The sequence below is a fragment of the Prochlorococcus sp. G4PB16 genome (assembly GCF_059772465.1).
In genome coordinates this window covers 1,517,633-1,745,793 of the sequence record NZ_CM186289.1, presented here as the reverse complement: position 1 = coordinate 1,745,793, position 228,161 = coordinate 1,517,633, and the positions used below count along the sequence as shown (strand labels likewise).

Here is a 228,161-nt window from a genome sequence, read left to right as displayed (position 1 = left end):
ATAGATCTTTCAGGCCACCTTTTTCTTAAAGAAAAAGCTATTTCTATCCCAGCGAATCCGCCACCAACAATTACAAAAGGTTCAGAAGAAGAATTATCCTTGTGGATATCTTGATCGACAATAAATTTATAAGACTCAGAAAAAGGTTTTATTGGAACAACTAAATCTTTATTGCCTGCAATTAAAGATTTAGTATTTAAGTTAGTTTTTGTACCTATATTCAGAGATAATAAAGAATATTCTATTTCTGGGCGTCCTGCTAAAAGTAATTTTTTTTTCTTAAGATCAATTCCCTCAATTTCAGCCATCACAAATGAAACTGCGGCTTTTGAAGCAAGTTTCCTCAAATCAATTAGTATTTCATCAATCTTATATTTACCTGCTACGACACCTGGAAACATCCCAGAGTAAATAGTAGTACTTGATTTATTGACTAAAGTAATCATTCCCGCAGGCTTCAATTTAGGATTCATTGCCCATCGAAGCAACACAAGGGCATGAGTATGCCCACCACCAGCAAGAACGAGATGATCACTGAACATGATTTTTTGAATATTTCTGGAACACAATCAGATGCCTATGATTTCAAAAAAGCTAGATTAGGAATTATTGGTGGAAGTGGACTATATAGAATAGACAATCTTAAAAACATAGTCGAATTAAGCTTAGACACTCCCTATGGAAAACCTTCTAATAATTTACTAATAGGCAATTTATTTGGAATAGAGATTGTTTTTCTAGCTCGCCATGGAGAGAAACATACTTTAAATCCAAGCGAAATTCCATATAAAGCAAATATCTGGGCTATGCGCTATCTCAATGTTAGATGGTTAATATCGGCATCAGCAGTGGGGTCGTTAAAAGAAGATATCAAACCTTGCGACATTGTTATACCTGATCAATTTATTGATCGAACTCATCAAAGACCATTGACTTTTTTCAACAATGGAGTTGTGGCTCACATCAGCATGGCAAATCCTTTTTGCGAAATTCTTTCTCAAATACTTTCGCAAGAAATAGAAAAACTTTTAACAAAAGAAAAAAAAATGCATATTGGAGGAACATATCTTGCTATGGAAGGACCCGCATTTTCAACAAAAGCAGAATCAAACTTATATAGAGATTGGGGATGCTCAATCATAGGCATGACAAACCACACGGAAGCCAGATTGGCAAAAGAAGCAGAAATCGCTTATTCAAGCCTATCCATGGTTACTGATTACGATTGCTGGAATCAAAATTGCCAAAATGTATCAGTCGAAATGGTCATTGAAAATCTTCAGGAAAATGCAAATTTTGCAAAATCAATTATCTCTGCTGCCGCTAGAAGAATCTCATCATTAAGGCCTTCAAGCTCTTTTCATAATGCATTAAAAAATGCGCTAGTTACTCCAAAAGAATATGTACCAAATAAGACTAAGGGCAAGATTAAATTATTTACCGATAAATATTGGCATTAAAAAACCAACCGAAAACAAATTTCAATTGGTTTTTGAGTTATTTCAAATAAATAGTATTTTTCTAGTTAAAACTAACCAGCGTTACCAATACCAGTGTATGAACCATAAAAGAAAATACCAAGAACAAAAATAACAGCTGTTCCACCTGCAGTAGCAACTAACCATAAAGGAAGCGCTCCCTCTGTCCAACGTCTTTGCCAGGAGACCGCAGGCATACCATTTGGCAGACGATCTCCTGCTCGTCCATCAGGTCCTTTTAATTTGCTCATGATAAAGAGATTTAGTTAAAGAAGTAACTGGAAAAAAGAATTCCCATTACAAAAACAAGTAAGAGTCCAAGATAAAGACTTGTTCGGTTTAATTCAACCGGAACTTTATTTGGATTTGGATTGACTTGCATGGATAAAAAAGCAATCAGATGAAATTTGGTTATTTCAGACGCGTGTCAAGTTCAGCCTTGGAATCAAATCGCTGAACAACAACCGGAGCTTTGCTTTCTCCAGCCTGAAAATACGTATCTGGTCTAGGAGTTCCAAAAGCGTCGTAGGCAAGCCCAGAAGACACAAATAGGAATCCTGCAACGAAGATCGCAGGAAGTGCCACAGCATGGATGATCCAATAGCGGACACTAGTAATGATCTCAAAAAACGGGCGTTCCCCGGTAGAGCCGGCAGCCATAGCCTCACTTAATCAGCTCAGTGATCTTATCAAGCGAAATCAAAAGAAACGACCTCTGTTGCAAGGTGGTTACACAGAGTCATGGAAATCATAGAATTTTTGATGATTTCAACCCTTCCAACGCAATAAATTGCCCCTTTCTCCAAAAACAAATCCCTTAGGATTGTCACTATTTAAATCGTCCACAAATAAAATTCTTATGAAATTCGTAGGAACGGACTCACCAACAGGATCTTTTTTCCAACTTTTTCCATCATCATTACTAACCAATAAAGTGCCATTTCCTCCAGCGGCCCAAATTGACTTAGCAGGATCCCAAACAAGATCTTGATAGTTGTATCCATTTACTATCGGGATGATTGGCTTTGACCAAGAGTCGATATCAGCAGGATTTTCATTAAACCTGATCTCAGCTCCTCTAGAAAGCATCCATAAATCTCCATTTGGCTGTTCACCAACACTTTGAACTCTCTTACTACTTGCTCTTTGATGAGGGCTCCAAGCTTCCTCTCCTGGACGAAGTACTGAGAAAAAGTTTCCTAGGCTACTAACACTTACATATCCACCTTCATTTGTTCGTCTTAATTCTCTTACGCCACCAGAGCCAGAAGTATCAACTACTAATGCCTCCCAATTATTACCTGCATCAGTAGTTTTATAAATCGCTCCAGCAGTAGTTGCCAATTCAGCAGAGTCAAAATCAATTGTTGTTATCAAATATGGATCTCCTGGCAACTTATTTCCCAAATCAAGACGAGTCCAGTTTTTACCTCCATCAGTTGTATGAAGAATCAATCCTGGTTGTCCTGCGATCCAACCTTCTTGACCTTTAAAGTCAACGCTTATCAAACGAAAGTTGCCTTCGCTTGGAATATCCAAATTTCTTTCCTTCCATGTAATTCCCGCATCATTTGTCTCCAGAATCAATCTATTTGTCCCTACTAAAAACCCATTTTTGTCATCTACAAAGTCAATGTCCAATGGGTTTGCCTCAGTATCGAGATCAATTAGTGTCCAGGGACTTGATGATCCCAAAGCAGCATTGCTAACAGTACAACCACTAAGAGCTAGTCCAACTATCAAGACAAGGGTCAAATTAATGACATTCGAAAACAGGCGTTTCATTTCAAGGAATAAAGAGATAGAAAACAGGCAGCGGCTAAAGCCAGGCTTCCAAAAATAAGTACGTTTTTCTGGCCTGAAGGAAGTTTATTAAATCCAAAGCCATAAGTAAGGTTTTCTTCAAATCCACTTGGCTTTGATTTAGGTCCAATATCCTTATATCCACCAAATCCTACTCGACAGACTGGACATCTAAACTTCTCTCTATCTATATCTAAGAATGACGTTCCTGGTTCAATATTTAGCTTTTTTATACCTTCATCAGGATCATATACAAAACCGCAACTAATACATTCGAAGCGATTGCCTTTTGGATCAAATTCCTCGGTTGAGTTTTTTGCTCCAAATGAAATAACCTGATTTTGTTTTTCATCAGAATTCAAATTTTCAAAAGGATTTGATTTTGTTTTGGAGTCTTCACTCACAGTTTTCACATTCACATATAACAACTCTATGGCACTAATCTAGAAAATGACTGTCAGACTGATATTGAAATCAGTAATTAATTCATGTTTTCCCTTCAGGGTTATGAGTATTTTTTAGGATTTCTTCTTATTTCTGGAGCAGTTCCCATCCTTGCTCTCACAACAAACAAGATAATTTCTCCTAAAAGCAAAGCCGGAGAAAGGCAGCTTACATATGAATCTGGAATGGAGCCCATTGGAGGGGCTTGGATCCAATTTAATATTCGTTACTACATGTTTGCACTTGTTTTCGTTATATTTGACGTTGAAACTGTTTTCCTTTACCCATGGGCAGTTGCATTTCACAAACTTGGGTTATTAGCATTTATAGAAGCACTTGTTTTTATCACAATATTGGTTGTGGCATTAGCATATGCATGGAGAAAAGGTGCACTTGAATGGAGTTAACCCCCTTGAATAAATCTCCTTCTTCTGAAGCGGTCAGAAATCTTAGAGAAGCTTCCTGTGGCCCTGTCGGAACACCAAAAGTAACAAGTGATTTAAGCGAAAATATAATCCTCACTAGTCTTGAAGATCTTCACAATTGGGCAAGATTAAGCAGTTTATGGCCTCTTCTTTATGGAACTGCTTGTTGTTTTATTGAATTTGCAGCTCTAATTGGTTCTCGATTTGATTTTGACAGATTTGGATTAGTACCACGAAGCTCTCCCAGGCAAGCAGATTTGTTAATAGTTGCAGGTACTGTCACCATGAAAATGGCACCTGCTCTAGTAAGGCTTTATGAACAAATGCCAGATCCAAAATATGTAATAGCCATGGGGGCTTGCACTATCACTGGTGGCATGTTCAGCGCCGATTCAACCACGGCAGTTAGAGGTGTTGACAAATTAATACCAGTTGACCTTTACCTTCCTGGATGCCCTCCAAGACCAGAAGCAATATTTGATGCAGTAATCAAATTAAGAAAAAAAGTTGCCAACGAATCAATATCTGAGAGATCAAAGATTACTCAAACTCATCGATATTTAACTATCCCGCATAGAATGAAGAGAGTTGAGGCAAAAGTTAATGGACAATATCTAAGTGCAAAATCCCAACTAATTGCATTAAATCCATCTCTAACTGAAGAATTTGATCAATCTTTAAAAGAGGTTCAGAAAATATCTGAAGAACTTTCAAGTAATTAAGGCATCCCTCATAAAAAAAATGAAAAATGAATCAGAAATTTTAGTTGAAGAGAAAATCTCAGGTCCAATAAGCGATTGGCTCTCTTCAAATGGATTTCAAAACATTCCTCTCCAAAGTGACCACTTAGGGGTTGAAGTAATAAAAATCGCGCCAATCAATCTTTTATCAATAGTTGAAGCGTTAAAAAATGATGGATTTAATTATCTTCAATGCCAAGGTGGATACGATGAAGGTCCTGGTTTAAATATTGTTTGTTTTTATAATTTAATAGAGATGAGTGAATTTAAAAAATATATTTCTCCTCGAGAAGTCAGATTAAAAGTATTCCTGGCTCGTGATGGAGACTTAACTGTTCCCAGTTTGTACAGTCTTTTCAGAGGAGCAGATTGGCAAGAAAGAGAAACATTCGATATGTATGGTATCAAATTCACAGGTCACCCTCATCCTAAAAGACTTTTAATGCCTGAAGATTGGAAAGGATGGCCTCTTAGAAAAGACTACGTTCAGCCCGATTTTTATGAAATGCAAGATGCGTACTGATTTATTTACCTTTTTTGTTCCTTCTATAAAATCTCATTATTGCTAAAGCGAGACTCCTAGGATCATGCCTCAAAGTTGGAGTAGCCTTTGAGCCTTGAAGAGAAGCCAAATAAACCTTATAGCCTTTAGAAAGAAGATCAATCTTATTGCATTTTACTGGTTCAGCCCCTTTTGATTTGTAATAATCAACCAAGGGGGAGGGTTCTAATTCACCTTGAGCAAGTATTGAACTAAATATTTTCCTATTAATTCCTCTAGACGCCAATTGCGCTTCGATAGCTCTCACATGACCAGTAACGTCAAGTCCATCAGTTTCACCTGGTTGAGTCATCAAGTTACATATGTATAGCTTTGGAGCTTTGCTCCTCTCAATAGCTTCAACTATTTCGGGTACAAGTAGGTTTGGAAGAATTGAAGTATATAGGCTTCCTGGACCTATCAAAATTATTTCAGCATTTCTGATCGCTTCAAGTGCTCTTGGCAAAGCTGGAGGACGAGATGGATAACAACCGATTCTGATTATTGGAAGGCGAGCTTTTCCAATAGCTGATTCTCCATCAATTCGATCGCCATTTTCAAGTTCGGCCCATAACTGAACATCTGCATTAGTTGCTGGTACAACTTGACCCTGAACAGCTAGAACCCTGCTTGATGCAGTTATTGCTGTCTCTAAGCTTCCAGTTATTGCAGTTAAAGCTGACAGAAAAAGGTTCCCAAAGCTATGTCCCCCAAGTCCACTTCCTGAAGGGAAGCGATACTGAAAAAGGCCTTTGATTAGTGGCTCTTCCGTTGCCAAAGCAGCCAAACAATTTCTTATGTCTCCTGGAGGCTGAACTCCCAGTTCTCTTCTAAGGACTCCACTACTTCCTCCATCATCTGCAACAGTAACTATTGCGGTTATTCTGCTGCTATATCTTTTTAAACCTTTTAATAATGACGATAATCCTGTTCCCCCTCCAATAGCAACAATATTTGGACCTTTATTTAATTTTTGTTTAGCTCTTAATGCATCAACTAAAAAGGTGTCTTTTTTGGAACCCAAGGCCTGCCTAATGGACTCAAAGCTTCTTCCTTGCCCCCAAACCAAAAGAGATATCCCTATAAGAAAGACTATTGGGCCAGAAATATTTCTAGGTATGAAAGTAGTAATAAATCCTAAAAACCAAAAAAGTACTTCGACTACCCAATAAATTGGACGTAGATCAGCCCAAATCGAAGCCCCAATCAAGGCAATTAACAAACCCAATCCTGATGTCATCATCCACCTTTTGACTACTAGCCCTGGCAAAAGCCATCTAACAGCTCTTTTAAAGCGCGAGTAAATCTGAAAAGACAAACTAGCGAAAATGCTTTTACGCAAAGTAGATCTTCTTAATTTTCTTTTCCTTCTTTTGTTCAATGGATTCAAGTTAGAGAAGATTTCAACAAAGAGTCCTAAAATAATTAATTCATATAAACTCTAATTAAACTTCCCAATTGACACATCTCATACAAAATGAGGCAGGTAAACAGACCTTAGGAGAGAGTGTGCCAAAAAACACTCAAATACTGTTGATGAAAGATCTCAGTGTTGAACTGGGATCAAATAAAGTTCTCAATAAAGTCAATCTTGCCATGCGTGCTGGAGAGAGACTGGCAATTGTTGGTCCATCTGGCGCAGGCAAGTCAACCATACTTCGACTAATAGCTGGATTGCTATTACCTTCAAAAGGAAATCTTCAAATATCAGGTATTGAGCAAACTTATTTAAGGCTTGATCAAAATAACCCTCCCGATGTGAGATTGGTTTTTCAAAACCCAGCATTATTAGCATCATTAACAGTTAGGGAAAATGTAGGATTTTTACTTAAAAAGCAGCAAGTTTTTACCGAAGATATCATCAATAAAAAAGTTATAAATTGTTTACAGAAAGTAGGCTTATATGATGTGGCAGAAAAATTTCCAAATCAACTTAGTGGTGGAATGCAAAAAAGAGTAAGTTTTGCTCGTGCATTAATTAGTAATTCCAAGAAGGGGAAAGACTCTATTCCTCTTCTTCTATATGACGAGCCAACTGCTGGTTTAGATCCAATAGCTTGCACTCGAATTGAAGATCTAATTATTAAAACAACTGATGTTGCGGAAGGCAGTTCAATCGTAGTAAGTCACGTTTCAAGTACAATTGAAAGAACAGCTAATAGAGTTATTTTGCTTTACGATGGAAAGTTTAAATGGGATGGATCCATAGATCAATTTAAACAAAGTCAAAATTCCTATGTGAAACAATTTCGCACAGGTAATCTTCAAGGACCAATGCAACCTAAGGACTTATAAATTGATGCGTAGAAGTTTACGAGATGCGTTTGTTGGTTTTTCACTATTAGGTGGATTAGTTATCTTTTCAGGAGCAATGCTTTGGTTAAGAGATTTTCGTTTAGGTTCTAAAACCTGGGAGATATCTGCAAGCTTCAAAGATGCAAGTGGTCTTGCAAAGATGTCTCCAGTTACTTATCGGGGAATTATTGTTGGCTCTGTTCAAAAGATAAATTTTACCCCAAACACTGTTGAAACTAAAATCAAATTAAATAACGATAATTTAATTTTACCAAAACCAGTAATTGCTAAAATAGTTACAAGCTCTATGCTTGGAGGAGATGCTCAATTATCTTTAGTCTCAATAGGTAAATCATTAAATAAAAATGAGCTAATTACAGTCAAAAAAGATTGTCCTAATAAAAGAATTTTATGTAGTGGAGATAAAATTAAAGGAACAGAAATGATTGGTATATCTAGCTTAACAGAGGGCATTAATGGAATTATCGATGAAGCAGATAGACAAGCAATAGTAAATAAAATATCAGAATCTATTCAACAATTTGATAGAACTCAAGCCAATCTTGATGAACTTGTCTTGTTATCTAAATCAGAACTAATTAGAGCAAAGCCTATAATTTCTGAACTAACAAAAGCTTCTTTTCATTTAAATAATATTCTTGAAAGTCTCGATAATCCTAAAACTCTAAAAGATATCCAAGAACTTGCTTCAACATCAAGCTCACTGACAAAGAAAATCGACCAAATGAGCTCAGACATGGGAAATATTATGGAAGACAAAGAACTTTTAGACGCTCTAAAAAGGGTGACTATAGGCCTGAGTAAATTATTTGACGATATATATCCTTAAAAGAAAAAGGTTCAGGTCACACTATTAATTGCATCCATTGCAATTGAAGCAATAGCTTGATCACTGGCCTTAGGTAACTGAACATATTTACCTCCTGACGCTTCAGCCAAGTCTTTACCCATGCCACTAGCAATAAACTTTCTTTCTGTATCAATCACAAGCAATTTGATACCAAGAGCTCGATAACGCGAGGCGACATCAAGAACTTCTTGCTTCAAGTCAGGAGGTGTTTCTCCCTCAAGGACTGGTTGACCTAATGAAGTACTTAATGGAACATTACCTCTACCATCTGTAATTGCCACTACGACCACCTGACCGAGATCTCCAGTTGCTAAAGCATTTGCTCCTACTCTTGCGGCTTGAGTTAATCCATGAGCGAGTGGAGACCCACCACCACATGGCATTGCCTCAAGTCGCCTTTTTGCAGCAGTGATTGATCTGGTTGGCGGAAGAAGGACTTCTGCTTGATCTCCTCTGAAAGGTATTAGTGAAACTTCATCTCTGTTTTCATAAGCTTCAGTCAGCAAACGAATTACAGCTCCCTTTGCACTTTGCATTCTATTGAGAGCCATTGAACCACTTGCATCAACCAAGAAAATCACTAGTGCGCCTGCTTTACGCTGAAGTAATTTTGCGCGCAAGTCCCCTTCCTCAACAATAACTTTTCTATTAGGTTCTCTTTCCCTTCTGGCTTTCTGATAAGGCGCTGCAGCTCTTAAAGTTGCATCAACGGCAATTCTTCTAACAGGACCTCTTGGAAGAATTGGTTTTACATATCTTCCTCGGTTATCACTTAAAACAGCTGACCTGCTTCCGCTATTTCCACTTTTTGATTTAGTAGATGAAAATAGTAACAAATCAGGATCAACAGCACATGCTTCTGGATCAAGCATAAATTCCTCAGGGATTGGAGGTGATGACTCTTGATCTTGATCCTCTTCCTGATCTTCCTCTTGATCTTCTTCTTGATCATTATTGTCATCAGAGTCTTCAGGAGGTGGGGGGGGAGGCTGCTGATCTTCTGGCGCCGGGGGCTCCATCTCCTCTTCTGAAGGCATTTGCATAGCCCTGGGAGCAATTACAAGTCTTACTGCAGCCTTTAAATCTTCAGCGTCCACTGAATCTCTACCACATAAAGCAGCATGAGCCTTTGCAACTCTTACTGCATACAACTCTGATCTATGTCCTTCTACGCCTCCTCGAATAGCTTCTAAAACTAAGTATTCAATTTGATCCTCACTAATTTGAACATCTGGAAGCCATTGTCTTGCTAAAAGTAATTGCGTTGAAAGTGATTCTGTTTCTTCTGACCATTTCTTGGAAAAAGCCTCACTAGATTGACCATGAGAAATGGCAGCCTGAGTTATTTCAACTCTTTGTTCATTTGTAATTAATTGATCAGCAGACAACACAATTGCGAATCTGTCCAAAAGGTGGTCCCTCAATGCCCCCTCTTCAGGGTTATAAGTAGCAATCAATAAAGGACGACACGGATGACTGAGGCTCAAGCCTTCTCGTTCGACTCTATTTTCACCTGCGCCTACTGAAGCCAAAAGAAGATTAACAATGCCATCATCCAATAAATTCAATTCGTCTATGTACAAAACTCCTCTATGAGCTTCGGCTAGTAAACCTGGCTGAAATACTGGCGAACCACTTGATAATGAAGCAGCAACATCAACAGCTCCAACAAGCCTATCCTCTGTTACTCCTAGGGGGACCTGAATAAAAGGAGCGGAAACAACTTTCTTAGGGATATTTTCTAAGTCATTCAAATTCTCCAGACTGCCTATGTTTTTAGTAAATAGCTTTTTAGTCAAATCATCCCACTCTCCTGAAAAAGAAGGATCTAAATTTCTACCTGATGGATAAATCAATGAATCTTCATCACCGTCATGGTTAGCTAATTTTTCTAAATCAATTATTTCAATCGGAGGGAGAAGAGCATGTAAACCTCTAGCCAAAACAGATTTACCAGTACCACGACCACCAGCAATTATTACTCCTCCCAAACCTGGATCAACTGCGGCAAGCATTAAAGCAAGCTTTAAAGTTCCATGGCCTGTAATTGCAGCCAAAGGGAAAGAGCGATTAGCTCTATCAATCACAGCAGTGTCTTTTGAAGACGAAAACATATTGTTGTTATTTAATCCACTGGAAACCATAGAGTTGGATAAATCAGGCAAATTTTTTAAAGTCTTTTAATATTCGCATGACTTATGCAAAACAAAAACCAGAATTGAAACTCGTCATCTCAATAGGCGCAAATATCCCTGGCAATTTTGGAGATCCCATAAGAACAATTGCTGCCATGAGGCCGCAAATAGAAAAAAACATTATTGAGTGGAATGTTGCTTTAAATTGTCCAAAAAACGAAGATCAAAATATTGATAAGTCTTTATCTTTTCAATGGGCTCCATTATTTGAGACCGATCCTATTGGAGGTCCAATTGATCAACCTAAATTTATTAATACCGTACTTGTTGTAGAGGGAGAGGATTTTTCCGCAGTGACCCCAAATGAAAAAGCAGCTATCTCTTTAATGAAAAAATTTTTAGAATTAGAAAAAATCGCAGGTAGAGAAAGAGAAAATACAGACATTTTGTGGGGGCCAAGATCTTTAGATATTGACATCATTTCTTGGGGAGAACTGCAGATAAATACAGACACCCTTATTTTGCCTCATCCAAGATCAATTCAAAGGAACTTTGTTTTAATTCCACTATCAGAAATTTTATCAAAAGTTCAAGGAACAACTAAACGAATAACTTCTCAAAACATTTGGCCTGAATAAAACTCGTAACAAAAATCACCAACCTTTTCTAAAACAATCAGTCATCCTATATGAGTAGAAAAAAAATGTATGTCTATTCCAGGACCTGAACCCTCTGAAATTATTGAGACAAAAGCTTCTCTTGATGCAAAAAAAATTCGTTTTGAAATTAATAAATTTCTTTTACCTAATTCGATGGAAGGTGAATTTGGAATCATTCGTCATCCAGGCGCTGCATTGGCAGTACCAATAACAGATTCTGGAGAAGTCGTGATTCTTCGTCAATACAGATTTGCTTGCTCGAGAAGAATTCTAGAGTTTCCAGCTGGAACATTAGAAAAAGGTGAAAGCCCACTTGAATCTATTAAAAGAGAAGTTCAAGAGGAAAGTGGTTACTCTGCAAGAACATGGGACAATCTTGGAGAAATGCTTCCTTGCCCCGGATATTCAGACGAAACAATCCATCTTTTCCTTGCAAGAGATTTAACTAAACTTGAGCAAAAGCCTGAGGGCGATGAAGATGAAGATATTGAAGTATTAAAAATCCCCCCCGAAAGGTTAAATGAAATTATTGCAAGTGGAGAAGAATCACTTGATGGGAAAACTATTACCGCATGGTTCAGAGCATGCCAAATCTTAAATTAAAAATGAAAAAGTTTCGCACAATATTTTGGCATAGAAGAGATTTAAGAATTGAAGATAATATAGGTTTGTTTGAGGCTTCTAAAAATTCAACAAGCCTCATTGGAGCATATATTTTAGATCCCAAACTTTTAGATCTCAATAGAACTACTTCTGAGGCGAAAAATTGGTTTTTAGCTAAAAGTCTTTTAGAACTAAAAAAGAATTGGGAAAGAAGAGGAAGCCATTTATTAATATTAAATGGAGATCCTATCAAATTAATTTCTAAATTAGCGGATTTAATTAAAGCCGAATATATTTACTGGAATGAAAATATTGAGCCTTATGAAATCAATAGAGACAGACTAATTACAGAACACCTGAAAAAAGAAAAAAAGAAAGTACATACATTTTTAGATCAATTAATTGTCAATCCAAGTGACATCAAAACAAATAATGATGAACCTTACAAAGTATATGGACCTTTTTATCGTAAATGGATTAATAAAATCAATAAGAGCAACATATCAAATAATTATTTCATAAGAATCTCAATAACACCTGAAAAGATTAGAGGTTTTAACGAGAGAGAGTTATCAGCAATTAAAAACTCAGATTTAAATTATTCTATTACCAAAGAAAGTAAATCTATTTATGATTTACTTTCTTCAAATAGATTTAAGGATACTAATCTTTGTCCTTGTAAACCAGGAGAGTCTGAGGCAAAAAAGAAATTAAACTTTTTCATAAATTCAGGAGTGATAAATTCATACAATCAAGCAAGAGATATTCCATCTTTAGAATCAACTTCTAGTCTAAGTGCTGCTTTAAGTTTAGGGACAATAAGTTGCAGGGCAGTATGGAATGGAGCTCAAATATCAAAAAATATGGCGACTAACGAATATCAAATCAATTCTATAGATACATGGATAAAGGAACTTGCTTGGAGAGAGTTTTACCAAAATGCTCTATTTAATTTTCCAGAGCTCGAGAAAGGTCCATATAGGGAAAAATGGTTAAATTTTCCATGGCAAAATAAATCTGAATGGTTTGAAGCTTGGGGGAATGGATTAACTGGGATCCCTATAATTGATGCTGCGATGAGACAACTTAAGCATTCCGGATGGATGCATAATCGATGCAGAATGATTGTTGCCTCTTTTCTAGTAAAAGATCTTTTGATTGATTGGAGATGGGGAGAACTTTTCTTCATGAAGAGTCTAGTTGATGGTGACTTGGCATCAAACAATGGAGGTTGGCAATGGAGTGCTAGCAGTGGCATGGATCCGAAACCTATGAGAATATTTAATCCTTTTAGACAAGCCTCTAAATTCGATGAAAATGGTAATTATATCCGAAAATGGATTCCTGAGTTATCACATATCTTAACGCCTAATTTACTTTCAGGTGAAATAAGTTTGGCTGAGCGAAATGGCTATCCAAAACCTATAATAAACCACAAAAGTCAAACATCAATCTTCAAAGAATTGTATTCGAATCTTAAATAGCTTATTTTTTAAAAATTTCCTTAATTTTATCAATAACATATGATTGCTGAATAGATTTCAACTCAGGGAAAATAGGCAAACTAATCACTTGATTACATATCTTTTCAGTAACAGGAAGAGATCCTTCTTTATACCCTAAGTCTTTATATGCAGGTTGAAGATGTATAGGTATTGGATAATAAATTATTGTATTTACTCCAAGCCTATAAAGTTCAGTTTTAAATAGATCTCTATTTGGATTATCAAAAACATTACCTGAAGTGGATTTTATATTTTTCACAAAAGAATTGTCCAGTATTCTTATTACAAACTGATTCCATGAATGGCCTGAATTATTGATCAAGGTATTAGATGGTAATTCCATTGATTCTATATTTGACAACTTACTTATATAATGAGTTGCTATTGCTTTTCTTTGCTCTATCCATTTATTTAATCGATTTAATTTAACATTTAAGATTGCAGCTTGTAATGAATCAAGCCTACTATTATATCCAATATTTGTATGAAAATATCTCTTGGGACTCCCATGAATAGCTAATTCCCTAATTTTTTTTGCCAGATCAAAATCATTCGTAGTTATAGCTCCTCCATCTCCGGCTGCTCCTAAGTTTTTAGTAGGGAAAAAACTAAAACAACCTACATCCCCATAACTTCCTACGGGTTTACCTCGCCAATGCGCGCCAGCAGCTTGAGCACAATCTTCTACCACCTTTAGATTATTTGACCCAGCAATCGCCATTATTTTATCCATATCCATTGGATGTCCAAACAAATGCACAGGCAAAATAGCTTTTGTTCTTGGAGATATTGCTTTTTCTATTAAACCCAGATCCATAAGATAATTTTCAGGATCAATATCTACAAAAACCGGCCTAGCACCTACACTGGTTATTGCTTCTGCAGTAGCAAAAAAACTAAATGATGAGGTGATTACCTCATCACCTTGACCAATATTTAGCGATCTTAAAGCAAGAATTAATGCATCTGTTCCACTATTACAACTAACCGAGTGAGAAGTTTTGATAGTTAAGGCAAAAGCTTTTTCAAAAGAAGTTACTTCCTCACCTCCAATGTATTTCCCGCTTCTAAAAACTTTGATTAAAACTTCTTCAATCTCTTCTCCAATTTCAGAAATTTGAGATTCAAGGCTAAAGGGAGGTATCTGCATAAATATTTAAATTAAGTTGCCGAGATGGTAATTAAAAAGACATTCATTAATTTATCCAAACCACTCAGGCTCCATACCAGGATGCCATTTAATGTTGCAACCAATAGAAGGTTTTTGATTCGCTGAAATATCTTCTCCCTTTAATAATGATCTGAGTGCTAAACGAATATCATCACCAGAAACAGGTATTTCATTACCAGGACGACTTCCGTCCATTTGTCCCCGATATTTCAATTTTAATTCTCCATCTGGAGAAGGCCAAAAAATATAAAAATCTGGGGTACATGCGGCTTTAAGGGCTTTTGCTAATTTTTGATCAGAATCAAATAAATATGGAAACTTCCATCCCAGTTTATTAGCTTGAAAAGCTAATAATTCTGGCGCGTCTTCCGGATGGGTGATCACGCTGTTACTAGAAATAGCCAAAAATTGAACCTCATCACCAAAAGAATGGAACAAATTTGTAATTCCACTTTCTACGTGTTTAACAAATGGACAATGAGCGCATATAACCATCAAAAACAGTGGTCTTTTTATTAAATCAAAACTTCTAATGTGACTAAGGCCTTTTAAGGAATCATCCGGAGCAAGATTAACGCCTGAAACCACATCTAACTCAAAATCAGGTAATTGAGTTCCTAATGGAAGCATTGTTGAGGCTGTTCGAACCATGATTCTTATACTTTTGGTGGTTAATGGATTACAGAACTTTTAAGTATATTTTCATTTAATTATGAGTCTTAGCCCTAAATAAGGGACAATTAGCAATATTAACCAAATGAGTGCATAAGATGCTTCTCGATCTTAGTGGCAAAAAAATCCTTGTAACAGGAATAGCAAACAACAGATCAATTGCCTGGGGCATTGCACAACAGTTAAAAGCGGCAGGAGCTGAATTAGGAATTACATACTTGCCCGATGAAAAGGGTAGATTTGAAGCAAAGGTAAAAGAACTTACTTCCCCTTTGAATCCAAGCTTATTCCTACCACTTAATGTTCAAAATTCTTCTCAAATTGAAGAAGTTTTTGAAGCAATTAAGAATAATTGGGGACAGATTGATGGATTAGTTCACTGTTTAGCCTTTGCAGGAAAAGAAGAATTAGTTGGCAATTATAGTGCGACTTCTCCAGAGGGATTCTCTAGAGCTCTAGAAATAAGCGCATATTCTCTTGCTCCATTGTGTAAATACGCAAAACCTCTTTTCAGTAAAGGAGCGGGAGTAGTTACTTTGACGTACTTAGGAGCAGAAAGAGCAATTCCTAATTACAACGTAATGGGTGTCGCGAAAGCAGCTTTAGAGGCTTCAGTTAGATATCTTTCAGAGGAGCTTGGTCCTGAAAATCAGGTTCGAGTTAATGCAATTAGCGCTGGACCAATAAGAACTCTTGCAAGTTCTGCTATAGGAGGGATTTTAGACATGATTCATAATGTAGAAGAAAAAGCTCCTCTTAGAAGAACCGTGACCCAAATCGAAGTAGGAAACACAGCTGCTTTCTTGCTTAGCGATCTTTCAAGTGGTATATCAGGTCAAACTGTTTATGTTGATGCTGGGTATTGCATAAACGGAATGTGATTTCATTTCAGTTTAATTAACAAATAGATATGAACAGAACAAGATCAGGAGAAATCAGCAGAGTAACGAAGGAAACGGACGTTTTTGTCAAAATAGATATTGATGGGTCTGGAAAGTGCGATGTAAGTACTGGTATTGGTTTTCTAGACCATATGATCCAACAATTATCTAGCCATGGATTATTCGATATAAAAGTAAGCGCAAATGGAGATACTCATGTAGACGATCATCACACTAATGAAGATATTGGAATCGCAATAGGACAAGCCTTATCAAAGGCACTTGGAGATCGATCTGGCATTAATCGTTTTGGTCATTTCCTTGCTCCTCTTGATGAAGCTCTTATTCAAGTAGTGGTCGATTGCTCAGGTCGACCACATTTAAGTTTCGATTTAGATATTCCTTCTCAAAAAGTAGGAACCTATGATACAGAGCTGGTTAAAGAATTTTTTGCTGCTGTGTCAAGTAATAGTGGTTTAACCCTCCACATAAGGCAACTAGCAGGAACAAACACACACCATATAATTGAGGCATCTTTTAAATCTTTTGCAAGAGCCTTAAGGATTGCTACTGAAATTGATCCTAGAAGATCAGGTCAAATACCCAGCAGCAAAGGAGTTCTTGAACAAGCTGGTAGTTGAAATGAAACTGGTTGAATCCACAGGTTTTCTAATAAGCTCGCAAAAGTTCTAACTTTTAGCCAAAATCAAATCCCAATCTTATGTAAGTAGTGGCAGTTAGCTATTTAAAAAAAGACTCATCTCAAAATCAAGCGATCTTCTCCCAAGAGGATTGGTCAAGTGCATATTGCAATGTTGAGAAAGAACTAAATAACGCTGAATTGAAACTTATAAAAGGATCAATCCCAAAGCAAATTTCAGGAACTTTCTATAGAAACGGGCCAGGTCGACTAGAGAGAGGTGGGAGATGGGTCCATCATCCATTTGATGGAGATGGAATGATAGCAGCCTTCAACTTTGAAAATGGAACAATAAAACTCACAAATCGTTTTGTTCGAACAAAAGAATGGAAGGAAGAGGAAAAATCCCAGAAATTTCTTTATAGAGGAGTTTTTGGTACTCAGAAAGAAGGTGGTTTATTAGCTAATGCCTTTGACATTAGGTTAAAAAATATAGCCAATACCCACGTAATAAAACTTGGGAATGATCTCCTTGCCTTATGGGAAGCATCTAGCCCATATTCACTAAATCCCATCACGCTGGAAACGAACGGTATCTCTGATTTAAATGGAGTTTTAAAGAAAGGTGAAGCGTTTAGTGCCCATCCTAGATTTGACCCTGGTCATCACAAAAAAGAGAGAATAGTGACCTTTGGAGTCAATACAGGTCCTAAAAGCACAATAAGATTGATGGAATTCTCAAACGAAGGCGATAAAGCTGGTTCTCTTTTAAGCGATAGGAAAGATTCTTTTAATGGTTTTGCTTTTTTGCATGATTTTGCCATAACCCCAAACTGGGCAATATTTCTCCAAAATGCTATAAGTTTCAATCCTCTCCCATTCCTTCTAGGACAAAAGGGAGCGGCACAATGTTTGACATCAAAACCTGATGGGAATCCAAAATTTTTATTGATTCCAAGAGATTGCGGCAAATTTGCAGGAGCCCCCCCAAAAACTGTGAATGCTCCTAAGGGGTTTGTTTTTCATCATCTCAATGCTTGGGAAGAAAATGAAAAAATAAATGTTGAAAGTATTTTTTATGATGATTTTCCTAGTATTGGACCAGATGATAATTTTAGAAAAATTGACTTTGATCTTTTACCAGAAGGAATTTTAAAAAGATGTGAAATAAATCCCAATAAAAACACATTTAACTGTTCCACATTGAGTAAACAATGTTGTGAATTTGCAATGGTTAACCCCCATTTTGAAGGACTAAAGTCCCGGTTCAGTTGGATGGCAACCGCTGAAAAGAAGGAAGGGAATGGACCACTACAGGCTATTAAAAAATTCGATTCCTTAAAAGAGGAAGAAATAAGTTGGAGTGCCGCTCCAAGAGGTTTTGTAAGTGAGCCTATATTTATTCCTTCCCAAGAATCAAAATCTGAAGAAGACAATGGATGGGTTGTCGTATTGGTTTGGAATAGTATTAGATTGGGGACTGATTTAATAATCCTTGATTCTAAAGATCTAACTGAAAAAGCTATTCTTGAGGTTCCTATTTCAATCCCCCACGGATTACACGGTAGCTGGCTAGAAAACTAAAAGTTTACTAAGAAAATAAATACTTTTTTTAAGCAAATAGCTTTTTCAATTCTGGCCTGAGAAATTTGAATGCATTCCCCCTGTGACCAATTTGCCTCTTTTTTTCGTAATCCATTTCCGCAAAAGTCTCACCTAATCCAGAAACTTGAAAAATCGGATCATAACCAAACCCATTTTCCCCTTTAGGAGAAAAAGTTATCAGACCTTCACAAAATCCTGAAACTTCTATCAACACTTTTTCTCCACTGGCAATACATAATGCACATTCAAATTTAGCTTTTCTATTTGAAAAAGGTTTTAACTCAGCTAATAGTTTTTGAATTCTTTCCTTGTCTGAACTTGCATACCTAGAAGAATAAATACCTGGAGCTCCTCCAAGAGCCTCAACACTTAATCCAGAGTCGTCAGCCAGCGATAGCTTCCCCGTTTCTTTACTAACAGCAATGGCCTTCATCCTTGCATTTTCCATAAATGTATCGCCTGTTTCTTCAATCTCAAGTCCAACAGGTTGAGTCAACAAATCAAATGGAAAATCGTCCAAAAGTTTTTTAAATTCTCTGATTTTACCTTGATTGCTACTAGCAATTATTAGAGGAATATTATCCAAAACTATTATCTATAAGTTGCTTTGCATAATACAAAGTTGAAGTAACTTCTGAACTTGATGGAGCTTCACAATAAATTCTTAAAAGAGGCTCTGTTCCAGAGAAACGGAACATAAGCCAATGACTTTTATCAAGTACAAGTTTTATTCCATCAGTTGAAATAACCTCTAAAACTGATTTTTGACCTATAGAAGATGGAGTCTTCTGTTTCAAAAATTTTTCCAAGTTCCTTCTCATTTCTATATCTTTGAGAGTTAAATCAATACGTTCAAAATGACTCTTGCCAAAACGAGCATGAAGAGAATCTATTTTCTCACCTAAACATTTACTATCAGCAACTATTGACTCGATCAAAAGCAAAGCTGTAAACAAAGCATCACGTTCTGGCAAATGATGTCCAAATCCAACCCCCCCCGACTCCTCTCCTCCAACGAGAACTTCTCTTGAAAGCATTTCTTCAGCAATATATTTAAACCCAACAGGCTTCTCAAGGACTTCTCTCCCTAAGTCCTCTGCAACCAACCGCATCAAGTCCGAACCGCTTACCGTTTTAACAACACAACCTGCCATGTTTTTGACTCTTGCAAGATGATCTATCAGAACAGGCATTAACAGCTGTGTATTGCAAAATCTACCTTTTTCATCTATTGCTGCAATTCGATCTCCATCTCCATCAAAAACTATGCCCATGGACAACTTACCTTCTTTAAACGAATCCTTAACTTCTTCTATTAATTGGGATAGGTAACCTTTCATAGGTTCTGGAGGATTACCGCCAAAAAAAGGATCTCTTTTAGTTCTTAATTCATAAATGAGCTCATCACCATCAGAGCCAAATAATTCAGACATGCAGCCCGCAGCAGATCCATGCATTGGATCAACAAATATTTTCAAACCTAATTTTTTCAAGCCATTAGATATGAAAGGCATGTCAAATTTCTTACTAATCCCCAAAAGATGTTGTTTTCGAAAATCAACTCTCTCGGTTATGTCTTCGATTGGAATTGATATCCCTCCAGCATCTAATCTTTTTTGAACGGAATGCGTGAAAGAGCTATCGACTGAGCCTCCAAAAGGACCTTTTATTTTCAAACCCAACCATTCGCATGGGTTATGACTTGCTGTAATCACTAATGCACCAAGAGCATTTTCTTCAATTACCCCCCAGCTACAAGAGGGAGTTGGCAGCGAGGAAGAAGCCAACAAAGGTACTAAATCTGCTCCTCTAACTGCAGATGCAACCGCCTCAGCCATCTCCTCTGCGAGGAAACGACGGTCATAACCAATGATTATTTTATTATTTTTTTTATCTTTCACGTAAGCAAGCTCTTGAGCTGCTGCTGCTGCAACTTTAAGTAATCTTTCCAAAGTGAAATCAACGCCTAATATCCCTCTCCATCCATCTGTTCCGAAAGAAATGTTCTCCTTAGTGAGATTCAACTTTTTCTTTTTCATCTTTATGTAGGCGAAACTTTGTTCTTAAAGAAATTCAGATTAATCTCTAAGTATGAAATGTAATAAATCCAAACCAATTAATGATCACCTTTTCAGGAGTTGGATTCGATGCAGAAGAAAAGCGTGGCTAGAAATTTATGGTGATAAACAAAAAAAGTTGTGGACGGCGCATAGCACTCTTCAATTAAATCATCAAATCGACTGCTTTCATAATCTCTCACAAAAAAATTATGGGATAGGAATTCAAGCTTGTGAAGAGGGAAAAAACATCGTATATGGGGTCAGACTTAAATATCCTCTTATTAAAAATAGAATTATCAAAGGAAATTTACCTATCCTAAAGAAGACATCAGGAGAAAGTATTTGGGGTCATTTTTCTTACCAACCTATTTTAGCGAGGCAAGGTAAAAAAATCACAAGAGAGCATAGATTAATACTTGCAATGAAAGGTTTGTTATTAGGTAATTTACAGAATTGTCAAGTCGAAAAAGGTTTGATATTACACGAAGAAAATGAAATTACAAAAGTCGAAAAGATAAGGTTAAATGAAAATATGAAAAAAGAATTGATAGATTCATTATTAAATCTAGAAAAGGATATTGAATCAAAAACTCCTCCACCAATAACTTCTAATAGGAAAAAATGCACAATATGTGCATGGAGAAAAGATTGTGATTCTATATCTATCAAAGAAAGAAGTCTAAGTGAAGTTAGCGGGATTGGAGCAAAAAGAGAACTTTTATTAAACAAAATTGGAATTAATAATATAGAGGATTTAGCAAAGATTGAGCATTATAAATTAAAGGATAAGCTTGAAAGATTTGGCACACAACATGGTAAAATTTCCAAACAAATCATCTTACAATCGCAATCACAGTTAACAAAAAAGGCAATCAAATTAAAGGCAGAAATAACACTAAATAATTTAAAGGAAGCAAAAGGTTTATATATATATGATATTGAATCTGACCCAGATATTAAACATGACTTTTTACATGGATTTATTCGGTTACCAAAAAATATTAAAAATGAAATAAGTTTAGAAAAAACAAAATATTCACCATTACTTAATCTTGAAAAAAGCAATGAAAGTTTTCTCTGGAAAAGAATAAATAAAAAATTAAGTCTTAATAAAGACTATCCAATTATCCATTACGGTGAAACTGAACCAATATCTTTGCTAAAACTGGGATTACGTCAAGGAGCCAAACCTCATGAAATTGAAGTATTAAAACAAAGATTTATTGATATACATTTATTAATTAGAGAATACTGGTGCCTTCCAGTAAGAAATTATGGCCTTAAATCAATCGCAGAATGGATTGGATTTGAGTGGAAACAAACAAATGTAGATGGAGCTAGAGCTCTTTTATGGTGGAGACAATGGAAAAAATCACGTAAAATCAATAAAATGTATTCTAGAAATTTAAATTCAATTTTTGAATATAATCGTGATGATTGCTTGGCCACCCTAATGATTGCGAAGTGGTTAATATATCACGAGTGAGAATATCGAAATAGATTAAAAAGGATTGGTAAAAGAGATTGTTTTTTTTATAGTTATCGAGTCACCATTTTCAGTAAAACAAAAATCCTGATCAAGAAAATTTTTCTTGATTAATGCCAGTCCATTAAAAAAATTATCATTAACCCTAATTGAAGAAGTAATAACTCCTACATTTTTTCTTAATCCTTCTTCTTGATTAGTGCTAAAAAACTTTTTACCAATATCAAACTCATTAGGTTCTCCATTAGCTTCCCAATAATGAAGTTGACATTTTAGAGATTTAGACCTAAACAACCTAGCCATTGCCTCTTGACCTAGATAACAGCCTTTATCAAGATTTATAGTATCTGCTAATCCTAATTCATAAGGATTTGTTTCTCCATTTATCTCTCTATCAAAGCTAGGTATACCTTGTCTTATTTTCCAATTTTCTAATTCTTCTTCAGTAGCTTTTGTAGTGTTAGAAATTTCTTCTAGACTCAAATCATTATTATCAATCCAAATAAAATTTGATTGCTTCCATGAAATATTATAATTTATTTCTTGTCTTCTTCTGATGGGATCTATAACTTCTAACTTAACTTTATCTGCTGGAAATATCACTGATTCAAATCCATCTCTTATAGAATTAATTTCACCACTGATAACAACTATTTCAGCCATATCATCTGAAAGTCTAATTTCCAACACAGCTTTTAAAGATCCTTTAGTTGATAGCCAACAACTCATGAATATTCGGTCTAGTTTTTTGTTAGCAAAAACATCAGCGGTTGTCTGACCATGCAAAAAAGCAGCAGCACCTTCCCCTTTTAGAAGTAATGAAGGAAATGTTTCATCCCAAATCAATGATTTAGTTTCTTTCATTACAAGCTTTTAGCTCTTTCAACAATCTCTTGTAAAAAGAAAAGACTATTTAAATCTAAATCAGCTTTAGACATGGCGTCTTTACCTCCTTCTTCTCTGTCAACTATTGCTAGTACTTGGTTAACTAAATACCCTTGATTTCTAAGTTGTTCAACAGCTTTTAAAGAAGAGCCACCAGTAGTCACAACATCCTCCAAGACAGTAATAACTGAACCCTTTGGAGGCAAAGGCCCTTCTAACCATGCCCCAGTTCCATGACCTTTTGCTTCTTTCCTTACTATTAAACCGCTTAAGTCAATATCTGATTGAGCTGCCAAGATTACAACTCCACTAACAAGAGGGTCAGCACCCAAAGTCAAGCCAGCCACTCCACTATCACCTTCATGTATTTGTTTAAGGAATAGTGAGCTTATTGACAAGAGACCCGTACCTGAAAGAGACACTGGCTTGCAATTTACATAATGAGAACTTTTTTTTCCGGAAGCCAAAGAAAAATCTCCATACCTATAAGCTTTTTGAGCTAATAATGTTAAAAGATTTTCTTTCATTCCATCTAATGAAGGATTCAATGGGTTCATATCTTTATATGCAAGTTTAATTATTAAACATCTTGATGGGATTAGATATATATTTACTTTAGGCAAACTAATTAACTATTATCAAAAAAAAGTTTTAGTTCAGCTTTTTTGGGGGTGTAGCAATCTGGTGAATGCAGCGAACTCATAATTCGCCTTAGGCGAGTTCGATCCTCGCCACCCCCATATAAAAATTATTAATGAGTTTATTACTTCTTTTTATATTGCTTGTAATACCAGCATTTTTCAATGCAGGTCAGTTTGCTATTTTACGACTTCGTTCAACTAAAGTTCAAAGACTTGTAGAAGATGGACTTCCTGGTTCCAGTTCCATAATTCGTTTGCAAAAAAGGCTAAGAAGAACTCTTTTAATAGCAGAGTTAGGAATAACTATTTCATTAGTTTCAATTGGATGGATCTGCAAAAATCTCGCAAGTAAATGGTGGGGAAGTAATGCTTCAATTAATTATTTTTTAGATCTAGGACTTTTTATTGCCGTTGTACTTTTAGCAACTCTGATATCTGGTCTTCTTCCAAAAGCGCTTGTTCTTAATCAGCCAGAGACTTCTGCTCTTAAATTATCCCCATTAATTGAAGCAGCAATAAAATGGATGTCACCATTTCTATCTTTACTAGAGAGACTTGCTTTATTAATTCTAAGATTATTTGGACTCAATACTCAATCAGAAAGTCTCACTACAGCCGCATTCTCCGCAGGAGAATTAGAAAAATTAATTGAAACTGGAGGAGTCACAGGATTAAAACCTGACGAAAGAAACATACTTGAGGGTGTTTTTGCTCTACGAGATACACAAGTCAGAGAAGTAATGGTTCCACGATCAGGGATGGTTACTCTTCCAAGAGAGGTTTCCTTTACTCAAATGATGGAAGAAGTTCACAAAACGCGTCATGCAAGATACTTAGTAATTGATGATTCACTTGATAATGTTCTTGGAGTTTTGGATTTAAGGCAACTTGCTGATCCAATAGCCAAAGGGAAAATGCAATCCCAAACATCTTTAGAGCCATATATAGAGCCAGTTGTTCGTGTTTTAGAAACTTCTACTTTGGCCGAATTATTACCCCTTATAAAGAATGGGAACCCACTACTTTTGGTTGTTGATGAATATGGAGGAACTGAAGGGTTAATAACATCAGCAGACTTAACCGGCGAAATTGTTGGAGATGAGATTCAATTTGATAGTAAAGAATCTGAGCTAAGACCTATTGATGACTTAAGAAAAATATGGCTTACTTCTGGGGACATAGAAGTAATAGAACTAAATAGAGAACTTAAACTAGAATTACCAGAGGCTGATGATCACTACACTCTCGCTGGATTTGTTTTAGAAAAACTCCAAGAAATCCCAGACTCAGGAGAAACGTTGATTCATAATGAAATAGTATTTGAAATCATCTCAATGAAAGGTCCAAGAATAAATCAAGTAAAAATAACTCTTCCTAAATAATTTATAAAAATGACTATTAGTTAATAAAAAAATTAACATGAAAACAATTGCCAAGATCAACGAAAATATTATTCCTGTAAAAGTTGGAGTTATTGGAATTGGGAATATGGGGTGGCACCATGCGAGAGTGCTAAGTCTTCTCAAAGATGCTGAACTGGTTGGAGTTGCAGATTTAGACGAAGAGCGAGGGAAATTAGCGATGGAACAATTTAATTGTAATTGGTATAAAAATTACAAGGATTTATTACATCAAGTAGAAGCTGTATGCATAGCTGTTCCTACATTGTTTCACCAAGAAGTAGGTCTCGAATGTCTAAATTCAGGAAAACATGTGTTAATTGAAAAACCCATAGCAGCAAACAAAGAAGAAGCCTCATCGTTGATTAATGCTTCAAACAATGCGAAAAAATTATTACAAGTTGGCCATATAGAAAGATTTAATCCGGCTTTCAGAGAGTTAATTAAAGTAGTTGCTAATGAAGAAGTTGTAGTTCTTGAAGCCAGACGACATAGTCCTCATCCCGAGAGAGCTAATGATGTTTCAGTTGTATTGGACTTAATGATTCACGATATTGATTTAGTTATTGAACTTGCAAATTCAAAAGTTATAAGGCTTGCTGCGGTTGGAGGATGCAGTGGTGATGGACCTATGGATTACGTTAACGCGACACTAGGATTTCAAAACGGGGTGGTTGCAAGTCTTACTGCAAGCAAAATGAGTCACAAAAAAATCAGAAACTTGAGCGCTCATTGTAAGCAAAGTCTAATAGAAACAGATTTCCTTAATCACAATATTCATATTCATAGAAAAGCACATGAATGGTATTCAGCAGATCATGGAGAATTACTTTATAGAAATGATGGTTTTATTGAAGAAGTTAGTACAACCTCAATCGAACCGTTGTATGCAGAACTGGAGCATTTCCTGCAATGCGTTAGAGGCAAGGAGAAACCAGCTGTTGGAGGGCTTCAAGCATCTAGAGCTCTTCATCTTGCTGATTTAATTGAAAAGGCAGTATCAATGCCAAGTGAAGATATTTTGCTAAGCAAAGGAATTTAAAAAAGCCTATTAGATCGCAAAAGGCAAAAATTTTTGCCCGATGTTTTACTTCGAGCAAAAATTTTATTTTGTTAAGAACCTTTAATCGATTACTTAATTTTTTAAAAATCTAGAAGAAAAACTCCCTTCTAACGAAAGCCAACTGCCGCTTGCCAAACAAAAACAAGCAGAAAGAAGAAAAGAGGTATAAGTGGAAGTACATCCACTGTTGGTGCAAAAGCCTGGTAAGCAACCGGAAGTTCAGCAAGTAAGTCGAGATTAATCAGTGCCATCCCTAAGAAATAATGGACGTATTAAGCACGCACGCTACCACGTATGACGCGCTTTAGAGTCACTCTGCCACGGAGCGAAATCCTCTGAAAAACAACCTTCAACAATTGCTTGCCTCATAGCGCCTGTAAAACGGATCAAATGCGTGAGATTATGCAGACTCAGAAGTGTAAGACCAAGTAATTCTTTGTTGCGAATTAAATGATGAATATATGCCCTTGTGTATCCACCAGTACAAGCCTCACAAGTACAAGATGAATCCAATGGACTGTAATCCTCTTTAAAACGCGAATTCCTTAAATTCCATGTCTCACCATTAACCAATGCACTCCCATGTCTTCCCAAGCGCGTAGGGATTACACAATCAAACAGATCTACTCCATTTGCGACTGCTATTGCCATTTCTCTCAAAGTTCCAATTCCCATTAAGTATCTAGGCCGATCTTGAGGTAAAAGTGGACAGGTTTCTCGGACTATTTTATGCACTTGATGTATTGGTTCACCGACACTTACACCTCCAATGGCAATACCAGGCAAATCGTATCCTGAGACAATTTTTGCGCTCAATTCCCTCAAATGTGTAAAACAGCCCCCTTGAACTATTCCAAACATTGCTTGATCAGCTTTGTTGTGAGCATTAAGACATCTCTCTAACCAATGATGAGTTCTTTGACAAGCCTGTTCAACCTCTGATTCACTAGCTGGGTAAGGGGGGCATTGATCAAAAGCCATTGCGATATCTGAACCTAAAGCCATTTGAATTTCAATAGCTTTCTCAGGTGTTAAGAAAATATGTTTACCATCTCTTGGACTTTGAAACGAAACTCCTTCTTCATCAATTTTATTTAACTTCGCCAAACTAAATACTTGAAAACCTCCTGAATCAGTAAGTATTGGCTTATTCCAATTCATAAATTTATGTAGTCCCCCTGCATCTTGAACAATCTTTTCTCCAGGTTGCAGATGAAGATGAAAAGTATTCGCAAGAATCATTTCTGCTCCTGTTTTATTAAGCTGCTTAGATGTAACTCCTTTGACAGTTCCTAAAGTCCCGACTGGCATAAATCTAGGAGTATTTACAATTCCATTTGGCGTTTTAAAAGAGCAGACCCGAGCAAATGTCGAATTGCATCTGTTTTTTACTTGGAAATCAAAAAAGGGCTTCTTCAATTATTCCTAAATATTCCATAATTTAAACTAGTTATATAACTAATTTGAAACTTAAGAAACAGTTGAGGTTGTAATTCTGATTTTGAAAAACTGGCTAAGTGATCTTGCAGGTGCATGGGTGTTTTACACAATTTTGCCGCAACTTCCAATAATTAAACCTACATTCAAAAGAATTGCTCGGTTTGCTCCATTAATAGGAGTCTTAATTGGATCTTTACAATCATTTTCATGGCTTTTACTAAATCACTTTAATTGGCCAAGTATTTCAATTACATTAATATCTATTGCAATTAACATTGTTATAACTGGTGGACTTCATATTGACGGTTTAATTGATACAGCAGATGGAATTGGTGCTGGTCCATCAAAGAAAATTGAGGCCATGAAAGACAGCAGAGTGGGGGCAATAGGCGTGCAAAGTCTAGCAATTATTTTGATCCTTCAAATAGCAGCAATTATCAAACTTGATTTTTATGCACCCTTTGTTTTCCCTTTAGCTGCATTTTGGGGAAGACTCTCACAACTTTTTGCAATTGAAAATTATGATTACATTTTCAAGAAAGAATCCATTTCTTCTCATCGTCAAACCTGGAAAGGGATAACTAACGAAATAAGACCATCATTAATAATAATTTCCATCGGTATAATAATTTTTCTATTTACAACTAATTTCAATACATTTTCGAATATATTACTAACTTATTTCATTTTGTCAGGGTTAATCCCTTCCATATTAATTCCACATTTTATAAATAAATCACTAGGAGGGCATAATGGTGATAGTTATGGAGCAGGTTTAGTAATAACAGAAACAACTCATTTATTATTATTAAGTATCATCTTGGTTCCAAATTAAAAACAAAAGCATTACCTGATTCAGGCAAAGAATTTTTAAACTGGCTCGGATTAACAACTAACTTTAAATCTCCACCTAGTTGTCTAGCTAAATCTCTAGCAAGAGCCAGGCCTATCCCACTGCCAGACATTTTTGAACCACTTTCGCCCCTAAACCCTTTTTCAAAAATCTTTTCTCTTTCTTCCTCATTTATAGGCATACCTTCATCCCAAACACATATTCCCTCCTCAATCACTTCTATACCAATAGAAGATTGAGGAGGACTATACCTGAATGCATTCTCTAAAAGATTAGCAACTATTTCAGCAATAACACCTTCTGAAATTGATCTTGATTCCATCCATGTTGGCCATTGTGAAGGACTAAACCATTTTCTTCCTTGCAAATTAGCTCGAGCTTTAGCTCTCTCAACTAATGGTTCTATTAAACTTTTCACACTTATATAAGTATCAGTTGGTAATAGTGGAGGCAATAACAATCTATTTGATCCATCATCAGTTTGAGGTAATTTCAATTGACTAAGTTGATCAAGTGCGGATAGATACTTATTCACTTGTGCTTGTTCAGTTATTAGACCTTTGACCAGATTCTCATGTTCACTTTCTGGTCCTATTTTTCTCAAAAGAAGTTTTGCATAAGTACCAAGGGCAGCTAATGGATTTCGTAGTTGATGAACCATTAAAGATATTTGCTCTTTTTGATCATCCAATTGATCTAACAACCTTTTCCTATCAAGTTCAGAGGCAAGAGAGTTCGCCAGTAAAATTGACATCGATTGCAGACGTTGATCAAGCTTCTCAGGCCATTCTTCTTCAGAATCAATTCTCTCTGCACGAATAACACCTAATAATATTGACCCTTCTTGCAATGGGTACCATCTTCTATTTGAAGATGGCGTGCGAAGGGCAGCATCAGTTTCTACAGGCTGTAATACTTTCTCCGACTTAGGCCACTGACCAACAACCTCCAAGGTTGGAGATCCACTTTCTCCAGATCTCGCCACATAAACGACAACATGCTCAAGTTCTTGATCAGCTTGAAAGCTCATCAACTGCTGTTGAACAAAATTTAAAAACCTTTCTGAATACTGCATTGAAATCATTATGCAATTTTAGAGAAGGAAAACGAAGTATTCAAAAACTTGATAAATTTGAAAAAAGTATTAAGATGTTAATAAAGAATTTAGATCTTGTTAGGAGGTTATCTCAAATCCAATTAAAAAGTGAGCACTTTTAGTGACTTTAAGGCTAAGGCAGAGATTGATGGGTAAACTCTGTAGTCAACTTTTTTAATTTTTTGGGAAAAATTTCCACCTCAGTTTCAACTTTATTTTTCTTCTAAAAACTCTAGCTCCTACCAGAGCTAATAAAAAGAAAATCTGTAACTCTCTCCCACCCCCCAAAAAAGGTAGTTTTTTCATGTCTAAGAAGCGCAAAAGAATTAGCAGACGAAGACTCGCAGGTCAGCGTGTTATGTCCCATGTACCTATTTTCCATTTAGGAACGGGTCAACATAAGCCTGTAACGGCTGCTAGACGATTTATTGCTGAAGAGGGACTTTACGCACCTGCAATACTAAATGTGCGTCGTAATGAACACACTACTGATCGCTTCTTTTGGGGAGAAAAAGGTTTGTTTAGTGCCCAATACGCTGAGGAGAATCACTTTCTTTTCCCTTCTCTAAGAGTTATTGTTGAATTTCTTGGTGAGGACAAAATTTTTGCTGGTTTAGAACTTACAGCAGATGATTGGGAAGAAATTGAAGAATATGAATACGCTTTTGTTTAACCTAGAAATTCCTGTTTAATTTTTTCGCGGCAATAATCAATTAGATCATTAGTTATTTCGTGGCCTCCATTAAAAAAATATAAATCTGATTTAACTCCATTTTTCAACAAAATATCAAAGCTTTTCTGTGAAGCGGCTTTTGGAACTACTTGATCGATATCTCCATGGCAAAGAAAAATAGGTGGCATATCTTTTAAAGGTTTCCAATCTGGATGGGGATAAGAGCTAAGTGCAAAAACTCCTCCAAATTTATTTCTTGATGCAAGCTCTAACGCCATCGCACCACCTTGTGAGAATCCCAGCAGCAATGTTTTATGTAAAGGTATTCGATTAAAGCAAAGATTATTTAAACGCTTTTCAAGATCTAATACTGCACTTGGAACCTGTTCCCATTCATGTGGGTACAAAGGATACCATTGCATACCTGATCCGCTTGGATGAGGCTGAGGAGCTGAAAGAGAAACTATTTCAAAACGCTCTTTTAAACCCACAGTTAATAATTTCCCAACAGGTATTAGATCATTTGCATCAGCTCCCCAACCATGAAGTAAAACTAATCTATTTGTTGCGGATTCAGAATGTAATAAGAGTTGTTCAGTCATCTTGAATGCAATATGTCTCTTTGATGCGTAGGTTATCGAGAAGAATCGCTTTCAAACAATAAAAATGTCACCTATAGCTCTGCTAAGTGTCTCAGACAAAACTGGCTTAATCCCTTTAGCTCAAGCATTGGTTAATGAATTGGGCTTCAAACTCATTTCAAGTGGCGGGACTGCAAAATTAATTGAGAGAGAAAATCTTCCTGTCACACGAGTAGCAGATTACACGGGGTTTCCAGAAATTCTTGAAGGAAGGGTCAAAACTCTTAATCCAAAAATCCATGGAGGAATATTGGCTAGAAGAGATAAACAAACTCATTTGGATGATTTAAAGGCACAAAATATCAATCCAATAGATTTGGTAGTTGTTAACTTATACCCATTTGAACAAACAATTTTAAAAGAGAATGTTTCATGGGAGGAAGCAATCGAAAATATTGATATTGGAGGTCCAACTATGATTCGAGCAGCCGCGAAAAACCATAAAGATGTTCTTGTAGTCACTGATCCAAGTCAATATTCAACCTTAATTGATGCATATAAATCAAAAGCAATAACTAATGAATTACGAAAAAACTATTCTCATAAAGCTTTTGAACATACTGCCAACTATGACCTCACAATAAGTAAATGGATTGCCAACCAAAACATCTCAAAAAAGGCTTCTTGGTTGCAAAGTTTGCCATTAAAACAAGAACTTAGATATGGAGAAAATCCTCATCAAAAGGCGTCATGGTACGGAGAGCCTGAAAAAGGATGGAGTGGCGCTAATCAATTGCAAGGGAAAGAATTAAGTACAAATAACCTTCTAGATCTTGAAGCTGCTTTATCCACTCTGCGTGAATTTGGATATGAAAATACTGTTAGTAGTCCTTCATATAAAAAAGCAGCGGTAGTAATTAAACATACAAATCCTTGTGGAGTAGCAATTGGAAATTCTCCATACTTAGCTCTTAAAAGAGCATTAGATGGCGATAGAGTAAGCGCTTTTGGGGGGATTATTGCAATAAATTGCCCTATTGATGAAGCCGCAGCTATAGAACTTGAAAATGTATTTATCGAATGTGTTGTAGCTCCATATTTTGATAATAAAGCAAAAGAAATACTTTCAAAAAAGAAAAATCTAAGACTATTAGAGTTAAAAGCTGAGTCTATAAAAAAAGCTGAAAAAAATCATATAAGAAGCATACTTGGTGGTTTATTAATTCAAGATTTAGATGAACCAAATAGTGATCAAACAGAATGGAAAAACGTTACGAAATTAGTCCCAACAGAAGAAGAAATAGATGACTTGTCCTTTGCTTGGAAAATTGTAAAACACATAAGATCAAATGCAATAGCTGTAGCATCTAATCAGCAGAGTCTAGGCATTGGTGCTGGTCAAATGAATAGAATAGGTTCTGCAAAACTTGCATTAGAAGCAGCCGGGAGCAAATCAAAAGGAGCTGTTTTGGCTAGTGATGGTTTCTTCCCATTCGACGATACTGTAAAGATGGCAGCTGATTATGGTATTAGTTCAATTATTCAGCCCGGGGGAAGTATTAGAGACAAAGATTCTATCAACGCATGCAATGAGTTAGGAATAAAAATGATTCTAACTGGGAAAAGACACTTTCTACATTAATTAAAATTATAATTTATTTTATGTTTTTATCTAACCTTAAAAATTGATCTTAATTTATGTACCTTTTGGATAATAAGTTATTTTATTTGATTTCCTAAAAAGTGAAAGTCTTCCTGGACCAGCGCATAAAAAATAAAATGATATTGCTGCATAAATGGCTGACAATTCAAATATGTAGTTATGATTTTCCACTACTGCGAAAGGGAACCCTTCTAGTCCAGTATCTATAAAGTGGAAATATAACGCAAATACCATAGTTGATAACAAACCCAATGAGGATAGTCTTGCCAATACACCAGTTGCCAAACCAATTGGACAAACTATTTGGGTTACGGCGGCCATATATGTCCAAATGACAGGATCACCAGGGAGAAAACTGAAATATTTACCAACAACAAATTCAGCAAAACCTCCTGGATCATTTAATTTCTCCAAGCCGTGATGAACCATCAACAAACTGAAACTAACTCTAAGGACTAATATAGAAAGTTCTCCAAAAATATTCACTTCCCCTTCAGGGCTCTGTACAACGACTTCAACCTTTTGTGAGTCAGAATCTTTAATATTAGAACTTGTAGGTTGAGCCATCTTCAACAAATATTGTCAATATATCCTACGAGAAATTGGGTCAAATTTGTGATTTATTCTAATGAATCTTTTTCACTTATTTTCATAAGCTTATGAATAACATGCTCAACCACTCGATCTGGAGTAGAGGCACCAGATGTTATACCCACTTTAATATTGCCATATGGAAGAAATTCCTTCTCAGTAATTAATTCCCCTTCAAGTGGCATGTGAGTAATAGTATTTGTCTCTTCTCCAATTCGCTCTGGAGTATCAATATGAAAAGAGCGAATCCCCCTGCTCACAGCTATCTCCTGGAGATGGGTAGTATTTGATGAGTTATAACCACCAATGACAACCATAAGATCAAGAGGTTCATCAACTAGAGAAAACATTGCTCCTTGCCTTTCCTCAGTGGCATCACAAATAGTATTGAAAGCTAGAAAGTGTTCATTTAAATAAGCAGGACCATATTTTTTTAGCATTGTTTTTTCAAATAACTTACCTATCTCCTCTGTTTCACTTTTCAGCATTGTTGTCTGATTAGCTACACCAATTCTTTTCAAATCCTTATCCGGATCAAAGCCAGCAGAAGAGGCTTTGGCAAAACGCTTCAAGAATTCCTCTCTATTCCCTTCACCAAGAATATATTCTGCAACATAATTAGCTTCATCAAGGTCAAATACAACTAGATAAGTCCCAGCAAAAGAACTAGTAGCAAGTGTTTCTTCATGTTTGTATTTTCCATGAATGATGGAAGTAAATGTATGTTTTTTATGCTTTTCAACTGTATGCCAAACTTTTGAAACCCATGGACATGTGGTATCAATAATGTGGCAACCTCTATCATGCAACATTTTCATATCTTGAACTGTTGCACCAAATGCTGGAAGAATTACAACATCTCCATCTTTGACTCCTGAAAAATCTTTGATACCTTTCTCCTCAGTAATAAAAAGAACATCCATTTTTCTAAGCTGATCATTTACTGAGGGATTATGAATAATTTCATTAGTAATCCATATTTTTTCATTGGGATAGTGCTTTCTAGTCTCGTAAGCCATTGCTACAGCTCTTTCAACTCCCCAACAAAATCCAAATGCCTCTGCAATTTTGACCTTGAGTCGACCGTGTTCCAATTCATTCCCATTATCTCTAATAGATCCGATCAATCCGCTTTGATAAGCCTCTGCTAGCGCCTGAGCTCGCTTGTTAGCAGAGCCGAATCCTCTTCTGTTGTAACGATCCGATTTATGAAGTGCTTGCTTGAATGCTTGAGTATCCATTTCAATTAAAAAGAAAAAACAAATTGATAGGATTCTGATAAATATTAAACCACACTAAAAAAGCCCAGAATATATCTGGGCTTTTTTAGTGTGGTTTAATGTTAGAGAATTAAACAAGTGAACTAGCTAGAAGCAAAGTCAGGATAAGCCTCCATTCCATGCTCACCAATATCAAGACCCTGTATCTCTTCTGCTTCGCTAACTCTGATGCCTCCAAAGAAACCACCAATAATTTGCCAAGCAATCCAACACGTAACGACAGTCCAGATGCCATAAGCAGCTGCACCTAATGATTGAATAAGGAATTGACTAATTCCTCCTCCATTGAGAAGACCAATTCCTGCAGCGCCTGGATCCATGCCATCAACACCCCAAAGGCCGATAACAATAGTTCCCCAAACACCACAAACACCGTGAACTGAGAAGGCTCCAACTGGATCATCAATGCCTGCAGAATCCAAAGCTGCTACTGAAGCCACGACTATTAATCCACCGACAGCACCAGCAAGCCAAGATCCAGCGAAAGTCATATTTCCACAACCAGCAGTGATACTTACTAAACCAGCAAGGATACCGTTGATGATCATGGTTAGATCAGGTTTACCAGAAGTAGTGGTAGATAGAACTGTAGCTGCTATAGCACCACCTGCTGCTGCCAATGTTGTTGTTACTGCAACGTAAGCAACATATTGATCCATTGCTAATTCAGAGCCAGGGTTGAATCCATACCAACCAATCCAAAGGATTAGAGCACCTAAAGTTGCAATAGCCATATTGTGACCAGGCATTGCTTGAGCTTTGCCATCAACAAATTTGCCTATACGAGGTCCAAGAAGCATTGCTCCAACGAGACCAGCCCATCCGCCAACAGAATGAACGATAGATGAACCAGCAAAATCAATAAAGCCTAGTTCAGAAAGCCATCCACCATTCCACTGCCAGCTCCCTGCGATTGGGTAGATAAAAGCAGTCAAAACAATAGAGAAAACAATAAATTCACCAAATTTGACTCTCTCAGCGACTAGTCCAGAAACGATGGTTGCAGCAGTACCAGCAAAAGCAGATTGGAAAAGGAAATCAACTGCTGGAACAAGACAACCTGTATCACCAGCAGCAGCACATTCCAATGCACCTGAAGGATCTGGATCAACAAATAAGCCTTGGAAATAAAGCCAACCATCAATTACTGAACCGCCATACATTAGGGAATATCCAATTACCCAATAGGCCGTTACAGCAAGAGAAAAAACAAATAAATTTTTTGCTAAAATGTTTACCGCATTTTTTTGACGACACATACCCGCTTCAACCATTGCAAATCCTGCGTTCATAAAAATAACGAGGATTGTGGCTATAAATAACCAAAGGTTATCTGCCAAGAATGCAGCGGCTTGAGGTCCAGTTAAATCTGATAGCGCTACCTCAGCTCTAGCAGAGAAAGTGAATACACCTAATCCTAAAAGAGCCAATGGAACAGTGGCTAGCCATGCCCAAGATTGACTTCTTCTAAAACCTTTAATGCTTCTTAGAAGAAGCATTGGCCCGTTTAAAAGACTTGCGTCTTGAAGACGAGAAGTACTTCGCCTTGGAGGCGATTGCAAAGCAGTGGTCATAAATGATGCTTACTTCGAAAAAAGAAATGGATAGTTAATCCAAAAGTTACAACTATGAATATGCATGCAACTGATACTGAGAAGATGTAGGTGTTGATACAAAAAAAGAGTTTGGTTCTACAAATATGTTCTTACATACACATTTTCAGCGTGAATTGATTAACTTTCCAAATTAATTTAAACCCAACGATTAAAAATCAAAACAAGAAACTAGCTTAAATAGCTAAAATAGATCTACTCAAGTTTTTTGCTCTAGATATTTTTTGTTTGTGAACTTTGAAAGGGCTTAACACCTTCCCAAGTGATGTGGTCTAAAAAGAAACCAAATGCACATGGAATAATCTCTACACCCATGGATATTGCCTCTCTAAATAATTTTCCATATAAAGGATCTGCTAAATCACAAGGTGCGAAAATTTCCATATCACTTCTACTAATGCAAGGAATCAATACTGCTCTTGAATTAGCACAAATACTCATTAGCTCCTTCAAATGTTTTTGACCTCTTGTCGTTACCGTATCAGGGAACAAAGCCAAGGTTTTTTCACACCAAGTTGTATTTTTAACCTCTATGTAAATATTTCTACTATCTGAGTTATTTCTTTCTGGTTTAAGTAATAAATCAATTCGACTCTTACCTTCTAAACCATATTTAACTTCAGGCTTGATATTTGCGATTAAACCCAATTGCTTCTCTAGGCCATTCGCCTCAACCAAATTTCTAATCAATTTATTTGGTAAAGATGTGTTAATACCAACCCAGCATCTCTTCAGCTCATTATGGCTTGGCACCTCAGCTTGCTCCCAAGACCAATCTAATTTACGTTTAGGCGAAGGAGAGTACTTAAGTCTGACTCGACCACCAGGCCACAAAACCCCTTTCATTGGTCCTGTATTCGCACAATGCGCGGTAACAATTTCACCATTATCCAACTCAACATCTGCCAAAAATCTTTTATATCTCTTGATTAGGGTTCCCTCTACAAGAGGGGGGAACTTAATAATGGTTTTCCCAATCTCAATCACTTAATTAACATCCAATTAAAACAAGAACTACAAAATATTCTAGAAAAATGAAAGCTCTCTTTTTTCAAATCTAACATGCCGAAATCAATCAAAGAAATTGCTTTCGTCGTAAGTTTAGGCACTTTATTAAGTAAATTTGGAGGGATGGCAAGGCAATTAGTTATTGCTGGTGCTTTCGGAATTAGTGCTGCATATGATGCATATAATTATGCTTATATTATACCTGGATTTTTCTTAGTTCTTTTAGGCGGTATTAATGGTCCATTGCATAACTCAATGGTTACACTATTAGCGGATAAAAACAAAATTGATAGTAGATTATTTATAAGTTCAATCAATATTATTTTATCTCTAATACTATTAATAATTAGTTTTTTTATTTTCTTTTCATCAGATTTTTTGATTAATTTAGTTGGGCCGAATCTAACACCCGAGATAAAAGAAATTGCATCTTCTCAATTGAAAATAATGTCTCCAATTATATTCTTTTCTGGACTAATAGGCCTAGGTTTTGGATCTCTAAATGCAAAAAAAGAATTTTTCATCCCTTCTATAGCTCCATTATTATCAAGTCTAATTGTCATAATTGCTGTATCAAGATTTTGGATAAATAAAGAAACTTCAGCTGATATATATGAATTAAATTTGAGGGGAGGTCTTATTCTTGCAAAGGCAACATTTATTGGAGCGCTATCTCAATATTTAATTCAAATACCTTTTCTAATTAAAAAGGGAATATTTACTATCAGTTTTTCAATTCAAACAAAATATTCAGAACTAAAAAGAGCCTGGAGAATGATTGCCCCTGCATCACTTTCTTCAGGAATGATACAAGTCAATGTTCTTACTGATTTATTCTTTGCCTCGAAAATAGTTGGAGCTGCAGCTGCTCTAAGTTACGCAAACTTTTTAGTTCAAGCTCCTCTTGGAATAATATCAAATTCTATTTTAATCCCATTATTACCGGTTTTTGTAAGCTTAAGAGCTCGAGAAAATCACTTCAAATTGATTAAGAAAATCCATCAAGGGATAATTATTTCCTCTTCTTCTATGGTATTTCTAGGTTCAATATTTATTTCACTTTCTGTTCCAATAGTGATATTAATCTATGGGAGAGGTTCATTTAATCAAAATGCTATAAATATTGTAAGTCAACTATTGATTGCATATGGAATAGGTATGCCTTTTTATCTATTAAGAGATCTATTAGTTAGAGTATTTTATGGCATTGAAGATTCAAAAACACCATTTAGAATATCAATCATAGCAATATTGTTAAATTTATTTTTTGACTGGTTTTTAATAGGGGGAACAAGTCCATGGGGGCAACTATCTCCCATCAACTTAGGGGTAAATGGCTTGGTATATTCAACTACATTTGTTAATTTATTTGCTTGTATACTTTTACTATTAAAATTAAATAATAAAGTAGATAACATTAAATTATCAAAAATAATATCTCAAAATCTTAGAATTATTTTAATTGGTTTGATTTCAGGTATTAGCTCATTTTTTATTTTTAAATTAATATATTTACCTTATGGTTTCTTTAATTTATTATTTAAAATCATAATTTCATCTGGAATTAGTCTTGTTATATTCTATTGTCTAGCCATTATTCTTAAAGTCGATGATATTGATAATTTAAATAAGTTTTTAAAAGAGAAATTCATTCGTCCTTAAGAAAAACATCTTTTTCTGATCTAACTTTAAGTGGGATTTCTAAACAGTTCATTTCATCAGTTTTCACTCCACTGACTGAGAGAATTCTTGCTTCAATACCAAACTCTTGAAAAGCTATTTCCATCTCTTTCATTAATTCCTTTTCAACCTGTGCATCAGCATCAGCAACTTTTCCTATAAGCCTTTCTCCTAAGCGACCAATTCGCTGCCTTACAACCTCTCTGGCATTAGTCACCTGAATGATTAGCAAGAATAACAAAGCAACTGAGCAAATCTTATCTGCAATAGGGTTCTAAAATCTCCTCAAGGTCAAAAAATTGATTTGGTGGAATTAATTTTGATAATGGCAGTATCGTTTTACCCCCGCCAAGTTTTACTTGAATCGCCTCTAGACCTTTTCTAGCGGCAAGATTTGCACCTTGATTAAAGCTAGCCTGACATTCAATAGCTAAGTCCTTTGCAAGGCCAGCGTCGCCTAGATAAAGGTTCCAATTTCCAACCTGAATAAATAATCTGTCAGCTATTGAAATCGCTAGCTCATTAATTTGCGATGAATCCATAGAAGTGATCATGAAAACATAGTTTTCTCTATTATTAGTGAACTTATATATAGATTGGTTACTATCTCAAAATTAAAAAACTAATGGAATAATAACTTTTTAAGTTTCATGATCGTATTTCAATGAATTTTCAAGGCCTAGATATAAACATATTTTCTTATTCTTTGGGAGTCAATCTGATATTGTTTTTTTATGCGCCTGTAGCTCAGCGGATTAGAGCATCTGACTACGGATCAGAGGGTCGGGAGTTCGAATCTCTCCAGGCGCGTTTAAAAAATTTGTAAATCCTTATATAAACAGAAAATAAGAGAAAGTTTTTTCTCATTAGACTAAACATATGCCTACTATCACATCATAAATAAAAGAAAAAAGTGACTATTAAATCTCCTTTAATGGAATGTGATCCAAGTATTGCGAAATTAATAAACAATGAATTATCAAGACAAGAAACTCATTTAGAACTTATTGCGAGTGAGAATTTCGCCTCAAAGGCAGTAATGGAAGCACAGGGATCAGTCCTAACAAATAAATATGCTGAAGGTCTCCCTAACAAACGTTATTACGGTGGATGTGAGCATATCGATGAAATTGAACAGCTGGCTATAAACAGAGCAAAAAACCTTTTTGATGCCAACTGGGCAAATGTCCAACCACATAGCGGCGCACAAGCTAATTTTGCAGTTTTCTTAAGCCTTCTAAAACCTGGTGACACAATAATGGGAATGGACCTCTCTCATGGAGGACATCTCACACATGGTTCACCTGTAAATGTCAGTGGCAAGTGGTTTAAGACATGCCATTACGAAGTTAATAAAACTACCCAGATGCTTGATATGGATGCAATCAGAAAAAAAGCAATTGCAAATCAACCAAAACTAATTATTTGTGGATTCTCTGCGTATCCACGGGAAATTGACTTCCAGGCGTTTAGATCAATAGCTGATGAGGTAAATGCGTATTTATTAGCCGACATAGCACACATCGCTGGTTTAGTCGCAAGCGGACTTCACCCAAGTCCAGTCCCCTTTTGTGATGCAGTGACAACAACGACTCATAAAACACTTAGAGGTCCAAGGGGCGGATTAATTCTCTCTAACAATGAAGAGCTAGGGAAAAAACTTGATAAAGCAGTATTTCCAGGGACCCAAGGAGGTCCTTTAGAACATGTAATTGCTGCTAAGGCTGTGGCATTCAAAGAAGCTTCTCAAGCCGAATTCAAGCTTTATTGCAAAAGAGTGATCTCTAATGCGCAAGTTCTCTCCAATCAACTTCAAAAACGAGGTATTTCAATCGTAAGCAAAGGAACTGACAATCATATAGTTCTTCTTGACCTAAGAAGCATTTGTATGACAGGTAAAATAGCGGATCAATTAGTTAGTGATATCAAAATAACTGCTAACAAAAATACTGTACCTTTTGATCCAGAATCACCATTTGTTACTAGTGGGCTAAGGCTTGGTTCAGCAGCTCTTACTACTAGAGGTTTTAATGAACAAGCCTTTGAAGATGTTGGTAATATCATCGCAGACAGACTGCTTAACCCAAATGATGAAAACATAAAGGAAAAGTCAATCAAAAAAGTATCTGAACTTTGTAATAAGTTTCCTTTATATAGTGAGAACATCTAAGAAGATTACTATTACAAAAAAAAATCAATTTGGAGCAGAGATTTTATGCATTGGGAGTGAAATACTTCTAGGAAATATTGTAAATACTAATTCTCAATGGATAGCAAAGCAGTTAGCAATTTTAGGAGTAACACATTTTAGACAAACTGTTATTGGAGATAACCCTTCCAGGTTAAAAGAAGCAATACTTGAAGCATCTAATAGATCTGAAATTCTAATAACAACTGGTGGGCTTGGACCAACTCCAGATGATATAACAACAAAGGTAATTTCTGACGCGTTTCAAACACCTCTAGAATTAAGAAATGATATTTTGATGGACTTGAAAAACAAGTTAAAAGTTAAGGATGGTAAATTATCTGAAAGCCAAAAGAAGCAATGCTTAGTTCCTAAAGGTGCTAAAATTATAAACAATCAATTAGGTACAGCTCCTGGTATAATATGGCGCCCAAAAGAAAATTTTACAATACTTACTTTCCCTGGAGTTCCAAGTGAATTAAAAGAAATGTGGATAAATGAGGCCAGTAAATGGTTAATAAATAATAATTTCTCAAGAAAAATCATCTCTAGCAGAGTTTTACATTTTGCAGGTATAAGTGAATCATTACTAGCAGATAAAATTGCACATTTACTTAAAGAGAATAACCCTACTGTTGCTACTTATGCTAACACTGGGGAAGTAAAGGTTCGAATCACAGCCAAAGGAAATAATTTAGATGATGCTAATAGATTGATAAAACCTATTGAAAAAGAATTAATTCAAATCACCGGATTAAAATGCTTTGGAATAGATAATGAAACTCTTGAAGAATCAGTACTTAAATTATTAATAGAAAGGAAAGAAACTATTGCTGTTGCAGAATCATGTACTGGAGGTGGAATAGCTTCTAAATTAACAAGAATTTCTGGATCTTCTAAAATTTTCCATGGAGGCGTCATCGCATACAATAATTCAATCAAACAAAGAATATTAGGTGTCCCTGAAGAAATAATTAATACCTATGGTGCAGTTTCAAAGCCAGTAGTCGAATCAATGGCAAAAGGTATCCAAAATATATTCAAAGTTAACTGGGCTTTATCTGTCAGTGGAATTGCAGGACCAACTGGAGGAAACGAATTAAAACCAGTTGGACTGGTCAATTTTTGTATCAAGGGCCCAAATACCCTTATCTCATGGGAAGAAAAATTTGGATCTAATAAGACAAGAGAAGATATTCAAAAATTAAGCGTTTTAAATGCTCTTGATAGATTACGTTTATCTATAATCATGGAAAGATGAGTCCTTATTATTGGATTTGAAAGTTGAGTTCTGGAACCCTCTACGACAAAGTTTGGAACTTCCATCAGGTGAAAGAACTACCTGGTGGATCAACGCAACTTTTTGTTGGTCTTCATTTGATACACGAAGTTACAAGTCCTCAAGCTTTTTCTGCTCTTAATGAAAAAAACCTTGAAGTCAAATTCCCTAAGCTAACAGTTGCAACAGTTGATCATATAGTTCCAACAGTCAACCAGCAGCGTCCTTTTACTGATCCTCTCGCAGAGGAAATGCTCACTACTTTAGAAAAAAACTGCAAATCTCATGGAATAAAATTTCATGGCATTGGAAGCAATTCTCAAGGAGTAGTCCATGTTATGGCTCCAGAATTAGGATTAACCCAACCTGGGATGACGGTAGCTTGCGGAGATTCACATACCTCAACCCATGGAGCATTTGGAGCAATCGCATTCGGTATTGGAACAAGTCAAGTTCGAGATGTCCTGGCCAGTCAAAGTTTGGCAATGAAAAAATTAAAAGTTAGAAGAATATGGGTAGATGGTTCATTGCAAAAGGGAGTTTACGCAAAAGATCTCATTCTCCATATAATTCGTATTCTAGGAGTCAAAGGAGGAGTCGGATTTGCGTATGAATTTGCAGGGCCTGCAATAGAAAAACTTTCAATGGAGGGAAGAATGACCATATGCAATATGGCTATTGAGGGAGGAGCTAGATGTGGATATATCAATCCAGATGAAACTACTTTTGAATATCTTAAAGGGAAAGAATATTCTCCCAAAGGTCAAGAATGGGATAGAGCTATTAATTGGTGGAAAAGTTTAGTGAGTGATTCAAACGCTAAATTCGATGATGAGATTCAATTGGACGGATCATCTATAGAACCTACAGTTACTTGGGGTATAACTCCTGGTCAAGGTGTTTCAATCAAAGAAAAAATCCCAAATCCTGAAAGGCTGCCAGAAAGTGAACAACAAATAGCTAAAGACGCATGCAGATATATGAACCTAGAACCAAATCAACCCATAGAAGGAACATCAATTGATGTTTGCTTTATAGGTAGTTGTACAAATGGAAGATTAAGTGATCTCTTAGAGGCATCGAAAATTGTTAAAGGCCATAGAGTCGCAACTGGAATCAGAGCATTCGTTGTGCCTGGTTCCCAAAAGGTTGCTAAGGAGGCAAAGCAAAAAGGAATAGATGAGATATTCCTTAAAGCAGGTTTTGAATGGCGAGAACCAGGTTGCTCAATGTGCCTAGCAATGAATCCAGACAAATTAGAAGGAAGACAAATAAGCGCTAGCTCAAGTAATAGAAATTTCAAAGGTAGGCAAGGGTCTGCTAGTGGAAGAACCTTATTGATGAGTCCAGCTATGGTTGCTGCTGCTGCAATAAACGGAAAGGTTACTGATGTAAGAAAATTACTCTAAGAGTAAAACTGAAAATAACTTCCTTATCTATAAATGAAACAAGAGTTCCCAAAAGGTGAGATCAAATCAATCAAAGGTCGCAGTTTTGTAATCATTGGCGACGATATTGATACCGACCGAATCATTCCTGCAAGATTTCTCAAATGTGTAAGTTTCTCGGCTTTAGGAGAACAAGTCTTTGCAGATGATAGAAAAGAGCTAAAAGGTAATCACCCATTTGATCTGGATCAAAATAAAGGAGCTAATATTCTTATTGTTAATGATAATTTTGGATGTGGTTCAAGTCGCGAGCATGCACCACAGGCTCTTATGAGATGGGGAATAAGATTAATCATTGGGGAAAGCTTCGCAGAGATTTTTTATGGAAACTGCCTTGCACTGGGTATACCATGTTTAACAGCATCGAAAAAAGAAATAAATAAATTACAAAATCTAGTTAATAAAAAACCGAAACAAATTTGGGATTTTAATCTTAAAGAAATTACATTTTCTAACCAAATAGAAAATTTAAAACTAAATATAGAAGAAGGAGCCTACAAGATGCTTATATCAGGAAAATGGGATGCGACTTCTCAACTACTAGAGGCAGAGAGAAGCATCAAGAATACAGTCAGAAATCTACCTTATTTGAACCATTTTAAATCTTAAATCTAAAAAACTTCTTTTACAGAATTATCAAAATTAAATCCATTTAGACGAAAATATACCCCCCCTCCATAAGTATTCGGATGATAGTAAATTCCAAATTCATATGCTCTTTTTTGCCATAAAAGACCTAACTTAGTATCATAATATTCACCATATTTTTCTGAGCTCTTATCGATATTTAAGTTAGAAACAATATCTAAAATTATTGGCCCATATATTTGTTGCATTAAACTTATATTTAACGTTTTCAAATCAATTGCATTGTCAAACTTAAATGGACTATTTCCAGATTTAATTTTCAAACCTGGCATAACAGAAAGTTTTGTAAAGTCAAGAAAATTATTCTCTAATCTACCTAATCTAATTTCGGGACCAAGACTAAACTTGAGAAAGCCCTGATTATTACCATCCTCATATTGAAAAAAGGCTGCATTTATATTAGTTTTTAAAACTAATTCAGGGTAAATTAAAACAGGAGATAAAAGAGTATATTTCTTTTCATCAAGATTATTTTTATTCCCCTTCCATATCTGATATTGACTATCTAAAGAAGAAAAAATACTAGATCGCCAAAGACTCGCCATATCACTATTTTCAAGTTTTTCTGCTTCGTATTTAGCGGTTCCTAGCCCTATGTTTAAGTTATTTAATACTTCACCAGCTTTAAAATTATAAGACTTTTCGATAAATCCACCATATGCAGTTTTTATTTCAGTCTCGCCGATTGAGCCATTCCAAGCTCTAGATCTATAAGTAGTAAAAATATTAAAATTCACATCTTCTAAAAGAGGCATTTTAAAATCCTTACCAAAAGAAGATGAGTGTCTTAGTCCACTAAAAAACCTAGTTGAATTTAAAGTACTTAAATCATTATCACTATAAAATATCCAATCTTTATAATGTGCATTAAGTTTAAAATTCATACCAAATAGATCATAAAAACTAATATCTTTTTTATCTTCAATTTTGTTGTTTTTATAACTATTTGTTTTACCCAAAATAGCCCTGTTAATTAAAAATTGAGGCTGAAAATCAAGTTTTATATTATTAAACCTTGTAGTTTCACTTCTTCTAATCAAGACTAGACCATCTCGATCTTTTCCGTCTATTATCAAATCAAATTTATTTCTCTTTTTTTTCTTCCCTCCAAATGATCTTTTACCTAGGAAGATTTTAGTTCTACTCTCAAGAATTAGATTTGTTTTAGAAGAAGTAATAAGTAATTCACCTCCCTCCTCTTCTGCAATGACATCTATACCTTCAAAAGAAATTTGATGTGGATCAAAAGGATCATTTGTAAAATTTATTCTATTAGATTTCCAACCATTTTCTTGAATTGTTATTAAATCAGACTTGAATCTCCAACTATTAATTGAACCTATTGATTTGTTTGATCTAGTGATTTTATTTTGGGGTAGATTAATATTTCCAAAAGAAAATTCAATTCCATCATCATAAGAATTTTCTCCATTAAATTTATTTATCGATTTTTTTTCCTCAATAGAATTTCCAGAATTGGAATCAACTCTCAAATCATCTAATACATTCTTAATATCTAATATCCCAAATGCCTCTTTAATAAATCCTTCTTTATTTAATAAATTAAATTGAAATTGATTGCCTCTAAAATATTGACGTCCCTTGCTGAATCTAATATTTCCCTCCGCAGATAAAATACCAGTTGATTTTTCATATTTTAAAAGGTCTGATCTTAAGACCCCTCCATTTATAATGGCCTTAACATTACCCTCTGCTAAATAAATATTCTGATCAAAATCATATTGTTTATCAGAAAAAATCCTTAAGTTTAAAAATATATTTTCTTCTTTTGATTTTTCTAAAGGTGATTTTTTACTGCTTTTACTTAAAGTACCAACAGAAAAGTCATAATGTTCAGCTTTATGTAAATTGCCTACATAATTATTCTCTTCACTAATAGCTATCTCAAATAGAGACAGAAAAGTATTAAACCCTAGAAAACAAAGGTTTAGAAGCAAAAAATATCTTTCTTTCGCCGCCAAATGAGTTAAGCCGACGAAAAGATAATAACTAATAAAGAAATTACAGGAACTTTCTTAGTCCAGTAATTAGCCTGTCATTTTTTAGTCTTGAGGACTTTCTAAATCCTTTCTATTTGGTGTCCTTGTTGGATCACTTGCCAAGAAACCAAATAAAAAGATCCCGACAAAGAAAAAGACGACCGTATAGACGGAAATCTTGAGGGCAAGCATGAATACGAACTATCTAAATAGAGCTTAAACCTATCCTATGAAGTCAATAACTCCAATCAAAAAAACAAAGGTGTTACAGACTTTTGGAAATAGAGAAAATCAAGATCAAGGTAATAAAGCTAGAAAAGCCAATAAAACCAAGGGAAATTCATAAAAAGATCAAGATTGATTCAAATTCAAATTAAAAAAATCCATAACTTTCTTTTATTTTTTTTTTGATTTTCCTAGTTTTTCAATTTATTTCAGAACATATCTCTCAAATATCATTTTTTTTAGGACATTCCATCACAAGTTTCTACAGTCTCTTCTCCTTTGGGACAAGTTCCCATACAATAGCGGGACTCATACAAATCTGAGCTAGAGAAACGACATGGGACAAAAAACAGCACTTGGATCTTTGCTGAAATCTATTGGCAATTCTGGACAAGGAAAGGTTGTTCCTGGTTGGGGAGCTGTACCAGTAATGGCCTTTATAGGAGTTTTACTTTTGATTTTCTTAGTTATTATGCTCCAAATTTATAACCAGTCACTTTTATTACAAGGATTTTCGGTCGACTGGAATGGCTGAGTTGAGTAAATTCTAAATACTAGTGGTTCGCCCATGAATATTTTTGGGGTTGGCTTGCCCGAAATAGCTGTTATTGCTGGATTAGCACTTGTTATTTTTGGTCCAAAACGTCTTCCTGAGCTTGGGCGAACTATTGGAAAAACTCTTAAAGGTCTGCAAAGCGCCTCTACTGAGTTCGAACGTGAAATCAAAAATGCCATGAAAGAAGACGAGTCTTCAAATGAAAACATTTTGGACAAAGAAAATTAATTTATCCAAAACTAATTAGATATATCTCAATCATTAGGATCAAGAACGATTTTTTATTTGTATGTCGCCCGATAACTTGAAATTATTAGTTGGCTTAGGTAATCCTGGAGCTGAATATAACAAAACCCGTCACAATGTAGGATTTATGGTCTTAGAGCAACTAGCTAGTCAAAACAATTGCAATTTTCGTGAAAGCAAGAAACTCTTCGGCAAAACTTGCGCATATGGATTAGGTGCTAATAAAACTAGACTTTTAATGCCTAATACTTATATGAATGGAAGTGGAAAATCGGTGCGCTCAGCAAAAGATTGGTTTAATTTAGAAAATCATCAATTGATAATCTTAGTAGATGATATGGATCTTCCTCTTGGGAAAATCAGAGTACGCTCTAAAGGTAGCTCAGGAGGGCACAACGGATTAAAAAGCATTATCAATCATCTTGGCTCTACTGAGTTTAAGCGATTAAGGATTGGGATAGGCCCCCCAAGTGAAATTCAAAAAGAGAGGAAATCTAAAACTGTTTCGCACGTTTTAGGTAGCTTTTCAAAAAACGAATTTACAATATTAAATTACATCATTCAGGAAATTATTAGTTGTTTTGATTTAATTACTTCTAATAATTGGGACAAGATTTCTACTCGACTTAATTCTTTTAAACCTGAAAATTTATAACTTCAGAAAAATGAATACCAAACCATCAACTACTGCATATCTTCAGATTCACAAGCAGTGCTTTAATAAAAAAAAAGTTGAAGGAATTGTTCGAGCCGGAGATTTTGAGTGGAATTTTATTTGGGCTTTCAATCATGGGCAACTTTTTATAGAACCTCCACTTGGTAGAGCGCTAATAAAAGATGCTTTAGAGCGTTACTTAGTAAAAGCGGATTATAAACTTGAGTCTGGTGGAAATTACATTTTCACAGTTAGGGCCAAATTTTAATATCTAATTTATTAGGCCAAATGAATGTATATTTTAAATAATCTTCTAATAAAATCAATGCGACAACTGCATCAAGATTATCAGGAGGGAAGAGCATTTCTTTTGGAAGCCAACGAATGAAATAATTTGGAGGCCAAATCTCCCAATATCTAAACCTTGCCCTTAGTGTTGACCCTGTTTCATTAACATATTTAATATTAAAAATATTTTTTTGTTTTAATTTTTTTTCTATATACTTACAATTAGTTCCATCACCAACTATTATTTTATTAATATTATAGTTTTCATTCCAAAATGATACTAAATCAGAAAACTTATTTAATGAAGATATTCCTGCATCAATGATTTTTCCAGATTTAATATCAGCTAATAATAAGCCACACTTTTTATTCCCAGGATCTATGGATATATAAAAACTCATTTAGTTTTGTTTCTTAAAACATTTTCTAAAGATTGTAATTCTAATGATATTGAAACTTTATCTGCACTTTGACTATTATCAAGGGCCCTCGCAATAATTTTAAAATCTCCACTTTTTCTACTAACTAGATATTTACCTAAATTATTAATTTGATTAGCATTGATTTTCAAATCAGAGCTTAATGACCCTCTTCTCCTAACCTCAGCCAAAGTTGAAGCAAGTAAAAGATTGATCTTTTTACTGATAGATTCAGAATCAGAATTTGATAAATATATATTTTCTAAGGCAATAACTTCTCCTTGTCTTGTAATGATTTTATTTAATGTGACTTCAGGGAATGCATAAACATAATTCTCACCTTTTAATATATTTCCTGCTGATTTAATACTAACAACCCAACTTTTATTATCAGCTATTTTACTTTCCAGCTTCTCAATATCATCTTTACGGACTAATAATATTCTTCGATATTTTGATTGATTTGTTTTTACTAAGTTAAAAGCATAAAAATTTGCTTGCTGCAATAGACTTTCTATAAATTTTTTTGTATCAATATTTTTGTTTATTTTAATAGTCTTAGTTGCTAAAGTTTGACCACTTCTTATTACTACATTTCCACTTCTTAAAGCATATAAATTCTTTTCTAATTTTTTTAATTCTTTCTCACTCTCAGTGATCTTTGAACGAATACCCTCTAATTGAAATAGTCCAACCCTTAAATCTCTATCAAATGCAACCATAGTTGCAAATGAAATAGCACTAATAATACTACCTGTAAAAACAGTTATTAAAACAGCTGTACTTTTAGGTCTTAATTTAAAAACACTTAAACGCGCTTTACCAACTCTTGTACCTAGACGATCTCCTAAAGTAGAAAGTATTCCACCTAGGATTAAGATTAATAGAATTTTCAGCCAGGCTGTCACAGCAAGAAAGAGGAAAATTAATCAAACCTCCTAAACCTTAGTATGTAATGGCCTTCAATTAAATCTTTTTGCTAACGCAATCGGATCAAATATAGTTATTTTTTTCCTATCTATTGCCAATAATGAGGAACTTTTCAACTCACCAAGTAATCGTGTAATAGTTACCCTAGTTGAACCTATTGCTTCAGCTATAGCTTGATGAGAAAGTCTTAAGTCAATTGTTACTCCTTTTTCACCTGGTACACCAAAGTCCCTGCAGAGAACAAGCAAAAAGCTTGCCAATCGAGAGGACATATCTCTATGAGTTAAGGTTTCAATCATCGTTTCAGTTTGAAGTACTCGACTTGATAAACCTTGCAGAAGTAGTAATCCAACTGAAGCATCTTGCTCAATTGCATTTCTCAATGAGGTTGCTGGGGCAGAAACAAGTTCAACACGGGTAAATGCAACAGCATGATAAAAACGATCTGATCTATTTCCTGTTAATAAAGATAAAACTCCAAAAAGACTATTCTCTCTCAACAAAGCTACTGTAATTTCTTCACCTGTTTCATAAACCCTACTCAATCGAACTGCACCTCTCCTTATTAAATACACTCTTTCGGCAGGATCACCAGGAAAAAAAATAGTTTTTGACCTGTCTACGATTTCAGTTGAAACCCCGTCAAGAGATTTAATTACATCCAAGAGAGTCTTGCTTGGCGGTATAGAAGATGATGAATTACCATCCATCGGGCTATTTCTTGGGTTGTTGAAACGAGTAAAGCCACGATAAGAAGTGACCATATTTAATTTATTGTTCAAAGAACATTAATAAGTTGATAAAAAACGATATGTAGCCATGGCGACTTTTTTGAAGCTAGGTCTCCAATCCAAGCCTGCACTTACCTGAAAATTCTATCTTTTGACGCTCAAAAACCTAAGGAGCTATGGAAAAAAATTTAAAAACTACATTTTTTGTCCTCACATGAATCATTTATGGACCTTGAAAGTAATGAGAACCAAGTATTGTTGTTTCATACACCACAGATAGTGTTGAATTTGTTGATTAGAAATTTTATACCGCTAGATTAATTTAAAACATCCTGATAAAAATTGAGATGAATGCAGGAGTTAGCATTAATGCTCAAAAGATGGGGGCATCGTCATCAACTGAGACTTCTCTAAGGCCTAGCCCCAGAAGAAAGCCTTTACGACTAGTTGAAACTCAAGGTCAATTCCAAATCCACACTTCTACTTTTAGAGGTAGTTTTTCTGTTGTTCTAAGTGAGGCAATTAGATCGGCCGGATTAGGAAGCCAAGTTTTAATAGCTCAATTTTTGAGAGGTGGAGTAAATCAAGGACCCAATGGAGCGATAAATCTCTGTGGAAGACTTGAGTGGTTAAGACCAGCCATTGAAACCTGCTTACCCGAAAAAATATCGGAAGAAAATTTATGTTTAAAAAGAAAGTATGAAGAAAAAGCCATAAAAGAACTTTGGGAATTTTGTAAAGCTCGTTTACTCGAAAAAAAAATAGATAAAATCGTTCTTGATGAAATAGGAATGGCTATTAGCCTTGGTTTCATTGAAGAAAATGATTTAATTTTCATGATCAATAATCGGCCATCATCCACAGATATTATTCTTACAGGGCCATCAATCCCGCCTAAAGTAACTGAAATGGCTGATCAAATTACTGAATTACGCTGCAATTAAATGTTAAAAAACGATCGTTGGATTTCTGAACAGGCTTCTTTAGGAATGCTTGAACCTTTTCAAGAAAAGCTTATAAGACATCTTGAACCTGAATCAGAAAAATCACCTGTTTTAAGCTTTGGTTGCTCATCATATGGATATGACTTGCGTCTCTCTTCTAAAGAGTTTTTGATTTTTAGGCATGTCCCTGGCACAGTCATGAATCCTAAAAAGTTTAATCCTGATAATTTAGAACCTACAGAATTAAAAGAAGACGAGGATGGTAAATATTTTATTTTACCTGCTCACTCTTACGGCCTTGGGGTTGCATTAGAAAAAATGAAGGTACCACCAAATATTACTGTTATTTGCCTTGGTAAAAGCACTTACGCCCGCTTAGGAATAATTGTAAATACAACACCTGCTGAAGCAAGTTGGGAGGGTCATCTAACCCTTGAATTTAGTAATAGCTCCGGAGCAGATTGCAGAATTTATGCCGATGAAGGTATTTGTCAATTGCTTTTCTTTGAGGGAGATCCTTGTGAAACGACCTACAGTGATAGGAAGGGAAAATATCAATATCAACAAGAAAGAGTAACTCTAGCAAAGGTTTAAGAATGGGTTTTGTTCAATTAATAACTTTTACACCAGACGCTGAGAAAAGCATGGCATATATTGCCAGGGTTAGTAATCCAAAAAATCAGGAAAATGATGACTTTACTAAATTAATTCGTTATTGCATTAAAAATGAACATTGGAGTGTCTTTGAGCAAGCTTATATGACTTTGCAAATAGAAACTACTAGAGGAATTGCAGCACAAATATTAAGACATCGATCATTTACTTTTCAAGAATTCTCGCAACGCTATGCCGATAGCAGGCAATTAGGAGAAATTCCAATACCAGAATTAAGAAGGCAAGACAATAAAAACAGACAAAATTCCATCTCAGACTTACCGGAACAAGTTATTAATACATTTAACGAAAAAATCAAGCAACAGTTCAAGAGGAATAAACAACTTTACGAAGAGATGTTAGAAGCTGGAATTGCAAAAGAATGTGCAAGATTTGTACTCCCACTTGCCACCCCAACAAGGATTTACATGACAGGATCATGTCGATCGTGGATTCATTACATAAAGTTAAGAACTGGACATGGAACACAAAAAGAACATATGGACATAGCCCAAGAATGTAAAAATATTTTTACACAACAATATCCAGTGGTTTCATCCGCTTTGAACTGGCTAAACTAGTTATGAATTCTGGGACCTTCTAGTCTAATATTATTATTATTATTCTTAGAAATTAAGTTACTAGAATTTGAAAATTTAGTTAAAGATGGTAACTCAGAGTTATTAATTAAAGCAAGAAAGATTTCATTAAGTTCACTATACTTCCTAACTCCTAATGAAAAACCCTTAAATTCACCTTTATCGTCAAAAAAAGTTAATTTAGGAATACCGTTGACTTCATATTTATCAATCAAATCTAACCACCTAGAATTATCGACATTAAGCAAAACTATATCTATTTTATTTAAATTTTGTTGTTCAGCTTCAATCATATAAGGAGCCATTTCTTTGCAAGCTTCGCACCAATCCGCATAAAATTCAATTACCGTGGGTTTTCCATTTGACAATGCTATATCTGGTTCAAGAGATTTCTTCGCCATTTGATCAAGCATTTTACTTGCTTTAAATCCACTGCGGAAAAAGAATAGTGAAGCAACTAAAAAAAGACTTAGAAAAACTAAAAGAATTTTCTGCAGGAAGCCAAGATCTTCATCTCCATTTGTTTTATTAATCATGAGTTAAAAATTTATACTAATAATTATATACATAAACTTTAAATTGGAACATATCATATTTATCAATTATAAATTCATTTAATTAATGAATAATAGATTATTTCTAATATACATTGCTCTATAAATTGGCAAATCTTTCTTAAGTGAAAATAATTCTCTATCTGTTTTAACATTATAAGGATTCTCATCAATGAATCTTTGATCTCCTAAATCTTTACTATTAAAATATCTGTTTTTATCAATCGTATTGGTCATATATTCAAAGAGTTTGAATATATCACTTTGAATAAATATTTCTCCATCCTCACTCATAGATTTAGCAATTGAATTTAAAAGATTTGTTTTTAAAACTCTTCTTTTAAAGTGTTTTCTTTTAAACCAGGGATCCGGGAATTGAATAGAGACTCTTTTTAATTGACCATAATCTAAATCTGACAACCATTCATCTAGACTGACATTTACATTACAAAATAAAAATTTTAAATTATTCAATTCTAATTTCTTTCTTTTTTTCTCACATAAGCTAACAAGAGGTTCTCTTATCTCAAGCCCAACAAAATTCCAGTCAGAATATTTTTTTGCTAATTCAATCAAAAATTCACCTTTTGCAGATCCAATATCTAAATGAATTGGATAATGAGATTTCCGAAAAAGAACATTCTTACTTGGAAGTGATAATGGTAACTGAAAAAATTTGCTTAGAGGATTTACATGCTGTCTCACAGAATGAAAGCTGATATGAATAAATCAGATTATTATATTAGCAATTCAACTAAATTTTTCAGAAGATAGTCTAAACGCAAGCAATTTATAAATTTTTAATTGGGGTATATTAATTATCTTGTTTTGTCTCTAGATAATCATAAACCGATCTGTGCTCTTTGTTGATTGATAGAGTGATTGTTTGTCCAAATATAGAAAAAAACTTTAATAATTAAGAATACATATAAAAAGAATCCATTAAGGTTGATAATAAATATGAATAAAAAATTTTTTTGACTGAAATTCAATTCCAAATTCTAATTTGGCTCTCATATCGAATCGCGGCTACCTTCGCGTTTGGGTTACCTTTATTTTTATTGGTTTGGGCAAAAAGATCAAATTTAAGCTCTATTGATCGACTTTTATCAATTTATTGGAAAGTTTCTAGTCTTTATGCGATAAACCTTTTATTTCTTAGTGTTGAGAGCCAGTTAGGTCAATTAATTTCATTAGTTGCACCAATACTTATGGTTAGCTCAGTTTGGTTTTGGTGTGATCTAAATGCAGAAATTGATGAAATGCCTGTTTATAAACCAATTGCTTTAACTACCAGAATTTGGCGATGGAGCTTATCTTTTTGGTGCTTACTAAATACTGGACTTCATCTATTTAGTTGGAGATGTTTAAATTCAATTAATGAAAATTATTGTGATACTTGGAGAGAGATTCCATTTAATTCATTCATTACAACAAAAACAATAATAAGGTTTGTTTTAGATGGTAATTGGAGCAAAGGATTTGCGACATTTTTTGCATATTTAGCTCTAATACTATATTTAATGGGTTTACTTCAATGGTTGATTATCCAATTGCCAAAGAATGGTCGTTTTGCTGGTAAATTCTAAAAACTAATAACTATAATATTAGATTAAATTGTTATCTATTATATGGCTAAAACTACTTTTTCGCATCTTTTACAAATATTGGGATGTTGTTCATTTTTGCTCATTTCATTTTCATAATGCCAACACCTTTCACACTTAAATCCGGTTGCTTTTGCGATTTCAACAGAACCAATATCATTGTCCTCACTAACTAAAACTTCAGGCCATGGCTCACCTCCAATTTGCAAAGATGAAACTAGGAACCAATCTCTTAATACATCAACATTATTGGATTCACTTTGAGCCAACCATTCAATAGCAGATTGAACTTTTACATCAGATATATCAAACCTTACTGATGCTTCCAAAGAAGAACCTAACTCTTGATTATTTCTACAACTCTCCAACATCCGATTAATAACAGCTCTGAGTTTGCGGAGTTCAATAACATGGCAATCAAAGCTACTATTTCTCCATGATTTAGGCGCTAAAGGCCATCCTCTTTGAAATACGGAGGCTTCCTCTAAACTATATGGAATATTCTGCCAAATATCCTCTGCCATATGACATAAAACAGGTGCAATTAATCCAGATATTTTCTCAATTACCAAGGATAAAACTGTCTGACAACTTCTTCTTCTAAAGTCAGATTTAGAACTAACATACAACCTATCTTTTGCAATATCCAAGTAAAAATTAGATAGATCCACTACACAAAAATTCTGAATTGTTTGGAAAAATTTAGAAAATTCAAAATTATTATATGAATCTGTAATCTCATCGATTACTTCAGCTGTTCTATTCAACATCCATTTATCTAACAAAGGTAAGTTAGCGATATCAATGGAATCATTTTTATAATCAAAATCATACAGGTTGCCTAATAGATACCTTGAAGTATTTCTAACCTTACGATAAACATCCGAAATTTGCTTCAGTATATTTGATCCGATAGGAACATCTGCAGAATAATCCACAGAACTAACCCATAACCTCAAAACATCCGCTCCGTAAGCGGGCTCTAATTTCTTATTTGAACCACCGTTAATTATAACCAAAGGATCAATAATATTTCCTAAGGATTTACTCATTTTCCTACCATTCTCATCTAATGCAAAACCATGTGTAAGGACCTTTTTAAAAGGTGCATGTTCATTAACTGCTACAGAAGTTAATAAAGAGGACTGAAACCAACCCCGGTGTTGATCAGATCCTTCCAAATATAAATCTGCTGGATAATTTAAATTTTCTTTTTTAGAAATAACTGAGGACCAACTAGATCCAGAATCAAACCAAACATCCATAGTATCAATACCTTTTTGCCATCGGTCTGCTTCATTTAGATAAGAAGGAGGTAATAGCTGAGATTCTTCATATTCCCACCAAATATCTGATCCATGAGTAGAAAACAACTCAGCTATATGAGAAATAGTTTCTTTATTTAGCAAAATCTCTCGCCCATTTTTCTCATAAAATACTGGTATTGGAACCCCCCATGTCCTTTGCCGGGAAATACACCAATCTCCTCTTTCTCTAACCATAGAATTAATTCTATTTTTCCCAGATTCAGGAAGCCAAATTACATCATCTATTGCAGTAAGAGCTTTATCTCTAAATCCTTGAACTGAAGCGAACCATTGTTCTGTAGCTCTAAAAATAGTTGGTTTTTTAGTTCTCCAATCATAAGGATACCTATGCTCATATGGAATTTCTTTAAGCAAAGATCCTGTATCATTCAGATCATTTATTATGACAGTATTAGCATCTTTTAATACATTTAGACCTTCATATTTTCCAGCTTCCTTCGTCAAAAACCCTTTTGAATCGACTGGGCAAGAAATTGGTAAATTATATTTTTTGCCAGTATTAAAGTCATCAACACCATGACCTGGAGCAGTATGTACTAATCCTGTACCTGAATCAGTTGTAATATAATCTCCTCCTAAGACAACAGGACTTCTTTTATCAAATAAAGGGTGTTTATATATAATTCCATCTAATTTTGATCCTTTAATTAATACTCTTTTTTCATAATTAATTCCTACACTCTCAGATACTTCTTCCAAAAGATTATTTGCAGTAATTATTAATGATCCATCAGAACTTTGTGCAATTACATAGTCTAATTTTTGGTTAACAGATATGGCCTCATTTGCAGGAATTGTCCAAGGGGTGGTGGTCCAAATTATAAGTTTAGCTTCTTTTAATTGTTCTTCAGAATTAAATAAATCTGGAGCTTGCTTAGAAACTTCTTGAGTTAATATTTTTGGTATTTGATCAACTTTAAAGCCGACATAAATACTTTTGCTCACATGACCGGTCGGATATTCCAATTCTGCCTCGGCCAGAGCAGTTTGAGAACTTGGACTCCAATGAACTGGTTTTAGACCTCGATATATGTATCCTTTGAAGACCATTTCACCAAACAACTTGATCTGAGAGGACTCAAACTTTTTGTCTAAACTTAAATATGGTTGATCCCAATCCCCCCATATTCCCCATCTTTTAAAACCATCCATTTGTTGTGAAACTTGCTTTTTTGCATAAGCAGCTGCTTTTTTTCTCAACTTAATTGGATTTAATTCAGCTCGTTGAGTTTTATCCATATCTTGAAGAACTTTCAATTCAATAGGCAATCCATGGCAATCCCATCCAGGGACATAACAAACTTTTTTACCTTTCATTGTTTGAAATTTATTGATTATGTCCTTCAATACTTTGTTAAGAGCATGCCCCATATGGAGGGTCCCATTTGCATAAGGGGGACCATCATGCAATGTAAAAGTCTCTCCAGAATTGTTTAAGCCTAATTCGAAATCTATCTTTTTTTCGCTCCAAAACTCTTGCAACTCAGGTTCTCTTAGAGTTGCATTTGCCCTCATCCCAAAATTAGTCTGCAAAAGGTTGAGAGTTTCTTTGTAAGTGGGAAGATCCTTTTGAGAATCTTTATTGACATTATTCACTTTGAGAAATATTCATTAGTCATCATGATTGCCTAAGGCCTTTTAACCTTATCAAGAAGTTTCTTCATTTTCAGTGAATTCTTGATTTTCGATCTTATTAGAATCAATTGGCTCAGATCGATCAACTACTTTCTTCTTGACCTCTTCTTGCAATTCAGGATGAACCCATTTCTTTTCTTTTAAAGGTTTCTTAGATTTATTCGTGAAGCCTTTAACAAAATTTAAACAGCCATCACCTAGTAAAGCAAAACTCTGACCAAGCTGTTTAAAGGATTCAAACCATCTTTGCAAAGATCCAATTCGCTTTTTTTCTTCAGAACTTAATTGATACCACCTAATTTGAATTATTTCTAAAATCATTTTTCCATACAAAATTACCATAGAAATAACAAGTAAATTTATTGATCCTCTTAAAAAATCATTCTCCACTAATAGAAATAATCCTAAAAATAAAAATAGTCCGCCCATCAACCAATCTCTTGGCCTACTTAATTCAACAAGCATTAAAGGTAAAGCCAATATCAAAAGCCCAACAAAAAGAAAAAAGTATCCTGAAATAGAAACAACCATATTTTTCTCAAGATGAGTTTATTTTGCAGTGAAGGCGCTTATGGAACAACTAAAAATTATGCATCATAAAAAAAGAAGTTCTAATGTCTCATATACAAATATGAAAATTACATTAATCTTTTTACGTTGACGAATCAAAAATAGTCTTTTAATAGCCATCTATGAGCTGCTAGAATTAAATGACAGTCGGTGAAAACCTTTGGCCCACCTGGCGGAATTGGTAGACGCGCTGGTTTTAGGTACCAGTGACTTTATGTCGTGGGAGTTCAAGTCTCCCGGTGGGCATTTTTTAATTAAGCTGTACATGCTTAATTAATCTCAATCACATCAAGCAATGACCCAGTGCTTATCGAGGTCTGACAAAAATAAGGCAACGAAAAAGCTGAAGTCATTACGCGACTGGCAAAATGAGATTCAAGAATATCTTGATCCCCCCAAGCCTATAAACGTAACTTTAGGTCTTTTCTTTGGTGGATATATTCTTGCAATAGTTAGTGTTTGGCAGTGGTATCAGGGGAATTGGCCATTACCAATTTTGGTTGCATTAGCTTTTTTGGCTCTTCATATGGAAGGCACTGTTATTCATGATGCCTGTCACAATGCTGCCCATCCAAATAAATGGATCAATCAATTCATGGGCCATGGGTCAGCAATATTGCTAGGTTTTAGTTTTCCAGTTTTCACAAGAGTTCATTTAGAGCATCATAAATACGTTAATGACCCAAAAAACGACCCAGATCACATAGTTAGTACATTTGGTCCTATTTGGTTAATTGCTCCAAGATTTTTTTATCACGAATATTTTTTCTTTGAGCGAAAACTTTGGAGAAAGTTTGAACTAATGCAATGGGGAATTGAGAGAGGAATATTTATTTGCATAGTAATTGCAGGAATTAAATATAATTTTATGAATGTTATTTATAATTTGTGGTTTGGACCAGCTTTGATGGTTGGAGTAACTTTAGGAATATTTTTTGATTATTTACCACATAGACCTTTTCAATCTAGAAATAGATGGAAAAATGCTAGAGTTTATCCAAGTAAATTAATGAACTTGTTAATAATGGGACAAAACTATCATTTAATTCATCATTTATGGCCCTCCATACCATGGTTTGAATATAAACCAGCTTACGAAACCACAAAACCACTTTTAGATCAAAAAGGTTCACCTCAAAGAATGGGAATTTTTGAAACTAAAAATGATAGTCTAAATTTTCTCTATGATGTTCTACTTGGAATTAGAAGTCACAAAGAAAGAAGAAGTAAAATGAGACCAATAGCAAGAATATTACCAACAAATAATTGGAGGAGAAAGTATATTAAATTAATCCATAAAACAAGAATTAAAACAGAAAGCAAAAGATAAGTATTAAATCTAAAGTATTTTTGGAACTCTAAAAAAATCACCTTCCCTTTGAGGTGCTTGATTAAGAAGATCTTCTCTTGAGCAACTAACTTCAACTAGATCCTCTCTCATTGCGTTAACTACCTCTACAGCTCGAGTAGTTGGGGGGATATTCTCAGTATCTATTTCTTTCAGTTGATCTACATAGGATAGTATTTCCTCGAGTTGCTCTGTATAAGTTTCTATTTGATCTTCTGGAAGTTCTAAACGTGCTAACCGTGAAACCTTACGAACATCAGATGAAGAAATTTTAGTCATGGTTATGATAGAAAATTTTCAAGATCTTTAGATAGTGAGTGTGACGTCTTGTGAGGCAAAGATCTTAGTGCTTTCGATTAGAAAATTGTTTTGTCCACCATTTTGCCATCTGAATGCCTTTTACGAAATTTTAAGTGTTAGTAGATTGATCAGCAAGATAGAAAATCTATTATTTAATAAGTAATATGGATTAAAAGAAATAGGAATCAAATCTCAATTCTTACAAAGGAATTCTTTTCAAGACCATCTCATTTGGTGGCACCTAACTTAATCGGATGTTTTTTAATTAGGCGCTTAACAAAAAACAGCTGTCTTGCTGGCATAATTGTTGAAACTGAGGCTTATTCTCAAGAAGAAGCTTCATGCCATGGCTTCTCAGGGAGAACGCAAAGAAACAAAACCCTTTTTGGTGAACCTGGTAACTTTTACATATACCTTTCATATGGCATTAATAACTGCGTAAATATTGTTACCGGGGAAAAAAACTTAGCAAATGGTGTACTTCTTCGATCAATAGCAATAAAAGGAGAAAACGAGAGAATTGCCTCTGGGCCAGGGTTATTGGCAAAAAGGTTTGGTTTAAATAGGGATTTTGACAATTTACCCTTGACACCTGCAAATGATTATTGGTTAACCGAGGGACAAAATTTAACAAAAATCGGAAATATTGTTCAAACCACAAGAATTGGCATTTCGCAAGCTAAAGATCTACCTTGGCGTTGGTACCTTAAAAATAGTAGAAGTGTTAGCAAAAGGGTTAAAGGAGATCGAATTCCTCCAAAAAATAAGTGTTGGTTACCATCCACATTTAAGGGATTATGAATAATTGGAAACATAATCACATTCTTGATCTATCTACATTTTCTTTAGAGGATTACAACACAGTTTTAGAACTGACAAAAAGATTTAAAGATGTCCATAAATCAAGTTCTAGAAAACTTCCCGCACTTCAAGGAAGATTAATCGCAAACTTATTTTTCGAGCCAAGTACAAGAACAAGAACGAGCTTTGAACTTGCAGCAAAGAGACTATCTGCTGATGTTCAAAATTTTTCTGTATCGGCAAGTTCTTTAAGCAAAGGAGAGACTCCTTTAGACACTATTCTCACTTACATCTCAATGGGTGCAGATATCCTAGTGATTAGGCATGAGTCAACAAATGTGCCCGCAGAGTTGGCTAATTACGTAGACATAAACAATATCAATACATCCATTCTCAATGCCGGTGATGGATTTCATAGCCATCCAAGTCAAGGCCTTTTGGATCTATTTACACTTGCTACTTTCTTCAATCCAAGCGAAGCATCAACTAATAGTCTTTTAAATAAAAAGATCACAATAGTCGGAGATATTCTTCATTCTAGAGTTGCCAGATCGAACCTTTGGGCTCTGACTGCATGTGGAGCTGAGGTAACACTATGCGGACCTCCTAGCTTGCTTCCAGAAGAATTCATTGATTTTGTTCTCAACCCTCCGCCAGGGCAAAGATTTGATCCAATTAATAAGAGAGGTTCTATTTTCATAGAAAGATCACTAAAAAATGCATTAAAAAATAGTGATGCAGTTATGACACTTCGATTACAGAAAGAGAGAATGAAGCAAAATATGCTTACAGATCTTGATAGTTATTATTCACAATATGGAATAACCCATGAAAATTTAAAATGGTGTGAAAAGAAAGTCCCTGTTCTACATCCTGGACCAGTTAATAGAGGAATCGAAATCAGCAGTCAATTAGTGGAAGATAATTCAATCAATCTTATAAGTAAACAAGTAGAGAATGGTATTCCAATAAGAATGGCTTTGTTGTATTTACTGGGGTTAAATAAAAATAACTAATTATTTTTATAATAGTTTCAATCCCTCTGAAAAAAGTCCATATGTTAATCCTATTCTAAACATATCAAAAACCCTAACAAGTACTATTGGTTTTTTAGACTTTAGAAAAATAAATCTAGCTTTTATTAGGATCTCCAGAAATATTAATGTAATCAATGCACCTACAGGATCCATCAAAGCTAGAACACCATTAATCATACCTAAAGAACTACCTATCAAAAAACTTATCAAAAAAATTATTGCTAATAATGAATACCTTCTCCAAGGATTAATCGCCCAATTTGCCAACCTGTCAACAAACTTTGTAGATGACTTATATAAAAATGTTTTCTGCATTCGTCTAGCCATAAGTAAAAAAAAAAATTAACCTAGATTTTTTTTCATTAGTTAAATACCTAACATAAATATAATAAATGAAAGATCTAATAAAGCAAAAATAATTATTTTCTTCCAATATCTAAAAAATCAGATTTATTGGAATATGAAATATCCACATTATTTAAATTTGAAAAATATCTTTTAAAGGTCTATTTGATATAACATCAAAGTATCATGAATAATCTAACCTGTTTATCTGGAAGAAAAATATTAGTTGCTGTCACAGGAAGTATTGCAGCTGTTAAGGCTCCTATTTTAGTTAGCCGACTAATTAAAGCTGGGGTAGATGTCAAATGTGTTATTACGCAAAGCGCATCTAAGTTAGTTAGTCCCATATCTTTATCTACTCTAAGCAGAAATAAATGTTATCAAGATAAAGATCAGTGGGATGACTCACAAACCAAGCCCTTGCATATTGCTTTAGCTGAATGGGCAGAGCTCATTGTTGTTGCACCTATGAGCGCCACATCTTTATCTAAATTTACTAGTGGAAACGCTGATGGACTTTTAGCAAGCATTCTCTTGGCTAGTAAATCTCAAATTGTGATTGCTGCTGCAATGAATACCTCAATGTGGGAACATCAATCAGTAAAAAAGAATTGGAATTACCTAAATAGTATTGACCAAGTTATTAGCCTAGAACCTAGTGAAGGGCTTTTAGCTTGCGACAGATTTGGTGAAGGGAAAATGGTAAATTTAGATATTATTGAATTAGCAATTGAAAGTGCATTTATTTTCAAAGCAGAAAATAAATTTCTTACCAAAGATCTAAAAAACATAAGATTTCTCGTAACAGCAGGTCCTACGGTCGAAGATCTTGATGCAGCAAGGCAACTAACAAATCGAAGTAGTGGAAGAATGGGAGTTTTGATAGCTCAAGCTGCAAAATTAAGAGGTGCAGAAGTCGATTTAGTGCATGGTCCAATTAACTTCCAAGAAGATTTCCTTGAGGGTATTAATACTTATTCAGTTAGAAGCTCATCTGAGATGGCTGCAAAAATTGATGAATTACAACCATTTGCTCAAGTCATCGTTATGGCTGCAGCGGTATCAGATTTCCAAAAAAATAGTCCAAGTGAGCAAAAAATCTCTAAAGAATTTTTTTTAAAGTCCATTTTTGATGATTTAGAAATGACACCAGATCTAATCAAAAATCAAACGAATAAGAAATTAGAAAATCAAATTTTCCTGGGTTTTGCTGCTGAAACAGGAAGTGATAATGAAATCATTGAAAAGGGAGAAAATAAAAGGGTTTTAAAAGGTTGTGACCTTCTCATGGCAAATCCCATTGACAGAGCTGGGCAAGGATTTGATAAAAATTTCAATAGTGGTTTTTTGTTAGGCCCAAAAAAGATGGTCCAAAAATTGTCTTTCTCAACAAAACTTTCAATATCTCATCAACTTTTAGATGAAATTCGAAATCTAAAATCGAAAATTAATTGATATTTTTCGAATTTGTTTTTTCTCAAAAATTAGAGCATTAACGCCAAAAAAGACTGCTGCAAAAGGGTTTTGAGTGAAATCGGAGAAGTAAATTCATTAAAGCAAAAGCTACGGGTTGTATAGAGCTATTAAATGCTTGTGATAAGAAGTATTTGACACCTGTAATATCCCAACTGAATTAATTGGGCGGTTTCGACCGCAGTCATCTAGCCCTCTCATGCGATTTCGTCCTCTGCTGGCTTTGATGCTGGCTTTTTGTCTCACCTTTACAACTCTCCCATCAAGCGCATCTGCAGCTTTAAAAGGGCGCGAGCAAGGTAATGCTCGTTTTGGCAATGTTGTTAATACTGGCCAAGCTGATGCTTGCACTGTTTTACCAGCGGGTTCATCGGGTTCTATCAATGCTGATGGCCAATTTAAAAGCTTATGCCTTCAGCCAACAGAAGTTTCAGTAAAACTTCCAGGTAACAAGCGAAATAAATCTGATTTTGCAATAGCAAAAATCATCAGTCCTCGCTTCAATACAAGTCTTGATGAAGTTTATGGAGATCTTTCTGGAGGGAAGTTCACTGAAAAAGGTGGTATTGACTTCTCTCTAATTACAGTTTTAGCTCCAAATGGAGAGGAATTTCCTTTTGCTTTCTCTGTTAAAGAGATGGTTGCTGAATCCAAAAAAGGAAAATCAATTGAACCAGGAGCTGAATTTTCAGGAACAACAACAACTCCAAGTTATAGATCTGCAGACTTTCTTGATCCAAAGAGTCGCGCTAAGTCAACTGGTGTTGAATATGCTCAAGCTCTCATTGCTCGTGGTGGTGATGATGAGGATCTTGCAAGAGAAAATGTTAAAGATGATCTAGGCGGTAAAGGTGAAATAACACTTACTGTCGATAGTGTTGATGCAGACACTGATGAATTTGGTGGCCAATTTGTTGCTATCCAACCTTCAGACAATGACCTTGGGTCAAAAGATCCTGTTGATATTAAAATCAAGGGTATCTTTTATGGTCGCAAAGCCTAAAAAATAACCATCTCAATCATTAAAAAAAAGGAGGGTAAAACCCTCTTTTTTTTTGGCTGAATTTAATGAAAACAATTTCTCAAATATGGGCCCTTAATCTGGGAGAATTTTCCGGTTACTTCAAGGGAAAATGACTAGCAAGCAAAGTTCTAATAAAAATCTTGAAGGTTTGATCAAACCTTATGGGGGAGAACTTATAAATCTTATGAAATCTGATCAAGAAGCAAAAGAGTTAAAAAAGAATTCTTTTAAAACTTTAAATTGTTCAGACAGAAATGCTTGTGATATTGAACTCCTTTTAATAGGTGCTTTTTCTCCTTTGAATGGGTTTATGAATGAAAAAAATTACAACTCAGTAGTTCAAACTAATCGACTGGAATCAGGTTTGCTTTTTGGTTTACCAATAGTTATGGATACAGATAGAGAGGATGTAAATCCAGGAGATTCAGTTTTACTCAATTACAAGGATCAAGAGCTAGCAATTTTAGAAGTACAAGAAAAATGGACACCTGACAAAGTTATTGAGGCCAAATTTTGCTATGGAACAACTTCTTTGGAGCATCCTGCAGTAAGAATGATCTCTATGGAGAGGAAAAAATATTATTTAGGAGGCGCAATAAAAGGTCTAGAATTACCTAAAAGAGTTTTTACTTGCCAAACCCCTTCTCAAGTAAGAGAAAAACTTCCTTATGGAGAAGATGTAGTTGCATTCCAGTGCAGGAATCCAATTCATAGAGCCCATTATGAGCTTTTCACTAGAGCCTTAGAAGCCAATAATGTCAGTCAAAATGGTGTTGTTCTTGTTCACCCAACTTGTGGTCCTACTCAAGAAGATGACATTCCTGGATCAGTAAGATTTCAAACCTATGAAAAACTTGCTTCTGAAGTAAATAATCCAAAAATTAGATGGTCATATCTTCCTTACTCTATGCATATGGCTGGGCCAAGAGAGGCTCTGCAGCACATGATTATCAGAAGGAATTATGGATGCACTCATTTCATTATCGGACGAGATATGGCTGGCTGTAAGTCATCTCTAAGCGGAGAAGATTTTTACGGTCCATATGACGCTCAAAATTTTGCCAACGAGTGCTGCGAAGAATTAGAAATGCAAACAGTTCCATCTTTAAATCTTGTATTTACAGAAGAGGAAGGCTACGTAACCGCTGATTATGCTAAAGAAAAAGGATTACACATAAAAAAATTGAGCGGCACACAATTCAGAAAAATGCTTAGAAGTGGAGAAGAAATTCCTGAATGGTTTGCATTTAAAAGCGTCGTTGATGTACTAAGAGCCGCATAGTTGGACCTAATCCTATTAAACTCATAGAAGATATTGAAGAACATTGAACAAACGCTGGAGAAACATTGGTCTTTATGTCCTAATCGTCGTAGTTGTGATTTTTGTTGGAAGTGCTTTTTTCGATAAGCCAAGTCCGACGAAAGCTTCTAGGACACTTAGATATAGCGATTTCATTGAAGCTGTTCAAGAGAGACAGGTCAGTAGAGTGCTTATATCTCCAGACAAAGGTACAGCTCAAATTGTTGAGAGTGATGGAAATAGAGCTTTAGTGAATTTGGCTCCTGATCAACAATTACTTCAACTATTAACAGATAACGACGTTGATATTGCCGTACAACCAACTACTCAAGCAAATCCCCTTCAACAAGCTGCTAGCAGCCTAATTTTCCCAATACTTTTATTAGGAGGTCTATTTTTTCTATTCAGAAGAGCTGGCTCTGGTGGCGGAGGAAATCCAGCAATGAGTTTTGGAAAGAGTAAAGCAAGACTTCAAATGGAGCCAGAAACGAAGATTACTTTTTCAGACGTCGCAGGTATTGAAGGGGCAAAGCTTGAACTTACTGAAGTAGTTGATTTCCTAAAAAATCCTGATCGCTTTACAGCTGTCGGTGCGAAAATTCCTAAAGGTGTTTTATTAGTTGGACCCCCTGGAACAGGTAAAACTTTGCTTGCAAAGGCTGTAGCAGGTGAAGCTTCGGTTCCTTTCTTTTCTATATCTGGTTCTGAGTTTGTAGAAATGTTTGTTGGAGTTGGTGCTAGCAGAGTTAGAGACCTTTTTGAACAAGCTAAAAAGAATGCTCCTTGCATAGTTTTTATCGATGAAATTGACGCTGTAGGACGTCAGCGCGGAGCAGGACTTGGGGGTGGGAATGATGAAAGAGAACAAACACTTAATCAACTACTAACAGAAATGGATGGGTTTGAAGGAAATTCAGGAATAATCATTGTTGCCGCGACTAATAGGCCTGACGTTCTCGACTCAGCACTAATGCGTCCAGGGAGATTTGACAGGCAAGTAACCGTAGATAGACCTGATTACTCAGGTAGATTACAAATACTCAAAGTTCATGCAAGAAGCAAAACTCTTTCAAAGGGAGTTGACCTTGATCAAGTAGCTAGAAGAACACCTGGCTTTACTGGGGCAGATCTTGCAAATCTTTTGAATGAAGCTGCGATTTTAGCTGCCAGAAGAGAACTCACAGAGGTTAGCAATAACGAAATTGGAGCTGCTATTGAAAGAATTATGGTTGGTCCTGAGAAGAAAGACACAGTCATTAGTGAAAAGCGTAAAAGGCTAGTTGCATATCATGAAGCTGGCCATGCAGTGGTTGGTGCTGTAATGCCAGATTATGATCCTGTACAAAAGATCTCAATCATTCCAAGAGGACAAGCTGGGGGTCTGACTTTTTTCACCCCAAGTGAAGAAAGAATGGAATCTGGGCTATATTCAAGGTCTTACCTACAAAACCAAATGGCTGTTGCTCTTGGAGGGAGAGTTGCAGAGGAAATAATATACGGAGAAGATGAGGTAACTACCGGAGCATCAAATGATCTAAAGCAAGTAGCTTCTGTCGCTAGGCAAATGATTACTAAATTTGGCATGAGTGACAAGTTAGGCCCTGTAGCTCTAGGTCGATCACAAGGTGGAATGTTCCTTGGTAGAGACATCTCTGCTGAAAGAGATTTTTCTGAAGATACAGCTGCCACTATTGATTCAGAAGTCTCAATACTTGTTGAAATTGCATATGAAAGAGCTAAAAAGGCTTTAAATGACAATCGTCAAGTACTTGAAGAGTTAACAGCAATGCTTATGGAAACTGAGACCGTTGATTCTCTTGAATTCCAGGATTTATTAATTCGCCATGAAGTCAAAGTTGCTGAATATGCATAATTTGTAAATATAATTGCTGGAAATCAAGCAAAATAATTTAATAAAATCTCTTAAAAGGCAGCCCCTCGTAGTTGTAATTAGACTCGAAAGTCAGTTTTTTAATAACGCAAAGAAAAGAGAAAGTTTACTTTTAAAAATAGAAAATCTCTCTAATCATGGTATAAAAAATATTGAAATAGGGTGGGATCCAAATCCAGAATGGGTCAATTTGGTATCAGAAATCAAAAAGAAATTCAACTCAATTAATATAGGCGTGGCATCAATTACTTCAAAACAATCTTTAGACTCAATCATCTCATTAAATCTAAATTATTCCATGAGTCCATTGTTCAACAAAGAGATACATCTCCAAGCCCTAAAATATAATCAATTAGTCATTCCAGGAATCTCCAATATTGAAAATTTTAGAGAAGCTATCGATCTAGGATATAAAATAATAAAAATCTTTCCTGTGTCAAAATTAGGCATTAACTTTATAAACGAATTACGAGCATTAAAAAACAAGGATATTTTTTTTATTGGTGCAGGAGGAATTAAAAGTAAAAACTTAAAAAAATTACTAAAAAGTGGATATGATGCATTGGTCATTGGAAGAGAATTACGAAATCAATTACCTGATAAAGATCTAGAGATATGGCTAAAAGATTATTGAAAACCAATTCTTAAAACAAAAAATTAATTACTTGTTTAAGTATCAGCGGAAATGATTAATCCTTTAAAAAATATTCAGTACATTGTCCTTGTTGTCTAAGTAAATGATCAGCCAAAACAAGAGCAACCATTGCTTCAACCATTGGGACTGCCCTTGGTAAAACACAAGGATCATGTCTTCCTATTGCCTTAAGCGTTGTGGCATTACCATCTTCATCAATTGTGTTTTGACTTTTCCTAATCGTTGCTGTTGGTTTAAATCCAACTCTCAAGACTATATCCTCACCGTTAGTAATACCTCCTTGAATTCCTCCTGAGTTATTAGTAGCAGTTTTCAATTGATCCGAATCCGATGGCAAAAAAGGATCATTATGTTCACTCCCTTTCAGATAAGTACCTCCGAAACCAGAGCCAACCTCAAAGCCTTTAGTTGCAGGCAAAGACATTAATGCCTTTGCCAAATCAGCTTCTAACTTATCAAAAACAGGCATGCCAAGCCCTACTGGTGGATTTCGAACAACACATTCTATTACTCCGCCACAAGAGTCTCCTTCTTTACCAACGGCCTCCACTCTCTCAATCATTAAATTTGCAGCTGCTTGATTGGGACACCGAACAATATTTTTCTCAATATCATCAAAAGTAACTTCACCGGGTTGAATATCAGCCTCAATATTATGAATTCTCTTTACCCAAGCGAGTATTTTTGTATTAGAAAACTGAATGAGGAGTTGCTTTGCTATAGAACCAGCAGCGACTCTACCTATCGTCTCTCTTGCTGATGCTCGCCCTCCACCACTTGAAGCCTGAATTCCATATTTTTTTTGATAAGTAGCATCGGCGTGAGATGGTCTAAAAGTTTTTTTTATCTCAGAATAATCTTTAGGCCGATGATCTTTATTTCTTACAAGCATTGAAATTGGTGTTCCTAAGGTCTTGTTCCCTAAAAGACCACTGAGAATTTCAACTTCATCACTTTCATTTCTTGGAGTAGTGATTTTGCTTTGTCCAGGCCTTCTACGATTGAGATCTTTTTGTATTTGATTTATATCAAGCTCCAACCTTGGTGGACAGCCATCAATAATTACACCTACACCGCCACCATGAGATTCACCAAAGGTGCTGATACTAAAAAGTTTTCCGAAACTACTTCCCATAAATAAACCTATCTACAAAATGCTAATCAATACTTGCTAAAAAACAAACAAATCATGTAATGGATAGAAAAAAAGAAAAAAAAAGCCCTCTTAAAGAGGGCTTTTGAAAAGATCAAGTTAAAGACTTAACCAATTGCAGGTGCAACAAGAGCTACAGAAGTAGACTCAGCAGCTGCTAGGTCAAGTGGGAAGTTGTGAGCATTACGCTCATGCATTACTTCCATACCAAGGTTTGCACGGTTAAGTACGTCACCCCAGGTTGGTACAACCTTGCCTGAAGTATCAACTACAGACTGGTTGAAGTTGAAGCCGTTCAAGTTGAACGCCATGGTGCAGATGCCCATAGATGTCAACCAAACACAAATTACTGGCCATGAAGCCAAGAAGAAGTGAAGGCTACGGCTGTTGTTGAAGCTTGCATATTGGAAGATCAAACGACCGAAGTAGCCATGAGCTGCAACGATGTTGTATGTCTCTTCTTCTTGTCCAAACTTGTAACCGTAGTTCTGTGAATCAAGTCCTGTGGTCTCACGAATAAGTGATGAAGTAACCAAAGAACCGTGCATTGCAGAGAACAAAGCACCACCGAACATACCTGCTACACCAGCCATATGGAATGGGTGCATCAAAATGTTGTGCTCAGCCTGGAAAACGAACATGAAGTTGAATGTTCCAGAAATTCCTAGAGGCATACCATCAGAGAATGAACCCTGACCGAATGGGTAAACAAGGAATACAGCGAAAGCTGCTGATACAGGAGCTGAATAAGCAACACAGATCCATGGGCGCATACCTAAACGGTATGAAAGCTCCCACTGACGTCCCATGTATGCAGAGATACCAATAAGGAAGTGGAAGATTACAAGCTGGTAAGGACCGCCGTTATATAGCCACTCATCAAGAGTTGCTGCTTCCCAGATTGGGTAGAAGTGAAGGCCGATAGCGTTACTTGAAGGAACAACAGCACCAGAAATGATGTTGTTTCCGTACATAAATGAACCAGCTACTGGCTCACGGATACCGTCGATATCAACTGGAGGAGCAGCGATAAATGCAACGATGAAACAAGTTGTTGCCGCAAGAAGGCAAGGGATCATCAATACACCGAACCAACCGACATAGATACGGTTGTTGGTGGAAGTAACCCACTCGCAGAATTGTGGCCAACCTTTGAGCAACGAAGAACGCTGCTGCTGAATGGTGGTCATGAGGACGAATGTATTATGTCCCTAAAGGGACGAGTAAATAAGAGCAGCTAATTAAACTGCCAGCAGCAATAATAAAGGAGAATGACCCTTTCCGTGGCGAATATGTAGGACAATTTATGAAGAGAATCAGTAGGTTGCACTCAAGAAGTACCCAGTCGGTCTTAAGATTCTTTTAAGATTTAGCCTTTGAGGTCGCAAATTGGTTCTAATCAAATGGCTGATTAATGGGCGCAGGCTTGAAGAGAGGGTTCCTCTATGTGATGCTCGCCATAGGAAATATGAATTAGAAGCTCAAGGAGCAATTGTTTATTGGAGCGAGAGAACTTATTTCTGATTTATTAAATCAATAAGTGATTGTTTCCATTCTTGTTTAAATTTCCATAATTCTCTTTTAGTAAAGCTCATAGCTATATTTTTTTCCGCATAAGCAGCTTCATTTATAAATACAGGTATATAACTTTCATCTTCTTTAAACCTAATTATTTCTCCATTCAACTTAGAAAACAATTCATCGTTTTTCTTTAATTCCAGCCAATCATTTGACTGCCTCAAAGAATGCACATATCCATCAATATTGCCCTCTTCATCTCTAGGGAAATCAATACTTTTAATATGCCTATGAATTATCAATTTATCAGGGAAAAAGAGATTTAAGTTCTTAACTTGATGAATTTGTTCCATCAAAGTCTCAAGAATCAATTTTGTTTGCGAAATAATTCTCGAATTCAAGAGGCCCTGACCAATAGGTCCAATTTCTACAACTAGTCCACAAGGCCAAGATTCAACTAAAAAACCTTTTTGTTTTTGATCAGATTCATGAAGATATATCGGCAAACCTAATTTATTTTGTATTAAAGAAGCCAAAGCTAAATCTGCGTCTCTTCTCCCATAAACCACTAGACAACTTCCCATGGAGGCTGTAGTTGTGTGAAAATCTAATGCTATTTGACAAGGGTTTACTCCTGCCTCGCCATAAAGGCTTACTAATTCATTTGCTCTATTTCCCTCAATAATTGAAGAATTAGTGGATAAAAATGATTCTTCGTGAAAACTCCTATTTAAATCCTGGTGAATGTATCTTTTCCCAGCCTTTTTTGCTTCAGGGTTTCCTATTACATTACAAGTTTTAATCCCATGCGTATTTATTGAAAAAGGTGATTTTTCCCATTGATCGAAAAGGAAAATACCGTTTATCTCATTACCATGTGTACCAGCCACTAGAAGAACCTGTAGCTGCATGATCAATAAAAAACTTAACTTGTACTTATAAGCTTAAAATAAATTCATGGGTACACCACCAATACTTGTAAAAGCGGCTAAAGAAATTTGGAATTGTGAATGGAATATTTTAATGAATGGGCTTGCACCTGCAGATTCAAAAGGCAACTACAAGAGACCTAAAAATATCCAACCGGAAATTCAAATCCCTACTAAAGACGATTTAGAAAATAGGGATATTGATCAAATGCCATATTTGATTGTTGGCCAAAGTTGTCCCTGGGCTCACAGGGTATGGATAATGCATGAAATAAAAGGGTTAAAAGCAACAATTAATCTAAGAATCGCTCAAGTTAATACTTCGAGCGGCAAATGGATATTTGAACCCAAACTAAAAGGATCTAAAACCCTTCAAGATCTATATAAAAAATGTAATGGTTCTCAAGTCAAAAGAGCTACAGTGCCAATGTTATTTGATCCAGGCAAAGAGGATAGATCGAAATTCAAATTAATAAATAATGAAAGCGCTGACCTATTAGAGATCCTAAACTCATGGCCTATAAATATAAACAATACAGACTTCAATCCAAAAATTCATCATCAAAAAATATTCAATTGGCAAAATCTAATTCAAGAAAATATTAATAATGGAGTTTATAAATGTGGATTTGCTAGGAACCAAAAAGCTTATGAAAAAGCTTCTAAAGATATGTTTTCAGCTATGAATATTATAGAAGAAAGTCTTAACTCAAATGGGCCTTGGCTTTGTGGTGAGGATTTAACAATTGCTGACATAAGGCTTTTTCCTACTCTGATCAGATGGGAATCTGTTTATGAGCCACTTTTCAAGTGCAGCAAAAAGCCAATTAAATCATTTCCAAATATAATTAGATGGAGAAAAACTTTTTTTAATTTATATAATATAAAAAAAACATGTGATGCAGATGCTTGGAGAAAAGACTATTTTGGGGCTTTATTTCCATTGAATCCAAGTAGTATTATTCCTCAAGGTGAAAGTATAAGCAAAATCGTCAATCAGTAATTATCAAAAATGAAACAAGAAAATTCCTACTTTCAATCTTCTAATCCAATCAAAGGAGTCTATGGAGATTTCATAGTAACTTCTAATGATAAAAAAGAAGTTATCTTTTACCGCTTATCAATTCTTTTCTGCGGCTTATTCTTTTCAATAGGGATAGCTCAATGGTTTATTAATGGATCTGATCAAATATGGATTTGGCTATTATGCATGTCAATAAGTATTGGTTTAAGTCTTAAGTGGATACATATATATCTAAGACCTTTACATCAAGCACTAACAATTTTCTGGATACTCGGTTGTATTGGATTTCTGATACTTTCATATCATTTTGGAGTAACAAATCTCATGTATGGCATCAGAGAAAATCCAAAATTGATATTACTTATCGGTCCACTTTTTGCTTCTTTAACTGGTATCGGTTTCAAAGAGTTTTTTTGTTTTAGAAGAATTGAAGCAATAGGCATAACGATTTTTATTCCAATTGCTTTAATTGGTTATTTAACTGAATTAGCTAATGAAAGTTTTACTTTTACAATGCTAGTAGTGTCTTCCTTGCTGTTGCTATTAATGGGAATCAGGAAATTCAACCTTCCGGCAGAAGCTGATATAGGAGATAAAAGCGTTTTTGATTTTTTAGAAAGCCAAAGGAAGTTAAAAGTATCTGATAGTTGAATAAATCAACCAATTACCAATTCAAAGAGAAAAGCTACGAAAGGTCATTTTTGTATCCCTTAAGTCAGGGAATGGTGAGGAAATCCAACCAAATTTACAAACCACGTGCAATATTCCTCCGTCATAATTATTGTGTTATTCAAACGATCCTGCTCTTACAAGACGCTATGAAAACTATTGACGAGCATATTAAAAAGGATGAATCTGAGATCCAAGAAGCAAAAGCTCAGGGAAATGAATCCAAGCTCCATCACCTAGAAGATGAACTTAATTCACTCAAGGAATATAAAGAACATCATCCTGAAGACAAGCATGACCCAAATGCTCTAGAGCTTTTCTGCGACGCCAACCCTGACGAACCAGAATGCTTGGTATACGACGATTGATATTTAAAACAATAAATAAAACAAAAAAGGGGGTAAGTGCCCCCTTTTTTGTTTTATTAGTCCAATTAATAATCCATATTAAAATCTGATGGACTGCCTGTTAAGGAACATACAACTGCCTCCTCGCTTTTCATTTGGCGTACCTCGGCTATTGGTCTGCCCATTTTCCTTAGAACGTTTATATCTTGATCAGTCTGGCAACGAGCAATAATTTCTCCTTCTCCATCAAAACAACTGTAAAAATCCATTAATTTAAAGTCTTTATCTTAGTTATGACCAAGAATTAACTGTTAGACAAGTAGGTATGATTCACTCATAACAATTAATTAATATCCAAGTTCGTTCCAAATAGAATCCAATAAATCATTTAGACCAAATTTCGTTACTGCAGAAATTATATGTACCTTTTTTCCCGTTAATTCATGAATTTTATTTACAAATTTTTTAATTTGATCTTCATTTAATAATTCTTTTTTATTAAGAACAAAAATTCTAGGCCTAAAAATCAAATCATGACCATAAGACCTTAATTCCTCATTAATAGTTTTGAAATCATTTATCGGGTCGTTAGATGCTGAATCTATTAAATGAAGCAAAACCTTTGTTCTTTCAATATGTCTTAGAAAATCATGCCCTAGGCCAATACCTTTTGACGCTCCTGAAATTAAACCAGGAATATCTGCAAAAACTGTTCCATCTCCTGATGGTCTTCTTACTACTCCTAGATTAGGAATTAAAGTTGTAAATGGATAATCAGCAATCTTTGGCCTTGCAGAGGAGAGTACAGAAATCAACGTACTTTTACCTGCATTTGGCAAACCAATAATTCCGACTTCTGCTAGAAGTTTTAATTCCAATTGCAATGACCATTCTTCTCCATCTTTTCCTTCAGTAAATTTTTCTGGAGCTCTGTTGCTATTTGATAAATAACGAGCGTTACCGAAACCTCCTTTTCCTCCAAATGCGACAACAAGTTGCTGGCCTTTATGAGTTAAATCACCAAGAATAATATTTGTAGAGAGATGTCTTACCTCTGTTCCACATGGAACTTTAAGTACAGTGTCTCTTCCTGATGCTCCTGTACATTTATTGGGACCACCTCTCTGACCATTCTCGGCAGAGATTAATTTCTGAAATTTGAAATCCAAAAGAGTTTGCAAGTTATCATCAGCCTCTAAAACAACATTGCCTCCTTGTCCTCCATCTCCTCCCGCAGGACCGCCTGCTGGAACATACTTTTCTCTTCTAAAAGCAGAGATACCATCACCACCTGAACCTGCCTTGACGTCAATAATGGCCTGATCAATAAATTGCATTTAGAAATATCTATTATCAATAAACTAAAGAATAATTCTTAAATTTATACTTGCTGAATTAAAGAATTAAAAAACTGTTTATAACTTTCACCTCGAATTTAATCAACCATCCATACAACACTACATCCAGGACCGCCATCATGCGGTTCAGCATCAGCTACTTTTTCAATATATGAAAGTGAATCAAACCATTTCCTCAAACCTTTTTTCAGTTTTCCAGAACCAATTCCATGAATAACCCATAAAGCTCCAGAACAATTTCTCAATTTTTCTTCAATTACCCCCTCGGCTTCATGCACGCGTAAGCCTCTTACATCTAAGGTGTTTTTTTTAGTACGTACTAAGGATAGATTTTTTCTTACCTGCGAAGTTTTTACTTCCACAAGTGGATTTATTTCCGCCTTTAGACCATCAAGACTCTCTACTTCAGTTAAACTGACTTTGCTTCGAAACACACCGCATAGCACTGTTAATTGCATTCCATCATCTGAAAAAGAAATTATTTCACCTGCTTTACCAATAGAAGACAATCTAACTATGTCCCCAATCTTTGGGGACCAACTCTGAATATGCTGGATTCGCTTATCGCTTCGATATCCATTTTCAATTTGCCGCAATCGTTGACCAGCGATTCGTGCTGTCTCACCACTAGCATTGTGATCGCGCAAGCGTTTAATTAAATGTCTAACTTCTTTTTGGCCTTCACGAATTGATGACTCCAATTTGAACCTTCCTTGTTCATTAAACTCTTCCGATTGTTGACGTTGCTTCTGCCAACTATTAAGCAATTCTTCATGTAGTAATTCGGTTTTAGCTAATAAAGCAGCAGCATCCTCAGCAGCTGATTGTTGACGTTCTCGTTGTTTTTCTAAGCCTTGAATAACTTGATTAACATTATCAACGCTTGCAGGATTGATAAATTCCTGAGCACTTTTAATCACTTGCTCATCGAGACCTAGTCTCTTTGAAATTTCAATTGCATTACTTCGACCAGGAATTCCCCACTGCAAATTAAAGGTTGGTTTTATAGTTTCGCTATCAAAAGAAACTGATGCATTTTCAAATCTTGAATCGCTGTATTTGAGTGCTTTTAATTGTCCAAAATGAGTAGTTGCAATAGTTAATCTTGCTCTATCAGCCATTATCTTTAAGAGCGCCATAGCCAATGCTGTACCTTCGGTTGGATCGGTTCCTGCCCCAACTTCATCTAAAAGCACAAGAGTCGTACCAGGGAATGAAGCTATAGCATCAAGGATTCGACTTATACGTAGAATATGTCCACTAAATGTAGATAAATTCTGCTGTAAAGATTGCTCATCACCAATATCAGCTAAAATATTTTTACACCAAGGTAATTTTGGTGAGCCTGCGCAAGGCAAAAGCAATCCGGCTTTTGCCATTAAAACTGCTAAACCAATACTTTTTAAAGCTACTGTTTTGCCACCTGTATTAGGACCTGTAATTGCTACTACTTTCAAATCACTGGCAACATCAAAGCTTGTAGGTACAACTCTATTCTTTTTTTCATGGAAATCTTTCCATACTAATAGAGGGTGACGAAAATCTTTGATCTCGAAAAGTGTATTTTCCCTTTCATCAAGAATTGCTGGTACTCCGTTAAGCCATTGAGAATAACGTGCTCTAGCTAATGAGAACTCAATCTGCAAAAGTATTTCTTCTAAATGAGCTATTACATTTGCATTAAGGCCAACCTCTTTACTCCAATTAGCGAGAAGTCTTCTCTCCTCATCTGAAATTTCAGAATCTATCTTCGCTAAGCGGTTTCCTATTGATATGACAACTTGTGGCTCGACATAGATCGTATTTCCTGAGGCTGAACTATCATGAACCATTCCTTTGATCTGATCAGAAGTCCCAGCCTTAAACGCTAAAACAGGTCTACCATACCTCTCTGAGATAATTTTATCTTGAAGTAATCCACCATATTTCTGAATGATATCTTGAAGAATATCTTTTCTTTGAAGACGGACAGAATTCCTATGACGTCTTAATTCAGATAGCTTGGGGCTAGCACGATCTGCAATTCGCCCGCCTTCATCCAGCCCAAATTCGAGGAGTTTTTGCAAATCTGGCAAAGTTGCAATATCTTTAAGTAATTCAGAAAGTCGTGGACGTATCAATTGATCAAAAATTAGTTTTCGTAGTTTTCGAGCAGCTCTTAAAGTATCAGCTACTTTTAACAAATCCTCACCTACGGCGACACCACCTTTGGAACATATTAAAAGAATATTTTCCAAATCATGCACACCTTCAAAAGATATTCCTCCATCAAGAGAACTATCTAATGACCCAATTTCTAATGTTTGACTCAACAGCTCTTGGCTTATAGATATATTTACTGGTAAATCAAAGCTTTCACATTTGTTACGACCTTGTGGAGTAAGCGCGAATGTAGACAAATGACTACAAACAGTTGGCCATTCAAGCAAATCCAAAGACTCTGATATTATTTGTGACTTTTGAGAATCATCATGATTTTTTGTTAATCCCATTCGTCTTTATAAGTCTATTGATTTGTTGGTATTCCTGTTAATGGGTGATAAAGCATTTCTAACCAATTACCCTCTGTGTCTTTCAAGTAAAAAGAGGAAGTGCCATCACGATGATCATGCAAAGCACCAACCTTCATACCTTGATTTTTCAAAGAATCATGAATTCTCTCTATTTCATCCCTCTTAGTGAAATGAAATGCGAAGTGAGGGCCAGCAGCTTTATAGCCCGGTCCAAGCAATGCCAAGCCATCCTTAGTCTCCCCTGCTTCTAAGTAACACCAATCAACATCATCCCAAACGAGCTTCATTCCCAAGCCGATGTAAAATTCTTTCGCCCTATCAACATCTTCAACTCTTATCGCTACATGACCGAGACGATGAACGCTATTTATATTCAAATCTGATTGTTTTTTTATCATTAGTATAGATTGAAGTTCAAATTTCAATAAATGTATTAATCAACTTTATTAGTCTTTTAACCATCTTGCGGCATCACATGCGTGATATGTAAGGATAAGATTTGCTCCAGCTCTTTTAAAACTCAATAAAGTTTCCAAAACAATTGCCTTTTCATCTATCCAACCTCTTTGAGCAGCAGCTTTAACCATTGAATACTCACCACTAACGTTATAAGCAGCGATTGGTAATTCTGATTCTTCTCTCAAACGGTAAATAATATCTAAGTAAGACAAACCTGGTTTAACCATGAGGATGTCCGACCCCTCTTGTTCGTCAAGTTGAGCTTCTGTTATGGCTTCTCTAGCATTAGCTGGATCCATCTGATAGGTATTTTTATTTTTTGGAATAGGCTTATTTGATAATGATTTAGGAGCAGAATCCAAAGCCTCTCTAAAAGGTCCGTAATATGCAGATGAATATTTTGCTGTGTAACTAATTATTCCTACATGTTCAAAACCTTCATCATCTAAGGCCTCTCTTATGGCTCCTACTCTTCCATCCATCATGTCACTAGGACCAATTAAATCTGCCCCGGATTGTGCTTGAACAACTGCTTGTTTACATAAATAATCAACTGTTTCATCATTCAAAATTATTCCTTGATTACTAACTATTCCATCATGACCATCACAAGAATAAGGATCTAAGGCGACATCAGTCATAACACACATCTCAGGTATCTCTGTTTTCAATCTTTCAATAGCCCTTGGTATTAAACCTTTTTCATTGAAACATTCAGCTCCATCTTCTGTTTTTTGCTCATCACGAACTTTTGGGAAAAGAACGACGCATCTAATACCTAGATTCCAAGCACGCTTAACTTCATCAACTAATCCATCCATTGACCAACGAAATGAACCTGGCATCGCTGCTATCTCTTGGATATCTGAACCTTCATGAACAAAAAGAGGATAAATAAAGTCAGAGGCAGATACACTATGCTCTCTGACCATATCTCTTAAAGAGTTTGTTCTACGCAGACGACGGGGCCGATAAGTAAGATCCATATTGACCAATAGAGATAACTACATTTTACTTCCTTTAAGTCCTAGCCTGATCGAACCAACTCGAACGAGGTTCATCTATTCGAACAGATCTAAGCTTTTCAAGAAGTCTCAACTCATCATCTGACCAGTTTTTAGGGAACTTTAATTTTAGAGTAAAAAACAAATCACCTTTGGTATCTAGATTTTGCAACCCCTGACCTTTTAATCTCAATTTTTGCCCAGGTAAACTTCCAGAAGGTATTGATAAATATGTATCTCCTTGAGGAGAAGCAACCGAAATGTTTGCTCCTAAAGCTAATTCATCTAAAGAAATAGGTAAATCTGCATGAACATCTAAACCTTTTACTTTCCAAATCGGATGAGACTCAATACTGACTACAATCAATAAATCTCCTCTTTTCCCTTTGCCAGAATGTATATTACCCTTTTTTTCAATACGTATTTTTGATCCTGTTTCAATTCCTTGTGGGATTTTCACCTCGATGCGTTCATCATTAACTAAAAGACTCTTTGTTGTTCCCTTTAAAGCCTCTAAAAAACTAATTTGCAAATTAAATTCAGCATCAAGATTTAATGTTTGAGAAATATTATCTGAAGATATATTTGAGTAAATTTCCTTACCAACCTCACTAACTCTTCCAATTAAATCACTCAAAAAATCGTCAAAGTTTAGATAATCATCAAAGCGCTGGTTATTCTTTTCCCTATAAAAATCTCTCTTCTTTCCATCTCTATTTTTGAACCAATAATTTAGAAATTGTTCATAAGACTTTTTTTTATTTTCATCTGAAAGGATCGTATAAGCTTCATTTATTTCTTTAAACTTCGACTCAGCCCTCTCATTATTTGGATGTAAATCAGGATGAAATTTTCTAGCAAGTTTTCTGAAGGCACTTTTAATTTCTTCATTGGTAGCATTTCTCCTAACACCAAGGAGTTTGAAATAATCCTTAAAACCATCTGATGCCATCGAAATCACGCTATTTTCTTAGAAAAAATCAAGCTTTTCAATGATTTTTCTTCAATATAAGTATTTAAAAGCAGAGATTCTAGAACTTAAGGGAACCTTGAAGATATAGGCTTATTCAAGTCAAATCATGTAAGGAGAGTCGATTGGCGTTAATTAATGGCTTTCACCTTAAAAATATTAGAGGTGATGTATTAGGTGGCTTGACCGCTGCGGTTGTAGCACTACCACTAGCTTTAGCGTTTGGGAATGCGGCACTTGGCTCAGGAGGAGCTATTTACGGTCTTTACGGAGCAGTCGTAGTTGGATTTCTCGCCGCATTGTTTGGAGGAACTCCTGCTCAAGTAAGTGGTCCGACTGGGCCGATGAGCGTAACAGTTGCTGGTGTAGTTGCGAGTTTGGCTGCTGTAGGAGTACCTAGAGATTTATCTGCTGGCGAAATTCTTCCTTTAGTAATGGCTGCAGTGGTCATTGGAGGATTATTTCAGATTTTATTTGGCCTTTTAAGGCTTGGTAAATACATCACGCTTGTTCCTTACTCAGTCGTTTCAGGCTTTATGTCTGGAATTGGAGTAATCATAATTACTCTTCAAATAGGTCCTCTACTTGGAATATCAACTCGAGGCGGAGTATTAGAGTCTCTTTCAACTTTAATTAACAATTTCGAACCCAATGGGGCTGCAATAGCAGTTGCAATAATGACACTGGCGATAGTTTTTTTGACCCCACGCAAAATAAGTCAATGGATCCCCTCTCCTCTTTTAGCATTATTAATAGTTACTCCTTTATCAATACTTCTTTTTGGCGATAGCTCCATAGACCGAATAGGCGAAATACCAGAGGGTGGTCTTTCTTTAAGTCTTCCAGATCCTAGCTTTGACAATTTCTTCCCAATCATTCTTAAAGCTGGACTAGTCCTTGCTGTTCTTGGCGCTATTGACTCCCTTCTTACATCTCTTGTAGCAGATAATATTTCTCAAACTAGACACAATTCTGATAGAGAATTAATTGGACAAGGTATTGGAAATGCAGTAGCTGGGATTTTTACAGGTTTGCCTGGAGCGGGTGCAACCATGAGAACGGTAATAAATGTCAAATCTGGAGGTTCCACTCCAATTTCAGGAATGGTGCATTCAGTTGTATTGCTATTAGTTCTAGTTGGGGCTGGTCCCTTAGCCGCTCAGATACCTACAGCTCTACTTGCAGGCATTTTAATAAAAGTTGGATTAGACATTATTGATTGGGGATTTTTATTAAGAGCTCACAGACTTTCTCTGAAAACTGCAAGTGTGATGTATGGAGTCCTCTTAATGACAGTTTTCTGGGACTTGATATGGGCTGTACTGGTTGGTGTATTCATAGCAAATATGCTCACTATCGATTCAATTACAGAGACACAATTGGAGGGCATGGAGGCTGACAACCCATTCGATTCAGCTTCAAATAACAATGCAGCAAATGCACAACTCCCCTCAGATGAAAAAGCACTTTTAGATCGTTGTGCTGGAGAAGTAATGCTATTTAGATTAAAAGGGCCACTTAGTTTTGGAGCAGCGAAAGGAATTACTGAAAGAATGATGCTTGTAAGAAACTATAAAGTTCTAATTCTTGATATCACTGATGTTCCCAGACTTGGAGTTACTGCAACTCTAGCAATTGAAGATATGGTTCAGGAAGCGTTAAGCAACTCAAGGAAAGCATATGTTGCTGGTGCAACAGGAAGAGTAAAAGAGAGACTTGCTAAATTTGGAGTTGACGTAATTGGCTCAAGAAAAGAAGCCCTAACAGCTGCAATTGACAACCTCAATGGTTGATAATCAATATTTTATCTGATTACTTACTTTAAAATCTAACAAGAAATGGGACAAAACCTTTTCATCCAAAATGCTTTAAGTCCGCCAATACTTTTCTTCTTTTTGGGTGCAGCTGCATATTTATTCAAGTCTGATTTTGAGATCCCATCTCCGTTACCAAAATTATTTTCTTTATATCTTTTATTTGCAATAGGCTTCAGAGGGGGGATTGAGCTTCAAAAAAGTGGTTTTGCTTATCCAGTTCTTCCAACTGTGATAGCAGCAATATTAATGTCTCTATTAATCCCACTTATTTGCTTTTTAGTACTGAGATTTAAATTTGATGTTTTTAATGCAGCCGCAATATCAGCAGCATATGGATCAATAAGTGCCGTGACATTTATAACTGCTGAAAGTTTTCTCGAAAGTCAAAATATACCCTTTGATGGTTTTATGGTCGCAGCTTTAGCACTAATGGAATCTCCTGCAATAATAATTGGTCTTCTCTTAGTCAAATTTGGAGCGCCCAAAGATAGGCCGATTAAAAGGAAAATGAAATGGGGATCAATTCTTCATGAGTCGATGTTAAATGGTTCTGTCTATTTGTTACTTGGTAGCCTTCTAATAGGTTTTTTGACATCCGCGTTTGATCCATCTGACATAAAAAAAATGGAACCATTCACAGCTGAATTGTTCTATGGAGCAGAATGTTTTTTCCTTCTAGACATGGGAGTTATTGCTGCTCAACGCCTCGCTCGTCTTAATAAGACTGGTGCATTTCTCATTATGTTTTCAATATTCATGCCAATAGTTAATGCAGTACTAGGATCATTAGTAGCTAGATTTCTAGATTTAGACCCAGGCAATGCTCTGTTATTTGTAGTTCTATGCGCTAGTGCTTCTTACTTAGCTGTACCAACAGCAATGAGAATGACTGTTCCTGAGGCACGGCCTAGTTATTACATTTCGACCACTCTTGGATTAACTTTTCCTTTTAACATAATCATAGGAATACCAGTATATATGGGCTTAGTAAACACAATGATTCCATCAATGGGGTAACTTGATTACATGAAAAGACTTGACTTGATTTTTAGTGAAAGAGAACTAAATGATGTTCTATCAGCATTAGAAAAAGCTGAAGTTCCTGGCTATACGGTTATGAAACATGCAACTGGAAGAGGTCCAGAAAGAATTGTCACAGAAGACATGGAATTTACTGGATTTGGATCAAATGCACACGTAATTATTTTTTGTGAGCAAGAGATAATTGAAAAGATACGAGAAAATATAAAAAATGTTCTTAGTTACTACGGTGGTGTGGCATATGTTTCTGAAGCAACTCCTCTTTAAAAATACTTATCAATTGCATCATTAAGCATGAACCCAATCGACACGAATTGATTTCCGGCTATTTAAATATCTATCTATTGCCATAGCAGCTATACATCCATCAGATGCAGCAACAACAGCTTGCTTAAAAGGAGTATTTCTAATGTCACCAATAGCCCAAACCCCTTCAACTGTTGTCGACATAAAGTCATCAACCAAAACTCCACCATCTTCCTTAAAAGCAACCTGATCACCAAGAAAATCAGTAATAGGCTTTGAACCGCTCATATAAACAAAAACACCTTCAAGAGCTAAATCTTGATGACTATCAATTGAACGGTTCTTAACCTTAATACCTGTTACACCTGAATCATTCCCTTCAATTTGCATTAACCTTGTCTTACTCCAATGGTTTACATTTGGTTTAGATAATAGTTCTTGCGCATGATGATCATCTGATTTTGGATCATTTGATGTTATCCAATGAACTTTGGAAGCAAATTTTGTGAGAACATTTGCTTCTTCAATTGCCTCTTTATTAATACCAACAACTGCGACTTCACGATCTCTATAAAAAGCTCCATCACAAGTGGCGCAATAACTTACTCCTCTACCCAGGAATTCAGCTTCACCTTTAAAAGAGGCCGGTCTTCCCATTGCACCACTAGCAACTACAAGTGCCTTTGCCTTAAAAGTCCCCTCTGGGGTATAAATAGTTTTCAAGTCACCACTAGCATCAATTCCAAAAACTTGGGCTCTGCGATAATCAGCACCATACTGAGTAGCTTGATCTCTCATCAATTTCAACAAGGCCTCTCCACTCATTTCACTAGAAACTCCAGGATAATTGGCAATTTGATGAGTTATCGCTAGAGCACCTACATCAGGATTCTTATCAAGAATTACTGTTCTCAAGTCTGCTCGGGAAGTGTAAAGTGCACAACTGCAACCAGCAGGCCCACCACCAACTATTACTACATCAGTTTCAATGGTTTCCAATGGAAAATCTCTTAGTTAGGTTTTGGTCTCTTTCAAGAAGAGAAAAGGATGTTTTGAGATCACTTGAGTTAATAGATTAAACTTTTACCCCAAATCAAATCAAATCAAATGTTTGTATTCTTAAACTCTAATGAAAATATTCGTGGTTGAGCGATAACGAACAATCTTCTAAATAGATTTAATTGATTAATAGCAAATCTGCATACATCCAGTTTCAATCTGAAGTCACAAAAAACCTTAAATATTCTAGAGTGAAAGCTGATTAATTAGATCATTGAGCGACTCAGAAATACTGCTAAAAGCAGCTATCAACCGAATAGCAGCTCGGATAACTGAGAAAGTAATCAATTCTGCCCAAGAATTCACTGAAATTGCTGAAGAATTACCTCAAAAGCTCCAAAATGAGTGGTCTAGCTTTAAAGAAGAGGTTATTGAAGAATCTGAACGTCTAGAAAAAATGAAAAATTCAACAGCAGCTCGAAATTCAAAGGAACAATCAAGTGAAGAAGATTTAATTCAAATTAAAATAGATAATCTCAGAGCAAAGGTTATCGGTATTAACAAAGATATTGAGGGGGGAAATTGATATTTCTAGCTAGTCAACTTCAAAGATTTGGAAGAGCCCTTAGGATTTGGATAATATTATTAGGTTTACTTTTCTATTTATGGTTCGATTCTAAGAAATGGACTTATTTAAAAGGATATACCGCTAAAAGAAGAGAAAAAAGAAATACTTTAAGAGCAAAATGGATTACAAAAGAATTAGTTAATCTAGGATCAGCATTTATAAAATTAGGCCAACTTTTATCCGCAAGAGCCGATGTCATTCCATCTGCATGGGTAGATGAGCTTAGCTCTCTACAAGATAGAGTTCCTCCTTTTTCATTTGAAAAAGCTAAAGAAATATTAATAACACAACTTGGAAATTCTTATAATAAGATTTTGCATATTGATGAAATACCTATTGGCTCAGCATCACTTGCTCAGGTTCATAAGGCTAAATTAATTAGTGATAAAAATATTATTTTCAAAATTCAAAGACCAGACATAGAAAAGTTTTTCAGACTTGACTTAGAGGTAATGAATCAAGTAGCAAAAGTAGTTCAAAGAATAAAGGCTCTAAGTCGAGGTAACGACTGGGTAGGTATTGCAAAGGAGTCTAAGAGAGTATTACTCAGAGAACTAGATTTTCGAATTGAAGCTCAATATGCTGCAAGGTTCAAACAACAATTTATAGATGACTCAGATATTTTAATCCCAAGTGTATTTTGGGATTTAAGTACAAGTAAAGTTTTATGTTTAGAGTATTTACCAGGAATCAAGATAAATGACATTAGATCTCTAAAAAGAAATGATATTGATACTTCTTTAATCGCAAAGATTGGAGCTACAAGTTATTTAAAACAATTGGTTAATTATGGTTTTTTCCATGCTGATCCTCACCCCGGAAATTTAGCTGTGTCTAAGGGTGGTTCTCTTATTTACTATGATTTTGGGATGATGGGTTTTGTCTCTGAGCGTATTAGAGGCAGACTCAACTCAATGATAAAAGCCGCAGCGCTGAGAGATGTTAGTGGACTAGTCAAAGAACTTCAAATCGCTGGATTAATAGAAAAAGATGTCGAAATAGGTCCAGTTAGAAGATTAATAAGAATAATGCTAAATGAAGCTCTAACACCCCCATTTGATTCTCAAATTATAGAAAAGCTCTCTGGAGATATATCTGAACTAGCTTATGGGAAACCCTTTAGAATACCAATTGAGCTGATTTTTGTTTTTAGAGCATTATCAACTTTTGAAGGAGTTGGAAGATATTTAGACCCAGAATTTAACTTAATAGCAATAGCAAAACCCTTCCTTCTCCCGCTAATGACTTCAAAAAATCCAGACTCTAATGACCTATTTAATGAATTAGGAAGACAAGTTACTGAAATAGGTAGCAAAGCTGTTGGGTTGCCAAAACGCTTAGATGACAATCTAGAGAGACTGGAACAAGGCGACTTGCAACTTCAAGTACGAATGGGTGAATCAGACAGACAACTCAGAAGAATGATTAATGCTCAACAATCATTAGGTAATTCGGTTCTTCTCGGCGCACTTTCAATATCCTCAGCTTTACTCGCTTCAAATAATAGACCTTTTTTATTTCTCATACCATTAGCTTTTGGATTTCCAATAGCTCTAAGCTGGATTAAATTAAAATTCAAGATGAGAAGCGAAAGTCGTTTAGATAATTTTCAAGAAAGAAAGGGCTTCAAATAGTGACATTCAACTCTGAAAGCTTCCTCTTGGTCCTAATCCGATAAGTCCAGCATATGTTGCTTGACTTCCTAACTCATCCTCAATACGAAGCAATTGATTATATTTCGCGACTCTTTCACTCCGACTCAATGAACCTGTTTTAATTTGACCTGATTTGGTTGCTACTGATAAATCAGCAATAGTTGTATCTTCAGTTTCTCCACTTCTGTGACTTATTACAGTTGTATAACTCGATCTTGAGGCAAGCTCTATAGCCTCAAGTGTTTCAGTCAGAGATCCTATTTGATTAACCTTTATTAATATTGAATTAGCAATGTTCTCATCAATGCCTCTTTGTAAACGAAGTGAGTTGGTGACAAATAAATCATCTCCAACCAATTGCACACTTTTGCCAAGCTTTTTAGTAAGCAAGCTCCAACCATCCCAATCATCTTCAGCCAATCCATCTTCAATAGAAATGATTGGAAATGAATTAACTAGTCCAGCCAATTCCTCAACCATTTGCTCGCTGGAATAGGAATTCCCACCATAAAAATATTTCCCCTCCTTATAAAACTCCGTACTTGCAACATCCAAAGCTAAAGAGATTTGCTCCCCTGGCCTAAATCCAGCCTGTTCAATTGCTTGCATTAAAAGGTCTCCTGCTGCTTTATTACTTTCAAGATTTGGAGCGAATCCTCCTTCGTCACCAACAGCAGTTGATAAACCTTTCTGACTCAATAAATCTTTAAGCGTATGAAAAACTTCAGCTCCCATTCTTAATGCTTCTCTGAAGCTTTCAGCACCATGTGGTACCAACATAAATTCCTGAAAATCTAAATTATTTGCAGCATGTTCTCCTCCATTAATAACGTTCATCAATGGCACTGGTAACAATGATGACATAGGTCCACCTAAATACCTGTACAAAGGCAAACCCAATCCATTAGCCGCTGCTCTCGCTGTAGCCATGCTGACAGCAAGAATTGAATTTGCACCAAGATTTGATTTGTTCTCTGTATCATCGAGTTGCTTCATAACCGAATCAACTGTGGCTTGATCTAAAGCAGAAAGGCCACAAAGAGCGGGAGCAATTGTTTCCTCTACATGACTAACAGCCTTTATAACTCCCTTACCCATATAACGTTTCCCACCATCTCTTAATTCATGCGCCTCATGGGCTCCAGTGCTCGCTCCACTGGGAACAATCGAACGTCCAATAGCTCCACCTTCTAAAAGCACTTCAGCCTCTACCGTTGGATTTCCACGAGAATCCAAAACTTCTCGGGCGATAATGGTATCAATTACTAGTTCTAGAGAGTCAGCCACAAATTTAAGATGATTTTTAGATCTTATGAACTACATTATTCCTATATGTTCCTGAATTGCCAATCTAGCTTGCTTTCCAAGACCTAATCAATCAAATTCATCTTGACAAGAAATACACGTATCGATAAAAGGTCTCCACCAACATTCAGAAGGCAAATGAACACTTTGAATCAAAATTGATCCAAAATGAATGCAAGTCTAACCACAGAACCAGATTCTTTTAGTGATGAAGCTTGGAGTCTTTTACTAATAGCTGAACAATCAGCAAGAAGGTGGCGACATCAGAATTTAGATGTTGAACATCTTATTCAAATACTTTTTAGAAATAAAAAATTTCAAAAATATACAAATTCCTTACCTGTTAACCATGAAGAAATAAATGAAATTTTAGAAAACTTTTTAGCTGACCTTCCAATCAATAACCAATCAGACTTATTTATCGGAGAAGATCTAGAAATTCTTCTTGAAACAGCTGATGATTTCCGCTCTCGATGGGGTTCTAATCAAATAGAGATTTCTCATATCCTTATCGCAATTGGTCGAGACAATCGCTTGGGAGAGGATCTTTTTTCTCAAGCAGGTCTGCCTAGTGAAATTCTTGAAGCAGAATTAAGACGACTACCAGCACCTAAATCATTTAAACAATCAAAAAGAATTACAACTCAACAAAAAAAAGATAGACCAAAAAAAGATTCACGGTCCTCTTTATCAACCAAAAACGCTTCAACAAATTCTGACCGCGAACCACTTACTCCTATCACTAAAGAAGAGATCACATCAAAACAAGAACCTATAAATCTTCATGAAACGCCAAGTGCATTGGATTTATATTGCAAAGACCTGACAGCCGAAGCTGAAAATGGGACGTTAGATCCTGTGATTGGCCGAGAGTCGGAAATCAAAGCAATTACAAAAGTTTTATCTCGAAGAGGCAAAAATAATCCAGTACTAATTGGTGCTCCAGGTGTTGGAAAAACAGCAGTTGCAGAATTACTAGCTCAAAAAATCATAGCCAACGAAATTCCGGATTCTCTTCAAGGTTTAAGACTAATTTCACTTGATATCGGCGCATTAATAGCTGGAGCTAAATTTCGAGGACAATTTGAAGAGCGCTTTAGATCATTATTAAGTGAAATCAGCAATAGTGAAAAAGGAGTAATCCTATTCATAGACGAATTACATACAATTGTAAGCAAAGACAGATCAAATAATGATGCTGGGAGTCTATTAAAACCATTGTTAGCCAGTGGAGACTTAAGATGCATTGGTGCAACCACTCCGGATAATTATAGACGTACGATCGAAAAAGATTTAACTCTTAACAGACGTTTTCAACAAGTATTAATCAAAGAGCCCAGTCTAGATTTAAGTTTAGAAATTTTAAAAGGACTTAAAGAAAATTATGAGTCTCATCATGGAGTAACTATTACTAATGAATCATTAATCGAGGCAAATCGTTTAGCTCATAGATATATAAGTGATAGATGCCTACCTGACAAAGCTATTGACCTGATTGATGAGGCGTCAGCTCAAGTAAAAATTGAATCTTCATCAAAGCCAAAAATCATAGAAGAGAAAGAATCTGAGATCAATCATTTAGAATCATCAATCCGAAATGCAAATAAACAGACAACACTAGAGACTATTAATAATCTTAAAGAAGAAAAAGAATTTCTACTCATTGAGCTCGTTCAGATCAAGCAAAAATGGCAAGATCAACTTGATAAACTAGCTGAACTACAAGAACTAAAAACAAGTGTTGAAGAATTAAAAAATTTAATACGACATGCTGAAATATCAGGTGATATTGAAGAAGTCGAAAGACTTAAATATGAACAACTTTATCAACGCAAAGAAAGGATACAAGAAATAGAAGTTTCTATTCAAGAGGATAATGAGTATGGCAATTCCTTACTCACAGACCAAGTCAACCCAGAAGATATAGCTGATGTTGTCTCAAGATGGACAGGAATTCCTGTAAGAAAAGTTTTATCAGGTGAAAGACAAAAACTTTTAGGTTTAGAAAAAGACTTAGAAAAAAAAGTTATTGGCCAATCCAATGCTGTTCAAGCAGTCGCAGCAGCAATTCGAAGAGCAAGGGCTGGGATGCAGGATATAAGAAGGCCTATAGGATCCTTTCTTTTTCTGGGTCCTACGGGTGTTGGAAAAACAGAGCTTGCCAAATCATTAGCTAGTTCTTTATTTGATGAGGAGGACGCTTTAGTGAGACTAGATATGAGTGAATATATGGAGAGAAATGCTGTTTCAAAACTCTTAGGTGCGCCTCCTGGATACGTAGGTTACGAAGAAGGTGGGCAATTAACAGAGGCAGTTAGAAAGAGACCTTATGCGGTTTTGCTACTTGATGAAATTGAAAAAGCTCATCCAGAGGTGTTTAACATTCTTTTACAGGTATTAGATGATGGAAGACTCACAGATTCTCAAGGTCGAACAGTAGATTTTCGAAATACAGTGATTGTCATGACTAGTAATCTTGCTAGCAAAGCAATATTAAAGAATTCACTTCAAGTTCAAAGCGAAAATTCAAATAAAAATATTCTTGCACAAGAATTAGATCAACAAATTAACGAAGCTCTCACAAAAAGTTTTCGACCAGAGTTTTTGAATCGTATTGATGAGGTAATAAGATTTAGTCCACTAAAACCAGAAAATTTAGAACAAATAGTTAGACTTCAGCTTGATGATTTACAAAAACTTCTCAAACATCAGGGTTTAGATCTTTATGTTGACGAAAACACAATAAAAACTCTTGCTGATGAAGGTTATGAACCTGAATACGGGGCCAGACCGCTTAGAAGAGTAATTAGGAGAAGATTAGAGAACCCATTGGCAACCCAAATTTTAGAAGAAGCTTTTGCAGATGCAAAAGCAATAAGAGTTGAAACTAAAGAAGATGAGTCTAAAAAACTTCTTTTTTTAATAGATAACTAATGGATCAAACATAAGTTAGTCTAGGTTTATAGCCATTGTTTTTAAAGCACCCTTCTTTCAGTCTTCCCAAAGTGACAAGTCCAACCTCTAAAGAGGATAAAGAAAAGGTAATTCCTACACAAAAGGAAAAGACAACCTTAAAAAAAAGTTTTTTATCCTCTACAATTGATGAAATGAAACTGGTTGTATGGCCATCACGCCAACAACTTTTCAGTGAATCTATTGCTGTGATTTTAATGGTCACTCTATCAGCAGTATCAATAGCTGTTGTCAGCCGTTTTTATGGATGGGCTTCTGCTCAGATATTTCGCTAAGTTGACTAACCTAAATTTTAAACCACTCACAAATTTTTCCTGTGTCAGAGATTGAAACCACCCCTACTGAAGATTCAGAAATAATTGATCGATCAGAAACCATGCAGAATGATCAATCACATTTTTCAAACCAATCAATTAAAACGAATATTTCACGTTGGTACGCTATTCAAGTTGCTTCAAGTTGCGAAAAAAAAGTAAAAGCAACACTTGAACAAAGAGCCATCACTCTTGGTGTTAATGACAGAATAATAGAGATAGAAATCCCTCAAACACCTGCAATTAAGTTAAAGAAAGACGGTAGTAGGCAGACCACAGAAGAAAAAGTTTTCCCTGGATATGTGCTCGTTCGTATGGTTTTAGATGAGGACACAATGATGGCTGTAAGAAGCACTCCAAATGTAATTAATTTTGTTGGTGCAGAAGACCGAAGAGCTACTGGTAAAGCGCGCGGACATATAAAACCACGACCTCTCAGCAGGCAAGAGGTGAATAGGATTTTCAAACGAGCAGCTGAAAAGAAAACTGTTGTCAAGTTGGATGTAGAAGAAGGTGATCAAATTGTTGTTACTTCTGGTCCTTTTAAAGATTTCCAAGGAGAAGTAATTGAAGTTTCAGGAGAAAGAAACAAACTTAAGGCACTTTTATCAATTTTTGGTAGGGAAACCCCAGTTGAACTTGAATTTTCTCAAATAACCAAACAAAATTGATTTTTAATTTCCTTTTGCTGTCTGGTCAGTCTAGGAGTTAAGTTTATTAGATAATTTAATCTGATTAGTTTCAGATTTTCCGCATTAGTTCAATTTTCAGCCGATGGCAAAGAAAGTAGTAGCCCTGATCAAGTTGGCCTTACAGGCTGGCAAAGCCAACCCCGCTCCTCCAGTTGGACCTGCGCTTGGTCAACACGGGGTAAACATAATGGCGTTTTGTAAGGAATACAATTCGCGCACCCAAGACAAAGCTGGCTTTGTTATTCCAGTAGAAATATCAGTTTTTGAAGATAGAAGTTTTACTTTCATAACAAAAACCCCTCCTGCTTCGGTTTTGATCACTAAAGCGGCAGGCATTGCGAAAGGTTCTGGAGAGTCAGCCAAAGGAAATGCTGGTTCAATAAGTAAAAATCAGCTTGAAGAAATTGCTAAAACAAAACTTCCAGATCTCAATTGCAGTAGCATTGAATCAGCGATGAAAGTTATAGAGGGGACAGCCAAAAATATGGGAGTTTCCATAAAAGACTGATTTAATCGTAAAATTATTGGACCTTCTCTTATCTGGGGGAGACTAAAAGTCGAATGCACCCCACTAAATTATGAAAAATTTTTCTAAAAGAATGACAACGTTACTTTCAAAAGTGGAAGAGCGCTCATATTCTCCAATTGAAGCAATCAGATTAGTAAAGGAAAATGCTAATGCAAAATTCGATGAGACTATTGAAGCTCACATAAGACTTGGTATTGACCCGAAATATACTGATCAACAACTAAGAACGACTGTTGCCCTTCCTAATGGCACCGGCCAACAAGTACGAATAGCAGTCGTTACGCGTGGTGAAAAAGTGTCTGAGGCGACGAAAGCAGGCGCCGATCTTGCTGGAGAAGAAGATTTAGTTGATTCAATCAACAAAGGCGAAATGAACTTCGACCTTTTAATTTCAACTCCAGACATGATGCCTAAAGTAGCCAAGCTTGGAAGAGTGCTTGGGCCTAGGGGACTTATGCCTAATCCAAAAGCAGGAACGGTTACTACTGATCTAGCCGGAGCTATTAAAGAATTCAAAGCAGGAAAACTTGAATTCAGAGCTGACAAAGCAGGAATTGTTCATGTTCGATTTGGTAAAGCAAGTTTTTCAGAAGAGGCGCTCCTTGAAAATCTTAAAATTTTGCAAACAACCATAGAGAAAAATAAACCAAGTGGAGCAAAGGGAAAATTTTGGAGGAGCTTCTTCATTACATCCACTATGGGACCCTCAGTAGAATTAGATATAAACGAATTACAGGACTTGCAGAAAGAAAAATGATCCATTTTGTTGTAAATTAGAAAAGTGGTAAAACCACTTGGGCATGCGCCCATCCAAAGACAGCAGGTCTGAAGCTTTTAAACATTTTGTGTAAAAGCTTCTATAAAACCCGCCGAGGTATACGCAAGGTTTTTTTCTTTTTGGATTGAATCATTAGCGGCCTCGATTCCATTCTGGAATTTGGCCGTATGTCCCGTTCTTCCCCCGATTCGATCCAATTATTATGGGCCGCACGCTGGAAAGCAAAAAACAGATCGTCGAACAGTTAGTTGATCTACTAGATACCTCGGAAATGGCTTTGGTTCTTGATTACAAGGGCTTATCCACAAAAGAGATGTCTGACTTGCGCTCAAGGTTGCAAGAAAGCGATGGAGTATGCAAGGTAACTAAAAATACCTTGATGCGCCAAGCCATAAAAGGAAAAGATTCCTGGACTGGTTTAGATTCATTGCTTACTGGAACTAACGCCTTTGTTTTAATCAAAGGTGATGTTGGAAGTGCTGTTAAAGCTGTACAAGCATTTCAAAAGGAAACTCAAAAATCTGAGACTAAAGGAGGTCTTTTCGAAGGCAAGCTCTTATCTCAAGATGAAATCAAAGCGATTGCAAAACTTCCTAGCAAGGAAGTACTTATGGCTCAAATTGCTGGAGCAATGAATTCCATAACAAGCAAAATAGCTATTGGCATCAATGAGGTTCCTTCTGGACTAGCAAGGTCTCTAAAACAACACTCTGAGAGCGGCGAGAGCTGATCTTAATTATTTAACAATTTGTTTTCTACTTTTACTTAGTTGCTGATTTAAACCATGTCTGCAAAAACCGATGAAATCTTAGATTCATTAAAAAGCCTATCTTTGCTTGAAGCTTCAGAGCTTGTAAAGCAAATTGAAGAAGCTTTTGGTGTGTCTGCTGCCGCATCTGCCGGTGTTGTCATGGCAGCTCCAGGAGCTGCTGCTGGTGGCGATAGTGCCGATGCTGCCGAAGAAAAAACTGAATTTGAGGTAGTTTTAGAAAGCTTTGACGCTTCATCTAAAATCAAAGTCCTTAAAGAAGTTCGAAATGCCACAGGTCTTGGCCTTGGCGAAGCTAAAGCGCTAGTCGAAGCTGCTCCAAAAACAATCAAAGAAGGAGCATCAAAAGAAGATGCTGAAGCTTTAAAGAAAGCAATTGAAGCTGTTGGTGGAAAAGTAACTTTAAAATAAAATCGTTACTGGAAAAACACCTATTTTCTGCTTATATGAAACCGGTCTATTCAGACCGGTTTTTTTATGTCTAAAAAAGAAAAATTGGCTATTACTGCAGCAACTGATGGTGCCTGTAGCGGAAATCCTGGCCCAGGTGGTTGGGGAGCATTAATTAGATTCGAGGATGGAAGCGAAGTTGAATTTGGTGGTTTCAGCCCTGAGACAACAAATAATCGCATGGAATTACAGGCGGCTTTATTTGTTCTTAGAAAATTAAAAAACTTAAAATTCCACCCTTCATTAACCATAAAAACTGATAGCAAATATTTAATTGACGGAATGGAAAAATGGATGTCGAATTGGAAAAAGAAAGGATGGAAAACTGCAGCCGGTAAAAAAGTTCTCAATCAAGATTTATGGAAAGCTCTTGACCACGATGAACTGCCAAAAATCAAACTTCAATATGTCAAGGGACATAGCGGAGAAAAAGATAATGATAGAGTTGATGAAATTGCTGTAGCTTTTTCTAAAGGTAGAAAAATAAAACTAAAAGATTTTGACAAAGAATAAAAAAAACGACCTCTATAATATTCTGCTTGGTCAGCTTCTATCTCAAGACGAGGGTATAGATGCAGAAATACTTACTAATTCAGCTCTTAAAGCCATTAAATTTGCGTCATCAAATAGAAATTTTCCAATAATTTCTAATATCCTTTTAAAAGCATCAAGTGATTTTCAAAGAAACAATTTAAGCTTAAATCAAAATATCTTTGGCTCTCATTTTAAAAATCCTGTAGGACTTGCAGCTGGATTTGATAAAAATGGTGTAGGAGCTGGTCTTTGGAATTATTTTGGATTTGGTTTCGCCGAATTAGGAACCATCACTTGGCATGCCCAAAAAGGTAATCCAAAACCCAGACTTTTCAGAATTGCAAAAGAAAAAGCTGCACTGAATAGAATGGGATTCAATAATGAAGGCGCAGAAAAATTCCTAAGCACTATAGAAAAACAAAAAATCCCTGCGCCAGGAGATAGACCATGTGTCCTGGGAATTAATTTAGGAAAGTCAAAAATTACACCTCTCGATGAAGCCCATAAAGACTATTTTTTATCTTTAAGACTATTGGCTCCTTTATCAGACTATGCCGTTATTAATGTTAGTTCACCCAATACCCCTGGACTTCGCTCATTACAAGGAACAAAACAAATAAAAAAATTAATCCGCACGCTAAAAGATTTATCCAATTGTCCTCCTTTGCTTGTAAAAATTGCTCCAGATCTGTCAAATGAAGAAATTGATGAAATTGCGAGAGTTGCAATTGAAAATGGTATTGATGGAATAATTGCAATCAATACAAGTTTAAATAGATTTAACTTAAAACACCTAAGAATCAAAACTGGAAATACTTTAGAGGAAGAAAGTGGAGGCTTAAGTGGAGTCCCTTTAGAAAAAAGAGGACTGGAAGTTATAAGAAGGCTGAGGAATAGCACCAATAATTCTTTACCGCTTATTGGTGTAGGTGGAATCAGTTCAGCACAAACAGCCTGGGAAAGAATTGCAGCGGGGGCATCACTGGTTCAGGTATATACAGGTTGGATATTTGAGGGGCCGAATTTAGTTCCAGAAATTTTAGATGGATTAACGATGCAAATGGAAAAGCACGGATTCCGAAATATTAAAGAAGTTATTGGCTCCGAAGAACCATGGAAATAAAAACAAAAATTAATTAATAAATAATTATGATTATGCTTAAACTGATCGCAATATTTTCTAATATATAATGAAAATAGACTTCGATATTCATGGAGGTAATATTGAAAAAGAAGCAAGAAAGTTAGGCCTAAATAAAGATGAAATAATCGATGCAAGTGCATCAATAGTCCCTTTTAAATTGCCTAAAAAGTTAAATAATTACCTCATTAATAGTATAAACAATGGATCTATCAAATCATATCCTGATAGAAGTTATTTTGAAATCAAAAATTCTATTGCGAAATGGCATAACATTGAACCTTCAATGATTTTACCTGGTAATGGAGCTTCCGAATTATTTACTTGGGCAGCAAAAGATGCAAGTTTAAATGGTATAAGTTCATTACCATCGCCTGGTTTTGGAGACTACCAAAGAGCTTTAAAATGTTGGAATGCTTCTTATATACATAATCCTATTCCTTTATCTTGGACTAATAACAATCCTCAGTCATTTCCTATTATACCAAAAACCGATGTCTTATGGATTACTAACCCACACAATCCAACTGGGCAATTATGGAGTCGTTCATCAATAGAAAAATTATTAACTAATTATAAACTCGTAATTTGCGATGAAGCATTTATTTCTCTTACACCCGGGGGTGAAAATGAATCAATCATTGATTTAACTAAAAACTATAAAAACCTCATAGTAATAAGAAGTTTAACTAAGTTTCTAGGTATTGCTGGTTTAAGAATTGGATACGCCGTAACTAACTCAGATAGATTATTCAAGTGGGAACAGATAAGAGATCCATGGCCAGTAAATACGCTAGCAATAAATGCAACTAATCTAATCATGACAGATTCTAAAATGCATAAAAAAAGATTAAATAAAATCCATAAATGGGTAAAAGAAGAAGGGAAATGGTTACATAAAAGCTTGTCAGAGTTTTCTACTATTAAGCCTCTACCCACAACTACGAATTTTCAATTAATTAAAAGTGATACTTCTCTATTAAATCTTATTGAAAATTTAAAAAAAAGAGGCATTTTATTAAGAGACTGTAGATCATTTAAACCTCTTAATGAAAATTGGATCAGAATAAGTCTCCTAAAACGCAAAGAAAATATTCATATTATTAATACTTTAAAAGAGTACATTAATTAATCGAATTTAAAATCTCAAATATCTTATTTTCAGAATTGAGGCAATCATAACTATTCATATTTGATTTCATTTCACTTAGAGAATTAGAATCTATCAAATTAGATATGGTGTTTTTCAAGCTAGCTTTTTCTGGATCATGTTGATTAACTATTACAGCCCCTCCATATCTAGCCATATGAGCAGCATTTAATTCTTGATGTTGATCGGAAGAAGCTGGAAAAGGTATTAAAATTGAGGGGGTCTTAGTTACCATTAATTCACAAATTGCACCAGATCCAGCTCTACTTATTGCAAGATCAGCATTTTGCAGCAAGGCCGATATTTCATTACTGAATTGTCTTACAACCAAATTAGCGTGAGTTTCAACTTCACCTAATTTTTTGTAGGAATAATCGTTTTTACCGGTCAGATGAATAACTCTACATCCCTTATCAAGCAACCAAGGTAAGATATTCCTTACCATCTCATTCATTTTTATTGCTCCTTGACTACCTCCCATAACTACAATTAATAACCCCTCTCCGAGCGGCACCCAAGAGGGAAGAGACTGATCTAAAAAAAATTCTGACCTTACAGGTGTTCCAGTAAAACTTGTTCTACACCCTGGCAAATACTCAGATGCTGACGGGATTCCCAAAGCAACATGGTCACAAAATCTCCCCAAAAACCTAGTTACTTTTCCTGGTATAGCATTTGATTCATGCAACAGAATGGGGATGCCAGTCAGTTTTGCAGCGAGAATACTAGGAGCAGAGATATAGCCACCAGTGGTAAACACAACGTTAATTTTTTTTTGACGTAATAGAAGAGAGACCTGTATTGAAGCTAAAAACAACTTACATAAATCAATCATTTTTCTAAAGATATTTCCTTGCAATCCTCCAACTTTTATTTTTGTTAAATTATATTTTTCGGGAACTATTTCAATCTCTAGCCTATTTGGCACTCCTAACCACTCAATTTCCCAAGAATTTGAAAGTGACTCTGCAAAAGACAATGCGGGATAAATATGCCCACCCGTACCGCTTGCTGCAATTAAAAGGCGAGGCATAAAAACAATAAAGTTATCCTTAGGCTAAGTTATATTGAGTAAAAAAGGTAGAAGTGCGACTTTCACTGATAGCCAAATTAATAGGTTTCTTATTGCTTCATTCTCTATCAATAAATACGGCTTTAAGTAAAAGCATCGACAATAATTTAATTAGTTTCCAATTGGAAGAAATCCTAAATAAAAAAAAGAATTATTTAATTAAAGATCTATTTCTAGAGAAATCATTAAATGAATTTAATAAACAGTATCGGGATTTTAGAAAGAAATATACAGATGCAAAATGGTCTATCGAAACAATCAGTGATTATCCAAATAAAAAATTACTAGATATAAAAATTACATCTACAAGAGAAATTAGTGACCAAATTTATAATCTTAATACCAAGCAAACTGTTCAAATAGAAACTATAAAAAACAAAATTAAAGCTTTTCATGTTATCAATGAAGAATCAGTTCTAAATAGTCAAAAGTCTCCACTAATTGTAAAAATAATTTCTCCTGATAAAGTACTCACTGGTGAGCGATACGAAATGAATTTAATAGTTGAGAGACCATTAGATAATTCGTTCATTGCTAGTGGAATAATAATCCTTAATAACAAAGATAAAATGAATATATCTAATGATCTATTTGACATTAAGCCTAATCAATCTGGTGGATTATTTAAATATATTCAAGCACCCTTAAAACCTGGTTTTCAAACTTTTTCAGCAATCATTATGCATCCAAAAGGGATTTATTCAATTACAAAAAAAATTGAAGTTGGTTTATAAAATCAACTATTTACCATTTTTAAAATTAGATTTACCTTTTCAAGCATCATCTAGAGCAGATACTCCGGGAAGCACTTTTCCCTCTAAAAGTTCAAGGCTAGCTCCACCCCCAGTAGAGATATGAGACATATTTTTAGCTAAACCTGCTTTTTCTACTGCTGCGACAGAATCTCCCCCTCCAATAATTGTGCAGCATCCTTCTGCACTTAATTCCGCCAAAGTATTTGCTATTGCATTTGTTCCATTGGCAAATTTATCAAATTCAAAGACACCCATAGGTCCATTCCAAATAACGGTTTTACAACTTTTCAACGCATTCTGAAAAAGTTCAACTGATTCTGAACCGATATCCAATCCCATCCAACCATCACTAATAGCATCTACTTTTGAAACTTGACTATTTGCATCAGGAGAAAATTTGTCAGCCAACAAAACATCACTTGGCAATAGAAATTCAACTCCATTATCTTTAGCTTTCTTCTCTAAATCACTTGCTAATTGAAGTTTATCTTCCTCAACAAGACTATTACCTACAGATAATCCTCTAGCCTTATAAAAAGTAAATATCATCCCTCCACCGACAATTATTTTGTCGCATTTATCTATCAAAGATTCCAAAACTCCAATCTTACTGCTTACTTTTGAACCACCTACTATCGCAGCCAAAGGCCTTTTAGGTTGATCTATAGCTCCTTGAAGGTACTTAAGTTCCTTTTCCATCAAATAGCCAGCCACGCACGGACTTAAGTACTTAGTAACACCCTCCGTTGAAGCATGAGCACGGTGCGCAGCTCCAAAAGCATCATTAACATAGACTTCTGCCAAAGAAGCTAATTCCTTGGCAAATTCTGAATCATTTTTCTCTTCACCAGCTATAAATCGAACATTTTCCAAAAGGACAACATCGCCATTAGACATAGCATCTACTTTTAACTTGGCTTCTGCTCCTATACAACTTTCAGTTTTGACAACTGTTTTACCAAGCAATTCACTAAGTCTTTGAGCAACAGCAGTCAGACGCATTGTTTCATTAACCTCTCCCTTTGGTCTCCCAAAATGAGCAGAAAGAATAACTCTTGCACTCTTCTCAAGAAGATCATTGATAGTTGGCAAAGCAGCACGAATTCTTGTGTCATCAGTTATTTGGCCCTCATCTCCTAATGGGACATTAAAATCAACTCTCACTAACACACGTTTGCCGCATAAGTCGTCAGCGCCGAGACTTGACAGGGAACGCTTAGACATAATGTATGAGATTCAGAAAGGAAGCTGAGTGACCATAGCTCTTGAAAGGCACCAATTGGGTAATTACTAAGATTTAGAAAAAATCTACCTAATCTCATAAAAACCTAAAAACTGCTTTTTAAATATTAAAAATCTATAGTTAGTAGAACTAATTACCCCTCAAATTGCTGAGATCACTAAAAAAGTAGACTCGAAATTTAAGATTGTAAATCTAATTTTTTTTGAAATTACAATATTAGATATGTTTTTTATCGACAGGTTATTAAATATTGTAATTATATTAATCCAGATTGATCAATAAAATTCAACTCTAATCAAGATATTATGAATAATTAAATTCTTATTGTCAACATATTTAATCTTTTCAGATGATAAGTTGAACTTAGAATTTTGAAAACTGCACTTCCAAAATAAATCAAAAATCAACTTTTACAATTTTTAGATTAATCACTTTCAACCAAATTATTTTTAAACTTCCGTGAACAAGCAACTAATACAATGGTATCCAGGGCATATTGCTAAAGCAGAAAAACAATTAAAGGAGAATCTGAATAAAGTTGATTTGGTTTTCGAAGTGCGAGACGCAAGAATACCCCTTGCCACTTCACATCCATATCTCCAAAAATGGTTAAAAGGAAAGAAGCAAATATTGGTTCTTAATAGAAAAGACATGATCAGTGTAAATGCCTATCAAGCATGGGATAAACAATTAAGATCTGAGGGGAAAGTCCCATGGTGGTGTGATGCAAAAGCTGGAACAGGCGTTCTCCAAATAAAACAGGCTGCTATTCGTGCTGGGCAAGAGTTAAATCAAAGACGTCTTGAGCGAGGAATGAAAAATCGTGCAATTAGAGCTCTAACTCTTGGTTTTCCAAATGTTGGAAAATCTGCTCTCATTAACAGATTAGTTAAAAAAAATGTTGTATCTAGCTCAAGAAAACCAGGGGTCACGAGAAGTTTGAGGTGGGTAAGATTAGGACAAGATCTGGATCTATTGGATGCTCCTGGAGTTCTACCACCTAGATTTGAAGATCAAAATGCCGCATTAAAACTGGCTATTTGTGATGACATTGGTCAAGCCGCATACGATACTGAAGAGGTAGCCATTAACTTTATGAAACTTCTTGACACATTAGAAAATATCCAAGAATCGGGGATCAAGTCAATGTGTCTTCAAAGTAGATATGGAATATTTGTCAATAAAACCATTAAAGACAAATCTTTATGGCTACTTTCAGCCGCAGAACGTCACACTTCTGGAGATACTCGAAGAATGTCTCAAAGAATACTTGATGATTTTCGTAAAAGTTTATTGGGCAATATCTCTCTTGAACTGCCCTAATGGATAAAGAAATCAAGCAAGCATATGGGCAGGGCCCAGGTGAATTATTTGAGGGTGAATATAAGAAACCTTTGCCTATGCGGCTTGATAGATGGCTGGTAAGCCAACGAGCCGAACAAAGTAGAGCTCATATTCAGAAATTCATTGAAGCTGGGTTCGCAAGAGTAAATGGTAAAACTGGAAAAGCAAAAACTCCCGTTAGGCCAGGTGACATAGTTCAACTTTGGGTTCCACCACCTGAGCCTCTTCCTTACTTAAAACCAGAAGAAATTGATTTAGATATTTTGTATGAAGATGCTCATTTAATAGTCATTAATAAAACAGCTGGAATAGCAGTTCATCCAGCACCAGGAAATAAATCAGGAACTTTGGTCAATGGATTAATCAATCATTGTCCAGACTTGCCTGGTATAGGCGGTAAATTACGACCTGGAATAGTTCATCGTTTAGATAAAGATACAACTGGATGCATTGTTGTAGCAAAAACTCAAGAAGCCTTAGTTAAACTACAAATTCAAATACAAAAAAGAGTAGCCTCAAGAAATTATATTGCTATTGTCCATGGAGCTATTAAAGACAATCAAGGTATGATTGTCGGGTGTATTGGCCGACATCCAAAAGATAGAAAAAAATATGCTGTAGTTGATAAAGAATCTGGTAGATATGCTTGCACACATTGGAAATTAATTGAAAATCTAGGTAATTTTTCTCTTCTTAAATTCAAACTTGATACAGGTAGAACGCATCAAATTCGTGTTCATAGTTCACATATAGGTCATCCTATTATTGGAGACCAAACTTACAGTAGGTGCAAAAAATTACCTATTAAACTTGGTGGCCAAGCATTACATGCAATTGAATTGGGTTTAATACACCCAATAACATTAGAAAAAATGAAATTCACAGCTCCATTGCCTAAAGATTTTGAACGACTTTTAAAAGTATTACAACTTAAAAAATAATATTATTTCGGAAGTCTAGGACATGCCTTGACCATTTTTTGTGTTAAGTATTTTTGAGGATGATTTAACAAATTTTTACCAGAATTCTCTTCGATAATCTTCCCCTTATCAAAAACTAACACTCTATGACAAAAGCCTGCCGCAACTGATAAATCATGTGTTATGAACAATAAAGACAGTTTTAATTTTTCTTGCAAAGAGCGTAGTAACTCCAAAACTTCAGCTTGAATTTCTGTATCTAACATACTGACACTTTCATCACAAATAAGTATTTTGGGACTCAGTGCCAGTGCTCTTGCAATAGCTACTCTTTGCTGTTGACCGCCTGAAAGTTGAGAAGGTAAACGTTTTTCATACATTGCTGTGGGTGCTAAACCAACTAGTTCTAAAAGATTGCGAGCTCTTTCTCTGGCTTGAGATCGGCTTAACAATTTATGGATAAGAATTGGATCTATAATTGCATCCATTACTGACATCTTAGGATTCAAAGAAGCAGAAGGATCTTGAAAAATAATCTGAATATATTTACGTAATTGTTTTAAAGATTTTCTATTGATAGTTGAAATATTCTTTCCAAGAAAAAAAACACTTCCACCTCTTGTAGGCAATAGACCAGTCAACGCTCTACATAAAGTGCTCTTACCACATCCTGATGGCCCTACGATACCAAGAGTTTCGCCTTCATATAGAGAAAAGGTAACTTCATTAACTGCTTTCAACCAAACGAAGTTGAAGGGCCAAAAGCCTGAATGATGCCAGCAACGTAATCTATTTACTCTCAATAATGAAGTATTTCTATTCATTATTTCTCTCTCAGAGCCCTCTAAAATTCTTCCTGAATCAATTAATCTTTGAGCAATATCCGTTTTTGGATCAGCAACTATCTCTTTAATATTTCCAGATTCTACTATTTGCCCACAATCAAGTATTGCAATTCTATTACACCATTTATATGCCAAAGATAAATCATGACTAATTAATAGTAAAGCAGTTCCAATCTCATCACAAAGTAAACTCAATTCACTCATGATTTGATCAGCTACTATTGTATCTAAACTAGTAGTAGGTTCATCAGCTATTATCAAAGGAGGTTTTAAACAAATTGCCAAAGCAATTGCTACACGTTGTCGCATCCCTCCGCTAAATTCATGTGGAAATGAATTAAATCTTAAAGGATCTATTCCAACTTTTTCTAATAAGCTTTTAGCTTTTCTTACTAAGTTATTAATTGGTTCAGAATTATCATGCGCTTTAAAAGTATCAACCAAATGATCACCAACAGTCATTAAAGGATTTAAACGTGACATTGGATCCTGAAAAATCAACCCAACCTCTTTCCCTCGAATAGTTTGAAAATAAACCTTATCTTGGTCCAATAAATTTGTTCCATTTAAAACAATCTCACCCTCACAAACACATCCATTAGGAAGAAGCTGCGTTACTGCCTTAGCAACAGTACTTTTTCCACATCCTGAACTTCCAATCAATGCAAGCCTATCACCACGATTCATCTTGAGATTTAATCCTTTTAACACGTAAGTAGTAGTATTTGGATAAATAGCATTTAGTTTATTTATCTTTAGAACTTCTTTTAATGAATTATTCATAAAAAGGTAGCAAGAAATGTTGAGTTTGAATAAAATAAATTAAGCTCCGGTGCTGATGCCTAAAGTCACCTCTGCACAAAATTCAAGCCAGACTCATAGCGTCTGTGATGAATTTTTTGATGGCCAGCCTCAACTTAGAACTCATCAGATCAAACATATTGATGATTATGAAATTATTTTGCCAGAGTGGTTAGAAAATTGCATTGAAAATATTCCGCCGGGGTTAGGAGCAAGTTGTCCAAGAGATTCTGAAGCACTTTTAGTTGCCGCTTTTGATCTTGCATTTCAATTGCATAAAGGGCAATACAGAAAAAGTGGTGAACCTTACATAACCCATCCAGTTGCAGTAGCTGACTTACTAAGAGAAATAGGTGCAAGCGCTAGTGTAATTGCAGCGGGTTTTTTACATGACGTCGTCGAAGATACAGACATAACACCAGCACAATTGGAGGGGTATTTTGGCAGTGAAGTTAGATATCTAGTTGAAGGTGTGACTAAATTAGGCGGGATCCATTTTAATAATCGAACAGAAGCTCAAGCAGAAAACTTACGTAAAATGTTTCTAGCTATGGCTAGCGATATTCGTGTTGTACTTGTAAAGCTCGCAGATAGGCTTCACAATATGAGAACTATTAGTTACTTAGACAAAGAGAAGCAAACTCGAATAGCTAAAGAAACGAGAGAAATTTATGCTCCACTCGCAAACCGTTTAGGAATAGGACGGTTTAAATGGGAACTAGAGGACCTAGCATTTAAACTTTTAGAGCCAGATCCCTTCCGAGAAATTCAACAACAAATAGCTAGTAAACGTAGTGAAAGAGAAGAGAGACTAAATATAACTGTTCAACAACTAAAAGATCGCTTGAGCTCAGCAGGACTTAGCCAATGCGAAGTTAGCGGAAGGCCAAAGCATTTATATGGAATATGGAGCAAAATGCAACGACAACAAAAAGAATTTCATGAGATCTTTGATGTGGCTGCTCTTAGAATCCTTGTCTCAGATGTCGAGACATGTTATCGAGCTCTTGCTGTTGTCCATGACACATTTAGGCCAATACCTGGGCGATTTAAAGACTATATAGGCCTCCCAAAGCCAAATGGCTACCAATCACTACATACAGCTGTAATTGGCAGGCACAGGCCTATTGAGGTACAGATCAGGACTCCAGAAATGCATAGAGTTTCAGAATTTGGAATTGCAGCTCACTGGAAGTACAAAGAAGGAGGATCACCGGCTCATCCTGATTCAGAAAAATTTAATTGGCTACGCCAATTAGTTGAATGGCAACAAGAAGATGGCGTTGATGATCATAATGACTACCTTGCATCAATTAAAGAAGATTTATTTGATGAAGAAGTTTTTGTTTTTACTCCAAAAGGAGATGTTTTGGGATTAAGGAACGGTTCAACAGCAATCGATTTTGCTTATCGCATTCACTCTGAAGTAGGGAATCATTGCAATGGTGCTAGAATTAATGATCGTCTTTGCGTGCTATCAACACCTCTTGAAAATGGAGATTTCGTTGAGATCCTCACTCACAAAAGCTCTCATCCAAGTTTAGATTGGTTAAACTATGTAGCCACGCCGACAGCAAGAAATCGCATTAGACAATGGTATAAAAAAAGTCATCGTCAAGAAACAATATCAAGAGGGAAGGAACTACTTGAACAAGAATTTGGCCGTAAAGGAATTGATAATTTACTAAAAGGAGATGCAATAACAAAAGTTGCTGAGAGATGTAATCTAAAATCCACAGAAGATTTATTATCTGCACTTGGATTTGGGGCATTAACCCTACATCAAGTGATTAATAGATTTAGAGAAGAAATGAAAATACAAAACCAGCTACCTGAGACTGAATTGAGCGATATAGAGCTAGCCAACCAAATTGGATCACAAGCAAATCTAGCTTCAAACAAATCAAAAACACCTCAAACAAAATATTCGCCTATAGTTGGCTTAGAAGGGCTTGACTATCGACTAGGGGGATGTTGCAGCCCTTTACCAGGAGAATCAATACTTGGAACAGTTGCACTTGGCAATCATGGAATCACTATACATCGAACTAACTGTGTCAATATACAATCAGTACCTAATAACAGAAGACTATCAGTCAAGTGGAATAGCAGTACACATACCAAAGAAGAGAAATTTCCTATTCAATTAAGGATTGAAGTCATTGATAGAGTTGGAGTACTTAAAGACATATCAATGAGACTTTCTGATAGAGGTATTAATGTAATCGACGCAAGAGTTAAGACATCTCATGGGAAACCCGCGTGTATAGATCTTAGAGTTGAACTGGAAAGTGTTAATCAATTAGAAATTACTATCAATCAAATACGTTCAATGGTAGATGTATTAGATATTGCTAGAACAGGAATTAATTAGCATTTAAAATACTCCGAAAGAATGTTGACAACAAATCAATAAAATCTAATAGATAGAAATTTAAATTTTTTTAGAATGTTTTTTAAGTAAAAAATACAAACCAAGTCCACTAAGGATTCCAGTTAAAAGACCCATACATATCGAGCCAATCATCAGCCGAGAACTCAAGTACCAACCTTGAGACCACAATTCATTAGTAGTTATATAGCTAAAATCAACGATATTTTTATCTTTATTGAGGATGAAAGATCCTAGTCTATAATTAAAATAATAAAGAGGAACATAAGTAAATGGATTGCTAATCCAAGTTCCAATAGCCGCTAAAATACTATTTCCATTAAAAATTTTTGCTAAAAACACACCCATCAAAGTTTGTAAACCAAAGAATGGAAAGCAACCACTAAATATCCCCACCCCCAAGCCTAATGCTCTCTGAGAGGGAGAACCTTCCTGATTCCAGAGCCAAGAAATAAATTTACGAATTCTTTGTATTAGATTTAGGAAGATTTTTTTCATATTTTAAAAAATCTTGGTCCAAAAAAGAATCCTAGATTTGATCTTAGTGAAGATTGCATGATTATTGCTTAATGAATTCGTTTTCCCCTACTGAAGATACTATTGCTGCAATTGCGACTGCCGTTTCCCCCGGCCAAGGAAGTATCGCTGTCATAAGGATCTCTGGCTCCGCAGCAATTGAGATAACTAAAACCATTGTTCATATTCCTGGAACGCACGATTGGAGCACTCACAAAGTGCTTTACGGACATGTAGTCGAAGCAAATCAGAAAATATATATCGATGAGGTATTAATACTAATAATGAAAGGGCCGCGAAGCTTTACAGGTGAAGACGTAGTAGAAATTCATTGCCATGGTGGAATCATTGCAGTCCAGAAGATCCTTGAAAGGATACTGGATATTCCAAGCGTTCGAAGGGCAGAACCAGGGGAGTTTAGCCAACGAGCAGTACTTAATGGTCGTCTTAGCCTGACTCAAGCAGAATCAATTAGTGAAATGGTATCAGCAAGAAGTCGAAAAGCAGCAGAACTAGCGATTAATGGAATTGAAGGAAATATTCAAACTACGATTCAATCAATCAGGAAACGATTGATTGAGCAACTAACGGAAATTGAAGCAAGAATAGATTTTGAAGAAGATCTTCCAATTTTAGATGAAAGACATGTAAAGAATGAAATTATCGCAATCAAAAAAGACCTTAGCGAACTCATTGATAATGCTAAAAGAGGATCTTGGGTTCGTTCTGGCCTAAAAGTTGCACTAGCTGGGAAGCCTAATGTAGGGAAAAGCTCTTTACTGAATAGGCTTTCCAAGCAAGAAAAAGCCATTGTGACTGACCTGCCTGGAACTACTAGAGATCTTCTGGAAAGTGAGATTGTCTTAGAGGGAATACCAGTAACTTTTATTGATACAGCAGGTCTCAGAGAGACTAAAAATATCATCGAAAAAATTGGTATTTCTAAAACTAAAAAAGCCTTAATTCAAGCTAATCTCATCATATTAATCTTTGATTATTCAAGCGGATGGACTAGCGAGGATGAATTAATACTAAAACAATTACCAATAAATATTCCACACTTGATTGTTGGAAATAAATCTGATTTAGAGAATAATCAATCTTTAAAAAAAGTTCCAAAATATTTATTAGAAAAAGAAAATCTAGTGATTATAAGTGCAAAAACCGGAAATGGAGAATACGATCTAATTAATTACCTACTAAAAATATGTGGTTCTTCTCAAACGCACGGATTGGATATTGCGCTAAATGAAAGACAACTTGATCTAGCAAAATCAACCATGGAATCCTTAGAAAATGTTAATAAAGTTTTTGATGAAAAGTTACCATGGGATTTCTGGACGATTGATTTAAGACAAGCTATTAATTCTTTAGGAGAACTAACAGGAGAAGATTTAACAGAAAGCTTACTTGATAATATATTTTCAAAATTCTGTATAGGTAAGTAATCAAGCGATTTTTTATATATTAATTGTTGTCGATTGTAAAAATATAATATAAGTAATAGCAAACTCCTCCAATCAATATGGCAACCATAATATTCACACTATGAACAACGTCCACCTGATCCAACCAGTAGAGAATAAGTTAATTAAAGCATATTATTAACATATCACAAAAATAAATTTTAAAAGTTTCTATTTTCTTAAAAATATTTGAGAGAAAGATAAGTACATGAAATTAAAAATAGAAAAAGATATTTTTTATAAATGCTTTTAGGATTGGTATAGTAATAAATGTATTTGTTGTATCGTGGATCTTCGCTCACCAAAGCTACATAAAATTTTAGACACCTGGATTGAGGAAGATCTCGGTGATGGAGATCTCACAAGATTTGTCCTCAACAACAGAAGTGCATCAGCTCATTGGGTTGCAAAAGAGGATGGAACTTTTTGTGGTGGAGATCTAGTCAAACTAATATTCAAAAAAATTGATCCCCAAGTTGATATTCAACTTCTAATAGAAGATGGTCAGAAGTTTGAAAAAAATCAAAGACTTCTAGAATTAAAAGGGTCCTCCTCTTCTTTAGTAGCAGGAGAGCGAGTAACTCTGAATATAGCCATGCATCTTTCTGGTATTGCCACATCGACAGCTTTACTTGTAACTAAACTATCAGGATCCAATATGAAGTTAGCAGACACCCGTAAAACGACTCCAGGTATGAGAATATTCGAAAAATATGCTTTTCGTTGTGGTGGCGGAATTAATCACAGACTTGGATTAGATGATGCTGCCATGTTGAAAGAGAATCATATTGAATGGTCTCAGGGGATTAGCGAGAGTATCAAAATATTAAAAAATACTATTCCATGGACAAAAAAAATAATAGTCGAAGCAGAAACTCCCTCCCAAGCAAAAGAAGCTGTAGAGGCTGGCGCTGATGGAGTTTTACTTGATGAAATGTCTATTCAAACCATAGTGAAATTAGTTCCAGAATTACGTCAACTTTCAAAAAATAGTAATTCCAAATATGTCTCACGAAATTTTGTTATTGAAGTTTCTGGTGTCAACCCAAATAATTTATCAGACTATATTTTTACAGGTATTGATCTGATCTCAACTAGTGCATCAATTACTAAAAGCAAATGGATAGATTTCAGTATGCGCTTTGACTAAAAAATCTTAAAAGTATCTACCTAACCATAAACATCATGATTACAATATCCGCCAAATTGGAAGAAGCCCTAAATAGAGCTTTCGTCAAAGTATTCCCAGAAGAGGATCGCAGTTCAAAAACTTCTTCTATACTTACTGGTTCTAATATAGTCACCGCATCCAAGCCAGAATTTGGAGATTTCCAAATAAATTGTGCTTTATCACTAGCAAAAGAAATAAAACAACATCCTCGTGAAATCGCACAACAAATAGCTACTCAGCTACAAAAAGATGATGATTTCGTTAAAATATGTAATCCACCACTGATTGCAGATCCAGGTTTCATAAACCTATCTATAAATTCAAAAACACTCATATCGGAAATCCATTTTCGTCTAAATGATCGAAGATTGGGAGTACCTAAAAAAAAATTCAGTAGTAAAAAAAGAGAAGATGGAAAAAACAATAATCGCGTTATTATTGATTTCTCCAGTCCAAATATTGCTAAAGAAATGCATGTTGGGCACTTACGATCAACAATTATTGGAGACTCCTTAGCACGAATTCTTGAATTCTGCGGCTATGAAGTCTTACGACTCAATCATGTAGGGGACTGGGGTACACAATTTGGCATGCTCATAACTCATCTAAAAGAGGTTGTACCAGAGGCACTCCATACAAAAGATGTAGTAGAAATAAGCGATCTCGTGAATTTTTATCGTCAAGCAAAAAAAAGATTTGATGAAGATCAAATCTTTCAAAATAAATCAAGAAATGAGGTTGTTAATTTACAAGCAGGTAATCAAGAAAGTCTAGTTGCATGGCAATTACTCTGTAAACAATCTAGAAAAGAATTTCAAAAGATCTACGATCGACTTGATATCAAGCTAATTGAAAGAGGTGAATCCTTTTATAACAAATTTTTAGTAGATGTTATTAATGATTTAAAAAATAAAAATTTACTAATAAATGATCAGGGAGCTCAATGTATTTTCCTTGATGGCGTAATAGGAAAAGATGGCAACCCTCAACCCATAATTATTCAGAAAAGTGACGGAGGTTTTAATTATGCAACCACTGATTTGGCAGCGATTAAATACAGATTAACCACTCCCCCGCATGGAGATGGAGCATTCCGGTTGATTTATGTCACAGATGCTGGGCAAGCATCACATTTCTCTGGGGTTTTTCAAATTGCAAAGCTTGCAAATTGGATTCCTACAGATTGTCAAATTGAGCATGTCCCCTTTGGCCTGGTTCAAGGAGAAGATGGTAAGAAGTTAAAAACTCGTTCTGGAGAAACAATTAGACTAGTAGATCTTTTGGATGAAGCAATTCAACGAGCAAGAGAAGATCTTAAAGATCGTCTCAATATTGAAAATAGAGCCGAAAATGAAAGTTTCATAGATAAAGTTTCTACGACTGTCGGGATCGCAGCCATCAAGTATGCAGATCTAAGTCAAAATAGAGTTTCTAATTACCAATTTAGTTTTGATAAGATGCTCTCGTTACAGGGGAATACAGCACCATATTTACTTTATGCATTGGTACGAATCGCCGGAATATCTCGCAAAGGTGGGGATTTAAATGTATCAAGTCAAAATATTCAGTTCAATGAACCACAAGAATGGGCCTTAATTCGCAAGCTATTACAACTTGATTGTACGATCGCTGAAGTAGAAAAAGAACTGCTTCCTAATCGTCTATGCGGGTATTTATTTGAATTAAGTCAAATCTTTAACAGATTTTATGATCAAGTTCCTATTTTAAAAGCAAGTGAACCTTCAAGAACCAGTAGACTTGCTTTATGTTCTATCACTGCAGATACACTTAAACTTGGGATGAGTTTGTTAGGCATCCCTACTCTGGAAAGAATGTAATGGAAAAAACAGAAAAATCATTTATTGATCTACCAAATCCCAGGAAAGATATCGAGGGTTTACAGCCATATTCAGCGCCACTGGAAGGAAGACGTAATTTACTGAGACTAGACTTTAATGAAAACACTATTGGTCCTAGCCCACTAGTAATTAGATCTCTCAGAGAAATAAGCAGAAATGAAATCTCTATTTATCCTGAATACTCAGGTTTAACAGAAAAAGTAGTAGAAACTCTCATCAAACAAAATTCAAGCGTGAATATAAACTCATCTGAAGTTGGTATTTTTAATGGAGTAGATGCAGCAATAAATGCTATTTTTCATGCCTATGGCGACTTTGATGATCTTATGCTAACAACATCGCCTACTTTTGGATATTATACTCCTTGCGCACAAATGCGAGGAATGAAAATAAACTCAATACCTTATGAAGGTAAAGATTTTCAATATCCATTTGATAGTATTTGCAAATTCATTACTCAAAATAATCCGAAAATTTTACTCATCTGTAACCCCAACAACCCCACTGGAACAAGATTAAGCCCAGAAAGAATTATTGAAATTACCAAAATTTCATCTAAAACACTTGTAGTTGTCGATGAACTTTATGAGGCGTTTACTGGTGATAGTGTTCTACCATTTGTAAGTTTCCAAAAGACACCTAATCTTGTTGTATTAAGATCACTTTCTAAAACTGCTGGTTTGGCAAGTTTAAGAATTGGATTTGCTATTGGTAATTCTAAAGTAATTAATATAGTTAATAGAGTCACTGGTCCTTATGATGTCAATAGATTTGCTGTGATTGCTGCTTTTGCAGCACTTAAAGATCAATCCTATATTGATTCATATGTGAACGAAGTACTTGAGGCTCGTAATTGGATTAAAGATCAATTTGAAAAGTACCACGTTAAGCATCATATTGCTGGAGGAAATTATTTTCTACTTTGGCCAAAATCCAATCCAAAACAAGTTGAGAAAAAGTTAAAGTCATCTGGAATCTTAATTAGAAATATGGATAAGAAAAAAAATTTAAAAGGCTCTATCAGAGTGAGCATTGGAACAATTGAGCAGATGAAAAGATTCTGGTCAGCTTTCAAGATTATCGATGACATATAATTAAGATTAATTAGTAATGTCTACAGATCTGAGACAGTCTAGTTTGCTTCTGCTAAATCCAAGAAATTCGAAAGTAACTTATGACCAGATTCGGTCAAAACACTCTCAGGATGGAACTGTACCCCATATATGTGTGGATAATCTTTATGAGTTATTCCCATAATTGTCTCATCCTCAAGCCAGGCTATTACCTCTAAGCATTCTGGGAACCCCTCTCTCTCCGCAATTAAGCTATGGTACCTTGTTGCTACTAAGGGATTAGGCAAATCTTTAAATATTCCAGTACCTCTATGCAAAACATTAGATGTTTTACCATGCATTAACTCTTTGGCTCTGATTATTTTTCCACCGTAAGCTTGGGTTATAGCTTGATGACCAAGACAGACACCAAGGGTTGGTATTTCTATTGATAGCTCAGATAAAATATCCAGACAAACTCCAGATTGATTAGGGTCTCCTGGACCAGGAGATAACAAAATCGCATCAGGATTTAAATCTTTAATCTCACTAATCGTAAGAGCATCGTTACGTTCGACTCTTACTTCTGATGCAATAGGATGCTGAGAAGCCAATTCGCCCAAATATTGAACGAGGTTATAAGTGAAACTGTCATAGTTGTCGATCACCAAAAACATAATTTTCAAGCCATTAAATTCCTAACTGTTTTAGTAATGGAGGAAATAATAGTAAAACAGCAATCAGCACCGAACTGATTGAAGCTACTAAAACTGCCCCAGCTGAACAATCTTTAGCGATTTGCGCAAGAGGATGAAATCGTTTCCCAATAGCCAAATCAACAGCTGATTCAATCGCTGTATTAAGCAATTCAACTACTAATACACTAGTCGCTGTAAGGGCCATTATTGCTAAATCACTTTTATGAAGACCTAAAAAATAGCCTAAAACAAATGCTCCAAATGCAAAGCCAACATGAATACGAAAATTTCTCTGAGTCGAGAAAGCATATCCTAAACCTTTCGCTGCATACAAAAAGCTAGTTGGCAGATCTTTAGCTATCTTCCAAGATGACCTTTTATTTAGTCTTTGAAGAGTTTTAGACATGTCCCTAAATTCTCTCTCAGAGTCATTGGATATCTCAGGAACCATATTTGTAAATCTTCATTCTTATTTTAAAGAATACCTCTTACATCAAGAAGTTGCTCTTGAATCAAAAGCATTTTATTTAAACTCTCTTCGTCACTATGATCCCAGCCCAAAAGATGTAAAAGGCCGTGAGTAGCTAGCCATCTAAGTTCTCTAAATAAATCAGCATTACTATTATTGGCTTGTCTGATTGCTGTAGGGACGGAGATAACTATATCCCCCAATTCGATAAATTCATTACTTACACCAAAATACGTCTCGTCAATAATGGGAAATGAAAGGACATCTGTACTTTTTGATTGACCGAGCCAGGCAAGATTCAAATCAAGAATTTTTTTATCATTAGTTAATTCCAAACCCAAGCTAAGTTGAGATGCATTTCTGACGATTTCCGGACACTTTAATGTTTCATTTACTTGGATAAATCTAATCCAACTGCCTATCTCCTTAATCCATTTAGTGGGATTTTCCATCAACTCTAAAGTCTCACTGTTCACAAAGACATCTAAATCTTGAACAGGGAAAGGCGTAAAAGAAAGATCTACATCTAATTTATGCGAGCTAGTCGAATAATTCTTCATAAAGTTATTGCGGGATATGAGGTTTCCCCAGCACTGCAACTAAAAGAATAAATCCAAGAAAACCTAGAGCTGTTAAACCAAAATGAGAAAGGCTTTGACTCCCTTTCCGAACCATATTTTTCATCGCAAGTTTGACAAAACTTGGAGGTGGCGTTGCATTCTTTGCGACATCATCAGAAATAATTTTATTATTCATATCCATAAATTTATGCTTCTTCAATATTTTGCCTTAAAAGAGACTGAATAAAAATATCTATTTCCCCATTCATTACTGAATCTACATCTGTTGTCTCTTGTTCAGTACGTAAATCTTTCACCATCTGGTAAGGGTGAAAAACATAATTTCTAATTTGATTGCCCCATGCAGCTTCTACAATATCCCCTCGAATATCAGCAATCTCTGCAGCCCTTTGCTCTACTGCTATCACCATCAATTTTGATTTGAGTAGTGTCATTGCTTTGTCTTTATTTTGAAGCTGAGACCTTTCTTGTGTACATCTAACTGCAATACCCGTAGGCACATGAAGAATACGAACTGCAGTTTCCACTTTATTTACATTTTGTCCACCTGCTCCACCTGAGCGACTTGTCGTAATTTCTAAATCTTTTTCTGGAATTTCAAGTTCAACCTCTTCATCAAGTTTAGGCATAACTTCAACTCCAGCAAAACTGGTTTGTCGCTTTCCATTTGCATTGAAAGGGGAAATTCTGACTAAGCGATGGGTCCCCTTTTCATTTTGTAAAAAACCATAAGCATATACACCTTCTATTTCGATAGTGACACTTTTTATGCCCGCCTCCTCTCCCTCAGAAAGTTCATTAATAATTACTTTCATTCCTTTGTTTTCAGCCCAACGGGTATACATCCTTAGAAGCATTTGAGCCCAATCTTGGGCATCAGTTCCGCCCGCACCAGCATTAATTGAGAGAATTGCACTATCTTTATCATAAGTGCCACTTAAGAGGCGCTCCATCTCCCAACGTTCAAGTTCTTGCTTTAATTTCTCAAGTCCATGATGAGCCTCCGCAAGCATTTCTTCATCTGGATCTAACTCATTAAGCTCTAACGAAAGATTTGCATCCTCAATAGCACCTCTCCAAGTAATGAGTTTTTCTAGCTCAGCCTTAACCTCATCAAGTTGACGCATCTGTTTTTGTGCATTTTGGGGATCGTTCCAAAATTCAGGTTGCGATGCAACCTGCTCTAAGTCCTTTTTTCTAGCTAGCAATGCAGGCTCGTCAAAGACAATCCTGGGCTGTAGCCAAGCGAGCAGTCAATAAAGAGAGGTCTCTTTTAAAATCAGTCAGGTCTTGCAAGCGAGGTAATAGAATTAATACATTAAAAGCTATCAGCATATCAACCAAAAAACGATAAATGAACAGATCAATTCACGATTCAGGCATTACTACAGTGGAAATGTACACTTGGAGATTTTGCCCATTTTGCTTACGTGCAAAAGCACTATTAAATGAAAAAGGAGTCCAATTCACAGAATATTCTATTGATGGAGACAATGATGCAAGAACAAAAATGTCCGAAAGAGCAGGCGGTCGAAGAACTGTTCCACAAATTTTTATTAATGGAGAAAGTATTGGAGGTTGCGACGAGCTATACGAACTTGAAAGAAATAACAAATTAAATGAACTAATTGGAATTAGCAATTGATTTATGAAGCAATTATTTGTTCTTGATCCAATTGAAAATATTAATCCTAATAAGGATTCATCAGCAGCACTTATGCAAGCAGCATCTAGAGCTAAAATAGATGTTTGGATTTGTACTCCTTCTGACCTGCAGGCTCGAGGGGACGATGCATGGGTGGTTTCTAATAAAGTCAATTGTGAACCATGGATCAATGTCCATTCCTCTGAAAGTCTTCCTTTAAAAGATTTCTCATGCATTTGGATGCGCAAAGATCCACCTGTTGACGAGGCTTTTTTATACGCAACTCATTTATTAGAAGTGGCAGAAAGAGATGGGGTCAATGTAATTAACAAGCCTGCATCACTTAGAGCTTGGAATGAAAAGTTAGGAGCTTTAAGATTTAGCGATTTAATGGCTCCCACTCTTGTCGCAAGCAGAGTGGAACAATTAATTACATTTGCAAAAGGATACGGAGAAGTTGTTTTGAAACCACTTGGAGGGAAAGGTGGGCAAGGAGTCATACGAATTGCAAAGGATGCTCCAGGCTTAGAAGCATTACTAGAGCTTGTTACTTCACAAGAACATTTGCCAGTGATGATGCAACAATTTCTACCTGAAGTAATAAATGGCGATAAAAGAATTCTTTTAGTTAATGGAGAGCCATTAGGTGCAATTAATAGACGTCCAAAGAAAGGAGATTTCCGAAGCAACCTTGCGTTAGGTGGAAAAGCTGAGATAACTAGATTAACACCTAAAGAAATAGAGATATGTAATCAATTAAAGCCGTCTTTGCAGGAAGAAGGTCTCTTCTTTGTTGGAATAGATGTTATAGGAGGAATGCTAAGTGAGATTAATGTAACAAGTCCAACTGGTATTAGAGAAGTAGAAAACCTAATGAATGTTCCATTAGCAGATCAAGTGATTGATTGCCTTATAGATCATTTGAACAATTAACCCTATCTAAGTTTAATTGATTTCTTAAAACCTCAAATTTCAAAGCCACTTCTTGCATCTCTCCATCAACAGTTGAGCCCTGTACGAGCCCTGCACCAGCAAACAATTTTAGCTCATTCTCTCTCACATGTCCGTAACGTATCGCCACCCTAAATTCTGAATTTTGATGTTTATCTATCCATCCAATTGGAGAAGCATATGTTTGACGATCGAATGGTTCTAAAGCTCTTAGCCAACTCAAAGATTTGCCAAGTGGCAAACCTGCAACGGCAGGAGTTGGATGAAGCGCTTCAACCAAGTCAAGAGGAGATTTTTCTTTGACATAAGCTTTTATAAGAGTATGCAAATGAATTAAATGGCCTTGAGTAATTAATTTTGGTTGAGATGGATGACTTGCTTGAATACCTTTTCTTAAAAGTTGTTCGACAATAGAATTAACCACAAAATGATGTTCTCTTAAATCTTTAGAGGAGGAAAGTAATTCTTTTCCATCATCACCTTTTTTTGCAGTACCAGCCAAAGCATCGATTAATAACTTATTTTGATTGAGACTTATCAATCTCTCAGGTGATGCACCAAAAAATGACTCGCCATGATTTTTTTGCCATAGGAATCGGCAACTATTAGTTTGCTGAACTCTTAACCGAGCAAGTAATTTCAGTGGATCTAATGGTTTTCTTAGAGAAAGACGTTGTCTTGTAGCCAATACAAGTTTATCTAAATCACCTGCATTTATTAATTCGATCCCTTTAGCCAAAGCATCTCGATATTGAGATTTCCAATCATCAGAGAAGTTATCGACTAAGAAATTTTCTTTTACATCATGGACAATTCGAACTGGTGATCTATTTATCTTTTCTCGAATTGACCATAATCTTTCTATAGCTTCACGAACATCTGAAGGATTTTGGGCAACGGAATTTAAACGTAACCATGTAAATCCATCTTTTGCAGTTAATTGCCACTTAGGCAAAACAGCCTGCAGAGAAAATTTATCATTTATTGATTTTTCATTACTTTTAATTTGATCAAAGAATGAAAATGAAAATAAAATCCTTGATGCTGAAAAGGCTGGACTTGGAAAAGTATCTATCAATCGAGTAAAAATCTCATCACTAAACCTTTGGGCATTTTCAAACCTCTTTGGTCCAGATAAATCCAAAGATTGACAATGTCCTCCGGCAGAAATGCACAATCTGGGAGAAAGATCCCAAAGAAATCTAAACTGATGTTTTTTAGCAATTAAAGGTAAGTTCGTTAAAGGATCTGCTTGAATTACAGGGACACAACTGCTCAAGATACATTCATCAACTTTTCGTTCACTCCATTTGCGAAGAGAACCTACTAAAAGCTCACTAAATACAGGTTCTAAATTCATAACCAATTAGAGCCTTTAGAAATAAATAAACCAATATATGAACTGCTGCCTAGGCTTAAGAAAGGAATCAAGAAACAAACAGAGCAGGTTATTTTATCAGTGAAGTCTTCTAAAGCTGAAAGGAAACATCTTTGGCAAGCGGCAATTAAGTGGCCATTGTATTCAGTCGCAATAATGCCTGTGATTTTAGCTGCAGGATGGGAGCTAGGGAATAATGGCAATATTCGTCTAGGACAATTCATCGGTTTTCTAATTGCCTCTATTTTGATTTTGCTTTGGGAAAATCTTACCAATGATCTTTTTGACGATGAAACTGGCGTTGACAGATACAAATTCCACTCGGTAGTCGCTTTAACTGGTAATAAAACCACTGTAAGTCGAGTTGCATATTTTTCTCTTTTATTGGGTTTATTTATCATATTTATCCTTGCTCTAAACAGTAAAATAACAGTACTTTTTTTGGTCTTAATATGTTGTATCCTTGGATATTTATATCAAGGACCACCATTTAGACTTGGATATAAGGGATTAGGAGAACCCCTTTGCTGGATTGCCTTTGGCCCGCTTGCGACAGCTGCAGCACTAATTGTTATTTCTCCAAAATCAAATTTTCATTCTATCCCCTGGAGAACAGCACTAATAATTGGAGCAGGTCCGGCGATGGCGACCACTCTAGTTCTGTTCTGTTCGCATTTTCATCAAATCAACCAAGATTCTGCTGTCGGTAAAAAATCACCTTTAGTCGTTTTAGGCACTCATCGAGCGGCAGAATATTTACCGTGGTTGGTTGGTCTAATATTTTTGTTAGAGCTATTGCCAGTAATGAGTGGAATATGGCCAGTAACGTCTCTTATATGTTTAATTAGCCTTCCTTCGGGTGTAGATCTGATCAAATTAATTAAAAGGCATCACGATCAACCAAAACTAATTAAAAACAGTAAGTTTTTAGCTTTGCGCTTTCAGACAATTAATGGTTTATGCTTAAGTATAGGTTTTGCCATATCATCATTTTTTTTATAATTAATTATTGATTTTGATGAATCATGAAATTAATAATTAATATCAAGCCATTTTCATTTCAACTAACAAGAAAGTTAATCACCTCGCAAGGATTTATTCATGACAAGGTAGGTTTATTGTTGCAAATAAAAGACTCAGATGGAAATTGCGGATGGGGTGAAGTCTCCCCTATTGAGAAAAATGAATTAAAAAAAAGCATCGAAAGTCTTGATTTTATTGGGAGACAAACTACAAAAGATTCAATAGAAAATTATTTATGTGAATCAAAAGGACTAGGAGCACTTTCTTTCGGATTGGGATCCTCATTGGCAGATTTAGAAAATCTAACTATCAGAAAGCTAGATTTTGAAGGATTTGAGATCACAAAATCAGCTTATCTTTTACCTACAGATATAGATCCTTTAGAGTCAATATTTAACTATATAGAGAGGTCAAATGAAAAGAAAAGTTCATGTACAATAAAATGGAAAGTATCTAACCAAGAAAATAATCTTAAGGAAGAGAAAATATTACAAAAAATCTTACATATTCTCCCGAAAAATTTCAAACTTAGAATTGATCCAAATGGAGGTTGGAGTCGTCAAAAAGCACAAGAATGGAGCAAAGAACTCAAAAACGAACCTCGTTTGGAATGGATTGAACAGCCACTCCCATCAAAAGACATTGAAGGTTTATTTTCATTAGCCAATCAAATTCCAATCGCACTAGATGAATCTTTGATTGAATTTCCATATTTACGAAAAACTTGGAAAAGTTGGCAAATACGTCGCCCTGCATTAGATGGTGATCCTCGATTACTTTTAAAAGAAATAGAACAAGAAGATAGTCAAACAGTAATAAGCACAGCTTTTGAAACTGGTATTGGGAGAAGGTGGATCAATCATCTTGCTGCCAGGCAAGTCAAAGGGGAAAATCCTTGTGCACCTGGACTTGCACCTGGATGGTGCCCCCAGGGACCACTCTTTAATAACAATCCCAAATTAGTCTGGGAAGCCGCATGAGCAAAATTGCAATAGTAAAATGTATTCCTGAAAAACACCTGGAATGTTCAAAAGAAATTCTGAAGAATTTTGAAAAGAATAACTGGGTATATCTAGCATCTCCAAAAGATCAAACGAAAATTTCCACATCGTCAACTTTACCTGAGGGAGAAGGAATAATCATTTCAAGCGGGGGCAGCATTGGAGGACCAAATCTTTGTTTACAATCAATTAAAAATCTAACTAATTCGGCTTTGGCAACCGGAAAGTGGTTAAAGAATCATGGCCTTAAGCCAAATGAGTGCATCATTCTCAATTCACTACCTTTACACCATATAAGTGGCTTCATGCCTTGGTGGAGACATTGCACTTGGCGATCAGAGTATCACTGGATTTCACATTCTTTAATGCATAAACCGCTTCAACTTAGGCAATTTAGTGAAGTATTAACTAATAAATATAGACGTCCACTGATTACATCCCTAGTCCCAACTCAATTATTATCTTTGATTGATAATCCTGATGGTTTAAAATGGCTTCAATCTTTAGCTATAATTTGGGTTGGAGGAGCTTTGATCCCCACAGATCTTGCTGACAAGGCGCGAAGAAAGTCTATTAATTTAGCTCCATGTTATGGAGCCACCGAAACTGTAGCAATGGTGACTTGCCTGAGTCCCAAAGATTTTTTAAAAGGAAGTGATAGTGTTGGGTTCCCTCTAGAAGATGTTGAAATAGAAATCAACAAAAGAAATTCACTTAAGATTAAAACTAGTAGGATTGCAACTTCAAAATGGAAAAATAATAAATTCGAATCAATTACGGACAGAAATGGATGGTGGGAAGCAGGCGATTTAGCGCAATACATCACTCTCGACAATAGAAAAGCAATACAAATCCTAGGCAGAAGAGATTCAGCTATAAATTCGGGAGGTGAAACGATTTTCCCAGAAGATATCGAAATGGAATTAATGAAAATAATCTCGAAAAATCAAATCCCAATTAAAGACATTTTTGTACTAGGAGTCAGTGATAAGAAATGGGGACAACGTTTAGTTGCCTTAACTAAATTCAAAGAGAAAGAAATCAACAGATATCCAATTATCTCACTTCTGACTGATCTAATTGAAGACTGGCAACCATCCAAAAAACCACTGAAATGGTACGATTGCCCAAAACTTTCAAGAAATATCAATAAAAAATGGGAAATAAAAAAATGGCAAGATTGGATAGCCTTTAATAGACCTATTAACTAAAAATACAAACTAGATTCATGAAGCCACAAGTTTATTGGCTTAGATAATGCACATTTTTCTCTTGTAATCGGATTTATCGATACATGTTTTATATATGTAGTACAGATCTTCTCACCATTCTTTTTAAATTCAAATCGAAGTACAAATGAGGACTCATTTATCTTCTCTGGATTCAGTTCAATATTGATAGTATCTCCAACATAAAGTGGTTGAAAATAATTTGCTTCACAATGAACAACTGGTAACGCTACATCCAGTTTGCTTCTATTGATTTGGGTCGTAGGAAAAATTTCTTGTAAAACTATTCCATATTTTTCTAAACTTTCTTCCCAAGTTTCATGACACCATCTGAATAATTCAAGGAAATGCACCACACCAGCGGCATCTGTCTCACCAAAACGAACTGTTCGGTTCAAGGATAACCATTCTCTAGAATTACGCTTTTCCAAAAACCTATCTATCAACAGAACCCATAATCACATCAATAGAACCTAAGATGGCCATTATGTCAGCGACCTTAGCTCCCTTAAGAATGTGAGGAAGTATCTGCAAATTATTAGAATCAGCGGCTCTAATTTTAAACCGCCAAGGAGTTACATCATTATTACCTTGAATAAATACTCCTATCTCTCCTTTGCCCGACTCAAGACGTGTATATAACTCACCATTAGGAATCTTAAAAGTAGGTGCAACTTTCTTTGCTACATATTGATAATCAAACCCTGAAAAATCACCTTTTTTTCCCTCAACTGTCCTTCGTGCCTCAAGATTTTCTGTCGCCCCCCCCGGAATCATCTCACAAGCTTGTCGTAATATTTTTAATGACTGTCTCATTTCTTCAATACGTACTCTATATCTTGCATAACAATCCCCCTCTCTCTCCCATGCAATATCCCATTCAAAATCGTCATAACATTCATAATGATCTACCTTTCTCAAATCCCATGGAATACCTGCAGCCCGAAGCATTGGCCCAGAAAGACTCCAATTAATCGCTTGCTCCTTTCCTATAACTCCTAAACCTTCTATACGTCTACGAAATATAGGGTTATTAGTTATCAATTTTTCATACTCATCAATTTTTGGACCAAACCAGTCACAAAAATCTTTGCATTTTTCTAACCAACCCCAAGGTAAATCACATGCAACTCCACCAATACGAAAATAATTATTATTAATCAATCTTTGACCAGTTGCAGCCTCCCATAAATCGTAAATCATCTCTCTTTCTCTAAAAATATAGAAGAAAGGAGTTTGAGCCCCGACATCAGCCAAAAATGGGCCTAGCCATAGCAAATGATTAGCGATCCTATTCAACTCAAGCATTATCACTCTGATATAACTTGCTCTCTTCGGTACCTTTATATTTGCTAATCGCTCAGGAGCATTAACAACAATGGCTTCATAAAACATACCAGCCGCATAATCCATACGACTTACGTAAGGAACAAACATGACGTTTGTTCTATTCTCAGCAATTTTCTCCATCCCACGATGCAAGTAACCAATAACTGGTTCACAATCAACAACATCCTCTCCATCAAGGGTTACGACCAATCGCAATACCCCGTGCATCGATGGATGATGTGGCCCAAAGTTGACCACCATTGGCTCCGTACGCGTTTCAAGCTGCGTCATTGGGCCCAACAAAAGCAATGTCTAAATACTAGTGAAAACTTATGAAAGAAGGGCCAATTAGTTCAAGTTCTAACTTTAATCATGTCCCTATAATGGGGAAAGAAATAATTCAATCTCTAAAGGAATTACCAAGTGAATTAACAAAACACGGATTAATTATTGATGCCACCATTGGAGGGGGGGGGCATTCAGCTCAAATACTAGAAAATTTCCCAGGTATCAAAATCATTGGGCTTGACCAAGACCCAATGGCTAGAGAAGCAGCATCAAAAAAATTAATAAAATTCGGACCAAGAATAGAAATCATTTCTACAAACTTCGCAGACTTTTCAATTGACGAACGAGCCATTTGCGTCTTGGCGGATCTGGGAGTTAGTAGTCATCAACTTGATGAGCCTTCACGAGGTTTTAGCTTTCGTTTAAATGGTCCAATAGATATGCGCATGAATCCCAAAGAGGGTTCAAGTGCAGCAGAACTTATTGAAACTCTCTCTGAGCAGGATTTGGCTAATTTAATATATGAATTAGGAGAAGAAAAACGCTCTAGGCGTATTGCAAAAAAAATAAAAAATGATCTAGCAGTAAATGGACCGTACGCTGGAACTCAAGAACTTTCTTACGCTATTGCCGGATGCTTCCCACCCAAGCAAAGATATGGTAGGATTCATCCTTCAACAAGAACTTTTCAGGCTTTAAGAATAGCAGTAAATAATGAATTAGGCTCGCTCGACAGTTTACTTTTTAAAGCTCCAAACTGGTTGTTAGAGAATGGACTATTTATGGTAATGAGTTTTCATTCATTAGAAGATAGAAGAGTGAAATCAAGTTTTAAAACTGACAATAGATTAAAAGTACTATCTAAAAAACCCATGAGAGCAACCCCTCAAGAGATAGAATTAAATCCAAGAAGTAAGAGTGCAAAGTTAAGAATTTCAGCAAAGAAATTTATAAAATAGACTTAACTTATTGTCTAAGATTAATCACTATATTTGTAATAATCTCAATAGCCTCTTTGATATCTTTCTCATCAGTATTTCTCCCGATGCTCATCCTTATTGATGCTTCAGCATCTTTTTTGCATAGCCCTATCTCCCTCAGAACATGAGACGGTTCACCATTACTACAAGCTGAGCCACTAGTACAAAAAATAAACCTTCTTAATTGACCATGCAATTGACTTCCCTTTACACCAGGGAAAGTGATATTTAGATTATGAGGCAATCTTTGATCGATAGATCCATTAACTTTCAATCCAGAAATATTCTTTTTTAATCCACTCAACAATAAGTTTCTAAAAATTAAAAGTCTCTTATTCCTCTCATCCTGATCATTTTTTGTTATTTCAACTGCCTTTGCAAAGCCCACAATTAAAGGTACAGGAAGCGTTCCAGATCTTAATCCTAACTCCTGACCTCCTCCATACTGAGATGGTTCAAGAGGGAATCCTTCGCTAATCACCAAAGCCCCAATACCTTTAGGGCCATAGATTTTGTGAGCACTCAAGCTCATCAAATCAATGTGAAGTTTATCCGGTTCTAATTCTAAGTATCCCAGGGCTTGAGCGGCATCAGTATGAAAAGCGATTCCCTTTCTCTTACAAAAAGACCCAATTTCCGCAATAGGTTGCAAAACCCCTATCTCATTATTTGCAGCCATGACGCTAACCAAAAAAGTATCTTTTTCAACAGCTTCAGAAAGTTGTTCAATATTGATTAAACCATCTTTATTCGGTTTTAATTCTGACAAACGGAACCCTTCTTTTTGAAGCTGCCTAAGCGGATCAAGGACTGCATGATGTTCAGTTGAAACGGTAATTATGTGTCCCGGTTTTCCAATGAGTCTTGCTTTAGCCCTTGCATGTCCAACTAAACCCAAATTATTCGCTTCTGTTGCTCCACTCGTGAAAATTAATCTTTTCGAATTGATGTTCAAATATGAAGCTATTTTTTCACGCGATACTTCTACTGCAGCTGAAGCAAAAACACCGGATCGATTATTCGTATTAGAGGGATTACCCCACAACTCATTCCAATAAGGAGCCATCTCCTCAACGACCTTCGTACAACATGGAGTTGAGGACTGAAAATCAAAAATTAGATGATTATTATCCATTGATTCATTCGTTAAGCTAAATAATAGAGAGGAATAAGGGTTAATATCCTCTTTAATACTCTAGAAGTCCAATTTTTATGAGTGACCCAAATCCATCAACACAAGAAGTTTCTCAGACTCCAAGGATATTACTTGTCGATGATGAGCCTGGTTTAAGAAGTGCTGTTCAGGCTTATCTTGAAGATGAAGGATTCGAAGTTACAACCGCTGTAGATGGAGAAGAAGGATGGGAAAAAGCTCAAAAAATTATCCCTGATGTAATCATCAGTGACGTTATGATGCCTAGATGTGATGGTTATGGGCTTTTAAAAAAAATTCGAGAAGATGAAAGACTTGGGGGTACACCTGTCATTTTCCTTACTGCCAAGGGTATGACTGCTGATAGAACTCAAGGATATCAAGCAGGTGTAGACGACTACATGCCAAAACCATTTGACCCCGATGAGTTGGTTGCAAGAGTTAAGAATGTAGTTCAGCGGCAAGAGCGATTATTAACTGAAGCAGCCAAATTTGCGAATGCTGATGTTGGCCAAATGGCAAAACAAATTACAGAAATCAAATCAATGCTTAGCCATGGGGATAAAAATAACTCACGGAAAGATGACTCGATTCCTAATTTCACCCCAAGAGAGGCAAGTGTTTTACAACTAGTAGCGGAAGGTTTAATGAACAAAGAAATTGCAAGACAACTTGAGACTTCTATTCGTAATGTAGAGAAATATGTGAGCCGATTATTTATTAAAACCGGTACTTCTAGCAGAACAGAATTAGTTAGATATGCACTTGAAAATCATTTAGTTACCTAAAATATTTTTTTGAATAAAAAGTTTAGTTCTCTAGGATTTTACAAATTCTATTAATTTTGAAAAATAGAAAGGAGCTTGATTCAACTTACTTTTGACCACTGTAAAGCCAGATTGCTTTGCGGCTTCAATAATTCCGGTCTCCCTTAATGTATACGCCCTTGTGGTTTTACTTGGGCCAGGGAATAGTTGCCCAATACCTTTCAAAAGAGCTAGTAAAGGAGTATAGGGAGCAAAGCTAACAATTAATCTCTCATCAGATAATTGACAGAGATGTTTTACCATTGCCTCAGCCTCCCGTTGAGGGTAGTGAATGAAAACATCTAAACAAATAACTGTATTAAATGAACCTTTTAAATTCTCTAAATCAGATGTTCGAAAATTCAGCTTATTTAAGTCCAAACCTGCTTCCTGTGCCCTGCTTTTTGTCTCATTAATCATGGCTTCAGAAATATCACTTAAATAAATCGATTTAGCACCCAATTTTGCCAATGGAATACTTAAGCTACCAACACCACATCCCGCATCACAAAAACTTTTGTCCTCGATATTGTCATACTCTTTCAACCAACTGATGACATCATCAACCGTCTTTTGGTGACCTATCCTTATATTTTTTTGCACTTTATTTACATCATCACTTTCGCTATATATTCGATTCCATCTATCAAACCCAGTCCCATTAAAATATTCAGTGACTTCCGCCTTTTCATTGTTCTCAATTTGCGTTGTCATTTAATCAAATAATTACCTCTTACCAATCTTACGCAGCGATATGCCAAGACAACTGATGATTACAAGAATTCATTTTCCATCGAAGTAAAGACTGAATATTTTTTCCAATATAAAAAGATTTTGAAGTCATTTTGTTATGACTCAATACCATACGTGGAGCAAGTGTGGCCATCCAAATAGCAGCAGAAGGATTATTAATCCAATTAGCTATTTTTTTGCATGCATCTAGTAAAGGCAAAGTGGAGCCTGCAATTGTTTCATTTGGAAGTCTGCATAAACCATTTTCTACTGTTATCAAGCGTTTATCCCAATTAAACGATCCATCTCCTAAACCATAAGCTGATATTGCATCACTAACTAAGACAATTTGCTTTGGTGCAAGTATCTTTAAAAGCCTAATCATATCTGCATGAACATGAACACCATCAGCAATCAGTCCTAGGAAGATATCGTCTCTTCTTAAAGCCGCCCCGATAGGTCCAATAGCTCGATGATGCAAACCTTTCATTGCATTAAAAGTATGTGTAACCATAGTCACTCCATTATTAAAAGCATTCATCGCCGAATCAAAATCAGCTGAGGAATGGCCCAGTGAAACCACGATATTTAATTCTCTTAGACGAGAAATTACATCAAAAGAACCTTTTAACTCTGGAGCCAATGTCATTAATGCTATTTCGTCTTCAAATCCGCTGATTATCTCATTTAAAGCAGAAACACTTGGCTTACAAATACTTTTGAGATTATGTGCTCCAGAATATGATTCACATAAAAAAGGCCCTTCCATATGAGCACCAAGAAGTCGACACCTATTTATTGAAGTATGTTTTTTAGTTTCCTTTAAGACCTTCATCCCTAATTGGAATTGATCTCGAGAACAACTAACAAAAGTTGGACAAATTCCTTCAACTCCATCAAGCCAAAGTCGATCAAGCAATGTTAATAATTTAGGTATTTTATTAAAAGTTAACTCTGTAAATGATATCCCTAAACCTCCATTTATTTGAAGATCAATCGCTCTTGGACTTAGCCAATCACCACACCAATCTTCGTCATAAATTGATTTCCTATTAGAACTTTTATCAATCGAGAGAATAATTCCATATTTATCTAAAACTAGTGAGAATAAATTATTTTCATCTTCGCATTTATCTGCTTGAGGTAATCTTATGTTTGTAATTTTTCTCATTTCTTAAAAACTAAAAAAATTAATGCAGGATTCATAAATAATTGGCATTATTAAGAATGAGATTTATAAAGTTGACAATTGTCTTTAACCGAAGCCAATACATTTAAGGAAGTAGCAGTAGTAATGGGTAGTGATTCAGATCTTAAAACTCTTCAGCCTGCGGTTGCAATTCTAGATCAATTTGGCATATCTAATGAAGTAAGGATCTTATCTGCTCATAGAACTCCAAGAGAAATGATGGATTTTGCTGAGATGGCAGAATTAAATGGATTTGGAGTCATAATTGCTGGAGCTGGAGGTGCTGCTCATCTACCTGGAATGATCGCATCGCTGACGACCCTTCCAGTAATAGGCGTTCCAGTCAGAAGCAAGGTACTTTCAGGAATAGATTCCATGTATTCAATCTTGCAAATGCCCTCAGGCATCCCAGTAGCAACAGTTGCCATTGAAGGAGGCCTTAATGCTGGCCTTTTAGCTACTCAAATTTTGTCAATTAACAATACTGAATTGAGAAATAAATTAAAACAATACAGATCTGAGCTTCACGAACTTGTCGTAAAAAAAGATCAGAGGCTGAAAGAGATTGGAGCTAAAACGTATCTAGAACAAATATAATTAATGTGAAATCAATTACTAATTCATTAAGAAATTTTTGAAATAATCTTTTTTTCAACCAGCAAATTAGTAACTATATCTACACATTTATCAATCTCTAGATTTCCAGTATCAATTTTCAATTCTGGAGACTGAGGATCTTCATAAGGACTTGAGATTCCAGTAAAATCTTTAATGTCTCCATTTCTTGCCTTGGCATAAAGTCCTTTTGTATCTCTTGTTTCACAAACCCCTAAATCAGCTGAACAATAAATTTCTATAAAATCATTTTCTCCAACTAATGATCTTGCATTATCGCGATCAACTCTAAATGGTGATACGAATGCAGTTAGAACAATTATTCCAGCGTCAAGAAAAAGTTTAGAAACTTCGCCAATTCTTCTAATATTTTCTTCTCTGTCTTTATCAGAAAATCCTAAGTCTTTGCATAAACCATGTCTGATGTTATCACCATCTAAAACATAAGTTGAATAACCATTTTGGTGTAGAGCTACATTTACTGCATTGGCTAATGTGCTTTTCCCAGAACCAGATAGACCTGTAAACCAAAGTATTGCACTACGATGTCCTCTTTGCTGAAATCTAGCGTCTCTATCAACTGAAGATTGGTGCCAAACGATATTAGTGGATTTTGATAGAGGAGTTTGAGCGTTTTGTTCCATGAATTCTGACTAATTGTTTAATATTCTCCATGTTGATAGACGTAGTTTATCGACAACCTCCACTTTGTTTAGGTCTAAAACCCTCCTTTAAAAGAAAATCTTGAGCTTTTGATATTTGATCGCCTTGTAACTCTAAAAAATCACCTTTCAAAGCTCCCCCGGTTCCGCAAGCTATTTTTAAATTTTTAAGAATTTTCTTTGCCTCTACTTGCCTTAATTCTAATCCTTTAATCACAGTGACTAGTTTTCCTTTCTTTCCAGATCGGGTTCTTTCTAGAAGAACTTGTCGCTTTCCTTTAGGAGTAACACTATGTTGAGTTTCATTCCCTATTGTCTTAAAAGGGTCATTAAATTCACTCCAGCCACCTTTGGACATTTTTTTTCTATGGGCTGGTAACTATCTTCTTAATCTAAGGTGACAGGTACACTCCAAACACAATTTAAAGATTCGGATTTATCTCCATTAACAAGACCAAATGCTCTTGGTCGATTTGGTAAATACGGAGGGCAATATGTTCCTGAAACTTTAATACCAGCACTAATTGAATTAGAGCAAGCGGCTAAGGAAGCATGGAAAGATTCTTCATTCAATTCAGAACTGAATCATTTACTAAAAACTTACGTAGGAAGATCTACTCCTCTATATGAAGCCACTAGATTATCTGAACATTATAGAAAAAACACATTAAAAGGACCACGAATTTGGCTTAAAAGAGAAGATTTAAATCACACAGGTGCTCACAAAATAAATAATGCACTTGGGCAAGCTCTTCTTGCGATACGAATGGGAAAAAAAAGAATTATTGCTGAAACTGGGGCTGGTCAGCATGGAGTAGCAACTGCGACAGTATGCGCTCGTTTTGGATTGGAATGCATAATCTATATGGGAAAAGAAGATATGCGAAGACAAGCCTTAAACGTATTCAGAATGCAATTACTTGGAGCCTCTGTGCGACCAGTAACAAGTGGAACCGCAACACTCAAAGATGCAACCAGCGAAGCCATTAGAGATTGGGTCACTAATGTTGAAACGACTCACTATATTCTCGGTTCAGTTGCGGGACCACATCCATATCCAATGTTGGTTAGAGATTTTCACGCAGTAATTGGAGAAGAAACAAAGCAACAATGTAAAGAAGCTTTTGGGAGGTCTCCCGATGTTCTTTTAGCTTGTGTTGGTGGCGGATCGAATGCGATGGGTCTTTTCCATTCTTTTGTTGAAGACAAAAGTGTGCGAATGATTGGGGTTGAAGCTGCCGGAGATGGAGTCAAAACTGGTCGACATGCAGCGACAATTACTGAAGGAAGGATAGGAGTTCTTCATGGAGCAATGAGTCTCTTACTACAAGACAAAGATGGACAAGTTGAGGAGGCACATTCAATTAGTGCAGGTCTTGATTATCCAGGAGTTGGACCGGAGCATAGTTACTTAAAAGAAATAGGACGTGCTGAATATGCGGCTGTTACTGACACTGAAGCCATCGAAGCTCTGCAATTAGTTAGTAAATTGGAAGGTATTATTCCTGCACTAGAGACTGCTCATGCATTTGCCTATCTCGAAAAACTTTGCCCAACTCTCAATCGTAATTCAGAAATTGTAATTAACTGCTCAGGTAGAGGAGATAAAGATGTAAATACAGTTGCTGAAAAACTAGGCTCAAAAATATAAAGTAAAAAGCCCGTTAGTACCTTGGGACAGATTGATCAACATCAGTACTCCAAGCATCTATTCCCCCTATAAGATTCCAAACACTCTTAGTTATTCCTTGTTCTAAAAGCCAATTAGCAAAATTCAGACTTCTCACACCCGCATGACAGACAATGACAATAGGCTGATCCTTCGGCAATAGTTCACCTATTGTTGTTGACCAGTCTGCAGCCCTACTCAAAGGAAGATGTAATACTGAAAATGGAAATGAAGCAATAGCAATTTCATTATCCTCCCTCACATCCACAATGAATGGTTTTTCAGAAGAATCATCTTCTAAGAGTTTGTTTAACTCTTTTGGGGAAATATTGAAAGGAATATTCTGGTTCATATTTGACATTCTAAGTAAAGATTTAACTTTCTATTATCAAAGCTCAAAAAGTATACAAACACCCAAATAATCAAAAATGAAATTACGTCTATCTTATTTTTTAATATCAGGAATAATAATTTTATCAATTTTCACTGGGACATTTATCTGGCGTAATAAACATCTCAATAAAATCACTAAGTTCAATGAAAAATCATTTAATCCTCCTGTCTCCTGGAAATATATACCAACAAATAGTGATTTCGTTGTTCACTGGAAACTCAATCCAGCCATGATTCCCAACTACATTGGAAATTATCAAGATAAAGCTAGTAAGAATATTACAAATAAAAAAACAAGCTTTATTATAGATTCTTTTTTTAAATTAATCAGCCTTGATTTCAAAAAAGATATATCAGAATGGGTAGGAGATTATGGGAGCTTTGCTTTATTTAATTCAGACAAACAAACTCTAAATGATTGGATTATGATTTTAGCAATAAAAGAAGATGTAAATATTGAAAAAAAATTAGAATCTTTGTTAGAATCAAAAATTATTGATGAGAATAAGAACCAAAGCAATCAATTAACTATCTCAAAAAATAAAATAATTTCAAAAAAAATTAATTCAAATAACTCAATTTATTTTGCTAATAACAACGACAATCTTTTAATAGCATCCAATCCAGAAATAATACAATCGTCAATAGATAAATTAGATAGCAATATATTAAATACAAAAAAAAATTACAAGAATATTCAATTAAAAGATAATCTTAAAGACGGCTTATTATTACTAGAAATATCTCCAAAGAAGATTTTAAATACAATAGGTGAAGAAGATAAGTTATTTGAGCTAAATAAGATAGATAATTTAATATCTTCTCTAAATTTAGATAAGAATAAATTAAATATAGAAGGAATAATATCCTATGAGATGAAAACGAAAATGCCAGTTAAATATATTAATGATAATCTAGTTAATATAGAAAAAGAATCTGAATTATCAGAAGATTTAATCTTAGTTGACAATCCCAAGCAGTATTTCAGGAAAGATTCTAGCCATCCATATCAAAAGCTTATAGCGTCTATTATTAAAGAATCAACAACTTCCGATTATTCTGAACTTTTGAAAATAATTCTTGAAAATTCTGAAGGAAATTTGATTTGGATAAATGATAAAGACTGGTTGGTTTTGACTAGAAAATCAGATAAGAGCAAAATAGAGATAAGCAAAATTCTAAAAAAAGATAACTTTATAAGTTCAAATCTAGATTTGGAAAATAGGAAGCTTGAGATTTGGTCCAAAATAAGTACAGATAAAAATGATAAATATAAGCTGAAAGAAAAAATTGAGGCAATTCTTGAAGAAGATGAAGAGACTTATATTTGGAGTCAAGATTTATCTTCTATTTCAAATTTTGATAAGAGAAATTACTTACAAAATTACTCAGATAATGAACAGGAGATAGATGAATTTAATGATTTTAATGATGTACTTAGAATACATTTAGGGGAAGAAAAAACTAAGATAGTTTTAAATAATTTCTATCCATATATCTTATTTAAGACTATGCTAGGGAACAAAATAACTACTCCTAAGAATATTGATATATCAATTGCAGTACCTACAATTAATTATTCAGACTTTATTAAAGTTAAAATCAACTTAAAAACAAGTTAATAAAAAGTTTCAAGTGCTATATTCAATATATAGCTTAGTTCTATACAATAAAGTTCAAGTTGAAAATTATTTTTTCCAATTGAACAGAAAAACTATTTTGCAGGGGCTAAAGCCATAGATAACGAACAAAAAACAACTAATTTGGTTCTAAAGCCAGGCTTGGAAGGGGTTCCAGTAACCAACTCAGGTATATGCGAAATCAATGGGACCGAAGGAAAGCTGAGCTACAGAGGTTATCCAATATCTGAACTAGCCCAAAAAAGTAGTTTTTTAGAAACTGCATTTCTCTTGATATGGGGAGAACTTCCCACTGAAAATGAACTTAAGAAATTTGAAGAAGACGTTCAAATGCACAGACGAGTGAGCTTTCGAATTAGAGATATGCTGAAGTGTTTTCCCGAATCTGGTCACCCTATGGATGCTCTGCAATCAAGTGCTGCATCATTAGGCCTATTTTATTCTCGAAGAGCAATTGACGACCCGAAATATATCTACGACGCAGTAGTGAGATTAATTGCAAAAATCCCAACTATGGTTGCTGCTTTTGAGCAAATTAGAAAAGGAGATGATCCCATTCAACCCCAGGATGATTTACCTTATTCTTCTAATTTTCTGTATATGCTCACCGAGAGAGAACCAAATCCTCTTGCAGCAAGAGTTTTCGACAGATGCTTAATCCTTCATGCAGAGCACAGTCTAAATGCGAGTACGTTTAGCGCAAGAGTAACTGCAAGCACATTAACTGATCCATACGCTGTCGTGGCTTCAGCAGTTGGGACATTGGCTGGCCCTCTCCATGGAGGAGCCAATGAAGATGTGATCGCGATGTTAGAAGAAATTGGAACACCTGATAAAGCCTCTTCATTCCTTAATGAGGCAATTGCAAAAAAAAGAAAAATAATGGGATTTGGGCATAGGGAATATCGTGTCAAAGACCCTAGAGCAACAATATTGCAAGACTTTGCAGAAGAACTTTTCTCGGAATTTGGTAAAGATGAAATGTATGAAGTAGCCAAAGCCCTTGAACAAGAGGCTATTTCCCGACTCGGACCAAAAGGTATATTCCCAAATGTTGACTTTTATTCCGGCCTAGTTTACAGAAAGCTTGGTATTCCTAGAGATCTTTTTACACCAGTTTTTGCAATTTCAAGAGTTGCTGGTTGGTTGGCTCACTGGAGAGAGCAACTAGGAGCAAATAGAATTTTCAGACCATCACAAATATATGAAGGAGCAAAAGGCAGAAACTGGCAACCCCTTGAAAGCAGGTAATTTGAAATTTATTTTTTCGAATTTTTAATTACTTTAAAAATTACACTAACCTAATATATAGATTAATTATCAGAAGTGAATTCAGGTATAGACCTAGAAATGAGTTTCACCCAAGGTGTGCAAAATCTTGGTTTATCTCAAGAATTAGCACATCTTTTATGGATCCCTCTCCCAATGCTTTTAGTGTTGGTGGCAGCAGTTATTGGCGTATTAGTAACAGTTTGGCTAGAACGAAAAATTTCTGCAGCCGCTCAACAGAGAATTGGGCCTGAATATGCAGGCGCACTAGGTATTCTTCAGCCCATGGCAGACGGTTTAAAACTTCTAGTCAAAGAGGATATTATTCCAGCGAGGGCTGACAGTGTCCTTTTCACAATTGGTCCAATATTAGTTTTAGTACCTGTAATCCTCTCATGGTTAATTGTTCCGTTTGGACAAAATCTCTTAATAAGCAATGTTGGCATAGGAATCTTTTTATGGATTGCCCTGAGCAGTATTCAACCTATTGGTCTATTGATGAGTGGCTACTCTTCGAACAATAAATATTCTTTACTTGGTGGTCTGAGAGCCGCAGCTCAATCAATTAGTTATGAAATTCCACTAGCACTAGCAGTTTTAGCAATAGTAATGATGAGCAATTCATTAAGTACTGTCGACATAGTCGAACAGCAAAACACTGCTGGTTTTCTTAGTTGGAATATATGGAGACAACCTGTAGGCTTTATTATTTTTTGGATCTGTGCTTTGGCGGAATGCGAAAGACTGCCTTTTGATTTACCAGAAGCAGAAGAAGAACTTGTAGCTGGTTATCAAACTGAATATGCAGGTATGAAATTTGCTTTGTTTTACTTAGCTGGATATATAAATCTAGTTTTATCTGCCTTGCTTGTTTCGGTTCTTTACCTAGGGGGGTGGGGCTTTCCCATATCAATTGATTGGTTTTCGTCTGTATTGGGTCTCTCTATTGATAATCCATTAGTTCAAATTATTGCTGCATCAGTTGGAATAGTCATGACAATTCTCAAGGCATATTTACTTGTGTTTTTAGCCATCTTGTTGAGATGGACAACTCCAAGAGTTCGTATTGATCAATTACTTGATTTAGGTTGGAAATTTCTATTACCTATTTCTTTAGTCAATTTACTTGTAACTGCTTCACTTAAATTGGCATTTCCTATGACATTTGGAGGATAAAAGAAAAGCAACACAATCGCCGATTTTTTTTTAAGTAGAAGTACCTACATTAACTTGAAAAAAACTGTATAATGACTAATGTAATCACAGGCCACCGGCAAGAAATTTAATATGCTTGGTTTCCTTGAAAAAGTTGCCGACTACACTAAAGACGCCGTAGGTGCAGCGAAATATTTAGTTGAAGGATTAGGCGTAACTTTCGACCATATGCGTCGTAGACCAGTAACGGTTCAATATCCATATGAAAAACTAATTCCTTCTGAACGCTATAGAGGGAGAATTCATTATGAATTTGATAAGTGTATAGCCTGCGAGGTTTGTGTTCGGGTATGCCCAATTAACCTCCCAGTAGTTGATTGGGTGATGAATAAAGAAACCAAGAAAAAAGAATTAAGAAATTATTCTATTGACTTTGGTGCTTGTATTTTTTGTGGAAATTGCGTTGAGTATTGCCCCACAAATTGCCTATCAATGACAGAAGAATATGAACTTTCTTCATTTGATAGGCATAGTCTTAACTACGATAATGTTGCTCTTGGAAGACTCCCAACAAGCGTAACTTCAGATCCATCAATTCGGCCTCTTAGAGAATTATCTTATTTGCCCGAAGGCGTAATGGATCCACATGAATTACCTGCGAACCAAAAAAGAACCGGTAAACTTCCAAGTCAGATAATAGAAGAATTTAAAAAAGAGAACTCAACAGAAGATAATGATTCAAAAGATATTGACCCAGTTAATCTCAATTCTACCAATTAATGAATATCGCTTACTCAACAGAATTAATTTGCTTTTTAATTCTTAGTTCTATCATAATATCTGGAAGTTTAGCTGTTGTTTTACTTGAAAATATTGTTTATTCAGCATTTTTATTAGGTGGCGTCTTTATGGCTGTAGCAGGTTTATATCTTTTACTAAATGCTAGTTTTGTTGCTGCCGCGCAAATTCTTGTTTATGTAGGAGCTGTAAATGTTTTGATATTGTTTGCAATTATGTTAGTTAATAAAAAAGAAAAGCTACAACCCATTCAAGGACTTAGAACTAGAAAATTAATATCAGGTGGTATATGTGGTGGACTATTAATTTTATTATTGAGGGTTAGCATAACCACTAAATGGAATTTACCTGGACCAACCTCTATTGGTGAAGAAGCAACTGTCAGGATTGGAGAACATTTATTCACAGATTATTTATTACCTTTTGAACTTGCTTCGATTTTGTTATTAATGGCTATGATTGGAGCAATTGTATTGGCAAGAAGAGATGTTTCAATTCCAACAATTGATATAAATGGTTCCAATAATCAAAAGTCCCTAAGTGATAAGAAAATTCCTCTTCTCTCCGAAAATAGTTTAAAATAAATTTAATCTTATATATCATCTTAACTTATTGAGATGTTAGAAAATACTATTGGCCCAGTACCACTCCAAGCTTATCTGATAGTTGCTGCATTCCTTTTCTGCACAGGTGTTTGGGGATTGATAAATAGTCGTAATGCTGTTCGTGTATTAATGAGTATTGAATTAATGCTAAATGCTGTAAATATAAATCTCATGAGTTTTTCATCCTATATAGATGGATCAATCATTAGAGGACAAGTATTTTCAATTTTTGTCATCACTGTCGCAGCAGCCGAGGCAGCTGTTGGGCTAGCGATACTACTTTCGTTATATAGAAATAGGGTTACTATTGACATGGAAAGTTTTAATCTACTCAAATGGTAGAGCTTGTTAATGACCTCAAATCTGATCTGGATCTTATATAGATCAGATAGTGATTCTGCTTACAAAGAAACCTTAAATTGTAAAAAAATAATTGAAGGTTATGATAAGAAAGTTTTAATCTCGAAAATAAGTATAGAAACAAATAATATTAATGAATTATTTTCAATCTCAGATGTTTCACCAGAGATGGCTATTGTTTTAGGAGGTGATGGAACAGTTTTAAAGGCCGCCAGATATTTATCTCCAAAAAATATCCCAATATTAAGTTTTAATGTTGGAGGAAATTTGGGATTTCTGACCCATGATCACCATATATTAAAGCAAGAAAATCTTTGGGAAAGAATTTCAAATAATAGGTTTAATATACAAAAAAGAATGATGCTTGAAGCAACAGTATTTAGCAACAAGAGTAATAATAAAAGCAACAGTAAAAGATCATTTTTTGCTCTTAATGATTTTTATTTACGATCATGTACAGAAGAAATAGCACCCACTTGCAGCCTAGAGCTTGAAATAGATGGCGAAGCTGTGGACAAATACAAAGGAGATGGACTTATATTCTCTACCCCAACAGGCTCCACCGCTTATTCTATGGCCGCAGGGGGCCCAATAATACACCCTTCTTTGGATGCAATAATCGTTAGCGCTATATGCCCAATGAGCTTGGCCAGTAGACCTATTGTTGTCCCTCCTAAGTCTCAATTAGTAATAAAAGCCATAAGAGAAAAGAAGCAAAAAATAAAATTATGGTTAGATGGATCAAGTGGATGTCTACTTGAACCTGATGATACATGCTTAATAAAAAAATCTAATCATTCAACCTCAATAATAATTTTAGATGAAAATCTTTCTTATTATAAAACAATAACACAGAAACTTCATTGGGCTAGCAGCCTAAATGGGATTAATAAATAACAAATTATGGGAATAGAAATCGAAAGAAGATTCTTAGTTGAAAACGAAGATTGGAAATCTCAGGTTATACTGAGCGAAGATTTTAGTCAGTGCTATTTAAATTCGAGTGTAGATGAATGGGCCACTCGAGTAAGGATAATAGATAATACAAAAGCATACATAACATTAAAATCCTCTCTCAATGGATTGGTAAACTATGAGTTTGAATATTCAATTCCAACTATAGATGCTATTGAATTAATAAAATTATCAAAATATAAAATTACTAAAACTCGTTATCAGCTAAAAATCAATAAAAGAAATTGGGTAGTTGATATTTTTGATGGGTCAAATTTTTCTTTGAAAATTGCTGAAATTGAATTGAATTCTGAATCCGAAGAAATTCAAGTCCCAGAATGGTGTGGTCAAGAGATAACAGGGATCAAATCATTAAGTAATGCTTCTCTCGCAAAAACACCTATTTCTGAGTTGTCAGTAAAAGATCGGATGAAAGCACAAGATTCCTAAGCAAAAAGGCAACTCGTCCTTTAGATTGTCTTTATAATCAACGTTGGTAATTGCCAGCCACCTATGCATCCTTCGCAAGAGGTATAACTTGTATGGCCTTTATGACACAGAAGGTATCCTTCGCTTCACTTGTACTGACAAGGAAGCTTGTATCGCATATGCAAAGTTATTTGAGCTGTCATCAATTGAATTTTCTTTAATGTCCTTATCAGATAGTGATGAGGAAGCAAATAATTAGATTTTCTATGAATCTATTTCATCTGGCAATGAACAACAATTGAACCCATCCCGGCATATCTTTCCATGATCCATTGCCCAGTTCAATAAAGCCACTCTGTTTTTTGAACCTGTTTTTGTAAACATATTGCTTACATGATTGTCTACGGTCCTTTTGCTAATTGTCAGTTTTTCAGCAATCTCTTGATTAGTGAGGCCATCTGCAACTAATCCAATGATCTCCATTTCCCTAGCCGAGAGTCCCATATGGGACGAATTAGCGATCTCTCCTGTGAACATTCCCCTCACTCACAACTCATTAATTAATACTACTTAGATTAGGGCCATTAATCACCGATAGTAATTATCTAGTAAAAAATACATGTGAAAACTAAACTTCAAAATCGTCTTGAATCTGGCTTATCAGCTATTACTGCTGAAATCATGCCTCCTAGAGGCGGCAATACTGCTTTAACCCTCGCAAAAGCAATCAAATTAAAAGATCTTGTCCATGGTTTTAATGTTACAGATGGCAGCAGGGCAATCATGAGAATGAGCAGCCTAGCCTTATGCAAGCTTCTTTTAGAGGCAAATCTAGAACCAGTCCTTCAATTATCATGTAGGGATAGGAATCGAATCGCATTACAAGCTGAATTACTTGGAGCGCATGCTTTAGGAATAAAAAATATACTCTGTTTAACTGGCGATCCTGTAAGAGTAGGAGACCAATCTCAAGCCAAACCAGTTCAAGACTTCAACTCAATAGAACTTATCGAGCAAGTCACATCACTTAACAAAGGGAAAGATCCAATATCTGATTTTTTACCTGATGGCCCAACTGATTTGTTTGCTGGAGCCGCAGCCGATCCAAATTGCAGGGGATTTGATGGTTTAAGAAGAAGAATAAAACTCAAAAAAGAAGCGGGGGCTAATTTCCTCCAAACTCAAATGGTTATGGATCCCAAAGTACTTGAAAGATTTTGCCAGGAAATAACAGAGCCTATGAAATTTCCTGTTTTAGCTGGGGTTTTTCTACTCAAATCTGCCAAAAATGCTCAATTCATCAATCGGGTAGTACCAGGTGCATGCATACCCAAATCAATTATTTCAAGACTTGAGAGTTCATCAAACCCTATTGATGAAGGTATATCAATTGCTGCTGAGCAAGTAAAAAGTTTTCTAGGAATTGCACAAGGAGTTCACATAATGGCCGTTAAAGCAGAAGAAAAAATACCGATAATTTTAGATAGAGCAAATATTAATTAGAAGAGCTAATCAAATCAGTTCCTAATAATTCAGCCATTGCCTTTTGTTGGGGTGACGGTTCGCCTAAATCCTGTCTTCTAGCATCAGTTATTAGCCAATCTAAAGCGGCTTCCTGTAAATCAAAATGGTCACCTTCTTTACCAACACAATATCTACCAAAAACTAACTTCTCTACAAGTTGAACTCCTGGCCCAATTAGTGAGTAATCAAAAATTATTGAATTATCAATTGTTGCACCTTCACAAATACAACAACTTGGACCAATCATAGAAGGACCAACAATAGTTACCCCATCTTCAATCCTTGTCATTCCACCAACATATATAGGTCCTTTCACATCTATTTTATCCCAATTAGCTGCAACATTTAAACCAGTATAGATGCCTGGTCTTACTTGCTTTCCTGGTATTTCAACCTGTCTAACATCCCCTTTAAGAACATTCCTTATTGCTCTCCAATAATCTGGAACCTTACCAATGTCAACCCACTCAAAATCCATGGGCAAAGCATAAAAAGGTGCACCTTCCTCTACTAATTTTGGAAATAAATCTGAACCAATATCAAAGGGTTTTCCAGATGGAATATACTTAAAGATATCAGGCTCAAATAAATAAATTCCAGTATTAATAGTGTCGCCTAGTGCATTATCTATCGAAGGTTTTTCTTGAAAAGCCTTAACACGATCTTCTTCATCAGTTACAACAACGCCATAACTACTTACTTGATCCTTTGAAACACGTTTAGTTATCAAACTAGCTAGGGCTCCTTTTTCTTTATGTCGTTTTACAGCTTCAGATAAATCCAAATCAATTAATGCATCTCCACACAAGACAACAAAAGTATCATCAAAAAACTTTTGAAAATCTTGAATTTTCTTCAGCCCGCCAGCTGAACCAAGTGCGTCACCAATTAATTCTCCGTCTTCAATACGACCTTCAAAACTGTATGCAATTTCAACTCCAAATCTTTGTCCATCTCGAAAATAATTTTCTATTTCTTCTGCCAAGTGCGAAACATTGACCATAACCTCAGTAAAACCATGCTCCTTAAGAAGTTCCAACAGAAACTCCATTACAGGTTTCTGAAGGATAGGAATCATTGGCTTTGGAATCACATGCGTGATCGGCTGTACTCGGGTACCTTTTCCAGCCGCCAGGATCATCGCCTTCATAGGCGGTCTAACCTAAGCTACACAAGGCCAACATAGAATGCTGCCACCACAAAGAGCTAAGCAGCAGCCGGCGAGCCATCTGTCACGTCTAGAGAAGCAAGAGGAAGTTGAGCAACCATTCCTGGGTCCAAAAGCCTCTTTAGACTTATCGGTGAGAACAATGAACCCTTTTGATCAATCTCCACCTTGCCTTGAGAGCAAAGAAACAATAAAGCCCAAAAGACTCCTACTCTATCGGTATCCAAATCGTTTGAGGCAGAATTTCCTTGCCACCTCTCGACCAATAATTCAAAATCTACCCAATGCAAAGCCTGCTCCCAATTATTTATGAAAATCGCCAGAGCAGCAGTGGTTTCAGGTAATTTTTCTCTATGAGCTAAAGACGAAACTTGAGCAATCATCTCCCTGTTACTTAATTTTTTTTGTCGTACCTTTCTACGGTTTTGCAACTCATCATTTTTCAAAGATTCTGCAATTGTCTCAAGCTGATTTATTAATTCTCCAAGAGTCACTGGCCTTCTAAATGGTGGAGGTGCAACGGGTCTTCTAAAAAGATGTCTCTCTGGTCGAAGAGGTAATTTAAAACGGTCATCTAGCCAACCCTGTTCACCAAAATCAAAGTCTGAATCATCTTCAACTTCCTTATCAAAAGTGAACATTTCAGCCTCAAGCACCTCCGCCTTTAAACCAACTAAAACAGAAGCAGCTAAAAAGGCCTCACTACTCTGAGCAAGATCAACCTCATAACTTCCACCATTCTTACTGAAATGTTGTGAAATCTTTTTTGGTATTTCAATACGCTGTTTAAGTTGATCCAAAAAACCATCTACAACTGGAATAACATCCACATCCCAAGGATCAATATCTCCTCTTTGAGCAGCATCTTGCAATAAACGAATAGCAAGTCTGGCGCCAGAGTCTGCAGTTTGCATTAAAATATCAACTGGCAATTAGGAAAATGAGTCTAAAATCAAGTTATCTCTATATTGAAGGTAGTGCCAGGTGAAATAATTTTCAATCCAGAAGAGGAGCTTCAATAGTCCCAATTGATAAATTCGTATTGCCAATAATTGTTGCTTGATCACTTCTAATTCTCTCAACTGCTAACAAATCTCTTTGAACCAATCCATCAATTGATGAAATATAAGTATCAGTCATGATTTTTGGATACAACCCTATTCCAATAATAGGAACTAATAAACAAGCAATAATATAAATTTCTCTAGGTTCTGCATCTACCAACTTTGCTTTGGATATTAACTTCGCATTCTCCTTCCCGAAGAAAATTTCTCTGAGCATCGACAATAAATATATTGGTGTCAAAATGACTCCTATTGCTGCCAATGAAGCAACAACAACTCTAAATGGGAGTGTATAAACTTCATCAGTTACAAACCCAACAAAAACCATTAATTCTGAGATAAATCCACTCATTCCAGGTAAAGCAAGAGAAGCAAAAGCGCATGCAGTCCATAAAGCAAACATAATTCTCATGTTTTGACCAATCCCACCCATCTCATCTAATTGAAGAGTGTGAGTTCTGTCGTAAGTTGCACCAACAAGGAAAAACAAACTAGCTCCTATCAAACCGTGGCTAACCATTTGCAACATCGCACCACTAGTGCCTAAAGAACTAAAGCTTCCAATACCTATCAAAACAAAACCCATATGACTTATTGAGCTATAAGCGATTTTTCTTTTTAAATTTCTTTGAGCAAAAGAAGTTAAAGCTGCATAAATAATATTTACTACTCCAAGAACAATTAACAAGGGTGCAAATTGGGCATGAGCATCAGGCAGTAATTGTGCATTAAATCTAAGGAGAGCATATCCACCCATCTTTAACAAGATTCCTGCCAAAAGCATATGAACGGGAGCAGTGGCCTCTCCATGCGCATCTGGCAACCAAGTATGAAGAGGAACAATAGGAAGTTTGACACCAAAAGCTATTAGCAGTCCTGAATAACAAAGCAGTTGAAACCCCTTTCCAAAATTTTGCTGAGATAAATGGGTATAGCCAAAATCTGGTATTCCTCCACCTTGAAAGAAACCCATTGCAAGACCAGCAAGCAGAATAAATAACGAGCTGCCAGCTGTATAGATAATAAATTTCGTAGCTGCATATTGCCTTTTCTTCCCGCCCCAGATTGCAAGGAATAAATAAACCGGGAACAACTCCAATTCCCAAGCCAGAAAGAAAAGCAACATATCTTGAACAGCAAAAACAGCTATCTGTCCGCCATCCATTGCGAGAATTAAAAAGAAAAATAATTTTGGTTTATAACTAACTGGCCACGCTGCCAAAACCGCAAGAGAAGTTATAAAACTTGTAAGCAATATCAATGGCATTGACAAGCCATCTGCGCCAACAGACCAAGTCAATCCAAGATCAGGCAGCCAACTAACTTTTTCATATAATTGCAAGCCTTCTTGACTTGGATCAAAACCTTTGAAGTAAGCAGCGACAGTGATTAGAAAAGTAATTAAAGCAATTATCAAGGCATACCATCGAACTTCTTTTCCTTCTCCTTTATCTGGAATAAAAGGAACAATTAATGCACCAAAAATGGGAAACAATATTGATAAACTTAACCAAGGAAAATTGGCTTGAATTGGCTCAGGGATTAGCACTGTTCCTAGGTTGAAACTTGTATTGAGAGCGAATTCCAAGACTCGAAATTAATCACCACTTTTTGAGTTTAGAAATTATGAGATTATTGGCACCCTCAAGATAGGGGATGAAACACACACCTAAAAAAATTATGTAAATTATGCTCCTACAACGCCAAAAAGTGCGACCAGAGCAATCACTCCTCCAAAAACGATCAAAGCATAAAACTGAGCTCGTCCTGTCTCAAAATATTTGAGTCCTTCTCCACTCCCAAGAGTCAATAATCCAGTCAGATTTACTACTCCATCGACTACTTTTGCATCTACTTCTAATACTTCTCTTGCGAGCTTCCTACTACCTTTAACAAAGATTTTCTCATTTATGTCATCTAAGTACCATTTGTTCTGAAGAAATGAATTGATTTGTGGATACTTCTTGGATAGAAAAACACCAAGATCAACTCGTTTCAAATAATAAGTTAAAACCGCCAATAGTATCCCTGCAGATGAGATAGCAACAGAGGCAGTTGCAAGAGGAAGGAATTCTCCCCAACTAAACTTTTCTGCAGCTTCAATAGCCTCACTGGGCTCTAACAAGTTTGCAAAAATGCTGTTCCAAGGAACTCCTATAAATCCAATTAAGACTGAAGGAATCGCCAAAACTGCCAATGGAAATGTCATAGGCCATGCAGATTCATGTATCTTCCCAACTTCATGTTCTTCATGCTCTTCATCTTTTTCTTTACCTGCAAAAGCAAGTAAAGAAATCTGCATCTCTTGATTTTCGCCTCTGAAGTCCCCCTCAAAAGTAAGAAAATAAAGCCTAAACATATAAAAAGCAGTCATTCCTGCCGTTAAAAAACCAATAAACCAAAGTATTGGAAAAGTATTAAAGGCTTGACCAAGAATTTCATCCTTACTCCAAAAACCTGCGAGAGGAGGAATTCCACTGATGGCAATACAACCAATGAAAAAAGTTATTGCTGTAATAGGCATTTTTTTTCGTAGTCCTCCCATTAATCGCATATCTTGAGCAAGAATTGGTTCATGACCAACCACCTCTTCCATGGCATGAATAACTGAACCTGAGCCAAGGAATAACATGGCCTTAAAACAGGCATGAGTCACAAGATGGAACATTCCTGCAACTGGTGCGCCACATCCCATCGCAAGCATCATGTATCCAAGTTGAGAAACTGTGCTGTAAGCCAATCCTTTTTTTAAATCCATTTGCGTTAAAGCGATCGATGCACCTAGGAAGCAAGTTACTGTTCCAATAATTGCAATGAATAATCCAACAAAAGGGAACTGGCTAAACAGAGGATCAAGCCTTGCTACTAAAAAAACTCCCGCTGCAACCATTGTTGCTGCATGGATCAGGGCAGATATGGGAGTCGGACCTTCCATTGCATCAGGCAACCAAACATGTAAAGGAAATTGTGCAGACTTTGCCATTGGTCCCATGAAAACAAGAATGCAAAGAGTCAAACCTGCCCAAGTTGGAACTGTCCCAGAACTAACGGACTCTGATAAACCTTGAGCGATTCCATCAAAATCAAAACTACCTGTTGCCCAGAAAAGACCCAAAATACCAAGTAATAACCCAAAGTCTCCTACTCTGTTTACGATAAAAGCCTTTTGAGCTGCATGTGCGGCACCATCTCTGTCATACCAAAAGCCAACGAGTAAGTATGAACACATCCCAACCAATTCCCAAAAAACATATATCTCAAGCAAATTTGGACTGACAATTAGTCCAAGCATTGAACTGCTGAATAAGGCTAAATAAGTAAAAAAACGAACGTACCCTGGATCATGTGCCATGTAACCATGGGAATAGATCATTACTAAAAAAGCAATTGTAGTTACCAGAGCGAGCATCACTGCCGCTAAAGGATCAATCACATATCCCATGGGCAACTCAAAAGATCCTGCACTTGCCCATACAAACAGGTGTTCAACTGGAGGATTACCTGAGAGTTGCTCAGCCAAAACTGCATAGCTAATAAATACAGAAGCACCTACGGAGGTTAAAAGGGTTATTGCTACGGGTTTCCTTGAACGATTAAAAAGATCGTTAAAACTAATTAATCCCAAACCAATTAAAACTGCCCCACAAAGGGGAAGTAGTGGAATTAACCAAGCAAAATCTGCAGCCGAATGCATCCAGCTAAATCATATTGAAATAAGTTTAGGCAATTCTTGCTAGTAATTCAGTTAAATCAAAAGAGAGAAATCTCTGAGCTCCAACAGAAATAAATTTATGGGACCACCAGAAAAAAAACACCGCAATGAAAATCCCCATTTGAGAAGGCCTAAGAAATTCTTTTATTTGTAATTTTTGTCGTCCATCCAACACAGCCAAGAATGGAACGACCGATGTTCTTTTCTTCACTTCCTCAAATTCTTTTCCGAATTTGAGAGAAAGTCTTCTATCACCATGCCAAATAGCAAACAAATGATGTGCAATCAATCCCAAACAAGTAACAAGAGTAAAACTTGTGCCTATCCAAAGTAAATGTGCAAAACACCAAATAATTTGACCAATTGCTTGGGGATGGCGTGTGACTCTGATAATTCCTGAAGCATAAATTCTCACTTTAGGCTTAAGCACAGCAGGGATTTCTAAAAGGTTATAAGTCGCTGGATACAAAAAAAGAAAACTAATTGCACTCAAAACCCAAATAATTGGAATCAGCTCGCTAACCCCTTGAAAATTCCAAAATCTAACTCCATCGTAACGATGAGCAACAAAGTAACCAATTAAAACAACAGCCGAGGGAATACTTGCAAAAGCAAAAATCAATCTCCATGCTCTTGCGCCAATAATACTTTCAGCCTTCCCCCGTAAAGCCGCTCCTCCACTATGAATAACTGCAAAACAAAATAAAAGCAATATCATCACAAAACTGGAACTATGAGTTTCTGAAAATGCCATTAGTGCTATGAAAAGCCTCTTGAAAAATTATTAGATCCATACCGGATCAACAGTTGGAGTTGTTTTTTCCTACATTTTATTTTAATAACTGCCATGAAGGCCCGCCACCATGGCCGAGATACCATTCACTCTTGATCAATTAAGAATCCTCAAAGCAATTGTTGATGAGGGGAGCTTTAAAAAAGCTGCTGACAGTCTCTTTGTTACTCAACCAGCTGTGAGCTTACAGGTGCAAAATCTAGAAAAACAACTAGAAATTGCCATATTTGATAGAGGGGGTAGAAAAGCTCAATTAACTGAAGCTGGAAAGCTTCTACTCAATTATTGTGAAAAAATTTTAGGAGAGTGCCAAGAAACTTGCAAAGCAATTGAAGATTTAAATAACCTCAAAGGGGGATCAATCATTATTGGAGCCAGTCAAACGACTGGTACTTACCTGATGCCCAGGATGATTGGGATTTTCAGACAAAAGTATCCAGAAGTTTCAGTTCAACTTCAAATTCATAGCACTAGAAGAACAGGGTGGGGTATTGCTAATGGCCAGATAGATATTGCAATTATTGGGGGGCAACTTCCATTAGAATTAAACGAATCCTTACAAGTAGTTCCTTTTGCTACTGATGAGTTAGCTCTTGTTTTGCCTATTAATCATTCATTAGCAAAATCAAAAGAACTCACAAAAGAAGATTTATACAGTCTAAGGTTTATAACCTTGGATAATCAATCTACAACTAGAAAAGTCGTAGATCAACTATTATCTTCCTCAGGACTAGACGTACAGAGACTACATATAGAGATGGAATTAAATTCTCTTGAAGCCATCAAAAATGCAGTTCAATCTGATCTAGGTGCTGCTTTTCTTCCAGTAGTTTCAATTGAAAGAGAGCTTTCGGGAAAAAGCATACACAGAGCTATTGTTGCAGACCTAGAAGTCAAAAGAGAATTAAAAGTAATTACTAATCCTGGCAGATATTCATCAAGAGCTGCCGAAGCATTTACACAAGATATTTTACCTTTATTTGCAAGTTCATTTTCGCCACTGTTTAATCATCAAAGTTAGAATTGTATAGCTTCTTTATTTATACCAATAGCATCTTCTTCAGCACCTTTAATTATAAATTTATTCTCATTAACATCTGCTTGATAAACACAACGAACAATTGGCTGATCTCTAATTGAACCGATATAAGCAAATGTATTCATTCGCTGCTTACACTCTCTTACGTCTTCATTATTTATGGCTCCTTGCTTTTGTAAAACAGTCCAATTCTCTCTTCTAATAACACAACCTGGTTGAAGAGCAGGTTGTGTCACGAAGCTTGTAGATGGATTTAAGGTCGTATACATTTCAACATCGATAACAAAGGCGCTTGCACCGTACTGTCTACAAAAGTCAGGATCGGGAACTGCCATATCCAACTGTTGCTGACTTGCAATATTTCCCTGGCCACCTGAAGTTGTGCTTGTAATAAGGCTGCCTATACCAACACCAATTACCAACACTCCAGCCAGAATAGCAATTGAATTAGAATTGATTTTTATACCACCTCCTCCATCAGAGGGGCCTGACGATTTAAATCGACTTCCTCTTGGTTCATATTGATCTCTTACATTTGAATCGTTTCTGGAATTAAATCTGTTACCTCCTTGTCTTCTCGCCAGATCTGATCTTTTACGAGACGATGGTCGCCGATTATAAGGACCTTGATTCATAATAATTCTTGAGTTCGAGGTAACCCCATTGAATAATTCATCACCCTGCTATTTGGGTTATAACTAAGGTCTCCATCTTGCAGCAACTTTCGAATAAAATCTTCTAGCAAAGATCCTATTTTTCTTAAGCTGTAATCACTCAATTCGTTTTCAGCTTGAGAGTCCACTAATTCACGAAAATAATCTTGCACATTTTTAATAGATTGGTCGCTCCAAAGAAATTCATTATCGGGATCAATATCTAAAGTCAAATGTTCATTATCTAAAATCAAATCATTATTTTCCACAACTGCAGTAAATATTCTTACGTGTCTCGTTGTGCATTTAAGAATAGTATCGCTCATGAATTTAAAACAACAATTCAAAATATATACTGCAAATTTAACGGCCTTACCCCTTGTTGGGTGGTCTTAATCACTAAAGTTGTTAAATACTCTTTTATTTAAGTATGCGCGTAGCAATCGCTGGAGCCGGATTGGCAGGACTCTCATGTGCAAAATACTTAGCCGATGCAGGTCATACGCCATTTGTTTATGAGGCCAGAAACGTACTTGGTGGAAAAGTAGCTGCTTGGAAAGATGAGGATGGAGACTGGTATGAGACTGGATTACATATATTTTTTGGAGCATATCCAAACATGCTCCAGCTTTTTAAAGAACTAAATATTGAAGATCGTCTTCAATGGAAAAGTCATTCCATGATTTTCAACCAACCAGAAGAACCTGGCACATATAGCCGTTTCGATTTCCCTGATCTTCCTGCTCCAGTAAATGGAGTAGCAGCGATTTTAAGCAACAACGATATGCTTAGCTGGCCAGAAAAAATTTCTTTTGGACTAGGACTAATCCCAGCGATGTTGCGAGGTCAAAATTATGTAGAGGAGTGCGATAAATACTCTTGGACTGAGTGGCTAAAAAAGCAGAATATCCCTGAAAGAGTGAATGATGAAGTTTTTATCGCAATGAGTAAGGCACTGAATTTCATAGGTCCTGATGAAATATCCTCAACAGTATTGTTGACAGCATTAAATCGCTTCCTACAAGAAAAGAATGGATCAAAAATGGCATTTCTTGATGGCGCCCCACCAGAAAGACTTTGTCAACCAATTGTTGATCATATAAGAGCTTTAGGTGGAGACGTATTTTTAAATAGTCCGCTCAGGAAAATCAATTTAAAAGAAGATGGATGTGTTAATAATTTCTTGATAGGCAGTGCTAAAGCATCCAATGGAGAAGAAATTGAAGCGGATGCGTATGTCAGTGCAATGCCAGTAGATATTTTTAAAACAATTTTGCCTAACGAATGGGCCTCCAAAGATATTTTCAGAAAACTTGAAGGACTAAAAGGAGTTCCGGTTATTAACATTCATCTTTGGTTCGATCGAAAACTTACAAATATTGATCACCTATTATTCAGTAGATCTCCACTCTTAAGTGTTTATGCTGACATGAGTATTACCTGTAAAGAATATGAAGATCCAAATCGATCAATGCTCGAATTAGTTTTTGCTCCTGCAAAAGACTGGATCAGTCGTAAAGATGAAGAGATAATTGATGCGACAATGCAAGAATTAATAAAATTATTCCCCATGCATTTTTCAGGGGAAAATCAAGCTAAGTTACGCAAATACAAGGTCATTAAAACCCCTCAATCAGTATATAAAGCTGTGCCTGGATGCCAAGATTTAAGACCTGATCAAAAGACTCCCATAAGAAATTTTTTCCTAACCGGTGATTACACTATGCAGCGTTATTTAGCTTCAATGGAAGGTGCTGTCTTAAGTGGAAAGTTGTGCGCAGAAAAGATCCAAGACTCGACTGACATTAGTTCTTCCAAGTCTTAATGTATTAAAAACAATCTTTTCCAGTACTACAATTCAATAGAAAATTGGAAACTAAAAAACTTACAAACTATTAATTTTGGCTCAGTCTTCTTTGAATCTAGAGGATGCCTACGAGGCTTGTAGGAAGGAAACTGCTCTTTGGGCTAAAACCTTCTACCTTGGCACAATGTTGTTGCCCCCTGCCAAACGCAAAGCCATCTGGGCTATCTATGTTTGGTGCAGGAGAACTGATGAATTAATGGATAGCAATGAAGCTCAAAAAAAGTCTAGAAATGAATTATCAGATCGACTGAATAAATGGGAAGACAAAACTAAAAAAGTGTTTGCTGGGAATATTGAGGATGATCTTGATGCAGTCTTAGCTGATACTCTTCAAAAATTTCCGCAATCCATTCAGCCTTACATCGATATGATAGATGGACAGAGAATGGATCTAGATAAAACGAGATACAAAACCTTTGAAGAACTTGAGCTCTACTGTTACAGAGTTGCTGGAACAGTTGGGTTAATGACCCAAGGTGTAATTGGAATTGATGCTGCCTATACATCTAATCCAAGTAAACCATCGCCTAACACCTCAAAAGCTGCTATTGCGCTAGGAATTGCGAATCAATTAACCAATATCCTGAGAGATGTTGGAGAAGATAGAGGAAGAGGAAGAATATATTTACCACTAGAGGATCTAGATAAATTTAATTATTCAGAAGAAGATTTATTGAATGGAAAAATCAATGAAAACTGGAAAGCACTGATGTCTTTTCAATTAGCCAGAGCCAGAGATTGGTTTCTTACCTCTGAGGAAGGCATCAAATGGCTCTCAATAGATGCAAGATGGCCTATTTGGACTTCGCTGAAGCTTTATAGCGGAATACTAAATTCAATTGAAAAATTAGATTATGATGTTTTTAATAATCGTGCTTATGTAAAGGGATGGGTGAAAGCAATAAACCTACCCATCTCTTATTTTATGACTATTAACGATGAAAAATACAAACTAAAAACACTATTTAATTGAACATCTACTTAATTGAATATCAATACTTATACAGGCGTTTTTTGATTCGCTAAAAGATCCTTAAGTTTTGACAGTTCGCCAGCCCATCTTGGATCTGGAGCTTCTTTAATTGGTGCATCGCTATGTACAACTTTCTTAACATCTTTACGATTAGAGCCTTTATTTCCATTGTTAGAACTTGCTCCTCTTTTTGAGTTACCAGAATTCGAATCCTTTCGCTCAGAACGCTCTACCCTTAATTTATTCCCACTAAATTCATGGCCATTTAATTTTTCAATTAGTTCATTTGCAACATTCTCATTTTTTATATTTGCAAAACCAAATCCCCTACAAGCCTTGGTATCTCTATCGAAAACCGCTTTAAATTTGATGCCGTCTCCAATAGAAGAGAGAAGGGACTCAAGTTCTTTAACATTGACATTCTGCGGCAAATTGCCGATGTAAAGGCGAACACTCATTTAGAAAAAAGGGGATAAGAAGACGACGGCATACGGCCGAGATAAATTTGATTTGTGTGTAGTTAATCACAAAAAGGGTGAATTCTCTAGGGTCCATTTACGAGCGACCTCCAAAGCCTCTTGATTTGTGCAAAATCGTCCATAAGCTTTTTCCTTTGAGAGATGCCACATTAGTTCTCCTAAAAAGGGGCCAGGGGGGATTCTCAAGACTTTTTGAAGTGAATATCCATTTATCGGAGAAGAAGGGTGAAAGAGGGGATCAGAGGGGTCTTTCCAGCGATTCAGCCAAACATTCGAATATTTTTCTTTCAAAAAAAGAATTAAAGATGGCAAATCCTCTTCCAAATCTATGTGAAGCTGGAACCTTTCATCCTCTGAAAGATTATCTAACCCTATTTTGGTAATTTTATGGACCCAAAACCTGAGGTACTTGCATCTTTTGATTTCATTTTTACTAAACTTCAAACAAGACAAACCTTCATCACTGAGCAACAATATTAATTTTGCTAAAAAGCCTCCTAGCAAAGGTTTCTCTGATAAAATTTCTCTTCTTTTTAGATCATTGCTAGAGATCTTTTCTTCTTGCCAATTTTTCAATAATTGAAGTTCTAAATAAGTTTCCCAAGCTGAAAAACTCCATTTGGATTTAACTATTTTAAAAATCTCCGCTTTTATCCTTTCAGGCGCAACATTACTTAATTTATCTACATTATATTTTAGAAAATTCTTAGTTTTTTTCTCTATATTAAAATTCAATTCACACATTAATCGAAAACCTCTGAGAATTCTCAATGGGTCTTGAATTAAATTCTTCTCACTTACCGCAACAATTTTCTTGCTTTTCAAATCATCCATTCCTCCAGTTGGATCATAAATCTCCGGTTTTTCTTCAAACCTTAAAGCAATTGCGTTAATTCTAAAATCACGTCTTAATAAATCATCTCTGAGATTCTCTCCAACCTGTCGAGCAAAATCTAGTGTCCATCCGTTAACAACTAATCGAGCAATATCTCTCTTTTCATCAAGCTTTACAAAAGTAGCATTAATCTTTTTAGATAAATTTTCGCTGAACTTAATAGCATTTGTTTGTATAACAAAATCTAAATCAGGTTTTTGACTCAATTTGTTCAACAATCCATCTCTAACAGAACCACCAACTAGAGCACTTCCAGGAGGTAAATCAGCTATGGATATTGGCCAATCTTTTAGATTTAAATCTCTAAAAAGATCATTTAATAGTAATGTGTCCTTACTAATCAAAATTAAACCTAGGTTCTAATTTTATAGTTATGTGCATCTGTGTTGATTGTGCCTGGGTAGATAGATGCAAGACCTACTACACAGTCGAAGAAAATCATGGAGTCAAACACCTGACTAAAAATCCGGATTTTCAAGGAAATAATCCAAAAATACATATCAACATTTTAGACATGCCTGAGAGCGAGATAGGAATAGAATGGGATGTAAGAGGATGCGATAGTTTTCGTCTGGATCAAGGAAAATGGAGCAGGCTGCGTCCTGGAGAAGAAATTCCAAAGTAAAAAATCGTAAAACCATTGCAAAAAATCTATAAATCAAATTCAAAGTATTTATTAGCCTTACACAGTTGCTCAGAATCCTTTGGCATTGCGCTTAAGGACACTGAAAATCCAGAAGCAATTTTAAAAAGCGAAGTATTTCATATCGGTCGCTCATTATCCAACAAATTATTTAGTTGTATAGAAAAAATTCTTCCTAGCAAATTTTGGAAGCAAATCATTCGCATTGCAGTAGTAAAAGGTCCTGGAAGTTTCACTAGTACAAGATTAACAATCTCAATGGCTAGAACAATTGCACAACAAATTGATTGTCCATTAGATTCTATAAGTTCCTTTCATTTGATGGCTCCAAGACTTCATAAAGAACTTGATCAAAATCAAATCTTTAATCCATTTTGGATAAAAGATATTTTACCAAGGAGAGGAGTTGTTGCAGGTAAGTATAAACTAATAAAAATCCACAAGAAGTCAAATTTTAATGAATTTAGTGAACTTATTTCTCCACATTTAATAAGGAATGAAAAAGAAATTAATCCTTCAATAAATACTTCTATTAATATAGAAAAAGATATTATTTCACTAGTGAATTTTTCTCAACATTGTCACAATTTAAAAGTAATTTCTCATTGGAAAAAGACATTACCCATCTATCCAACTTCACCAATCGATAAATAAAAATAGATAAGTTCCAACATTTTCTTATCGTATAGATATAACCTAATCTAAATATTCTTTATTAGACCTTTATCCAACATTGAATTTATAGATATTTGAATTTCTTTAGTTGTGGATGTTAAATCTTCTCTTTTCTTTGTTTTAGGGGGTTGAATTAATTCACCAACTCTTAAATGAATAGAGACAAATCGAGGCAGCAGAGATCCTTTTGGGAAAGCTCGGTGACTATTAACTATTGCCACAGGAAGAAGAGGTGAACCTGTCCTCGCAGCCAGAAGAGCAGCTCCTGCTTTAGGCTCATTAACTCTCCCATTTTCCTGTCTGGTTCCGTCCAAAAACACACCTGTAGCCCAACCTTCACTTAATCTATTAGATGCATTTCTTATGGCATCTCTATCTCCAGCTCCTCTCTTAACTGAATAGGCACCACAAGCAGAAATTATGAATGACAATATGGGCACCTGAAAAAGTTCAGATTTTGCCATGAAAGCTACCGGTCTCCCCAGTGCATGACCCAAAATCGGTGGATCAAGATGGGAGCCATGATTAGAAACAATGACAACTCCACCTGTCTTGGGTAAATTCGAAATTCCTTTTGTTTGACCTCTAAAGAAAAAGCGAAAAATCGGGAAAACGAATAAATAACTTACACAACTATAAACAAAACTTTGTTGCGGCATATTCTTTTGGATTTTTTCAACTCCCGTAATAACTCTAATTTTTTCCAAAATCAATAACCCAGATCACTTGTATTTGATATTTGACTGGCCAAGACCCCTTTCATTGATCGTTTGGCAAGACCGCTAAGCACATTTCCTGGCCCAATCTCAACCATTGTGGTAATACCTTCTTTTTGCATTACATCCATGGTCTCTCTCCACCTGACTCCAGTGGTCATTTGTCTTTTTAGGCGATATTTCAATAATTCTCCACTTAAAGTTGGAGTTGGATCAACATTGCTAAGAACTGGGACTTGAGCATCTTGAAAAGTTACACGATCAAGTACTTCAGCAAAACTTTTAGATGCTTCAGTCATAAAGATGGAATGAAAAGCACCTGAAACTTGCAAAGGTATAGCTCTTTTGCATTTTAAATTATCAGCCACTTTCCTCACAGCTTCTTGTGAACCTGATAAGACAACCTGAGATTCACTATTGTCATTAGCTATTGAAGCACCATCAGTTTCTCTAATCAAATCATCTAATTCATTTCGATCAAAGCCCAAAACAGCAATCATGGCTCCTCCTCCTGCCGATGCCATCAATTCAGATCTTTTTTTTAATAGCAATATCGCTGTCTTCGCATCTAATACTTCTGCTGAATAAAGACCAACTATTTCTCCGAGACTGTGGCCTGCAATTATTTTGGCCTCCCTTTTTTGTCTTTTTAAATCATCAACCAAGAGCGACTCAACAACAAAAAGTGCAGGTTGGGTGTTTCTAGTATCGTTTAAATCATATATTTCTTCGTTTGGAACCCCCTCACCACAACAAATTTTCCAAAGATCTCTTCCTAAAATTTCTGAGGCTAATTCAAATCTATCTCTTGAACCAGGCAAATCTAATAACGAATTTGCCATACCTAATTTTTGAGAGCCTTGTCCAGGAAAGACCCAGGCAATAGTCATAATTTTCTGAATTAATTAGTAAACAGCTTAATAGGCACCATGCCAATAAAACAAAGCGGCTCCCCAACTCAAGCCAGCACCAAATCCACTACAGGCAATTAAATCGCCTGATTGAATCCTCTGATCTCTAACTGCTTCATCAAGCATCAATGGGATTGTTGCTGCTGAGGTGTTTCCATAATGTTTCAAATTTGAAAGAACTTTTTCTGATGGTATGGAAAATCTCGAAGCTACAGCATCAAGAATTCTTTGATTAGCTTGATGTAATAGAAGCCAATCTATTGTCTCTGACTTGATTTGATATTTTTCTAAGAGTTCTCCAAGAATGATTGGAACTTCTTTAACTGCAAACTTATAAACCTCCTTTCCCTCCATTTTTATTGGCAAATACTCCCCTTTTTGATGGGTAGCTCCTTGAACTAAATCTAAAAAATTATTTGATTGAGAAAGATTTAAACAACCTCCTTTACTTCCATCAGACTGCAAATCATATCCAATCAAACCCCTTTCATTTTCTGACATCTCAAGAGCTACTGCTCCTGCTCCATCTCCAAACAAAACACAGGTTTTTCTATCATCCCAATCCACCCATTTTGACAATTGGTCTGCTCCAATCACAACAGCTCTTTTCATCGAACCAGAAGCTAAATATTGTGATGCAGTTACCAAAGCAAATAAAAAACCACTACAAGCAGCAGTCAAATCAAAAGCGACTGCATTGGAAGCTCCTAAATTTGATTGAATTTTAGGCGCGGAGCCAAATAAATCTTCAGGCGTTGATGTTGCAAGAATTATTAAATCAATGGTTTTTACATCCCAATTAGCCATTTTGACAGCATTAAGTGCCGCTTCACTAGCCAAGTCAATCAGAGACTCATTTTTCCCAATAACCCTTCTTTCACAAATACCAGTTCTACTTTGAATCCATTCATCATTAGTATCCACCCTCTGACCAAGTTGATCATTATTGATTACCTTTTGAGGTATTGCGCTTCCGCACCCCACAAAAGATATTCCTGAGTCCCATTGAGAATTTCTAATCAAATCTAAAAAAAGCCCTCATTTCATAAGTCAATCACATGGTAGGACAGTTCCAATCAGACCTTTAAAACATCTGATTTATTTAAATCTGCTAAATCATCCATTACTCCATGGCTTGCAGCAGAATGAACAACTCTTAACGCACTCAAAACAGATAAAGCTTTACTGCCGCCATGACCAATAACACAAATTCCATTAATTCCTAGAAGTAAAGCTCCGCCATGTTCAGCATGATCAAGACGTTTCTTTATTCGTTTTAAATTATTTCTTAAAAAAGCAGAACCCACTTTGCCTCTTCTTCCTCTTGGCAACTCAGCTCTCAAAACTCCCAAAAGAACACTTCCAACCGACTCGAGAAATTTCAGCAAAACGTTTCCTGTAAATCCATCACAAACCACAACATCAAAATCACCTGATAAAACATCTCGTCCTTCACAATTTCCAGAAAAGCAAAAACGTTTTTCTTCATTTAAAAGTTTGTAAGTTGCTAGAGAAAGATCATTACCTTTGCAAGATTCTTCGCCAATATTCAATAATCCTATTCTTGGCTTTTCTACCTGCAAAACATCTCGACTATAAATATTTCCAAGAAGAGCAAATTGATGCAAATAGGTTGGCTTGCAATCCATATTTGCTCCAACATCTAAAACCAATACTGGTTGACCAGGATCTTTAGTTGGGAATAATGCCCCAATTGCTGGACGATCAATTCCTTTTAAACGTCCTAACTTAAAAATCGCTGAAGCCATCATTGCTCCAGAGTTTCCAGCTGAATAGACACCCATAGCTTTGCCTTCTTTAACCAATTTCATTGCAATATTTATGCTCGCATCCTTTTTTTTGCGCACTGCAGTGGCTTCTTCATCCATACCAACGGAAAGACCGCTTGGAATTAATTCGAAATTTCCATCATCTATAGCTTTATCTAAAGATTCTTCTAAGCCATATTCGATAGCTACTTTTTCTACTTTCTCAATTTCACCAACAAATTTAATTTTCAGTGGAAGTAATGACAAAGATTTCAAACACCCATCAAGAATTGCTCCGGGTGCAAAATCTCCTCCCATTCCATCCACAGCGACCCAAATCCTTTCGGAATCTTGAATTCCACTTTGCTCGCCTGCGCTTACTCCACCTTGCAGTCTCCTAAGAGGATCAAAAACAAATGGTTCTAATGTACTCCTGGCAATTGATCCAGCACTAGTAACAACAGAGCCAGCATTAGAAACAACTGTTCCAGCAACATTGCTTGCAGCTGTCGCTGAGCTTGTTGCAGTGTCAACAAGACTTGTAACAGCTGAGTTTCGGCGATACCAAATAACCAATCGTCTAATTGCCTTAGAACGATTGGTTTTATTATTTAGGTTATTTTTTTCCACTTATTTATGATCCTTCAGGAATCATAGAATCAACAATTCTTTGAAAAAGATAACCTGTTCCTCTTGCAGTAAGAATTAATTCTGGATTTGCAGGATCATCCTCAAGTTTTGATCTAAGTCTAGAAATATGGACGTCAACTACTCTTGTATCAACATGTCTTTCTGGTGTATACCCCCAAACTTCTTTGAGAATCTCCCCTCGACTAAATGGTTCTCCTGAACGACTGACCAATAGTTCCAAAAGACTAAATTCCATTCCTGTCAATCTAATGCGTTCATCATTTCTATAAACCTGACGCTTATTTGTATCAATCTTTAAATTCATAACCGCAATTACACCTGAATTAGGTAGTCCAGCTATTTGTTCTTTTTCTACTCTTCTTAAGACACATCTAATCCTAGCTTCCAATTCTTTTGGGCTAAATGGTTTAACAACATAATCATCAGCACCAAGTTCTAGGCCAGTAATTCTATCTGCAACATCTCCCAATGCTGTAAGCATGACTATGGGAACATCTGATTCCTTTCTTAGTTCCTGACAAACTCCATACCCATCCAATTTAGGCATCATGACATCAAGGACTACCAAATCAGGCTCACAATTCCTGAAAAGATCCAATGCCTCATTTCCATCACAAGCAGTAACTACCTGATAGCCAATCATGGATAGGCGAGTTTCTAGGATCCTCCTAATACTTGCCTCATCATCAGCTACGAGGATGGTTTCCTTTGAGGGACTTGTGGCCGTCATTTGTTCCTTAGCTTTGGCGGCTGCAACAAGATCTTAAGTGAAGGTTCACCAACATTTAAAGATCACTATCTTTATTCAACTACAGCCAACTTCCTTTTTACAACTAAGTGTCTCGTTCTGTCTCTATTTATGTCTGTCAAAGTTGCGGTGCTCAAACCAGGCAATTCTTTGGCCGCTGCAACAATTGTGGAGAATGGAACTCAATTATAGAAGAAAAAATTAATCAAAAAACGGATAAATCTATTTACACAAAGATTAATTCTCCTAATGAGAAATCTCCCTATCGTTCAGAACTAATAAGTCAGACAAAAAACCAAATTATTGATCGTATTCCAAGTGGATATGAAGAATTAGACAGGGTACTTGGAGGTGGTTTAGTACCTGGATCACTTGTATTAATTGGTGGAGACCCAGGGATTGGGAAAAGCACTCTCATTTTGCAAAGTGCTACTGCAATGGCTCATCAAAGATCAGTACTTTACGTAGCTGCTGAAGAATCTGCGCAACAAGTAAAAATAAGATGGAATCGTATTGAAGATTCTGAATCCAATCTTCATTTACTTGCAGAAACAGATCTAGAGCTAATTATAAAAGAGCTTAATTATTTGAAGCCTGACGTCGCAGTAATTGATAGCATTCAAGCCTTGCATGATCAAAATTTATCCAGTTCGCCTGGCTCAGTTGCTCAAGTTAGAGAATGTTCTGCAGCTTTACAGCAAATTGCTAAACGGGAAAACATTACTCTTTTAATCATCGGGCACGTTACGAAGGATGGAATGTTAGCAGGACCAAAAGTTCTTGAGCATCTTGTGGATGCAGTACTTACTTTTGAGGGCGATCGCTTTGCTGCGCACAGACTTCTTAGAGGTGTGAAAAATCGATTTGGTGCCACTTGTGAACTTGGAGTCTTTGAAATGCAAGCAGATGGATTATCAGAGGTCTCTAATCCAAGCGAATTATTTTTAAGCAAAACCTCAGCACCTGGCATTTCAACAATCGTTACTTGTGAAGGGACAAGACCATTAGCGATAGATATACAAGCACTTTTAAACCCCACTAGTTATGCAAGTCCAAGAAGGACCACTACTGGTATTGAGATCAACAGGCTTCATCAAATCTTGGCAGTTTTAGAAAAAAACATGAATCTCTCCCTCTCAAGATTTGACTGTTATCTAGCTGTAGCTGGAGGATTAGAGGTAGAAGAACCTGCGGCTGATTTAGGAATTGCAGCTGCTATCGTGTCAAGCTTTAAAAATATTGAACTTGAAGAAGGCGTGGTTTTTATTGGGGAAATAGGCCTGGCTGGTCAATTAAGATTAGTAAGACAAATGCAACAAAGAATTAATGAAGTGATCAGACTTGGATATAAAACATTAATTATCCCAGATGGATTAGATACAAGTGAGTTTGAAAAAAATAAAAAATTAAAAATATTAAAAGCTTCTAATATTAATGAAGCTTTAATCTATGCTTTAAGTAATAGTTAATCCACGTTTTAATTACTTATAAATAAACATCAACATTTCCTCTACCTGTAGTCTTAAGCCAATTCTCTATATCTAAATATCCTCCTGGATATAAACGAACAGCTTTACTCCAAACTTCAGCTGCCTGATCGAACCAGATATCCCCCTCATCTTGATTTCCATTTCTTTGAGCCATTCTGCCTCTTTTTTCATAAATTAATCCCATGTTTTTTAAGCAAGATGGCTGTTTGGGATTTTGCCCCAAAGCTTTTTTATATGTATTTAGTGCTTTCTCTTCATCTCCATTACTCATATAAATGATTGCCATGTTTTTTAATGTCTCTCCTCTATCAACTTGATTATCCTCAAGTTTTAAGCTCTCTTCATAATACTCAAGAGCCTCTGAGTAATCCCCATCGTTTTGAGCTGCTAAACCTTTTCGGTAATACAGATAGGCTTCTTTTTCTTTTGAGGCAATTGGCATCACTTTTACTATTCCCTCAGCCATCTTTGTAAAGGCCTTATCGAGAAAATTGTCTTTGTTTTGACTTCTAGGCACGATTGAACCAATATCGATAGATATAATTATATCTTGTCTAGAAATAGAAGAAATGTATAGAAATAATGAAACTAATTTTTATGTATTAATAAATTATTAAATGAATGCAACATGCTTTTTATTTATTAAATTTAGCATAAGTATCCAAAATTTATATTCCCTTGAGCAGCAAAAAGATTGCCAAAAGCAAAAATTCAATTCTGCTTGATGTAGATGGAATGAAATGCGGAAGTTGTGTACAAGCAGTAGAAAAAATACTTAAAAGCCACCCAAGCATAAATAATGCAAGCGTGAATTTAGTTACAAAAACAGCTTTTATAGAGACTAAAGAGCCTAGCAATTCCTTATCCGATGTAATAGAAACTCTTACATCCAAGGGCTTTCCTTCAAGGGAAAGACCTTGTCAAACAATTTTAAGCAATCCCGAATTAGAGATAAATGAAAATCAAAATTTATGGAACAAGTGGCAACAACTAATAATCGCCACTTCATTATTAATCCTCTCTGGATTAGGACATCTAGTAGAGGGTCAACAAATATCTTTTCCACTTATTGGTTCATTACCTTTTCATGCTGCGCTCGCAACATTTGCTTTACTCGGACCTGGCAAATTAATCCTAAAAGCAGGAATAAAATCAGCAACCATGCTTACACCGACTATGGATACCCTAGTCAGTCTTGGTGTAATGAGTGCTTATATAGCAAGCATTATTGCTCTGATTTGGCCAACAGTTGGGTGGCCATGTTTTTTCAATGAACCAGTTATGCTGCTTGGATTTGTTTTATTAGGACGTTTTTTAGAAGAAAGAGCAAGAATAAACACAGGCACGGCACTAAAAGAATTAGCAAAATTACAACCCCAAACAGCCAATTTAATTTTAGAGAATAATGAAATTCGAGAAATTAGAATAGGAGCACTCAGACCAGGTGAAAAAATTCAATTATTAGCGGGGGATAGAATCCCAGTTGATGGTTTGGTTATAAAAGGAAATTCGGCAATCGATGTATCAAGCTTAACTGGTGAGTCTTTACCGCTAGAAGCGACACCAGGTGTTGAGCTACCCTCTGGCAGCCTAAATTTAGAATCAACAATTATTTTAGAAGTTCAAAAAATAGGATCTGATACTGCAATAGCAAAAATAATAAGTTTGGTTGAAGAAGCCCAAGCGAGAAAAGCGCCAATTCAGGGATTAGCAGACAAGGTAGCAGGCATCTTCTGCTATGGGGTAACAACTCTTGCTTTAATGACTTTTCTTTTTTGGTGGAAAATAGGTACCAAGATATGGCCAGAAGTTTTACAAGTCTCTAATACAGGTTTCATGCAAAGCCATCATTTGCATGATCATTTAATGAATACACCTCAAACACCACTTGGGCTTTCATTTCAACTATCAATAGCTGTTTTAGTTGTGGCCTGTCCCTGTGCTCTAGGACTTGCTACACCAACGGTAATAACAGTCGCTTCTGGGGAAGCTGCTAAACGAGGATGGCTTTTTAAGGGTGGTGATGTCATAGAAATGGCATCAAAAATCAGTCAAATTATTTTTGATAAAACAGGCACACTCACAATTGGAAGACCTTTGGTTGTTGGCTCCTGGGAAAACAAAGAGTCAGAAAGAAATGTAATGCTCAAATTGGCAGCAAGCATTGAACAAGATAGTCGACATCCGCTCGCCCAAGCAATTATTCAAGAAGCACATAAAAAAGAAATTAAACTAGAGAAAGTATCAAAATCAAATACATATCCAGGTAAAGGCTTATCTGGCAAAATTAATAATTTAGAAGGACTAATCAGAGTCGGAACTCCCGAATGGATCAAGCATGAAGGAATTGAATGGAATGAAATGATTGAAAATAATTTTCAGCTTTCAAAAACCAAAGCTCAATCAATAGTTGCAGTATCACTGGAGAATAAATTATTAGGTTTTTTCCTGATTGACGACCAAGTGAGAAAAGATGCTTTCCTTTCAATTAATAAATTACGATCAAGAGGTTTTTCATTAAGTTTGTTTAGTGGTGATAGAGATTCCGCAGTTTTATCTTTAGGGAAAAAATTAGGATTCAATACAAAACAAATTGCATGGCAGATGTTACCTGCAGACAAGCTAAATAAGTTGAACTTATTAAAAAATAATGGTTTGGTTGCGATGATAGGTGATGGAATTAATGATGCCCCAGCTCTTGCCGCTGCAGACTTGGGTGTAGCGATAGGAACAGGAACTCAAATCGCTCAAGATTCTGCTGATCTTGTTTTGCTTGGAGAAAACTTGGAATCTCTTCCAAATGCTTTACAACTATCAAAACAAGCAATGCTAAAAATCAAACAAAACCTTGCATGGGCTTTTGGATACAACTTAATTGCTTTACCAATAGCTGCAGGATTACTTTTACCATCCTCTGGCTTATTGCTATCTCCTCCTTTGGCAGCTTTACTTATGGCCTTGAGCTCTATAAGTGTTGTATTTAATGCTTTATCTTTGAAGTCAAAATGAAGGGTAAATTTATTGTTTTTGAAGGTATTGATGGCTCTGGAAAAACCACGCAAATAAATGAATTATCAAAATGGCTTATTGGCAGTGACATTATTCCTGAAAAGAACCAATTAGTTATCACTAGAGAACCAGGAGGGACTCATTTAGGAAAGTCCATAAGATCGCTTCTATTGGATACTTCTAAAGGGAAAAGCCCGGATTCTATTACTGAGCTTTTGCTTTACGCTGCAGATAGATCACAACATGTAAATGAAATTATTCTTCCATATTTAAATCAAGGTGATTGGGTAATAAGCGATAGATTTAGTGGGTCCACACTGGCTTATCAAGGTTATGGAAGAAAGTTAGATATAAATTTAATTAAAGATCTCGAAACCATAGCAACAAAAGGTATTACTGCAGACATTACATTTCTACTAGATATACCGGTTGAAGAAAGTATAAAAAGAAGAATAAATATAGAAGATGATCGCATAGAAAAAGAAGGTATAGAATTTTTATCAAATGTTTCTCTCGGCTTTCAAGCTTTGTGTGTAGATAGAAAATGGAAAAAGATATCTGCTATTAATTCTAAAGAAAATATAATGTCTGAAATTCAATCTGAAATAAAGAGATTAATAAACAGAAAGTAGAATGAATGATTTTAAAAATATATTTGGGCAGGATTTAGCAATTGAAATTTTAAAGTCTGCTATTTCAAAAGAACATATTTCTCCTGCTTATTTGTTCTCCGGACCAGAGGGAGTTGGGAGAAGAAAAACTGCAAAAGTTTTTATTAAAGCTATTCTTGACAAAAATGATAATAATGAAACCACAAAAAGGAGAATAGAAACTAACAATCATCCTGACTTATTATGGATAGAACCTTCTTATCAAGTACAAGGTAAAAGTATTTCTCAAACAAACGCAAGGTTAGAAAGTATAAATATGAAATCAGCTCCAAAAATAAGGTTAAATCATATTAAAGAAATAATAGAATTCTTAGGGAAAAAGCCATTGGAATCAAATAAAAATATAGTAGTAATTGAAGATATTGAGAAAATAAATGAATCTGCCTCAAATGCATTATTAAAAACTCTTGAAGAACCAAATACTGGATTATTTATTCTTATCACTCAAAGACCAGATACATTATTATCAACAATAAGATCAAGATGTCAAATAGTTCCTTTTATACGCCTAAACGATAATCAAGTAAATAAAATTATTCAGAAAAAAAAAGACATTCAAGACATAAATGACATTCCTAGTGAAAAGATTAGAGAATTGATAGATTTTTCATATGGATCCCCGGGAAGATATCAAATAAATCTTCAACATTGGTTAACTATTTCAAGTGCTTTAAAAGAAAAGCTTGAAATCAAATCAACTAATCCAATTGAGTTACTCAAATTAGCAAAGGAAATCACTGATGAACTCAATTTAGAGCAACAACTATGGTTTATTAATTTCCAACAAAACAAAATCTGGAGAGAAGAAAAAAATTCATATGGGGTTAAAAAACTTGAAGAGCTAAGAAAACAATTGTTGAGTTATGTACAACCTAGACTTGCTTGGGAAGTAACTTTATTAGAAATAAATTTGCTTGATTAAGCAATCACTTTTTTATCAGTATTCTCATTAACAGATCTAGCTTCTCTGGCTTGCACTATTAAGGGTTGAATTTCTTTAATTTTTTCACCAGTTGGTAGTTCCAAACAATACCCAGCACCATAGACAGTTTTAATGAATCTTGGTTTTCTAGGGTCAGGTTCAAGCTTGGTTCTTAAATGTCTTACATGCACACGTATTGTTTCAATATCATCATCAGGTTCATAACCCCAAACTTCTTTAAGAATCAAAGAGGGAGCGACTGTCTGCCCATGTCTTTGCATTAAACAATGTAGCAATTCAAACTCTAGATGCGTCAAACGTACTGGAGATTCGAACCATATCGCCTCAAATCTTTCAGGAACTAGTGTAAGAGGGCCGTAGTTAAGTATTTCTTGCTGATTATTACTTCCTAATGGAGCACGATTAGTTCTTCTTAACAATGCCTTGATCCTTACTTGTAATTCCTCTAGATCAAATGGTTTTGTGATGTAATCATCTGCACCAGAATTAAAACCTGTCACTTTGTCCTTGATACCACCTAAAGCAGTAATCATAAGAATAGGTATACCTGCGGTTCTCTCATCTCTTCTTAAGCGTTGACAAAGAGTTAAACCATCAACCTTAGGAAGCATTAAATCAAGAAGAATAAGATCAGGTGCGTATTGCAAAGCTAGCGCCTGACCTTTGATGCCATCCTCAGCTTTTTGGACATCAAAACCAGTGTGCTCAAGATGCCCTGCAACCAGATCTCTCATGTCTTGGTCGTCTTCAATAAGTAAAATGCAAGGCTTCATTAATAACTGAGCAATTTAAAAGTACCCGCAGCTGCGATTACTAAAGATTCATATGATTCTCTCAAAATTTTGTTTTTATTGCAGAATTGGGAAAATTCGTTTTTCCATACCTAAATCAAGCAAATCATTTGATATCACTTGTTTTTTTAACTTAAAAAGGAAAAAAAAAGCTGAACTGTCTTTAGAAAGTCTTCCGATTCTAGGGGCCTTCTGTTAAGGAATTCTCAAAACTCCCAGAAAAAACATTCATAAATAAATCTTTGAGATTTGTTTTTATCTTACAAATCAAGAAATATCTATTTGGAGTGTAAATATCAAAAACGATATTTTCATAGGGAAAACAAATTCCCATTTTTTTTTTCAAACTCCCCGGGCGGGATTCGAACCTGCGACCAATCGGTTAACAGCCGATCGCTCTACCGCTGAGCTACCGAGGATAGCAACATTAAGAACTTACCCTTGCCAGCTACCTAAGGGCAAGTGATTTTAATTCTTGGAACACTTTTGAACCTGAATTCCACTTACTTATTCCTCCATTTTTAACTATTGCCGCTCCATCACAAAAAAATAATTCTTCCAAACGATGAGTAATCCATATTGCAGTTATTGGGTTAGCTGAGGAACTTGTCAATTTCTTGACTACTTTCAAAACTGAATTTTGACTCTTGGGATCTAATAGCGCGGTGGGCTCATCAAGTAAAAGTAAATTTGAATTGCTGACAATTGCTCCAGCTATAGCTAACCGCTGCTTTTGGCCACCACTTAAAGTATGAATAGGTCTGTCCAACATTTCTAATAAATCCACTTTTTCAAGAGCAGATTGAATCAAATTAAATAACTTACTATTAGGAATGGTTTTAGGAATACTGAGCATCAACTCACTTTTACATGTTGGCATAAGCAATTGATGGTCTGGATTTTGATAAACCATTGATGGTCTAAGCGAACAAAAAATTTTTCCACTTTTAGGGCGAATTGCTCCACTGATTAAGCGAAACAAAGTGCTTTTACCACTTCCATTTTCACCCACTAGCATCCACAAACCAGGTTTTACAATTGAGAAGGAAAATTGATCAATAACATTGAATCCATTAGGCCAAGAAAAAGAAACATTATCGAATTCCAAATAGCCAGACTCAGTTTGTTTCAAAATTGAAAAACTCCTATTTTACCTCAATCCTGAAGTGAAAATCCAGGCCTTTTAATACTACTGCTACTAGTTTTTTCATAAATCTGAACAGCTGTAATTTCACTAACAAGAACAGAAATTCTCTTATCTTCAACTTTTTCGCAAGTCAACTCTAAAAGCCTTTGATTCCCATTTTGAATAGAATCTACAACTTCAGAGTAAATCCTTTGAGCTTCTCCATGCTCTTTTCTCTCTACTACCAAAGGCATAGGACTTAATTTAATAGTAAGCTCGATACAATACACTTGTTTGGAAAACTCTTGTAATTAGATAATTCTTACAAAGAAAAGCAGAATAAGTGAAAAATATGTTAATAATAATATTTTATTTAATCATTACATATATAAAGATCCCAATCATTAGTTTTCTTAATTGCGTTGCATTTAGTTCGATTCTTTTCGTCAAGAGTTTTGATTTGTTTTCGTGCATACCAATTTAAACTTGGTCGCTCAAAACTATTTTTAATATAAATTTTTTGATCAGGGAAGTCTGATATAAATTCAGCGACAGGCCTCACATCCCAATTCTCATTTATTTCCCATAACCAGAATTTAGAGTTCACAAAAAAGAATAAACCAATTATGCTTCCAAAAATTATTGCAACAAAACCAAAATTTCTAATATTCTTTCTTGAATTAACTAATGATAATCCCCCAACAAACCAGGCCGAAGCAATAGAAAAGATCGCACTAAAGTAATCATCTTCATAGTTAATAACATTTAATTTAACTAAAAAAGAAAATACAAATAAGCATACTCCAATGGAAGATAATACATAAGGAATTCTTCTTAATATTTCTCTCGCGAAAATATAATCACTCTCTTTCCTTTCAATTAACCAAGACACTGGTGGGCCACATACTAAAGCAAAAGGCAACCAAAATGGATGGATATACCATGGAAGTTGCATTTTTAGAGGTAAAATACTTCCTATAATAATTATCTGAGTACTAAATGCCCAAATACCCCAACGAGTATTAAGACTAAAGCATGCCCACAAAAAACCAATTGGCCACACAAGAATCCAAGGCCATCCACCTTCAAAAATTTCAATTATTGGTACCAGGACTCCTAGCTCGCTTCCTGAACCTTTTTCAAATAAAACTCTTCCTGCTCCATCACCCCACCACAACCAGAAAGCCCCTGAACCATATGAAACGACGTTCCATACATGCCAAGCTAAACCAGGAATTACACCATAAAAGAACCAGGAAAATGAAAGATTATTAAAAAATTTTTTTGATTTATATTCCCAGATTAAAGGTAATAAAGATGCAAGTAGCGCAGGAATAATTACAGGCGCTTTAAGTAAAAGCATAAAACTACACGCAAATCCCGCTCCTAAAAAATTAAATTTAGTAGACCTATTATTTTTTATTGATGATAAGAAAAACCATAACAGTGCAATAGCACTAAGCTGTGTTCCATCCAACATTGCCATTCTGCCATATCTAATAATTGGCAATAAAGTCAATAATATTGCAGAGGTAGTAATACACGCTATTCGATCTTTAGGTCGCAGATTCCACTGAATTAGTCCACCCAATGGAACAACAAAAGTAGAAAAAAATGCTGGGAAAAATCTTATAGAAAACTCAGAGGGTAATAAATCAAAACTATTTTGGAAATTTCGACTAATTCCTATGGCAAAAGATATTATCCAATGCAAGCCAGGGGGTTTATTCAAATAGGGCTTATCCCAGATAGAAGGAAGCAATCGCTCTAGTCCACTTTTCTGGTTTAATTCCAGTGCAACTCGTGCGACAGTTGCTTCATCAAAATCTCTTAAAGGCAAATTTCCCAGAGAGACAAATGCAATTCCACAAGCTATCGTCCAAAAAAGAAAAATCCATAAAATTGGAGGCCTATAGCTGTGGGAAATGCTCTCGGACAATATCAAAAAATTATTCCATCTATTTATATCTCTAAAAAGGCAATAAAGCTTTTGAAAAACAAATTTTCACTCATTATTAATAAAGAATTGAATTATTAAATAGCTTTCCCTCGAAACTGATTCAAGTTTTTAAAATAAGATTATGCCAATTGCTAATGACATAACTTCTTTAGTTGGCCAAACACCTTTGGTCAAACTGAATCGATTACCTAATGAATTTAATTGTAGAGCGGAAATTGTAGCCAAATTAGAAAGTTTTAACCCGACAGCATCAGTAAAAGACCGCATAGCTGGTGCAATGGTGAAATCAGCGGAAAAAGAAGGCACCATCAAACCTGGACATACTGTTCTTATTGAACCAACTAGTGGGAATACAGGAATTGCATTGGCCATGGTTGCTGCAGCAAAAGGTTATCGGCTCATACTTACAATGCCTGACACAATGAGTACTGAACGACGCTCAATGTTAAGAGCATTTGGAGCAGAGCTTCAACTCACTCCTGGCAAAGAGGGAATCCAAGGGGCTATTCAGCTAGCAAAGGAATTGGTAGCTTCCATACCTAATGCTTATTTGCTTCAGCAATTCGATAATTTATCTAATCCTGAAATTCATGAAAAAACTACCGCTCAAGAAATATGGAAAGGTTGCGAAGGCAAACTTGATGCATTAATTGCTGGAGTAGGAACAGGAGGAACAATCACAGGTTGTGCCAGATTTTTAAAACAAAAAAATCCAAAAATCAAGATTTTTGCGGTAGAACCTTCATCAAGCCCTGTTCTCTCAGGAGGTGATCCTGGATCACATGCGATACAAGGGATTGGTGCTGGTTTCATCCCTAAAGTATTAGATATGAATCAAATTGATGAAATCATAAGAATCAATGACAAGGAGGCAATGGATATAGGAAGAAGACTTGCCAAAGAAGAAGGATTGCTAAGTGGTGTTAGCAGTGGTGCTGCAGTTGCAGCTGCTTTAAAAGTAGGAAATCAACCTGAGTTTATGAATAAGCGATTGGTTGTGATCCTGCCTAGTTTTGGGGAAAGATATCTCTCAACAACAATGTTTACTTCCATCCCCACAAACCCAGTAAAAGGGAATGAGTACCTCTAAAAAAGAAATCATCATTCAACAATGAGCAAAGACCCATATCAAATATTAAAAGTTCATCCCAACGCAAAACTAGAAGATATTAAAAAAGCATATAGAAAACTTGTAAAAATTCATCATCCAGACAAAGGTGGAGATGCAGCAATAATGCTCGACGTAAACTCAGCATGGGAAATATTAAAGAAAAAACATAAAGATCTTAATTTAACTAAAGTTAAGAATTCAAAAGCTTACAACCAGCATGAATACAAAAGAGAAACTGATAATTACTCTAAATCGGAAGATATAAAAAAATGGTTTCAGAATATATACCTCCCTATTGATAAATTATTAGGACAAATAATTAATCCATTAGGTTCAAAAATAAAAGATTTATCTGCTGACCCATATGATCAAATATTAATGGATTCTTTCTGTCTATATCTAGAGAAGAGTAAGAACAAAATAACTAAGATTAAAAAAATTTATACTTCTTCTGCAAGTCCTTCAATTATAAGAGATTTCAGCTTGGACCTCTATCACTGCTTATCACATGTTGAGGATGGAATTAATGAATTAGAACGCTATACAATGGGCTATGTAGATAATTATCTCCATGATGGGAAGGCAATGATTGCTATAGCTAAGAAAAAAAGAAAATTCTTGCAAAGCAATAAAAAAGAATGGCTTATATTATAGTTTCAAACTTTTTTTATTGATTCATATGAGACTATATGATCAGAGCTTATCCACACATCAGGGACTGGTCTTCTCCACCTAACTTGACAATAATCACCTTTAATCAATAATACTTCTCCAGGCCCCTGAAAAATATATTCAGGTAAGTTAGTGTCGCTTGCTTTAGATTCTAGGCTATTAGAATATTTTTCACGATCAACTTTTACAAGATCTCCTTTTCTGAATTTCTTTTTTATCTTTGGAGGTGATTGTGAATCATCTACTTTTCCAGTTTGTTCAGACATTTTAAATAATTAATAAAAAAGGCTAATGACTTAATTCAAATATTTAAATGAAGAATAGCAGTTAAAACAAAATGATAAAAATCATGTCATTAATTAATTGCAAATTCCATAACGCAAATATTCTTGATTGATCAGCACCATAAGTTAATCAAAATCCCTCTAAGCTAAACAAATCTAATTAGAGAACTTATGAAATTACTACTTACTGGTTGTACTGGATTTATCGGAAGAGAATTAATTCCTTTACTAATCAAAGAAGGTCACAGCCTAACAGTCCTATCTAGACAGCCTAAAGAAAAACTAAAAAGCATCGCTAATGACCAAAGCATCAATGTCATTCAAATGAATCCTGCTGAGTCTTCGTCTTGGAATGCAGAAGAAATTCAAAACTCTCTTAAGAGCTGCGAGGGGATTATAAATCTTGCTGGCGAACCGATTGCTGAGAAAAGATGGACCAGCGATCATTGTACAGAAATTATAAATAGTCGCATAAATACAACCAAGAATTTAATTGAAAACCTACGCAGTCTAAAAAAAGCCCCAAAAGTTCTTATTAATGCATCAGCAATTGGGTTTTATGGCTCTCATCCTCAAACTGAATTCACTGAAGAAAGTTTTCCAGGTGATGATTTTTTAGCGAATTTGTGCAAAGAATGGGAATCTATTGCAAAAAACAAACCAAGAGCGACGAGACTTTTAATTGTAAGAATAGGAATTGTCTTAGCTAAAGATGGCGGAGCACTTGGAAAAATGCTTCCCATTTTTAGAGCAGGTCTTGGTGGTCCAATAGGAGATGGAAAACAATGGATGAGTTGGATACACAGATCAGATCTTTGCAATCTTATCAACGAAAGTGTGAAAAATTCTTCTTGGTCAGGTGTGGTCAATGGGGTTGCACCAAATCCTTTAAGAATGAATGAGTTCTCTAATTCACTTGGCAAAGTACTTGGAAGACCAAGCCTTCTGGCAGTTCCTGGGCCAATATTAAAGTTAATTTTAGGAGATGGGGCTCGTGTGGTTTTAGAGGGACAAAATGTACAATCTCAAAGATTTAACAAACTCAAATTTAAATTTAATTTCCCTACAATTAATGATGCTTTTAAAGCAATATTAACTTAAAAGTTTCAATCGAATTTCACAACTAATCAAAGATCTAACCATCTTTGTATTTTAAGTAACGTCTTCCAATCAGGTTTTCGTGAAAAACCATCTTCAAATGATTCTTTTAGTTCTTTTTCTAATTCTGGAAGAACTAACATAGCTCTTTTCACATAATCAATATGATCTCTAACGCCCTTAGAATTGGTCTCTAGTAATGCAAGACTCAAATTTATCCTTGACTGTGGATCTTGACCATTGAGTTTCACTGCATATCTTGCAGATCGCAAAGCTTCATGAGGTGAATCACATAACAATTGCAACCAAGACAAGCATGTCCATGCCGCAGCATTACTTGGATTAGAAGAAGCTATTTTCTGAAAATCTTCTATTAAATCCTCTGCTGGTGAACCAGCTTTATAGCGTTGTAGTGATTTTTCAAAAAAACTTTCCTCTGATGGATCCATTGTTAATTTTAAAATTCTTTTAGTTAAAGTTAAACTGCAAATGAACTCCCACAGCCGCAAGTTTGTGATGCATTGGGATTAGTAAAGTTAAAACCTCCTCCAATTAAATCTGTACTGAAATCTAACTGCATACCATATATATACAAAAGACTCTTTGGATCACAAATCACTTTAAAAGAACTGCTTCCTACTGAATATTCATAAACTTCATCATCTTTTTGAATATCATCAGCAGACACAAAGTCCATTGTGTAACTCATGCCGCTACATCCTCCCGAACGTACTCCTACTCTCAATAATTTCCCTGAGCCTTGTTCTTTGCAAAGTCTAGACAACTGATCCAGTGCAGGAGTTGTGATAAGCACTCCCTTGCCACCTTGAGCTTTATGAGTTTTTGGCGGCGCGCTTGATTCACTCATTGTTTTTTTCCTAACTTTAATAACACTCTATTAATTATATTCGATTTTAAAAGTGCCAAAAAAGAGTTTTTGTTCATAGAGTTAGTGTATCCATCTAATCAAACGAGTGAAAATAGCAATAATAGGCGCAGGTTTAGCAGGATTGACTGCTGCAGTTGACCTTGTTGATGAAGGACACGAGGTCGACCTATATGAAGCAAAACCGTTTATGGGAGGCAAAGTTGGGAGCTGGGAAGATTCCGATGGCAATCACATAGAGATGGGTTTGCATGTGTTTTTTTTCAACTATGCCAATCTGTTTGCATTAATGAGAAAAGTAGGGGCATTTGAAAATCTTTTACCAAAAGAACACACTCACCTTTTTGTAAACAAGGGCGGTGACATTAAATCACTTGATTTTCGATTTTTTGCAGGAGCTCCTTTTAATGGCTTAAAAGCCTTTTTCACTACACCTCAATTAAATTGGATTGACAAACTAAGGAATGCTCTTGCTCTTGGAACAAGTCCAATAGTAAGAGGGCTTATTGACTATGAAGGTGCGATGAAAACAATACGATCACTAGATTCTATAAGCTTTCAAAAATGGTTTATTAACCATGGAGGCAGCCTAAATAGTATCGAACGGATGTGGAATCCAATTGCCTATGCGCTGGGATTTATTGATTGCGAGGCCATTTCTGCAAGATGCATGCTTACTATCTTCATGATGTTCGCTTCGAAAACAGAAGCATCCAAGCTCAACCTGTTGAAGGGCTCACCCCACAAATGGCTTACCAAACCAATACTCGATTACATTGAAGAAAGAGGCGGAAGACTTCACTTAGAGAATATTGTTAAAGAAATTCATTCAGAGGATTCTGACCAACCATCTGTTACTGGTTTAACCCTTCAAACTCCTGAGGGTGAACTCAAAGTTCAAGCAGATAAATATCTAGCTGCTTGTGATGTGTCTGGTATAAAAAGAATAATTCCTAGGTCATGGAGACGTTTTAAAGAATTTGACTCACTTTTTAAACTTGATGCTGTTCCAGTCGCGACAGTGCAACTTAGATACGATGGCTGGGTAACGGAAATCAACAATAAAGAAGCTCAAAAAAACCTAAAAAGTCCATCCGGTTTAGACAACTTGTTATATACAGCCGATGCTGATTTTAGTTGTTTTGCAGATTTAGCTTTATCAAGTCCAGAAGACTATAAAAAAGATGGTCAAGGCTCTCTACTTCAATGTGTTTTAACCCCTGGAGATCCTTGGATCACCAAATCCTCTGATGAAATTGTAAAACATACTGATTTACAAGTCAGGACACTTTTTCCCTCTTCACGAGGCTTAAAGCTTTTATGGAGCAATGTAGTCAAGGTTTCTCATTCTCTCTACAGGGAGGCTCCTGGAATGGAGCCATATAGACCAGATCAAAAAACTTCGTTTAATAATTTCTTCTTAGCAGGCAGTTACACAAAACAGGACTACATTGACTCTATGGAAGGTGCAACAATGAGCGGCCATCTTGCTGCTTCAGCAATGCTCTCAAAGTCTGTTTCACTAGCAAAAAATTCTTCGGTTGCTTAAGAAATGGGGAAATGGCTTGATCACACCGTAATCAGTGAAATCGATGCTCCAGTTGCACTTGTCTGGAAGTTTTGGAGTGATTTAGATTCAATGCCTTTGTGGATGACATGGATTGAGTCAGTTAAGACAGTCGATGAAAAGACCTCGACACTTCCTGATTTAACAGAGTGGACACTGGCAGCTAATGGATTTCGTTTTAAATGGAAAGCTCAAATAACAGAAAGAGTAGAAGCAGAGAAATTGAAATGGAAGTCGGTTGGTGGTTTACCTACTAAAGGTTCAGTACGCTTTTACAGTGAAGAGAACGCTAAAACTGTGGTTAAATTAAAAATATCCTATGAATTACCTCAAGTTTTAGCAAATCTAATGAAAGCAAATATTCTTGGAGGAATGGTAACCAAAGAATTACAAAAAAATCTTGATGGATTTAAAGAACTCGTCGAAAAATCAGCATAAATTTAATTAAATTCTAATTTCAAACAAGCTTTTAATAATCCTTCTAGATCATGCGGGGAAGCTTCTTGATCAGGTTTTCTTATAAGCTTTTCACAGCTAATAGTTGTTTGGGGTCCGATCGAAACAATTTTAATCCTTTCAAATAATTTCAACCAATTTTCACCAAAGTATTTTTTTAATAAGCTGACAGTATTTATTACTGTTTTACCACTAGTAAAAGCAATAATATCTATTAGCCGACTATTCAAAGCCTCAATAGTCTGTTGAGGTATATATTTAGGACAAGAAGATTCATAAGCAGCTACTTCAGTAACCTCTGCTCCTTTTAATTTGAAAGAGTCAGATAATATTGATCTTCCTCCAGTTTGTACTCTGGGAATCAAAAATTTTAAACCTTTTTGATTCTGAGGGAAATATTCAACCAAGCTATCTGCAACAAAACTAGGAGGAACAAAACTAATCTTTGCATCAATGTCTGATAACAAAGAAGCTGTTTTTCTACCAACAGCGGCAATTTGAATAGTCTGAGAAATTTTCGATAAAGATAAGCCTATTTCTTTCAGTCTATTTTCAACATTTCTAACACCATTTGCGCTAGAAAAAATGATCCAGTCAAAGGTAGTAATTTCCTTTAAGGCATCATCTAAAGGAGTCCAATCATCTGGAGGTCCAATCACTAATGAAGGAAGATCGAATACCTCAGCTCCATTTTCTCGAAAGATCTTACAAGCCTCTGAAGTCTGTTCTTGGGCACGAGTAATAATTATCTTTTTGTCGGTTAAAGCCATTTCTGTATGCTTCTTTCTAGGAAGTCTAAAGAATAACTATGCAATTATTTAAACAATAATAAAGATTTATTTGAATACTAAATTCTCGATTAAACAATTTTCAATCAGTAAATTCTTGACTTGATTTTTCATCAATTTCCTTTTGAACTATTTTTGACTGCAAAATACGACTTAAAATTTGATTTTGTGCTTCCTCTATTTGACTAGGACTATAAGCTAAAGGGATAGAATCATGAATAGTTTTCTTAATTTTATCATAGAAATATGGACATCCATATATTATAACTCCTGATAATTTTTCCTCAATTTCTAAATTTTTTATAGCGTCTATCCAATGATCATTATGATAATCTAATCCGACAAATGGTTTACCTCTTACAAAAAGCTGAACAAGAATTCTACTATTACCAAATTGCCCCAATTCTAAAAATCTTTTATTATTTTTTTGCCATGGACTGATACCAAGTGGATGTATAATTAAATTTTTAAAGCCTACTGCCTTAGGTAAATTTAATGCAGGAACAAATTTACTAGATACTTGATCAAAATTATCAATTTGTATAAGGTTTATATCATTAACTTTGGCTTTTATAGTACTTTCTCCTCTGACAAAAATTGAATTTTTTATTGTAGAATTACTAAATCTATAAGCATCCAATAAAAATTTATTCTTAATATCTTGATCCCTCAATTCTTCTTTTTCTAAATCATTTTTATTACCAATTAAATCAAGTTGTTTTTTTCTTCTTTCTCTAGATATATGTAACCTTTCTAAAGAAATTTTTTCTGAATAAAACGCATCAGTAAGAGAATCAATTGCCTCATCAATATCTTTTGGCATCATAATTAAATCAATTCCTGCATCAAATGCCATAACTGCAGACATACCACTACTATATTTATTAGATATTGCATTCATAACCAATGCATCGCTAACAACTAAACCATCATATTTTAATTTGATTCGTAATAAATCAGTAACCAGTCTTTTTGAAAGTGTTGCAGGAAAAATAGGGTCAATCTTTGAAAAAAATAAATGTCCTATCATTACACTATTTACTCCTTGATTGATTAAAGATTTAAAAGGAATTAACTCAAAATCCTCTAATTCAGATAAGTCATTATGTATTTCTGGCAGATCTAAGTGAGAGTCAATATCAGAATTCCCATGTCCAGGAAAATGTTTTGCACAAGTCAGCATTTGTGATCTAGAAACACCCCTATAAAAAGCACAAGTTAAACTTTTGACTGTTTCACTTTCTTCTCCCCAAGCTCTTAGATTTATAACCGGATTATTTGGATTGTTATTGATATCACAAACTGGTGCTAATAGCCAATTTAAACCAATATATTTTGCTTCTTTACCAGTAAAATATCCGATTTTCTCAGCAATAGAAATTGCTAAATTATGATCTTTTTTATAAATCTGAGCTATACCCATTGGAGGAATAAACTTTGTTCCTCCATAAAATCGTTGACCAACACCTTCCTCAATGTCAGCACATAAGAGAAGAGGTTTACCGGACCATCTTTTCAAGACACTGCAACGAATTTCTAATTCTTTTACGGTTCCTCCTAAAAAAATAACTCCACCAACACCTTGTTCTAAAAGTCTTTGAAGATTTGAATTAGATTCCTCTAAGTTGGGATATAAACGTTGCGAATCAAGATTAAATCCACTTGCTCTCACTATAAATAATTCAGCAACTTGTCTTCTAAGATCAGATTTATTCATCAAAAATATTGATTAATCTATAAGTCTTTACTTTTACGTTCAAGTTCTAATGAATTGAGAAGATCTAAAACTTCAGGACCTTTTGTCATACCTTTATCAATCTTAAAAACAAGCTCAGGTGATCGTCTCATTTGAAGCCTTCGAGTAAGCTCAGCACGAATAAATCTCTTTGCTTCCTCTAAACCAACTAGCACTTCAGCTTTTTTTTTCTCTTCGCCAAAAAGACTTACAAAAATTTTTGCATGCTGTAAGTCACCTGAGACTTCAACAGAGGTAATGGTAATCATAGCTTGATGAATTCTTTCATCTTTCACACCATGAACTAAAAGTTCACTAACTTCTCTTTTGATTAAAGCGGCTAATTTTTCTACTCTTCTTGAATGAGCCATATTTAAGTAATTGGTGCAGGGAAAGCCATAGCTTTTAATAAGAAAATTATTGTCAGAAGTCCACTTAATAACGCCCCAACAAGAGCAATCGCTGTAATCGGATTACTACCTCGTTTAATTAATGGAGAAATTGCAGCAGTGAAAACCCCCAAAACTATTGTGATGAGATATTTTGGATATCTAGAAACATTAGAAAAAAACTCACCCATTTTTCACCAACAAAAAACTGAATTAATAGCTACTGTGCTAAGCATTTGATGGAAAATAAAATGTTGGAACTTCATCAATTTAGGCACTCACCTTATTGCTTGAAAGTAAGAATGGCTTTAGCTGCAAAAAAGCTTGAATATCGAACCGTTGAGATAACTCCAGCCATAGGGCAAATAGATATCTTTCAAAAAACAGGACAAAAAAAATTACCCGTGCTTTTTGATAAGGAAACAACAATCCATGACTCAAGTTCAATAATACGACACTTAGAGAAAATTGAAACAGAACCAAAATTAATTCCAGAGGGTCTAAAAGAAGCTTCTCAGGCACAAATAATAGAAAATTGGGCCGATACAACTTTGGCAAAATCTATAAAAATCGTCTTTTTAGAAGAGCTTACAAAGAATCCAATATTGATTTCCTCTTTATTCACCAACGAAATTTCGGATTCTATGCAAAAACTGCTTCTTAATATTCCTACAAAAATTGCTAGTCAGATCTCTGGGTTTATAAACCATAAAGAGAAAGAATCTCTAAAGCAAAATCTAGAATATCTATCAAATTTAATTGATCAAGAAAACTTTCTTATTGGAAATAAGGTGTCTATTGCTGATATATCTGTAGCATCACACTTATCACTACTCAAATTTCCAAATTCATCTGGAGAAAGTCTAAAAGGAAAAGGGTGTTCTTTATTTATAAATGATCCAAGTCTTCAAAATATTTTTCACTGGAGAGATTTAATTGAAGATAAATTAATAACAACTAATCATAATTAACCTTTCTAAGTATTAATTTAGATTTCTCTGTTTTAATCGGCAAAGAAATAAAATTTTGCCCAGGTTGTTTGTAAATTGCCTGGAATTGTTCTCCACAAATATTAGAGTGACTTAGATTTATCTCATTATTTTGGTTGGGTCCACATTTTTTAAACTCAGTCAATGTCTCGACCTGGCTAACTCTGCTCAATTCTGGTGTATGCAAAATTTGTAAAATTAATTCATCAGTAATAAAAATATTATTATCTATTTTTTCTTGTTTTCTTCCTATAATTTTTGTCTCTAAATACCTATCTTCAGTTAATTTAGCAAACTGACGATTAGGAGACTTAGGGTCATTCTTTACTGATAAAAAACCATCAGTCTTTGTGCTAAAAGCATAAGACTTAGTGTTGTATTCACGATCAGCAATTAAATTACCAGAGGTATTACGTATAAATTTAGCTGAGTGAATAATAGGTTCTTGATTCTGATCACTTTCTATCTCACTAGTAACATCCCATACGCCTTCAAACCAATCAGGGTAAATCAAATCATCTTTTAATCCTGGGCGCTTAATAGAAGAAGGGAAGCGCCAATCAGGCCAAATTAATTTGCGTTCATAAAGCTTAGATGGTTGAAAATTATTTATTTCAAGACTACTTTCAGCAAACACAGGACCTATACCTATATGAGTAAAAATAATTAAAATAGAAATTAAAAAAAAGAAAAATTTCTGTCTCATGTCTGATCCGCTAATTAGAGAAATGGATAATTATGTTGTTTTGGTTCCTGGTGAATGTGAACAATTCCTGGATAAAGAACAAACTCTTTTATGGCTTCAATCTTGGTTAAATAAATTCGATTCATTACCATTGGATCTTGCTTGTAAGTCTTCAATACAAGAAGCTGCTCAACATTTGCTTGATACAGCATGCGACTTAGAAATCAAAACAGGTTTTACAATTCAGTGGTATGCCGTTCGGCTTGAGTCTCAGGGTCAATAAGGATGCTTGGCAAACGTTCAATAATCATAGTTGCAACCTCATTCGGAGATTGATCCTCAACTTCTATTCTCAAATCTGACTCTAAATATACTGGTTTTCTACTTTCATAAATCCGCCTAAAATTCTCAGCTAATTCATCCCCAATTAGTAAAGGGCGTTTCTTTTTATCACTTTCTAATCGTTTAATTGAACGTTTCAAGTCAAGATCTAACCAAATAACTATTCCTTGATGAAGAATGCCCCAGTTTTCAGGCAAAGTAACAGAACCGCCTCCTGTAGCAATTACAAGAGAATGATGTTGACTAATTTCTTTTAAAACTTTTTTTTCAACATCCCTAAAGACTTTTTCTCCATCTTTTTCAAAAATAGATGCAATAGATTGTTTAGAAGCTTTTTCTATAACATCATCAGTATCAACAAAAGCATAATTGATCATTTTGGCTAGAACTGGTCCCGTTTGACTTTTGCCAGAACCCATCATTCCTATCAAAAATATATTTCGACCACCTAACTTTTCTTTAAGAGTTTTAGGGGTTAATTGGGCGGCCATAAAGACAGAAGTAACTAAAAGTTATTAAGATGTATTTTGATGTGAAAATTTTATGGAAGCAATCACATCTAATTTGTCCCACGGAGAGGGGAGAACCTGTGTAATAACAAGGCGAGCCTGTTTTAGTTCAAGCCACCTATATCGGCTCCCTGAATTATCTGATGATGATAATTCAGCTTTGTTTGGCCCATGCTCAATAGCTCCTGGCCACGGTCATAATTACGAGTTAATCGTAACCATGGAAGGAGAACTTAATAAATATGGCATGGTCTTAAACCTTTCAGATGTAAAACATGCCATAAAAAACGAAGTAACAAGTCAGCTTGACTTTCGTTTTTTAAATGACACTTGGCCAGAGTTTGACCTTTCTAAACCCGAAGGTTGTCTTCCCACAACCGAAAGTTTAGTTCGTATTATATGGGGGCGCCTTGAATCTCAATTACCCCTAAAATCTCTTCGTCTTTACGAAAACCCAAAACTCTGGGCTGACTATCTAGGAAATGCTATGGATGCTTATTTAACAGTTCAAACACACTTTTCAGCTGCTCATCGCTTAGCAAGAGAAGACTTACCTCAATCCGAAAACGAGAAAATATTCGGAAAATGTGCTAGGCCTAATGGACATGGTCACAATTACTTAGTAGATATAACTGTCAAAGGCAAGATTAATCCTAGAACTGGTATGATATGTGATTTATCTACATTAAATAGGTTAATTAATGATTTGGTTGTAGAGCCTTTTGATCATACATTTTTAAATAAAGATATTCCTTATTTTGCAAATTGTGTACCCACAGCTGAAAATATTGCATTACATATTTCAGATCAATTAACTAATCCAATCAACGCGATTGGTGCAAATTTATATAAGATAAAATTGCAGGAGAGTCCAAATAATGCAGCCGAAGTTTATGCAAACATACCTGAATCAAAGATTGATACTAAAGACTCAAAGAATCAAGTTGGTTTGCTGAGATAATTGAAAAAAAAATGGGTTAAGCTAGTTTTAGCTTCTAGTATTGATGGACGTATCGCATATCCAGAAGGTGGAAAAACACAATTAGGTCAGTCTGGTGATCGTTTAGTTTTAGAAGAATCACTTGCTTGGTCAGATGGAATTTTAATGGGAGGGCAAACGCTGAGAGATCATCAATCAATTTGTGTCATTAAAAATAAAAACTTATTAAAAAAAAGAACTTCAGAAGGAAAGAATGAACAGCCAATTGCTCTTATAGCCAGCAATCAAATAGATTTTCCAGCTAATTGGATTTTTTTTAAACAACCACTTCAAAAATGGTTAATCCAAAAGCAAGATAAGAAAAATGAGATTATGCTTCCTAATGGATTCGATAAAAAAATATATTTAAAACTCACGTGGCGTGATTCTCTTAATGATTTATATGAGAAAGGAATTGCGAAAATTGTATTACTAGGAGGCGCAAATCTTATTTCAGCTTTTCTTTTAGAGGATCTAATAAATGAATTACAAATTACTATTACTCCTGATCTTTTAGGAGGGGGGTACTGCTGGGTTTCATCTGACTTAAGAAAGCTAAAAACAATCATGAATAAAAAAAATAACTGGATTCTAAAAGAAAGTAAAAAGCTTGGTAATAATGAATTACTTATCAGATATTTTAGAAATAATTTATCCTGAATATAGATCTAGTGTAAAAGAAATGAGTAATATCAAAATCAAGTGGCATGCATCAATCCAAGAAGTTCCTAAAATTATTTGGAATAATTTCTTAAAAGAAAATTCAACTCCTTTTTACAAGTGGGATTGGTTAAATGCATTAGAAAAATCAAAAAGTGTTAGTACAAAATATGGATGGCAACCACTATTTATCTCTGCGTGGAGTGAGAATAATTTAATTGCATGTGCCCCACTATATCTTAAATCTCATAGTTATGGAGAATTTATTTTTGATAATGCTTTTGTTCAATTAGCTGAAGATATGGGACTTCAATATTATCCAAAACTAATTGGAATGAGTCCATTAAGCCCAATAGAAGGTTATCGATTTCTTTTTGCTGAAGGCGTTAATAATGTAGATCTCACAAAGATATTAATCTCTGAAATTGATAGTTTTGCCAAACAAAATAGGATTTTAAGTTGTAATTTTTTATATGTGGATCCTAAATGGATGAAAATAGCTGAATCTCTAGATTGCGCTAAGTGGGTCAACCAACAAAGTTTATTAAAATTGAATGACGAAAATAGTTTTTCTGATTTTTTAAAAAAATTTAATTCTAATCAACGTAGAAATATTAAGAGAGAAAGAGAAAGCATAAAAAAATGTGGAGTAAAAGTTGAGTCTCTTAGTGGATCACAAATAAACGTAATGAATTTAAAAAAAATGCATTATTTTTACGAGCTTCATTGTTCGAGATGGGGAGTTTGGGGGAGTAAATACTTGACTGAATCATTTTTTACTGAACTTACATCAACAGATCTCAAAGAAAATATTGTTTTATTTGAGGCAAAAGAAGTAGAAACTGATAAAACAATTGGGATGTCATTATGCATGAAAAATGAAAATATGCTTTGGGGAAGGTATTGGGGTGCAGAAAAAAATATAGATAATTTACATTTTGAAGTTTGTTATTATTCCCCGATTGAGTGGGCAATAGCAAATAAAATAAAATATTTTGACCCTGGAGCGGGCGGGAGTCACAAAAAACGAAGAGGTTTTATTGCCAAACCCAATGCAAGTCTTCACAGATGGTACAACTTACCTATGGACTCATTAATAAGAGAATGGCTACCAAAAGCAAATAAGTTAATGATTGATCAAATAAACGCTACAAATAATGAAGTACCTTTTAAGTTTGAAGAGCCAAAACTATCAAATACATAGTAACTTCAGACAAATTAAAGACTTAATCTCCATGACAGAAAACAATTTACTAGATTCTCCTGAGGCAGATAAAGCGCTTTCCACCGAGAAAGAAAAAGTTGATTCTAATGAAGAAAAACCTTTCTATGCTCAAGGGATTTTTAGTTATAAAGATAAAGGAACACAAGGTGTAATTACTCTTTTTGGCTATGAACTAACAGCACCAGCAGGACTAAAAAATCCAGGTGTTGTTTATTTATCTTTTATTTTTATAAACCTACTTATATTTTTAATCTTAAAAAGCTTTATTTCAGGATAAATCTTTTGAAGAAAAATTTAAAAATTTAATGGCAACAAAATAGTTGACTTGTTTATCTTCTTTTTAATTTGTAAATTAAAAAAAATGCAAAATCTAGATCTCCAAGAAGACTTGATTAAATCAATAAAGCTTTTAGATGATAAATTATCTAAGCGGCAAATAGAGCTTGACCCAAAAGGTTATTTTTTAATTAAAATTGACTTCCTAACTAATGAGATAATAGTTGAACATTTCTTAAATAATATTGATCAGCAAGGTCGAGCTATAGACCCAGAGTCGGGAGAACCAATTGGTTGTAAAACAAAAAATAGAAGTCAACCAAGCTATATCTATAGAGGGAAAAGTGCCAAACATGTAGGTATTCAAATCTCTGAGGGTCTTGATCCATTACCCATCAGTCGCATAGATCATGCCATTTACATTGGTCGTGAACTACAGCGTGCAGAGAAATGCTTAATAACCGGTGAGCAATACATACAAGATTAAAATTAATAAATTCAAAAGATAAAGCACTGATGTTCTATTATTAGTAGAGGTATTTAAATCAAATGGGAATTCTTTTTTACTTAGTTTTTGTTGGTGCAGGACTTTCTGCAGCATTCTTGATTCAAAAAGCCCTCAAAGCCATTAAATTAATCTGAATATATAAATCACTCTTAAGAGTACTAAATTAGTTCAAGAAATTTATATGTATTACCAATTTAAGTATTTAAATGGTTCTTAAACAAAAATATGATTTAGATCATTAAGGCTTTAAATGAATTATTCATTAGAATCAAAATAAACTGATTTTTCAGAATTCATCCATATGGGATCGTCAAGACTAAAAAGTCGTCGTCGCCAAGATCTTGGTTCGAAATGGGCGAGAATTACAATAGCCATATTATCAACAGTCGGAGTTATTGATACAGGATCAATAACATTGAATAAATGGGGATTAATAGGAGATTTAACCTGTCCAGGAGGATTAGGAGGATGCGATAAAGTTTTAAATAGCCCTTGGGGGAATTTTGTTCAAACAAATAATTTTACTATTCCATTATCATTCATTGGTTTAATTAGTTATTTATTAATTTTATTAATGGCAATCTTTCCATTAATACCTATACTCAGAAATCAAAAAAATAATATATCAAAAATTGCATGGTGGGTATCATTTTACATATCTACATCGACTTTTATTTTTAGCTTAATTTTAGTATCAATAATGATATTCAAAATCAAGGCTTTCTGTTTTTTTTGTCTTCTTTCTTTTATAATATCATTTTCAATTCTATTGTTAAATCTATTTGGAGGCGGATGGGAAGATTATGGAAAATTATTTTTCAGAGGTTTTCTTATGTCAGTAGCAGTTCTTCTAGCAGGGCTAATATGGTCATCATCAGTTGATCCATCTACCAAGGAAGTTTCCAATAATATTCTTGGTATTCCACCTGCCGTAATATCGATAAGTTCTCCCGAAAAAATAAAACTCGCTGAACATCTAACAAAAGAAGGAGCCGTAATGTATAACGCATATTGGTGTCCACATTGTCATGATCAAAAAGAAATGTTCGGTAAAGAAGCTGCAGAAAAATTAAATTTAGTGGAATGTGCAAAAGATGGATTTAATAACAAAATAGATCTTTGTGAAGAAAAAGGAATAACAGGTTTCCCTTCTTGGGAAATTAATGGCTCAATTGATTCAGGAGTTAAAAGTCTAGAAGAATTAGCTAGACTTAGTAATTACAAAGGTTCTAAAGATTTTTAGGTAAGGCAGCTTTATCCCCAATAGGTCTTGTATGTATATTCTTTCCTTTTATTTGACGAGTATGACATTTCCAAAAAGGAACTGACGTAGGGAAGTCATCTCTAAAGTGACCTCCTCTACTCTCTTTACGAAATAAACAAGCCTCCAACATAAGCAAACTTGACATCTGTCTATTACTCAGATCAAGAAGTAAATTAAGATCTCTCCTGGGAATTTCATCGAATTCATCAATTGAATATTTTGACTGAGAAAAAACCAAATTTAATAAGGGCTCATTTAAAATATTTTGATAATCGCGTTTGACTTTTGCAAGAGCGGAACTCATGCCTTTTGAGGATCGATCAACTCCTGCCACACGCCAGCATAATTGTCTAAGTTTTTCGATCTCTTTTGTTAAATACTCAGTTCCTTTTTCTTTTGAAAAGCGAAGATTTGATTTATGAAAACTTAAATTATTTTCTGATCTGTCGGAAGTTTTAAAATCATATAATTCAATATTTCGCATTTGATTTGCAAAAACCAAACACTCCATCAATGAATTGCTTGCAAGCCTATTTGCACCATGCAGACCTGTACATGCCACCTCACCGATCGCAAAAAGTCCTTTAATATTGGTTTGTGCCCTCAAGTTCGTAGCGACTCCACCCATCCAATAATGGGCAGATGGAGCTACTGGTATTAATCCTTTTAAAGGTTCTAGGCCAAGCTCTCGGCACCTTTTAAAAATTGATGGGAAGCGAGCTTCTACATCATCAACAGCAATGGATTGGAGATCGAGACCAATGTAATCAACTTTCTGCTTTTGCATTGCCTTAAATAAAGCCCTACTAACTTGATCCCTTGATGCAAGATCTTTCCCTTCAAGATGATCGACTGGGCTTTCACCAAGTGAATCAACTAACAAAGCACCCTCTCCTCTTAAAGCCTCAGAAATCAAAAAGGAAGGTGCATCATCCAATTTCAAAGCAGTTGGATGAAACTGAAAAAACTCGAGATCCTCTATGAAAGCCCCAGCCCTCCAAGCCAAAGCAATTCCCTCACCTGCAGCTTGAGTTGGATTTGTAGTATTAGCAAACAAATGGCCACCGCCACCGGTAGCCAAAACAACTGCCCTAGCTTTTATCCAACGTAAAGCTGGTCCATCAAGAACTTGGACCCCTGAACATCTTCCTCTTTCAACCCAAATCTGGGTAACTCTAATTCCTCTTTGATGAAGAACATTATCTTTTTGATCGACCTGCTCATTGAGGACATCAACCAATGCTTTCCCAGTTCTATCTTTTACGTGAAGTACTCTTCTATGAGTATGAGCAGCCTCAAGAGTTGTTGATAACTTCCCAGATGTTCTATCAAATTCCATCCCGATGTTTAAAAGTCTTTCAACTAATCTCGGAGCACTATGAACAAACATTTGAACTGCTTCAAAATCACAAAGGCCAGCACCAGCTTTAATGGTATCCAGAGCATGAATATCTTCGCTATCTTCAATTCGCGTGACAGCAGCCATTCCGCCTTGTGCCCATCTACTAGAAGAACGCTTACTAGTATTTCGATTTAACAGCAAAATCTTTAAATTTGATGGCAATTCAAGAGAAGACATTAAGCCTGCAGCTCCAGCGCCAATAACAATTACATCCCAATTAGTTGAGTAAATATCATTTTTATTAAATCCAGTATTTAAATTCATAAAATATTATTTTTCAGATCAATCCACTCAATTGAGGCTGAATCAATGTGGTCGCAAAAAATAATCCATCAACCCATAAGGTTGTTGTCAAAGCTGAACTTGATACAAGCCAAGCATCAGAAGATAAAGTTTCATTTTTTGATTTTTGATTCATCCAATTTGCTATGAAAATTATTAAAAGTGCCGCAATAAAAATAGATAATAAAGAAAAAGGTTCCAATAATTGTTCCGCAGTGAAACTCAACATTTTGGAGGCTTCCGAAAAAGGCGCATCAACAACTTCAGGCCAAGCTTTCATAACACCTGTTAAAACAATCATTACATCAGTAAAGGCAGTTCCCAATAAAGATGCCAAATAGAAACTGGCTCCAATGTTCCATCGAGTCTTTAAAAGGCTTAATGCTATTGGCAAAGCTATTGACTCAACAGGTAAATGCCACACAGGATGAGCTCTTAACCATCCCCAAAAAAGACAGCCTCCTAACCAGCTCCAACTCACGCCTACCAATAGCGAACCAACAGAGGACCATCTATCACTACAAAATTTTAGTAAATAAAATCCAAGAAAAAATATTATGAAACTAAATAAAAAAGCTGAAAAAGGAAACACATGAACCCATGGGGCCTGAACAAAAACCGGCAGGACAACCAATGTGCTAGCCCAAAATTGCAATGTCCTTGGCCTTGAAAGATAGGACGTTTCTTGATTTATGGGCTTGGTGGGATTCTTTGAGTAAATCAGAATTAATAAAACTGAGTTGGTTTTCAGCTCAACCTTCTATGAATTTACATTCAAGTCGATACCCAAACCAAACAGTCTTCAAAATACAAATAATAAAGTTAAAAAAAAATTCTTAAAAGCCCTTGAATTACAATGATTACAATACTTTTAATGACCCAGTTTTTTAATCCAAAAAAAAAGAGATGATTCAAAAAAGCTTCTTAAGTACTTTTTGTAGAAAATTTACTTATATTGAAAAATAAATGATTCTCCAAGATCAATTCAATTTTTTTAAACCACTCGAAAAATATAGAAAAAATTTTTTCTTGTTTAGGAGCATAAATGAACACCGTAAAGTTAGCTAAAAACAAAATCAAACCTGCAGTTATAGCCTCTGTCGAAGAAGGTTCAATAGGCGAAGAGCTTGGATTTGAAGTTGGAGATCAGTTAATTAGTATTAATGGTGTAAAGCCAAGAGATCTTATTGATTATAAATTTCTTATTGCAGAAGAAAATATTCAACTAACAATATTAGATGAAAACGGTAAAACACATAAAATTGACATCGAAAAAGATTATGACGATGAGTTGGGACTTGCTTTTACTGAGGCCTTATTTGATGGATTAAAACAATGTAATAATCAATGTCCATTCTGTTTTATTGATCAACAGCCCTCAGGAAAAAGGAAAAGCTTATATCTCAAAGATGATGACTACAGGCTAAGTTTTTTATATGGTTCTTACTTAACACTTACAAATCTTTCCGAACAAGACTGGCTGAGAATTGATCAACAAAGACTAACACCTCTATTTGTTTCAGTGCATGCAACAGAACCTTCTTTACGGTCAAAATTATTAAGGAATCCAAAAGCTATTCACCTTTTGAATCAGTTAGCTTGGTTCTCCGAAAAGAAAATACAAATTCATGCTCAAATTGTTGTTTGCCCTGAAATAAATGATGGTAAAGCTTTAGAAAAAACCATTAATGATCTATTTAGTTTTGCACAAGGAGATTTTCCTGTAGTCCTTTCAGCAGCAGTAGTACCAGTTGGGTTAACAAGGTTTCGACCCAGTAATGATGGGCTAATACCAGTAAATTCTGATTGTGCCAAAAAAGTCATCAATAAAATTGAACCAATGCAGAAAATATTTTATAAATCAACAGGCTCCCGTTTTGCTTGGTTATCTGACGAATGGTATCTAATAGCAAAGAAGCCTTTACCTAAGCTGAATTCTTACGAAGATTTACCTCAAAAAGAAAATGGAGTAGGAAGTATTCGCAGTTTTCTTAAAGCAATGGATGAAGCAACAAGAAATCTTCCAATAAAAATTTGTGAAAAGAAAATATGCAGCTGGGTTGTTGGAAAACTAGTTGAAAATGAACTACAAAAACCTTGTAAAAGACTCAATAAAATAAATAATTTCACACTACATCTTTATGGAATTCCAAGTCCTTATTGGGGGCAAGAACAAATAGTGACAGGCCTTCTCACAGGTCAAGACTTGATACAAGGACTGCAAGGAAAAGAATTAGGTGATGAGTTACTTCTACCATCGGTCATGCTCAGGCAAGGTGAAAAAATCTTTCTTGATGACATGAGTCTTCAAGAGCTCTCTTCGTCACTTAAAGTATCTATACGAATTGTTCATGATGCACAGGACATCGTGAACAAAGCACTTGGTAAAGCATAATTGTTTTACTAAACCCATCGCAGTTTTTCTTATAACTATGAGGAGAGTGAAGAGAAAGTTCCTAATTGTTGCAGGTTTATTTATATCTGGGATAAATCCTTTATGGGCTACAAGTTCGCAAAAAATAGTTTCTAAGGCAAAGATCGCAGGAGACTTAAATACAAATCAAAGCCCCAAAACACAAGAAATCTTATATGAATTAACTCCGCCTAATGATCTTTTTAAACCCTCCAGATCTAGAGAGGTATTGGTAAAAACTTATAAAAATATTAATTTAGATGAATTAGAAAATATACTTATCAATAACAATAGAACGATTAAGGTTCAATTAGAAAAAATTGATCAAGCTAAATCATTATTAAAAAGTTCTTTATCCTCCTGGTATCCAACATTAAACCTAACAGCGAATGGAATTCCTAAATATTTTGAATCTAGTAATTACAATGAATCTAATTTAATCAATAAAGACACCTCTAGCAAACAATGGAGTTCTTCTATCAGTGCTCAAATCAAATGGGATGTAATTAACCCTGCAAGAGTCCCTGAAATAGAAGCAGCTAAAGATAGTTTTGAAAAGGCAAAGTATACGTACTTAATAGTTTTAAAAGATCTAAAATTAGAGGCAAAAAAGCGATACTACAGCTTGCAAAAAGCAAACGAAGAAATAGAAGTAGCAAAGAAATCGATTGAATCTTCTACTATAGGATTAAGAGACGCGGAGATTAGATTTGAAGCAGGTATTGGCACAAAATTAGAAGTTCTAGAAGCAAAAACACAGCTAGCTAGAGATCAACAATTATTAAATATGAAATCAGGAGATCAAAAAATCAGTCAAAGATCTCTTGCTGAAATACTTAATCTACCAGAAGATGTAACACCATTAATAGGCTCGAAAACCAAAGTAATGGGTGTTTGGAGTTTATCAATTGAAGATAGTATTATTGCAGCTTATAATTCTCGTAAAGAACTTGATAGTATCCTATTAGATATATCAATTAATAATAGTAATGCCAATGCTGCAAGAGCTGCTGGGCAACCAAAAGTAAGTATCGTTAATACATCTACTTCTTCATTTGCTAAAGGTGAGTTGAATCAGATCTCTCCAAACATGAACAATACATCTTCTAATTTTTCTAATACTATTGGTCTTAATGCAACTTGGTTTATTTTTGATGGAGGCAAGTCTAGGTCTTTATATAATTACAATAAAAGTAAAGCAGAAGAAGCAAAGATGAATTTCGCTCTAACAAGAGCTCGAATTAGAAAAGAAGTAGAAGAAGTATTCTTTAAACTAGAAACAGCAAAACTAAATATTTCCGCTTCATATATGGAAGTTTTATCTGCCAGAGAATCTCTAAGACTTGCAAAGCTTAGATATAATTCAGGCATTACAACACAGCGAGAAGTGGTAAATAACCAAAGAGATTTAACAGATTCCGAGGTTCGGTATATTCTCTCAGTCACTAGTTATAACATCTTATTAGCTGACTTAAGTAGACAAACTGGTATAGATAACATACAACCATGTGATATCAAAGTCGGTCAGCAGAATCAAAAGGATGGAGAAACCAAATCCAATCTATATGAATCAAATTTAATTCCTTTATGCCAGCTATAGGCTTGTAACTTAATAACAATGATTCAAAATTCAATATCTAACCCCTTGAGCAAAGCACAACTCATTTCAATTCATCATTTAGTTGATGAAGTTGGAAAACGTCAACTTGAAGATTTTGGTCAAATTAATTCTGATATAAAACCGGATGGAACTCTGATTACAGAGTGCGATAGATGGAGTGATAGAAGAATAGTTCAAGGTTTAGGCGAAATTGCTAGGGGAGAGGGAGTCCTTAGTGAAGAAGGTAATAAGTCAATTCCTAACTCAGATGAATATTGGGTAGTTGACCCGCTTGACGGAACAACTAATTTCGCAGCGGGTATTCCATACTGGGCTATATCAATAGCACGTTTCACTAATGGGCAACCTGAGACAGCTTTTCTTGACATACCCGCTCTGAAAAAAAGAATTTTTGCCATTAGAGGAAAAGGAGTTTGGCTAAACAATAAGCCACTTAAAGCTGAGTCTCGCTTCAAAAAAAATAGTGACTGCATTTCCCTTTGTAGCCGGTCCATTAAAGTTCTACAAATGAAACCAGAGAAATCTTTCCCAGGGAAAATAAGATTACTTGGAGTCTCAAGTTTAAATATGACTAGTGTTGCAATTGGTCAAACCATTGCTGCTTTAGAGGCAACACCAAAAATCTGGGATATTGCAGCAGCATGGTTAATACTTGAGGAACTTAATTGTCTTATCAATTGGTTGGGAACTAATCCAAAAGATATTATCTCAGGCACAGATCTTACTTCTGTGAATTTTCCATTATTAACAGCATCTTCTGTAGATCAAATGAATAAGATGCTTCCTTGGGCTACAGCTTTAATCCAAGACCAATAATTCAATAATGTGCTGCTTGTTTATATTTAAATAAAGAATTTAAATTCACTAAACACACTGATGATTTTAAATCTACTGATTAAACTTAGAAAAATCTCCTTGCTACTGGCTAAATTAAAAATAAGTACTTTTAAACCAAAGTGGGCTTGAATTGGAGTCAAAAAGCAAAATGGTTTTTTAGCAGCCTCTGGAGAGCTTATGAAAGATGGTCTAAATGTGATTGCGTAGATTTGAGTGCAGCATTTGCTTATTACACTCTTCAGTCCTTTTTTCCAATATTACTAATATCCTTATCAGTTGCATCATGGTTTTTAGGCAAACAGCAAGGCTTAGATCAGCAAATCATTGCTCTTGCTGCTCAAGTTTTACCTCCATCAGTAGTTGGCTTAGTTGATTCAACTCTAATAAAATTAGTTAATCAAGGATTTGGAGCTGGAATACTTGGAGCAATGTTCTTAATGATCACTGCTGGCAATGCCTATTTAACATTACAAAGAGGAGCAGATAGATTATGGGAAGACGTTCTACCAATTAAATCCAAACCGGATCCTCTTAAAATTCAAGCATTTCGATTTATCAGAAATCGAATAGAAGCCTTTTTTGTTGTTTTATTAGTTGGTTTTTTAATGGTTATCGATCAAATTAGTGCGAATATTCGTATTATCCCAGGCGCCGTTTTGGAAGAATTAGCAAATACAACACCATGGATTGCAAATGCAATGTCAAAAATACCAGTACTTCAAGTGGGACAATTTATGGTTCCTTTAATAGGTTTTTCAACCATGGCTTTACTTTTACAGGGGTTACTTCCTAGTAGAAGAGTACCTTTGAAGCCACTCATCCCTGGAGCTTTTATGATTGGAACTTTACTAACTATTTTAAATTTAGCAGTCAGCAGAAGTATCCTCTCTTTAGGTTCAAGATTTCAAGCTTATGGATTCATTGGAGGAGTACTAGTTTTAACTCTTTGGGTTTGGATGATAGGAGTGATTATTTATTTTGGTCAATGTTGGAGCGTTGTTATAGCAAGTATGCGTCGTAATCGGTACGTTTAATTATCAATGAAACAGTCATCAAAATTTAACTTAGAATGCATAAGTAAATCACAAATTAGCTATGAATAAGCCGTCTTCATTAACTTGGATGGCATTTATTTTACTTGTTTTTTTGCCTACACCAGCTGGCAAATTTATTATTGATTTAGCAGGTGGAATATTCCTTATAATTACAATCATATCATTTATTTTAGGAGGATTTGGATGGTTTGCTTGGAAAAGAATCCAATCAAATTTACAAACCTGTGAAGCTTGTGGCTCAAGTTTTCTAAATAATCAAATTATTTGTCCAATATGTGGAAAGGCTATAAGAAATACAAAGGATATTCTCGAAAATATACCTGCAAGTTCAGCAACAATTGACATAAAATCAGAAGATGTAGATCAATAAAATTATTCTATATTTAAAAATTCCGGATTTATCTGATTAATCTCTTGTTCAACAAATTCAAGTAGTTCCTCACAATGTTTAAGTAATAAATGACCTTTTATATAATTAATTTGAATTTTATCTAATGAAATATTTTCATCTTGAACATTTATCAAAATGGTTTCTAATTCACAAATAGATTCTTCATAACTTAATTTCTTAATATCTTTTTTGAATATTTCTATATTTTTTATATTATTTACTTTATTAGACATTGCTATTTTATTTTTTGTACCCTTATCTGCAAATGTCATGGGATACCACGTTGTTATTTAATAAACTCATATTTTATCATAATTTAGACTATCAACCTTTGCGATAATTTTTCCATCAGAAAATTGAATTAAAAGCTTATCTTTTTCCTTAACTCTTTTTACACTATAAATAGAATTCCCTTCCTCATCAGTAATAAATGCAAAACCTCTTTTCAACCATTTTTCTGGAGAAAGTGCATTTAAAAGCTCATATATATACTTTAATTTGGTTCTTTTTGTTTTTATGAAAACCTTAGGGGCGTGAGCTTGAAAAAAAGATTTTTTTGCAATTAAAGAATTCTTTTTATTCTGAAAAAATAATTTCAAATAATTTTTAAAAATTGTTTTATTTTGCATAAAATTATTTTTTTCAATTTCTCTTGAAGGTAATAGATCAACAATCGCTGCCGTTGGGGTTGCAGATCTATGGTCTGAAACAAGATCAGACACTGTTAGATCATCTTCGTGACCTATTCCTGTAATCACAGGGATAGGGAATGTTGCGATTTCCTTCGCTATGATTTCACTATCGAAAAGCATTAAATCTTCCCTCTTACCTCCGCCTCTAGAAACAATTATCACATCTAGATTTAACTTGTTTTTTCTCAATTTACTTAAAATAGATTTCACTTCATTTTCATGATTACCTTGAACTGGAATAGGAATTAAGTACAGTTTTGCTAGAGGCCATCGTTCTTTAGCAGTTCTAAGCATATCTTCCAAAGCAGAGCTTGGAACACTTGTAAGAATACCGATTGAATTTGGATATTTTGGTAATTTTCTTCGTAATGCATCATCTATCAAACCTTCTTTATAGAGTTTTGATTTAACTATTTCGAACTTCTTAAGAACAGTGGAAATACTTGCTCGAATATCAAGAACTTGTACAGATATTCTTGCTTGCGATTCCCAGAAATTTAATTTACCAATAATAACAACGCCATCATCTTGCTTTGGTAAAAATTTCAAAGACTTGATTGTTGATGACCATGCAACTGCATCAACAGTTGCTTTTCCATCAGTTAAAGACAACCATAAATGACCTTTTTTGATTTGCGCTTTAGAAACAGTCGCTTTAAGTATAAACTTTGGGGCAAATCCTCTTGACAACAATAAACCTATGGACTCATTTAATTCTTTAACACTATATGTATTTAAAAATTCTTTTTTAGTCGGAAGCTTAGTCAAACTATCAAAAATAAAAGACTAACAATTAGTTTCAACCAATTCCTATCTGAGTTAAAATTCCTTGTCCTGTTAAAAGCTCGGTCGTTAAACCTATTAAAATACCCATCATAGCTAATCGTCCATTCCATATTTCAGCAAAATTGACAAATCCATAACGAGGTTCAAAGTTATCTTTCATTAGTAAATCAAATTTTTTTAATAATACTAAAGAAATGCTCAAAATGAGAAAACATATAAATTAACTATTTAAGTTAATTTATATGTTTAAACTTTAATGACTTATCGCACATGTCTTGCGCCATCAACTGGATGATAATCCTCTCCAGTTAGCTCTTCATAAATGATTGCTGGTAATCCAGTTTCGAACATGGTTTGAAGAGCTTCTTTTAAATAAGGATTCCAGCCACCAGTACTAACTTCTCCATGTCGTACTGTCCAATCCCATGTTCCTTGTAGATCTCTAGGCATTCTTCCTTCTCTGTCTCTTCTAGCAACCAAATCAAGAGACTCTACCAACCCAACTTGAATAGGATCTTTTCCATACGCTGGGGTTAGACTTAGTTCTAGCCTGACAGGATCTTCCTTTAATAATCTGAGACGAAACCGTGGAGGTAACTTCATATTCTTCAATACGGAAGCAACTATGCGAGTTCTTTGTTCCAAAATTAAAACCTCTTTAAAAACTATTTGATGTCAAACCAAAAAATCTAATGAAAATTATTCAGAAGGCTTTTCAGATGATTGTGGATGATCAGTGTCCTTTGAAAAACGAACTGTGAGCAAATCTTCATCAGTAATGCAACCATCTTCGTTTAATAGCTCAGGATGAACGGTAACCAAACCGGTACGATCTTCTCCTCTTTTCTTTGACGATGAATCTTGAGTCTTTAATGATGATTGACCTGAGAAAAAACCATTAAACATTATTCTGGCAGCCACAATCAACAAAACAAAAACTGAAAGGCCATAAAAAAATGGTAAGAAATTACTCAACATTTGCAAAAAGAGAAATCAAAAAAACTGAATGCATTAATCAAGACAAGTTTTAAAGTAGCTCTAGTTTCATCTTCAATAAGAGAATAAATCATATTGGATTCTAATGGAAATAAAGTTCCTAGAGCAGTTCTTTAGTAAAAATCCACGGTGATCAAATTATTAAATCTTTCCATTTCTCAATTAGCTATCATTATTTCTGAGAATGAAAAATCTTCCTTTTTAAAAGATCATGCATGGATTAGATGCAAAGAGACTTTTACTAGTATCCCTAAGATTACGCCAACAAAAACATTTCAAAATTTTTGCTTTAGTTGTTCTCATTGTATTTAATTTCCGTTTTGATCTTCCGATACATTCCGGTGAAGCTTTACTAGCAGCACCTGAAAATCTAAATAAACAATCTTTCGTATCAAAAGCGTTAAATATTAGTGGAGATGCAGTTGTCACAATTGAAACAGAAAGAAAAGTTTTATCTTCAATTGAAGGAATATTCCCTCCAGGGATTTTGAATGATCGCTATTTTGAACATTTCTTTGGTCCGCGAGGCCTCCAAGTTCCACGATCTAGAATTGAGAAAGGTCAAGGGAGTGGGGTTATTTTCTCTGAGGATGGTCTTGTCTTAACCAATGCTCACGTAATAGAAAAAACAGACCAACTAATAGTTGGTTTATCAGATGGACGAAGAGTGCTTGGAAGTGTTGTTGGACAAGATTCTTTAACAGATCTTGCAGTTATTAAACTTAAAGCAAAGGGTCCTTGGCCCACTGCTCCGTTGGGTGATTCCGATAATCTAAAAGTCGGTGATTGGGCAATTGCAGTTGGAAATCCTTTTGGACTTGAAAATACCGTTACCCTTGGAATCATTAGCAACCTTAATAGAGATGTTGCGCAGTTAGGCATCTCAGACAAAAGAATAGATTTAATTCAAACTGATGCAGCAATTAATCCAGGTAATTCTGGAGGTCCATTATTGAATTCTGTTGGGGAGGTAATTGGTATTAATACTCTTGTGCGCTCCGGACCTGGAGCAGGATTAGGTTTTGCAATACCGATAAATAGAGCTAGCAAAATAGCCAAAGATTTAATTACTACTGGCAGAGCCAAACATCCAATGATCGGCGTAACACTTTCCAGCAATATTAAACAAAAAAGTAATTTCCTGTCCCAAAAAGAAAGTGGAGCAATCATTACATATTTGATGCCTAATGGTCCAGCTGAGAGAGGGGAGTTAAAAGTCAATGATCTAATAATTTCAATCAATAATGAAAAAATATCAACTCCAGCAGATGTAGTACAAAAAATCAATCAGAATAATTTAAAATCAACTTTAAAAATTACAATTATAAGAAACAAAAAAAAATTTATAAAAAATATCAGGCCAATTGATATTTATGATCTTTAATTATAAGTTAAAAATGATTTTTATAGAAAATCATTTTTTATTAAGTTTTTTCTTCTTTCGAGATTTTTCACGACTAGATAATCTTTTTCTTTCTCGTTCCGCCAATTTTAATTCTTTTTCTTTTTCTTCTTCTTCTTCTATTTTTTTTTGCTTATAATATTTGTAATCCCCATGATATTTAATTAATTGACCATCTCTTATTTCGACAATTTTATTTGCAACCTTTGAAATAAAATATCGATCATGAGAAACTATTAATGCAGTACCATTGTAATTAGATAATGCCCTCTCAAGCATTTGTTTGGAAGGGATATCTAAATGATTTGTGGGTTCATCAAGTATAAGCAAATTTGAAGGCTTAATAATCATTAAAGCCAAAGCAAGTCTTGCTTTTTCCCCTCCACTTATTTGATTGACCTCCTTAAAGACTGAATCATTATTTAAGCCAAAACTCCCTAGCAAGGTCCTTACCTCTGTTTGAGTCCAGTTTGGTACAGCTTGAGAAATCGTATCTATTACTGTTTTTTCTAATTCCAATGCTTCTGCCTGATTTTGCTCAAAATAACTAGGGATAATATTATATTTACCTATTAAAATTGATCCTTCTTGAGGTTCTTCTAAACCCATAATTAGTCTAAGCAAAGTCGATTTACCAGAACCATTTGCTCCCAAGAAAGCTATTCTTTCACCTGGCTCAACTTCTAGGCAAGCTTCTAAAAATAAGATATTTTCTTCATAACTATGTGTTAAATCCTTAATACTTAATATATCCTTACCAGAGCGAGGTGCATCCATAAATCGAAAGATAGGTCCTTTTATATGGTTCTCGGGAGCTTCTATTTTTTCAATTTTATTTAATAATTTTTCTCTACTTTTGGCTTGTGTACTTCTGGTAGCACTGGCTCGAAATCTCTCTATATATGCTTTTTGAACTTGTATATCTTTCTGCTGTTTTTCGTATGCAACCTTATTTGCTTCCAATTCAAAATCTCTCTGTTGAAGATATGATGTATAATTACCTAAATAACTTTTAGACTGACCTCGCTCTGTATTAACAATTCTTGTACAAATTTTGTCTAAAAAAGATCTATCATGACTAACAATTACCATTGCAACTTTTTGATTTAGTAAGTAATTTTCTAGCCATTCAATAGTTTCTAAATCTAAATGATTAGTTGGTTCGTCTAATAACAATAAATCTGGACTTTGCAAGAGAATCTTTCCTAAAGCTATTCTCATCTGCCAGCCACCTGAAAAGTCCCCAACTAATCTATCTGCATCGTTTTGATTGAAACCAATAGTAGGTAAAAGCTTTTCAACTTTAGATTCCAAATCATAGCCATTTATTGATTCAAATTTGCTTTGAATAACACTTAATTCTTTGATTAATGAATCCAGATAATCTAAATCTTTGGAAGCTAAATCAGATTCCATTTTTTCTTGAATTCTTTTTTGAATGTGGAGTAAATCAGATGCTTCTTGAAATGCCTCAAATAACTCTTCTCTAACAGTTCTTGAGAAATCAACTTCAAATTCCTGTTTTAAATATGCAATCGATGGATCACCTTCACTAATCAAAGATCCATCTGTTGCTTCTTCTAATCCAGCAATAATTTTTAACTGTGTCGATTTCCCTGCTCCATTAACTCCAACTAAACCAATTCTCTCTCCATTTCTTATTTCCCAGCTGACATCTTTCAACACTTCTCCAGTGGGATAAATCTTACTAATCTTTTCAAGTCGCAACACTACAACAAAACCTCAAGTGAATTACCTTTAATCATTTAGCTTTAACAGATGCCAACTAATTTAAATTACATTGCGTAAGTAAGGACATGTTAAGACTCGAACAAATTACTGCTTTGTTTCTCGCCGCAGCTCTCGCAATCCCTAGTTATTGGTTTTTTTGGACTATGGCAGGTGGAGGTGGCTATGATCGAAGAGGAATTAAAGAAAATGCTCAAAAGGAATTAGAAGTCCCGTCTTCATCTAGAAATCAATCACAACCCACCCCTCGCTTTTATTAGCCATTGTTTAGTATCTAAATCCTCAATAGTAGACAAATATTCCTTAACTTCTTCAGAAGTCACTGGCAAATTCATCTCTTTACCAAATTCACATATAGACTGCATAGCACCCTTTGGGTTTTGAAGCGCTTGACGAAAAAGATCTTGTTTTTTATTGGGATCTGCACTTATAAGCTTATAAAGCTTTGCAGCATTGCCGCTCATGAGAAAATCATTAACTAATCAAAGAATATTCAACTATGCAGCTTTTGTCTCGAAACCAGTAGATTCATGGCGCTTATCCAAATCAGTTTCTAAATCACTTTCCCTTAAACCTAAAGCAGAGGCGTCTTTCATGCTTCTAGCATCCATGCATAGCACTTTACGGAGTTGAGCAAAGTTTGCAGCATGAGAAGATCTTCCTTCTTTACTAGCCCCGTATTCGGCTCTTTGCAAAACATGATGCAAATGAGTCAATAAATAGGAACTCACAACAGCAGAAATTAAAACATCTCCACTCTTACCGTTACTACGACTCTTCCTTCTTTGTCGTTTAACTGGTCCTTCATTAACAAGAACATTTGAAGAAAGAGGCTTAGATGTTTGTGGGAGAGATGGCTTAGACATGAGATACTCCTTGTTAATCAAAATCAAGTAAAAGTTGCTTAGGCAAAGCAGGCCAGAATAGTAAGTATCATACACAAGGATACTACCCTTACGTATAAGTGTACACTATTTACTATCTGGTAGTTCTTTGTACGCATGGCTACTCGTCAAAACTCATCTAACGGGAAGCAAAAATCGCCTCGCATACAAGTTGTTCTGCCGGAAGATTTATGTGAAAAATTGTCAGAATTGGCCGAACAAGAATCTAGAACTGTGAGTAATATGGCCAAAGTTTTAATTCAAGAAGGTGTTAAGCAACATGAATTGATAAAAAATTCAGCTTCTGAAGAATTAGAAAAAAGGAAAACTAAGACTGAAAATTTTATAAATACATTAGAAAAACAAAAAACGCAAAGATTAAAAGGTATTCCAAAAAGATTAAGGTTTAAAAGAAATTAATGATTTATTCAACTAAATATTAAGGATCAACTCTTACACCATAAAGCATAGACTTATTTGCTCCTGTGATGTATTTAGGATTAACTTTATTTCCTAAGAAATGCCACCAAGATAAAGTTGCAAATGCCAGGGCCTCTCTATATTGAGATGGTATGCCAATTTCATTTATTTGACGGACATGAACACCGCAGCATTGTTTCTGTATTTGTCTCATTAAAAATAAATTCTTAGTTCCACCTCCTGCAACTAAAAGCTCAACTAAGCGTATTTTTTTAATCCTAAAAAGATTATCTAAATCTTGAGAAATGATTGAGGCAGTAAATGTAACTAGTGTTGATAATAAATCTTCTTTTGATAAATTACCCAATTGCTGTTTTCTTTTTTGCAGATCTTGAGAACCAAATTGCTCTCTACCCGTAGATCGAGGAGGTTCTAGATGAAAAAAAGGTTCCTTCAACCATTGTTCGATGATGTCTAATTTAGGTATTCCAAGAGATGCTAAAGATCCATTCTGATCAAACCTTAAAGATGAATTCGTATCTTCTTGAATCGCTAAATCAATTAGAGAATTAGCAGGTCCACAATCCCAGCCTAAACAGACAGAATTTCTGTCAATTCCAGTTTTAGGTGGAATAATAGTGAGATTAGCAATTCCACCGAGATTTAAAATTCCTCTCCATCCATAAATTCTTCCAACTAACGTTTCATCCACTAACGCTACCAAAGGAGCTCCATGACCACCTGAGGCAATATCCTTGGATCTGAAATCATAAATAACAGTTTGATTTAAAATATTTGCAAGTAAAGGTCCTAAAAGAATTTGAAGGCTACCTCCTCTTTTAGAATTTTTTACACTTCTATGAAATAAAGTTTGGCCATGACATCCAACAACCTCTGCAGTTGAATCAGGGTCACAAGTCTTTGCAGCTAAAGCGTTTGATTCAGTAATTTCCTCAGCCAACTCAAGCCAATCTTTGCTGCTAATTTCTAATCCTTGACCAACTTTTATAATTCTATCTCTAGTTGAGATTGGATATTCATAGGAAGATGTATTCAAGATTTTCCATTTTGGCTTTAGAGGATTACCTTTGAATTCAACTAAAACTGCATCTATGCCATCAGCACTTGTACCACTCATCAAACCCAATACCCGCATAAATTAAGTTTGCGGCAGCTTTTGAAGATCTTCCATTGAACCCATTACTACAAGAACATGATCTTTTTCTAGAATATATTTAGCGGGAGGGTTGACTGTTAGTAATTGAGCAGGACCGGCGGCTAAAACATTAACAAAATAATTTTTTCTAAGATTCAGATCTCGCAAAGAACGACCTACGAAAACCTCAGGTACTTTAATCTCATCAATACCTGTTTTATCATCAAGTTCTAATCTTTCAATCAAATTAGGTCTTACCAATTCCAAACCCAATCTTTCTCCTTGCATTCTTGAAGGGAATACAACTCGATCAGCACCAACTCTTTTCAGCATTTTTTCATGCAAATCACTTGTTGCCCGAGCAATAACCTGCTTTACTAAACTTCCATCTGTATCTTTCGCAATAAGCGTTGTAGTAATACTTGCCTCAATTGGCTCACTAATACCTACTACTACAGTCCCCATTTCAAGAACACCTGCTTCTTTCATAGATTCTTCGTCTGTTGAGTCAACCACCCTGGCTTCAATTGTGGGTTCTAGTTGACGTAATTCTTCTATTGCCTTCTCTGATGAATCAACGGCCAAAACGTCAGCACCATTTCTCAATAACTCTCTACAAACTGCACTCCCAAAACGACCAATTCCAACAACTGCGAAACCTAACTTCTGGTTTGCTTTTATTGGAGACCATTGCCACCAATCACTCATGATTTGTCCTCCTTAAACATAGAGATCTTCCTTCGGGTAGCCAATTCGATTGCGATGTTGAAGCTTGCTTTTATAGAGAGCTTGCCATAAGGCACTCAAAAACAAAAGGATACCAAGTCTGCCAACAAACATCCCAATAATGAGAATTAATTGACCTATGTGTCCAAGCTTAGATGTCACACCAAGATCAAAACCCACAGTTGCAAAAGCAGAAATACAAGTAAAAAGCATTTCTAAAAATGAAAAATTCTCTCCACTATTTAAACCATTACTCAAACTTAATAACAGAGCCATAATTAATACAAACAAAAATGAACCAACAGTAATGCCAACAGCTTTAAGAATAACTTTATCCGATATCTGCCGATTACGAATAATAATTTCACTTTGACCACGCAAGGTTGCTCTTGTAGCAGCCATTAATGCAGCAATAGTTGTCGTCTTAATTCCGCCTCCTGTACCACCTGGACTTGCGCCAATAAACATAAGAAACATAATCAATAAAAGGCCAGAATCAGAGACACTATCAATTGATATAGGCAAATTAGTAAAGCCTGCCGTTCGCGAACTAACAGAAGTAAATAAAGCAGTTAAAATACGATCATGATAATTAATTAATGAAAAGAAGCTACCCCTCGCTAACGATTCAGTAAAAATCAATCCAAAGAATCCCAAAGAAATTAATATGAAAGATGATCTAATTACTAAACGTGTATGAAGACTTAAATTTCTTAATTTTAAAGATCTACGATTTATCCAAATATCATTTGTTACTCTCCATCCAAAACCACCTAATATGATTAAAACAATTAAAACAGAATTTACGACCCAATTGCTTCTATAATCTTGTAAACTATTATCCCATAAACTGAACCCAGCATTATTATAAGCAGAAATACTATGAAAAATTGATACCCAAATCCTTTCACTTATGTTGTTTATATTATTAAAACCAAAAAAATATAAAGTAATAGCACCAAGAAAAATAAGAATAGATGCTGTAATTGCAATCCCTTTAAAAGTTCTACCCACACCACCCACGCCAAATTCATCAAGGGTTTTTCCTCTATCAAGACGTGTTTTTAATTCTGTTCCACTAACAATAAAACCCTGCAAAAATGTTGTAATAGCCATTAAACCTAGGCCTCCAATTAATAACATAATTGCTAAAATTACTTGCCCAAAAAATGTCAAATCTATTCCTACATTAATAATAGATAATCCCGTAACTGTGACAGCAGATGTTGCCGTAAATAATGCCTCCCACAAACCTACATTTGCATGAGAACATAAAGGTGTAGCTAATAATAAAGTTCCAAAAATAATTACTATTAAACCAGTTACAACTGTAAACTGTGGAACCGAAAGCCTTCGGTAAGTGTCTTTCCTAATACTCACTTTATTTGAAAATAGAAGAAAATAAATCCATAAAAGATTAGACAATAGAAATCAAATGTATAACCAGGATTTCTTCCTAAATTAATAATCATATCGAATATATTTAAGTAATACTATACTTTAACAAAATCAACCCAGGAATAAGAAACGTCATCAAGAGCGTCAAACCAGCTCCGTATCTAGTGACATCTAAAAACTGATAACGCCCAGGGCCAAATACCATAAGATTTGTCTGGTAACCCATAGGAGTAAGAAAAGATTGACTAGCGCCAAAAAGAACTGTTATCAATAACGCCAATGGAGGTAAATTCAGACTTGGCGCCAATTGAACAGCTATTGGCGCCAAAAGAGCAACTGAAGCAGCATTACTAACAAATTGAGTAAATATTGTAGTAGAGAGAAAAATTACTAGCAAAGCTGAGTAAGTAGATAAGTCTTGCAAAATAAAAATTAAAATATTCGCAAACGCATCTGCAAGGCCTGTGTTTTGCATTGCGACACTAAAACTAGAAAGAGATCCAAGCAAAAGAATGACATCAAGTCGAATTGATCTTTGAACCTCTGCGGGCCTTAAACATCCACCCCAAACCATTCCAATTACAGCCAATAGAACTGAAGCAACAAGAGGCAAGTCAGTAAGTGATGGAAGAATCAACATAGCAATGGCAATACCAATCGCTATGGGTTTTCTTGTAACAGTTGGTAGATCATTATCAAATTGATCTAAAACGAGTAAGTCATTACTATCTTGCAATCCTCTAATTGAATCTCTGGGTGCTTGTAGAAGTAAGACATCTCCCTCTCTTAAAATTGCTTGTCCCAATCTTTCTTGAACAGTTTGCTGCCCTCGTCTTAAAGCTAAAACAGTTGCATTATGCCTTTGCCTAAATCGTAGTTCCCGCAAACTCGCACCAGCCAAGGTTGAACCAGCTGGTAAAAGAACCTCTACAGTTTGTTGACCTTCATCAGAATTGGTTAGAGAAAAATTCTTTTCAGTATTTAAATTTTTAGTTAATTGAACAGTATGTTCTTGTTTTAAACGCAAAAGATCCGAGCGTGTAATTCTTATCAACAAGCGATCTCCAAATTGAATTATCCGATCAGCTAGAGGTGGTAAAAGTCTTTCATTCTCTCGCTGTATTTCTAAAACATCGACATCAAATCTTCTTTGTAAACGACTATTTCTCAAGGAATGTCCAACCAATTCAGAACCAGAAGGAATTGTGACTTCCGTAAAATATCCAGTTTGATCCGAACTGCCTCCATATTCTGAACTAACTCTTCCTCTATCAGGTAGTAAAGATTGAGGAGCTAACAACATATACGCTGTCCCAAGTAACCATATGGGTATTCCTATTGCAGTAAAAGTAAAAAGATCAAAAGGACCATAGCCAAGTTGATCGCTAATATCACTTACCAATAAATTTACTGAACTCCCCAACAGAGTTAAAGTGCCACCTAAAACCGTCGCAAAAGATAGTGGCAGCAAAACACGGGAGGGAGATAATTTTCGCTTTAGACACCAAGCCTCAATTACGGGTAAAAGCGATGCAACTACTGGTGTATTAGGAACAACACCTGAGACAGGAGCAACAACTAATCCAAGTAAAGCTATTAACCTTCGCGGAGTTCGAATATTTTCTGAAGCAATTAACTCTCTTAAACGATCAAGAGCCCCACTTTTAAAAAGTGCAGCAGAAACAGCAAATAAGCCCATCAATGTAATTAAAGCAGGGCTTCCAAAACCAGCCAATGCTTTTTGAGGAGAAAGAACTCCAGTTGCCATTAATAATGCAACACTCAAAAGTCCAGTCAGCTCAGGAGCCAGAGCACTACTTACGAATAAAAAAACTGCAGCAATCAATACCGCCAAAGTTATGACAGCCTTGGGATTCTCAAAAACAGTTAATATCTCATTCATATTATTTAATTAATAACCTGTTCAACTGAATCTGTCCAAGTATTAATTGCAAGCCTACTGCGTAAAGGAGCTAAGGAGATTGGGAAAATAAACGATTAATTATTTTTTTACTAAATATCCATGAACCAGAGGATTTAAATGATAGTAGAAACCCTGGCATTCTCATTAAATATACAAAACGCCTAATTTCAAAGGCAAGGGGTCCTGCCAAGGTGATTCCATATCCAGTAATAGATGCATTGCCAATGCCAAGACTCAACATTTCTCCAAGATCTTCGAATTTGAATGGTTGAAGTTCATTTCCCTTCCTGAGAGAAATAATATTTTGAGCAACTAAAAAGCCCTGCTGCATAGCAACTTGAGCGGAGGAGGGAAAAGGGTTTTTTTCATAAAATGTGATATCTCCAACGAAGAAAATATTTTTATAATCATCCATTTGCATAAATTTATTTACTTTAATCTTCTGATTTTGATTCAAAAAATGATCCACTAATTTTGATTTATGAGATTTTAATCCTGCAGTCCAAAATAAATTAGAGTAATCGATTTTAATGAGCTTATTTGTTTCATTGTCAGTACTACAAAGTTCTAAAAAAGTTTCATTAACAGATTTCACATAGTAACCTAGATAAACTCTAATATTTCTTTTACCTATTGCATCTATTGCTTTCTCTCTATTAAATGATTTAGAATTTGGTAGAATTGTGTCTCCTTTATCAATTAAATATATTTCAACCCGGTCTTTTATTAAATCAGAAATTTTACATGCAAGTTCAACACCAGTCGGACCAGCTCCAGCAATCAATATTGGATTAGTAAACTCAGAAGAATTATTGATTGAAGTTATTAACTTTTTAATAATTCGAAAGTCATTTAAATTAGAAAAGCCACAAGAATAGTCTTGCAAATTTTCTATCAAGGAATAATCTGTTGTAACTCCTGTGCTAATAACAAGTTGAGAATAAGTTATTTCAATCTCAGTTGCAGTAATTAATTTTTGTTCTACTTCGTCAATCTCAACTACACATCCTTGTAAAAAAATGAATCCTAATTCTGATGCTAAATCAGAATAATGAGGTGCCACCTCCCATAATTGCAGCTCACCGCTTAACAACTCGTAGAGCAATGGCTTAAATAGAAATCTATTGCCTTCATCAATCAAAATAACTGAAGTTCCATCTGACTTGGCCAACAAAGCTTGAACGGTAGCCAGTCCTCCAAAGCCACCACCGACAACAACTATTGGGTCAGATTTTAAATTGTTCAAGTCCATAGGGACTAGAGATAAGATGATTTAAAAAGACCCTAAACAAACTTTGACCAATTCGGCATTGAATTCTCAAATATGCAGAAAGAATCCCAAGACAATTCCACAAGTGATTTGAGAGAATCAACTAAATTTGCTCAACCTTGTCTTGTGAAATCAATTGATGAAACAAATAAATATCTCGAAAAACTTGACGCTCAAGATCAACTTCAATGGGCCCATAAGAAATTTGATGAGAAATTTGTTTTAACAACCAGTTTTGGAATCCAATCTGCTGTTTTACTTCATATGACACTGGCTTTAAAATCTAGAAAAAAACCAAAGGTAATATGGGTAGATACTGGTTATTTGCCTCAAGAAACTTATAACTATGCTGAAGAACTTACAAAACTATTCCAGTTAGATTTAATAGTTGCGCAAAGCCCTATTTCTCCAGCAAGGATGGAAGCATTGTATGGCAAACTGTGGGAAACAGGCGAACTAAGAGATCTAAACAAATACCACCAAATACGAAAAATTGAACCTTTAGAAAATGTCTTATCAGAACTCGACGCTCTTTGTTGGGCTAGCGGTGTACGTAAAGGTCAAACCAAAAATAGAGAATCCATGTCTCATCTTGATTACATAAGAGACCGTTTAACTATACGACCTCTTTTAAAATGGAATAAAAAAGATATTTTCTATTACATGGAAAATAATAAATTACCTCAACACCCTTTATTTGAAAAAGGCTATTCTACTGTTGGCGATTGGCATTCAAGCACAGCAGAAAATAATAATTCCCAAGGAAGATCAACAAGATTTGGAGGAGTAAGTGAAGAGTGTGGGATTCATGTTGATGACAATAATTTTTTGGGAGAAGGAATTTAGCTGGTGTTTAAAGAAAAAAATTACTTAATGATTGGAAACACAAGATGGCATTGGGCCACCAAAATCCAAGAATATCGAAAATATTTTCACACCACTCCAAATCCAATCGAATTTAAAGATATAAATTATTCTGAATTATATTGGGCTTCAGTAGGTCCAATTCCTAAGAATCTTGCATTATGCCCTTCAAAAAAAATAAATTTAGATGATGTTCCGCTCATCAATCTTCCCTCTAATTTAGGGATTGATAGAGCTCTAGCTTCATGGAGTGCTTATAAAAAGCAATCATCTTTCAAAAATAAAGAACAAGATTTAATTGTTATCGATGCAGGTACAATCATGAGCGTCACAAAAATATCAAAAAAAGGAGTATTCTCTGGTGGGCAATTAATTTCCGGATTAAGACTTCAATTATCTTCTATGGCAAATGGTTCATTAAATTTAGATAATCCAAGCATCGAGACAATCCCAATAGAGACATTTCAACATGAAACTAAAAATGCAATGATTAGAGGTGCAATAAATTGCTTATTAGGAATAATCTTGCAAATTTTCGAAGAGACAAAATTACCAATATGGATCTGTGGAGGTGATGCGCCAGTTCTATTAAATGAACTTAAAAATACAAATATTGATATAAATCATTGTCCTAATCTCGTTCTAGAAGGAATGATTGACATAGAGCAAAAAATCAATTCAATTTAAGATCATTTACAATCTGATTAGCCATATTTGCTGATTTTACTTTTAAATATTTTAATTCTATTTTTCCGTTTTTATCTATAACGAAAGTATGTCTCATCATTCCATAATACTCTCTACCCATAAATTTCTTTAATCCATAACTCTCATATAATGCCGCAACAGGACAAGGCTCACTATCAGTTAAAAGCATAAAAGGTAACTTATGTTTATCAATGAATTTTATATGCGATTTCGAGGCATCCTTACTAATACCTAAAACTTGAATATTGTTTGATTTGAAAAGCTCCCAATTATCTCTAAAGCCGCAAGCTTCCTTTGTGCAGCCAGGAGTATCATCTTTTGGATAAAAATAAATAACGACTCTACATCCTTTGAATGATGAGAGACTGGTATAAACACTATCTTGATTAGGGAGAGTGAAATCTGGTGCAGGATCGCCTATACAGAGAGTCATGATTGCAACTCAAATAAACAATCAAAGCGTACTAGGTCTTTGGCTTTTTGTGATGCCATCAACTTTTTTACCAATAAGCAGCGAAGAAAAACAATGGGTTCAAAAGTTAACACCAAGAAGAGGATTGACTTACCACTTTTCCAGAGGCTGCCTCAGACATGTAATGTCCAACATGACGGGCTTAGAGCCTCTTGATATACCTCTCAAAGCTTATCCGGGTGAACCTCCCTCTCTAGCTGAAGGATTTGGTCATATAAGCATGAGTCACTGTTCTGATGCTTTGTTAATAGGATGGTCCTCAACAAAAATTGGAGTTGATATAGAAAAAAAGGATAGAGAGTTTCAAGCTATTAAATTGTCAAAACGTTTTTTCAGTCAATGTGAGAATTGCGAAATTGACAATTTAACGCCAAGTCAAGCTAAAGAATTAGTACTAAAAAGATGGGTAGTAAAAGAAGCCGCTATCAAATGGCAGAATGGAAAGATAGCTAATAATCTAAATCAATGGATTTGGAACAATAAATCATCCTTTGCATATCATAAAAAACTCGGGCACAAAGTAAAAGTTTACATAAACAATCATGATCAATGGACTTATGCAATAGCTTTAGATGGAGACTCAACAACACGTAAACCAATGCTTTGTCTTAATTAATTCTTATTTTTAGAAAGTAACTTAGTGTGTATAAGTTTTTGTTTTATAGTCCGACCATTCAAGCTTTTAAATAATTTTTTCAATCGATTTAATTTTTCTTCATCACAATTTTTTAGAATAATTTCTCTATATTCACTGCCTTCATTAAGCCACCTTTTAATTATAGAGCTATCAACTTTTTGATATACAATCTCTGTCCATTCTTCACAAGAAATACTCCAGCCTAAATTTTTTAATTTATGAATAAATTTATTTTTATGCCCTTGGTTATTCAACCATTTCTCTTCTTTACAAATTAAATCATCTAATAATGAAAAATCAGTTTTTTTATTTTTATTATAAAATCCCAAGCTTTCCTTTAAAGACAGGGCAGGACCAGAACACGGGTTACTGATAATCAAACTTAATTCTGTATTAGCCGTACATTTTTCAGTAAGAATCGGCCACAATTCAGAAAAATTTGTTTCAGAAAAAACTTGCCAAGGGATCCTTCCTCCAATCACCTCAAACTTGAGATTCTCTTCTAATTTTTTAATTGATTCAACTTTTGCATCAATTAAAATAGGCCTCTCCATCGGAGACAAAACCTCTAATTCAGCTAATAGCCAAGGATGATTATCTTCTGATACAGCCAAAACAACGCCACCTTCAGAGACCTCTCTCAAAGGCTTTAGGGACCAAAGCAAAGAACTTGGTGTTAAGACTAAAACTCTATGATTTTTTTTCCAAGTAATCCCAGACCATAATTTAGTCATCAAGTTTTTTAATCGTTCTCCCTCTTGCCCAACTTGGCGATGTAACCATTTCTCCAAATCATTATCTACTTTTCCAGATGTGATAGTTAAAGGATTTTGTTTCTCAACTTCAACTACTAAAGCTAACTGTTCAGATCTTCTCTCATTCAAAAGAGATCGTCTTTGTCCTTCCCATCCATGTTCAGTTGGCTCCCAAAAAATCTCGTTTCGCAAACTATCTGGTAAATATTGCTGTGGAACCCAATTTTTAGAAAATGAATGGGGATACCTGTAACCCATTCCATCTCCAAAGGCTTCTTGATCTCGATTTGCATCTTTAAGATGAGATGGAATATTTTGGTTTTGAGAATCTTGGACTTTCTGAACTGCCTTAAAAATAGCCTTTACGCTATTGCTTTTCTCAGTGGAAGCCAAGTACAAGGTTGCTTGAGCTAAAGGGTAAATACCCTCTGGCAAGCCTATTCGATCAAAAGCCGCAGCGCATGATTCAACTATGACAATTGCATTGGGATCAGCAAGACCAATATCTTCTCCTGCCGCGATGAGCATACGTCTAAAAATGAATCGTGGATTTTCTCCAGCTTCCAACATTCGAGCTAGCCAAAACAATGCAGCATCAGGATCTGAACCTCTTAGTGACTTGATAAAAGCGCTGATCGTGTCAAAATGAGCATCTCCTTTTTTGTCATATAAAACCGCTCGTTCTTGAATTGAATCCTCAGCAATCTTGAGATCAATACTGATTGAACCATCTTGATTTGGGATGGTGCTCTCTACCGCAAGTTCAAGCGCATTAAGTAGAACACGTGCATCACCATTACACACGTCAACCAAATGATCCCCAGCTTCACTAGCTAAATTGATTAATTTCAACCCATAACCCCTTTCCTTATCGCTCAAAGCTCGTTGCAGTAATTGATGTAATGCTTTTGAATTCAGACTATTTAAACGAAATAATCTAGACCTGCTTACCAAAGCTTTATTTACCTCAAAATATGGATTTTCAGTAGTTGCCCCAATCAGGGTCAACGTTCCATTTTCAACCCAAGGTAATAACCCATCTTGTTGAGCAGTATTAAATCTATGAACCTCATCAATAAATAAAATCGTGCGTTTACCATATTTATTTAATCTATCTATTGCAGACTCAATCTCAGATCTCAACTCCTTGATGCCTGCCAAGGCAGCATTTACAACACTAAAGTGAGATAGGGTATTTGAAGCGATAATCCTAGCCAAAGTAGTCTTACCAACTCCAGGCGGTCCATAAAGCAATAAATTGCCTACTTTATCAGCAACTATTGAACGCCTCAATAAACGTCCTTGTGCAAGAATGTGATCTTGGCCAACAAATTCATCAAGTGTTTGAGGCCGTAAGCGATCAGCTAAAGGAGCATTATTCTGTATTAGCTGTTCACCATTAAAAGCAAACAGATCTTTCGCCAAAACGAATAAACAAAGATTTTTTTACTCTAGAAGCAAAAAAAAACTTATACAGTTCTTTTGATGATTTCCAATTGGAAAGATTTTTATCTAGGTAATAACTGTTGGAGTGGACATGCCTGTTCGTTTTGAAATCTCAGCTAGAGAGTCAATACTTTTAATTAAAGGATCCAAGGCTAATTGTGGATCTTGATTGATATCACCATCACTTGGAACAAAACTTTCAAAGTAAACTCTTAATGTAGCTCCTTGAGTGCCAGTACCCGAAAGTCTAACTAAAACTCGACTACCATCTTCTAATAAAATTCTCAATCCCTGATTAAGCGTAATTGAACCATCAACGGGGTCTGTATAGCTAAAATCATCGGCACTTTTAACTTTCATTCCAGCAAAAGTTTGATCTTTCAAAGTTGGAAGAATATTACTCAATCTGGAATAAAGAGAATTTGCTACTTCAGATGGAATGGATTCATAGTCATGACGAGAATAATAATGACGACCAAAAAATAGCCAATGATTTCTCATTATCTCAGAAACAGACTTTTTCTTAGATGCAAGTATCTGCAACCAAAATAGAACAGCCCACAACCCATCTTTCTCTCTTACGTGATCACTTCCAGTCCCAAAGCTCTCCTCTCCACACAGCGTAATTTGATGAGCGTCCAAAAGATTCCCAAAGAATTTCCATCCAGTAGGGGTCTCAAAGCAATTGATCCCTAGATGTTTTGCTACAACATCGACCGCTGAACTTGTCGGCATGGAACGAGCCACACCAGATAAACCTTTGGCATACCCTGGTACACAATCGTAATTCGCAGCTAAAATTGCAAGGCTATCACTAGGGTTTACAAAGCAACCACGTCCTAAAATCATATTTCTATCTCCATCGCCATCGCATGCTGCTCCAAAAGAAAATAAATTCCCTTTTAAAAGCAAGTCAGCAAGATCTTTGGCATAAGTCAAATTTGGATCAGGATGAAGACCTCCAAAATCTTCCAAAGGGATTCCATTCCTTACTGTTTCAAATTTAGCTCCCAAATAATCAACAAAAAGACGCTTTGCGTATGGTCCTGTAACAGCATTTAATGCATCAAAAACAATTGGAAAATCTTTGTTGATATAGTCACTAATTAAATCAAAATCAAATATTTTTTTCATTAAATTTAGGTAATCTTCTATGCCATCAACGACCTCAACAATCATTGAGGCCAATTTATATTGGCCAAGAGAATAAGAATTATTTGATTGACATTTTATAATCTTATATTCTTTAAGATTCCTAGAGTAATTATAAATCTCATTAGTTAAAGATTCGGAGGCAGGTCCCCCATTTGAGCCATTTAGCTTGACCCCAAAATCACCTTTAAGTCCACCTGGATTATGACTGGCAGATAAAATAATTCCACCTATTGCTTTATTAATTCGAATCAAATTTGAAGCCGCAGGGGTCGACAAAATTCCATCTACAGTTGTTATGACTTTTTGTATTCCATGTGCAGCTGCCATCCGAATAATGATATCAATCGCTCTTTTGTTGCCATATCTACCATCACCTCCCAAAACCAAAACACCTCCTTGCACCCCAGGAAGGGATCTAAAAATTGATTCAATAAAACTCTCAAGATAATGAGGCTCTTCAAACTTTCTAGAGCTTTTTCTTAGTCCAGAAGTACCAGGTTTCTGATCAGTAAAAGGTTCGTTTAACTTAACTGTGAGTTGGCTAAATTCTGAAGAAAACACTTTGGTAAAAGATTAGTGAAAGATCTTAAAAAATAATGGAGAATCAAAAGACAACAGTTTAATTCAGTGAGGCATTTCTGAAGTACGAAGCATAGCGACAAACCAAAGTGTACTTAAAATCAAAGCACTTAAGACACCAGTAGCTAATCCAAGATGTTCAATAGTAGTAGGAATTAATAAAGGAAAAGCTATAGCACCTACTAAAGGAGTAAACGCGACAATTAAGCGAAGCATCTATTAATTGAGAGTAGATTTAAAACCATTCTGATTCAGCTTTTGAATTTGGATTAGTATTATCTACTGGAGTAACTCTTTCAAATTTCATTGTTATGTTCCTTGAATCTACACCATCTTTATCGACCGCTTTAATTGAATAGTTTTGAACACCATCTCTAAATGGAACTTGCAATCTAAAGGTTCCATCATTGGCTAAAGGGACCTCTTGATCCTCAATAAATAATTGAGCTGAGGGGTCAGTAGCTCCATACACAATTAATTCAGCATCAGCAACTAGCCAAAAAGATCGTGCTTGAGGAACACCTCCAATACCAGATTCATTCAAGCCACTTGCCCAAAGTCCACTGCCTGATTCATTATTCAAATTTTGATTAATTGGTATGCCCTCTTGAAATTCTTCTGAACCAACTCTCCTAGTTCTGAATTTTGTTGTAGCAGATTGATATAAACGCTCATGAAGACCACTATCTGGTTGCTCGGTATAAACAGTATCCTTCATAGACTCAGAAGATGAAGTGACTGGAGCATCCAAGCTAAAAGGAACAAATTGATCAAGAATTTGATCGCTTGGGTGTAGTGAAGGTACTTTGGCTGAAGATGAAAAAGCAAGTGACATCCATTTATGACCAATTCGATAACCCAGTTCAACCTTGTAGTCTCTACCACCTAAGGGAATGGGTAGGTACCACTCAGTACTGTGACTATCAACAACAACTTCTTGAAGAGTTCCAAGGTTAGCTTCTCCATCACTTTTATGAGTAACATCAGCTAGACGCAGACAAAGTCTATTTGCGCCTTCATTTTGCGCATTAGATCGATCCGAATCTGATATTTCCCAAAATACATATGCCCACTCGGGATCACGAGGTAGAAAAACTACTTTAGTCTCTGAAGAACTTGAATATCCTGCTTCTTTATATGATTCATTTTTATTATTCATTAACTGTTTTTCTGCTTCCTTCTGTTCTTCATACATGAGAACACCTTTAACCAAATCAGCCTTTGATTTTCTACTGTAAAGAGGAATACCTAATTCACTCGCTTTAAGACGAAGCTGACGAAGTGTTAAACGTGACAGGGATTCTTGATCAATAGTCACGCCCATAAACCTCCATTTTTTGTTTGGGATCAGTGGGATAAGTATGTGATGAAATGTGCTCTTCTCGTTGAAGTGGTCAGCATCTACTGACTCCAAGAAGAAGTCAAAAAGTGGTATGTACAGATAAAAACCTTTGCAATAGCTAGAAACCGGTAGTTCATGTCCGCCTAAAATTTTTCCAATAAACAAAATTAATTCAACCTCAATAAAAAATATCAATCCATATTTTCAAAATTTCTTCGACTGTTTTTCTTTGGGATCATCATCGTCATTCAAATATTTTTCCATGCATGAACCAGAAAAATTTCAAGCCTGATAAGCTTCAATTAAATTGCTCAAGGTCAAATCTAATGGAGCAACTTTTAAATCATTTGACAATCTTTCCAATTGGATTGCTGCTCCAGAAAATTGCTCAAACATTACTTGCACAAACTCGTCATCTTGGAGCATTAAGGGATTCTTCAAACACCAATCCAGCCACTCCTCCTTCGCCGGGATCAGGCCTCCTTGATTTTTCTTACTCATTGATTTAAAGCACTGCAAGCAATGTGCAAGCATCCTGAGATGATGCTTTTCTCTGACTGAAAGATTTGTCAATTCAATCAAATTTATGTCTTCTTTACTTAAGGGACTATTTTTAGAATCATCTGCAAAAGTAGAGTCCTTCATCTGTTAGTGGGAGTATCTCTTACCGGTAAAGTTTAAAAGAATATTTATCTTTTAATAGATTTCATCTGAGTTTCTTTCAATTATAAAAAGAATAAAGATATTCATTCAATATTGAAATAAGAAAATTATTTTTATATCAGAACATATGTATTTAACAGGATTTATATAGCTATTTGAATACATCAAAAAACCTAAATGATTTAAAAAAGAATAAAATTTTTTCCTAGCTCAATTAGAACTTGAAACGATTGCAAACATTTTGGTTTAAAATCATATGAGATTAAAACTTCTTTCGTAACACTGAGTTTTCCCCCTTGATTTGACTTAGAATGAGATTTGAGATCTAACAATCAAAACACTCTGATCCTATGATGAGCTGCAAATGTCATAATTGAATACTATTGTGGATTTACAAAGCCAAACTTTTCATAAATAAAACTACTACTCTTACTACTACTACTTGATCCAATCAAAATAAAATGCCCCAAACTAATACCGTCGAAGAAATTGTTTCCCAACCTTACAAATATGGTTTCATAACTGAAATAGAAACTGAAAAGATCCCAAAAGGATTGAATCCAGATGTTATTAGGTTAATCTCTGAAAAAAAGAATGAGCCAGATTTTTTATTGAAATTTCGTCTAAGAGCTTATGAACAATGGTTGAAGATGAAAGAGCCTGCTTGGTCTGGTTTAACTTATTCTAAAGTAAATTATCAAGATCTAGTTTATTATGCAGCTCCCAAAAAAGATATTAAGAAAAAAAGTTTAGATGAAGTTGACCCGAAGTTACTTGAAACTTTTGAAAAGCTTGGAATACCACTAAGTGAACAAAAAAGATTATCTAATGTTGCCGTAGATGCTGTTTTTGACAGTGTTTCTATAGCAACCACATATAAAGAAAAGCTCGCTGAGCATGGAGTAATTTTCTGCTCTATAAGTGAAGCAATTAGTGAATATCCAGATTTAATTGAAAAATATATGGGAACAGTTGTTCCTATAAATGATAATTTTTTTGCAGCCTTAAATTCTGCAGTTTTCAGTGATGGTTCTTTTGTATATATACCTAAAGGTGTCGAATGTCCAATGGAATTATCATCTTATTTTCGAATAAATTCTGGAGACACTGGGCAATTTGAACGAACTTTAATCATCGCAGAAGAATCCTCCTCCGTTAGTTACTTAGAAGGCTGTACAGCGCCCATGTTTGATACAAATACCCTACATGCTGCTGTCGTTGAGCTTGTTGCGCTCGATGATGCTTCCATTAAATATTCAACAGTACAAAATTGGTACGCAGGAAATGAAAAGGGTGTTGGAGGAATATTTAACTTCGTCACTAAAAGAGGTGAATGCAGAGGGAAAAGAAGCAAAATAAGCTGGTCCCAAGTCGAGACAGGGTCGGCTGTGACTTGGAAATACCCAAGTTGCGTACTTCAAGGAGACAATTCAATAGGTGAGTTTTATTCAATTGCGCTTACTAATAATTTTCAGGAAGCTGATACTGGGACAAAAATGATTCACATAGGAAAAAATACAAAATCAAAAATTGTAAGCAAAGGAATTAGTGCTGGAAAATCTAAGAACAGTTATAGAGGTCTTGTCTCAATAAGCCCCAATGCTGAGGGATCGAGGAACTATAGTCAATGTGACTCCATGTTGATCGGTGACAAAGCCAGCGCAAATACATATCCATATATTCAATCCAAGCAACCTCAATCAAATATTGAACATGAAGCTAGTACTTGTAGGATTTCAGAAGATCAACTTTTTTACTTACAAAGTAGAGGAATAGATTTTGAAGAATCTGTTTCCATGCTAATTAGTGGGTTTTGTAGTGATGTTTTCAATGAATTACCTATGGAGTTTGCATCTGAAGCAGATAAACTTCTTGCATTAAAATTGGAGGGTTCGGTTGGATAAACAAATTATAAACGTACTTTTCTCTCTAAAACTTTCCCTCTAATTTAGTGATTCTATCAACTTCAGAAACAATATTATCTATTCAAGATCTTCATGCCAGTGTTGAAGATCAAGAGATACTTAATGGAGTAAATCTGTTAGTAAAAGAAGGGGAAATACACGCAATTATGGGTCGCAATGGAAGCGGTAAAAGTACACTTTCAAAAGTTATTGCTGGGCATCCATCTTACAAAGTTTTATCAGGTTCTATCCAATTTAAAGGCAATAATATTCTTGAATTAGCCCCTGAGGAAAGAGCTAGAATTGGTATTTTCCTTGGTTTCCAATACCCAGTCGAAATCCCTGGTGTAAGTAATCTAGAGTTCCTTAGAGTTGCTGCCAATTCAAGAAGAAAAGAATTACTTAAAAATGAATTAGACACTTTTGAATTCGAGGATTTAGTAAAAGAAAAATTGAAAATCGTAGAAATGGATCCAGCCTTTCTAGCAAGAAGTGTAAATGAAGGTTTTTCTGGTGGTGAAAAAAAACGCAACGAAATTCTTCAAATGGCTCTTCTAGAACCAGTCATATCAATACTAGATGAAACTGACTCAGGTCTGGATATTGACGCACTAAGAATTGTTGCATCTGGAATCAATAGACTTTCAAAACCAAATTCTGCAACAATTTTAATAACGCACTATCAAAGACTGCTCAATGAAATTACTCCAGACTTTGTACATGTCATGGCTAATGGGAAAATAATAAAAACTGGAAACAAAGAATTGGCAATTGACCTTGAAAAATCAGGATATGAATTCATAGACAAAAATATCAAAGACAAGGAGATGGCAAAATGAAATCATCGGCTATTTGCCGAGAATGGCTTAACTCTCTTCCGCCAACTCAAGGTTATTTAAAAAAAGAACAATCAATAGGGCGCGAATTACTCTTAGAGCATGGTATGCCCTCTAATAAAGATGAAGCTTGGCGATTATGTAACTTCAATAGATTTAATAGCTTTTTATCTTTACCAATAATTATTAATAGCGAAGATATTAAATACAAATCTAAATCGATTTTTCCTAAAAAGGATGAGAATAGAGAAAGAATAATAATAAATCCTCATGGAAATCCAATTTTAAATATTAATCTACCTAATGGTATTGAAAAGCTAGATGATAAAGAAATCGAAGATAATCTTGGTAAAATGGTTAAGTCAACCAACATAAAAAATGATATATCTGTATGTCTTAATCAAGCATCAAACTCTAAGCTTTTAGCCTTAAAAGTCAAAGAAAATTTTACTCAATTTTTAGAAATAGTGGTTCCATCAATAGAGGAAAAGTCAATTGCAACGAGAGTCTTTTTACTTATTGAGGAGGGGGCTAAATTAGATCTTTTACAAGTTTTTTTAGGTGATAAAAATTCAGCACAAAATCATTTAATCGAGATAAAACTAGAACCCAAAGCAGAGTTAACTCATGGGTTAATTTCTTTAGGTCAAGAGAAAGAATCCGCTTCAATTTGTACCTTAGCTGTAAATCAGTCAGAACAGAGTAAATATTCTCTTCATTCAATACATCATGGTTGGGATTATGCCCGCTTCGAACCAAGAATAATTCAAAGTGAAGGAGAAGCTTCGACAATTATCAAAGGGCTCCAAGTCACCAAATCAAAAGAGCAAATAGAGACGCACTCTCTAATTAGATTTGAAGGCCCAAATGGAAAGCTTGATCAATTGCAAAAAGCCGTAGCTTCTGAATATTCCCATTGCATCTTTAATGGTTCAATTCAAGTTCCTCAAAACGCTCAAAAAACAGAAGCTGCTCAACTAAGTAGAAATTTATTACTTTCTAAACGCGCAAAAATAGATACCAAACCAGAGCTTGAGATAGTTGCCGATGATGTGAGGTGTACTCATGGAGCAACTGTAAGCCAACTTCAAGACGAAGAGTTATTTTATTTACTTAGCAGAGGTATTGATAATGAACATGCTAACTCTTTATTATTAAAAGGATATTATGATGAGGTTATTTCAAGATTTCATAAAAACGCTGAAAAATGGAATTTGATTAAAAAGTTAATACTAACTAAAAAAAAGTGAAACATTTAGGAAAAAGTATTGCTGAAAAAAGTAGAAATGATTTCCCACTATTCAATGGAAGTCATAATGATATAATATATTTTGATCATGCAGCCACAAGTCAAAAGCCACAAGAAGTTATTGATTCTTTAAAAAAATATTATAGCTTTCAAAATGCTAATGTTCACAGAGGTGCTCATCAACTCAGTGCAATCGCAACAGAAAAATTTGAAAGCTCAAGAAAGTTAACAGCAAATTTTATAAATAGTAAGAATGAAAGAGAAATTATTTTCACGAGAAATGCTACAGAATCTATCAACCTTGTAGCTTATACATGGGGTAATTATGCACTTAAGGAAGACGATGAAATATTAATAAGTTTAATGGAACATCATAGCAATATAGTTCCTTGGCAATTAATAGCCAAATCAAAAAAATGCAAACTAATTTATATCAATATTGATAAGAATGGAGAATTAGATCTTGATGATTTTAGAAAAAAATTGAGTAATAAAACTAAACTAGTAAGTCTTGTTCATGTAAGTAATACACTAGGTTGCTGCAATCCTATTGAGGAAATTTCTGATCTTGCCCATCAAAAAGGTAGCTTAGTTCTTTTAGATGCTTGCCAAAGTCTTGCTCATAAGCCTGTAGATATTAAAAAGCTAGGTATTGACTTTCTGGCAGGGTCCTCTCATAAACTTTGTGGTCCTACTGGAATAGGTTTTTTGTGGGGCAAAGAAGAAATTTTAGAAAAAATCCCTCCTTTCCTTGGTGGAGGAGAAATGATTGATGAAGTTTTTGAGGATGAAAGCACTTGGGCAGACTTACCACATAAATTTGAAGCAGGTACTCCAGCGATAGGAGAAGCGATAGGAATGGGAACCGCTCTTAACTACTTACAATCAATTGGATTAAACGAAATCCATAATTACGAGAAAGAATTAACCAAATATCTTTTTGAAAAATTAGAGGAAATTGATGATTTAAAGATTCTGGGTCCTAGTCCATTAATTCAGCCTGATAGAGCACCACTAGCAACTTTTTACATAAAAGGAATTCACTCCAATGATGTTGCGGAATTACTTGATAACAGCAATATTTGCATTAGGAGTGGTCATCATTGCTGCCAACCACTCCATCGTTTCTATGGAATAAAAAGCACAGCCAGAGCAAGCTTAAGCTTTACATCAACTCCAACAGAAATTGATTCTCTTACCGAAGAATTAAAATCAATAATTTCTTTTTTAAAGAAAAATTCCTAAATATTTAGATATTTTCTAAAAAATGCCTCAGTTTTTTTTAATACATCTACCTTTATTTTACCGTCCTTAAATCCATGACCTTCGCTCTCAAATAAAGTGATATCTGAAGGAATTTTACGTTTTAATAATTGGTCTCTAATGGCAATAGATTGTTGAGGTGGAATAACTTTATCTTTGAATCCGTGAAATAAAATCAAAGGAACTTTGATTTTATTTACATTTTTGCATGGTGACCTTTTAATAAACTTTTCATAATCAGATTCAATATTACCTATTAAATAATCCAAATAAAACTTTTCAAATCTATGAGTTGAATTTGCCATATTAATAAGATCAGTTACTGCATATTTACATGCTGCGATATGAAAAAAATCAGTGGCTATTAAACAACCTAAAGCTGTAAAACCCGATGCACTACTGCCCATAATTGCTATGTAATCCTTATTAGCCTTCTTTGATTGTATTAATGACTGAGCCGCTTTTATACAATCTTGAACATCAACTACTCCCCAATTTCCCTTTAAACGATCTCTATATTCCTTTCCGAAACCAGTGGAACCACCGTAATTCACGTCGACTACCGCCCAACCTCTTGATGTCCAAAATTGCACCTCCATATCCAAACCACAACTTGCCATCCCTGTAGGTCCACTATGACTTTTAACCAACAAAGGAGGTAACCCTCTGTGGTTATTCAAAGGTGGATAATACCAAGCATGAACATTGTTGTCACTTGATCCAATAAACCAAAAAGATTCACCAATACTAATTTTTGTAGAATCCAGGCTAAACGCAGAAGAGGGAGTATGGTCCCAACTTTGATTCAATAAGTCTATTTCAAAAATTCCTTCACTAATTACTGAACTACTAGCAATAGCAACAAGTCGATTTTGATCCGAATGAAGACATGAGAAATCTATAAAAGGTTGATCAATAACTTGGATTGATCCATTTTTTAAAAATAAAGCTAAGGTCCAATACCCGTCTTTAGCAAAAGCCCCAATCACATCATCACCTACGCATGAAAAGCTCGACATACCAAGAACCCATTGAGGAAAAGCAATTTCAGCTTGAATAGGCCATTTATTCTGAATAATAGTTATTAATTGATTATTAGTATCAGTTTTAATCTGTGTAAGATTCCACCAACCACTACTATCTTCAGCGACAAAAAGATCTCCTTGATCGGACCAAGTAGGGTTAAAAAATGATATATTTCCGATAGATTTTAAATTTTCACTATTAAAAGTTAGTATTTTTATGAAATTTCCGTTTTCATTCAATTTAGCTAATTTTAATTCATTCAAATCCCACGGCATTGATTTTTTACACCACTCAATCCATGCCAACTTTCTATCTTTAGAATTCAGTGCAAGATAACCTAAAAAGCCCTGAGATGAATAAATAAATTTAGGATCTTGTTCAATTTTATCTAAAGAATAAGAAACTATATGATCTCCTACTTTATCTTCCATCAATCCAATCCAAACATTTTTTTCTAGATCAATTACACCATCTGCGAGAAAATAATTATGTTTTTTTGAAAGACAAACTGGTTCTATTTTGGGTATTAATTTAAAAGAAGAAAATTTTTCATTTTCTTTCTCACATGACCAAGATCTCATCCATAAGCAATTATCGTAACTATCGACCCAAGTTAATAACAGTTCTGATCCATTAAGAACAACCGTAAGAGGAGAACCACCGTAACCATGAATTTTTGTCCTCAAATCACTAGGATAAGGGGTTAACTCCTGAGCTAATAAGTTCCCCCCTCCCCAAGGTCTAATTAAGGCTGTAGTCCTTCCCTTTTCGTTTGGTCTTTGTTCTAACCAAACAACCCAATCTCCTACTATCCGTGGCTCTTTAAATATAGGAGCTTCTCCATAAACTTTTTCAGCATCAATTACTGTCATTGTTTAATTTTCCTTTGATGTTGAGACTCAATGATTAATTCACTCATGGAACTTAAAACAAAGTAAAATGAACAAGTTGTTGTTTTAAGACTCCTTTGGCTGGCAGTTTTGCTCAACTTGCAAAAAATGCAGAAAAAAAGAAGCCTTCAATTTCAGTTTCGAAAGAACCTGTCAAGAATCCCCCTCTGAAGGTATATCAACTGGGGCACGAGGCTTTACGAAGACCAGCTAATCGTATCGTCAAAGTTGATGATTCAATTAGAAAGTTGGCTAAAGATATGCTCATCACTATGTATTCTGCAAAAGGAATTGGTTTGGCAGCACCTCAAGTAGGAATAGGAAAAAGGCTTATAGTTATTGATTTGAATTTTGAAGATCCAAATATAGCCCCGAATGTATTTATAAATCCTGAAATAATTTCATCTAGTGCAAGCTTAGATACATACGAAGAAGGCTGTCTAAGTATTCCTGGTGTTTACCTTAATGTTTTAAGGCCCGCTTCCATTAAATTAAGCTATCGAGATGAAATGGGTAGACCAAAAAAAATGAACGCAGATGGTCTTATGGCAAGATGTATTCAACACGAAATAGACCACCTAAATGGCATTTGTTTTGTTGATAAAGTAACTGATGAAGATGAACTGAGAAAACAATTAAATGAGAATAATTTCAATCAAAGTGATGTAATCAAAGCTTATAATTGAAGGATTAAATTGAATTGAAACTTTAAAGAATCTAATTAGATTCGTAATCATTGATCCAACTTCAAATTAAATGACAACAATTTTTGATAAAATTCTTAGTGGTGAAATACCTTGTGACGAGGTGTTTAGTGATGAAAAATGCCTAGCCTTCAAAGATATAACTCCCCAAGCTCCTACTCACATTTTAATTATTCCTAAAAAACCTATTCCAAGTCTGCAACAAATAACAAAAGAAGATCAAGAACTACTTGGTCACATACTTCTCAAAGGGACTGAAATTGCTAATGCTGCCGGTTTAAAAAGTTGGAGAACGGTTATCAATACAGGAGAAGAAGCCGGTCAAACAGTTTTCCATCTGCATGTTCATATCATAGGCGGAAGGAAATTAAGTTGGCCACCAGGGTAACTTTTGGTGTTCATGATTTTCTCTAATCAACGGGAACGCTTGCCTTACTGTCTTAGTTGCTGACTCATCTTCACCCATTTATGCGCTATAAGATACTTAACTAATTATGGTTAATGGACTCCCAAACTGCTGCAAATAAAAGTGTCATCATAAATAAATTAAATACAAACTTACAAGATTTTTGGTCAAATCTTAGTGAAAACCAGCAATCTATTTTAAAAAAAATATGGTCGGTTTTAACTTACAAATGGCAATGGCAGCTAATTCTAAATGCCCCTTTTTTAGTGATTTGGCTATTAGATCAAACTATTCCTGCAGTTCATTCTTTTGACATGAAGCTAATTTCTTGGCTACCAATTCCAACGATAATAAAAACATATTTTGGTTTTAGCTAATATATAAAGAAATTACTTTGATAAGTTTTTTTCTCTTGCAAAAGTGTCCAATTTAACTTTAAAAAATAAGCCAGCCTTATTGCTAATCAAGTATTCATTGACTTTGAAATAATAAAATTAATATGACCTCATCAATTTCTAAAGCTCAAAAAGGATTAGTAAGCCAACTAATTAAATTAAGAAAGCTTACTCAACCATATTTTCTGCCTTATACAAAAAACAATGGCTGGCTATTTCTCTACTTATTAATAGCTTTATTATTTTGTGTAGGCGGAACAGTTCTATTTTTACTAACAGGTTTGATGAGCCTGTTAAACAATTTAGCTCCAGAAATAACCAACCAGTTTTTAGGAGGGGTTCAAAATTCCTTAAAAGTCATCTGGGATGGTCCTTCAGGAATAATCATTTCAAGTCTATTTGCATTAGGAATTTTTTCATTTATCACTGTTCGCGGGCAATTAAGGCAAAGAAGATGGCTTCCTTGGCTTTTGTTAGGAGTAATTATATTGATGTTATTGTCTGTCAACGGAATTAACGCAGGAATTACTTTTCTCGTTAGAGATATCACTAATGCCTTAATACAAAAAGATGAAAATGAAAGTTATAAAAATTTATGGATTCTTGGAATATGTTTTATTGCAGCGCTTCCAATAAGAAGCTTCCAATTTTATTTTTCAGCAAAGCTTCAACTTTTATGGAGGGAGTGGTTATCCAAAAGCCTTATAACTGACTATTTAGATGATAGAACATATTATATATTAAATCCAAACGATGAATCTGAAACTAATGTCGATAATCCTGATCAAAGAATTACAGAAGATGCCAGAGACTTTACTGCGCAAACAATTGATTTATCGTTAAATATTTTTGATTCTTTATTAGTTTTTTCATTAAACATTTTTATTTTACTAAGTATTAGCAAAGAGCTAACACTTGCTCTTATAGTTTATGCGACACTAGTCTCATCTTTGCTCCTTTTTGCGAGTAGAAAACTTTTTAAATTAAATTATGATCAATTAAGATTTGAAGCTGATTTTCGTTATGGTCTGGTCCATATAAGAAATAACGCAGAATCAATTGCTTTTTATTCTGGTGAAAATCAAGAAGAAAAAGAAGTAAGCCGAAGATTAAAGTCTGTTGTTGATAATTTTAATCTTTTAATAATCTGGGAAGCATTTTTAAGAGTGCTCCAACGGTCTGGAATATATGGAAGTGTCTTTATTCCTTTTATTATCCTCGCAGGACCAATTCTTAGCGGCCAAATGGACTATGGAAGTTTTCAACAAGCCAATTTGAACTACAACCTTCTAGAAGGATCATTATTTTTTATTATTTATAAAATAGAGGCTTTAGCTAGATTCTCAGCCTCCATAGGCAGACTTGAAGGATTTCAATCAAATATGAATGAGATCAGAGATAACCAATTTGATGACTTTAAAGTAGAAATTAAAACCAACGATTCTATTATTCTTAAAAACGTAAGTATTAAAACTCCTGGAAAAGATAATTACCTAATTAATAATTTAAATCTTAGTCTTGAGACAGGTCAAAGATTACTAGTTGTAGGACCTTCGGGTTGTGGCAAGACGTCTTTACTTCGAGCTATTAGCGGTCTATGGGCGATACAATCAGGCGAGATAGAAACACCCTCAAATGGCGATTTACTTTTTATTCCTCAAAAACCATACATGACTCTTGGCTCTTTAAGAGAACAGCTTTGTTACCCATTAGACAAAAATAGATTCAGTGATGAACATCTAAAAGCCGTTTTAGAGGAAGTCAAGTTACCTCAAATTATCCAAAGGTATCCTGCCCTAGATATTAAACAAGATTGGCAAAGACTACTATCTTTGGGAGAGCAACAAAGACTAGCTTTCGCAAGACTTTTGCTAAATTCACCTAAATATGTTGTTTTAGATGAAGCAACAAGCGCATTAGATGTAAATACTGAAAAACATCTTTATGAACTTATTAAGCAACGCGAGATGGCATGCATTAGCGTTGGCCATAGGCCAAGCTTGAAGAACTATCATGAAACTGTGCTTGAAATCACTGAGAACAAAGGTTGGCGATTATTGCCTGCTGGAAGTTACAAATTTACTGAGAACTAGTGTATTTCTATGAACTCAAATACCGAAACAAACCACAATAACCATTCAACCGAACCAGATAAAACTGATTCAGAAATTAAAAATCAATCACCTAGTGCAACTACAAATGATGTTCCTGAATTTGGATGGAGTGGCTATGCAGAGAGAATAAATGGAAGATTTGCAATGATTGGTCTAATGGCAGTTCTGCTTGTGGAAGCACTTAGCAAAATCTCTTTTTTGGAATGGGCTGGAATAATTAGTAAATAATAATTGCTGGATTAATCATCAAATCTTGAACTGTTATCTCTTGGTTTCGAATTTCTTGTAGATGATGAATACGAGCTTTTAGAGGATGATCTTTCATTAGAAGAGTTTGCACCAGAATTTTTTTCAGGTCTTCTACTAGCTCTTCTTACCTTTTTTTCAACACTAGAAAAAGCTGCATCTTCAACACTATTGTTATTTTTATAAGATCTATTAGATCTCATAGAGGGCCTAGCTGAATTATCAGATTTCAACCTTGAGGATTGCTTTTGAGAAGGATTATTGTCAGCATTTCTTCTTCGACTTGATGTTTGACTATTTGCTGAGGGACGAGTGCCTCTCCTACTTTCTTGACGGCTAGTTCGCCTATCTCCAAAACTTGAAGCTCTATCTGAAGACAATTCTGCATTATTAAATCTTTCCATTCTCCTAACTCTCTCTTCTCCACGAGAATTAATTTTTGAAGAACTAATATTTCTTGGACTTCTACTTATAGCCTGCTCAGGGATTGCGGCCCTAGATGGACGTCTTCCATAATTTTCATCATCAGAATACTCTTCTTGATAATCCTCCCTGCCCGAAAATCTTCTATTAATAGGTTGAGATTCCTCAAATCTATCAAAATCCCTATCAGAGCTTGCATCATACAAACCTCCCCTAGAAGATCTTGGCAATTCAGGTTCATCATCAAAATACGAAGATCTTCGTGCTTGATCGGTTGCAATTCCTCTAAGTCGAACACTTTCGTAAGCAAAGAAAACAGTGGTCCCAGCAAGTAAAAACTGTCCAAATTGAAGTATGGGATCTAAACGCCATCCTTGAAAAAAAAGTATTCCGCCACAAAGCAAACCTATAGCGGCAAAGAATACATCGTAATCTCTTGCCAATGCTGGCTTAAAAGATCTAAGAAAATATAAGCCAGCTCCGCATACAGCAAGAACTATGCCAACAATGCTGGCCCAATTTAGACTGGCATTGACCAAGTTTGCCCTCTTAAATAAACATTTTCAGGTTGAAACAACCTTATTTTTATCAGTCTATGGCATAAATAGGTGATTGCTAGGGCTATCTACTCAATGCATCTTTTTGACTAACCCAAATCAATGCAGCAGCAGCAGGTGCAACTACCAGAGCTCCAGCTGCAAGAAAACTCCCTATCATTCCAACAGCAGAACTTGTAGCAGCTTCACTCGAAGCACCAGCACTAAGGAACAAATTTAAAAATTGAAAAGCCATTTCAGCTAATTCTTATGCAAGACCGAGTAATCTTAAGCAATAAATGATGATTTATACCATCTATTCAATAATGCTTTGAGCTTTGTGATGCCTCTGCTAATTAAAAGTCTCCCAACCCTACATTTTTTAATGGGTTTTTTAATAGGTTCTCTAACCCTTGCGTTCCTTCTCAGAATTATTTTGACTTGGTACCCAAAAATAGATTTAAGAACTGGTTTTTGGCCAATCATCTTCTTACCAACTGAACCTGTTCTTGCAGCTACTAGAAAAATTGTGAGTCCGATAGGTGGTGTAGATGTTACTCCAATTATTTGGGTAGGGCTGTTAAGTCTTTTTCGCGAATTGTTTCTTGGTCAACAAGGCTTACTCACTCAAGTTATATTTTGATCTTTGGAGCTATTTACAACATTTCTTGTTCAACAAACTTTGTATGAACATCTCCATTTGTAAATTCTTGTCTTTTCAGTAATTTCAAATGAAAATCAATAGTAGTTGTAATTCCTGTAACTGCACATTCGTTTAAGGCTCTTTCCATGCGTTTAAGAGCAGCCTCTCTATCTCTTCCCCAAACAATTAATTTTCCTATTAGAGAATCATAAAAAGGAGGTATGTCGTAACCTGTATACACATGGCT

General features: G+C 35.3%; 247 protein-coding genes and 4 tRNA genes (2 of these 251 running past the window's edge). 131 read left to right on the top strand and 120 right to left on the bottom strand.

From position 1 onward, the window contains the following. Positions 1-542 carry the beginning of a selenide, water dikinase SelD gene (gene selD, locus AC6EIZ_RS09840; protein ID WP_498510874.1) on the bottom strand. The gene continues 1,639 nt to the left of window position 1, outside the view, so 542 of the gene's 2,181 nt are visible here — the first part of the coding sequence; the start codon lies at positions 540-542; the stop codon falls past the left edge of the window. Between selD and mtnP the strand changes: the two genes are divergently transcribed. Further along, the gene (gene mtnP, locus AC6EIZ_RS09835; RefSeq protein WP_498510872.1) at positions 528-1,460 is read left to right on the top strand and encodes an S-methyl-5'-thioadenosine phosphorylase; all 933 of its coding nucleotides are present in this window, start codon (positions 528-530) and stop codon (positions 1,458-1,460) included. The genes selD and mtnP overlap by 15 nt on opposite strands. A gap of 71 nt (positions 1,461-1,531) precedes the next feature. Here mtnP and AC6EIZ_RS09830 read toward each other — a convergent pair whose 3' ends face one another. The 5 genes from AC6EIZ_RS09830 to AC6EIZ_RS09810 all read right to left on the bottom strand — a co-directional run bounded on the left by AC6EIZ_RS09830 (position 1,532) and on the right by AC6EIZ_RS09810 (position 3,613). Beyond that, positions 1,532-1,729 (bottom strand): photosystem II reaction center protein J, encoded by a 198-nt coding sequence (locus AC6EIZ_RS09830; RefSeq protein ID WP_269609601.1) that lies wholly within the window; start codon positions 1,727-1,729, stop codon positions 1,532-1,534. Positions 1,730-1,740: 11 nt separating this feature from the next. Beyond that, positions 1,741-1,860: a photosystem II reaction center protein PsbL gene (gene psbL / locus AC6EIZ_RS09825; RefSeq protein ID WP_011294297.1), complete on the bottom strand. Its 120-nt coding sequence runs from the start codon at positions 1,858-1,860 to the stop codon at positions 1,741-1,743. 29 nt (positions 1,861-1,889) lie between these two features. Further along, positions 1,890-2,138: a cytochrome b559 subunit alpha gene (psbE, locus tag AC6EIZ_RS09820; RefSeq protein ID WP_011294296.1), complete on the bottom strand. Its 249-nt coding sequence runs from the start codon at positions 2,136-2,138 to the stop codon at positions 1,890-1,892. 108 nt (positions 2,139-2,246) lie between these two features. Next, positions 2,247-3,263, bottom strand: coding sequence for a photosynthesis system II assembly factor Ycf48 (locus AC6EIZ_RS09815; protein WP_498510870.1), 1,017 nt, complete (start codon positions 3,261-3,263; stop codon positions 2,247-2,249). Next, positions 3,260-3,613 (bottom strand): rubredoxin, encoded by a 354-nt coding sequence (locus AC6EIZ_RS09810; RefSeq protein WP_498513262.1) that lies wholly within the window; start codon positions 3,611-3,613, stop codon positions 3,260-3,262. Before AC6EIZ_RS09810 ends, AC6EIZ_RS09815 begins: the two co-directional genes overlap by 4 nt. 156 nt (positions 3,614-3,769) lie before the next feature. Between AC6EIZ_RS09810 and AC6EIZ_RS09805 the strand changes: the two genes are divergently transcribed. From AC6EIZ_RS09805 to AC6EIZ_RS09795, 3 genes are read left to right on the top strand one after another with little or no spacing between them, the layout of a single operon-like run. Then, positions 3,770-4,132, top strand: coding sequence for an NAD(P)H-quinone oxidoreductase subunit 3 (locus tag AC6EIZ_RS09805; RefSeq protein WP_498510868.1), 363 nt, complete (start codon positions 3,770-3,772; stop codon positions 4,130-4,132). Beyond that, positions 4,123-4,872: an NADH-quinone oxidoreductase subunit NuoB gene (nuoB, locus tag AC6EIZ_RS09800; protein WP_498510866.1), complete on the top strand. Its 750-nt coding sequence runs from the start codon at positions 4,123-4,125 to the stop codon at positions 4,870-4,872. Before AC6EIZ_RS09805 ends, nuoB begins: the two co-directional genes overlap by 10 nt. A gap of 19 nt (positions 4,873-4,891) precedes the next feature. Beyond that, the gene (locus AC6EIZ_RS09795; RefSeq protein WP_498510864.1) at positions 4,892-5,413 is read left to right on the top strand and encodes an NAD(P)H-quinone oxidoreductase subunit J; all 522 of its coding nucleotides are present in this window, start codon (positions 4,892-4,894) and stop codon (positions 5,411-5,413) included. 1 nt (position 5,414) lies between these two features. Here the strand turns inward: AC6EIZ_RS09795 and AC6EIZ_RS09790 are convergent, their stop codons facing one another. Next, entirely contained in the window at positions 5,415-6,812 is a 1,398-nt protein-coding gene (locus AC6EIZ_RS09790) for a gluconeogenesis factor YvcK family protein (RefSeq protein WP_498513261.1), read from the bottom strand. A 155-nt stretch (positions 6,813-6,967) separates the two neighbouring features. Here AC6EIZ_RS09790 and AC6EIZ_RS09785 point away from each other — a divergent pair, with 155 nt between their 5' ends. Both AC6EIZ_RS09785 and AC6EIZ_RS09780 read left to right on the top strand, forming a co-directional pair. Continuing rightward, the gene (locus tag AC6EIZ_RS09785; protein WP_498510862.1) at positions 6,968-7,726 is read left to right on the top strand and encodes an ABC transporter ATP-binding protein; all 759 of its coding nucleotides are present in this window, start codon (positions 6,968-6,970) and stop codon (positions 7,724-7,726) included. Between the two features lie 4 nt (positions 7,727-7,730). Then, positions 7,731-8,576 (top strand): MlaD family protein, encoded by an 846-nt coding sequence (locus AC6EIZ_RS09780; protein WP_498510860.1) that lies wholly within the window; start codon positions 7,731-7,733, stop codon positions 8,574-8,576. Between the two features lie 11 nt (positions 8,577-8,587). Here the strand turns inward: AC6EIZ_RS09780 and bchD are convergent, their stop codons facing one another. Further along, the gene (gene bchD / locus AC6EIZ_RS09775; protein ID WP_498510858.1) at positions 8,588-10,741 is read right to left on the bottom strand and encodes a magnesium chelatase ATPase subunit D; all 2,154 of its coding nucleotides are present in this window, start codon (positions 10,739-10,741) and stop codon (positions 8,588-8,590) included. Positions 10,742-10,788: 47 nt separating this feature from the next. On the opposite strand from bchD, the gene folK reads away from it, so the two are divergent. The 3 genes from folK to AC6EIZ_RS09760 all read left to right on the top strand — a co-directional run bounded on the left by folK (position 10,789) and on the right by AC6EIZ_RS09760 (position 13,478). Next, the gene (gene folK / locus AC6EIZ_RS09770) at positions 10,789-11,370 is read left to right on the top strand and encodes a 2-amino-4-hydroxy-6-hydroxymethyldihydropteridine diphosphokinase (RefSeq protein ID WP_498510855.1); all 582 of its coding nucleotides are present in this window, start codon (positions 10,789-10,791) and stop codon (positions 11,368-11,370) included. Positions 11,371-11,439: 69 nt separating this feature from the next. Then, a complete protein-coding gene (locus AC6EIZ_RS09765) occupies positions 11,440-11,994 on the top strand; it encodes an NUDIX hydrolase (protein WP_498510853.1) in 555 nt (184 codons plus the stop codon). A gap of 2 nt (positions 11,995-11,996) precedes the next feature. Further along, a complete protein-coding gene (locus AC6EIZ_RS09760) occupies positions 11,997-13,478 on the top strand; it encodes a cryptochrome/photolyase family protein (protein WP_498510851.1) in 1,482 nt (493 codons plus the stop codon). Between the two features lies 1 nt (position 13,479). On the opposite strand, the gene AC6EIZ_RS09755 is transcribed toward AC6EIZ_RS09760, so the two are convergent. Then, positions 13,480-14,649: a DegT/DnrJ/EryC1/StrS family aminotransferase gene (locus tag AC6EIZ_RS09755; RefSeq protein WP_498510849.1), complete on the bottom strand. Its 1,170-nt coding sequence runs from the start codon at positions 14,647-14,649 to the stop codon at positions 13,480-13,482. 51 nt (positions 14,650-14,700) lie between these two features. Beyond that, entirely contained in the window at positions 14,701-15,321 is a 621-nt protein-coding gene (locus tag AC6EIZ_RS09750; RefSeq protein ID WP_498510847.1) for a thioredoxin family protein, read from the bottom strand. Between the two features lie 119 nt (positions 15,322-15,440). Here AC6EIZ_RS09750 and fabI point away from each other — a divergent pair, with 119 nt between their 5' ends. The 3 genes from fabI (at position 15,441) to AC6EIZ_RS09735 (ending at position 18,447) form a co-directional block, all read left to right on the top strand. After that, entirely contained in the window at positions 15,441-16,223 is a 783-nt protein-coding gene (gene fabI, locus AC6EIZ_RS09745; protein ID WP_498510845.1) for an enoyl-ACP reductase FabI, read from the top strand. A gap of 29 nt (positions 16,224-16,252) precedes the next feature. Beyond that, complete coding sequence (gene hisB, locus AC6EIZ_RS09740; protein WP_498510844.1) at positions 16,253-16,864, top strand: imidazoleglycerol-phosphate dehydratase HisB; 612 nt, start codon at positions 16,253-16,255, stop codon at positions 16,862-16,864. Between the two features lie 89 nt (positions 16,865-16,953). Next, on the top strand, positions 16,954-18,447 hold the full coding sequence (locus AC6EIZ_RS09735; RefSeq protein WP_498510843.1) for a carotenoid oxygenase family protein: 1,494 nt from the start codon (positions 16,954-16,956) through the stop codon (positions 18,445-18,447). Between the two features lie 28 nt (positions 18,448-18,475). On the opposite strand, the gene rdgB is transcribed toward AC6EIZ_RS09735, so the two are convergent. Together rdgB and AC6EIZ_RS09725 are read right to left on the bottom strand one after the other, a co-directional pair. Continuing rightward, entirely contained in the window at positions 18,476-19,054 is a 579-nt protein-coding gene (gene rdgB / locus AC6EIZ_RS09730) for an RdgB/HAM1 family non-canonical purine NTP pyrophosphatase (RefSeq protein WP_498510842.1), read from the bottom strand. Next, a complete protein-coding gene (locus tag AC6EIZ_RS09725) occupies positions 19,047-20,507 on the bottom strand; it encodes a phosphohexomutase domain-containing protein (RefSeq protein ID WP_498510840.1) in 1,461 nt (486 codons plus the stop codon). The genes rdgB and AC6EIZ_RS09725 overlap by 8 nt, the downstream gene beginning before the upstream one ends. 52 nt (positions 20,508-20,559) lie before the next feature. Here AC6EIZ_RS09725 and AC6EIZ_RS09720 point away from each other — a divergent pair, with 52 nt between their 5' ends. Beyond that, positions 20,560-22,014, top strand: a complete 1,455-nt coding sequence (locus AC6EIZ_RS09720) for a TM0106 family RecB-like putative nuclease (RefSeq protein WP_498510838.1) — start codon at positions 20,560-20,562, stop codon at positions 22,012-22,014. 15 nt (positions 22,015-22,029) lie between these two features. Here the strand turns inward: AC6EIZ_RS09720 and ygfZ are convergent, their stop codons facing one another. Beyond that, positions 22,030-22,878 carry a CAF17-like 4Fe-4S cluster assembly/insertion protein YgfZ gene (gene ygfZ, locus AC6EIZ_RS09715; protein WP_498510836.1) on the bottom strand — a complete coding sequence of 283 codons (849 nt, stop codon included), beginning with the start codon at positions 22,876-22,878 and terminating at the stop codon, positions 22,030-22,032. After that, complete coding sequence (pyrE, locus tag AC6EIZ_RS09710) at positions 22,878-23,456, bottom strand: orotate phosphoribosyltransferase (RefSeq protein WP_498510833.1); 579 nt, start codon at positions 23,454-23,456, stop codon at positions 22,878-22,880. Before pyrE ends, ygfZ begins: the two co-directional genes overlap by 1 nt. A gap of 110 nt (positions 23,457-23,566) precedes the next feature. On the opposite strand from pyrE, the gene AC6EIZ_RS09705 reads away from it, so the two are divergent. The 3 genes from AC6EIZ_RS09705 to AC6EIZ_RS09695 all read left to right on the top strand — a co-directional run bounded on the left by AC6EIZ_RS09705 (position 23,567) and on the right by AC6EIZ_RS09695 (position 25,982). After that, positions 23,567-23,639: transfer RNA gene (locus AC6EIZ_RS09705), tRNA-Ile, on the top strand. A gap of 14 nt (positions 23,640-23,653) precedes the next feature. Beyond that, positions 23,654-24,922: a hemolysin family protein gene (locus tag AC6EIZ_RS09700; RefSeq protein WP_498510832.1), complete on the top strand. Its 1,269-nt coding sequence runs from the start codon at positions 23,654-23,656 to the stop codon at positions 24,920-24,922. A 37-nt stretch (positions 24,923-24,959) separates the two neighbouring features. Next, positions 24,960-25,982, top strand: a complete 1,023-nt coding sequence (locus AC6EIZ_RS09695) for a Gfo/Idh/MocA family oxidoreductase (RefSeq protein ID WP_498510830.1) — start codon at positions 24,960-24,962, stop codon at positions 25,980-25,982. 128 nt (positions 25,983-26,110) lie between these two features. On the opposite strand, the gene AC6EIZ_RS09690 is transcribed toward AC6EIZ_RS09695, so the two are convergent. Beyond that, positions 26,111-26,254: a photosystem II reaction center protein K gene (locus tag AC6EIZ_RS09690; RefSeq protein ID WP_269604438.1), complete on the bottom strand. Its 144-nt coding sequence runs from the start codon at positions 26,252-26,254 to the stop codon at positions 26,111-26,113. 34 nt (positions 26,255-26,288) lie between these two features. Then, the gene (tgt, locus tag AC6EIZ_RS09685) at positions 26,289-27,422 is read right to left on the bottom strand and encodes a tRNA guanosine(34) transglycosylase Tgt (RefSeq protein ID WP_498510828.1); all 1,134 of its coding nucleotides are present in this window, start codon (positions 27,420-27,422) and stop codon (positions 26,289-26,291) included. An 82-nt stretch (positions 27,423-27,504) separates the two neighbouring features. On the opposite strand from tgt, the gene AC6EIZ_RS09680 reads away from it, so the two are divergent. After that, positions 27,505-28,278 (top strand): adenosylcobinamide-GDP ribazoletransferase, encoded by a 774-nt coding sequence (locus AC6EIZ_RS09680; RefSeq protein ID WP_498510826.1) that lies wholly within the window; start codon positions 27,505-27,507, stop codon positions 28,276-28,278. Here the strand turns inward: AC6EIZ_RS09680 and AC6EIZ_RS09675 are convergent. Then, complete coding sequence (locus tag AC6EIZ_RS09675; protein WP_498510824.1) at positions 28,259-29,380, bottom strand: sensor histidine kinase; 1,122 nt, start codon at positions 29,378-29,380, stop codon at positions 28,259-28,261. The two genes, AC6EIZ_RS09680 and AC6EIZ_RS09675, sit on opposite strands and share 20 nt — an antisense overlap. A 316-nt stretch (positions 29,381-29,696) precedes the next feature. On the opposite strand from AC6EIZ_RS09675, the gene AC6EIZ_RS09670 reads away from it, so the two are divergent. Next, positions 29,697-30,065 (top strand): DUF3155 domain-containing protein, encoded by a 369-nt coding sequence (locus AC6EIZ_RS09670; RefSeq protein WP_011294267.1) that lies wholly within the window; start codon positions 29,697-29,699, stop codon positions 30,063-30,065. Here the strand turns inward: AC6EIZ_RS09670 and AC6EIZ_RS09665 are convergent. After that, the gene (locus AC6EIZ_RS09665) at positions 30,062-30,667 is read right to left on the bottom strand and encodes an alpha/beta hydrolase (RefSeq protein WP_498510822.1); all 606 of its coding nucleotides are present in this window, start codon (positions 30,665-30,667) and stop codon (positions 30,062-30,064) included. The two genes, AC6EIZ_RS09670 and AC6EIZ_RS09665, sit on opposite strands and share 4 nt — an antisense overlap. 64 nt (positions 30,668-30,731) lie before the next feature. Between AC6EIZ_RS09665 and purH the strand changes: the two genes are divergently transcribed. Then, positions 30,732-32,288 carry a bifunctional phosphoribosylaminoimidazolecarboxamide formyltransferase/IMP cyclohydrolase gene (gene purH / locus AC6EIZ_RS09660; protein ID WP_498510820.1) on the top strand — a complete coding sequence of 519 codons (1,557 nt, stop codon included), beginning with the start codon at positions 30,732-30,734 and terminating at the stop codon, positions 32,286-32,288. Positions 32,289-32,342: 54 nt separating this feature from the next. On the opposite strand, the gene AC6EIZ_RS09655 is transcribed toward purH, so the two are convergent. The 4 genes from AC6EIZ_RS09655 to sfsA form a co-directional block, all read right to left on the bottom strand. Then, positions 32,343-32,876, bottom strand: a complete 534-nt coding sequence (locus tag AC6EIZ_RS09655) for a DoxX family protein (protein ID WP_269604430.1) — start codon at positions 32,874-32,876, stop codon at positions 32,343-32,345. A 53-nt stretch (positions 32,877-32,929) separates the two neighbouring features. Then, positions 32,930-34,141, bottom strand: a complete 1,212-nt coding sequence (locus AC6EIZ_RS09650; RefSeq protein ID WP_498510817.1) for a 4-hydroxy-3-methylbut-2-enyl diphosphate reductase — start codon at positions 34,139-34,141, stop codon at positions 32,930-32,932. A gap of 122 nt (positions 34,142-34,263) precedes the next feature. Next, on the bottom strand, positions 34,264-35,754 hold the full coding sequence (locus AC6EIZ_RS09645) for an ammonium transporter (RefSeq protein ID WP_498510815.1): 1,491 nt from the start codon (positions 35,752-35,754) through the stop codon (positions 34,264-34,266). Positions 35,755-36,006: 252 nt separating this feature from the next. Next, a complete protein-coding gene (gene sfsA / locus AC6EIZ_RS09640) occupies positions 36,007-36,780 on the bottom strand; it encodes a DNA/RNA nuclease SfsA (protein ID WP_498510813.1) in 774 nt (257 codons plus the stop codon). Between the two features lie 75 nt (positions 36,781-36,855). Between sfsA and murJ the strand changes: the two genes are divergently transcribed. Then, complete coding sequence (murJ, locus tag AC6EIZ_RS09635) at positions 36,856-38,463, top strand: murein biosynthesis integral membrane protein MurJ (protein ID WP_498510811.1); 1,608 nt, start codon at positions 36,856-36,858, stop codon at positions 38,461-38,463. Here murJ and AC6EIZ_RS09630 read toward each other — a convergent pair. Continuing rightward, positions 38,450-38,698: a hypothetical protein gene (locus tag AC6EIZ_RS09630; RefSeq protein WP_011294259.1), complete on the bottom strand. Its 249-nt coding sequence runs from the start codon at positions 38,696-38,698 to the stop codon at positions 38,450-38,452. The two genes, murJ and AC6EIZ_RS09630, sit on opposite strands and share 14 nt — an antisense overlap. Before the next feature lie 40 nt (positions 38,699-38,738). Continuing rightward, a complete protein-coding gene (locus AC6EIZ_RS09625) occupies positions 38,739-39,023 on the bottom strand; it encodes a DUF3181 family protein (RefSeq protein WP_498510810.1) in 285 nt (94 codons plus the stop codon). Between the two features lie 194 nt (positions 39,024-39,217). Here AC6EIZ_RS09625 and AC6EIZ_RS09620 point away from each other — a divergent pair. The 5 genes from AC6EIZ_RS09620 to AC6EIZ_RS09600 all read left to right on the top strand — a co-directional run bounded on the left by AC6EIZ_RS09620 (position 39,218) and on the right by AC6EIZ_RS09600 (position 44,005). Beyond that, a tRNA-Arg gene (locus AC6EIZ_RS09620) sits at positions 39,218-39,291 on the top strand. 124 nt (positions 39,292-39,415) lie between these two features. Beyond that, complete coding sequence (gene glyA, locus AC6EIZ_RS09615; RefSeq protein ID WP_498513259.1) at positions 39,416-40,651, top strand: serine hydroxymethyltransferase; 1,236 nt, start codon at positions 39,416-39,418, stop codon at positions 40,649-40,651. Further along, positions 40,638-41,930, top strand: coding sequence for a competence/damage-inducible protein A (locus AC6EIZ_RS09610; protein WP_498510809.1), 1,293 nt, complete (start codon positions 40,638-40,640; stop codon positions 41,928-41,930). Before glyA ends, AC6EIZ_RS09610 begins: the two co-directional genes overlap by 14 nt. A gap of 23 nt (positions 41,931-41,953) precedes the next feature. Beyond that, positions 41,954-43,357 (top strand): 3-isopropylmalate dehydratase large subunit, encoded by a 1,404-nt coding sequence (leuC, locus tag AC6EIZ_RS09605; protein ID WP_498510807.1) that lies wholly within the window; start codon positions 41,954-41,956, stop codon positions 43,355-43,357. Positions 43,358-43,390: 33 nt separating this feature from the next. Then, entirely contained in the window at positions 43,391-44,005 is a 615-nt protein-coding gene (locus tag AC6EIZ_RS09600) for a 3-isopropylmalate dehydratase small subunit (RefSeq protein WP_498510805.1), read from the top strand. 2 nt (positions 44,006-44,007) lie between these two features. On the opposite strand, the gene AC6EIZ_RS09595 is transcribed toward AC6EIZ_RS09600, so the two are convergent. Next, positions 44,008-46,026, bottom strand: coding sequence for a DUF3769 domain-containing protein (locus AC6EIZ_RS09595; RefSeq protein ID WP_498510803.1), 2,019 nt, complete (start codon positions 46,024-46,026; stop codon positions 44,008-44,010). A gap of 81 nt (positions 46,027-46,107) precedes the next feature. Beyond that, a complete protein-coding gene (locus AC6EIZ_RS09590; RefSeq protein ID WP_011294252.1) occupies positions 46,108-46,236 on the bottom strand; it encodes a photosystem II reaction center protein I in 129 nt (42 codons plus the stop codon). 370 nt (positions 46,237-46,606) lie between these two features. Here AC6EIZ_RS09590 and psbH point away from each other — a divergent pair, with 370 nt between their 5' ends. The 4 genes from psbH to AC6EIZ_RS09570 all read left to right on the top strand — a co-directional run bounded on the left by psbH (position 46,607) and on the right by AC6EIZ_RS09570 (position 47,994). Further along, a complete protein-coding gene (gene psbH, locus AC6EIZ_RS09585) occupies positions 46,607-46,804 on the top strand; it encodes a photosystem II reaction center phosphoprotein PsbH (RefSeq protein WP_110859863.1) in 198 nt (65 codons plus the stop codon). A gap of 33 nt (positions 46,805-46,837) precedes the next feature. Next, on the top strand, positions 46,838-47,053 hold the full coding sequence (locus tag AC6EIZ_RS09580) for a TatA/E family twin arginine-targeting protein translocase (protein ID WP_498510801.1): 216 nt from the start codon (positions 46,838-46,840) through the stop codon (positions 47,051-47,053). A 61-nt stretch (positions 47,054-47,114) separates the two neighbouring features. Beyond that, positions 47,115-47,726, top strand: a complete 612-nt coding sequence (pth, locus tag AC6EIZ_RS09575; RefSeq protein ID WP_498510799.1) for an aminoacyl-tRNA hydrolase — start codon at positions 47,115-47,117, stop codon at positions 47,724-47,726. Positions 47,727-47,736: 10 nt separating this feature from the next. Next, the gene (locus tag AC6EIZ_RS09570; protein ID WP_498510797.1) at positions 47,737-47,994 is read left to right on the top strand and encodes a DUF3146 family protein; all 258 of its coding nucleotides are present in this window, start codon (positions 47,737-47,739) and stop codon (positions 47,992-47,994) included. On the opposite strand, the gene AC6EIZ_RS09565 is transcribed toward AC6EIZ_RS09570, so the two are convergent. Genes AC6EIZ_RS09565 through ntcA form a run of 3 tightly spaced genes read right to left on the bottom strand, consistent with a single transcriptional unit; the run spans position 47,978 to position 50,073 of the window. Further along, positions 47,978-48,415 (bottom strand): RuvC family protein, encoded by a 438-nt coding sequence (locus AC6EIZ_RS09565; protein ID WP_498510796.1) that lies wholly within the window; start codon positions 48,413-48,415, stop codon positions 47,978-47,980. The two genes, AC6EIZ_RS09570 and AC6EIZ_RS09565, sit on opposite strands and share 17 nt — an antisense overlap. Further along, entirely contained in the window at positions 48,412-49,341 is a 930-nt protein-coding gene (locus tag AC6EIZ_RS09560) for a DUF3084 domain-containing protein (RefSeq protein WP_498510794.1), read from the bottom strand. Before AC6EIZ_RS09560 ends, AC6EIZ_RS09565 begins: the two co-directional genes overlap by 4 nt. Positions 49,342-49,395: 54 nt before the next feature. After that, complete coding sequence (ntcA, locus tag AC6EIZ_RS09555) at positions 49,396-50,073, bottom strand: global nitrogen regulator NtcA (protein ID WP_498513257.1); 678 nt, start codon at positions 50,071-50,073, stop codon at positions 49,396-49,398. A gap of 368 nt (positions 50,074-50,441) precedes the next feature. Between ntcA and AC6EIZ_RS09550 the strand changes: the two genes are divergently transcribed. The 3 genes from AC6EIZ_RS09550 to thyX are packed head-to-tail and all read left to right on the top strand — an operon-like array spanning position 50,442 to position 52,273. Next, positions 50,442-51,038, top strand: coding sequence for a cob(I)yrinic acid a,c-diamide adenosyltransferase (locus tag AC6EIZ_RS09550; protein WP_498510793.1), 597 nt, complete (start codon positions 50,442-50,444; stop codon positions 51,036-51,038). Then, positions 51,039-51,632 (top strand): dCTP deaminase, encoded by a 594-nt coding sequence (dcd, locus tag AC6EIZ_RS09545; RefSeq protein WP_498510791.1) that lies wholly within the window; start codon positions 51,039-51,041, stop codon positions 51,630-51,632. Between the two features lie 2 nt (positions 51,633-51,634). Next, positions 51,635-52,273, top strand: coding sequence for an FAD-dependent thymidylate synthase (gene thyX, locus AC6EIZ_RS09540; RefSeq protein WP_498510789.1), 639 nt, complete (start codon positions 51,635-51,637; stop codon positions 52,271-52,273). On the opposite strand, the gene AC6EIZ_RS09535 is transcribed toward thyX, so the two are convergent. Further along, positions 52,270-52,827 (bottom strand): thioredoxin domain-containing protein, encoded by a 558-nt coding sequence (locus tag AC6EIZ_RS09535; RefSeq protein ID WP_498510788.1) that lies wholly within the window; start codon positions 52,825-52,827, stop codon positions 52,270-52,272. The two genes, thyX and AC6EIZ_RS09535, sit on opposite strands and share 4 nt — an antisense overlap. A gap of 78 nt (positions 52,828-52,905) precedes the next feature. After that, positions 52,906-53,550, bottom strand: a complete 645-nt coding sequence (gene trmB / locus AC6EIZ_RS09530) for a tRNA (guanosine(46)-N7)-methyltransferase TrmB (protein WP_498510786.1) — start codon at positions 53,548-53,550, stop codon at positions 52,906-52,908. A gap of 272 nt (positions 53,551-53,822) precedes the next feature. Between trmB and AC6EIZ_RS09525 the strand changes: the two genes are divergently transcribed. Then, the gene (locus AC6EIZ_RS09525) at positions 53,823-54,434 is read left to right on the top strand and encodes a DUF3177 family protein (RefSeq protein ID WP_498510784.1); all 612 of its coding nucleotides are present in this window, start codon (positions 53,823-53,825) and stop codon (positions 54,432-54,434) included. A 38-nt stretch (positions 54,435-54,472) separates the two neighbouring features. On the opposite strand, the gene ileS is transcribed toward AC6EIZ_RS09525, so the two are convergent. Continuing rightward, positions 54,473-57,376 carry an isoleucine--tRNA ligase gene (ileS, locus tag AC6EIZ_RS09520; RefSeq protein ID WP_498510782.1) on the bottom strand — a complete coding sequence of 968 codons (2,904 nt, stop codon included), beginning with the start codon at positions 57,374-57,376 and terminating at the stop codon, positions 54,473-54,475. 51 nt (positions 57,377-57,427) lie between these two features. After that, positions 57,428-57,946 carry a hypothetical protein gene (locus AC6EIZ_RS09515; protein WP_498510780.1) on the bottom strand — a complete coding sequence of 173 codons (519 nt, stop codon included), beginning with the start codon at positions 57,944-57,946 and terminating at the stop codon, positions 57,428-57,430. 202 nt (positions 57,947-58,148) lie between these two features. On the opposite strand from AC6EIZ_RS09515, the gene AC6EIZ_RS09510 reads away from it, so the two are divergent. Beyond that, a tRNA-Leu gene (locus tag AC6EIZ_RS09510) sits at positions 58,149-58,231 on the top strand. A 49-nt stretch (positions 58,232-58,280) separates the two neighbouring features. Further along, a complete protein-coding gene (gene crtR / locus AC6EIZ_RS09505; RefSeq protein WP_498510778.1) occupies positions 58,281-59,315 on the top strand; it encodes a beta-carotene hydroxylase in 1,035 nt (344 codons plus the stop codon). A gap of 9 nt (positions 59,316-59,324) precedes the next feature. Here the strand turns inward: crtR and gatC are convergent, their stop codons facing one another. Beyond that, complete coding sequence (gatC, locus tag AC6EIZ_RS09500) at positions 59,325-59,612, bottom strand: Asp-tRNA(Asn)/Glu-tRNA(Gln) amidotransferase subunit GatC (RefSeq protein WP_498510776.1); 288 nt, start codon at positions 59,610-59,612, stop codon at positions 59,325-59,327. Between the two features lie 252 nt (positions 59,613-59,864). Here gatC and AC6EIZ_RS09495 point away from each other — a divergent pair, with 252 nt between their 5' ends. Together AC6EIZ_RS09495 and AC6EIZ_RS09490 are read left to right on the top strand one after the other, a co-directional pair. Further along, positions 59,865-60,434 carry a DNA-3-methyladenine glycosylase gene (locus tag AC6EIZ_RS09495; RefSeq protein ID WP_498510774.1) on the top strand — a complete coding sequence of 190 codons (570 nt, stop codon included), beginning with the start codon at positions 59,865-59,867 and terminating at the stop codon, positions 60,432-60,434. Next, positions 60,431-61,450: an aspartate carbamoyltransferase catalytic subunit gene (locus AC6EIZ_RS09490; RefSeq protein WP_498510772.1), complete on the top strand. Its 1,020-nt coding sequence runs from the start codon at positions 60,431-60,433 to the stop codon at positions 61,448-61,450. Before AC6EIZ_RS09495 ends, AC6EIZ_RS09490 begins: the two co-directional genes overlap by 4 nt. Positions 61,451-61,456: 6 nt before the next feature. Here the strand turns inward: AC6EIZ_RS09490 and AC6EIZ_RS09485 are convergent, their stop codons facing one another. Continuing rightward, entirely contained in the window at positions 61,457-61,786 is a 330-nt protein-coding gene (locus tag AC6EIZ_RS09485) for a DUF565 domain-containing protein (protein WP_498510770.1), read from the bottom strand. 216 nt (positions 61,787-62,002) lie between these two features. Here AC6EIZ_RS09485 and coaBC point away from each other — a divergent pair, with 216 nt between their 5' ends. The 5 genes from coaBC (at position 62,003) to AC6EIZ_RS09460 (ending at position 68,138) form a co-directional block, all read left to right on the top strand. Next, positions 62,003-63,271 (top strand): bifunctional phosphopantothenoylcysteine decarboxylase/phosphopantothenate--cysteine ligase CoaBC, encoded by a 1,269-nt coding sequence (gene coaBC / locus AC6EIZ_RS09480; protein WP_498510768.1) that lies wholly within the window; start codon positions 62,003-62,005, stop codon positions 63,269-63,271. Positions 63,272-63,488: 217 nt separating this feature from the next. After that, entirely contained in the window at positions 63,489-64,292 is an 804-nt protein-coding gene (locus tag AC6EIZ_RS09475) for a photosystem II manganese-stabilizing polypeptide (protein ID WP_498510766.1), read from the top strand. Between the two features lie 130 nt (positions 64,293-64,422). Further along, positions 64,423-65,595 carry a sulfate adenylyltransferase gene (gene sat, locus AC6EIZ_RS09470; protein ID WP_498510764.1) on the top strand — a complete coding sequence of 391 codons (1,173 nt, stop codon included), beginning with the start codon at positions 64,423-64,425 and terminating at the stop codon, positions 65,593-65,595. A gap of 43 nt (positions 65,596-65,638) precedes the next feature. Continuing rightward, positions 65,639-67,486 carry an ATP-dependent zinc metalloprotease FtsH gene (gene ftsH, locus AC6EIZ_RS09465; RefSeq protein WP_498510762.1) on the top strand — a complete coding sequence of 616 codons (1,848 nt, stop codon included), beginning with the start codon at positions 65,639-65,641 and terminating at the stop codon, positions 67,484-67,486. A 13-nt stretch (positions 67,487-67,499) separates the two neighbouring features. Next, a complete protein-coding gene (locus AC6EIZ_RS09460) occupies positions 67,500-68,138 on the top strand; it encodes a bifunctional 4-hydroxy-2-oxoglutarate aldolase/2-dehydro-3-deoxy-phosphogluconate aldolase (protein ID WP_498510761.1) in 639 nt (212 codons plus the stop codon). A 55-nt stretch (positions 68,139-68,193) separates the two neighbouring features. On the opposite strand, the gene aroC is transcribed toward AC6EIZ_RS09460, so the two are convergent. Continuing rightward, positions 68,194-69,294: a chorismate synthase gene (aroC, locus tag AC6EIZ_RS09455; RefSeq protein WP_498510760.1), complete on the bottom strand. Its 1,101-nt coding sequence runs from the start codon at positions 69,292-69,294 to the stop codon at positions 68,194-68,196. A 125-nt stretch (positions 69,295-69,419) separates the two neighbouring features. Beyond that, the gene (gene psbA, locus AC6EIZ_RS09450) at positions 69,420-70,502 is read right to left on the bottom strand and encodes a photosystem II q(b) protein (RefSeq protein WP_011294225.1); all 1,083 of its coding nucleotides are present in this window, start codon (positions 70,500-70,502) and stop codon (positions 69,420-69,422) included. Between the two features lie 199 nt (positions 70,503-70,701). Between psbA and AC6EIZ_RS09445 the strand changes: the two genes are divergently transcribed. Next, positions 70,702-70,836 carry a YWSERL motif small protein gene (locus tag AC6EIZ_RS09445; RefSeq protein WP_498510758.1) on the top strand — a complete coding sequence of 45 codons (135 nt, stop codon included), beginning with the start codon at positions 70,702-70,704 and terminating at the stop codon, positions 70,834-70,836. Here the strand turns inward: AC6EIZ_RS09445 and AC6EIZ_RS09440 are convergent. Then, positions 70,827-71,744 (bottom strand): aspartoacylase, encoded by a 918-nt coding sequence (locus AC6EIZ_RS09440; RefSeq protein WP_498513255.1) that lies wholly within the window; start codon positions 71,742-71,744, stop codon positions 70,827-70,829. The genes AC6EIZ_RS09445 and AC6EIZ_RS09440 overlap by 10 nt on opposite strands. A 43-nt stretch (positions 71,745-71,787) precedes the next feature. Here AC6EIZ_RS09440 and AC6EIZ_RS09435 point away from each other — a divergent pair, with 43 nt between their 5' ends. The 3 genes from AC6EIZ_RS09435 to AC6EIZ_RS09425 all read left to right on the top strand — a co-directional run bounded on the left by AC6EIZ_RS09435 (position 71,788) and on the right by AC6EIZ_RS09425 (position 73,820). Next, positions 71,788-72,762 (top strand): glutathione S-transferase family protein, encoded by a 975-nt coding sequence (locus AC6EIZ_RS09435; RefSeq protein WP_498510756.1) that lies wholly within the window; start codon positions 71,788-71,790, stop codon positions 72,760-72,762. 9 nt (positions 72,763-72,771) lie between these two features. Then, positions 72,772-73,434: a DUF2301 domain-containing membrane protein gene (locus AC6EIZ_RS09430; RefSeq protein WP_498510754.1), complete on the top strand. Its 663-nt coding sequence runs from the start codon at positions 72,772-72,774 to the stop codon at positions 73,432-73,434. Between the two features lie 167 nt (positions 73,435-73,601). Continuing rightward, positions 73,602-73,820, top strand: coding sequence for a CP12 domain-containing protein (locus AC6EIZ_RS09425; RefSeq protein WP_413677231.1), 219 nt, complete (start codon positions 73,602-73,604; stop codon positions 73,818-73,820). A gap of 65 nt (positions 73,821-73,885) precedes the next feature. On the opposite strand, the gene AC6EIZ_RS09420 is transcribed toward AC6EIZ_RS09425, so the two are convergent. From AC6EIZ_RS09420 to AC6EIZ_RS09395, 6 genes are all read right to left on the bottom strand, one after another. Continuing rightward, positions 73,886-74,068 carry a hypothetical protein gene (locus tag AC6EIZ_RS09420; RefSeq protein ID WP_498510752.1) on the bottom strand — a complete coding sequence of 61 codons (183 nt, stop codon included), beginning with the start codon at positions 74,066-74,068 and terminating at the stop codon, positions 73,886-73,888. 78 nt (positions 74,069-74,146) lie between these two features. After that, entirely contained in the window at positions 74,147-75,136 is a 990-nt protein-coding gene (gene cgtA / locus AC6EIZ_RS09415) for an Obg family GTPase CgtA (protein ID WP_498510750.1), read from the bottom strand. 98 nt (positions 75,137-75,234) lie between these two features. Next, a complete protein-coding gene (locus AC6EIZ_RS09410; protein WP_498510748.1) occupies positions 75,235-77,649 on the bottom strand; it encodes an endonuclease MutS2 in 2,415 nt (804 codons plus the stop codon). A gap of 14 nt (positions 77,650-77,663) precedes the next feature. Then, entirely contained in the window at positions 77,664-78,068 is a 405-nt protein-coding gene (locus AC6EIZ_RS09405; RefSeq protein WP_498510746.1) for a VOC family protein, read from the bottom strand. 48 nt (positions 78,069-78,116) lie between these two features. Next, positions 78,117-79,115, bottom strand: a complete 999-nt coding sequence (hemB, locus tag AC6EIZ_RS09400) for a porphobilinogen synthase (protein ID WP_498510744.1) — start codon at positions 79,113-79,115, stop codon at positions 78,117-78,119. A gap of 34 nt (positions 79,116-79,149) precedes the next feature. Beyond that, a complete protein-coding gene (locus tag AC6EIZ_RS09395) occupies positions 79,150-80,085 on the bottom strand; it encodes a DnaJ C-terminal domain-containing protein (protein WP_498510742.1) in 936 nt (311 codons plus the stop codon). A gap of 143 nt (positions 80,086-80,228) precedes the next feature. Here AC6EIZ_RS09395 and AC6EIZ_RS09390 point away from each other — a divergent pair, with 143 nt between their 5' ends. From AC6EIZ_RS09390 to AC6EIZ_RS09380, 3 genes are read left to right on the top strand one after another with little or no spacing between them, the layout of a single operon-like run. Then, the gene (locus tag AC6EIZ_RS09390; RefSeq protein ID WP_498510740.1) at positions 80,229-81,896 is read left to right on the top strand and encodes a SulP family inorganic anion transporter; all 1,668 of its coding nucleotides are present in this window, start codon (positions 80,229-80,231) and stop codon (positions 81,894-81,896) included. A gap of 45 nt (positions 81,897-81,941) precedes the next feature. Next, positions 81,942-82,937, top strand: a complete 996-nt coding sequence (locus AC6EIZ_RS09385; protein ID WP_498510738.1) for a sodium-dependent bicarbonate transport family permease — start codon at positions 81,942-81,944, stop codon at positions 82,935-82,937. A gap of 9 nt (positions 82,938-82,946) precedes the next feature. After that, positions 82,947-83,228 carry a P-II family nitrogen regulator gene (locus AC6EIZ_RS09380; protein ID WP_498510736.1) on the top strand — a complete coding sequence of 94 codons (282 nt, stop codon included), beginning with the start codon at positions 82,947-82,949 and terminating at the stop codon, positions 83,226-83,228. Between the two features lie 21 nt (positions 83,229-83,249). Here AC6EIZ_RS09380 and AC6EIZ_RS09375 read toward each other — a convergent pair whose 3' ends face one another. Then, positions 83,250-84,206, bottom strand: coding sequence for an NAD(P)/FAD-dependent oxidoreductase (locus AC6EIZ_RS09375; protein ID WP_498510734.1), 957 nt, complete (start codon positions 84,204-84,206; stop codon positions 83,250-83,252). 274 nt (positions 84,207-84,480) lie between these two features. On the opposite strand from AC6EIZ_RS09375, the gene AC6EIZ_RS09370 reads away from it, so the two are divergent. Both AC6EIZ_RS09370 and AC6EIZ_RS09365 read left to right on the top strand, forming a co-directional pair. Continuing rightward, positions 84,481-84,792, top strand: coding sequence for a hypothetical protein (locus tag AC6EIZ_RS09370; protein ID WP_498510732.1), 312 nt, complete (start codon positions 84,481-84,483; stop codon positions 84,790-84,792). After that, the gene (locus tag AC6EIZ_RS09365) at positions 84,789-86,468 is read left to right on the top strand and encodes an ABC1 kinase family protein (protein ID WP_498510730.1); all 1,680 of its coding nucleotides are present in this window, start codon (positions 84,789-84,791) and stop codon (positions 86,466-86,468) included. The genes AC6EIZ_RS09370 and AC6EIZ_RS09365 overlap by 4 nt, the downstream gene beginning before the upstream one ends. Before the next feature lie 6 nt (positions 86,469-86,474). Here AC6EIZ_RS09365 and eno read toward each other — a convergent pair whose 3' ends face one another. After that, on the bottom strand, positions 86,475-87,776 hold the full coding sequence (eno, locus tag AC6EIZ_RS09360) for a phosphopyruvate hydratase (RefSeq protein WP_498510729.1): 1,302 nt from the start codon (positions 87,774-87,776) through the stop codon (positions 86,475-86,477). A gap of 186 nt (positions 87,777-87,962) precedes the next feature. Between eno and AC6EIZ_RS09355 the strand changes: the two genes are divergently transcribed. The 5 genes from AC6EIZ_RS09355 to rplA all read left to right on the top strand — a co-directional run bounded on the left by AC6EIZ_RS09355 (position 87,963) and on the right by rplA (position 93,059). After that, entirely contained in the window at positions 87,963-90,728 is a 2,766-nt protein-coding gene (locus AC6EIZ_RS09355) for an ATP-dependent Clp protease ATP-binding subunit (protein WP_498510727.1), read from the top strand. Between the two features lie 71 nt (positions 90,729-90,799). Continuing rightward, a complete protein-coding gene (gene secE, locus AC6EIZ_RS09350; protein WP_498510726.1) occupies positions 90,800-91,042 on the top strand; it encodes a preprotein translocase subunit SecE in 243 nt (80 codons plus the stop codon). Positions 91,043-91,143: 101 nt separating this feature from the next. Further along, positions 91,144-91,752 (top strand): transcription termination/antitermination protein NusG, encoded by a 609-nt coding sequence (gene nusG, locus AC6EIZ_RS09345; RefSeq protein ID WP_498513254.1) that lies wholly within the window; start codon positions 91,144-91,146, stop codon positions 91,750-91,752. 103 nt (positions 91,753-91,855) lie between these two features. Continuing rightward, on the top strand, positions 91,856-92,281 hold the full coding sequence (gene rplK, locus AC6EIZ_RS09340) for a 50S ribosomal protein L11 (RefSeq protein WP_498510725.1): 426 nt from the start codon (positions 91,856-91,858) through the stop codon (positions 92,279-92,281). Between the two features lie 70 nt (positions 92,282-92,351). Beyond that, the gene (gene rplA / locus AC6EIZ_RS09335) at positions 92,352-93,059 is read left to right on the top strand and encodes a 50S ribosomal protein L1 (RefSeq protein WP_498510724.1); all 708 of its coding nucleotides are present in this window, start codon (positions 92,352-92,354) and stop codon (positions 93,057-93,059) included. A 77-nt stretch (positions 93,060-93,136) separates the two neighbouring features. Here rplA and AC6EIZ_RS09330 read toward each other — a convergent pair whose 3' ends face one another. Continuing rightward, positions 93,137-93,277, bottom strand: a complete 141-nt coding sequence (locus AC6EIZ_RS09330) for a hypothetical protein (RefSeq protein ID WP_498510722.1) — start codon at positions 93,275-93,277, stop codon at positions 93,137-93,139. Between the two features lie 5 nt (positions 93,278-93,282). Here AC6EIZ_RS09330 and rplJ point away from each other — a divergent pair, with 5 nt between their 5' ends. From rplJ to AC6EIZ_RS09305, 5 genes are all read left to right on the top strand, one after another. After that, on the top strand, positions 93,283-93,810 hold the full coding sequence (rplJ, locus tag AC6EIZ_RS09325; protein ID WP_498510721.1) for a 50S ribosomal protein L10: 528 nt from the start codon (positions 93,283-93,285) through the stop codon (positions 93,808-93,810). 54 nt (positions 93,811-93,864) lie between these two features. After that, a complete protein-coding gene (gene rplL, locus AC6EIZ_RS09320) occupies positions 93,865-94,260 on the top strand; it encodes a 50S ribosomal protein L7/L12 (protein WP_498510719.1) in 396 nt (131 codons plus the stop codon). A gap of 66 nt (positions 94,261-94,326) precedes the next feature. Next, positions 94,327-94,812 carry a ribonuclease HI gene (rnhA, locus tag AC6EIZ_RS09315; protein ID WP_498510717.1) on the top strand — a complete coding sequence of 162 codons (486 nt, stop codon included), beginning with the start codon at positions 94,327-94,329 and terminating at the stop codon, positions 94,810-94,812. Next, complete coding sequence (locus tag AC6EIZ_RS09310) at positions 94,799-95,956, top strand: quinone-dependent dihydroorotate dehydrogenase (RefSeq protein WP_498510715.1); 1,158 nt, start codon at positions 94,799-94,801, stop codon at positions 95,954-95,956. The genes rnhA and AC6EIZ_RS09310 overlap by 14 nt, the downstream gene beginning before the upstream one ends. Positions 95,957-96,023: 67 nt before the next feature. Then, positions 96,024-97,106 carry a pyridoxal phosphate-dependent aminotransferase gene (locus tag AC6EIZ_RS09305; protein ID WP_498510713.1) on the top strand — a complete coding sequence of 361 codons (1,083 nt, stop codon included), beginning with the start codon at positions 96,024-96,026 and terminating at the stop codon, positions 97,104-97,106. Here the strand turns inward: AC6EIZ_RS09305 and murG are convergent. Beyond that, a complete protein-coding gene (murG, locus tag AC6EIZ_RS09300; RefSeq protein ID WP_498510711.1) occupies positions 97,099-98,157 on the bottom strand; it encodes an undecaprenyldiphospho-muramoylpentapeptide beta-N-acetylglucosaminyltransferase in 1,059 nt (352 codons plus the stop codon). The genes AC6EIZ_RS09305 and murG overlap by 8 nt on opposite strands. A 53-nt stretch (positions 98,158-98,210) precedes the next feature. Between murG and AC6EIZ_RS09295 the strand changes: the two genes are divergently transcribed. Further along, complete coding sequence (locus AC6EIZ_RS09295) at positions 98,211-98,930, top strand: DUF8623 domain-containing protein (protein WP_498510709.1); 720 nt, start codon at positions 98,211-98,213, stop codon at positions 98,928-98,930. Between the two features lie 39 nt (positions 98,931-98,969). On the opposite strand, the gene AC6EIZ_RS09290 is transcribed toward AC6EIZ_RS09295, so the two are convergent. Further along, the gene (locus AC6EIZ_RS09290; RefSeq protein ID WP_498510707.1) at positions 98,970-100,175 is read right to left on the bottom strand and encodes a phosphoglycerate kinase; all 1,206 of its coding nucleotides are present in this window, start codon (positions 100,173-100,175) and stop codon (positions 98,970-98,972) included. Positions 100,176-100,653: 478 nt separating this feature from the next. Between AC6EIZ_RS09290 and ylqF the strand changes: the two genes are divergently transcribed. Both ylqF and AC6EIZ_RS09280 read left to right on the top strand, forming a co-directional pair. Beyond that, complete coding sequence (gene ylqF, locus AC6EIZ_RS09285; protein ID WP_498510705.1) at positions 100,654-101,517, top strand: ribosome biogenesis GTPase YlqF; 864 nt, start codon at positions 100,654-100,656, stop codon at positions 101,515-101,517. Further along, the gene (locus AC6EIZ_RS09280) at positions 101,517-102,479 is read left to right on the top strand and encodes an RluA family pseudouridine synthase (RefSeq protein WP_498510703.1); all 963 of its coding nucleotides are present in this window, start codon (positions 101,517-101,519) and stop codon (positions 102,477-102,479) included. The genes ylqF and AC6EIZ_RS09280 overlap by 1 nt, the downstream gene beginning before the upstream one ends. A 2-nt stretch (positions 102,480-102,481) precedes the next feature. Here the strand turns inward: AC6EIZ_RS09280 and AC6EIZ_RS09275 are convergent, their stop codons facing one another. Further along, complete coding sequence (locus AC6EIZ_RS09275) at positions 102,482-104,086, bottom strand: ABC transporter ATP-binding protein (protein WP_498510701.1); 1,605 nt, start codon at positions 104,084-104,086, stop codon at positions 102,482-102,484. Between the two features lie 55 nt (positions 104,087-104,141). On the opposite strand from AC6EIZ_RS09275, the gene AC6EIZ_RS09270 reads away from it, so the two are divergent. After that, complete coding sequence (locus AC6EIZ_RS09270) at positions 104,142-106,478, top strand: RelA/SpoT family protein (protein WP_498513252.1); 2,337 nt, start codon at positions 104,142-104,144, stop codon at positions 106,476-106,478. 60 nt (positions 106,479-106,538) lie between these two features. On the opposite strand, the gene AC6EIZ_RS09265 is transcribed toward AC6EIZ_RS09270, so the two are convergent. Further along, positions 106,539-106,994 (bottom strand): DUF2062 domain-containing protein, encoded by a 456-nt coding sequence (locus AC6EIZ_RS09265; RefSeq protein ID WP_498510699.1) that lies wholly within the window; start codon positions 106,992-106,994, stop codon positions 106,539-106,541. A gap of 71 nt (positions 106,995-107,065) precedes the next feature. Here AC6EIZ_RS09265 and mnmE point away from each other — a divergent pair, with 71 nt between their 5' ends. The 4 genes from mnmE to AC6EIZ_RS09245 all read left to right on the top strand — a co-directional run bounded on the left by mnmE (position 107,066) and on the right by AC6EIZ_RS09245 (position 112,602). Further along, on the top strand, positions 107,066-108,460 hold the full coding sequence (gene mnmE, locus AC6EIZ_RS09260; protein WP_498510698.1) for a tRNA uridine-5-carboxymethylaminomethyl(34) synthesis GTPase MnmE: 1,395 nt from the start codon (positions 107,066-107,068) through the stop codon (positions 108,458-108,460). Positions 108,461-108,764: 304 nt separating this feature from the next. Then, a complete protein-coding gene (gene nadC, locus AC6EIZ_RS09255; protein WP_498510696.1) occupies positions 108,765-109,628 on the top strand; it encodes a carboxylating nicotinate-nucleotide diphosphorylase in 864 nt (287 codons plus the stop codon). A 35-nt stretch (positions 109,629-109,663) separates the two neighbouring features. Beyond that, positions 109,664-111,487, top strand: coding sequence for an arginine--tRNA ligase (argS, locus tag AC6EIZ_RS09250; protein ID WP_498510694.1), 1,824 nt, complete (start codon positions 109,664-109,666; stop codon positions 111,485-111,487). Next, positions 111,487-112,602 carry a pyridoxal phosphate-dependent aminotransferase gene (locus tag AC6EIZ_RS09245; RefSeq protein ID WP_498510692.1) on the top strand — a complete coding sequence of 372 codons (1,116 nt, stop codon included), beginning with the start codon at positions 111,487-111,489 and terminating at the stop codon, positions 112,600-112,602. Before argS ends, AC6EIZ_RS09245 begins: the two co-directional genes overlap by 1 nt. Positions 112,603-112,640: 38 nt before the next feature. On the opposite strand, the gene AC6EIZ_RS09240 is transcribed toward AC6EIZ_RS09245, so the two are convergent. The 5 genes from AC6EIZ_RS09240 to prfB all read right to left on the bottom strand — a co-directional run bounded on the left by AC6EIZ_RS09240 (position 112,641) and on the right by prfB (position 115,604). Further along, complete coding sequence (locus AC6EIZ_RS09240; protein ID WP_498510690.1) at positions 112,641-113,237, bottom strand: anthranilate synthase component II; 597 nt, start codon at positions 113,235-113,237, stop codon at positions 112,641-112,643. A gap of 13 nt (positions 113,238-113,250) precedes the next feature. Further along, positions 113,251-113,709, bottom strand: a complete 459-nt coding sequence (locus AC6EIZ_RS09235) for a diacylglycerol kinase family protein (protein ID WP_498510688.1) — start codon at positions 113,707-113,709, stop codon at positions 113,251-113,253. Positions 113,710-113,732: 23 nt separating this feature from the next. Next, positions 113,733-114,287 carry an rRNA maturation RNase YbeY gene (gene ybeY, locus AC6EIZ_RS09230; RefSeq protein WP_498510686.1) on the bottom strand — a complete coding sequence of 185 codons (555 nt, stop codon included), beginning with the start codon at positions 114,285-114,287 and terminating at the stop codon, positions 113,733-113,735. 4 nt (positions 114,288-114,291) lie between these two features. Continuing rightward, a complete protein-coding gene (locus AC6EIZ_RS09225) occupies positions 114,292-114,483 on the bottom strand; it encodes a DUF3285 domain-containing protein (RefSeq protein WP_498510684.1) in 192 nt (63 codons plus the stop codon). Between the two features lie 10 nt (positions 114,484-114,493). After that, positions 114,494-115,604 (bottom strand): peptide chain release factor 2 gene (prfB, locus tag AC6EIZ_RS09220; RefSeq protein WP_498513251.1). Its coding sequence is split into 2 segments (ribosomal slippage): positions 114,494-115,528 and positions 115,530-115,604, totalling 1,110 coding nucleotides; the frame shifts between segments, so codons are not numbered across the junction. Between the two features lie 58 nt (positions 115,605-115,662). On the opposite strand from prfB, the gene grxC reads away from it, so the two are divergent. Together grxC and gshB are read left to right on the top strand one after the other, a co-directional pair. After that, positions 115,663-115,953: a glutaredoxin 3 gene (gene grxC / locus AC6EIZ_RS09215; RefSeq protein ID WP_498510683.1), complete on the top strand. Its 291-nt coding sequence runs from the start codon at positions 115,663-115,665 to the stop codon at positions 115,951-115,953. A 3-nt stretch (positions 115,954-115,956) separates the two neighbouring features. Beyond that, on the top strand, positions 115,957-116,886 hold the full coding sequence (gshB, locus tag AC6EIZ_RS09210) for a glutathione synthase (RefSeq protein ID WP_498510681.1): 930 nt from the start codon (positions 115,957-115,959) through the stop codon (positions 116,884-116,886). Here gshB and AC6EIZ_RS09205 read toward each other — a convergent pair. Then, on the bottom strand, positions 116,864-118,264 hold the full coding sequence (locus tag AC6EIZ_RS09205; protein WP_498510680.1) for an isochorismate synthase: 1,401 nt from the start codon (positions 118,262-118,264) through the stop codon (positions 116,864-116,866). The genes gshB and AC6EIZ_RS09205 overlap by 23 nt on opposite strands. Positions 118,265-118,363: 99 nt before the next feature. Here AC6EIZ_RS09205 and menA point away from each other — a divergent pair, with 99 nt between their 5' ends. Genes menA through AC6EIZ_RS09190 form a run of 3 tightly spaced genes read left to right on the top strand, consistent with a single transcriptional unit; the run spans position 118,364 to position 121,517 of the window. Further along, complete coding sequence (gene menA, locus AC6EIZ_RS09200) at positions 118,364-119,284, top strand: 2-carboxy-1,4-naphthoquinone phytyltransferase (protein WP_498510678.1); 921 nt, start codon at positions 118,364-118,366, stop codon at positions 119,282-119,284. Between the two features lie 23 nt (positions 119,285-119,307). After that, positions 119,308-120,285, top strand: coding sequence for an o-succinylbenzoate synthase (locus AC6EIZ_RS09195; RefSeq protein ID WP_498510676.1), 978 nt, complete (start codon positions 119,308-119,310; stop codon positions 120,283-120,285). After that, positions 120,282-121,517 (top strand): AMP-binding protein, encoded by a 1,236-nt coding sequence (locus tag AC6EIZ_RS09190; protein ID WP_498510674.1) that lies wholly within the window; start codon positions 120,282-120,284, stop codon positions 121,515-121,517. Before AC6EIZ_RS09195 ends, AC6EIZ_RS09190 begins: the two co-directional genes overlap by 4 nt. Here AC6EIZ_RS09190 and AC6EIZ_RS09185 read toward each other — a convergent pair. After that, complete coding sequence (locus tag AC6EIZ_RS09185) at positions 121,514-121,933, bottom strand: acyl-CoA thioesterase (RefSeq protein WP_498510672.1); 420 nt, start codon at positions 121,931-121,933, stop codon at positions 121,514-121,516. The genes AC6EIZ_RS09190 and AC6EIZ_RS09185 overlap by 4 nt on opposite strands. Before the next feature lie 37 nt (positions 121,934-121,970). After that, a complete protein-coding gene (locus AC6EIZ_RS09180; RefSeq protein WP_498510670.1) occupies positions 121,971-123,155 on the bottom strand; it encodes an NAD(P)H-quinone oxidoreductase subunit H in 1,185 nt (394 codons plus the stop codon). Positions 123,156-123,196: 41 nt separating this feature from the next. Between AC6EIZ_RS09180 and rsmH the strand changes: the two genes are divergently transcribed. Continuing rightward, positions 123,197-124,111 carry a 16S rRNA (cytosine(1402)-N(4))-methyltransferase RsmH gene (gene rsmH, locus AC6EIZ_RS09175; RefSeq protein ID WP_498510668.1) on the top strand — a complete coding sequence of 305 codons (915 nt, stop codon included), beginning with the start codon at positions 123,197-123,199 and terminating at the stop codon, positions 124,109-124,111. 7 nt (positions 124,112-124,118) lie between these two features. Here the strand turns inward: rsmH and AC6EIZ_RS09170 are convergent, their stop codons facing one another. Continuing rightward, positions 124,119-125,267 (bottom strand): cysteine desulfurase family protein, encoded by a 1,149-nt coding sequence (locus AC6EIZ_RS09170; protein WP_498510666.1) that lies wholly within the window; start codon positions 125,265-125,267, stop codon positions 124,119-124,121. Positions 125,268-125,344: 77 nt separating this feature from the next. Here AC6EIZ_RS09170 and AC6EIZ_RS09165 point away from each other — a divergent pair, with 77 nt between their 5' ends. After that, complete coding sequence (locus AC6EIZ_RS09165; protein ID WP_498510664.1) at positions 125,345-126,073, top strand: response regulator transcription factor; 729 nt, start codon at positions 125,345-125,347, stop codon at positions 126,071-126,073. Positions 126,074-126,103: 30 nt separating this feature from the next. Here AC6EIZ_RS09165 and bchM read toward each other — a convergent pair whose 3' ends face one another. After that, positions 126,104-126,805, bottom strand: a complete 702-nt coding sequence (gene bchM / locus AC6EIZ_RS09160; protein ID WP_498510662.1) for a magnesium protoporphyrin IX methyltransferase — start codon at positions 126,803-126,805, stop codon at positions 126,104-126,106. A gap of 28 nt (positions 126,806-126,833) precedes the next feature. After that, positions 126,834-127,994 carry an N-acetylglucosamine-6-phosphate deacetylase gene (locus AC6EIZ_RS09155; protein ID WP_498510661.1) on the bottom strand — a complete coding sequence of 387 codons (1,161 nt, stop codon included), beginning with the start codon at positions 127,992-127,994 and terminating at the stop codon, positions 126,834-126,836. 78 nt (positions 127,995-128,072) lie between these two features. Between AC6EIZ_RS09155 and purE the strand changes: the two genes are divergently transcribed. After that, positions 128,073-128,609: a 5-(carboxyamino)imidazole ribonucleotide mutase gene (gene purE / locus AC6EIZ_RS09150; protein ID WP_498510659.1), complete on the top strand. Its 537-nt coding sequence runs from the start codon at positions 128,073-128,075 to the stop codon at positions 128,607-128,609. A gap of 26 nt (positions 128,610-128,635) precedes the next feature. Here the strand turns inward: purE and cysC are convergent, their stop codons facing one another. Next, positions 128,636-129,271 carry an adenylyl-sulfate kinase gene (cysC, locus tag AC6EIZ_RS09145; protein ID WP_498510657.1) on the bottom strand — a complete coding sequence of 212 codons (636 nt, stop codon included), beginning with the start codon at positions 129,269-129,271 and terminating at the stop codon, positions 128,636-128,638. A 46-nt stretch (positions 129,272-129,317) separates the two neighbouring features. Then, the gene (locus AC6EIZ_RS09140; protein WP_498510655.1) at positions 129,318-129,647 is read right to left on the bottom strand and encodes a translation initiation factor; all 330 of its coding nucleotides are present in this window, start codon (positions 129,645-129,647) and stop codon (positions 129,318-129,320) included. A gap of 39 nt (positions 129,648-129,686) precedes the next feature. On the opposite strand from AC6EIZ_RS09140, the gene trpB reads away from it, so the two are divergent. Further along, a complete protein-coding gene (gene trpB / locus AC6EIZ_RS09135) occupies positions 129,687-130,940 on the top strand; it encodes a tryptophan synthase subunit beta (protein WP_498510653.1) in 1,254 nt (417 codons plus the stop codon). A 13-nt stretch (positions 130,941-130,953) separates the two neighbouring features. On the opposite strand, the gene AC6EIZ_RS09130 is transcribed toward trpB, so the two are convergent. After that, complete coding sequence (locus AC6EIZ_RS09130; protein WP_498513249.1) at positions 130,954-131,310, bottom strand: rhodanese-like domain-containing protein; 357 nt, start codon at positions 131,308-131,310, stop codon at positions 130,954-130,956. Between the two features lie 76 nt (positions 131,311-131,386). On the opposite strand from AC6EIZ_RS09130, the gene AC6EIZ_RS09125 reads away from it, so the two are divergent. From AC6EIZ_RS09125 to AC6EIZ_RS09090, 8 genes are all read left to right on the top strand, one after another. Beyond that, positions 131,387-132,973, top strand: a complete 1,587-nt coding sequence (locus AC6EIZ_RS09125; protein ID WP_498510651.1) for a DUF3352 domain-containing protein — start codon at positions 131,387-131,389, stop codon at positions 132,971-132,973. 141 nt (positions 132,974-133,114) lie between these two features. Further along, complete coding sequence (locus AC6EIZ_RS09120) at positions 133,115-134,242, top strand: citrate synthase (protein WP_498510649.1); 1,128 nt, start codon at positions 133,115-133,117, stop codon at positions 134,240-134,242. Positions 134,243-134,317: 75 nt separating this feature from the next. Next, positions 134,318-135,436: an NADH-quinone oxidoreductase subunit NuoH gene (gene nuoH / locus AC6EIZ_RS09115; protein ID WP_498510648.1), complete on the top strand. Its 1,119-nt coding sequence runs from the start codon at positions 134,318-134,320 to the stop codon at positions 135,434-135,436. Between the two features lie 111 nt (positions 135,437-135,547). Next, a complete protein-coding gene (ndhI, locus tag AC6EIZ_RS09110; RefSeq protein ID WP_498510646.1) occupies positions 135,548-136,195 on the top strand; it encodes an NAD(P)H-quinone oxidoreductase subunit I in 648 nt (215 codons plus the stop codon). After that, positions 136,195-136,797, top strand: coding sequence for an NADH-quinone oxidoreductase subunit J (locus AC6EIZ_RS09105; RefSeq protein ID WP_498510645.1), 603 nt, complete (start codon positions 136,195-136,197; stop codon positions 136,795-136,797). Before ndhI ends, AC6EIZ_RS09105 begins: the two co-directional genes overlap by 1 nt. 33 nt (positions 136,798-136,830) lie before the next feature. Further along, positions 136,831-137,160, top strand: coding sequence for an NADH-quinone oxidoreductase subunit NuoK (gene nuoK, locus AC6EIZ_RS09100; protein ID WP_269609445.1), 330 nt, complete (start codon positions 136,831-136,833; stop codon positions 137,158-137,160). A 9-nt stretch (positions 137,161-137,169) separates the two neighbouring features. After that, positions 137,170-138,075, top strand: coding sequence for an NAD(+) kinase (locus AC6EIZ_RS09095; protein WP_498510643.1), 906 nt, complete (start codon positions 137,170-137,172; stop codon positions 138,073-138,075). A 6-nt stretch (positions 138,076-138,081) separates the two neighbouring features. Beyond that, positions 138,082-138,582: a CYTH domain-containing protein gene (locus AC6EIZ_RS09090; protein WP_498510641.1), complete on the top strand. Its 501-nt coding sequence runs from the start codon at positions 138,082-138,084 to the stop codon at positions 138,580-138,582. Between the two features lie 243 nt (positions 138,583-138,825). On the opposite strand, the gene pedR is transcribed toward AC6EIZ_RS09090, so the two are convergent. Then, positions 138,826-139,098 carry a photosynthetic electron transport-dependent transcriptional regulator PedR gene (pedR, locus tag AC6EIZ_RS09085; protein ID WP_498510639.1) on the bottom strand — a complete coding sequence of 91 codons (273 nt, stop codon included), beginning with the start codon at positions 139,096-139,098 and terminating at the stop codon, positions 138,826-138,828. A gap of 84 nt (positions 139,099-139,182) precedes the next feature. Here pedR and AC6EIZ_RS09080 point away from each other — a divergent pair, with 84 nt between their 5' ends. Then, positions 139,183-140,064, top strand: coding sequence for a methylenetetrahydrofolate reductase (locus AC6EIZ_RS09080; RefSeq protein ID WP_498510637.1), 882 nt, complete (start codon positions 139,183-139,185; stop codon positions 140,062-140,064). Here the strand turns inward: AC6EIZ_RS09080 and AC6EIZ_RS09075 are convergent. The 5 genes from AC6EIZ_RS09075 to AC6EIZ_RS09055 form a co-directional block, all read right to left on the bottom strand. Beyond that, a complete protein-coding gene (locus tag AC6EIZ_RS09075; protein WP_498510635.1) occupies positions 140,057-141,235 on the bottom strand; it encodes a sugar phosphate nucleotidyltransferase in 1,179 nt (392 codons plus the stop codon). The genes AC6EIZ_RS09080 and AC6EIZ_RS09075 overlap by 8 nt on opposite strands. 56 nt (positions 141,236-141,291) lie before the next feature. Continuing rightward, positions 141,292-142,185 carry a segregation/condensation protein A gene (locus AC6EIZ_RS09070; protein ID WP_498510633.1) on the bottom strand — a complete coding sequence of 298 codons (894 nt, stop codon included), beginning with the start codon at positions 142,183-142,185 and terminating at the stop codon, positions 141,292-141,294. A 64-nt stretch (positions 142,186-142,249) separates the two neighbouring features. Beyond that, positions 142,250-143,866 carry an NAD(P)H-quinone oxidoreductase subunit 4 gene (locus AC6EIZ_RS09065; protein ID WP_498513247.1) on the bottom strand — a complete coding sequence of 539 codons (1,617 nt, stop codon included), beginning with the start codon at positions 143,864-143,866 and terminating at the stop codon, positions 142,250-142,252. 138 nt (positions 143,867-144,004) lie between these two features. Further along, entirely contained in the window at positions 144,005-146,011 is a 2,007-nt protein-coding gene (locus AC6EIZ_RS09060) for an NAD(P)H-quinone oxidoreductase subunit 5 (RefSeq protein ID WP_498510632.1), read from the bottom strand. Between the two features lie 25 nt (positions 146,012-146,036). After that, a complete protein-coding gene (locus tag AC6EIZ_RS09055) occupies positions 146,037-146,783 on the bottom strand; it encodes an NnrU family protein (protein WP_498510631.1) in 747 nt (248 codons plus the stop codon). Positions 146,784-146,892: 109 nt separating this feature from the next. On the opposite strand from AC6EIZ_RS09055, the gene AC6EIZ_RS09050 reads away from it, so the two are divergent. Then, the gene (locus AC6EIZ_RS09050; RefSeq protein WP_498510629.1) at positions 146,893-147,843 is read left to right on the top strand and encodes a LysR family transcriptional regulator; all 951 of its coding nucleotides are present in this window, start codon (positions 146,893-146,895) and stop codon (positions 147,841-147,843) included. Here the strand turns inward: AC6EIZ_RS09050 and AC6EIZ_RS09045 are convergent. After that, on the bottom strand, positions 147,840-148,496 hold the full coding sequence (locus tag AC6EIZ_RS09045; RefSeq protein WP_498510627.1) for a DUF3172 domain-containing protein: 657 nt from the start codon (positions 148,494-148,496) through the stop codon (positions 147,840-147,842). The genes AC6EIZ_RS09050 and AC6EIZ_RS09045 overlap by 4 nt on opposite strands. Next, positions 148,493-148,840, bottom strand: a complete 348-nt coding sequence (locus AC6EIZ_RS09040; protein ID WP_498510625.1) for an NAD(P)H-quinone oxidoreductase subunit M — start codon at positions 148,838-148,840, stop codon at positions 148,493-148,495. The genes AC6EIZ_RS09045 and AC6EIZ_RS09040 overlap by 4 nt, the downstream gene beginning before the upstream one ends. Positions 148,841-148,944: 104 nt before the next feature. On the opposite strand from AC6EIZ_RS09040, the gene pds reads away from it, so the two are divergent. Together pds and AC6EIZ_RS09030 are read left to right on the top strand one after the other, a co-directional pair. Continuing rightward, positions 148,945-150,339, top strand: coding sequence for a 15-cis-phytoene desaturase (gene pds / locus AC6EIZ_RS09035; protein WP_498510623.1), 1,395 nt, complete (start codon positions 148,945-148,947; stop codon positions 150,337-150,339). Between the two features lie 76 nt (positions 150,340-150,415). After that, a complete protein-coding gene (locus tag AC6EIZ_RS09030) occupies positions 150,416-151,354 on the top strand; it encodes a phytoene synthase (RefSeq protein ID WP_498510621.1) in 939 nt (312 codons plus the stop codon). A 26-nt stretch (positions 151,355-151,380) separates the two neighbouring features. Here the strand turns inward: AC6EIZ_RS09030 and AC6EIZ_RS09025 are convergent, their stop codons facing one another. Both AC6EIZ_RS09025 and AC6EIZ_RS09020 read right to left on the bottom strand, forming a co-directional pair. Further along, positions 151,381-151,812: an RNA recognition motif domain-containing protein gene (locus AC6EIZ_RS09025; RefSeq protein WP_498510619.1), complete on the bottom strand. Its 432-nt coding sequence runs from the start codon at positions 151,810-151,812 to the stop codon at positions 151,381-151,383. Positions 151,813-151,878: 66 nt separating this feature from the next. Further along, positions 151,879-153,072, bottom strand: a complete 1,194-nt coding sequence (locus AC6EIZ_RS09020) for a tRNA nucleotidyltransferase/poly(A) polymerase-related protein (RefSeq protein WP_498510618.1) — start codon at positions 153,070-153,072, stop codon at positions 151,879-151,881. A gap of 29 nt (positions 153,073-153,101) precedes the next feature. Between AC6EIZ_RS09020 and AC6EIZ_RS09015 the strand changes: the two genes are divergently transcribed. Both AC6EIZ_RS09015 and tsaB read left to right on the top strand, forming a co-directional pair. Continuing rightward, positions 153,102-153,353, top strand: coding sequence for a Ycf34 family protein (locus tag AC6EIZ_RS09015; RefSeq protein ID WP_498510616.1), 252 nt, complete (start codon positions 153,102-153,104; stop codon positions 153,351-153,353). Positions 153,354-153,368: 15 nt separating this feature from the next. Then, positions 153,369-154,025 carry a tRNA (adenosine(37)-N6)-threonylcarbamoyltransferase complex dimerization subunit type 1 TsaB gene (tsaB, locus tag AC6EIZ_RS09010; protein WP_498510614.1) on the top strand — a complete coding sequence of 219 codons (657 nt, stop codon included), beginning with the start codon at positions 153,369-153,371 and terminating at the stop codon, positions 154,023-154,025. A gap of 47 nt (positions 154,026-154,072) precedes the next feature. Here the strand turns inward: tsaB and AC6EIZ_RS09005 are convergent, their stop codons facing one another. The 5 genes from AC6EIZ_RS09005 to rpaB are packed head-to-tail and all read right to left on the bottom strand — an operon-like array spanning position 154,073 to position 158,823. Beyond that, the gene (locus AC6EIZ_RS09005) at positions 154,073-154,705 is read right to left on the bottom strand and encodes a lysophospholipid acyltransferase family protein (RefSeq protein WP_498513246.1); all 633 of its coding nucleotides are present in this window, start codon (positions 154,703-154,705) and stop codon (positions 154,073-154,075) included. A gap of 50 nt (positions 154,706-154,755) precedes the next feature. Continuing rightward, the gene (gene fabD / locus AC6EIZ_RS09000) at positions 154,756-155,652 is read right to left on the bottom strand and encodes an ACP S-malonyltransferase (RefSeq protein WP_498510612.1); all 897 of its coding nucleotides are present in this window, start codon (positions 155,650-155,652) and stop codon (positions 154,756-154,758) included. A 27-nt stretch (positions 155,653-155,679) separates the two neighbouring features. Further along, positions 155,680-156,696 (bottom strand): beta-ketoacyl-ACP synthase III, encoded by a 1,017-nt coding sequence (locus AC6EIZ_RS08995; RefSeq protein ID WP_498510610.1) that lies wholly within the window; start codon positions 156,694-156,696, stop codon positions 155,680-155,682. 53 nt (positions 156,697-156,749) lie between these two features. Continuing rightward, the gene (gene plsX, locus AC6EIZ_RS08990; RefSeq protein WP_498510608.1) at positions 156,750-158,072 is read right to left on the bottom strand and encodes a phosphate acyltransferase PlsX; all 1,323 of its coding nucleotides are present in this window, start codon (positions 158,070-158,072) and stop codon (positions 156,750-156,752) included. 4 nt (positions 158,073-158,076) lie between these two features. Continuing rightward, positions 158,077-158,823, bottom strand: coding sequence for a response regulator transcription factor RpaB (rpaB, locus tag AC6EIZ_RS08985; protein ID WP_011294133.1), 747 nt, complete (start codon positions 158,821-158,823; stop codon positions 158,077-158,079). Between the two features lie 107 nt (positions 158,824-158,930). On the opposite strand from rpaB, the gene radA reads away from it, so the two are divergent. Then, on the top strand, positions 158,931-160,310 hold the full coding sequence (gene radA, locus AC6EIZ_RS08980) for a DNA repair protein RadA (RefSeq protein ID WP_498510606.1): 1,380 nt from the start codon (positions 158,931-158,933) through the stop codon (positions 160,308-160,310). A 16-nt stretch (positions 160,311-160,326) separates the two neighbouring features. On the opposite strand, the gene AC6EIZ_RS08975 is transcribed toward radA, so the two are convergent. After that, on the bottom strand, positions 160,327-160,848 hold the full coding sequence (locus AC6EIZ_RS08975) for a photosystem I assembly protein Ycf3 (protein WP_498510604.1): 522 nt from the start codon (positions 160,846-160,848) through the stop codon (positions 160,327-160,329). 161 nt (positions 160,849-161,009) lie between these two features. Between AC6EIZ_RS08975 and AC6EIZ_RS08970 the strand changes: the two genes are divergently transcribed. The 3 genes from AC6EIZ_RS08970 to AC6EIZ_RS08960 are packed head-to-tail and all read left to right on the top strand — an operon-like array spanning position 161,010 to position 164,933. After that, positions 161,010-163,340 carry a heavy metal translocating P-type ATPase gene (locus tag AC6EIZ_RS08970; protein WP_498510602.1) on the top strand — a complete coding sequence of 777 codons (2,331 nt, stop codon included), beginning with the start codon at positions 161,010-161,012 and terminating at the stop codon, positions 163,338-163,340. Further along, positions 163,337-163,972 carry a dTMP kinase gene (gene tmk / locus AC6EIZ_RS08965; RefSeq protein WP_498510600.1) on the top strand — a complete coding sequence of 212 codons (636 nt, stop codon included), beginning with the start codon at positions 163,337-163,339 and terminating at the stop codon, positions 163,970-163,972. The genes AC6EIZ_RS08970 and tmk overlap by 4 nt, the downstream gene beginning before the upstream one ends. A 1-nt stretch (position 163,973) precedes the next feature. Beyond that, positions 163,974-164,933, top strand: coding sequence for a DNA polymerase III subunit delta' (locus AC6EIZ_RS08960; RefSeq protein ID WP_498510598.1), 960 nt, complete (start codon positions 163,974-163,976; stop codon positions 164,931-164,933). Here the strand turns inward: AC6EIZ_RS08960 and AC6EIZ_RS08955 are convergent. The 5 genes from AC6EIZ_RS08955 to AC6EIZ_RS08935 form a co-directional block, all read right to left on the bottom strand. Continuing rightward, complete coding sequence (locus tag AC6EIZ_RS08955; RefSeq protein ID WP_498510596.1) at positions 164,930-165,727, bottom strand: response regulator transcription factor; 798 nt, start codon at positions 165,725-165,727, stop codon at positions 164,930-164,932. The two genes, AC6EIZ_RS08960 and AC6EIZ_RS08955, sit on opposite strands and share 4 nt — an antisense overlap. A 365-nt stretch (positions 165,728-166,092) precedes the next feature. Continuing rightward, positions 166,093-166,164: transfer RNA gene (locus AC6EIZ_RS08950), tRNA-Asn, on the bottom strand. Positions 166,165-166,193: 29 nt separating this feature from the next. Next, positions 166,194-166,877 carry an ABC transporter ATP-binding protein gene (locus AC6EIZ_RS08945; RefSeq protein WP_498510594.1) on the bottom strand — a complete coding sequence of 228 codons (684 nt, stop codon included), beginning with the start codon at positions 166,875-166,877 and terminating at the stop codon, positions 166,194-166,196. Between the two features lie 23 nt (positions 166,878-166,900). Beyond that, positions 166,901-167,161, bottom strand: coding sequence for a UPF0367 protein family (locus AC6EIZ_RS08940; RefSeq protein WP_498510592.1), 261 nt, complete (start codon positions 167,159-167,161; stop codon positions 166,901-166,903). A gap of 83 nt (positions 167,162-167,244) precedes the next feature. Further along, entirely contained in the window at positions 167,245-168,810 is a 1,566-nt protein-coding gene (locus AC6EIZ_RS08935) for an ArnT family glycosyltransferase (protein ID WP_498510590.1), read from the bottom strand. 142 nt (positions 168,811-168,952) lie between these two features. Between AC6EIZ_RS08935 and cysK the strand changes: the two genes are divergently transcribed. Both cysK and AC6EIZ_RS08925 read left to right on the top strand, forming a co-directional pair. Continuing rightward, positions 168,953-169,921: a cysteine synthase A gene (gene cysK, locus AC6EIZ_RS08930; protein WP_498510588.1), complete on the top strand. Its 969-nt coding sequence runs from the start codon at positions 168,953-168,955 to the stop codon at positions 169,919-169,921. A gap of 21 nt (positions 169,922-169,942) precedes the next feature. After that, positions 169,943-170,596: a J domain-containing protein gene (locus AC6EIZ_RS08925; protein ID WP_498510586.1), complete on the top strand. Its 654-nt coding sequence runs from the start codon at positions 169,943-169,945 to the stop codon at positions 170,594-170,596. Positions 170,597-170,598: 2 nt separating this feature from the next. On the opposite strand, the gene AC6EIZ_RS08920 is transcribed toward AC6EIZ_RS08925, so the two are convergent. Continuing rightward, positions 170,599-170,880, bottom strand: coding sequence for an NAD(P)H-quinone oxidoreductase subunit O (locus tag AC6EIZ_RS08920; RefSeq protein ID WP_498510584.1), 282 nt, complete (start codon positions 170,878-170,880; stop codon positions 170,599-170,601). A gap of 189 nt (positions 170,881-171,069) precedes the next feature. Here AC6EIZ_RS08920 and AC6EIZ_RS08915 point away from each other — a divergent pair, with 189 nt between their 5' ends. Then, the gene (locus tag AC6EIZ_RS08915) at positions 171,070-171,999 is read left to right on the top strand and encodes a TIGR01777 family oxidoreductase (protein ID WP_498510582.1); all 930 of its coding nucleotides are present in this window, start codon (positions 171,070-171,072) and stop codon (positions 171,997-171,999) included. Between the two features lie 26 nt (positions 172,000-172,025). Here AC6EIZ_RS08915 and AC6EIZ_RS08910 read toward each other — a convergent pair whose 3' ends face one another. Together AC6EIZ_RS08910 and AC6EIZ_RS08905 are read right to left on the bottom strand one after the other, a co-directional pair. Next, the gene (locus tag AC6EIZ_RS08910; protein WP_498510581.1) at positions 172,026-172,445 is read right to left on the bottom strand and encodes a tetratricopeptide repeat protein; all 420 of its coding nucleotides are present in this window, start codon (positions 172,443-172,445) and stop codon (positions 172,026-172,028) included. A gap of 29 nt (positions 172,446-172,474) precedes the next feature. Next, positions 172,475-172,864 carry a HesB/IscA family protein gene (locus tag AC6EIZ_RS08905; RefSeq protein WP_498510579.1) on the bottom strand — a complete coding sequence of 130 codons (390 nt, stop codon included), beginning with the start codon at positions 172,862-172,864 and terminating at the stop codon, positions 172,475-172,477. Positions 172,865-172,970: 106 nt separating this feature from the next. Here AC6EIZ_RS08905 and zds point away from each other — a divergent pair, with 106 nt between their 5' ends. Both zds and AC6EIZ_RS08895 read left to right on the top strand, forming a co-directional pair. Beyond that, positions 172,971-174,431, top strand: coding sequence for a 9,9'-di-cis-zeta-carotene desaturase (gene zds, locus AC6EIZ_RS08900; protein ID WP_498510577.1), 1,461 nt, complete (start codon positions 172,971-172,973; stop codon positions 174,429-174,431). Positions 174,432-174,434: 3 nt separating this feature from the next. Further along, positions 174,435-174,887, top strand: a complete 453-nt coding sequence (locus tag AC6EIZ_RS08895) for an SRPBCC family protein (RefSeq protein ID WP_498510575.1) — start codon at positions 174,435-174,437, stop codon at positions 174,885-174,887. A 2-nt stretch (positions 174,888-174,889) separates the two neighbouring features. Here the strand turns inward: AC6EIZ_RS08895 and AC6EIZ_RS08890 are convergent, their stop codons facing one another. The 4 genes from AC6EIZ_RS08890 to AC6EIZ_RS08875 all read right to left on the bottom strand — a co-directional run bounded on the left by AC6EIZ_RS08890 (position 174,890) and on the right by AC6EIZ_RS08875 (position 178,008). Next, positions 174,890-175,675: a uroporphyrinogen-III synthase gene (locus AC6EIZ_RS08890; protein WP_498510573.1), complete on the bottom strand. Its 786-nt coding sequence runs from the start codon at positions 175,673-175,675 to the stop codon at positions 174,890-174,892. 100 nt (positions 175,676-175,775) lie between these two features. Next, the gene (locus AC6EIZ_RS08885) at positions 175,776-177,410 is read right to left on the bottom strand and encodes a glycoside hydrolase family 3 N-terminal domain-containing protein (protein WP_498510571.1); all 1,635 of its coding nucleotides are present in this window, start codon (positions 177,408-177,410) and stop codon (positions 175,776-175,778) included. A 17-nt stretch (positions 177,411-177,427) separates the two neighbouring features. Further along, the gene (gene rbfA / locus AC6EIZ_RS08880) at positions 177,428-177,799 is read right to left on the bottom strand and encodes a 30S ribosome-binding factor RbfA (RefSeq protein WP_498510569.1); all 372 of its coding nucleotides are present in this window, start codon (positions 177,797-177,799) and stop codon (positions 177,428-177,430) included. 2 nt (positions 177,800-177,801) lie between these two features. Beyond that, on the bottom strand, positions 177,802-178,008 hold the full coding sequence (locus AC6EIZ_RS08875) for a DUF751 family protein (protein ID WP_498510567.1): 207 nt from the start codon (positions 178,006-178,008) through the stop codon (positions 177,802-177,804). Positions 178,009-178,068: 60 nt separating this feature from the next. On the opposite strand from AC6EIZ_RS08875, the gene AC6EIZ_RS08870 reads away from it, so the two are divergent. Further along, positions 178,069-178,788: a glutathione S-transferase family protein gene (locus tag AC6EIZ_RS08870; RefSeq protein ID WP_498510565.1), complete on the top strand. Its 720-nt coding sequence runs from the start codon at positions 178,069-178,071 to the stop codon at positions 178,786-178,788. Here AC6EIZ_RS08870 and AC6EIZ_RS08865 read toward each other — a convergent pair. Next, on the bottom strand, positions 178,775-179,512 hold the full coding sequence (locus AC6EIZ_RS08865; protein WP_498510563.1) for a DUF6816 family protein: 738 nt from the start codon (positions 179,510-179,512) through the stop codon (positions 178,775-178,777). The genes AC6EIZ_RS08870 and AC6EIZ_RS08865 overlap by 14 nt on opposite strands. On the opposite strand from AC6EIZ_RS08865, the gene AC6EIZ_RS08860 reads away from it, so the two are divergent. Next, a complete protein-coding gene (locus AC6EIZ_RS08860; RefSeq protein ID WP_498510561.1) occupies positions 179,511-179,774 on the top strand; it encodes a CRR7 family NDH-1 assembly protein in 264 nt (87 codons plus the stop codon). The genes AC6EIZ_RS08865 and AC6EIZ_RS08860 overlap by 2 nt on opposite strands. Here AC6EIZ_RS08860 and AC6EIZ_RS08855 read toward each other — a convergent pair. Beyond that, entirely contained in the window at positions 179,728-180,324 is a 597-nt protein-coding gene (locus tag AC6EIZ_RS08855) for a shikimate kinase (RefSeq protein ID WP_498510559.1), read from the bottom strand. The genes AC6EIZ_RS08860 and AC6EIZ_RS08855 overlap by 47 nt on opposite strands. A 52-nt stretch (positions 180,325-180,376) precedes the next feature. Between AC6EIZ_RS08855 and AC6EIZ_RS08850 the strand changes: the two genes are divergently transcribed. The 7 genes from AC6EIZ_RS08850 to AC6EIZ_RS08820 all read left to right on the top strand — a co-directional run bounded on the left by AC6EIZ_RS08850 (position 180,377) and on the right by AC6EIZ_RS08820 (position 185,233). Then, positions 180,377-181,303 carry a 6-carboxytetrahydropterin synthase gene (locus AC6EIZ_RS08850; protein ID WP_498510557.1) on the top strand — a complete coding sequence of 309 codons (927 nt, stop codon included), beginning with the start codon at positions 180,377-180,379 and terminating at the stop codon, positions 181,301-181,303. Next, the gene (locus tag AC6EIZ_RS08845) at positions 181,304-181,981 is read left to right on the top strand and encodes a RibD family protein (protein ID WP_498510555.1); all 678 of its coding nucleotides are present in this window, start codon (positions 181,304-181,306) and stop codon (positions 181,979-181,981) included. 22 nt (positions 181,982-182,003) lie between these two features. Further along, complete coding sequence (locus tag AC6EIZ_RS08840; protein ID WP_498513244.1) at positions 182,004-183,185, top strand: GNAT family N-acetyltransferase; 1,182 nt, start codon at positions 182,004-182,006, stop codon at positions 183,183-183,185. A 31-nt stretch (positions 183,186-183,216) separates the two neighbouring features. Beyond that, positions 183,217-183,483 (top strand): hypothetical protein, encoded by a 267-nt coding sequence (locus AC6EIZ_RS08835; RefSeq protein WP_498510554.1) that lies wholly within the window; start codon positions 183,217-183,219, stop codon positions 183,481-183,483. Positions 183,484-183,567: 84 nt separating this feature from the next. Next, positions 183,568-183,969 (top strand): DUF4346 domain-containing protein, encoded by a 402-nt coding sequence (locus AC6EIZ_RS08830; RefSeq protein ID WP_498510552.1) that lies wholly within the window; start codon positions 183,568-183,570, stop codon positions 183,967-183,969. A 62-nt stretch (positions 183,970-184,031) separates the two neighbouring features. Next, entirely contained in the window at positions 184,032-184,124 is a 93-nt protein-coding gene (gene petL, locus AC6EIZ_RS08825; RefSeq protein WP_011294102.1) for a cytochrome b6-f complex subunit PetL, read from the top strand. A 167-nt stretch (positions 184,125-184,291) separates the two neighbouring features. After that, a complete protein-coding gene (locus tag AC6EIZ_RS08820; protein WP_498510550.1) occupies positions 184,292-185,233 on the top strand; it encodes a vitamin K epoxide reductase family protein in 942 nt (313 codons plus the stop codon). Here the strand turns inward: AC6EIZ_RS08820 and nadB are convergent. Together nadB and AC6EIZ_RS08810 are read right to left on the bottom strand one after the other, a co-directional pair. Further along, positions 185,220-186,920, bottom strand: coding sequence for an L-aspartate oxidase (gene nadB, locus AC6EIZ_RS08815; protein WP_498510548.1), 1,701 nt, complete (start codon positions 186,918-186,920; stop codon positions 185,220-185,222). The genes AC6EIZ_RS08820 and nadB overlap by 14 nt on opposite strands. A gap of 13 nt (positions 186,921-186,933) precedes the next feature. Beyond that, positions 186,934-187,593, bottom strand: a complete 660-nt coding sequence (locus AC6EIZ_RS08810; RefSeq protein ID WP_498510546.1) for a DUF3120 domain-containing protein — start codon at positions 187,591-187,593, stop codon at positions 186,934-186,936. A 390-nt stretch (positions 187,594-187,983) separates the two neighbouring features. On the opposite strand from AC6EIZ_RS08810, the gene AC6EIZ_RS08805 reads away from it, so the two are divergent. The 5 genes from AC6EIZ_RS08805 (at position 187,984) to AC6EIZ_RS08785 (ending at position 193,234) form a co-directional block, all read left to right on the top strand. Then, on the top strand, positions 187,984-189,333 hold the full coding sequence (locus tag AC6EIZ_RS08805) for a TIGR03279 family radical SAM protein (RefSeq protein ID WP_498510544.1): 1,350 nt from the start codon (positions 187,984-187,986) through the stop codon (positions 189,331-189,333). Between the two features lie 37 nt (positions 189,334-189,370). Further along, positions 189,371-190,951, top strand: coding sequence for a TolC family protein (locus tag AC6EIZ_RS08800; RefSeq protein ID WP_498510542.1), 1,581 nt, complete (start codon positions 189,371-189,373; stop codon positions 190,949-190,951). 18 nt (positions 190,952-190,969) lie between these two features. Beyond that, the gene (locus AC6EIZ_RS08795) at positions 190,970-191,788 is read left to right on the top strand and encodes an inositol monophosphatase family protein (RefSeq protein ID WP_498510540.1); all 819 of its coding nucleotides are present in this window, start codon (positions 190,970-190,972) and stop codon (positions 191,786-191,788) included. Positions 191,789-191,928: 140 nt separating this feature from the next. Beyond that, positions 191,929-192,843, top strand: a complete 915-nt coding sequence (locus AC6EIZ_RS08790) for a YihY/virulence factor BrkB family protein (protein ID WP_498510539.1) — start codon at positions 191,929-191,931, stop codon at positions 192,841-192,843. Positions 192,844-192,904: 61 nt separating this feature from the next. Beyond that, a complete protein-coding gene (locus AC6EIZ_RS08785; RefSeq protein ID WP_498510537.1) occupies positions 192,905-193,234 on the top strand; it encodes a hypothetical protein in 330 nt (109 codons plus the stop codon). Positions 193,235-193,236: 2 nt separating this feature from the next. Here the strand turns inward: AC6EIZ_RS08785 and xseB are convergent, their stop codons facing one another. From xseB to AC6EIZ_RS08760, 5 genes are all read right to left on the bottom strand, one after another. Further along, positions 193,237-193,527 (bottom strand): exodeoxyribonuclease VII small subunit, encoded by a 291-nt coding sequence (gene xseB, locus AC6EIZ_RS08780; protein WP_498510535.1) that lies wholly within the window; start codon positions 193,525-193,527, stop codon positions 193,237-193,239. 27 nt (positions 193,528-193,554) lie between these two features. Beyond that, positions 193,555-194,715, bottom strand: coding sequence for an exodeoxyribonuclease VII large subunit (xseA, locus tag AC6EIZ_RS08775; protein WP_498510533.1), 1,161 nt, complete (start codon positions 194,713-194,715; stop codon positions 193,555-193,557). 31 nt (positions 194,716-194,746) lie between these two features. Next, positions 194,747-194,893: a CAB/ELIP/HLIP family chlorophyll-binding protein gene (locus tag AC6EIZ_RS08770; RefSeq protein ID WP_498510531.1), complete on the bottom strand. Its 147-nt coding sequence runs from the start codon at positions 194,891-194,893 to the stop codon at positions 194,747-194,749. A gap of 101 nt (positions 194,894-194,994) precedes the next feature. Next, on the bottom strand, positions 194,995-195,378 hold the full coding sequence (locus AC6EIZ_RS08765; protein WP_498510530.1) for a DUF8663 family protein: 384 nt from the start codon (positions 195,376-195,378) through the stop codon (positions 194,995-194,997). Between the two features lie 54 nt (positions 195,379-195,432). Beyond that, on the bottom strand, positions 195,433-195,711 hold the full coding sequence (locus AC6EIZ_RS08760; RefSeq protein ID WP_498510529.1) for a DUF2973 domain-containing protein: 279 nt from the start codon (positions 195,709-195,711) through the stop codon (positions 195,433-195,435). A 229-nt stretch (positions 195,712-195,940) separates the two neighbouring features. Between AC6EIZ_RS08760 and AC6EIZ_RS08755 the strand changes: the two genes are divergently transcribed. Further along, on the top strand, positions 195,941-197,113 hold the full coding sequence (locus tag AC6EIZ_RS08755) for a trypsin-like peptidase domain-containing protein (protein WP_498510528.1): 1,173 nt from the start codon (positions 195,941-195,943) through the stop codon (positions 197,111-197,113). A 30-nt stretch (positions 197,114-197,143) separates the two neighbouring features. Here AC6EIZ_RS08755 and AC6EIZ_RS08750 read toward each other — a convergent pair whose 3' ends face one another. Further along, entirely contained in the window at positions 197,144-198,862 is a 1,719-nt protein-coding gene (locus tag AC6EIZ_RS08750; protein ID WP_498510526.1) for an ABC-F family ATP-binding cassette domain-containing protein, read from the bottom strand. A gap of 86 nt (positions 198,863-198,948) precedes the next feature. On the opposite strand from AC6EIZ_RS08750, the gene AC6EIZ_RS08745 reads away from it, so the two are divergent. Beyond that, on the top strand, positions 198,949-199,140 hold the full coding sequence (locus tag AC6EIZ_RS08745; protein ID WP_498510524.1) for a hypothetical protein: 192 nt from the start codon (positions 198,949-198,951) through the stop codon (positions 199,138-199,140). On the opposite strand, the gene AC6EIZ_RS08740 is transcribed toward AC6EIZ_RS08745, so the two are convergent. Both AC6EIZ_RS08740 and AC6EIZ_RS08735 read right to left on the bottom strand, forming a co-directional pair. Beyond that, positions 199,114-199,344: a DUF8665 family protein gene (locus AC6EIZ_RS08740; protein WP_498510523.1), complete on the bottom strand. Its 231-nt coding sequence runs from the start codon at positions 199,342-199,344 to the stop codon at positions 199,114-199,116. The two genes, AC6EIZ_RS08745 and AC6EIZ_RS08740, sit on opposite strands and share 27 nt — an antisense overlap. Before the next feature lie 33 nt (positions 199,345-199,377). Continuing rightward, positions 199,378-199,746, bottom strand: coding sequence for a DUF8682 family protein (locus AC6EIZ_RS08735; protein WP_498510521.1), 369 nt, complete (start codon positions 199,744-199,746; stop codon positions 199,378-199,380). 135 nt (positions 199,747-199,881) lie between these two features. Here AC6EIZ_RS08735 and AC6EIZ_RS08730 point away from each other — a divergent pair, with 135 nt between their 5' ends. Continuing rightward, positions 199,882-200,184: a ribbon-helix-helix domain-containing protein gene (locus tag AC6EIZ_RS08730; protein WP_498510520.1), complete on the top strand. Its 303-nt coding sequence runs from the start codon at positions 199,882-199,884 to the stop codon at positions 200,182-200,184. A 19-nt stretch (positions 200,185-200,203) separates the two neighbouring features. On the opposite strand, the gene AC6EIZ_RS08725 is transcribed toward AC6EIZ_RS08730, so the two are convergent. The 5 genes from AC6EIZ_RS08725 to AC6EIZ_RS08705 all read right to left on the bottom strand — a co-directional run bounded on the left by AC6EIZ_RS08725 (position 200,204) and on the right by AC6EIZ_RS08705 (position 206,640). After that, positions 200,204-201,340: an anhydro-N-acetylmuramic acid kinase gene (locus AC6EIZ_RS08725; RefSeq protein ID WP_498510518.1), complete on the bottom strand. Its 1,137-nt coding sequence runs from the start codon at positions 201,338-201,340 to the stop codon at positions 200,204-200,206. 3 nt (positions 201,341-201,343) lie between these two features. After that, positions 201,344-202,048, bottom strand: coding sequence for a potassium channel family protein (locus AC6EIZ_RS08720; RefSeq protein ID WP_498510516.1), 705 nt, complete (start codon positions 202,046-202,048; stop codon positions 201,344-201,346). Between the two features lie 12 nt (positions 202,049-202,060). After that, positions 202,061-203,446 (bottom strand): TrkH family potassium uptake protein, encoded by a 1,386-nt coding sequence (locus AC6EIZ_RS08715; protein WP_498510514.1) that lies wholly within the window; start codon positions 203,444-203,446, stop codon positions 202,061-202,063. 103 nt (positions 203,447-203,549) lie between these two features. Beyond that, positions 203,550-205,367 carry an SLC13 family permease gene (locus tag AC6EIZ_RS08710; RefSeq protein ID WP_498510512.1) on the bottom strand — a complete coding sequence of 606 codons (1,818 nt, stop codon included), beginning with the start codon at positions 205,365-205,367 and terminating at the stop codon, positions 203,550-203,552. Between the two features lie 70 nt (positions 205,368-205,437). Continuing rightward, a complete protein-coding gene (locus AC6EIZ_RS08705; RefSeq protein ID WP_498510511.1) occupies positions 205,438-206,640 on the bottom strand; it encodes an NAD(P)/FAD-dependent oxidoreductase in 1,203 nt (400 codons plus the stop codon). Positions 206,641-206,712: 72 nt separating this feature from the next. Here AC6EIZ_RS08705 and AC6EIZ_RS08700 point away from each other — a divergent pair, with 72 nt between their 5' ends. Together AC6EIZ_RS08700 and AC6EIZ_RS08695 are read left to right on the top strand one after the other, a co-directional pair. After that, complete coding sequence (locus AC6EIZ_RS08700; protein WP_498510509.1) at positions 206,713-207,504, top strand: phosphoadenylyl-sulfate reductase; 792 nt, start codon at positions 206,713-206,715, stop codon at positions 207,502-207,504. Positions 207,505-207,507: 3 nt separating this feature from the next. Continuing rightward, positions 207,508-208,209 carry a type III pantothenate kinase gene (locus tag AC6EIZ_RS08695; protein ID WP_498510507.1) on the top strand — a complete coding sequence of 234 codons (702 nt, stop codon included), beginning with the start codon at positions 207,508-207,510 and terminating at the stop codon, positions 208,207-208,209. On the opposite strand, the gene bcp is transcribed toward AC6EIZ_RS08695, so the two are convergent. After that, the gene (bcp, locus tag AC6EIZ_RS08690) at positions 208,196-208,663 is read right to left on the bottom strand and encodes a thioredoxin-dependent thiol peroxidase (protein ID WP_498510505.1); all 468 of its coding nucleotides are present in this window, start codon (positions 208,661-208,663) and stop codon (positions 208,196-208,198) included. The two genes, AC6EIZ_RS08695 and bcp, sit on opposite strands and share 14 nt — an antisense overlap. On the opposite strand from bcp, the gene AC6EIZ_RS08685 reads away from it, so the two are divergent. Further along, positions 208,662-209,318 (top strand): 4'-phosphopantetheinyl transferase family protein, encoded by a 657-nt coding sequence (locus AC6EIZ_RS08685; RefSeq protein WP_498510503.1) that lies wholly within the window; start codon positions 208,662-208,664, stop codon positions 209,316-209,318. The genes bcp and AC6EIZ_RS08685 overlap by 2 nt on opposite strands. On the opposite strand, the gene AC6EIZ_RS08680 is transcribed toward AC6EIZ_RS08685, so the two are convergent. From AC6EIZ_RS08680 to AC6EIZ_RS08660, 5 genes are all read right to left on the bottom strand, one after another. Then, positions 209,315-211,519: an AAA family ATPase gene (locus tag AC6EIZ_RS08680; protein ID WP_498510501.1), complete on the bottom strand. Its 2,205-nt coding sequence runs from the start codon at positions 211,517-211,519 to the stop codon at positions 209,315-209,317. The genes AC6EIZ_RS08685 and AC6EIZ_RS08680 overlap by 4 nt on opposite strands. An 87-nt stretch (positions 211,520-211,606) precedes the next feature. Next, positions 211,607-213,256 (bottom strand): alpha-D-glucose phosphate-specific phosphoglucomutase, encoded by a 1,650-nt coding sequence (locus tag AC6EIZ_RS08675; RefSeq protein ID WP_498510499.1) that lies wholly within the window; start codon positions 213,254-213,256, stop codon positions 211,607-211,609. Positions 213,257-213,319: 63 nt separating this feature from the next. After that, on the bottom strand, positions 213,320-213,490 hold the full coding sequence (locus AC6EIZ_RS08670; protein ID WP_498510497.1) for a DUF8677 family protein: 171 nt from the start codon (positions 213,488-213,490) through the stop codon (positions 213,320-213,322). 19 nt (positions 213,491-213,509) lie between these two features. Further along, positions 213,510-214,592 carry a DUF4912 domain-containing protein gene (locus AC6EIZ_RS08665; protein ID WP_498513243.1) on the bottom strand — a complete coding sequence of 361 codons (1,083 nt, stop codon included), beginning with the start codon at positions 214,590-214,592 and terminating at the stop codon, positions 213,510-213,512. A 306-nt stretch (positions 214,593-214,898) separates the two neighbouring features. Further along, a complete protein-coding gene (locus AC6EIZ_RS08660) occupies positions 214,899-215,261 on the bottom strand; it encodes an NDH complex assembly factor CRR9 (RefSeq protein WP_498510495.1) in 363 nt (120 codons plus the stop codon). A 479-nt stretch (positions 215,262-215,740) separates the two neighbouring features. Between AC6EIZ_RS08660 and sufB the strand changes: the two genes are divergently transcribed. From sufB to AC6EIZ_RS08640, 4 genes are read left to right on the top strand one after another with little or no spacing between them, the layout of a single operon-like run. Then, entirely contained in the window at positions 215,741-217,183 is a 1,443-nt protein-coding gene (sufB, locus tag AC6EIZ_RS08655; RefSeq protein ID WP_498510493.1) for a Fe-S cluster assembly protein SufB, read from the top strand. Between the two features lie 47 nt (positions 217,184-217,230). Then, positions 217,231-218,022, top strand: a complete 792-nt coding sequence (gene sufC / locus AC6EIZ_RS08650; RefSeq protein WP_498510491.1) for a Fe-S cluster assembly ATPase SufC — start codon at positions 217,231-217,233, stop codon at positions 218,020-218,022. Continuing rightward, complete coding sequence (sufD, locus tag AC6EIZ_RS08645) at positions 218,019-219,269, top strand: Fe-S cluster assembly protein SufD (RefSeq protein ID WP_498510489.1); 1,251 nt, start codon at positions 218,019-218,021, stop codon at positions 219,267-219,269. Before sufC ends, sufD begins: the two co-directional genes overlap by 4 nt. Next, positions 219,266-220,513, top strand: a complete 1,248-nt coding sequence (locus AC6EIZ_RS08640; RefSeq protein ID WP_498510487.1) for an aminotransferase class V-fold PLP-dependent enzyme — start codon at positions 219,266-219,268, stop codon at positions 220,511-220,513. The genes sufD and AC6EIZ_RS08640 overlap by 4 nt, the downstream gene beginning before the upstream one ends. On the opposite strand, the gene AC6EIZ_RS08635 is transcribed toward AC6EIZ_RS08640, so the two are convergent. Continuing rightward, positions 220,510-222,429, bottom strand: coding sequence for an alpha/beta hydrolase family protein (locus tag AC6EIZ_RS08635; protein ID WP_498510485.1), 1,920 nt, complete (start codon positions 222,427-222,429; stop codon positions 220,510-220,512). The genes AC6EIZ_RS08640 and AC6EIZ_RS08635 overlap by 4 nt on opposite strands. A gap of 95 nt (positions 222,430-222,524) precedes the next feature. Here AC6EIZ_RS08635 and def point away from each other — a divergent pair, with 95 nt between their 5' ends. The 5 genes from def to AC6EIZ_RS08610 all read left to right on the top strand — a co-directional run bounded on the left by def (position 222,525) and on the right by AC6EIZ_RS08610 (position 226,294). Beyond that, positions 222,525-223,133: a peptide deformylase gene (gene def / locus AC6EIZ_RS08630; protein WP_498510483.1), complete on the top strand. Its 609-nt coding sequence runs from the start codon at positions 222,525-222,527 to the stop codon at positions 223,131-223,133. A gap of 70 nt (positions 223,134-223,203) precedes the next feature. Beyond that, the gene (locus AC6EIZ_RS08625) at positions 223,204-223,539 is read left to right on the top strand and encodes a histidine triad nucleotide-binding protein (protein ID WP_498510481.1); all 336 of its coding nucleotides are present in this window, start codon (positions 223,204-223,206) and stop codon (positions 223,537-223,539) included. Between the two features lie 113 nt (positions 223,540-223,652). Next, the gene (locus AC6EIZ_RS08620; RefSeq protein ID WP_498510480.1) at positions 223,653-223,934 is read left to right on the top strand and encodes a hypothetical protein; all 282 of its coding nucleotides are present in this window, start codon (positions 223,653-223,655) and stop codon (positions 223,932-223,934) included. 122 nt (positions 223,935-224,056) lie between these two features. After that, on the top strand, positions 224,057-226,045 hold the full coding sequence (locus AC6EIZ_RS08615; protein WP_498510478.1) for an ABC transporter ATP-binding protein/permease: 1,989 nt from the start codon (positions 224,057-224,059) through the stop codon (positions 226,043-226,045). A 9-nt stretch (positions 226,046-226,054) separates the two neighbouring features. Next, positions 226,055-226,294, top strand: a complete 240-nt coding sequence (locus tag AC6EIZ_RS08610; RefSeq protein ID WP_498510476.1) for a CAB/ELIP/HLIP family chlorophyll-binding protein — start codon at positions 226,055-226,057, stop codon at positions 226,292-226,294. Positions 226,295-226,305: 11 nt separating this feature from the next. On the opposite strand, the gene AC6EIZ_RS08605 is transcribed toward AC6EIZ_RS08610, so the two are convergent. Together AC6EIZ_RS08605 and psbX are read right to left on the bottom strand one after the other, a co-directional pair. After that, on the bottom strand, positions 226,306-227,274 hold the full coding sequence (locus AC6EIZ_RS08605) for a Ycf66 family protein (protein WP_498510474.1): 969 nt from the start codon (positions 227,272-227,274) through the stop codon (positions 226,306-226,308). 82 nt (positions 227,275-227,356) lie between these two features. Beyond that, positions 227,357-227,527, bottom strand: a complete 171-nt coding sequence (gene psbX / locus AC6EIZ_RS08600) for a photosystem II reaction center protein PsbX (RefSeq protein WP_498510473.1) — start codon at positions 227,525-227,527, stop codon at positions 227,357-227,359. 87 nt (positions 227,528-227,614) lie between these two features. Here psbX and AC6EIZ_RS08595 point away from each other — a divergent pair, with 87 nt between their 5' ends. Then, the gene (locus AC6EIZ_RS08595) at positions 227,615-227,914 is read left to right on the top strand and encodes a YggT family protein (protein ID WP_498510471.1); all 300 of its coding nucleotides are present in this window, start codon (positions 227,615-227,617) and stop codon (positions 227,912-227,914) included. Positions 227,915-227,927: 13 nt separating this feature from the next. Here the strand turns inward: AC6EIZ_RS08595 and accC are convergent, their stop codons facing one another. After that, positions 227,928-228,161 carry the end of an acetyl-CoA carboxylase biotin carboxylase subunit gene (accC, locus tag AC6EIZ_RS08590; RefSeq protein WP_498510470.1) on the bottom strand. 1,110 nt of this gene lie beyond the right edge of the window, so 234 of the gene's 1,344 nt are visible here — the last part of the coding sequence; the start codon falls outside the window, past its right edge — the gene reads right to left on this strand; the stop codon is at positions 227,928-227,930.

What these genes read in the sequence shown, in the direction of transcription:
- mtnP (WP_498510872.1), top strand. Translation starts at nt 528, where the DNA reads ATGATCACTGAACATGATTTTTTGAATATTTCTGGAACACAATCAGAT.
- AC6EIZ_RS09830 (WP_269609601.1), bottom strand. Translation starts at nt 1,729, where the DNA reads ATGAGCAAATTAAAAGGACCTGATGGACGAGCAGGAGATCGTCTGCCA.
- psbL (WP_011294297.1), bottom strand. Translation starts at nt 1,860, where the DNA reads ATGCAAGTCAATCCAAATCCAAATAAAGTTCCGGTTGAATTAAACCGA.
- psbE (WP_011294296.1), bottom strand. Translation starts at nt 2,138, where the DNA reads ATGGCTGCCGGCTCTACCGGGGAACGCCCGTTTTTTGAGATCATTACT.
- AC6EIZ_RS09815 (WP_498510870.1), bottom strand. Translation starts at nt 3,263, where the DNA reads ATGAAACGCCTGTTTTCGAATGTCATTAATTTGACCCTTGTCTTGATA.
- AC6EIZ_RS09805 (WP_498510868.1), top strand. Translation starts at nt 3,770, where the DNA reads ATGTTTTCCCTTCAGGGTTATGAGTATTTTTTAGGATTTCTTCTTATT.
- nuoB (WP_498510866.1), top strand. Translation starts at nt 4,123, where the DNA reads ATGGAGTTAACCCCCTTGAATAAATCTCCTTCTTCTGAAGCGGTCAGA.
- AC6EIZ_RS09795 (WP_498510864.1), top strand. Translation starts at nt 4,892, where the DNA reads ATGAAAAATGAATCAGAAATTTTAGTTGAAGAGAAAATCTCAGGTCCA.
- AC6EIZ_RS09785 (WP_498510862.1), top strand. Translation starts at nt 6,968, where the DNA reads ATGAAAGATCTCAGTGTTGAACTGGGATCAAATAAAGTTCTCAATAAA.
- AC6EIZ_RS09780 (WP_498510860.1), top strand. Translation starts at nt 7,731, where the DNA reads ATGCGTAGAAGTTTACGAGATGCGTTTGTTGGTTTTTCACTATTAGGT.
- bchD (WP_498510858.1), bottom strand. Translation starts at nt 10,741, where the DNA reads ATGGTTTCCAGTGGATTAAATAACAACAATATGTTTTCGTCTTCAAAA.
- folK (WP_498510855.1), top strand. Translation starts at nt 10,789, where the DNA reads ATGACTTATGCAAAACAAAAACCAGAATTGAAACTCGTCATCTCAATA.
- AC6EIZ_RS09765 (WP_498510853.1), top strand. Translation starts at nt 11,440, where the DNA reads ATGTCTATTCCAGGACCTGAACCCTCTGAAATTATTGAGACAAAAGCT.
- AC6EIZ_RS09760 (WP_498510851.1), top strand. Translation starts at nt 11,997, where the DNA reads ATGAAAAAGTTTCGCACAATATTTTGGCATAGAAGAGATTTAAGAATT.
- AC6EIZ_RS09755 (WP_498510849.1), bottom strand. Translation starts at nt 14,649, where the DNA reads ATGCAGATACCTCCCTTTAGCCTTGAATCTCAAATTTCTGAAATTGGA.
- AC6EIZ_RS09750 (WP_498510847.1), bottom strand. Translation starts at nt 15,321, where the DNA reads ATGGTTCGAACAGCCTCAACAATGCTTCCATTAGGAACTCAATTACCT.
- fabI (WP_498510845.1), top strand. Translation starts at nt 15,441, where the DNA reads ATGCTTCTCGATCTTAGTGGCAAAAAAATCCTTGTAACAGGAATAGCA.
- hisB (WP_498510844.1), top strand. Translation starts at nt 16,253, where the DNA reads ATGAACAGAACAAGATCAGGAGAAATCAGCAGAGTAACGAAGGAAACG.
- AC6EIZ_RS09725 (WP_498510840.1), bottom strand. Translation starts at nt 20,507, where the DNA reads ATGAAAAAGAAAAAGTTGAATCTCACTAAGGAGAACATTTCTTTCGGA.
- AC6EIZ_RS09720 (WP_498510838.1), top strand. Translation starts at nt 20,560, where the DNA reads ATGAAATGTAATAAATCCAAACCAATTAATGATCACCTTTTCAGGAGT.
- ygfZ (WP_498510836.1), bottom strand. Translation starts at nt 22,878, where the DNA reads ATGAAAGAAACTAAATCATTGATTTGGGATGAAACATTTCCTTCATTA.
- pyrE (WP_498510833.1), bottom strand. Translation starts at nt 23,456, where the DNA reads ATGAACCCATTGAATCCTTCATTAGATGGAATGAAAGAAAATCTTTTA.
- AC6EIZ_RS09700 (WP_498510832.1), top strand. Translation starts at nt 23,654, where the DNA reads ATGAGTTTATTACTTCTTTTTATATTGCTTGTAATACCAGCATTTTTC.
- AC6EIZ_RS09695 (WP_498510830.1), top strand. Translation starts at nt 24,960, where the DNA reads ATGAAAACAATTGCCAAGATCAACGAAAATATTATTCCTGTAAAAGTT.
- AC6EIZ_RS09690 (WP_269604438.1), bottom strand. Translation starts at nt 26,254, where the DNA reads ATGGCACTGATTAATCTCGACTTACTTGCTGAACTTCCGGTTGCTTAC.
- AC6EIZ_RS09675 (WP_498510824.1), bottom strand. Translation starts at nt 29,380, where the DNA reads ATGATTTCAATGCAGTATTCAGAAAGGTTTTTAAATTTTGTTCAACAG.
- AC6EIZ_RS09670 (WP_011294267.1), top strand. Translation starts at nt 29,697, where the DNA reads ATGTCTAAGAAGCGCAAAAGAATTAGCAGACGAAGACTCGCAGGTCAG.
- AC6EIZ_RS09665 (WP_498510822.1), bottom strand. Translation starts at nt 30,667, where the DNA reads ATGACTGAACAACTCTTATTACATTCTGAATCCGCAACAAATAGATTA.
- purH (WP_498510820.1), top strand. Translation starts at nt 30,732, where the DNA reads ATGTCACCTATAGCTCTGCTAAGTGTCTCAGACAAAACTGGCTTAATC.
- AC6EIZ_RS09655 (WP_269604430.1), bottom strand. Translation starts at nt 32,876, where the DNA reads ATGGCTCAACCTACAAGTTCTAATATTAAAGATTCTGACTCACAAAAG.
- AC6EIZ_RS09650 (WP_498510817.1), bottom strand. Translation starts at nt 34,141, where the DNA reads ATGGATACTCAAGCATTCAAGCAAGCACTTCATAAATCGGATCGTTAC.
- AC6EIZ_RS09645 (WP_498510815.1), bottom strand. Translation starts at nt 35,754, where the DNA reads ATGACCACTGCTTTGCAATCGCCTCCAAGGCGAAGTACTTCTCGTCTT.
- murJ (WP_498510811.1), top strand. Translation starts at nt 36,856, where the DNA reads ATGCCGAAATCAATCAAAGAAATTGCTTTCGTCGTAAGTTTAGGCACT.
- AC6EIZ_RS09625 (WP_498510810.1), bottom strand. Translation starts at nt 39,023, where the DNA reads ATGGATTCATCGCAAATTAATGAGCTAGCGATTTCAATAGCTGACAGA.
- glyA (WP_498513259.1), top strand. Translation starts at nt 39,416, where the DNA reads ATGGAATGTGATCCAAGTATTGCGAAATTAATAAACAATGAATTATCA.
- AC6EIZ_RS09600 (WP_498510805.1), top strand. Translation starts at nt 43,391, where the DNA reads ATGAAACAAGAGTTCCCAAAAGGTGAGATCAAATCAATCAAAGGTCGC.
- AC6EIZ_RS09590 (WP_011294252.1), bottom strand. Translation starts at nt 46,236, where the DNA reads ATGCTTGCCCTCAAGATTTCCGTCTATACGGTCGTCTTTTTCTTTGTC.
- psbH (WP_110859863.1), top strand. Translation starts at nt 46,607, where the DNA reads ATGGGACAAAAAACAGCACTTGGATCTTTGCTGAAATCTATTGGCAAT.
- AC6EIZ_RS09580 (WP_498510801.1), top strand. Translation starts at nt 46,838, where the DNA reads ATGAATATTTTTGGGGTTGGCTTGCCCGAAATAGCTGTTATTGCTGGA.
- pth (WP_498510799.1), top strand. Translation starts at nt 47,115, where the DNA reads ATGTCGCCCGATAACTTGAAATTATTAGTTGGCTTAGGTAATCCTGGA.
- AC6EIZ_RS09570 (WP_498510797.1), top strand. Translation starts at nt 47,737, where the DNA reads ATGAATACCAAACCATCAACTACTGCATATCTTCAGATTCACAAGCAG.
- AC6EIZ_RS09565 (WP_498510796.1), bottom strand. Translation starts at nt 48,415, where the DNA reads ATGAGTTTTTATATATCCATAGATCCTGGGAATAAAAAGTGTGGCTTA.
- ntcA (WP_498513257.1), bottom strand. Translation starts at nt 50,073, where the DNA reads ATGGATGGTAATTCATCATCTTCTATACCGCCAAGCAAGACTCTCTTG.
- AC6EIZ_RS09550 (WP_498510793.1), top strand. Translation starts at nt 50,442, where the DNA reads ATGAATGCAGGAGTTAGCATTAATGCTCAAAAGATGGGGGCATCGTCA.
- dcd (WP_498510791.1), top strand. Translation starts at nt 51,039, where the DNA reads ATGTTAAAAAACGATCGTTGGATTTCTGAACAGGCTTCTTTAGGAATG.
- thyX (WP_498510789.1), top strand. Translation starts at nt 51,635, where the DNA reads ATGGGTTTTGTTCAATTAATAACTTTTACACCAGACGCTGAGAAAAGC.
- AC6EIZ_RS09535 (WP_498510788.1), bottom strand. Translation starts at nt 52,827, where the DNA reads ATGATTAATAAAACAAATGGAGATGAAGATCTTGGCTTCCTGCAGAAA.
- AC6EIZ_RS09515 (WP_498510780.1), bottom strand. Translation starts at nt 57,946, where the DNA reads ATGGTTGTTTCTATTTCAGGATACTTTTTTCTTTTTGTTGGGCTTTTG.
- crtR (WP_498510778.1), top strand. Translation starts at nt 58,281, where the DNA reads ATGACCCAGTGCTTATCGAGGTCTGACAAAAATAAGGCAACGAAAAAG.
- gatC (WP_498510776.1), bottom strand. Translation starts at nt 59,612, where the DNA reads ATGACTAAAATTTCTTCATCTGATGTTCGTAAGGTTTCACGGTTAGCA.
- AC6EIZ_RS09490 (WP_498510772.1), top strand. Translation starts at nt 60,431, where the DNA reads ATGAATAATTGGAAACATAATCACATTCTTGATCTATCTACATTTTCT.
- AC6EIZ_RS09485 (WP_498510770.1), bottom strand. Translation starts at nt 61,786, where the DNA reads ATGCAGAAAACATTTTTATATAAGTCATCTACAAAGTTTGTTGACAGG.
- coaBC (WP_498510768.1), top strand. Translation starts at nt 62,003, where the DNA reads ATGAATAATCTAACCTGTTTATCTGGAAGAAAAATATTAGTTGCTGTC.
- AC6EIZ_RS09475 (WP_498510766.1), top strand. Translation starts at nt 63,489, where the DNA reads ATGCGATTTCGTCCTCTGCTGGCTTTGATGCTGGCTTTTTGTCTCACC.
- sat (WP_498510764.1), top strand. Translation starts at nt 64,423, where the DNA reads ATGACTAGCAAGCAAAGTTCTAATAAAAATCTTGAAGGTTTGATCAAA.
- aroC (WP_498510760.1), bottom strand. Translation starts at nt 69,294, where the DNA reads ATGGGAAGTAGTTTCGGAAAACTTTTTAGTATCAGCACCTTTGGTGAA.
- psbA (WP_011294225.1), bottom strand. Translation starts at nt 70,502, where the DNA reads ATGACCACCATTCAGCAGCAGCGTTCTTCGTTGCTCAAAGGTTGGCCA.
- AC6EIZ_RS09435 (WP_498510756.1), top strand. Translation starts at nt 71,788, where the DNA reads ATGGGTACACCACCAATACTTGTAAAAGCGGCTAAAGAAATTTGGAAT.
- AC6EIZ_RS09430 (WP_498510754.1), top strand. Translation starts at nt 72,772, where the DNA reads ATGAAACAAGAAAATTCCTACTTTCAATCTTCTAATCCAATCAAAGGA.
- AC6EIZ_RS09425 (WP_413677231.1), top strand. Translation starts at nt 73,602, where the DNA reads ATGAAAACTATTGACGAGCATATTAAAAAGGATGAATCTGAGATCCAA.
- AC6EIZ_RS09420 (WP_498510752.1), bottom strand. Translation starts at nt 74,068, where the DNA reads ATGGATTTTTACAGTTGTTTTGATGGAGAAGGAGAAATTATTGCTCGT.
- cgtA (WP_498510750.1), bottom strand. Translation starts at nt 75,136, where the DNA reads ATGCAATTTATTGATCAGGCCATTATTGACGTCAAGGCAGGTTCAGGT.
- AC6EIZ_RS09410 (WP_498510748.1), bottom strand. Translation starts at nt 77,649, where the DNA reads ATGGGATTAACAAAAAATCATGATGATTCTCAAAAGTCACAAATAATA.
- AC6EIZ_RS09405 (WP_498510746.1), bottom strand. Translation starts at nt 78,068, where the DNA reads ATGATAAAAAAACAATCAGATTTGAATATAAATAGCGTTCATCGTCTC.
- hemB (WP_498510744.1), bottom strand. Translation starts at nt 79,115, where the DNA reads ATGGATCTTACTTATCGGCCCCGTCGTCTGCGTAGAACAAACTCTTTA.
- AC6EIZ_RS09395 (WP_498510742.1), bottom strand. Translation starts at nt 80,085, where the DNA reads ATGGCATCAGATGGTTTTAAGGATTATTTCAAACTCCTTGGTGTTAGG.
- AC6EIZ_RS09385 (WP_498510738.1), top strand. Translation starts at nt 81,942, where the DNA reads ATGGGACAAAACCTTTTCATCCAAAATGCTTTAAGTCCGCCAATACTT.
- AC6EIZ_RS09380 (WP_498510736.1), top strand. Translation starts at nt 82,947, where the DNA reads ATGAAAAGACTTGACTTGATTTTTAGTGAAAGAGAACTAAATGATGTT.
- AC6EIZ_RS09355 (WP_498510727.1), top strand. Translation starts at nt 87,963, where the DNA reads ATGAATGCAAGTCTAACCACAGAACCAGATTCTTTTAGTGATGAAGCT.
- nusG (WP_498513254.1), top strand. Translation starts at nt 91,144, where the DNA reads ATGCAGAATGATCAATCACATTTTTCAAACCAATCAATTAAAACGAAT.
- rplK (WP_498510725.1), top strand. Translation starts at nt 91,856, where the DNA reads ATGGCAAAGAAAGTAGTAGCCCTGATCAAGTTGGCCTTACAGGCTGGC.
- rplA (WP_498510724.1), top strand. Translation starts at nt 92,352, where the DNA reads ATGAAAAATTTTTCTAAAAGAATGACAACGTTACTTTCAAAAGTGGAA.
- rplJ (WP_498510721.1), top strand. Translation starts at nt 93,283, where the DNA reads ATGGGCCGCACGCTGGAAAGCAAAAAACAGATCGTCGAACAGTTAGTT.
- rplL (WP_498510719.1), top strand. Translation starts at nt 93,865, where the DNA reads ATGTCTGCAAAAACCGATGAAATCTTAGATTCATTAAAAAGCCTATCT.
- rnhA (WP_498510717.1), top strand. Translation starts at nt 94,327, where the DNA reads ATGTCTAAAAAAGAAAAATTGGCTATTACTGCAGCAACTGATGGTGCC.
- AC6EIZ_RS09305 (WP_498510713.1), top strand. Translation starts at nt 96,024, where the DNA reads ATGAAAATAGACTTCGATATTCATGGAGGTAATATTGAAAAAGAAGCA.
- murG (WP_498510711.1), bottom strand. Translation starts at nt 98,157, where the DNA reads ATGCCTCGCCTTTTAATTGCAGCAAGCGGTACGGGTGGGCATATTTAT.
- AC6EIZ_RS09290 (WP_498510707.1), bottom strand. Translation starts at nt 100,175, where the DNA reads ATGTCTAAGCGTTCCCTGTCAAGTCTCGGCGCTGACGACTTATGCGGC.
- AC6EIZ_RS09280 (WP_498510703.1), top strand. Translation starts at nt 101,517, where the DNA reads ATGGATAAAGAAATCAAGCAAGCATATGGGCAGGGCCCAGGTGAATTA.
- AC6EIZ_RS09275 (WP_498510701.1), bottom strand. Translation starts at nt 104,086, where the DNA reads ATGAATAATTCATTAAAAGAAGTTCTAAAGATAAATAAACTAAATGCT.
- AC6EIZ_RS09270 (WP_498513252.1), top strand. Translation starts at nt 104,142, where the DNA reads ATGCCTAAAGTCACCTCTGCACAAAATTCAAGCCAGACTCATAGCGTC.
- AC6EIZ_RS09265 (WP_498510699.1), bottom strand. Translation starts at nt 106,994, where the DNA reads ATGAAAAAAATCTTCCTAAATCTAATACAAAGAATTCGTAAATTTATT.
- mnmE (WP_498510698.1), top strand. Translation starts at nt 107,066, where the DNA reads ATGAATTCGTTTTCCCCTACTGAAGATACTATTGCTGCAATTGCGACT.
- argS (WP_498510694.1), top strand. Translation starts at nt 109,664, where the DNA reads ATGATTACAATATCCGCCAAATTGGAAGAAGCCCTAAATAGAGCTTTC.
- AC6EIZ_RS09245 (WP_498510692.1), top strand. Translation starts at nt 111,487, where the DNA reads ATGGAAAAAACAGAAAAATCATTTATTGATCTACCAAATCCCAGGAAA.
- AC6EIZ_RS09240 (WP_498510690.1), bottom strand. Translation starts at nt 113,237, where the DNA reads ATGTTTTTGGTGATCGACAACTATGACAGTTTCACTTATAACCTCGTT.
- AC6EIZ_RS09235 (WP_498510688.1), bottom strand. Translation starts at nt 113,709, where the DNA reads ATGGTTCCTGAGATATCCAATGACTCTGAGAGAGAATTTAGGGACATG.
- ybeY (WP_498510686.1), bottom strand. Translation starts at nt 114,287, where the DNA reads ATGAAGAATTATTCGACTAGCTCGCATAAATTAGATGTAGATCTTTCT.
- AC6EIZ_RS09225 (WP_498510684.1), bottom strand. Translation starts at nt 114,483, where the DNA reads ATGAATAATAAAATTATTTCTGATGATGTCGCAAAGAATGCAACGCCA.
- grxC (WP_498510683.1), top strand. Translation starts at nt 115,663, where the DNA reads ATGAACAGATCAATTCACGATTCAGGCATTACTACAGTGGAAATGTAC.
- gshB (WP_498510681.1), top strand. Translation starts at nt 115,957, where the DNA reads ATGAAGCAATTATTTGTTCTTGATCCAATTGAAAATATTAATCCTAAT.
- AC6EIZ_RS09205 (WP_498510680.1), bottom strand. Translation starts at nt 118,264, where the DNA reads ATGAATTTAGAACCTGTATTTAGTGAGCTTTTAGTAGGTTCTCTTCGC.
- AC6EIZ_RS09195 (WP_498510676.1), top strand. Translation starts at nt 119,308, where the DNA reads ATGAAATTAATAATTAATATCAAGCCATTTTCATTTCAACTAACAAGA.
- AC6EIZ_RS09190 (WP_498510674.1), top strand. Translation starts at nt 120,282, where the DNA reads ATGAGCAAAATTGCAATAGTAAAATGTATTCCTGAAAAACACCTGGAA.
- AC6EIZ_RS09180 (WP_498510670.1), bottom strand. Translation starts at nt 123,155, where the DNA reads ATGACGCAGCTTGAAACGCGTACGGAGCCAATGGTGGTCAACTTTGGG.
- rsmH (WP_498510668.1), top strand. Translation starts at nt 123,197, where the DNA reads ATGAAAGAAGGGCCAATTAGTTCAAGTTCTAACTTTAATCATGTCCCT.
- AC6EIZ_RS09170 (WP_498510666.1), bottom strand. Translation starts at nt 125,267, where the DNA reads ATGGATAATAATCATCTAATTTTTGATTTTCAGTCCTCAACTCCATGT.
- AC6EIZ_RS09165 (WP_498510664.1), top strand. Translation starts at nt 125,345, where the DNA reads ATGAGTGACCCAAATCCATCAACACAAGAAGTTTCTCAGACTCCAAGG.
- bchM (WP_498510662.1), bottom strand. Translation starts at nt 126,805, where the DNA reads ATGACAACGCAAATTGAGAACAATGAAAAGGCGGAAGTCACTGAATAT.
- AC6EIZ_RS09155 (WP_498510661.1), bottom strand. Translation starts at nt 127,994, where the DNA reads ATGAGAAAAATTACAAACATAAGATTACCTCAAGCAGATAAATGCGAA.
- cysC (WP_498510657.1), bottom strand. Translation starts at nt 129,271, where the DNA reads ATGGAACAAAACGCTCAAACTCCTCTATCAAAATCCACTAATATCGTT.
- AC6EIZ_RS09140 (WP_498510655.1), bottom strand. Translation starts at nt 129,647, where the DNA reads ATGTCCAAAGGTGGCTGGAGTGAATTTAATGACCCTTTTAAGACAATA.
- AC6EIZ_RS09130 (WP_498513249.1), bottom strand. Translation starts at nt 131,310, where the DNA reads ATGAACCAGAATATTCCTTTCAATATTTCCCCAAAAGAGTTAAACAAA.
- AC6EIZ_RS09125 (WP_498510651.1), top strand. Translation starts at nt 131,387, where the DNA reads ATGAAATTACGTCTATCTTATTTTTTAATATCAGGAATAATAATTTTA.
- ndhI (WP_498510646.1), top strand. Translation starts at nt 135,548, where the DNA reads ATGCTTGGTTTCCTTGAAAAAGTTGCCGACTACACTAAAGACGCCGTA.
- AC6EIZ_RS09105 (WP_498510645.1), top strand. Translation starts at nt 136,195, where the DNA reads ATGAATATCGCTTACTCAACAGAATTAATTTGCTTTTTAATTCTTAGT.
- nuoK (WP_269609445.1), top strand. Translation starts at nt 136,831, where the DNA reads ATGTTAGAAAATACTATTGGCCCAGTACCACTCCAAGCTTATCTGATA.
- AC6EIZ_RS09095 (WP_498510643.1), top strand. Translation starts at nt 137,170, where the DNA reads ATGACCTCAAATCTGATCTGGATCTTATATAGATCAGATAGTGATTCT.
- AC6EIZ_RS09090 (WP_498510641.1), top strand. Translation starts at nt 138,082, where the DNA reads ATGGGAATAGAAATCGAAAGAAGATTCTTAGTTGAAAACGAAGATTGG.
- pedR (WP_498510639.1), bottom strand. Translation starts at nt 139,098, where the DNA reads ATGTTCACAGGAGAGATCGCTAATTCGTCCCATATGGGACTCTCGGCT.
- AC6EIZ_RS09075 (WP_498510635.1), bottom strand. Translation starts at nt 141,235, where the DNA reads ATGAAGGCGATGATCCTGGCGGCTGGAAAAGGTACCCGAGTACAGCCG.
- AC6EIZ_RS09060 (WP_498510632.1), bottom strand. Translation starts at nt 146,011, where the DNA reads ATGCATTCGGCTGCAGATTTTGCTTGGTTAATTCCACTACTTCCCCTT.
- AC6EIZ_RS09055 (WP_498510631.1), bottom strand. Translation starts at nt 146,783, where the DNA reads ATGGCATTTTCAGAAACTCATAGTTCCAGTTTTGTGATGATATTGCTT.
- AC6EIZ_RS09050 (WP_498510629.1), top strand. Translation starts at nt 146,893, where the DNA reads ATGGCCGAGATACCATTCACTCTTGATCAATTAAGAATCCTCAAAGCA.
- AC6EIZ_RS09045 (WP_498510627.1), bottom strand. Translation starts at nt 148,496, where the DNA reads ATGAATCAAGGTCCTTATAATCGGCGACCATCGTCTCGTAAAAGATCA.
- AC6EIZ_RS09040 (WP_498510625.1), bottom strand. Translation starts at nt 148,840, where the DNA reads ATGAGCGATACTATTCTTAAATGCACAACGAGACACGTAAGAATATTT.
- pds (WP_498510623.1), top strand. Translation starts at nt 148,945, where the DNA reads ATGCGCGTAGCAATCGCTGGAGCCGGATTGGCAGGACTCTCATGTGCA.
- AC6EIZ_RS09025 (WP_498510619.1), bottom strand. Translation starts at nt 151,812, where the DNA reads ATGAGTGTTCGCCTTTACATCGGCAATTTGCCGCAGAATGTCAATGTT.
- AC6EIZ_RS09015 (WP_498510616.1), top strand. Translation starts at nt 153,102, where the DNA reads ATGTGCATCTGTGTTGATTGTGCCTGGGTAGATAGATGCAAGACCTAC.
- AC6EIZ_RS09005 (WP_498513246.1), bottom strand. Translation starts at nt 154,705, where the DNA reads ATGCCGCAACAAAGTTTTGTTTATAGTTGTGTAAGTTATTTATTCGTT.
- fabD (WP_498510612.1), bottom strand. Translation starts at nt 155,652, where the DNA reads ATGACTATTGCCTGGGTCTTTCCTGGACAAGGCTCTCAAAAATTAGGT.
- rpaB (WP_011294133.1), bottom strand. Translation starts at nt 158,823, where the DNA reads ATGACGGCCACAAGTCCCTCAAAGGAAACCATCCTCGTAGCTGATGAT.
- tmk (WP_498510600.1), top strand. Translation starts at nt 163,337, where the DNA reads ATGAAGGGTAAATTTATTGTTTTTGAAGGTATTGATGGCTCTGGAAAA.
- AC6EIZ_RS08960 (WP_498510598.1), top strand. Translation starts at nt 163,974, where the DNA reads ATGAATGATTTTAAAAATATATTTGGGCAGGATTTAGCAATTGAAATT.
- AC6EIZ_RS08955 (WP_498510596.1), bottom strand. Translation starts at nt 165,727, where the DNA reads ATGAAGCCTTGCATTTTACTTATTGAAGACGACCAAGACATGAGAGAT.
- cysK (WP_498510588.1), top strand. Translation starts at nt 168,953, where the DNA reads ATGCCAATTGCTAATGACATAACTTCTTTAGTTGGCCAAACACCTTTG.
- AC6EIZ_RS08925 (WP_498510586.1), top strand. Translation starts at nt 169,943, where the DNA reads ATGAGCAAAGACCCATATCAAATATTAAAAGTTCATCCCAACGCAAAA.
- AC6EIZ_RS08920 (WP_498510584.1), bottom strand. Translation starts at nt 170,880, where the DNA reads ATGTCTGAACAAACTGGAAAAGTAGATGATTCACAATCACCTCCAAAG.
- AC6EIZ_RS08915 (WP_498510582.1), top strand. Translation starts at nt 171,070, where the DNA reads ATGAAATTACTACTTACTGGTTGTACTGGATTTATCGGAAGAGAATTA.
- AC6EIZ_RS08910 (WP_498510581.1), bottom strand. Translation starts at nt 172,445, where the DNA reads ATGGATCCATCAGAGGAAAGTTTTTTTGAAAAATCACTACAACGCTAT.
- AC6EIZ_RS08905 (WP_498510579.1), bottom strand. Translation starts at nt 172,864, where the DNA reads ATGAGTGAATCAAGCGCGCCGCCAAAAACTCATAAAGCTCAAGGTGGC.
- AC6EIZ_RS08895 (WP_498510575.1), top strand. Translation starts at nt 174,435, where the DNA reads ATGGGGAAATGGCTTGATCACACCGTAATCAGTGAAATCGATGCTCCA.
- AC6EIZ_RS08890 (WP_498510573.1), bottom strand. Translation starts at nt 175,675, where the DNA reads ATGGCTTTAACCGACAAAAAGATAATTATTACTCGTGCCCAAGAACAG.
- AC6EIZ_RS08885 (WP_498510571.1), bottom strand. Translation starts at nt 177,410, where the DNA reads ATGAATAAATCTGATCTTAGAAGACAAGTTGCTGAATTATTTATAGTG.
- rbfA (WP_498510569.1), bottom strand. Translation starts at nt 177,799, where the DNA reads ATGGCTCATTCAAGAAGAGTAGAAAAATTAGCCGCTTTAATCAAAAGA.
- AC6EIZ_RS08875 (WP_498510567.1), bottom strand. Translation starts at nt 178,008, where the DNA reads ATGGGTGAGTTTTTTTCTAATGTTTCTAGATATCCAAAATATCTCATC.
- AC6EIZ_RS08870 (WP_498510565.1), top strand. Translation starts at nt 178,069, where the DNA reads ATGTTGGAACTTCATCAATTTAGGCACTCACCTTATTGCTTGAAAGTA.
- AC6EIZ_RS08860 (WP_498510561.1), top strand. Translation starts at nt 179,511, where the DNA reads ATGTCTGATCCGCTAATTAGAGAAATGGATAATTATGTTGTTTTGGTT.
- AC6EIZ_RS08865 (WP_498510563.1), bottom strand. Translation starts at nt 179,512, where the DNA reads ATGAGACAGAAATTTTTCTTTTTTTTAATTTCTATTTTAATTATTTTT.
- AC6EIZ_RS08855 (WP_498510559.1), bottom strand. Translation starts at nt 180,324, where the DNA reads ATGGCCGCCCAATTAACCCCTAAAACTCTTAAAGAAAAGTTAGGTGGT.
- AC6EIZ_RS08850 (WP_498510557.1), top strand. Translation starts at nt 180,377, where the DNA reads ATGGAAGCAATCACATCTAATTTGTCCCACGGAGAGGGGAGAACCTGT.
- AC6EIZ_RS08840 (WP_498513244.1), top strand. Translation starts at nt 182,004, where the DNA reads ATGAGTAATATCAAAATCAAGTGGCATGCATCAATCCAAGAAGTTCCT.
- AC6EIZ_RS08835 (WP_498510554.1), top strand. Translation starts at nt 183,217, where the DNA reads ATGACAGAAAACAATTTACTAGATTCTCCTGAGGCAGATAAAGCGCTT.
- AC6EIZ_RS08830 (WP_498510552.1), top strand. Translation starts at nt 183,568, where the DNA reads ATGCAAAATCTAGATCTCCAAGAAGACTTGATTAAATCAATAAAGCTT.
- petL (WP_011294102.1), top strand. Translation starts at nt 184,032, where the DNA reads ATGGGAATTCTTTTTTACTTAGTTTTTGTTGGTGCAGGACTTTCTGCA.
- AC6EIZ_RS08820 (WP_498510550.1), top strand. Translation starts at nt 184,292, where the DNA reads ATGGGATCGTCAAGACTAAAAAGTCGTCGTCGCCAAGATCTTGGTTCG.
- nadB (WP_498510548.1), bottom strand. Translation starts at nt 186,920, where the DNA reads ATGAATTTAAATACTGGATTTAATAAAAATGATATTTACTCAACTAAT.
- AC6EIZ_RS08805 (WP_498510544.1), top strand. Translation starts at nt 187,984, where the DNA reads ATGAACACCGTAAAGTTAGCTAAAAACAAAATCAAACCTGCAGTTATA.
- AC6EIZ_RS08800 (WP_498510542.1), top strand. Translation starts at nt 189,371, where the DNA reads ATGAGGAGAGTGAAGAGAAAGTTCCTAATTGTTGCAGGTTTATTTATA.
- AC6EIZ_RS08795 (WP_498510540.1), top strand. Translation starts at nt 190,970, where the DNA reads ATGATTCAAAATTCAATATCTAACCCCTTGAGCAAAGCACAACTCATT.
- AC6EIZ_RS08785 (WP_498510537.1), top strand. Translation starts at nt 192,905, where the DNA reads ATGAATAAGCCGTCTTCATTAACTTGGATGGCATTTATTTTACTTGTT.
- xseB (WP_498510535.1), bottom strand. Translation starts at nt 193,527, where the DNA reads ATGACATTTGCAGATAAGGGTACAAAAAATAAAATAGCAATGTCTAAT.
- AC6EIZ_RS08770 (WP_498510531.1), bottom strand. Translation starts at nt 194,893, where the DNA reads ATGAAAGATAACTTTGAACCTCGTTATGGATTTGTCAATTTTGCTGAA.
- AC6EIZ_RS08760 (WP_498510529.1), bottom strand. Translation starts at nt 195,711, where the DNA reads ATGTTGAGTAATTTCTTACCATTTTTTTATGGCCTTTCAGTTTTTGTT.
- AC6EIZ_RS08755 (WP_498510528.1), top strand. Translation starts at nt 195,941, where the DNA reads ATGCATGGATTAGATGCAAAGAGACTTTTACTAGTATCCCTAAGATTA.
- AC6EIZ_RS08745 (WP_498510524.1), top strand. Translation starts at nt 198,949, where the DNA reads ATGTTAAGACTCGAACAAATTACTGCTTTGTTTCTCGCCGCAGCTCTC.
- AC6EIZ_RS08740 (WP_498510523.1), bottom strand. Translation starts at nt 199,344, where the DNA reads ATGAGCGGCAATGCTGCAAAGCTTTATAAGCTTATAAGTGCAGATCCC.
- AC6EIZ_RS08735 (WP_498510521.1), bottom strand. Translation starts at nt 199,746, where the DNA reads ATGTCTAAGCCATCTCTCCCACAAACATCTAAGCCTCTTTCTTCAAAT.
- AC6EIZ_RS08730 (WP_498510520.1), top strand. Translation starts at nt 199,882, where the DNA reads ATGGCTACTCGTCAAAACTCATCTAACGGGAAGCAAAAATCGCCTCGC.
- AC6EIZ_RS08725 (WP_498510518.1), bottom strand. Translation starts at nt 201,340, where the DNA reads ATGCGGGTATTGGGTTTGATGAGTGGTACAAGTGCTGATGGCATAGAT.
- AC6EIZ_RS08720 (WP_498510516.1), bottom strand. Translation starts at nt 202,048, where the DNA reads ATGAGTGATTGGTGGCAATGGTCTCCAATAAAAGCAAACCAGAAGTTA.
- AC6EIZ_RS08710 (WP_498510512.1), bottom strand. Translation starts at nt 205,367, where the DNA reads ATGAATGAGATATTAACTGTTTTTGAGAATCCCAAGGCTGTCATAACT.
- AC6EIZ_RS08705 (WP_498510511.1), bottom strand. Translation starts at nt 206,640, where the DNA reads ATGGACTTGAACAATTTAAAATCTGACCCAATAGTTGTTGTCGGTGGT.
- AC6EIZ_RS08700 (WP_498510509.1), top strand. Translation starts at nt 206,713, where the DNA reads ATGCAGAAAGAATCCCAAGACAATTCCACAAGTGATTTGAGAGAATCA.
- AC6EIZ_RS08685 (WP_498510503.1), top strand. Translation starts at nt 208,662, where the DNA reads ATGATTGCAACTCAAATAAACAATCAAAGCGTACTAGGTCTTTGGCTT.
- bcp (WP_498510505.1), bottom strand. Translation starts at nt 208,663, where the DNA reads ATGACTCTCTGTATAGGCGATCCTGCACCAGATTTCACTCTCCCTAAT.
- AC6EIZ_RS08670 (WP_498510497.1), bottom strand. Translation starts at nt 213,490, where the DNA reads ATGCTTCGCTTAATTGTCGCGTTTACTCCTTTAGTAGGTGCTATAGCT.
- AC6EIZ_RS08660 (WP_498510495.1), bottom strand. Translation starts at nt 215,261, where the DNA reads ATGAAGGACTCTACTTTTGCAGATGATTCTAAAAATAGTCCCTTAAGT.
- sufB (WP_498510493.1), top strand. Translation starts at nt 215,741, where the DNA reads ATGCCCCAAACTAATACCGTCGAAGAAATTGTTTCCCAACCTTACAAA.
- sufD (WP_498510489.1), top strand. Translation starts at nt 218,019, where the DNA reads ATGAAATCATCGGCTATTTGCCGAGAATGGCTTAACTCTCTTCCGCCA.
- AC6EIZ_RS08635 (WP_498510485.1), bottom strand. Translation starts at nt 222,429, where the DNA reads ATGACAGTAATTGATGCTGAAAAAGTTTATGGAGAAGCTCCTATATTT.
- AC6EIZ_RS08625 (WP_498510481.1), top strand. Translation starts at nt 223,204, where the DNA reads ATGACAACAATTTTTGATAAAATTCTTAGTGGTGAAATACCTTGTGAC.
- AC6EIZ_RS08620 (WP_498510480.1), top strand. Translation starts at nt 223,653, where the DNA reads ATGGACTCCCAAACTGCTGCAAATAAAAGTGTCATCATAAATAAATTA.
- AC6EIZ_RS08615 (WP_498510478.1), top strand. Translation starts at nt 224,057, where the DNA reads ATGACCTCATCAATTTCTAAAGCTCAAAAAGGATTAGTAAGCCAACTA.
- AC6EIZ_RS08610 (WP_498510476.1), top strand. Translation starts at nt 226,055, where the DNA reads ATGAACTCAAATACCGAAACAAACCACAATAACCATTCAACCGAACCA.
- psbX (WP_498510473.1), bottom strand. Translation starts at nt 227,527, where the DNA reads ATGGCTTTTCAATTTTTAAATTTGTTCCTTAGTGCTGGTGCTTCGAGT.
- AC6EIZ_RS08595 (WP_498510471.1), top strand. Translation starts at nt 227,615, where the DNA reads ATGCCTCTGCTAATTAAAAGTCTCCCAACCCTACATTTTTTAATGGGT.